Annotated in this window: 192 protein-coding genes and 1 pseudogene (2 of these 193 only partly in view); 90 read left to right on the top strand and 103 right to left on the bottom strand. The window is 71.1% G+C overall.

Annotated features, from left to right (window positions below):
- The 6 genes in view from ACQPWZ_RS33655 to ACQPWZ_RS33630 are tightly spaced (at most 6 nt apart) and all read right to left on the bottom strand, a layout consistent with a single transcriptional unit that may run on beyond the window.
- Positions 1 to 930, bottom strand: the start of a protein-coding gene (locus tag ACQPWZ_RS33655; RefSeq protein ID WP_433573311.1) for a class I SAM-dependent methyltransferase. 933 nt of this gene lie to the left of the window's left edge; 930 of the gene's 1,863 nt are visible here — the first part of the coding sequence; its start codon is at positions 928 to 930; the stop codon falls past the left edge of the window.
- A complete protein-coding gene (locus ACQPWZ_RS33650; RefSeq protein ID WP_433573310.1) occupies positions 927 to 2,093 on the bottom strand; it encodes a glycosyltransferase in 1,167 nt (388 codons plus the stop codon). Before ACQPWZ_RS33650 ends, ACQPWZ_RS33655 begins: the two co-directional genes overlap by 4 nt.
- Positions 2,090 to 2,914 carry an alpha/beta fold hydrolase gene (locus ACQPWZ_RS33645; protein WP_356699878.1) on the bottom strand — a complete coding sequence of 275 codons (825 nt, stop codon included), beginning with the start codon at positions 2,912 to 2,914 and terminating at the stop codon, positions 2,090 to 2,092. Before ACQPWZ_RS33645 ends, ACQPWZ_RS33650 begins: the two co-directional genes overlap by 4 nt.
- Before the next feature lie 6 nt (positions 2,915 to 2,920).
- A complete protein-coding gene (locus tag ACQPWZ_RS33640) occupies positions 2,921 to 3,229 on the bottom strand; it encodes an acyl carrier protein (RefSeq protein ID WP_327677326.1) in 309 nt (102 codons plus the stop codon).
- Positions 3,219 to 7,970, bottom strand: coding sequence for a beta-ketoacyl synthase N-terminal-like domain-containing protein (locus ACQPWZ_RS33635; protein ID WP_433573309.1), 4,752 nt, complete (start codon positions 7,968 to 7,970; stop codon positions 3,219 to 3,221). The genes ACQPWZ_RS33640 and ACQPWZ_RS33635 overlap by 11 nt, the downstream gene beginning before the upstream one ends.
- The gene (locus tag ACQPWZ_RS33630; protein ID WP_433573914.1) at positions 7,967 to 14,743 is read right to left on the bottom strand and encodes an SDR family NAD(P)-dependent oxidoreductase; all 6,777 of its coding nucleotides are present in this window, start codon (positions 14,741 to 14,743) and stop codon (positions 7,967 to 7,969) included. Before ACQPWZ_RS33630 ends, ACQPWZ_RS33635 begins: the two co-directional genes overlap by 4 nt.
- A gap of 358 nt (positions 14,744 to 15,101) precedes the next feature.
- Between ACQPWZ_RS33630 and ACQPWZ_RS33625 the strand changes: the two genes are divergently transcribed.
- Entirely contained in the window at positions 15,102 to 15,995 is an 894-nt protein-coding gene (locus ACQPWZ_RS33625; RefSeq protein ID WP_340477182.1) for a LysR family transcriptional regulator, read from the top strand.
- A 100-nt stretch (positions 15,996 to 16,095) separates the two neighbouring features.
- A complete protein-coding gene (locus ACQPWZ_RS33620) occupies positions 16,096 to 16,500 on the top strand; it encodes a DUF3662 domain-containing protein (protein WP_340477181.1) in 405 nt (134 codons plus the stop codon).
- Positions 16,501 to 16,529: 29 nt separating this feature from the next.
- Here the strand turns inward: ACQPWZ_RS33620 and ACQPWZ_RS33615 are convergent, their stop codons facing one another.
- Both ACQPWZ_RS33615 and ACQPWZ_RS33610 read right to left on the bottom strand, forming a co-directional pair.
- Positions 16,530 to 18,695, bottom strand: a complete 2,166-nt coding sequence (locus ACQPWZ_RS33615) for a SpoIIE family protein phosphatase (RefSeq protein ID WP_433573308.1) — start codon at positions 18,693 to 18,695, stop codon at positions 16,530 to 16,532.
- Between the two features lie 133 nt (positions 18,696 to 18,828).
- Entirely contained in the window at positions 18,829 to 19,275 is a 447-nt protein-coding gene (locus ACQPWZ_RS33610) for a DUF7144 family membrane protein (protein ID WP_383240624.1), read from the bottom strand.
- A gap of 391 nt (positions 19,276 to 19,666) precedes the next feature.
- On the opposite strand from ACQPWZ_RS33610, the gene ACQPWZ_RS33605 reads away from it, so the two are divergent.
- Positions 19,667 to 20,101 carry a DUF6003 family protein gene (locus tag ACQPWZ_RS33605; RefSeq protein ID WP_356699888.1) on the top strand — a complete coding sequence of 145 codons (435 nt, stop codon included), beginning with the start codon at positions 19,667 to 19,669 and terminating at the stop codon, positions 20,099 to 20,101.
- Between the two features lie 125 nt (positions 20,102 to 20,226).
- Here the strand turns inward: ACQPWZ_RS33605 and ACQPWZ_RS33600 are convergent, their stop codons facing one another.
- The 4 genes from ACQPWZ_RS33600 to ACQPWZ_RS33585 all read right to left on the bottom strand — a co-directional run bounded on the left by ACQPWZ_RS33600 (position 20,227) and on the right by ACQPWZ_RS33585 (position 24,268).
- Positions 20,227 to 20,730 carry a DUF6328 family protein gene (locus tag ACQPWZ_RS33600; protein WP_340477178.1) on the bottom strand — a complete coding sequence of 168 codons (504 nt, stop codon included), beginning with the start codon at positions 20,728 to 20,730 and terminating at the stop codon, positions 20,227 to 20,229.
- A gap of 144 nt (positions 20,731 to 20,874) precedes the next feature.
- Positions 20,875 to 22,095: a histidine kinase gene (locus ACQPWZ_RS33595; RefSeq protein WP_433573307.1), complete on the bottom strand. Its 1,221-nt coding sequence runs from the start codon at positions 22,093 to 22,095 to the stop codon at positions 20,875 to 20,877.
- Positions 22,092 to 23,825, bottom strand: coding sequence for a cation acetate symporter (locus ACQPWZ_RS33590; RefSeq protein WP_433573306.1), 1,734 nt, complete (start codon positions 23,823 to 23,825; stop codon positions 22,092 to 22,094). Before ACQPWZ_RS33590 ends, ACQPWZ_RS33595 begins: the two co-directional genes overlap by 4 nt.
- Before the next feature lie 62 nt (positions 23,826 to 23,887).
- Positions 23,888 to 24,268 carry a hypothetical protein gene (locus tag ACQPWZ_RS33585; RefSeq protein ID WP_340477175.1) on the bottom strand — a complete coding sequence of 127 codons (381 nt, stop codon included), beginning with the start codon at positions 24,266 to 24,268 and terminating at the stop codon, positions 23,888 to 23,890.
- Positions 24,269 to 24,719: 451 nt separating this feature from the next.
- Here ACQPWZ_RS33585 and ACQPWZ_RS33580 point away from each other — a divergent pair, with 451 nt between their 5' ends.
- Both ACQPWZ_RS33580 and ACQPWZ_RS33575 read left to right on the top strand, forming a co-directional pair.
- On the top strand, positions 24,720 to 25,856 hold the full coding sequence (locus ACQPWZ_RS33580) for a glycoside hydrolase family 19 protein (protein WP_433573305.1): 1,137 nt from the start codon (positions 24,720 to 24,722) through the stop codon (positions 25,854 to 25,856).
- 223 nt (positions 25,857 to 26,079) lie between these two features.
- On the top strand, positions 26,080 to 27,249 hold the full coding sequence (locus tag ACQPWZ_RS33575; protein WP_433573304.1) for a DUF3103 family protein: 1,170 nt from the start codon (positions 26,080 to 26,082) through the stop codon (positions 27,247 to 27,249).
- Positions 27,250 to 27,328: 79 nt separating this feature from the next.
- On the opposite strand, the gene ACQPWZ_RS33570 is transcribed toward ACQPWZ_RS33575, so the two are convergent.
- Positions 27,329 to 28,561, bottom strand: a complete 1,233-nt coding sequence (locus tag ACQPWZ_RS33570) for a PP2C family protein-serine/threonine phosphatase (protein WP_433573303.1) — start codon at positions 28,559 to 28,561, stop codon at positions 27,329 to 27,331.
- On the bottom strand, positions 28,561 to 30,024 hold the full coding sequence (locus ACQPWZ_RS33565; protein WP_433573913.1) for a sensor histidine kinase: 1,464 nt from the start codon (positions 30,022 to 30,024) through the stop codon (positions 28,561 to 28,563). The genes ACQPWZ_RS33570 and ACQPWZ_RS33565 overlap by 1 nt, the downstream gene beginning before the upstream one ends.
- A gap of 327 nt (positions 30,025 to 30,351) precedes the next feature.
- Between ACQPWZ_RS33565 and ACQPWZ_RS33560 the strand changes: the two genes are divergently transcribed.
- Positions 30,352 to 30,783, top strand: coding sequence for a response regulator (locus ACQPWZ_RS33560; protein WP_356699897.1), 432 nt, complete (start codon positions 30,352 to 30,354; stop codon positions 30,781 to 30,783).
- 38 nt (positions 30,784 to 30,821) lie between these two features.
- Here the strand turns inward: ACQPWZ_RS33560 and ACQPWZ_RS33555 are convergent, their stop codons facing one another.
- Together ACQPWZ_RS33555 and ACQPWZ_RS33550 are read right to left on the bottom strand one after the other, a co-directional pair.
- Positions 30,822 to 31,406: a GNAT family N-acetyltransferase gene (locus ACQPWZ_RS33555; protein ID WP_340477169.1), complete on the bottom strand. Its 585-nt coding sequence runs from the start codon at positions 31,404 to 31,406 to the stop codon at positions 30,822 to 30,824.
- 167 nt (positions 31,407 to 31,573) lie between these two features.
- Positions 31,574 to 31,948: an STAS domain-containing protein gene (locus ACQPWZ_RS33550; protein WP_340477168.1), complete on the bottom strand. Its 375-nt coding sequence runs from the start codon at positions 31,946 to 31,948 to the stop codon at positions 31,574 to 31,576.
- Positions 31,949 to 32,315: 367 nt separating this feature from the next.
- Here ACQPWZ_RS33550 and ACQPWZ_RS33545 point away from each other — a divergent pair, with 367 nt between their 5' ends.
- Positions 32,316 to 33,041: an SDR family oxidoreductase gene (locus tag ACQPWZ_RS33545; protein ID WP_340477167.1), complete on the top strand. Its 726-nt coding sequence runs from the start codon at positions 32,316 to 32,318 to the stop codon at positions 33,039 to 33,041.
- A 40-nt stretch (positions 33,042 to 33,081) separates the two neighbouring features.
- On the opposite strand, the gene ACQPWZ_RS33540 is transcribed toward ACQPWZ_RS33545, so the two are convergent.
- The 5 genes from ACQPWZ_RS33540 to ACQPWZ_RS33520 form a co-directional block, all read right to left on the bottom strand.
- Positions 33,082 to 34,104: an ABC transporter permease gene (locus ACQPWZ_RS33540; RefSeq protein WP_405574907.1), complete on the bottom strand. Its 1,023-nt coding sequence runs from the start codon at positions 34,102 to 34,104 to the stop codon at positions 33,082 to 33,084.
- Complete coding sequence (locus tag ACQPWZ_RS33535) at positions 34,101 to 35,066, bottom strand: ABC transporter permease (protein ID WP_433573302.1); 966 nt, start codon at positions 35,064 to 35,066, stop codon at positions 34,101 to 34,103. Before ACQPWZ_RS33535 ends, ACQPWZ_RS33540 begins: the two co-directional genes overlap by 4 nt.
- Positions 35,059 to 36,582 (bottom strand): sugar ABC transporter ATP-binding protein, encoded by a 1,524-nt coding sequence (locus tag ACQPWZ_RS33530; protein ID WP_433573912.1) that lies wholly within the window; start codon positions 36,580 to 36,582, stop codon positions 35,059 to 35,061. Before ACQPWZ_RS33530 ends, ACQPWZ_RS33535 begins: the two co-directional genes overlap by 8 nt.
- Before the next feature lie 143 nt (positions 36,583 to 36,725).
- Positions 36,726 to 37,817 (bottom strand): ABC transporter substrate-binding protein, encoded by a 1,092-nt coding sequence (locus ACQPWZ_RS33525; protein WP_433573301.1) that lies wholly within the window; start codon positions 37,815 to 37,817, stop codon positions 36,726 to 36,728.
- Between the two features lie 154 nt (positions 37,818 to 37,971).
- A complete protein-coding gene (locus ACQPWZ_RS33520; protein ID WP_433573300.1) occupies positions 37,972 to 39,003 on the bottom strand; it encodes a LacI family DNA-binding transcriptional regulator in 1,032 nt (343 codons plus the stop codon).
- Positions 39,004 to 39,026: 23 nt separating this feature from the next.
- Here ACQPWZ_RS33520 and ACQPWZ_RS33515 point away from each other — a divergent pair, with 23 nt between their 5' ends.
- The 4 genes from ACQPWZ_RS33515 to ACQPWZ_RS33500 all read left to right on the top strand — a co-directional run bounded on the left by ACQPWZ_RS33515 (position 39,027) and on the right by ACQPWZ_RS33500 (position 46,880).
- The gene (locus tag ACQPWZ_RS33515; RefSeq protein ID WP_433573299.1) at positions 39,027 to 41,765 is read left to right on the top strand and encodes a PA14 domain-containing protein; all 2,739 of its coding nucleotides are present in this window, start codon (positions 39,027 to 39,029) and stop codon (positions 41,763 to 41,765) included.
- Positions 41,766 to 41,909: 144 nt separating this feature from the next.
- Positions 41,910 to 44,303: an RICIN domain-containing protein gene (locus ACQPWZ_RS33510; protein ID WP_433573298.1), complete on the top strand. Its 2,394-nt coding sequence runs from the start codon at positions 41,910 to 41,912 to the stop codon at positions 44,301 to 44,303.
- Between the two features lie 126 nt (positions 44,304 to 44,429).
- A complete protein-coding gene (locus ACQPWZ_RS33505) occupies positions 44,430 to 44,597 on the top strand; it encodes a hypothetical protein (RefSeq protein ID WP_356699912.1) in 168 nt (55 codons plus the stop codon).
- A 231-nt stretch (positions 44,598 to 44,828) separates the two neighbouring features.
- A complete protein-coding gene (locus ACQPWZ_RS33500) occupies positions 44,829 to 46,880 on the top strand; it encodes a neutral/alkaline ceramidase (RefSeq protein ID WP_433573297.1) in 2,052 nt (683 codons plus the stop codon).
- Positions 46,881 to 46,968: 88 nt separating this feature from the next.
- Here the strand turns inward: ACQPWZ_RS33500 and ACQPWZ_RS33495 are convergent, their stop codons facing one another.
- The gene (locus ACQPWZ_RS33495) at positions 46,969 to 48,192 is read right to left on the bottom strand and encodes a saccharopine dehydrogenase family protein (RefSeq protein ID WP_433573296.1); all 1,224 of its coding nucleotides are present in this window, start codon (positions 48,190 to 48,192) and stop codon (positions 46,969 to 46,971) included.
- Positions 48,193 to 48,368: 176 nt separating this feature from the next.
- Here ACQPWZ_RS33495 and ACQPWZ_RS33490 point away from each other — a divergent pair, with 176 nt between their 5' ends.
- The gene (locus tag ACQPWZ_RS33490; protein ID WP_433573295.1) at positions 48,369 to 49,085 is read left to right on the top strand and encodes a TetR/AcrR family transcriptional regulator; all 717 of its coding nucleotides are present in this window, start codon (positions 48,369 to 48,371) and stop codon (positions 49,083 to 49,085) included.
- A 106-nt stretch (positions 49,086 to 49,191) separates the two neighbouring features.
- Here the strand turns inward: ACQPWZ_RS33490 and ACQPWZ_RS33485 are convergent, their stop codons facing one another.
- The gene (locus ACQPWZ_RS33485; RefSeq protein ID WP_433573294.1) at positions 49,192 to 50,169 is read right to left on the bottom strand and encodes a hypothetical protein; all 978 of its coding nucleotides are present in this window, start codon (positions 50,167 to 50,169) and stop codon (positions 49,192 to 49,194) included.
- Between the two features lie 267 nt (positions 50,170 to 50,436).
- On the opposite strand from ACQPWZ_RS33485, the gene ACQPWZ_RS33480 reads away from it, so the two are divergent.
- The 9 genes from ACQPWZ_RS33480 (at position 50,437) to ACQPWZ_RS33440 (ending at position 61,211) form a co-directional block, all read left to right on the top strand.
- Entirely contained in the window at positions 50,437 to 52,695 is a 2,259-nt protein-coding gene (locus ACQPWZ_RS33480) for a heavy metal translocating P-type ATPase (protein ID WP_340477156.1), read from the top strand.
- Positions 52,696 to 52,923: 228 nt separating this feature from the next.
- Complete coding sequence (locus ACQPWZ_RS33475) at positions 52,924 to 53,283, top strand: NADH-quinone oxidoreductase subunit A (RefSeq protein WP_356699924.1); 360 nt, start codon at positions 52,924 to 52,926, stop codon at positions 53,281 to 53,283.
- Complete coding sequence (locus tag ACQPWZ_RS33470; protein WP_433573293.1) at positions 53,274 to 54,575, top strand: hypothetical protein; 1,302 nt, start codon at positions 53,274 to 53,276, stop codon at positions 54,573 to 54,575. The genes ACQPWZ_RS33475 and ACQPWZ_RS33470 overlap by 10 nt, the downstream gene beginning before the upstream one ends.
- Positions 54,568 to 55,485 (top strand): NADH-quinone oxidoreductase subunit H, encoded by a 918-nt coding sequence (locus tag ACQPWZ_RS33465; RefSeq protein WP_433573292.1) that lies wholly within the window; start codon positions 54,568 to 54,570, stop codon positions 55,483 to 55,485. Before ACQPWZ_RS33470 ends, ACQPWZ_RS33465 begins: the two co-directional genes overlap by 8 nt.
- 19 nt (positions 55,486 to 55,504) lie before the next feature.
- Positions 55,505 to 56,068 carry an NADH-quinone oxidoreductase subunit J gene (locus ACQPWZ_RS33460; RefSeq protein WP_433573291.1) on the top strand — a complete coding sequence of 188 codons (564 nt, stop codon included), beginning with the start codon at positions 55,505 to 55,507 and terminating at the stop codon, positions 56,066 to 56,068.
- The gene (locus ACQPWZ_RS33455; protein WP_433573290.1) at positions 56,065 to 56,370 is read left to right on the top strand and encodes an NADH-quinone oxidoreductase subunit NuoK; all 306 of its coding nucleotides are present in this window, start codon (positions 56,065 to 56,067) and stop codon (positions 56,368 to 56,370) included. Before ACQPWZ_RS33460 ends, ACQPWZ_RS33455 begins: the two co-directional genes overlap by 4 nt.
- Complete coding sequence (locus tag ACQPWZ_RS33450) at positions 56,367 to 58,262, top strand: NADH-quinone oxidoreductase subunit 5 family protein (RefSeq protein ID WP_433573289.1); 1,896 nt, start codon at positions 56,367 to 56,369, stop codon at positions 58,260 to 58,262. The genes ACQPWZ_RS33455 and ACQPWZ_RS33450 overlap by 4 nt, the downstream gene beginning before the upstream one ends.
- Positions 58,263 to 58,269: 7 nt before the next feature.
- The gene (locus ACQPWZ_RS33445; RefSeq protein WP_433573288.1) at positions 58,270 to 59,775 is read left to right on the top strand and encodes a complex I subunit 4 family protein; all 1,506 of its coding nucleotides are present in this window, start codon (positions 58,270 to 58,272) and stop codon (positions 59,773 to 59,775) included.
- On the top strand, positions 59,772 to 61,211 hold the full coding sequence (locus ACQPWZ_RS33440; protein ID WP_433573287.1) for an NADH-quinone oxidoreductase subunit N: 1,440 nt from the start codon (positions 59,772 to 59,774) through the stop codon (positions 61,209 to 61,211). The genes ACQPWZ_RS33445 and ACQPWZ_RS33440 overlap by 4 nt, the downstream gene beginning before the upstream one ends.
- Positions 61,212 to 61,292: 81 nt before the next feature.
- Here the strand turns inward: ACQPWZ_RS33440 and ACQPWZ_RS33435 are convergent, their stop codons facing one another.
- From ACQPWZ_RS33435 to ykgO, 4 genes are all read right to left on the bottom strand, one after another.
- Positions 61,293 to 61,988, bottom strand: a complete 696-nt coding sequence (locus tag ACQPWZ_RS33435) for a lysophospholipid acyltransferase family protein (RefSeq protein ID WP_340477148.1) — start codon at positions 61,986 to 61,988, stop codon at positions 61,293 to 61,295.
- A 203-nt stretch (positions 61,989 to 62,191) separates the two neighbouring features.
- Positions 62,192 to 62,455 carry a type B 50S ribosomal protein L31 gene (locus ACQPWZ_RS33430; protein WP_433573286.1) on the bottom strand — a complete coding sequence of 88 codons (264 nt, stop codon included), beginning with the start codon at positions 62,453 to 62,455 and terminating at the stop codon, positions 62,192 to 62,194.
- Positions 62,456 to 62,511: 56 nt separating this feature from the next.
- On the bottom strand, positions 62,512 to 62,676 hold the full coding sequence (gene rpmG / locus ACQPWZ_RS33425) for a 50S ribosomal protein L33 (RefSeq protein ID WP_340477146.1): 165 nt from the start codon (positions 62,674 to 62,676) through the stop codon (positions 62,512 to 62,514).
- Positions 62,677 to 62,788: 112 nt separating this feature from the next.
- Positions 62,789 to 62,911, bottom strand: a complete 123-nt coding sequence (ykgO, locus tag ACQPWZ_RS33420) for a type B 50S ribosomal protein L36 (RefSeq protein ID WP_028801377.1) — start codon at positions 62,909 to 62,911, stop codon at positions 62,789 to 62,791.
- 150 nt (positions 62,912 to 63,061) lie between these two features.
- Here ykgO and nhaA point away from each other — a divergent pair, with 150 nt between their 5' ends.
- Together nhaA and ACQPWZ_RS33410 are read left to right on the top strand one after the other, a co-directional pair.
- Positions 63,062 to 64,954: a Na+/H+ antiporter NhaA gene (nhaA, locus tag ACQPWZ_RS33415; protein WP_433573285.1), complete on the top strand. Its 1,893-nt coding sequence runs from the start codon at positions 63,062 to 63,064 to the stop codon at positions 64,952 to 64,954.
- A 121-nt stretch (positions 64,955 to 65,075) separates the two neighbouring features.
- Positions 65,076 to 65,504: an ATP-binding protein gene (locus tag ACQPWZ_RS33410; RefSeq protein ID WP_356699947.1), complete on the top strand. Its 429-nt coding sequence runs from the start codon at positions 65,076 to 65,078 to the stop codon at positions 65,502 to 65,504.
- A 35-nt stretch (positions 65,505 to 65,539) separates the two neighbouring features.
- On the opposite strand, the gene ACQPWZ_RS33405 is transcribed toward ACQPWZ_RS33410, so the two are convergent.
- On the bottom strand, positions 65,540 to 66,415 hold the full coding sequence (locus ACQPWZ_RS33405; protein WP_405576058.1) for a SigB/SigF/SigG family RNA polymerase sigma factor: 876 nt from the start codon (positions 66,413 to 66,415) through the stop codon (positions 65,540 to 65,542).
- A 267-nt stretch (positions 66,416 to 66,682) separates the two neighbouring features.
- On the bottom strand, positions 66,683 to 67,033 hold the full coding sequence (locus tag ACQPWZ_RS33400) for a PRC-barrel domain-containing protein (RefSeq protein WP_433573284.1): 351 nt from the start codon (positions 67,031 to 67,033) through the stop codon (positions 66,683 to 66,685).
- 172 nt (positions 67,034 to 67,205) lie between these two features.
- On the opposite strand from ACQPWZ_RS33400, the gene ACQPWZ_RS33395 reads away from it, so the two are divergent.
- Together ACQPWZ_RS33395 and ACQPWZ_RS33390 are read left to right on the top strand one after the other, a co-directional pair.
- Entirely contained in the window at positions 67,206 to 67,730 is a 525-nt protein-coding gene (locus ACQPWZ_RS33395) for a hypothetical protein (protein WP_405574865.1), read from the top strand.
- Between the two features lie 43 nt (positions 67,731 to 67,773).
- Positions 67,774 to 68,538, top strand: a complete 765-nt coding sequence (locus ACQPWZ_RS33390) for a YqjF family protein (RefSeq protein WP_433573283.1) — start codon at positions 67,774 to 67,776, stop codon at positions 68,536 to 68,538.
- A gap of 9 nt (positions 68,539 to 68,547) precedes the next feature.
- Here ACQPWZ_RS33390 and ACQPWZ_RS33385 read toward each other — a convergent pair whose 3' ends face one another.
- The 4 genes from ACQPWZ_RS33385 to ACQPWZ_RS33370 all read right to left on the bottom strand — a co-directional run bounded on the left by ACQPWZ_RS33385 (position 68,548) and on the right by ACQPWZ_RS33370 (position 73,253).
- Positions 68,548 to 69,657, bottom strand: a complete 1,110-nt coding sequence (locus ACQPWZ_RS33385; RefSeq protein WP_433573282.1) for a DUF475 domain-containing protein — start codon at positions 69,655 to 69,657, stop codon at positions 68,548 to 68,550.
- Between the two features lie 69 nt (positions 69,658 to 69,726).
- Positions 69,727 to 70,089: a UBP-type zinc finger domain-containing protein gene (locus tag ACQPWZ_RS33380; protein WP_340477140.1), complete on the bottom strand. Its 363-nt coding sequence runs from the start codon at positions 70,087 to 70,089 to the stop codon at positions 69,727 to 69,729.
- Between the two features lie 15 nt (positions 70,090 to 70,104).
- Positions 70,105 to 71,598: an ATP-binding protein gene (locus ACQPWZ_RS33375; RefSeq protein ID WP_433573281.1), complete on the bottom strand. Its 1,494-nt coding sequence runs from the start codon at positions 71,596 to 71,598 to the stop codon at positions 70,105 to 70,107.
- Positions 71,595 to 73,253, bottom strand: a complete 1,659-nt coding sequence (locus tag ACQPWZ_RS33370) for an FAD-dependent oxidoreductase (protein WP_340477137.1) — start codon at positions 73,251 to 73,253, stop codon at positions 71,595 to 71,597. Before ACQPWZ_RS33370 ends, ACQPWZ_RS33375 begins: the two co-directional genes overlap by 4 nt.
- Before the next feature lie 202 nt (positions 73,254 to 73,455).
- Between ACQPWZ_RS33370 and ACQPWZ_RS33365 the strand changes: the two genes are divergently transcribed.
- Positions 73,456 to 73,860 carry a YciI family protein gene (locus tag ACQPWZ_RS33365; protein WP_340477136.1) on the top strand — a complete coding sequence of 135 codons (405 nt, stop codon included), beginning with the start codon at positions 73,456 to 73,458 and terminating at the stop codon, positions 73,858 to 73,860.
- 99 nt (positions 73,861 to 73,959) lie between these two features.
- Positions 73,960 to 75,219, top strand: coding sequence for an RNA polymerase sigma factor (locus ACQPWZ_RS33360; RefSeq protein WP_433573280.1), 1,260 nt, complete (start codon positions 73,960 to 73,962; stop codon positions 75,217 to 75,219).
- 141 nt (positions 75,220 to 75,360) lie between these two features.
- On the opposite strand, the gene ACQPWZ_RS33355 is transcribed toward ACQPWZ_RS33360, so the two are convergent.
- The 6 genes from ACQPWZ_RS33355 to ACQPWZ_RS33330 form a co-directional block, all read right to left on the bottom strand.
- Positions 75,361 to 76,830: a glucoamylase family protein gene (locus tag ACQPWZ_RS33355; RefSeq protein ID WP_433573279.1), complete on the bottom strand. Its 1,470-nt coding sequence runs from the start codon at positions 76,828 to 76,830 to the stop codon at positions 75,361 to 75,363.
- A gap of 228 nt (positions 76,831 to 77,058) precedes the next feature.
- Positions 77,059 to 78,258, bottom strand: a complete 1,200-nt coding sequence (locus tag ACQPWZ_RS33350) for a glycoside hydrolase family 1 protein (protein WP_433573278.1) — start codon at positions 78,256 to 78,258, stop codon at positions 77,059 to 77,061.
- A 54-nt stretch (positions 78,259 to 78,312) separates the two neighbouring features.
- Positions 78,313 to 79,170 carry a carbohydrate ABC transporter permease gene (locus tag ACQPWZ_RS33345; RefSeq protein ID WP_433573277.1) on the bottom strand — a complete coding sequence of 286 codons (858 nt, stop codon included), beginning with the start codon at positions 79,168 to 79,170 and terminating at the stop codon, positions 78,313 to 78,315.
- Positions 79,167 to 80,138 carry a carbohydrate ABC transporter permease gene (locus ACQPWZ_RS33340; RefSeq protein ID WP_433573276.1) on the bottom strand — a complete coding sequence of 324 codons (972 nt, stop codon included), beginning with the start codon at positions 80,136 to 80,138 and terminating at the stop codon, positions 79,167 to 79,169. Before ACQPWZ_RS33340 ends, ACQPWZ_RS33345 begins: the two co-directional genes overlap by 4 nt.
- A gap of 2 nt (positions 80,139 to 80,140) precedes the next feature.
- Positions 80,141 to 81,385 carry a sugar ABC transporter substrate-binding protein gene (locus ACQPWZ_RS33335; RefSeq protein ID WP_433573275.1) on the bottom strand — a complete coding sequence of 415 codons (1,245 nt, stop codon included), beginning with the start codon at positions 81,383 to 81,385 and terminating at the stop codon, positions 80,141 to 80,143.
- A 510-nt stretch (positions 81,386 to 81,895) separates the two neighbouring features.
- Complete coding sequence (locus ACQPWZ_RS33330; protein WP_340477130.1) at positions 81,896 to 82,957, bottom strand: LacI family DNA-binding transcriptional regulator; 1,062 nt, start codon at positions 82,955 to 82,957, stop codon at positions 81,896 to 81,898.
- A 568-nt stretch (positions 82,958 to 83,525) separates the two neighbouring features.
- Between ACQPWZ_RS33330 and ACQPWZ_RS33325 the strand changes: the two genes are divergently transcribed.
- Together ACQPWZ_RS33325 and ACQPWZ_RS33320 are read left to right on the top strand one after the other, a co-directional pair.
- Positions 83,526 to 85,880 (top strand): chitinase C-terminal domain-containing protein, encoded by a 2,355-nt coding sequence (locus ACQPWZ_RS33325; RefSeq protein ID WP_433573274.1) that lies wholly within the window; start codon positions 83,526 to 83,528, stop codon positions 85,878 to 85,880.
- A gap of 268 nt (positions 85,881 to 86,148) precedes the next feature.
- A complete protein-coding gene (locus tag ACQPWZ_RS33320; RefSeq protein WP_433573273.1) occupies positions 86,149 to 87,822 on the top strand; it encodes a lysyl oxidase family protein in 1,674 nt (557 codons plus the stop codon).
- A 65-nt stretch (positions 87,823 to 87,887) separates the two neighbouring features.
- On the opposite strand, the gene ACQPWZ_RS33315 is transcribed toward ACQPWZ_RS33320, so the two are convergent.
- The 4 genes from ACQPWZ_RS33315 to rhaI form a co-directional block, all read right to left on the bottom strand.
- Complete coding sequence (locus ACQPWZ_RS33315) at positions 87,888 to 89,366, bottom strand: glutamate--cysteine ligase (RefSeq protein ID WP_340477126.1); 1,479 nt, start codon at positions 89,364 to 89,366, stop codon at positions 87,888 to 87,890.
- A gap of 127 nt (positions 89,367 to 89,493) precedes the next feature.
- The gene (locus ACQPWZ_RS33310) at positions 89,494 to 91,011 is read right to left on the bottom strand and encodes a rhamnulokinase (RefSeq protein ID WP_433573272.1); all 1,518 of its coding nucleotides are present in this window, start codon (positions 91,009 to 91,011) and stop codon (positions 89,494 to 89,496) included.
- A gap of 94 nt (positions 91,012 to 91,105) precedes the next feature.
- Positions 91,106 to 93,145 carry a bifunctional aldolase/short-chain dehydrogenase gene (locus ACQPWZ_RS33305; protein WP_433573911.1) on the bottom strand — a complete coding sequence of 680 codons (2,040 nt, stop codon included), beginning with the start codon at positions 93,143 to 93,145 and terminating at the stop codon, positions 91,106 to 91,108.
- Between the two features lie 5 nt (positions 93,146 to 93,150).
- Positions 93,151 to 94,311, bottom strand: a complete 1,161-nt coding sequence (gene rhaI / locus ACQPWZ_RS33300; RefSeq protein WP_433573271.1) for an L-rhamnose isomerase — start codon at positions 94,309 to 94,311, stop codon at positions 93,151 to 93,153.
- A gap of 254 nt (positions 94,312 to 94,565) precedes the next feature.
- Between rhaI and ACQPWZ_RS33295 the strand changes: the two genes are divergently transcribed.
- The 8 genes from ACQPWZ_RS33295 (at position 94,566) to ACQPWZ_RS33260 (ending at position 105,532) form a co-directional block, all read left to right on the top strand.
- Positions 94,566 to 96,131, top strand: coding sequence for a sugar ABC transporter ATP-binding protein (locus tag ACQPWZ_RS33295; protein ID WP_433573270.1), 1,566 nt, complete (start codon positions 94,566 to 94,568; stop codon positions 96,129 to 96,131).
- Positions 96,128 to 97,165, top strand: a complete 1,038-nt coding sequence (locus ACQPWZ_RS33290; RefSeq protein ID WP_433573269.1) for an ABC transporter permease — start codon at positions 96,128 to 96,130, stop codon at positions 97,163 to 97,165. The genes ACQPWZ_RS33295 and ACQPWZ_RS33290 overlap by 4 nt, the downstream gene beginning before the upstream one ends.
- On the top strand, positions 97,162 to 98,154 hold the full coding sequence (locus tag ACQPWZ_RS33285; protein WP_356699988.1) for an ABC transporter permease: 993 nt from the start codon (positions 97,162 to 97,164) through the stop codon (positions 98,152 to 98,154). Before ACQPWZ_RS33290 ends, ACQPWZ_RS33285 begins: the two co-directional genes overlap by 4 nt.
- Before the next feature lie 59 nt (positions 98,155 to 98,213).
- On the top strand, positions 98,214 to 99,299 hold the full coding sequence (gene rhaS, locus ACQPWZ_RS33280; RefSeq protein WP_340477121.1) for a rhamnose ABC transporter substrate-binding protein: 1,086 nt from the start codon (positions 98,214 to 98,216) through the stop codon (positions 99,297 to 99,299).
- A gap of 14 nt (positions 99,300 to 99,313) precedes the next feature.
- The gene (locus tag ACQPWZ_RS33275; protein ID WP_433573268.1) at positions 99,314 to 99,664 is read left to right on the top strand and encodes an L-rhamnose mutarotase; all 351 of its coding nucleotides are present in this window, start codon (positions 99,314 to 99,316) and stop codon (positions 99,662 to 99,664) included.
- A complete protein-coding gene (locus tag ACQPWZ_RS33270) occupies positions 99,661 to 101,103 on the top strand; it encodes an arabinose isomerase (RefSeq protein WP_433573267.1) in 1,443 nt (480 codons plus the stop codon). The genes ACQPWZ_RS33275 and ACQPWZ_RS33270 overlap by 4 nt, the downstream gene beginning before the upstream one ends.
- The gene (locus tag ACQPWZ_RS33265; protein ID WP_340477117.1) at positions 101,103 to 102,137 is read left to right on the top strand and encodes a LacI family DNA-binding transcriptional regulator; all 1,035 of its coding nucleotides are present in this window, start codon (positions 101,103 to 101,105) and stop codon (positions 102,135 to 102,137) included. The genes ACQPWZ_RS33270 and ACQPWZ_RS33265 overlap by 1 nt, the downstream gene beginning before the upstream one ends.
- Before the next feature lie 125 nt (positions 102,138 to 102,262).
- Entirely contained in the window at positions 102,263 to 105,532 is a 3,270-nt protein-coding gene (locus ACQPWZ_RS33260; protein WP_433573266.1) for a family 78 glycoside hydrolase catalytic domain, read from the top strand.
- 64 nt (positions 105,533 to 105,596) lie between these two features.
- Here ACQPWZ_RS33260 and ACQPWZ_RS33255 read toward each other — a convergent pair whose 3' ends face one another.
- From ACQPWZ_RS33255 to ACQPWZ_RS33240, 4 genes are all read right to left on the bottom strand, one after another.
- Positions 105,597 to 105,833: a chaplin gene (locus ACQPWZ_RS33255; protein WP_340477115.1), complete on the bottom strand. Its 237-nt coding sequence runs from the start codon at positions 105,831 to 105,833 to the stop codon at positions 105,597 to 105,599.
- 248 nt (positions 105,834 to 106,081) lie between these two features.
- Entirely contained in the window at positions 106,082 to 106,993 is a 912-nt protein-coding gene (locus ACQPWZ_RS33250; protein WP_433573265.1) for a GlxA family transcriptional regulator, read from the bottom strand.
- Positions 106,990 to 107,598 (bottom strand): isochorismatase family protein, encoded by a 609-nt coding sequence (locus ACQPWZ_RS33245; protein ID WP_356700003.1) that lies wholly within the window; start codon positions 107,596 to 107,598, stop codon positions 106,990 to 106,992. The genes ACQPWZ_RS33250 and ACQPWZ_RS33245 overlap by 4 nt, the downstream gene beginning before the upstream one ends.
- 109 nt (positions 107,599 to 107,707) lie before the next feature.
- Complete coding sequence (locus ACQPWZ_RS33240; RefSeq protein ID WP_340477112.1) at positions 107,708 to 108,628, bottom strand: glutamate ABC transporter substrate-binding protein; 921 nt, start codon at positions 108,626 to 108,628, stop codon at positions 107,708 to 107,710.
- A gap of 400 nt (positions 108,629 to 109,028) precedes the next feature.
- On the opposite strand from ACQPWZ_RS33240, the gene ACQPWZ_RS33235 reads away from it, so the two are divergent.
- Positions 109,029 to 109,841, top strand: a complete 813-nt coding sequence (locus tag ACQPWZ_RS33235; protein WP_433573910.1) for an SAM-dependent methyltransferase — start codon at positions 109,029 to 109,031, stop codon at positions 109,839 to 109,841.
- A 133-nt stretch (positions 109,842 to 109,974) separates the two neighbouring features.
- Here ACQPWZ_RS33235 and ACQPWZ_RS33230 read toward each other — a convergent pair whose 3' ends face one another.
- Together ACQPWZ_RS33230 and ACQPWZ_RS33225 are read right to left on the bottom strand one after the other, a co-directional pair.
- Positions 109,975 to 110,877, bottom strand: coding sequence for a helix-turn-helix domain-containing protein (locus tag ACQPWZ_RS33230; RefSeq protein ID WP_340477111.1), 903 nt, complete (start codon positions 110,875 to 110,877; stop codon positions 109,975 to 109,977).
- An 87-nt stretch (positions 110,878 to 110,964) separates the two neighbouring features.
- Positions 110,965 to 111,180, bottom strand: a complete 216-nt coding sequence (locus ACQPWZ_RS33225) for a DUF397 domain-containing protein (RefSeq protein ID WP_356700758.1) — start codon at positions 111,178 to 111,180, stop codon at positions 110,965 to 110,967.
- Between the two features lie 311 nt (positions 111,181 to 111,491).
- Here ACQPWZ_RS33225 and ACQPWZ_RS33220 point away from each other — a divergent pair, with 311 nt between their 5' ends.
- Complete coding sequence (locus ACQPWZ_RS33220; RefSeq protein ID WP_340477108.1) at positions 111,492 to 111,902, top strand: ATP-binding protein; 411 nt, start codon at positions 111,492 to 111,494, stop codon at positions 111,900 to 111,902.
- 138 nt (positions 111,903 to 112,040) lie between these two features.
- Here the strand turns inward: ACQPWZ_RS33220 and ACQPWZ_RS33215 are convergent, their stop codons facing one another.
- Positions 112,041 to 112,568, bottom strand: a complete 528-nt coding sequence (locus ACQPWZ_RS33215; RefSeq protein ID WP_433573264.1) for a MarR family transcriptional regulator — start codon at positions 112,566 to 112,568, stop codon at positions 112,041 to 112,043.
- A gap of 83 nt (positions 112,569 to 112,651) precedes the next feature.
- On the opposite strand from ACQPWZ_RS33215, the gene ACQPWZ_RS33210 reads away from it, so the two are divergent.
- Positions 112,652 to 113,065: an HGxxPAAW family protein gene (locus ACQPWZ_RS33210; protein ID WP_433573263.1), complete on the top strand. Its 414-nt coding sequence runs from the start codon at positions 112,652 to 112,654 to the stop codon at positions 113,063 to 113,065.
- Between the two features lie 237 nt (positions 113,066 to 113,302).
- Here ACQPWZ_RS33210 and ACQPWZ_RS33205 read toward each other — a convergent pair whose 3' ends face one another.
- Positions 113,303 to 114,580: a 4-hydroxybenzoate 3-monooxygenase gene (locus ACQPWZ_RS33205; RefSeq protein WP_433573262.1), complete on the bottom strand. Its 1,278-nt coding sequence runs from the start codon at positions 114,578 to 114,580 to the stop codon at positions 113,303 to 113,305.
- Positions 114,581 to 114,726: 146 nt separating this feature from the next.
- Between ACQPWZ_RS33205 and ACQPWZ_RS33200 the strand changes: the two genes are divergently transcribed.
- A complete protein-coding gene (locus tag ACQPWZ_RS33200; protein WP_433573261.1) occupies positions 114,727 to 116,652 on the top strand; it encodes a glycoside hydrolase family 5 protein in 1,926 nt (641 codons plus the stop codon).
- A gap of 16 nt (positions 116,653 to 116,668) precedes the next feature.
- Here ACQPWZ_RS33200 and ACQPWZ_RS33195 read toward each other — a convergent pair whose 3' ends face one another.
- Together ACQPWZ_RS33195 and ACQPWZ_RS33190 are read right to left on the bottom strand one after the other, a co-directional pair.
- Entirely contained in the window at positions 116,669 to 116,812 is a 144-nt protein-coding gene (locus ACQPWZ_RS33195; RefSeq protein ID WP_313942498.1) for a hypothetical protein, read from the bottom strand.
- A 101-nt stretch (positions 116,813 to 116,913) separates the two neighbouring features.
- Entirely contained in the window at positions 116,914 to 117,690 is a 777-nt protein-coding gene (locus tag ACQPWZ_RS33190) for a methyltransferase domain-containing protein (protein ID WP_433573260.1), read from the bottom strand.
- Between the two features lie 180 nt (positions 117,691 to 117,870).
- Here ACQPWZ_RS33190 and ACQPWZ_RS33185 point away from each other — a divergent pair, with 180 nt between their 5' ends.
- On the top strand, positions 117,871 to 118,332 hold the full coding sequence (locus tag ACQPWZ_RS33185) for an N-acetyltransferase family protein (RefSeq protein ID WP_433573259.1): 462 nt from the start codon (positions 117,871 to 117,873) through the stop codon (positions 118,330 to 118,332).
- 54 nt (positions 118,333 to 118,386) lie between these two features.
- Here ACQPWZ_RS33185 and ACQPWZ_RS33180 read toward each other — a convergent pair whose 3' ends face one another.
- On the bottom strand, positions 118,387 to 119,064 hold the full coding sequence (locus tag ACQPWZ_RS33180) for a winged helix-turn-helix transcriptional regulator (protein WP_340477102.1): 678 nt from the start codon (positions 119,062 to 119,064) through the stop codon (positions 118,387 to 118,389).
- Between the two features lie 177 nt (positions 119,065 to 119,241).
- Here ACQPWZ_RS33180 and ACQPWZ_RS33175 point away from each other — a divergent pair, with 177 nt between their 5' ends.
- Positions 119,242 to 120,090, top strand: coding sequence for a class I SAM-dependent methyltransferase (locus ACQPWZ_RS33175; RefSeq protein ID WP_433573258.1), 849 nt, complete (start codon positions 119,242 to 119,244; stop codon positions 120,088 to 120,090).
- Positions 120,091 to 120,105: 15 nt separating this feature from the next.
- On the opposite strand, the gene ACQPWZ_RS33170 is transcribed toward ACQPWZ_RS33175, so the two are convergent.
- From ACQPWZ_RS33170 to ACQPWZ_RS33160, 3 genes are all read right to left on the bottom strand, one after another.
- Positions 120,106 to 121,050, bottom strand: a complete 945-nt coding sequence (locus tag ACQPWZ_RS33170) for an NAD-dependent epimerase/dehydratase family protein (RefSeq protein WP_433573257.1) — start codon at positions 121,048 to 121,050, stop codon at positions 120,106 to 120,108.
- Between the two features lie 73 nt (positions 121,051 to 121,123).
- Positions 121,124 to 121,789, bottom strand: coding sequence for a hypothetical protein (locus tag ACQPWZ_RS33165; RefSeq protein ID WP_433573256.1), 666 nt, complete (start codon positions 121,787 to 121,789; stop codon positions 121,124 to 121,126).
- Between the two features lie 218 nt (positions 121,790 to 122,007).
- A complete protein-coding gene (locus ACQPWZ_RS33160; RefSeq protein ID WP_433573255.1) occupies positions 122,008 to 123,057 on the bottom strand; it encodes a glutathione S-transferase family protein in 1,050 nt (349 codons plus the stop codon).
- A 510-nt stretch (positions 123,058 to 123,567) separates the two neighbouring features.
- Between ACQPWZ_RS33160 and ACQPWZ_RS33155 the strand changes: the two genes are divergently transcribed.
- Together ACQPWZ_RS33155 and ACQPWZ_RS33150 are read left to right on the top strand one after the other, a co-directional pair.
- A complete protein-coding gene (locus ACQPWZ_RS33155) occupies positions 123,568 to 125,262 on the top strand; it encodes a S8 family serine peptidase (protein ID WP_433573909.1) in 1,695 nt (564 codons plus the stop codon).
- Positions 125,263 to 125,451: 189 nt separating this feature from the next.
- Positions 125,452 to 128,355, top strand: a complete 2,904-nt coding sequence (locus tag ACQPWZ_RS33150; protein ID WP_433573254.1) for an AAA family ATPase — start codon at positions 125,452 to 125,454, stop codon at positions 128,353 to 128,355.
- 30 nt (positions 128,356 to 128,385) lie between these two features.
- Here ACQPWZ_RS33150 and ACQPWZ_RS33145 read toward each other — a convergent pair whose 3' ends face one another.
- From ACQPWZ_RS33145 to ACQPWZ_RS33135, 3 genes are all read right to left on the bottom strand, one after another.
- Positions 128,386 to 131,763 (bottom strand): pyruvate carboxylase, encoded by a 3,378-nt coding sequence (locus tag ACQPWZ_RS33145; protein ID WP_433573253.1) that lies wholly within the window; start codon positions 131,761 to 131,763, stop codon positions 128,386 to 128,388.
- Positions 131,764 to 132,070: 307 nt separating this feature from the next.
- Positions 132,071 to 133,129, bottom strand: a complete 1,059-nt coding sequence (locus ACQPWZ_RS33140) for an NAD(+)/NADH kinase (protein ID WP_433573252.1) — start codon at positions 133,127 to 133,129, stop codon at positions 132,071 to 132,073.
- A 220-nt stretch (positions 133,130 to 133,349) separates the two neighbouring features.
- Positions 133,350 to 135,533 (bottom strand): discoidin domain-containing protein, encoded by a 2,184-nt coding sequence (locus ACQPWZ_RS33135; RefSeq protein ID WP_433573251.1) that lies wholly within the window; start codon positions 135,531 to 135,533, stop codon positions 133,350 to 133,352.
- 330 nt (positions 135,534 to 135,863) lie between these two features.
- Here ACQPWZ_RS33135 and ACQPWZ_RS33130 point away from each other — a divergent pair, with 330 nt between their 5' ends.
- Positions 135,864 to 137,603, top strand: a complete 1,740-nt coding sequence (locus ACQPWZ_RS33130) for a discoidin domain-containing protein (RefSeq protein ID WP_433573250.1) — start codon at positions 135,864 to 135,866, stop codon at positions 137,601 to 137,603.
- Positions 137,604 to 137,612: 9 nt separating this feature from the next.
- On the opposite strand, the gene ACQPWZ_RS33125 is transcribed toward ACQPWZ_RS33130, so the two are convergent.
- Positions 137,613 to 138,665 (bottom strand): LacI family DNA-binding transcriptional regulator, encoded by a 1,053-nt coding sequence (locus tag ACQPWZ_RS33125; protein ID WP_433573249.1) that lies wholly within the window; start codon positions 138,663 to 138,665, stop codon positions 137,613 to 137,615.
- Positions 138,662 to 139,132 carry a DUF305 domain-containing protein gene (locus tag ACQPWZ_RS33120; RefSeq protein WP_433573248.1) on the bottom strand — a complete coding sequence of 157 codons (471 nt, stop codon included), beginning with the start codon at positions 139,130 to 139,132 and terminating at the stop codon, positions 138,662 to 138,664. The genes ACQPWZ_RS33125 and ACQPWZ_RS33120 overlap by 4 nt, the downstream gene beginning before the upstream one ends.
- A gap of 653 nt (positions 139,133 to 139,785) precedes the next feature.
- On the opposite strand from ACQPWZ_RS33120, the gene ACQPWZ_RS33115 reads away from it, so the two are divergent.
- A complete protein-coding gene (locus ACQPWZ_RS33115; protein ID WP_433573247.1) occupies positions 139,786 to 140,691 on the top strand; it encodes a nitroreductase/quinone reductase family protein in 906 nt (301 codons plus the stop codon).
- 254 nt (positions 140,692 to 140,945) lie between these two features.
- Here ACQPWZ_RS33115 and ACQPWZ_RS33110 read toward each other — a convergent pair whose 3' ends face one another.
- Together ACQPWZ_RS33110 and ACQPWZ_RS33105 are read right to left on the bottom strand one after the other, a co-directional pair.
- Positions 140,946 to 141,956, bottom strand: coding sequence for a glycoside hydrolase family 6 protein (locus ACQPWZ_RS33110; RefSeq protein ID WP_433573246.1), 1,011 nt, complete (start codon positions 141,954 to 141,956; stop codon positions 140,946 to 140,948).
- 133 nt (positions 141,957 to 142,089) lie between these two features.
- Complete coding sequence (locus ACQPWZ_RS33105) at positions 142,090 to 142,563, bottom strand: hypothetical protein (protein ID WP_433573245.1); 474 nt, start codon at positions 142,561 to 142,563, stop codon at positions 142,090 to 142,092.
- A 328-nt stretch (positions 142,564 to 142,891) separates the two neighbouring features.
- Here ACQPWZ_RS33105 and ACQPWZ_RS33100 point away from each other — a divergent pair, with 328 nt between their 5' ends.
- From ACQPWZ_RS33100 to ACQPWZ_RS33075, 6 genes are all read left to right on the top strand, one after another.
- Positions 142,892 to 145,600, top strand: a complete 2,709-nt coding sequence (locus tag ACQPWZ_RS33100; protein ID WP_433573244.1) for a glycoside hydrolase family 97 catalytic domain-containing protein — start codon at positions 142,892 to 142,894, stop codon at positions 145,598 to 145,600.
- A 112-nt stretch (positions 145,601 to 145,712) separates the two neighbouring features.
- Complete coding sequence (locus tag ACQPWZ_RS33095; protein WP_433573908.1) at positions 145,713 to 146,690, top strand: zinc-binding dehydrogenase; 978 nt, start codon at positions 145,713 to 145,715, stop codon at positions 146,688 to 146,690.
- A 150-nt stretch (positions 146,691 to 146,840) separates the two neighbouring features.
- The gene (locus tag ACQPWZ_RS33090) at positions 146,841 to 147,056 is read left to right on the top strand and encodes a hypothetical protein (RefSeq protein ID WP_433573243.1); all 216 of its coding nucleotides are present in this window, start codon (positions 146,841 to 146,843) and stop codon (positions 147,054 to 147,056) included.
- Between the two features lie 98 nt (positions 147,057 to 147,154).
- A complete protein-coding gene (locus ACQPWZ_RS33085) occupies positions 147,155 to 147,553 on the top strand; it encodes a YybH family protein (protein WP_383246605.1) in 399 nt (132 codons plus the stop codon).
- 68 nt (positions 147,554 to 147,621) lie between these two features.
- A complete protein-coding gene (locus ACQPWZ_RS33080) occupies positions 147,622 to 148,005 on the top strand; it encodes a metalloregulator ArsR/SmtB family transcription factor (RefSeq protein WP_433573242.1) in 384 nt (127 codons plus the stop codon).
- Positions 148,002 to 148,502, top strand: coding sequence for an SRPBCC family protein (locus ACQPWZ_RS33075; protein ID WP_356700057.1), 501 nt, complete (start codon positions 148,002 to 148,004; stop codon positions 148,500 to 148,502). The genes ACQPWZ_RS33080 and ACQPWZ_RS33075 overlap by 4 nt, the downstream gene beginning before the upstream one ends.
- A 60-nt stretch (positions 148,503 to 148,562) precedes the next feature.
- Here the strand turns inward: ACQPWZ_RS33075 and ACQPWZ_RS33070 are convergent, their stop codons facing one another.
- Positions 148,563 to 149,225, bottom strand: coding sequence for a TetR/AcrR family transcriptional regulator (locus ACQPWZ_RS33070; protein WP_340477081.1), 663 nt, complete (start codon positions 149,223 to 149,225; stop codon positions 148,563 to 148,565).
- A gap of 159 nt (positions 149,226 to 149,384) precedes the next feature.
- Between ACQPWZ_RS33070 and ACQPWZ_RS33065 the strand changes: the two genes are divergently transcribed.
- The 6 genes from ACQPWZ_RS33065 (at position 149,385) to ACQPWZ_RS33040 (ending at position 155,620) form a co-directional block, all read left to right on the top strand.
- Positions 149,385 to 150,719, top strand: a complete 1,335-nt coding sequence (locus ACQPWZ_RS33065; RefSeq protein ID WP_433573241.1) for a YncE family protein — start codon at positions 149,385 to 149,387, stop codon at positions 150,717 to 150,719.
- 218 nt (positions 150,720 to 150,937) lie between these two features.
- Positions 150,938 to 152,368, top strand: a complete 1,431-nt coding sequence (locus tag ACQPWZ_RS33060; protein ID WP_433573240.1) for a hypothetical protein — start codon at positions 150,938 to 150,940, stop codon at positions 152,366 to 152,368.
- Between the two features lie 297 nt (positions 152,369 to 152,665).
- Positions 152,666 to 153,022 carry a PRC-barrel domain-containing protein gene (locus tag ACQPWZ_RS33055; protein ID WP_340477078.1) on the top strand — a complete coding sequence of 119 codons (357 nt, stop codon included), beginning with the start codon at positions 152,666 to 152,668 and terminating at the stop codon, positions 153,020 to 153,022.
- Between the two features lie 31 nt (positions 153,023 to 153,053).
- Positions 153,054 to 153,221 carry a hypothetical protein gene (locus ACQPWZ_RS33050; protein ID WP_340477077.1) on the top strand — a complete coding sequence of 56 codons (168 nt, stop codon included), beginning with the start codon at positions 153,054 to 153,056 and terminating at the stop codon, positions 153,219 to 153,221.
- Positions 153,222 to 153,494: 273 nt separating this feature from the next.
- A complete protein-coding gene (locus ACQPWZ_RS33045; RefSeq protein ID WP_340477076.1) occupies positions 153,495 to 154,460 on the top strand; it encodes a YihY/virulence factor BrkB family protein in 966 nt (321 codons plus the stop codon).
- 116 nt (positions 154,461 to 154,576) lie between these two features.
- Positions 154,577 to 155,620, top strand: a complete 1,044-nt coding sequence (locus ACQPWZ_RS33040; protein WP_433573239.1) for an NAD(P)/FAD-dependent oxidoreductase — start codon at positions 154,577 to 154,579, stop codon at positions 155,618 to 155,620.
- A gap of 35 nt (positions 155,621 to 155,655) precedes the next feature.
- Here the strand turns inward: ACQPWZ_RS33040 and ACQPWZ_RS33035 are convergent, their stop codons facing one another.
- The 3 genes from ACQPWZ_RS33035 to ACQPWZ_RS33025 form a co-directional block, all read right to left on the bottom strand.
- Positions 155,656 to 157,701, bottom strand: a complete 2,046-nt coding sequence (locus ACQPWZ_RS33035) for a CocE/NonD family hydrolase (RefSeq protein WP_433573238.1) — start codon at positions 157,699 to 157,701, stop codon at positions 155,656 to 155,658.
- 51 nt (positions 157,702 to 157,752) lie between these two features.
- Positions 157,753 to 159,057: an ATP-grasp domain-containing protein gene (locus tag ACQPWZ_RS33030; protein WP_433573237.1), complete on the bottom strand. Its 1,305-nt coding sequence runs from the start codon at positions 159,055 to 159,057 to the stop codon at positions 157,753 to 157,755.
- Between the two features lie 116 nt (positions 159,058 to 159,173).
- Positions 159,174 to 160,490, bottom strand: a complete 1,317-nt coding sequence (locus ACQPWZ_RS33025) for a phytase (RefSeq protein WP_433573236.1) — start codon at positions 160,488 to 160,490, stop codon at positions 159,174 to 159,176.
- Between the two features lie 41 nt (positions 160,491 to 160,531).
- Between ACQPWZ_RS33025 and ACQPWZ_RS33020 the strand changes: the two genes are divergently transcribed.
- Positions 160,532 to 160,744, top strand: coding sequence for a hypothetical protein (locus ACQPWZ_RS33020; protein WP_433573235.1), 213 nt, complete (start codon positions 160,532 to 160,534; stop codon positions 160,742 to 160,744).
- A gap of 39 nt (positions 160,745 to 160,783) precedes the next feature.
- Here the strand turns inward: ACQPWZ_RS33020 and ACQPWZ_RS33015 are convergent, their stop codons facing one another.
- The 4 genes from ACQPWZ_RS33015 to ACQPWZ_RS33000 all read right to left on the bottom strand — a co-directional run bounded on the left by ACQPWZ_RS33015 (position 160,784) and on the right by ACQPWZ_RS33000 (position 163,415).
- A complete protein-coding gene (locus tag ACQPWZ_RS33015; protein ID WP_356700075.1) occupies positions 160,784 to 161,233 on the bottom strand; it encodes an ATP-binding protein in 450 nt (149 codons plus the stop codon).
- Between the two features lie 143 nt (positions 161,234 to 161,376).
- Complete coding sequence (gene tgmB, locus ACQPWZ_RS33010) at positions 161,377 to 162,303, bottom strand: ATP-grasp ribosomal peptide maturase (protein WP_340477070.1); 927 nt, start codon at positions 162,301 to 162,303, stop codon at positions 161,377 to 161,379.
- Positions 162,304 to 162,316: 13 nt separating this feature from the next.
- On the bottom strand, positions 162,317 to 162,508 hold the full coding sequence (gene tgmA / locus ACQPWZ_RS33005; protein ID WP_313942532.1) for a putative ATP-grasp-modified RiPP: 192 nt from the start codon (positions 162,506 to 162,508) through the stop codon (positions 162,317 to 162,319).
- 472 nt (positions 162,509 to 162,980) lie between these two features.
- Positions 162,981 to 163,415 (bottom strand): DUF4440 domain-containing protein, encoded by a 435-nt coding sequence (locus tag ACQPWZ_RS33000; RefSeq protein ID WP_433573234.1) that lies wholly within the window; start codon positions 163,413 to 163,415, stop codon positions 162,981 to 162,983.
- A gap of 271 nt (positions 163,416 to 163,686) precedes the next feature.
- Between ACQPWZ_RS33000 and uvrA the strand changes: the two genes are divergently transcribed.
- Positions 163,687 to 166,185, top strand: a complete 2,499-nt coding sequence (gene uvrA / locus ACQPWZ_RS32995) for an excinuclease ABC subunit UvrA (RefSeq protein WP_433573233.1) — start codon at positions 163,687 to 163,689, stop codon at positions 166,183 to 166,185.
- Between the two features lie 72 nt (positions 166,186 to 166,257).
- Here the strand turns inward: uvrA and ACQPWZ_RS32990 are convergent, their stop codons facing one another.
- From ACQPWZ_RS32990 to ACQPWZ_RS32980, 3 genes are all read right to left on the bottom strand, one after another.
- Positions 166,258 to 166,728, bottom strand: coding sequence for a hypothetical protein (locus ACQPWZ_RS32990; protein ID WP_433573232.1), 471 nt, complete (start codon positions 166,726 to 166,728; stop codon positions 166,258 to 166,260).
- 109 nt (positions 166,729 to 166,837) lie between these two features.
- Complete coding sequence (locus tag ACQPWZ_RS32985; protein WP_433573231.1) at positions 166,838 to 167,731, bottom strand: SigB/SigF/SigG family RNA polymerase sigma factor; 894 nt, start codon at positions 167,729 to 167,731, stop codon at positions 166,838 to 166,840.
- 116 nt (positions 167,732 to 167,847) lie between these two features.
- Complete coding sequence (locus ACQPWZ_RS32980) at positions 167,848 to 168,834, bottom strand: aldo/keto reductase (RefSeq protein ID WP_433573230.1); 987 nt, start codon at positions 168,832 to 168,834, stop codon at positions 167,848 to 167,850.
- Positions 168,835 to 169,117: 283 nt separating this feature from the next.
- Between ACQPWZ_RS32980 and ACQPWZ_RS32975 the strand changes: the two genes are divergently transcribed.
- The gene (locus ACQPWZ_RS32975; RefSeq protein ID WP_433573229.1) at positions 169,118 to 169,855 is read left to right on the top strand and encodes an SAM-dependent methyltransferase; all 738 of its coding nucleotides are present in this window, start codon (positions 169,118 to 169,120) and stop codon (positions 169,853 to 169,855) included.
- A 13-nt stretch (positions 169,856 to 169,868) separates the two neighbouring features.
- Here the strand turns inward: ACQPWZ_RS32975 and ACQPWZ_RS32970 are convergent, their stop codons facing one another.
- The gene (locus tag ACQPWZ_RS32970) at positions 169,869 to 172,037 is read right to left on the bottom strand and encodes an FUSC family protein (RefSeq protein ID WP_433573228.1); all 2,169 of its coding nucleotides are present in this window, start codon (positions 172,035 to 172,037) and stop codon (positions 169,869 to 169,871) included.
- A 197-nt stretch (positions 172,038 to 172,234) separates the two neighbouring features.
- On the opposite strand from ACQPWZ_RS32970, the gene ACQPWZ_RS32965 reads away from it, so the two are divergent.
- From ACQPWZ_RS32965 to ACQPWZ_RS32955, 3 genes are all read left to right on the top strand, one after another.
- Positions 172,235 to 173,137, top strand: a complete 903-nt coding sequence (locus tag ACQPWZ_RS32965) for a DMT family transporter (RefSeq protein WP_433573907.1) — start codon at positions 172,235 to 172,237, stop codon at positions 173,135 to 173,137.
- Positions 173,138 to 173,292: 155 nt separating this feature from the next.
- Complete coding sequence (locus tag ACQPWZ_RS32960; protein WP_433573227.1) at positions 173,293 to 173,940, top strand: HD domain-containing protein; 648 nt, start codon at positions 173,293 to 173,295, stop codon at positions 173,938 to 173,940.
- On the top strand, positions 173,928 to 174,926 hold the full coding sequence (locus ACQPWZ_RS32955) for a GlxA family transcriptional regulator (RefSeq protein ID WP_433573226.1): 999 nt from the start codon (positions 173,928 to 173,930) through the stop codon (positions 174,924 to 174,926). The genes ACQPWZ_RS32960 and ACQPWZ_RS32955 overlap by 13 nt, the downstream gene beginning before the upstream one ends.
- Positions 174,927 to 174,947: 21 nt before the next feature.
- Here ACQPWZ_RS32955 and nthA read toward each other — a convergent pair whose 3' ends face one another.
- The 4 genes from nthA to ACQPWZ_RS32935 all read right to left on the bottom strand — a co-directional run bounded on the left by nthA (position 174,948) and on the right by ACQPWZ_RS32935 (position 176,632).
- Complete coding sequence (nthA, locus tag ACQPWZ_RS32950) at positions 174,948 to 175,535, bottom strand: nitrile hydratase subunit alpha (RefSeq protein WP_433573225.1); 588 nt, start codon at positions 175,533 to 175,535, stop codon at positions 174,948 to 174,950.
- Complete coding sequence (locus ACQPWZ_RS32945; RefSeq protein WP_340477059.1) at positions 175,532 to 175,819, bottom strand: SH3-like domain-containing protein; 288 nt, start codon at positions 175,817 to 175,819, stop codon at positions 175,532 to 175,534. Before ACQPWZ_RS32945 ends, nthA begins: the two co-directional genes overlap by 4 nt.
- Complete coding sequence (locus tag ACQPWZ_RS32940) at positions 175,812 to 176,093, bottom strand: hypothetical protein (RefSeq protein ID WP_356700093.1); 282 nt, start codon at positions 176,091 to 176,093, stop codon at positions 175,812 to 175,814. The genes ACQPWZ_RS32945 and ACQPWZ_RS32940 overlap by 8 nt, the downstream gene beginning before the upstream one ends.
- Positions 176,094 to 176,212: 119 nt before the next feature.
- Positions 176,213 to 176,632 (bottom strand): CBS domain-containing protein, encoded by a 420-nt coding sequence (locus ACQPWZ_RS32935; RefSeq protein WP_340477057.1) that lies wholly within the window; start codon positions 176,630 to 176,632, stop codon positions 176,213 to 176,215.
- A gap of 234 nt (positions 176,633 to 176,866) precedes the next feature.
- Here ACQPWZ_RS32935 and ACQPWZ_RS32930 point away from each other — a divergent pair, with 234 nt between their 5' ends.
- From ACQPWZ_RS32930 to ACQPWZ_RS32920, 3 genes are read left to right on the top strand one after another with little or no spacing between them, the layout of a single operon-like run.
- Positions 176,867 to 177,193 (top strand): plasmid stabilization protein, encoded by a 327-nt coding sequence (locus tag ACQPWZ_RS32930; RefSeq protein WP_356700095.1) that lies wholly within the window; start codon positions 176,867 to 176,869, stop codon positions 177,191 to 177,193.
- Between the two features lie 43 nt (positions 177,194 to 177,236).
- Positions 177,237 to 178,250 carry a non-homologous end-joining DNA ligase gene (gene ligD, locus ACQPWZ_RS32925; RefSeq protein ID WP_433573224.1) on the top strand — a complete coding sequence of 338 codons (1,014 nt, stop codon included), beginning with the start codon at positions 177,237 to 177,239 and terminating at the stop codon, positions 178,248 to 178,250.
- A 38-nt stretch (positions 178,251 to 178,288) separates the two neighbouring features.
- Positions 178,289 to 178,909, top strand: a complete 621-nt coding sequence (locus ACQPWZ_RS32920) for a DNA polymerase ligase N-terminal domain-containing protein (protein WP_356700099.1) — start codon at positions 178,289 to 178,291, stop codon at positions 178,907 to 178,909.
- Between the two features lie 20 nt (positions 178,910 to 178,929).
- Here ACQPWZ_RS32920 and ACQPWZ_RS32915 read toward each other — a convergent pair whose 3' ends face one another.
- The 3 genes from ACQPWZ_RS32915 to ACQPWZ_RS32905 all read right to left on the bottom strand — a co-directional run bounded on the left by ACQPWZ_RS32915 (position 178,930) and on the right by ACQPWZ_RS32905 (position 180,655).
- Positions 178,930 to 179,937: an alpha/beta fold hydrolase gene (locus ACQPWZ_RS32915; protein WP_433573223.1), complete on the bottom strand. Its 1,008-nt coding sequence runs from the start codon at positions 179,935 to 179,937 to the stop codon at positions 178,930 to 178,932.
- A gap of 127 nt (positions 179,938 to 180,064) precedes the next feature.
- Entirely contained in the window at positions 180,065 to 180,301 is a 237-nt protein-coding gene (locus ACQPWZ_RS32910) for a His/Gly/Thr/Pro-type tRNA ligase C-terminal domain-containing protein (RefSeq protein ID WP_433573906.1), read from the bottom strand.
- Positions 180,302 to 180,331: 30 nt separating this feature from the next.
- A complete protein-coding gene (locus ACQPWZ_RS32905; RefSeq protein WP_433573222.1) occupies positions 180,332 to 180,655 on the bottom strand; it encodes a hypothetical protein in 324 nt (107 codons plus the stop codon).
- A 126-nt stretch (positions 180,656 to 180,781) separates the two neighbouring features.
- Here ACQPWZ_RS32905 and ACQPWZ_RS32900 point away from each other — a divergent pair, with 126 nt between their 5' ends.
- The 4 genes from ACQPWZ_RS32900 to ACQPWZ_RS32885 all read left to right on the top strand — a co-directional run bounded on the left by ACQPWZ_RS32900 (position 180,782) and on the right by ACQPWZ_RS32885 (position 183,121).
- On the top strand, positions 180,782 to 182,092 hold the full coding sequence (locus tag ACQPWZ_RS32900) for an SLC13 family permease (protein WP_433573221.1): 1,311 nt from the start codon (positions 180,782 to 180,784) through the stop codon (positions 182,090 to 182,092).
- Between the two features lie 4 nt (positions 182,093 to 182,096).
- Positions 182,097 to 182,603, top strand: a complete 507-nt coding sequence (locus ACQPWZ_RS32895; RefSeq protein ID WP_433573220.1) for a universal stress protein — start codon at positions 182,097 to 182,099, stop codon at positions 182,601 to 182,603.
- Positions 182,604 to 182,692: 89 nt separating this feature from the next.
- Positions 182,693 to 182,920, top strand: coding sequence for a DUF5133 domain-containing protein (locus ACQPWZ_RS32890; protein ID WP_313942552.1), 228 nt, complete (start codon positions 182,693 to 182,695; stop codon positions 182,918 to 182,920).
- Between the two features lie 12 nt (positions 182,921 to 182,932).
- Positions 182,933 to 183,121, top strand: coding sequence for a DUF6381 family protein (locus ACQPWZ_RS32885; RefSeq protein WP_327677591.1), 189 nt, complete (start codon positions 182,933 to 182,935; stop codon positions 183,119 to 183,121).
- Positions 183,122 to 183,160: 39 nt separating this feature from the next.
- On the opposite strand, the gene ACQPWZ_RS32880 is transcribed toward ACQPWZ_RS32885, so the two are convergent.
- Together ACQPWZ_RS32880 and ACQPWZ_RS32875 are read right to left on the bottom strand one after the other, a co-directional pair.
- Complete coding sequence (locus ACQPWZ_RS32880) at positions 183,161 to 185,641, bottom strand: SpoIIE family protein phosphatase (protein ID WP_433573219.1); 2,481 nt, start codon at positions 185,639 to 185,641, stop codon at positions 183,161 to 183,163.
- A gap of 76 nt (positions 185,642 to 185,717) precedes the next feature.
- Complete coding sequence (locus tag ACQPWZ_RS32875) at positions 185,718 to 190,010, bottom strand: HAMP domain-containing protein (RefSeq protein ID WP_433573218.1); 4,293 nt, start codon at positions 190,008 to 190,010, stop codon at positions 185,718 to 185,720.
- Between the two features lie 373 nt (positions 190,011 to 190,383).
- Here ACQPWZ_RS32875 and ACQPWZ_RS32870 point away from each other — a divergent pair, with 373 nt between their 5' ends.
- Positions 190,384 to 191,988: a hypothetical protein gene (locus ACQPWZ_RS32870; RefSeq protein ID WP_433573217.1), complete on the top strand. Its 1,605-nt coding sequence runs from the start codon at positions 190,384 to 190,386 to the stop codon at positions 191,986 to 191,988.
- A gap of 153 nt (positions 191,989 to 192,141) precedes the next feature.
- Positions 192,142 to 192,495: a hypothetical protein gene (locus ACQPWZ_RS32865; protein WP_340477046.1), complete on the top strand. Its 354-nt coding sequence runs from the start codon at positions 192,142 to 192,144 to the stop codon at positions 192,493 to 192,495.
- 123 nt (positions 192,496 to 192,618) lie between these two features.
- Here the strand turns inward: ACQPWZ_RS32865 and ACQPWZ_RS32860 are convergent, their stop codons facing one another.
- From ACQPWZ_RS32860 to ACQPWZ_RS32850, 3 genes are all read right to left on the bottom strand, one after another.
- Positions 192,619 to 193,338, bottom strand: a complete 720-nt coding sequence (locus tag ACQPWZ_RS32860) for a TetR/AcrR family transcriptional regulator (protein WP_433573216.1) — start codon at positions 193,336 to 193,338, stop codon at positions 192,619 to 192,621.
- Between the two features lie 31 nt (positions 193,339 to 193,369).
- The gene (locus ACQPWZ_RS32855; RefSeq protein ID WP_433573215.1) at positions 193,370 to 194,284 is read right to left on the bottom strand and encodes an SDR family NAD(P)-dependent oxidoreductase; all 915 of its coding nucleotides are present in this window, start codon (positions 194,282 to 194,284) and stop codon (positions 193,370 to 193,372) included.
- An 83-nt stretch (positions 194,285 to 194,367) separates the two neighbouring features.
- Positions 194,368 to 195,114, bottom strand: coding sequence for an SDR family oxidoreductase (locus ACQPWZ_RS32850; protein ID WP_433573214.1), 747 nt, complete (start codon positions 195,112 to 195,114; stop codon positions 194,368 to 194,370).
- Between the two features lie 264 nt (positions 195,115 to 195,378).
- Between ACQPWZ_RS32850 and ACQPWZ_RS32845 the strand changes: the two genes are divergently transcribed.
- A complete protein-coding gene (locus ACQPWZ_RS32845; protein ID WP_433573213.1) occupies positions 195,379 to 196,740 on the top strand; it encodes an MBL fold metallo-hydrolase in 1,362 nt (453 codons plus the stop codon).
- Between the two features lie 15 nt (positions 196,741 to 196,755).
- On the opposite strand, the gene ACQPWZ_RS32840 is transcribed toward ACQPWZ_RS32845, so the two are convergent.
- Entirely contained in the window at positions 196,756 to 197,172 is a 417-nt protein-coding gene (locus ACQPWZ_RS32840; RefSeq protein WP_433573212.1) for an STAS domain-containing protein, read from the bottom strand.
- A 100-nt stretch (positions 197,173 to 197,272) separates the two neighbouring features.
- Here ACQPWZ_RS32840 and ACQPWZ_RS32835 point away from each other — a divergent pair, with 100 nt between their 5' ends.
- Positions 197,273 to 197,686: a helix-turn-helix transcriptional regulator gene (locus ACQPWZ_RS32835; protein ID WP_433573211.1), complete on the top strand. Its 414-nt coding sequence runs from the start codon at positions 197,273 to 197,275 to the stop codon at positions 197,684 to 197,686.
- Positions 197,687 to 197,844: 158 nt separating this feature from the next.
- Here the strand turns inward: ACQPWZ_RS32835 and ACQPWZ_RS32830 are convergent, their stop codons facing one another.
- From ACQPWZ_RS32830 to ACQPWZ_RS32800, 7 genes are all read right to left on the bottom strand, one after another.
- Positions 197,845 to 198,855: an alpha/beta hydrolase family esterase gene (locus ACQPWZ_RS32830; protein WP_433573210.1), complete on the bottom strand. Its 1,011-nt coding sequence runs from the start codon at positions 198,853 to 198,855 to the stop codon at positions 197,845 to 197,847.
- A gap of 158 nt (positions 198,856 to 199,013) precedes the next feature.
- Positions 199,014 to 199,610, bottom strand: a complete 597-nt coding sequence (locus ACQPWZ_RS32825) for a gamma carbonic anhydrase family protein (protein WP_356700129.1) — start codon at positions 199,608 to 199,610, stop codon at positions 199,014 to 199,016.
- A 68-nt stretch (positions 199,611 to 199,678) separates the two neighbouring features.
- Entirely contained in the window at positions 199,679 to 200,665 is a 987-nt protein-coding gene (locus tag ACQPWZ_RS32820; protein ID WP_433573209.1) for a D-cysteine desulfhydrase family protein, read from the bottom strand.
- Positions 200,666 to 200,740: 75 nt separating this feature from the next.
- Positions 200,741 to 202,003 carry a type III PLP-dependent enzyme gene (locus ACQPWZ_RS32815; RefSeq protein ID WP_433573208.1) on the bottom strand — a complete coding sequence of 421 codons (1,263 nt, stop codon included), beginning with the start codon at positions 202,001 to 202,003 and terminating at the stop codon, positions 200,741 to 200,743.
- Positions 202,000 to 203,757 carry an IucA/IucC family protein gene (locus ACQPWZ_RS32810; RefSeq protein ID WP_433573207.1) on the bottom strand — a complete coding sequence of 586 codons (1,758 nt, stop codon included), beginning with the start codon at positions 203,755 to 203,757 and terminating at the stop codon, positions 202,000 to 202,002. The genes ACQPWZ_RS32815 and ACQPWZ_RS32810 overlap by 4 nt, the downstream gene beginning before the upstream one ends.
- A 6-nt stretch (positions 203,758 to 203,763) precedes the next feature.
- A complete protein-coding gene (locus ACQPWZ_RS32805) occupies positions 203,764 to 205,542 on the bottom strand; it encodes an IucA/IucC family protein (RefSeq protein ID WP_433573206.1) in 1,779 nt (592 codons plus the stop codon).
- On the bottom strand, positions 205,539 to 206,744 hold the full coding sequence (locus ACQPWZ_RS32800; RefSeq protein ID WP_433573905.1) for an ATP-grasp domain-containing protein: 1,206 nt from the start codon (positions 206,742 to 206,744) through the stop codon (positions 205,539 to 205,541). The genes ACQPWZ_RS32805 and ACQPWZ_RS32800 overlap by 4 nt, the downstream gene beginning before the upstream one ends.
- Before the next feature lie 141 nt (positions 206,745 to 206,885).
- On the opposite strand from ACQPWZ_RS32800, the gene ACQPWZ_RS32795 reads away from it, so the two are divergent.
- Positions 206,886 to 207,755 carry a (2Fe-2S)-binding protein gene (locus ACQPWZ_RS32795; RefSeq protein ID WP_433573205.1) on the top strand — a complete coding sequence of 290 codons (870 nt, stop codon included), beginning with the start codon at positions 206,886 to 206,888 and terminating at the stop codon, positions 207,753 to 207,755.
- 93 nt (positions 207,756 to 207,848) lie between these two features.
- On the opposite strand, the gene ACQPWZ_RS32790 is transcribed toward ACQPWZ_RS32795, so the two are convergent.
- A complete protein-coding gene (locus ACQPWZ_RS32790; RefSeq protein WP_340477033.1) occupies positions 207,849 to 208,298 on the bottom strand; it encodes a DUF7144 family membrane protein in 450 nt (149 codons plus the stop codon).
- 218 nt (positions 208,299 to 208,516) lie between these two features.
- Between ACQPWZ_RS32790 and ACQPWZ_RS32785 the strand changes: the two genes are divergently transcribed.
- The 4 genes from ACQPWZ_RS32785 (at position 208,517) to ACQPWZ_RS32770 (ending at position 213,000) form a co-directional block, all read left to right on the top strand.
- Positions 208,517 to 209,830 carry a chloride channel protein gene (locus tag ACQPWZ_RS32785; protein ID WP_433573204.1) on the top strand — a complete coding sequence of 438 codons (1,314 nt, stop codon included), beginning with the start codon at positions 208,517 to 208,519 and terminating at the stop codon, positions 209,828 to 209,830.
- Between the two features lie 130 nt (positions 209,831 to 209,960).
- Complete coding sequence (locus tag ACQPWZ_RS32780) at positions 209,961 to 211,175, top strand: cation:proton antiporter (RefSeq protein ID WP_433573203.1); 1,215 nt, start codon at positions 209,961 to 209,963, stop codon at positions 211,173 to 211,175.
- 113 nt (positions 211,176 to 211,288) lie between these two features.
- The gene (locus ACQPWZ_RS32775) at positions 211,289 to 212,545 is read left to right on the top strand and encodes a Tm-1-like ATP-binding domain-containing protein (protein ID WP_433573202.1); all 1,257 of its coding nucleotides are present in this window, start codon (positions 211,289 to 211,291) and stop codon (positions 212,543 to 212,545) included.
- Positions 212,546 to 212,667: 122 nt separating this feature from the next.
- The gene (locus ACQPWZ_RS32770) at positions 212,668 to 213,000 is read left to right on the top strand and encodes a hypothetical protein (RefSeq protein ID WP_340477030.1); all 333 of its coding nucleotides are present in this window, start codon (positions 212,668 to 212,670) and stop codon (positions 212,998 to 213,000) included.
- 42 nt (positions 213,001 to 213,042) lie between these two features.
- On the opposite strand, the gene ACQPWZ_RS32765 is transcribed toward ACQPWZ_RS32770, so the two are convergent.
- The gene (locus ACQPWZ_RS32765; RefSeq protein WP_340477029.1) at positions 213,043 to 213,222 is read right to left on the bottom strand and encodes a hypothetical protein; all 180 of its coding nucleotides are present in this window, start codon (positions 213,220 to 213,222) and stop codon (positions 213,043 to 213,045) included.
- A gap of 160 nt (positions 213,223 to 213,382) precedes the next feature.
- On the opposite strand from ACQPWZ_RS32765, the gene ACQPWZ_RS32760 reads away from it, so the two are divergent.
- Positions 213,383 to 214,483: a serine hydrolase domain-containing protein gene (locus ACQPWZ_RS32760; protein WP_433573201.1), complete on the top strand. Its 1,101-nt coding sequence runs from the start codon at positions 213,383 to 213,385 to the stop codon at positions 214,481 to 214,483.
- Between the two features lie 120 nt (positions 214,484 to 214,603).
- Here the strand turns inward: ACQPWZ_RS32760 and ACQPWZ_RS32755 are convergent, their stop codons facing one another.
- Positions 214,604 to 215,410, bottom strand: a complete 807-nt coding sequence (locus ACQPWZ_RS32755) for an alpha/beta fold hydrolase (protein WP_433573200.1) — start codon at positions 215,408 to 215,410, stop codon at positions 214,604 to 214,606.
- Positions 215,411 to 215,499: 89 nt separating this feature from the next.
- On the opposite strand from ACQPWZ_RS32755, the gene ACQPWZ_RS32750 reads away from it, so the two are divergent.
- The 3 genes from ACQPWZ_RS32750 to ACQPWZ_RS32740 all read left to right on the top strand — a co-directional run bounded on the left by ACQPWZ_RS32750 (position 215,500) and on the right by ACQPWZ_RS32740 (position 217,613).
- Positions 215,500 to 216,114, top strand: a complete 615-nt coding sequence (locus tag ACQPWZ_RS32750; protein WP_356700152.1) for a hypothetical protein — start codon at positions 215,500 to 215,502, stop codon at positions 216,112 to 216,114.
- 63 nt (positions 216,115 to 216,177) lie between these two features.
- Entirely contained in the window at positions 216,178 to 216,402 is a 225-nt protein-coding gene (locus ACQPWZ_RS32745; protein ID WP_340477026.1) for a DUF6296 family protein, read from the top strand.
- A gap of 104 nt (positions 216,403 to 216,506) precedes the next feature.
- Positions 216,507 to 217,613: a carboxylate-amine ligase gene (locus ACQPWZ_RS32740; protein ID WP_433573199.1), complete on the top strand. Its 1,107-nt coding sequence runs from the start codon at positions 216,507 to 216,509 to the stop codon at positions 217,611 to 217,613.
- Positions 217,614 to 217,644: 31 nt separating this feature from the next.
- Here ACQPWZ_RS32740 and ACQPWZ_RS32735 read toward each other — a convergent pair whose 3' ends face one another.
- The gene (locus tag ACQPWZ_RS32735; RefSeq protein ID WP_433573198.1) at positions 217,645 to 218,421 is read right to left on the bottom strand and encodes a 2OG-Fe dioxygenase family protein; all 777 of its coding nucleotides are present in this window, start codon (positions 218,419 to 218,421) and stop codon (positions 217,645 to 217,647) included.
- 283 nt (positions 218,422 to 218,704) lie between these two features.
- Here ACQPWZ_RS32735 and ACQPWZ_RS32730 point away from each other — a divergent pair, with 283 nt between their 5' ends.
- Entirely contained in the window at positions 218,705 to 219,403 is a 699-nt protein-coding gene (locus ACQPWZ_RS32730) for a HemK2/MTQ2 family protein methyltransferase (RefSeq protein WP_433573197.1), read from the top strand.
- Between the two features lie 83 nt (positions 219,404 to 219,486).
- Positions 219,487 to 220,455 carry an iron-containing redox enzyme family protein gene (locus ACQPWZ_RS32725; RefSeq protein WP_433573904.1) on the top strand — a complete coding sequence of 323 codons (969 nt, stop codon included), beginning with the start codon at positions 219,487 to 219,489 and terminating at the stop codon, positions 220,453 to 220,455.
- Between the two features lie 60 nt (positions 220,456 to 220,515).
- Here ACQPWZ_RS32725 and ACQPWZ_RS32720 read toward each other — a convergent pair whose 3' ends face one another.
- On the bottom strand, positions 220,516 to 221,310 hold the full coding sequence (locus ACQPWZ_RS32720; RefSeq protein WP_340477022.1) for a VOC family protein: 795 nt from the start codon (positions 221,308 to 221,310) through the stop codon (positions 220,516 to 220,518).
- On the opposite strand from ACQPWZ_RS32720, the pseudogene ACQPWZ_RS32715 reads away from it, so the two are divergent.
- Positions 221,240 to 221,683 (top strand): annotated as a pseudogene (locus tag ACQPWZ_RS32715) (DUF6479 family protein); the annotation flags it as partial. The gene ACQPWZ_RS32720 and the pseudogene ACQPWZ_RS32715 sit on opposite strands and share 71 nt — an antisense overlap.
- Positions 221,684 to 221,899: 216 nt before the next feature.
- Here the strand turns inward: ACQPWZ_RS32715 and ACQPWZ_RS32710 are convergent.
- Positions 221,900 to 222,262, bottom strand: coding sequence for a DUF3040 domain-containing protein (locus ACQPWZ_RS32710; protein ID WP_356700165.1), 363 nt, complete (start codon positions 222,260 to 222,262; stop codon positions 221,900 to 221,902).
- Positions 222,263 to 222,429: 167 nt separating this feature from the next.
- Positions 222,430 to 223,584, bottom strand: a complete 1,155-nt coding sequence (locus ACQPWZ_RS32705) for an FUSC family protein (RefSeq protein ID WP_433573903.1) — start codon at positions 223,582 to 223,584, stop codon at positions 222,430 to 222,432.
- Positions 223,585 to 223,971: 387 nt separating this feature from the next.
- On the opposite strand from ACQPWZ_RS32705, the gene ACQPWZ_RS32700 reads away from it, so the two are divergent.
- Entirely contained in the window at positions 223,972 to 225,930 is a 1,959-nt protein-coding gene (locus ACQPWZ_RS32700) for a GTP-binding protein (RefSeq protein ID WP_433573196.1), read from the top strand.
- Between the two features lie 168 nt (positions 225,931 to 226,098).
- A protein-coding gene (locus tag ACQPWZ_RS32695) for a glutamate synthase subunit beta (protein WP_433573195.1) crosses the window boundary here: on the top strand, positions 226,099 to 226,533 show its 5' portion. It continues 1,071 nt past the right edge of the window; 435 of the gene's 1,506 nt are visible here — the first part of the coding sequence; the start codon lies at positions 226,099 to 226,101; its stop codon lies beyond the right edge, outside the window.

The raw sequence follows: 226,533 nt of genomic DNA, 5'->3' as shown, positions 1-226,533 counted from the left end.
GACGGAGAGCTCGGTCGAGCCGCACCAGGGGCAGTCGAGGCGCCGGGGCTCGAAGAACCGGTCGGTGCCCGCCTTGAGTTCGGCGGCGTAGACGGGTCGCAGCGCCTCCAGTTCGGCGGTGGCCGCACCGGATCCGGAACGCTCGTCGGCGGCCGTACGGACCGCGGAGGCAAGGGACTTGAAGGGTCGAGCCGCGGTCGCACCGAGGAGGTCGGCCGGGCGAAGCGGTCGCTGCGGCCCGCCGAGGACCAGAGCCGGCTGCAGCCAGTACAGGGCGGCGGCCGTGGCTCCCCACCCGCCGTCCGCGACAGCGGCGCGCACCAGGAGCCCGAGACCGGCCAGTTGGGCGATGGTCAGCAGGCCGGTGGGCAGCCCCTGTGCGCGCAGCTCCGCGCCCCTGCGGGAAGGGTCGGGCGGCGGGACGGTCAGGCCGGGCGCGATGGCGACTCCGGTGCCGGCGGGGGCGTACTCCTTCAGACGCCCCAGCAGCGTGTGCAGTTCGGCGGGTTCACGGGCGATGCCGGTGCCGTCGTCGATCCCCGACCGGCGCAGGACGTCCTCGGCGACGAGGAGGGCGTGTCCCGCTCCGCGGCCGTCGGCGGTGCGGTCGTAGCGGGCGGCGCTGCGGTCGAGGAGGCGGAGCAGGCTCAGGGCCCGTTCCGTGTCGAGTCTGCCGGGTATCAGGTCGACGACCTGGAGGCCGGCCCGCTCGGCGTGGGCGACCGCGGCGCGCAGGGTCGCCGCGTCGACGTCGACCCCGCGGGCTGTGATCAGATGCCATTCACCGGACGGGAACGTGCCGTTCGTGGGAGCGAGCGGGTCCAGTACGGGCAGGGTGCGCAGCCTTCGGCGGGCGCGCACGGTGCCTGCTGTCAGCCCGGCCAGGGCGACGACGGCGGCCCACGGAATGTCGGTCGGGGACGGTGTCATAGGAGTTTCTCCAACCGGTCGGCCGCGGCCGCGGCACCGCCCGCGGCGGCGAACGATGCCTGGATACGGCGGGCTGCCCCGCGGTGGGCGGGGTTGTCGAGTACGGCGGCGATGGCGTCGTGGAGCTCGGCCGCGCGGGGCCGGCCGAAGCGGACCCGCAGGCCTGCTCCGGCGGCGGTGACCTGCTCGGCGACGATCGGCTGGTCGTCCCGGATCGGGGCGACGACCAGGGGCAGTCCGTACGCGAGGGATTCGCACACGGTGTTGTGGCCGCCGTGGGAGACCACGGCGTCGAGGTGGGGCAGCAAGGGGAGTTGGGGTACGCGTTCCTGGTGCAGGACGTGCCCGGGAACCACGCCGACGGCATCGGACGGGGCCGCGAGGATCAACTGCGCCCGGTCGGCGAGCTGTTCGGCTGCCTGGAGGACAGCGGCGTAGAAACGGCCGCCCGCCTCGCCGTTGAGGGTGCCGAGCGACACCAGGACCCGGCGTCGCAGGGGGTCGAGCCGCTGCCACGGGAAGGCGGAGCCGTCGGAGGGGCGAGCGCTCAGGGCAGGGCCGACGAAGGCGAAGTGCCCGGGGTGGGACGCGTACTCACCGACCAGTTCGAGGGTGGAGAAGACGAGGACCAGACGGTCGGAGAAACGGGGGTCCCAGCCGGGGGGCGACCCGCAGTCCGCGAGCAGTCCGGCCAGCTGATCCATCACCCAGTCGGCCACCTTGGGGAATCCCGCGAAGGGCCGGGTGAATTCGGCCGATGTCGTCGCCGACGTCGCCCAGGGCAGCCCCCGCCGCTCGGCGACCACCGCTCCGGCGAGTGCCTGCTGGTCGACGACCAGGACGTCGGGAGCGTAGGAGTCGACCGCCGCCTCGACTCCGGGAATCATGGTGTGGGCGAGCGGGATGAGCGCCTCCGACCACAGGAAGCGGAGCGCGGCGACTCCCCGCAGATCGCGCCAGTGTGTATGCAGCGCGCCGTAGCCGCGGGGGCCGGGGCGGTCTCCGGACGGGAAGAGCCGCGCGTCCGCCGGCAGCAGCCGGGGCAGGACTTCGGCCGGTCCGGTCCAGGCGACCTGGTGACCGCGTGCGGCGAGTTCGGCGGCGACGGCGACCGTCGGGTTGATGTGCCCGGCCAGTGGCGGGACGACGAAGAGAACCTTCATACGACCACCGCGTCCCGAGCGTCGGCGTGTCGCCTCTCCCGCGGACCGGCCGCTTCGGCGAGTCGGCCGAGCACGGCGTGCCGGAGGTCGTCGGTGCCTCCTTGAAGGACGTCGTGACCGAGGCCCGGCAGGATGCGCAGCGTGCAGTCGGGAGCGTGGTGGACCAATTCGCGTGCGCCGGGGACGAGTTCGGAGTGTTCACCACAGACGGCGAGGACCGGGCAGTGCACGCGGGCGAAGTCCTCGGGTGTGAAGGGCCGGCTCGCGGCGATGTCGTCGATCATGCTGGTGCGATTGAGGAGTTCGTCGGCGGTGGCGGTCAGCCGCGCGGCTTTGCGCGCGCCGATGGAGGAGAGTTCCTGCGGGACCTGGCTCCCTTCCAGGGCGAGGGCCGCGACGGACAGCGTGTCGAGCATGTTCTCGATCCAGGGTCCGGTCAGCGGGGCCTCCACCAGGACGAGTCCGGCAACGAGGTCGGGGCGAGCGAGAGCGGTGTGCAGGGCGATCGTGCCGCCGTAGCTGTTGCCGATGAGGTGGACCGGACGCTCGTCGAGGCCGAGGGCGGTGAGCACCGCCGTCAGGTCCTGCACGGCGGTGGCGATGTCGTAGCCGGTGGGCGGGCGTTCGGAGCGGCCGTGGCCGCGCAGGTCGTACAGGACGATGTCGTGGCCGGCCTGGGCGGCGGGGACCGCGAGGGTGGCGTAGAAGCTGGAGAGGTTGTCCACGACCAGGCCGTGGAGGAAGACGGCGGTCGCGCCGGTACGGTCGCCGGGCGGCCGGTGGACGTGGAAGCGCAGGGAGTTGGCGTGGACGAGGGGCATGCCGGCTCAGACGACCGGGGCCGGTGTCGTGGGCAGCCTGCCGGCGATGTGGGCCACCAGATCGCCCACCGTCATCGCCAGGATCTCCTCCATGTCCTTCTCGGCCAGGAAGGCCATGAGGTCCACGGCCGTGCCGTAGCGCTGCTGAAGCAACTCGGCGAAGGCGACGAACTCGATGCTCTCCAGGGCCAGATCCTCGTTGAACGTGGTGTCCGCGGTGACCTCCTCCTCCAGCAGGAAGTCGTCGCCCACGGTCTCGACGAGCATGGCGGTGATCTCGGCGAGTATGCGTTCGGCGGTGGGGTCAGATGCCATGGCCGGCCTCCGTGGGGGTGGGGGTGACTCGGTGGGTGGGGGTGGGCGCCGGCACCGTCCACGCGACGACGAACGTCTCGGGGGCGCGGTCCGGCTCGGATGGTCCGAGGACGGTGGTGGTGCGGACGGTGTGGCCGCTGCCCTCGGGGCAGCTCACCCGCAGTCCGGCAGGTCCCTCGGCGACGGTCCACTGCCGGGGGCGGCCGCCGAGCCCGCTGCCCTCCGCCTTGGCCGCGGCCTCCTTGGCGCACCAGAGCACGGTGGTCGCCTGCGCACGGCCGATCCCGTCCCTCCTCGCGAGGTCGTCGGCGAGCCGCCGCTCGTCGGCGGTGAGCGCGATCCGGCTCAGGGCGTCCGGGTCGTCCGTGACGGCCTCGATGTCGATGCCGACGGCACTGCCGGCGTGGACGCAGGCGACCGCCATCCGGTCCTTGTGCGCGAGGGAGAGGTGCAGACCGGCGGCGAGGGGGCCCTCGGGGACGGGCCGGCCGAGCGGATCGTTGCCGATGGGAATCTCCACGGGGAAGAGCGGTCCCGCGCCGGCGTCCCACAGGGCCTGCCGTACGGCGTCCTTGGCGGCGATCCGCCCGAGCAGCCACGCCGAGCGGGTGCGCGGAGGACGCCCCTCGTACACGGCGCGCTCGTCCGCCCCCAGATAGCGGCGCATGACCAGTTCCTGCGACGCCGGGTCGCTCCAGCGGCGTTGGGCCAGACACCAGCCGCCGGGCTGCGGCTCGCCGATGCCGCAGATCTCCGGGGTGAACTTCATCGGCCACACCCGCTCGTCGGCCGCGAAGCGCCGGTACGTCCAACCCTCCAGGCGGGCCCACACACTGCCGTCACCGGCGGTGAGTTCCACATCCCCGCGTACGGAGTCCGGTCGTACGGCTCGGATCCGCGCCGTGGCACCGAGCAGTGCACCTTCGCGGGGTGCGGGACCGTGCAGGTGGATCCGCTCCAGCGACGCCGGGAAGACGAGCCGGTCCTCGGGGAGTCGCAACTGCATCCAGTGACCGAGGAGTTGTCCCGCGGCATCGAGCAGCGCACCCGGCGCGGGCAGGGCCCGCAGCACGCCGCGGATGCCGTCGTCGGCGACCGCGTCGACGCGGTGGACGCCGGCGAAGGCCGGCCCGTGGAACATCCACCGGTCGCGGTAGAGCGCCTCGGCGCTGACGGGAGGCGGTCCCTCGCGGGTCAGCGGCGAGCGGTCGGGGGCCGGTGCGCAGGGGTGGCGGTCGGCCAGGACGACCGTGACGGCCGCGCTGCCGCCGATCTCCACGCGTACGCGCGCACCATCCGCCCCGGCAGAGGGTGTCGCGGTGATCTCGGCGTCCACGGGCGGCGCGACACAGAGCCAGCGCAGGGCGCGTACGTCCTCGAATCCGGTCACGGGCCGTCCCGGCACGGCCTCGCGGGCGGCGTCGGCGGCCAGCTCCAGCAGGGTGGTCATGGGGACGACGGGGAACCGGTCGGCGGGTTCGGGCCAGTCGTCGGGCTGGAGGTAGACGCAGTGGTCGCGGACGTACGGCATCGTCTCCAGGGAGAGCTGCCGCCGGGTCCGGCGGGCGGGAGACGGAACCGCGGTCGCTCGGGTCTTGGGTGCAGTGGCCTCGCGGGCCTCGGGGCGGGAGGGTGCGGCTGCCTCGCGGGCCTCGGGGCGGGAGAGTGCGGCTGCCTCGCGGGCCTCGGGGCGGGAGGGTGCGGCTGCCTCGCGAGCCGCGGATCGTGCGGGTGCGGCCGTCGAGCGCCACGCGTCGGCCACACTCCGTACGGCGTTCTCCGTCTCGTCGAGCACCGCGTCCAGGGCCGACAGCAGCACCGGGCGGTCGACGGTGGTCCTCGCACGGCCGGTGCCGAGGGTGAGCGAAGGCGTTTTGCCGTCGAGGCGCACGAGAGGCGAACCCAGGTCGAGCCGCAGTCCGCCGGCCTCGGCGGCAGCCGGGCGCGGCGGCGTCCCGTCCGGGGCCATGGAGGGCGGCACCCGCGCGGGGCGGAGCGAGGGCGGGCGGCGCTCCAGCAGTCGTTCCCAGTGCGGCTGCAGACCCTCCGTCCACAACGCCGCTGCCAGGCTCCGCAGTTGGGCAACCCCCTCACCCGGGGCGGCGCCCGCCGGGACGGCCAGATGGCTCTGACCGTGGAGGGTGTCCCCCACAAAGCCGGGGAGGCTGCCGGGGCCCAGCTGGACGAAGCCGCGCACCCCCTCGGCATACAGCCGTGACGTCAACTCCCGGAAGCGCACCGGCTCCAGGAGGTGTCGCAGCACCACGTCGCGGATCTCGTGATCGGCATCCGGGTACGGCGAGACGGTCGTCGCCGACCAGACCGGTACGGTCGGCGGCCGCAACGGCAGTCTGCCGAACGCGGCGCGCACCTGGTCGAGATACGGCGCCCACATCGGTGTGTGGAAGCCCGACCGGAACGGCAGCTCCTGCGCGAGCACCCCCTGGTCGGCCAGACGGGCCAGCGCCCCGGCCACCGGGCCGGGTTCCCCGCACAGCACCGACTGGTGGGGGCAGTTGTCATGACTGACCGCGATGCGGTCGAGCCCCCGCAGCGCCTCGGCGGCCTGTCGCGCCCCGCAGCCGAGCGCCGCGTACACGAGGTCGGGCACGTCGAGATCTCCGGGCCTGAGGGAGTCGATGAAGGTGTCGACCGCCTGCTGCGGATACATGCCCGCGGCCACCATGGCGGTCCACTCCCCCAGGCTGTGTCCCGCCAACAGGTCGGGCCGGATGCCGAGTTCGGGCAGGACGCGGGAGAAGAACCGGCCCGTGGCGATGGCGTCGACGGCCCGTTCCACCAGTGTGCCGCCGCCGGTCAGGGTGGGCTTCGGCAGCCGGAGCAGTTCGGCGACGTCGTCCACGTCGGGTACGAGGTCCGGCTCCAGACCGGGAAAGACGAACGCCAGCCGGGCGTCGTCGGACGCGAGCAGCGGGTCCGGCGTGAACCACACGCCGCCCCGGCCGCGCCACGGCCGTCCTCTGGCGATGACCGATGCGGCCAGGGCCAGGCGCTTCGGCGTGGGCCCGAGGACGGCGAGCCGGCACGGCCCGCCGCGGGACTCGGCCGTCGGATCGACCGCAGGATCCGGGTACCGCGCGAGGGAGGCGGCCAGCTCCTCCGGCCCGGCGCCCGAGAGCAGCAGCACCTCCTCGGAGACCCCGGCGACATCGGTGACATCAGTGACATCAGTGACATCAGTGACATCGCTGACACCCATGACCGCGACGGGCGACGGCGGCACGGCACGGGAAACCTCCGCACCCGCACCCGCGGGCCACGGTCCCACAGCGCCGGACGCCCTCACCCCCGGTGCTTCTTCCACCACCACATGCGCGTTGATACCGCCGAAGCCGAACGCGTTCACACCCGCCCGACGCGGTGCCCGGCCACGCTCCCACGGCTCTGCCACCGTGACCGGGCGCATCCGCGTCCGGGCGAACCCTTCGTGCGGATCGTCCACATGGAGGGTCGGCGGCAGGGTCCCGTCGTGCACGGCGAGTACGGCCTTGATCAGGCCCGCCATCCCGGACGCCTGCATGGTGTGTCCGAGCATCGACTTCACCGAGCCCATCGCGACGGGTTCGCCACCCGCCTCCCGCTGCCCGAACACCCGGCCCAGGGTGGCGAGTTCGGCCTCGTCGCCCACCGGGGTGCCGGTGCCGTGAGCTTCGAGCAGGCCGAGTGCGTCGGGGGCGGTCGGGTCCAGGCCGCTCTGCCGCCAGGCGAGTTCCAGTGCGCGGACCTGTCCGTCCACAAGAGGGCTCATCAGGCTCGCCGCTCGTCCGTCGCCCGCCACACCGGCACCTCGGACGACGGCATAGACACGGTCGCCGTCCCGTTCGGCGTCGGCGAGCCGCTTCAGCAGGACCACTCCGGTGCCCTCGGAGAGCAGGGTGCCGTCGGCGCGGCGGTCGAAGGGGCGGATGTGCTGGCTGGGGCTCAGCGCCCGTAACTGGGTGAAGACGCTCCACAACGTGGCGATGTGGCAGTGGTGCACGGCCCCCGCCACGACCAGGTCACAGCTCCCGGCCGCGAGCAGCCCCGCCCCCTGCTCGACCGCGAGCAGGGAGGAGGCGCATGCGGCGTCGAGGGTGTAAGCGGGGCCGCGGAAGTCGAGACGGTTGGCGGTCCGGGCGGCCGTGAAGCTGGGGACGAGGCCGATCGACGCCTCGGGCCGCTCAGGTCCGAGGCCCGCCTGGAAGGCATCGCGGACCGCGGTGATCCGGTCCTCGCCGAGTTCCGGAGCCAGTTCGCGCAGGGTCGTCGCCAACTGGTGTGCGGTACGGACCCGTTGGTCGAGACGAGCGGTGGCGACCCCCATGAAGCCGCCGCGGCCGAGGATCACACCGATCCGGGAACGGTCGTCGGGAAGCACCTCCTCTCCTCCGGCGTCGGCGACGGCTTCGGCGATCACGCGCAGCGCCAGCAGCTGGTCGGGCTCCGCTCCCGCCACGGCCGCGGGCATGATGCCGTAGCGGGTCGGGTCGAAGGCCGTCAGCTCGTCGATGAAGCCGCCGCGCCGGCAGTAGAAGCGGTCGCTGCGCGCCGGGCCTTCGCTGCCGTGCGGGTCGTAGTACACCTCCGGGTCCCAGCGCCCGGGCGGTACGTCGGTGATGGCGTCCGTGCCCGTGTAGAGATTGCGGCGGTACGCGGCGAGGTCGCCCGCGCCGGGAAAGACCGCGCCCATCCCGACGATCGCGGCGTCGGTGGGCCGCGGGCCGCGGCCCGGGTCGGTCACGGCCGGCCTCCGAACCCGTTGCCGGGCTGCTCGGCCAGCAGCACGACCTGGCCCGTCGTGCCGTGTGCCAGCTCGGCGAGGAACGCGTCCGTGCCGCCGTCGGGGTCGATCAGCGGGATTCCCCGGCTCGCGTACATCCGCTCCAGCTCGGGAGTCACCATGCCGCCGGCCTCGGCAGCCCAGGGGCCCCAGTCGACGGCGAGGACCCGCCCGGGGAAGCGGCGCGACCAGGCCGGGGTGGTGGCGAGTGTGTCCAGGGCGTCGTTGGCGGCCGCGTAGTCCGCCTGGCCGCGGTTGCCGAAGACGCCGGCGACGCTGCCGAAGAGGACGAGGAACTCCGGTGCGGGGGCGTCCCCGTGGTCGGCCGCGGCGTCGGCGAGGTGACGTGCGCCGTCGACCTTGGTGCCGAAGACCCGGGCGAAGGAGACCGGGTCCTTGTCGCACAGCAGCCTGTCCTCGATGGTTCCGGCTCCGTGCACGATGCCGTCGAGCCGGCCATGGCGGGCGCGTACGTCACGGACGACCGCGTGCACGGCCTGCGGATCGGTGACATCCGCCGCGTGGTAGCGCACGGAGGCCGCGACGCGCCTCAGGGCGTCCAGGGTGGCCCGGACCTCCCGTGCGGCGAGGACCCGGGTTGCGGCCGCTTCGATGTCGGCGGGTGTACGCAGTCCCTGGTGGACGAGCGCCGCACGCAGCGCGACCCGGTCAAGGGCGTGGGCGAGTGCCGGATCCTCCACGTCGTCGGGCGGTGGCGTACGGCCGATGAGTTCGATGTGGCAGCCGGTGGCGTCCGCCAGGCCGAGGGCGGTGCGGGCGGTGATCCCTCGGGCTCCCCCGGTGAGCAGGACGACGGAGTCGCGGCTCAGTGACAGGGGCAGCCGTCCGCCGCCGGGCAGCGGTACGGGGACGGTACGCAGCACATTGCGGGTGCCGTTGGTGTAGCCGACCGCGACGGGCTCGTCCGGGGAGCACAGTTCGGCGATCAGATGCGAGGCGATCCGCTCGGGACGGTCCTTGGGGTCGATGTCCACGGCCCGGATCTCCGCGCCCGGATACTCGATCGCGGCGGAGCGGGCGAAGCCGTACAGGCCTGCCCCGGGGATGGGGTCCGTGGCCTCGGGCATTGCCTGGGACAGCAGGCCGTCGTCCGCGTCCGCGGGTGGGGCACCCCTGCCGAACGCTCCTCCGCAGCCGGTGACGAGCAGCAACTGGCGCGTCCCGGCCACCAGGGTTTCCCGCAGGGCGCGGAAGCCTTCCGGCAGGACGGGGGCGGGCGCCGGGCGCAGTGCGCTGAGGTCGACGACGCCGTCGCAGCCTGCGGCATCGGCCATCCGGTCCGGGTGCACGGTGCGCACCTCCGCGCCCTGCGCCTCCAGTGCCGCCGCGAGGGCGACGGCAACACCCAGGCCGTCGTCGACGACGACGAACTGCCGCCCTGCCAGGGCCTCGGCCGGGTCCCGGGTCGCGGGCGGCTCCACGGCGGCGACCTCGACCAGCAGCCTGGTCAGAGGGACGGGGGCGGCCGCGGGGCGTGTCAGCTCCGCGCCGCCGACCGGACCGGTGTCAGGTCCGGCTGCCGGACCGGCTGCCGGGACCGGTTCGGCCGTGATCACGGCCCCTTCGGCCACCGTCGTACCGTGCCCGGTCGTGGTCGTACCGCGGGCCACGATCCAGTCGACGATGCCGCTGATCGTCTTGATGCGGGCGAGTTCCTCGACCGCCGACTCCTCGGCGCCGTCGGTCCCGGACGGCAGCCCGATCCGGTCGGCCAGTGCCCCGATGATCTCCACACGCTTGATGGAGTCCACCGAGAGGTCGGCCTCCAGATCGAGAGCCGGGTCGAGCATCTCGCGCGGATAGCCGGTACGGATGTGGATGATCTCCAGTACGGCGTCCAGGAGCTGAGCGGGTGTCAGAGCCCGGTCCTCGTCCACCGCGGGCCTGTCGGGTGCCGGCTCCTCCACGATGTCCTGCGGCGCGAACTCCCGGGGTGCCGCCTCGCGGCCCGGTGACGAAGCGGCGCCACTCGCCTCCAAGTAGCCGAGCAGAACGTCCCGTTGGGCCGCGACCAGCTCCCGCGCTCCGCGCAGGTACTCCAGGACCGCCTCCTCGCGGCGGTCGTCTGCTGCTGCCGGGACCGACGCCTCCACCTGTCGAGCGGGCTGCAACCCTCCTGCCACCGGCACACCCTCCGCGGTCCGTACGAGATGACCGTCCACCAGCCAGCCCGGACGCCGGGGTGCCTCCGTGGGCAGCGCGGCGGCGCGTCCGCGGAAGAGCGGTTCCGGGTCGACGGGGACACCCGCGGCGGCGAGTTCGGCGAGCGCGGTGACCAGCCGCGTCAGGCCGTGTTCGCCGCGGACGTCGAGGGGTACGGCGGTGTGCGGGCGGTCGCCCAGGATGCGGCCCACCAGTCCGCTGAGCACGCGGCCGGGTCCGGCCTCCACGAAGATCCGCACGCCGGACGCGTACATGGCCTCGATCTGGTCGACGAACCGGACGGGCTCGGCGACCTGGCGGGCGAGCAGTTCCCGCACCATGGCGGGTTCGGTGCCGTAGGGGCGGGCGGTCGTGTTGGACCAGACCGGCAGGACGGGGGCGGTCACGGTCGCGTCCGCGAGTTCCGCGGACAGCAGGTCCGCGGCGCCGGCGACGACGTCGCTGTGGAAGGCGCAGGCGACCGGGATGCGTTCGGCGGCCACGCCGGCCGCCCGCAACTCGGCGACCGCGGCCTCCACCGCCGCGGTCGGACCGGAGATGACGCTCTGCCTGGGCGCATTGTGGTTGGCGACGACGCAGCCGGCCGGCGGTCCCGCGATGTCCTGCGGCGCGCAGGGTACGGCGGCCATGGCTCCCGGGTCGTCCCCCGCCGCGGCGAGTATGGCCGCGGCCCGGCGGTCGCTGAGCCGCAGCAGGGTCGCGGTGTCGTAGGCGCCTGCCGCCCACAGGGCGACCAGTTCTCCGTAGGAGTGGCCGGCCGTGCAGTCCGGGCGTACGCCGAGCGAGGTCAGGAGGCGGTGGGCCGCTGTTCCGGTGAGACCGAGCGCCGGCTGTGCCGTCCGGGTGTCGGTGACGGCGGCGCGCTGCGCCTCCCGTTCCTCCGCATTGAACGCGGCGGGCGGGAACATGGCGGCGACGCAGTGGGGATCCGCGTCGTGGAGCACCGACCGCAGGCGCGGGAAGGCGATGAAGAGGTCGCCCAGCATGCCCGGGCGCTGGCTGCCCTGACCGGGGAAGAGGAAGGCCGTCCGGCCGGTCTCGCGTCCCTCCTGCGGCACATGCACTCCGTCGCCGGCCGTGAACTCGCGGGCGCGGGACAGCTTTTCGGCCAGGTCGTCGAGGTCTGTCGCGACGACAGCGACCTGGACCGGGCCCTCCCGTGTGGAGACCTCGGCCGCCAGGTCGCGCAGCGGCCAGGGGCGCCCGGCCTCGTCGTTCTGTTCCAGGCGGGCGGTGAGGCGGTCGACGGCGCGCACCGCGGCCTGCCGGTCGGCTCCGCGGAACAGGAAGAGTTCTGCGGGCCAGACGTCGAGGCCGTGCTCGGGCTCCTCGGCCTCCGCGTACCCGGTCAGCACGGCGTGGTAGTTGGTGCCGCCGAAGCCGAAGGCGCTGACGGCGGCCCGTCGGCTGCCGGCGGGCACGGCCCACGGCCTGGCCTCGGTGTCGAAGAAGAAGGGGCTGGTCTCCGCGGTCCAGTCGGCGTTGGGGCCGGTCAGGTGCAGCGTCGGCGGCCGTACACCGCAGTGCACGGCCCGCACCGCCTTGATGAGGCCGGCGAGGCCCGCCGCACACTTGGTGTGTCCGAGCTGCGACTTGACCGAGCCCAGTGAGCAGAAGCCGGTCTCCCCTCCGCCGAAGACCTCCGTGAGGACGGACAGTTCCGCGCTGTCACCCACCACCGTGCCGGTACCGTGCGCCTCCACCAGACCGATGTCGGCAGGCCCGATTCCGGCTCGTGCGTAGGCGCGGTCCAGGGCCCGGCGCTGTCCTTCCGGGCGCGGTGCGGTCAGACCGAGGGACCGGCCGTCGCTGGATGCCCCGACGGCCTGGACGACGGCGTAGATGCGGTCGCCGTCGCGTTCCGCGTCGGCGAGCCGTTTGAGGACGAGGCAGGCGACGCCTTCACCGAGGGCGATGCCGTCGGCCGAGGCGTCGAAGGGCCGGCACCGGCCGGTGGGTGAGAGGGCCCGTACGGACGCGAACATCAGGTAGTCGTTGATGCTGTTGTGCACATCGGCGCCCCCGCACAGCACCATGTCGCTGTCCCCGTCGCCGAGTTGTTTGCACGCCAGGTCGAGGGCGGCGAGCGAGGAGGCACAGGCGGCGTCGATGGTGCAGTTGGCGCCGCCGAGGTCCAGGCGGTTGGCGACGCGTCCTGCGATGACGTTCGCGAGCACTCCGGGGAAGGAGTCCTCGGTGAGCCTGGGCAGTTGGGCGTCCAGGCCCGGCGGCAGGTCGCCGAGGTAGCCGCGGTGCAGGGCACGGAAACCGTAGGCGCCGGCGAGGTCGGTGCCCGCTTCCGCCCCGAAGACCACGGAGGTGCGGGACCGGTCGAAATGCCGTCCGGGCGCGTATCCGGCGTCCGCGAGGGCGCGTGCCGCTGTGTCGAGGGCGAGCAGTTGGACCGGCTCGATGCTGCCGAGGGAGGCGGGGGCGATGCCGTGCGCGAGGGCGTCGAAGGGCGCGGGGCCCAGGAAGCCGCCCCACCGGGACGGTGTCCGCTCCCCCGCCCGCGCCGGGTCGGGGTCGTGATACGCGGCGGTGTCCCAGCGGTCCGCGGGGACTTCGGTGACCGCGTCGGTCCCGGCGACGATGTTGGCCCAGTACCCCGCGAGGTCGTCCGCACCGGGATACCGGCAGGCCATCCCGACGACAGCGATCTCCAGCGGCGCCCGTTCCTCCGTCTCCGGAGCGGCCTCGTCGGCCGCGAGCAGCCGGGCGCGTTCGGCGAGAAGGGCTGTCGCTCCCTCGGTCACCTGGGCGTGGAGGGCTGCGACCGTGGTGACGGACGTGCGCGCGGTGGCGATCTGCCCGAGCATGTAGAGGCCTTCGGCGCGCTGTTCGTCCTCGTCGACCGGGGTGTGCTCCGATCCGGTGCGGCGCAGGCCCTTGCTGGCGATCCGCAGCCGGCCGAGGTTGAGTTTCTCCAGCTCCTCCCAGACCTCGTTCGGACTCGCCCCGTCCGCGCGCAGCCGCTCGGCCGTGGCGGTGAAGGTGTCGGCGTACGGGCTGGTGGCGCAGCGGGTGGCGTGGCCCGGGGCGGTGCGCAGGAGTGTGGTGGTGTCGCAGTCGAGCGCGGCCCGCTGGAATCCGGGCAGGACGGCACCGGCGGCGACGGCCTCCTCGGTGAAGAGGTAGGCCGTGCCCATCAGGACGCCGACGCGGGCTCCTCGTTCGGCCAGCGGCCCGGCGGCGGCCGCGACCATGGCGGCGGAGCGTTCGTCGTGGATGCCGCCGGCGAACAGGACATCGAGTTCCTCCGCGTGCGGGAAGGCGAGCAGGCGCTCGATCTGCTCCTCCCAGAGCGGGAATGCGGCGCGCGGACCGATGTGGCCGCCGCATTCGAGGCCCTCGAAGACGAAGCGCCGGGCACCCTCGGCGAGGAAGCGCTCCAACAGGCCCGGTGAGGGCACATGCAGATACGTCCTGGTGCCTGCCGCTTCGAGCGGTGCGGCCTGGGCGGGCCGGCCGCCCGCGATGATCGCGTAGGGCGGGCGTACGGCGGCGACCGCTTCCAGCTGTGCCCGGCGCAGCTCGTCCGGTGCGAAGCCGAGCAGCCCGACGCCCCACGGCCGGCCGGTCAGCCGGCTGGCGGTCTCGGTAAGCAGGGCGTGCACTTCCCGGCCGTCCATGACGGCCAGGGCCAGAAAGGGCAGGCCTCCGGCATCGGCCACGGCGGAGGCGAAGGCCGACCGGTCGCTGACCCGGGTCATGGGGCCCTGGACCACGGGCAGCAGATCCTCACCGGTGCGCGGCAGGAGGGGCCGGGTCCGGGCGGCCGCGCCGATGTGGCCGGTGATCGCCGCCCGGACCGCCTGGACGACACTGCCGGTGGTGCGGTGGCGCGCGGCAAGGCGGGCGGCCGTCGCCCCCTCCTGGCCGACGGGTAACGGCGCGCCGAACAGATCTCCCGCACCGAGCCGCTCGGCGATGTCGCCGTCGGGAAGCACGAGATCGGGCCGGGTGTAGACACGATGGCCCGCGACGACGGTGGTTTCGCTGCCGTCCATGGCACGGATCGCGTCGGCGACCGCGCGGGGTAGTCCTTCCAGTCCCTCGGTGGTCAGGGCGAGTTGGGTGTCCAGGACGACTCCTGCGGCCCCGCCGGCGACGGCGGCTGCCGCGGTGTGGAGGCCGATGCCCCCTGCGACGTGCACGGGGACGGTCAACCGGGGGTCGGCGAGCAGGCGTTGGAGCAGGACGAAGGTGGTCAGTTCGCCGACACGGCCGCCGCCTTCGTGGCCCCTGGCCACGATGCCGTCGGCTCCCGCGACGACGGCGTCCGCGGCTTCGGCCGGGCTGATCACCTCGGCCCACACCCGGCGCCGTCCGCCCTCCGACCAGGCGCCGGTGCCACCGCGCCAGTGGGGTTCGGTCAGGAGCACGGTGTCCACGGCCGCGGGCAGGTCGTCCGGGGCGAGCGGGCAGCCGGCCGGTACCCGCACGCCGTACCGGCCACTCAGTCCGGCCATGGCGGCGCGCGCCACGTCGCGGTCCCTGCCGAGATCGAGGATGCCCAGTGCTCCCGCTCGTTCCGCCGCCGCGACCATCCGGGGGCGGGGCTCCTCGAACGGACTGACCACGACGACAAGATCGCGGCGGGAACGCCGGGCAGGCTGAGAGATCACAGGCTCTCCTTGGGTTCCGTGCAGGGCCGGTCGAGGGAGCGGGCACGACGGCGGTGAGGTGGGGGGTGCGCGGGTGCCTGAGGTGATTAACGGCCAGTAACTTCGCAATGCCGCGTTGCATCCTGCGGCGGCCCGGCGGCACTGTCAACGCCCATCCGCCCATCCATGCCGCAGAGGTATGGATGGCAACAAACGGTGCGTCAGTTTTCATACGGGGCCCGATATTTGTTGACCTGAGTGCCTCTTTCAGGGCTCAGACCCGGAGGGCTAACGTCCGCACATGACCCCCACACTGCAACAGCTGCGATACCTCGTCGCCGTCGCTGACTGCCGCTCCATCACAGCCGCAGCGTGCTCCGTCTACATCGCCCAGCCCGCCCTCTCCCGGTCCATCCAGTCTCTGGAGCGGGATCTCGGCGTGACGCTCCTGGACCGCCGGGGCAGGCGCGCGACCCTGACCGCCGAGGGCACCCGTGTCGTGCGTCTGGCACGGACGGTCCTCGACGCCGTCGGAGCGATCGAGGACGTCGGCACGGCCCGCAGGAGTGCGCTGCGGGCCACCGTGAACGTGGCCGCGACGCCTGCCCTCTGCGGTGTGATCGCCGCCGATCTCGTGCCCTCGTTCGTGGAGCGCCACCCGGAGATCGACGTACGGCTGCTCCGGCACGACAGCCGTGAGGCACTCGAGCGCGCCCTGGTCGACGGCGGGGCCGAACTGGGGCTGGTCCATCTGCCGGTGGACCAGGAGCTCTCCGCGTACCGCCTCCAGGACCGCGAGATCGTGCTGATCTCGCCACCGGGCTCGGAGCTGCCCGACCCGGTGCCGCTGCGGATGCTGGGCGGGCTGAGGGTGGTGCTCCCTCCCCCGGGAACGGGCCGGCGTACCGAGCTCGAAGCGATGTTCGGCCGGCTCGGTGTGCGCCCCTTGGCCGTGGCCGAAAACGATGAGCGACCGGCCGCACGGACGGGTGTCACGGAGGAACGCGGGTCGCTCATCGGATACCGGGACTCGGTGTTCCGGGTGTTCCATCACCGGGTGGAGGTCCGCTCGTTCAGCCCGCCTCTCTTACGGCCGGTCGGTATCGCATACCCGCCGGGCCCGCTCAGTGCCGCCGCCCGCAGCTTTCTTGTCCACGCACGGCACAGCGCACCGGCGGGAGCGCCCGCGTCGTAGTCCTGTCGGTCGGATCGCACACGTACCGGACTGCCGGCGTCCGGGGAGACGGCCGTTCCGGCGTGCGTGATCTGACGGTGTCACGGGCACGCGAAGTGTCATGGGACATCTGAAGCGGTGGGAGCAGGCCCTTGAGCGCTGGCAGGACGGGCTGCTCGCCAAGGTCATTCATCGGGACCCGGTGGAACTGGTCGACGCGCTGCGAGGCGAGTGCGACACCCATGCGGTGGTGTGCAGCCAGAGCCGCGTCGTCGTGCCCAACGCGTACGAGATCGAACTGACCCGCAGTGTGCACAAGGAGCTGCTGCGGCGCGTCGGGGAGGTCGGGCGGGCGCTGACGGACTCGCTCGCCCGCCATGGGGAGACGCAGGGATACGAGTGGGCCGGTCCGCTGACCGTACGCGTCACCACCTCGTCGGCGCAGCTGCCCAACGGCCGCTATCGGGTGGCCAGCCGGGCCATGCCGCATGTCCGCGCCGACGCGTTCCCCTCGACCACGGACTGAACGGCACGATCGGCGCGGGCGGCCGGAGCTCACGCCGACGGTCCGGGAGCCTGCGACGCCGACGGTCCCGGATCCGCAGGCCGTTGCGACAGACGTTCCGCGGCTACGGGCGCGGGCAGCGCCTGTTCCGCCCAGATCGCCTTGCCCGTGGCCGTCAGCCGTGTGCCCCAGCGTCGCGAGCACTGCGCCACCAGCAGCAGACCGCGTCCCCCTTCGTCGCTGTCGCGGGAACGGCGCAGGTGCGGTGCGGTGGTGCTGTTGTCGAACACCTCGCACAGGAGCGAGTCGCCGTCGCGGATCAGCCGCAGCACGACCGTGCCCGTGCTGTACCGGATGGCGTTGGTGACCAGTTCGCTGACCATCAGCTCGGTCGTGAAGGCGAGGTCGTCCAGGCCCCAGGAGGCGAGCTGGCGACCTGCCAGGGTGCGCGCGGTGGAGACGATCGCCGGGTCCAGCGGCAGGGTCCAGGTGGCGACGGAGTCGGACATGAGGGAGCGGGTGCGCGCCAGCAGCAGAACGGCGTCGTCGTCCGCCCGGCGGGGCCGCACGGCTGCCACGGCCTCGTCGCAGCTGTCCGCCAGGGACCGTCCCGGGTGGGCGAGGACGCGCTGGAGCCGGCCCAGCGCGTCGTCGGAGACCCGGCGGCCTTCGATCAGCCCGTTGGTGTAGAGGGCCAGCAGACTCCCCTCGGGCAGTTCCATCTCCGCGGCCTCGAAGGGCAGCCCACCGAGGCCGAGCGGGGGCCCTGCCCCGCCGTCCAGGACCTGCGTGTGACCGTCGGGCCGGACGAGCACGGGCGGCGGGTGCCCCGCACGGGCAAAGGTGCACAGCCGGGAGACGGGGTCGTAGACGAGGTACACACAGCTGGCGCCGGAATGCTGGTCGCTCGCCGCGTCGGCCGCGAGCCGGGTTCGTTCCTCGGCCATGCGGGCCATCAGGTCGTCCAGGCGCGACAGCACCTCGTCCGGCTGGAGGTCCATCGCGGCCAGTGTGGAGACTGCGGTCCGCAGCTGCCCCATGGTCGTGGCGGCCGCCAGACCATGGCCCTCGACGTCACCCACCACGAGCGCGACCCGGCCCCCCGACAGCGTGAGGAGATCGAACCAGTCCCCGCCGGCGTCATGACCGGGCAGATACCGGTGTGCGGTCTCCACGGCGGAGACGGGCGGCAAGGCGGGAGGCAGCAGCCCGCGCTGGAGCGTACGGGCGGTCGCGTGCTCACGCTCGTACCGGCGGGCGTTGTCCAGACTCAGGGCCATCCGGCCGGCCACCTCGGCGGCGATCGCGAGATCGTCCTCGTCGAACGGGTACGAGTGATTGTTCCGCCGGACCACGGCCACGCCGAGCGCCACCCCGCGGGTGACGAGAGGCAGCACCAGGACGGAGCCGGATTCCTCGTAGGCCGGATCGCTGCCGCCGGTGCCCGGGACGCCCGGGTCGATGCCCGGCTGCTGGATCAGCCGCGGCCGGTGATCGACGACGCTCTGTGTGTACGGGGTCGGCGGATCGAGGCTGATCAGCGGGATCGGACCGTCCCGATCGCCGTCCCCGCCGCTGCGCTCCACGTCACGACGGGCGACACGTCTCAGCGGCAGGTGTGATTCCACCGGCCCGGCCGGGGGCTCGCCTCCGCGCAGCACACAGTCGAACAGGTCGACCGTGGCGGCATCGGCCAGCGCCGGAACCACGAACTCGACGAACTCCTCTGCCGTGCCGGTCATGTCGAGCGTCCTGCCGACCCGTTCGCTCGCCTCGTTGAGCAGCAGCACGCGGTTGCGCGCTCGGAACTGCCCCGTCACATCGGTGACCTCCGCCGCCACCCCGATCCGGTCGGCACTGTCGCCTCCGCCCTGAAGCCGGAAGGCCGAGATGGACGCCACGTACTCGCGGGTGGGGTCGGTGGGCGGAAAGCCGCGTTGCTCGAAGTCGATCGCGGGTTTCCCGGTGTCGAGCACCCGCCGCAGCATGGCCTCGATCGCCTCGGTGTCGAAGCCGGGCACCACTTCCCCGAGGCGACGGCCCGTATGGTCGTCGACGGCCACCCCCCGCCACCCGCGCGCCGCGCTGTTCATACGGATCAGTCTGAGGTCCTTGTCGAACAGGTAGAGGCCCGTGGGTGACTCGGTGAACAGCGCCTCCAGGAGGGCGTCGCTCCACTCACGTCCGGGAGGACGCGGCTCGGTCGGGTCGCCCACTCCGCTCTCCTCCCTTCTCGGCCGCGGCCGGTTCGTTCATGGCCGCGGCCGGACACACCGGCCCGCTGACGAAACCGTCGTGGTGGCGAGCCGGGACAGCACGGCTGATGGAGGCATGCCGCGAGGAGACCGGTCAGTGAGCCGAGGACGGGGACTCCGAGTGGCGGGGTGCGCAGAGTGCCCAGATCACGAAGCCGTCGATGGCGATCAGCACCACGGCCCAGATCGGGGCGTACGGCAGCCACAGGAAGTTCGCCAGCATCGCCAGACCGGCGAGCGCGATACCGGCCACCCTGGCCCAGGTGGAGCCCTGGAAGAGAGCGAATCCGGCGATCACGATGACGATGCCCAGGATCATGTGGATCCAGCCCCACCCGGTGAGGTCGAACTGGAAGACGTAGTTGCGCGTGGCGACGAACACGTCGTCCTTGGCGATGGCGGCGATACCCGCGAAGAGGGTCATGAGACCACCGAAGATCATCATGACGCCCGCGAACACCGTCCAGCCGGTGACGAACCCGCTGCTGGTGGAACTCCGTGACGTGGAGTGCGGTCGGGCCCCGCTCACATGACTGGTCATGGTCTGCTCCTTCACCCCGTGCTGCGAGGCCTCCCGGACGGTTTGCCGTAGGCCGATCGGGTACTTCCACACTCCGCGTGTTCGCCACCGTTCGCACCTCGAGGCACACGCCGCCACGGGCGCGCCACGCCCGGTGTCCGGGGCACGGGGCGTGGCGACTGCGCGGCTGCGGCCGGGTGGCCGCCCCGCATGAGACCGCGTCGCCCCGCGGCCGGTCCGGATCCGCGACCAGAGCCCGGCCTGCCGGGGGCGCAGTGTCACCACGTGTCCGCTCGTTCCGCAGGTTCGGCCTGAGGAGCGTGCCCCGCCCCGGTGGGGCCTGACGGGCCGCGCCGATGGGCGGCGATAGCATCGGTGTCCGCTTGCTCTACGACGAAGGCGGTTCCGCACGATGGCTGACGAGGCCTGTCTCTTCCTGCTCCCCGACCGTTCTCCGCTGCTGGGGGCAGCACTCGGCGCGGTCGGCGACCTGGAATGCGTGGAGACCCCGGCGGTCCGCGGCTGGCTGGATGCCCATGGGGTCTCCGCCTCCTCCGAGCAGGTGCGGATCCTGCCGGGCGGTTCCGAGGTGTTCATTCCGGAGGACGTCGACCGGCTGCCCGTTCCCCTGAGCGAGGAGGAGACCTTCCGCGTGCAGCAGCAGAGTGCTCCTCAGACGGTGACGGACATGGAGAACGAGCTTCTCGGGTTCCGGGAGGTCACCCAGGACTGGGAAGCCCTGGTGCACCGCGCCCTCGCGGCCGGTGTCCCCGCTCCGCGCATCGCCCACCTCACCGGTCTGGACCCCCAGGACATCGCCCGGCTCACCGGGGTCGCCCGAGCCTGACAGCCGGCCGGGTGGCCCGGGGGGTCGCTGTCGACCCCCCGGCACCGGGCGGGCCTCACTCGTTCCTGCGGCCGCGCGGACCTGCGCCGAGACCGAGCTCGTCGCCGCCCCGGAGGGCTACCCGTTCACGGAGCTGTGGTGTGCCGGCGCTTCGCCCACAGGGGCAGCACGAACCAGCAGAGTACGTACCAGGCGAACACTCCGCTGACGATCCAGGGGACGATGTGGTCGTGCGTGGCCGCCCGCAGGATCAGCAGGAGCGCGGAGACCAGCGTGGCCAGCAGCAGAAGCAGTCCGGTGAACGTGAGCCGCGAAGCCCACTGCACCGCATGCGGTTTGATACGCCGTCCGGAGACGATCCGGTGGAAGGCGACGGGCGCTATCAGTGCGCCCACGGCGGCCGCGCCCAGCACCACAGTGATCATGTAGATGGTCTTGTCGGTGCCCGAGAGCGTCACGAACCGGGGAGTGAAGACGACCGTCAGCAGAAAGCCGAACATGATCTGCACACCGGTCTGGGCGACGCGTATCTCCTGGACCAACTCGCCCCACTGCCGGTCGGCCCGCTCGTCCGGCGTCTCGTCGCGGCCGTCCGATCTGACCGCGTCCTGCTGCGCTTCCGTCGCCATCGAGGTCCCCTCCCCATCGGTGAATGATCCACGTCCGCATCAGGTACCCGGGAATCCGCTGATCAGACCGCTGCGGTCGGCCCGGGCCCGCACGCATGTGCGGCACCGGCGCTCGGGCGCGTACGACGCCGGCACCCGGACCGGTCAGCCGGAGGAGCGGCGGCCGGCCGAAGAGTGCACGCCCGACCGGTACTTGGGGAGCCGCATCGTGATCTTCATGCCCGCGCCGACGCCGGTCTCGATGACGAGGCCGTAGTCGTCCCCGTACACCTGGCGCAGTCGCTCGTCGACGTTGGAGAGGCCGATGCCCGATGTCGCGGGCCGCTCCCCCGCGAGTATCGCGCGCAGCACGGCCGGGTCCATTCCCACGCCGTCGTCCTCGATGGTCACCATGGCCTCGGCGCCGGCGTCCTGGGCGGCGATGGTGACCCGGCACTCGTTCCTGGAGTCCTCCAGGCCGTGTTTGACGGCGTTCTCGACGAGCGGCTGAAGGCAGAGGAACGGCAGCGTCACCGGCAGCACCTCGGGGGCGACCTGGAGGGTCACCTTCAGCCGGTCGCCGAACCGGGCCCCGGCCAGCGCCAGATACTGCTCGATGGACCGCAGTTCGTCGGCGAGGTTGGTGAAGTCGCCGTGCCGCCGGAACGAGTAGCGGGTGAAGTCGGCGAACTCCAAGAGCAGTTCGCGGGCGCGCTCGGGGTCGGTCCGGACGAACGAGGCGATCGCCGCGAGGGAGTTGAAGATGAAGTGCGGCGAGATCTGCGCCCGCAGCGCACGGATCTCCGCCTCGATCAACCGGGTCCGGGACCGGTCCAGTTCGGCCAGCTCCAGCTGTACGGACACCCAGCGGGCCACCTCGGTCGTCGCCCGCACCAGCACCGCCGACTCCCGGGAGCCATAGGCGACGAGCGCGCCGAGCACCCCCTCCTCACCGGTCAGCGGGGCGATCACCGCCCAGCGCAGCGGGCACTCCAGCTCGTCGCAGTCGGTGCGCACACTCATGCTGCGCCCCGACTCCAGCATCTCGGAGACGCGCTCCATCACCCGCTGTTCGTGATGGTCGGCGGCCGGCCCGTCCCAGGCGAGCACGGTCTCCCGGTCGGTGAGACACAGCGCCTCGGTGCCGAGCAGGGAACGCAGCCGGCGGGCGGCCTTGCGGGCCGTGTCCTCGGTGAGTCCTGCCCGCAGGGGCGGTGCGGCGAGCGACGCGGTGTGCAGGGTGTGAAAGGTGGCCCGTTCGACGGGCGTGCCCAGGTCGAGGTCACTCTCCCCGCCACGGCGTGCGGTGAACCGGCCGACGACGAAACCGATCACGAGAAGGACGACTCCTGCCGCCGCGAGTGCGGCCAGTCCGGTCCCGGTCATCGCTCCGCTCCCTCCGGCTGGGGTCTGCCGACGAGGTCCTCCGGCAGATGAAGTCGCGCCAGCATGGCGGTGGCGCCGCGCGGTATGTGGCGTGCGGTGGCGAGCGACACCAGCACCATGGTGAGGAAGCCGAGCGGTACGGACCAGACGGCCGGCCAGGCCATCAGGGTGTGCGGCCAGCCCCCGGGCGCGAGTCCGGCGCGGGTGGCCATCACCGCGGTGAGCGCCGTGCCGCCGCCGATGACCAGGCCCGCCGCGGCGCCCGGCGGGGTGAGTTTTCGCCACCAGATGCCGAGCACCAGCAGCGGACAGAACGAGGACGCCGACACGGCGAACGCCAGCCCGACGGCATCGGCGACCGGGACGTTCGTGGCGACGACGCTCACGGCGAGCGGAACCGCCATGGCGAGCAGGGTCGCGAGCCGGAAGTGGCGTACGCCGCGTGAGGGCAGGACGTCCTGGGTGATCACGCCCGCGACCGACATGGTCAGCCCGGACGCGGTGGACAGGAAGGCGGCGAACGCGCCGCCCGCGAGCAGCGCACCGAGCAGATCGCCCGCGATCCCGCCGACGACGCGCTCCGGAAGCACCAGCACGGCGGCGTCCGCGTCCCCGGTGAGCGCGAGTTCGGGTGCGTAGATCCGGCCGAGTGCCCCGTACACGGGAGGCAGCAGATAGAACGCGCCGATCAGCCCCAGCACGACGAGCGTGGTGCGGCGCGCGGCGCGTCCGTTGGGACTCGTGTAGAAGCGGACGGCCACATGCGGGAGGCCCATCGTGCCGAGGAAGGTGGCGAGGATGAGTCCGTATGTCGCATACAGGTGATAGCCGTCGCGGCCGCCGGACAGCGGTTGCGACCAGCTCGCCGGGTCGTCGCCGGTGAAGGCCCGTTCGGGCACCTCCGCGCCTTCGGGGAAGCCGAGGCGGGTACCGGAGTCGATCCGGTGGGTGCCCTCGTCGAGGGTGACGGTGCGGTTGTCGTACGCGGTGCCGTCGATCTCCCCGCGGACCGTCAGGGTGAGCGGCTTCTCCAGTTCCACGCGTACGGTGTCGCCCACCCTGACGACGGTGTGCTCGCGCAGCAGCGCGGGCGCGTCGAAGCGGGCCCGCGGGGCGTCGTCGTGGGCCCAGGCCGCGACGAGGAAGAGCGCGGGCACGAGCAGTGCGGTGAGTTTGAGCCAGTACTGGAAGGCCTGGACGAAGGTGATGCTGCGCATGCCGCCCGCCGCGACCGCCCCGGTGACGACCACGGCCACGACGAGTCCGCCCACCCAGTCGGGTGCGCCCGTGAGGATCTCCAGGGTGAGGCCCGCGCCCTGGAGTTGGGGCAGGAGATAGAGCCAGCCGATACCGACGACGAAGAGGCTGGCGAGCCGGCGCACTGCGGCGGACTCCAGCCGGGCCTCGGCGAAGTCGGAGAGGGTGTAGGCCCCGGAGCGGCGGAGAGGGGCGGCCACCAGTACCAGCAGGACGAGATAGCCGGCGGTGTATCCCACCGGGTACCAGAGCATGTCCGGCCCCTGGAGCAGCACCAGGCCCGCGATGCCGAGGAAGGACGCGGCGGAGAGGTACTCACCGCTGATGGCGGCCGCGTTGAGGCCGGGTTTCACCGTGCGTGAGGCGACGTAGAAGTCCGAGGTGGTGCGGGATATGCGCAGACCGAGCGCGCCGATGAGCACCGTGGCGAGCACCACCACGGTGACGGCGGTGACCGCATAGGTCTGGTTCATCTCCGCCCGCCCGACCGCCGCGCACCGGCCCGGTCACCGGGCCCTTTCGTCCGCGGCACCCGTCAGCGTCCTTCGACGAGTCGGGTGAAGTCCTGCTCGTTGCGCTCGGCCCTGCGGACGTACCAGCGGGCCGTCAGCCACATCACGGGATAGACGGCGAGGCCGAGCGCCGCCCAGACGAACGGTTCCGGCGAGGCCAGGGTGCCGTCGAACACGGCCGGGAGCGCGAACAGCAGGGGCAGCGAACCGACGAGCAGGGCAAGGGTGCCGAGCGCGTAGAGCGCGGCCCTCAACTGGCTGCGCATGAGAGAGCGCACATAGGTGGCGCCGAGGGTTGTCTGCTCACTGATCTCGGAGCGGGCCGGCGCGTGGCCGGGGGCCCGTCGGGCGCTGCGCGGTACGCCGGTGACGACTTCACGTCGGGGGTGTTGCTCTGCAGACATCGTCGTCCGCTCCAGCGTCTCTCGTCGGGCTCGGGGAGATGTGGAGTCTACGCAGGAGCGATTACCGACGGTAGACACAGAACGGACGGCGATACGGAAGCGGAAGCATCCCTACCGTCCAGGGCGCGGGCGAGCGGTACACGCCCTGGAGGCGGCACACGCAGGAGGACCGCCCGGGGACGTCCCCGGCTTCACGTTCCGGAGGCATGGAGGGGGTTTCAAGCCACGCACAGGGCAAGGTTGTTCAACTATTGACTGCACCCGAGGGCGCTGCCATGGTCTAGACCTAGCGACAGCCTCCGCCCCCTGCGCGACAGCCCCGCACTCCTGAGTCCCACCCTCCGCTGGTCCCCAGCCGTACGTCCGGCGTGCCCGCCGAGCCCGCGCGTCCCCCATGGCGCGGGACCGGCGGCCCCATGGTGTGCGGCTCGCGAAAAGGAGACAGACAACGATGTCCCTCATACCGCTCGCGCGCCTTCTCCCCGGACGCCGCTCGTGGGGACGGTCCGCCGCCGCCCTGGCGATCGCCGCCGTGTTCGCCGCCCTGTTCACCGCACCCGCCCAGGCCGCGGACGGCCAGATCACCGGACTGGGCGGCAAGTGCGTCGATGTGGCGGGGGCGAGCAACGCCAACGGGACGCCCGTGCAGCTCTACGACTGCAACGGCAGCAACGCGCAACGGTGGTCACTCCCGGGCGACGGCACCATCCGGGCACTCGGCAAGTGTCTCGACATCGTCGACCGCGGCACGGCGGACGGCTCACTCGTCCAGCTGTGGGACTGTGCGGGCACTCCGAATCAGCAGTGGGCCGTGTCCGGTGCCAACGACATCGTCAACCCCCAGGCCGACAAGTGCCTGGACGTCCGCGACCGCAGTACGGCCAACGGCACACGGCTCCAGATATGGACGTGTTCGGGCCAGTCGAACCAGAAGTGGTCGGCACCCGGCGGCGGGAACCCGCAGCCCGGTGGCTTCGTGGTCAGCGAGTCCCAGTTCAACCAGATGTTCCCGGGCCGGAACTCCTTCTACACCTACAGCGGCCTGACCGCGGCGCTCAGCGCCTACCCCGGCTTCGCCAACACCGGCAGCGACACGGTCAAGAAGCAGGAGGCCGCCGCCTTCCTGGCGAACGTCTCCCACGAGACCGGCGGACTGGTCCACGTCGTCGAGCAGAACACCGCCAACTACCCGCACTACTGCGACTGGAGCCAGCCCTACGGCTGCCCCGCCGGCCAGGCCGCCTACTACGGCCGCGGCCCCATCCAGCTCAGCTGGAACTTCAACTACAAAGCCGCCGGTGACGCCCTCGGCATCGACCTGCTCGGCAACCCCTGGCAGGTCGAGCAGAACGCCGCGATCGCCTGGAAGACCGGCCTCTGGTACTGGAACACCCAGAACGGCCCCGGCACCATGACCCCGCACAACGCCATGGTCAACCAGGCCGGCTTCGGCCAGACCATCCGCTCCATCAACGGCTCCCTGGAATGCGACGGCAAGAACCCCGCACAGGTCCAGAGCCGCGTCACCAAGTACCAGCAATTCACCCAGATCCTCGGCGTCGCCCCCGGCGGCAACCTGTACTGCTGAGATCCGTACGCCCGACGAACACGGCGCGGCCCGGGATTCCCGGGCCGCGCCTTCGCGTCCCACGGATCTCACGGACCGTCAGGTATTGGACACGCAAGCCCTCTTGTCGCCTTGGCATGACACCGTCATTCTTGTCGGCGGGCCGGGTTCTACCCGCATAGACAACCGGCCGCACCTCGCACGTCCCTGCACAGGCTCACCCCCCACCTCACAGGAGACTCGCGTGACCAAGCACCGGTACAGAACGACCGTCGTGTGCGCTGCCCTCTCCGCCCTCAGCCTCCTCGCCGTCCCCACCACCTCGGCCGCGGCAACCGCCCCGGCCTCCTCCGCCGAGCGCACGGCCTCCGCCTCCGCACACCCGGCGGACGGCATCCGCGCCAAGGCCGTCGCCGGCATCGAGGACCGTACGGCCCGAACGCTCGCCGCGTCCCTCGGCCGGTCGGCCTGGCGAACCGAGGTACGAAACGCCGCCCTCGCCTCCCCCGCGGTGACGCTCGGCTCGCTCGTCGACAAACCCGGCTCACCCGCCGCCGAGGGCCTGAAGTCCGCCATCACCGATGCCGACCGCGAACTCGCCCGGGCCAAGGGGCTCCGCGCCGATACGGGCTCGCTCCTGCAACTGCGCCTCGGTGACAGTTCCATGCGCCGGGCGCTCGGGGCAGGAGCCGAGCCCCTGGTCGCCGCCGCGCCCTCCGACGACGACACCACCGCCGTCACCGCCTACGACAGCCGGGGCCGCACCCACCTGCTCGACATGCGGAAGGTCCCCGAACGCCCCGTCTATGTGATCGACCTCGACGGTGACAAGGCCGTCGCCGCGGGCATGGCCGTCCTGCGCGAGCAGTTCGCCGCCCACGGCCTCACCGGCCGGGCGGCGGTTCCGGCCGCCACCACCGCGAACGGATTCTGGACCAGCCGTATCTCCTCGATCCGGCTGTCCGACGACGAGGAACCGTGGGTCAAGGGTGACGCCGAGATCTACTCCCTGGTGACCGGATTCGGCCTCGACGGCAAGGTGCGCGTCGACCCGGTCGACATGCCGTACCTCGACGAGGACGGGAAGACCTACAGCCCCCACCAGATCCTGGTCAACTGGTCGTCCTACAAGTACAACCTCGCCGACGTCGTGATGATGGAGGAGGACGGCAGCACCAACTACCGGGCGCTCGCAACGGCCATCGCCGGTGTCCTGCTCACCATCGCCGACCTGGGCGCGTACATTCCCCTGGTCAACGCCGTCCTGGACGCCATGCCCGACGACTGGTGGACCGACGATCCGGACTACGTGGACTCCTGGTACACACTCGCCCAGTCGCTGTCCGGCTCGTCCGGCGGCGCTCGGGGCAACGGCTCGATGACGCTGGAGCCCTACTGGGTCTCAGGGTTCTGACCCGTCTCGGGACGCTCCGGTCCGCCCGCTTTCGCGCGGCGGACCGGGGCTTGCCTCCGCCGCCGGCCATGCCCCGGCATCAGGTGCTCGTCGTACCACCCGGGAGCGTCCGGGGCCCCGGCTGCGCGCCGATGCGTGCACTCGCCCAGTCGAGGCGGAGGATGGCCAGGTCGTCCGTGTGGCGCCCGGCGTTGAGCTCGCTGACAGCGGCGATCAGCCGGTCGAGATGGCTGTCCGGGTCGTCCGAGGACAGGCGGTTGATGAGCGCCAGGAGCCCGTCCGGACCCAGACGGTCGCCGCCATCGCCCGCATGCCCTTCGAACAGGCCGTCGGTGTACAGAGTCAGGGCCCCCACCCGGGGAAGCCGCAGGGTCGTCGGGGGCCAGTGGTCGACTCCGGGTGCGATGCCCAGGCCGATCCCGTGCTGGGCCACGACCTCCCCGGTCGCGCCGGAATCCGTGAGCAGCGGTTCGTGGTGGCCCGCGAGGTGGATCGTGGCCGTGCTCGCCGACAGGTCGAGGGTGACCAGCGAGCAGGTCGCGAACATGTCGGTCTGGGCGCGTTCCGCCACCAGCATGCGTTCGAGCAGACGCAGCAGTTCGTGGCCCCGGTGGCCGCCCAGGACCAGTGCGCGCCAGGTGATGCGCAGGCAGACCCCCAGTGCGGCCGCGTCGGGACCGTGACCGCTGACATCGCCGATGACCGCGTGCACGAGTCCGTCGTCGGTCTCGACGACGTCGAGGAAGTCGCCGCCCAGCAGGGCGCGTTCACGGCCGGGCAGATAGCGGCTGGTCGCTGTGACGACGGGCGTTCCGGCGATACCGAGCATGGGCTGCGGGAGCAGGCCCCGCTCCAGCCGGGCGTTCTCCTGCGCGCGCAGATGTCCGGCCTGGAGAGCGGCACCGGCGCGTTCGGTCTGCTTTCGCTGCACGGCGTAGCGCACCGCTCGCTGCAACAGCTCGGGCTCGACCTTGTCCTTGACCAGATAGTCCTGGGCGCCTGCCGCCAGCGCGTCGGCGCCGGCCTGCGACTCGGCCAGACCGGTCAGGACGATGACGGCTGCCTCAGGCGCCGCCTCCTGGATCGCCGACACACCGCTCAGCCCCACCGCGTCCGGCAGATGCAGATCCAGCAGGACGCAGTCGACCGCCCGGCCATCCAGCTCGGTCCGCGCCTCGCTCAGCGTCTTGTGCCATTGCAGTGTGTACGCGAGCTCGGTGTCGGCGAGGTATTCGCGCACGAGTACCGCGTCTCCCGCGTCGTCCTCGACGAGCAGAATGCGGTACTGGGGATCGGGCGAGCCGGCGGGCATCACGGTCTCGGTTCTCCGGTGGTGTCGTCGCCCTCGACGGGTGTGTGGACAGGAAGGGTGAAGAGGATCCGCGTCCCCTTGGTGTGCGTGGTATCGATGGCAATGGTGCCGCCGTGGAATTCCACGATCTTCTTGCACATGGCCAGGCCGATACCACTGCCGGGATAGGCGTCCTTGGTATGCAGCCGCTGGAAGATGACGAAGACCTTGTCCGCGAACTCCGGGCTGATGCCGATGCCGTTGTCGGCGACCGCGAATCTCCACAGATCGCCGTCGCGCTCCGCCTCGACGTGAATGCGCGGTTTCCGCTCGGGGCTACGGAATTTCACCGCGTTGGCGATCAGGTTCTGCCACAGCATGCCCAGCTGCGTGGCATCCCCCACGACCGTGGGCAGCGGATCGCGGGTGATCTCCGCGCCGGACTCCTCGATGGCGACACTCAGGGCCTCCGCGGTCCGGTCGGCGATCGCCTCCAGCTCGACGACGTCCTGCTGGTTGTGGACGCGCCCGACGCGGGAGAACGCCAGCAGATCGTTGATGAGCCGCTGCATCCGGTTGGCGCCGTCGACGGCGAAGCCGATGTACTGGTCCGCCCGGTCGTCCAGCTGCCCGGCGTACCGGCGCTGCAGGAGCTGGGTGAAACTCGACACCTTACGCAGCGGCTCCTGGAGGTCGTGCGAGGCGACGTAGGCGAACTGTTCCAGTTCGGCGTTGGAGCGCCGCAGGTCGGCCGCCTGCTCGTCCAGCAATCGCCGGGACTCCTCGGCAGAGCCGAGCTCGTCCGACAGGCGTTGCCGCATCGCTTCCACGTCTTCGGCCAGCCGGCGAAGGTCGGCGGGCCCCGTCGCGGTGATGGCGTGATCGAACCTGCCCTCGGTGACGAGCCGTACGTCCCTGCCGAGCCGTGCCAGCGGGTCGGTGATACCCCGCCGCAGCCCCTCGAAGACCAGCCCGGCCAGCACCAGGATCAGCAGGCCGATGGCGATGAACACCCCGTTGCGCAGTTCTGTCGCCCGGTCGAGGTCGGAGCCGGCCGCGGTCCGCGCGTCCTGGAGGTGGTCCTGCTGCACGGTCATCGACCGGCGCAGATCGTCGAAGGTGGTCTTGCCCTCCTCGGAACGCTCGGTGGCCAGCGCCACGGCCTGACCGGACGACGCGGCCGCGATCGGGCGGGCGACCCGCCCCTGCCACCGCTCTCCGCGCGCCAGCACCGTCTGCAGATCGGCGAGCGCCCGATCGTCGCCGCGAACCAGCGGGCGCAGCCTGTCCAGGGCGGCCTTCTCGTCGGCCAGTCCCTTGGTGTACGGAGCGAGGAACTGCTGATCACCGCTCAGCCCGTAACCCCGTACGCCCGTCTCCTGGTTGAGGAGCGCCGCTTCCAGCCTCACGGAGTTGATCAGCGCGGGCGAGCGGACGTCGACCAGCTGATGGGTGAGGTCCGAGGTGCGGCTCGTCGTCCACATCCCGACGGTTCCGAGCACCGCCAGCACCGCCAGGGCCGCTCCCACACCCACCCGCAGCCACCGCCGGGTCGTCCAGGTCGCCCACCCGCGACCCCCTCCGGGTCTGTCGCCGGTTTCCTCTGTCACCACGCTGTTCTGCCCCTCCGCTTGGCCGCTGTCCGAGCCCCCGCGGCAGGCGCCACTTTAGCTGCTGTACGACAACTGTTGTTGTTCTCCGCTGTGCCGCCCGCCTAAGGTGAGGTTGCCTGCTGCCGCAGGCGGGAACCGGTTACGGCGGACACTCGCCACCGCCCCGAGCACCACCCACCAACCGCACCGGAGCCGATGATGATGACCGCCACCGCACGCCCTTACGACGTGCTGCTGGTCGAGGACGACCTCGCCGACGCCATGCTCATCGGGGACGCCCTCTCCGAACGCGGTGCCCGCAATCTCACCCAGGTCGAGGACGGCATGGCCGCGCTGGACTACCTGCGCGACTCCGAGAACCCGAAGCCCGATCTCATCGTGCTCGATCTCAACATGCCCCGCATGAACGGCCGGGAACTCCTCGCCATCATCAAGGAGGACCAGGCCCTGCGCACGATTCCGGTCGTCGTCCTCACCACGTCGGCCGCCCCCGACGACGTGACGGGCGCCTACCAGAGCCACGCCAATGCCTATGTGACGAAGCCCGTCAACCTCGACGACTTCAACCGGGCCGTGCAGAGCATCGACGCGTTCTACCTCGACACCGCGACGAAGCTCCCCCGCGAGTAACAGGGGCCCCGGGGCGCCCGGCCGCTCAGGGGCTGGGGTCAGATCCCGTAGGGCTGTGTCGGCGCGTCCAGGTCGGCCTTGCGCAGGCGGTACACCTGGAGCCTGAGGTCGTAGTACTTCTCGGTCTCGCCGACCCAGGCCATCCCGACGCGCCGGGCGGTCGCAGCCCCCCGCGCATTGTTCGGCCGTACGACCGCGAACAGCTCGTCGATCCCCGACGCGAACGCGTGGTGGGCGACGCCGTGGCCGGCCTCGGCCGCCAGTCCCTTGCCCCAGGCGTCCGGAGCCAGCTGCCAGGCGATCTCGAGGTCGACGTCGTACGGGGGCAGCGGCAACAGCGCGGTTCCCCCGATCAGTTCACCGGTCTCCCGAAGGACGACGGCCCAGCGCCCCTGCGGCTGCTCGCGGGTCTCGGAGTCGGCGATCCAGTGATCGATGAGCGCCCGCATGGTCTGCGCGTCCGCCACGCGTTCCACCGCCGGCGCCAGCCAGCGGGCCACGTCGTCGGAACCGTAGACCGACAGGGCCGGCTCGGCGTCCTCCCGCTCCCAGGGCCGCAGAATGAGCCGCGGCGTAAGAATCCGGGAGCCTTCGACAACGACGCGGTGCTCGGACTCAGACATGCGGCCACATTAGCACCGGGCCTTTTCATGAACGGGCAGCGAGGCGCTACGGCGGGTTTGCCGGAAATGCAGGTCACCGCGTCACTTCGCAGAAGGGCCGGACCACGGCAATCGAATACGTACGTGCCGCGCGATAAGGCGCGCGTGAATCCGGCTCGCGAATGCGTTCAGGAAATGCCGACCGCTCCCGATCCCCGGGCCGACTGGCAAGCGGCGGGGAAATGCGTGGGCCGGGGAAGGAAGTGGTCCCAGTCCATGGCGGGGAACAGTTCGGCGGCCGTCCGGAGCAGGCGCTGCGGCTGGCTGTGCAGACCCGTGACGGTGAGGGAACCCTTCCGGGCACGGACGGCGTCGCGCTGCTCCTGGAGCAGACGGAGGCCGGTGACATCCATGAAGGGGGTGTTCTCCAGGTTCCAGGTCACGTCCGTCACCGTGGCCGGCAGGGTCACAGCCGCCTCGATCTCGGGCAACGACTCGAAGTCGATGTCCGTGTGGAACGTGACGGTCGCGGTGGTACCGCGGATCGTGGTGGTGGTCTTCATGTGGGGCGGTCCCCCTTGCGGGGTCGGAAGCCCACGGCGGCCGGACATGTCGCGTACCGGTCAGCGATGGAGGGGGCCGAATGCCCGTGGTGGGGGCAACGTTCGGAGAACCCCTGTCCCCAGAACCTCTTTGCCAAAGAACCGGACACAGCCTCTTCTTCCTCCCAGCGTGGCACAGCGAGGACGGGCGGCGCCACCCCTCCCCCTCCCGCGCGCCTCACGCACGGTCACCTTTCCCCTGTTCAGGGCGGGTTGAGGGCGACGCGCGGAGGGTCGCCCACCGTCGCTCCCGGCGGCCGGAAGACCTCCCATCCGCTGTCGTAGGGTGATCGTGTCGCCCTCACCGGACAGAGAGCCCGAGGTTTCCGTGCGCCAGCTCACCATCGTGACCGGAGGCAGCCGTGGCATCGGCGCCGCGATCTGCGCACGACTCGCCGCGGACGGCCACGACGTCGTCGTCGGTTACGCCTCCGACGCCACCGCCGCCGAGGCTGTCGCCACCACCGTCCGCGAGACCGGCCGCCGCTCGCTCGCCGTGCGCGTGGACACCTCCGACGAGGGCGACGTCGACCGGCTCTTCGACGCCGCGGCCGAACTCGGCACCGTGACCGGGCTGGTCAACAACGCCGGCGTCAGCGGGCCCAACGGACCGCTCGCCGAGGCGGACGCGGACGGCATGCGGCGCGCCCTCGAAGTCAACGTCCTCGGGTATCTGTTGTGCGCCCGCCGTGCCGTGCGCGACATGACGCGGTCCGGTGGAGGCGCCGTCGTCAACGTCTCCTCGGCCGCGGCGACGCTCGGCAGCCCGGGCCAGTACGTGCACTACGCCGCCGCGAAGGCCGCCGTCGACACCATGACCGTCGGTCTGTCCAAGGAGGTGGCGGCCGACGGGATCCGGGTCAACTGCGTTGCCCCGGGCGTCATCTGGACCGACTTCCACGCGGACCCGCAGCGCCCCGGGAAGATGGCCGCCACCATCCCCATGGGCCGGGCCGGGCAGCCCGAGGAGATCGCGGGCGCCGTGTCGTGGCTGCTTTCCGGTGATGCCTCTTTCGCGACGGGGACGATCATGCGGGTCGCCGGCGGAATGTGACCGACTCCGGGTCGCCGGCCGGAAGCGCCCGGCCCGCCGGTCACAGCACCCGTCGGCGGCGCCCCAGCCAGGTCTGCGCGATGATCACCACGACCAGGAACGCCCCGCCGGCCACCTGCTGGTACGCCGAGTCGAGCGAGCCGATCTGGTTGATGATGTTCTGGATCACCTTCAGCAGCAGCACACCCACCAGTGAGCCGCTGACGAAGCCCATGCCTCCGGACAGCAGCGTCCCGCCGATCACGACCGCGGCGATCGCGTCCAGTTCCATGCCGATGCCGAGAATGGTCACGCCGGAGGTGAGCCAGGCCGCGTTGAGAACACCCGCCAGCCCCGCCAGCACGCCGGACAGCGAATAGACGATGATCTTCGTACGGGCGACGGGCGTGCCCATCAGCGCCGCCGCGTCCTCGTTGCCCCCGACGGCGTAGACGTGCTGACCGAAGCGGCTGCGGCGCAGGGCGACCGCCCCGATCACGAAGAGCACGACGGTGATCCACACGGGCGTCCCGATGCCCAGCACCTTGCCCTGGCCGAGCTGCGCGAAGAAGGCGTCCTTGTCGACGAGATAGGTCGTTCCGCCCTCGTCGGTGATGTTCAGCATCACTCCGCGGGCGGCGAGCATCGTCGCCAGCGTCACGATGAACGGCGCGAGCCGCGCCTTCGCGATGAGCAGCCCGTTGACGAGGCCGACGAGACCGCAGACGGTGAGCGGGAGCAGGATCGCGACGACGGTCCCGTACTGCGATCCCCAGGCGGCCAGCACTCCTCCGAGCACGAAGACCGAGCCGACCGACAGATCGATGCCGCCGGTGATGATGACGAAGGTCATTCCGAGCGCCACGACGGCCAGGAAGGCGGAGGAGACCGCCATGTTCTCCACGTTGTCGCCGGTGGCGAAGGAGTCGAAGGAGAACGAGGCGACGGCGGCGAGCACGACGAGCGCCACCAGCGCGCCGTGCTGCTGGGCGAGGGCGCTGAGCCGCTCGCCGCGGCGGCTTCCCGGCGAGTCCTGGTCCGTCGTCGTCGCGAGGGGGGCGGGTTGCTCCTTCATGACGGTCACCGCTTTCCCCTTTCCCGTGCCGCGTAGACGGCGAGGACGATCACCGCGCCCTGGGCGATCTGCGTCCAGGACGGTGGCAGATCGTGCTTGATGAGAGTCGCCGTGAGCAGCTGGATCAGCACCGCTCCGGCGACCGTTCCGGCGATCCGCACCCGGCCGCCCGACAGGGGAGTGCCGCCGACCACCACGGCGGTGATGGCGGACAGTTCCATGAGGTTGCCGAGCGAGGTCGGGTCGCTGGCCTGGAGCCGGGCGGTCGCGAGGAAGCCGGCGACCGCCGCGAGCATGCCGCAGCAGATGTACACGAGGACGAGCACCCGGCGTACGGGGAGGCCGGCGAGCTGGGCCGCGGGGCGGCTGTCGCCGATCGCCAGCAACTGCCGCCCGAAGGTGGAGCGGCGGACGGTGAATCCGACGACGAGGGCCAGCGCGACGGCGATGAGCACGACGTACGGGATGCCCACGATGTCGCCCGAGCCCAAAGAGGCCATACCGGGGTTGCGCACGTCCTTCAGCTGCGGGAGCAGGACGAGTGCGAGACCGCGTACACCGACCATCAGGGCCAGCGTGGCCACGATGGGCTGGACCCCGACGTACGCGATGAGCGAGCCGTTGAGGAGACCGACGGCCGCTCCTCCGACGAGGACCACGAGCAGGGCGAGCCAGGGACCGTAGCCTAGGTAGAGCGCCAGCAGCGATGTCGACAGAGCCATCACGGACCCGACCGACAGATCGACACCCTCGGTCCCGATGGCGAGGGCCATCCCGAGGGCGACGATGAGGATCGGGGAGACCTGGACGGCCTGGGTGCGGAAGTTCTCGGCGGACAGGAAGTTGTCGGTGAAGGCGATGTTGAACACCAGCAGCACGACCAGACCGCCGTAGACGCCGTACTCCTGAAGCCGGCGCAGCAGTACGGCGCGGTCCGCCGGGACCGCCTTGCGCAGCACCACGTCAGCCATGCGTGACCGCCTCCTCCTCGGCCGCCGCGGCGATCGCCTGCATCAGCCGGTCCTCGGTGACGTCGTCCCCGGACAGTTCGCCGACGACGGCGCCGTCCCTGAGCACCACAACCCGGTCGGAGCCCTCGATCAGCTCCTCGACATCGGAGGAGATGAGCAGGACCCCCAGGCCGTCCTCGGCGAGTTCGTCGATGAGTTTCTGGACCTCGGCCTTGGCGCCGATGTCGATTCCGCGGGTGGGTTCGTCGAGCAGCAGCACCTTGGGATGCATGGCGAGCCAGCGCGCCAGGAGCACCTTCTGCTGGTTGCCGCCGGAGAGTTCGCCGACCTTCTGGTGCGGTCCCGAGGCCTTGATGCGCAGCCGCTTCATGAAGGTGTCCACGACGGCGTCGATGCGTGTGTCGGAGACGAGACCGAAGCGGGACAGACGCGGCAGCGCCGCGAGGGCGATGTTCTCCCTGACCGACAGGCCGGGCACGATGCCTTCGGCCTTGCGGTCCTCGGGGAGCAGGCTGATGCCCGCCCGGATCGCGGCGGGTGTCGAACCGGTGCGCAGCGCGGTGCCGGCCACCGTGATCCGGCCCGAACCGAGCGGCAGCGCCCCGGCGATGGCCTTCGCCGTCTCGCTGCGGCCCGAGCCGAGGAGTCCGCCGAGGCCGAGCACCTCGCCGGGGCGTATGCGCAGGGAGATGTCGTGGAGCTGGTGGCGCCGGGTGAGGCCCTCGGCGAACAGGACGGGTTCCTGCCCGGTGTCGTGGGCGCCGGAGAACTTGGTGACACCCTCCGCGCGAACCTCGCCGAGCGGCCGGCCCAGCATCAGGGAGACGAGGGTGAGACGGTCGGTCTCGGCGAGAGGTCCGGTGTGGACGACCCGCCCGTCGCGCAGGACGGTGACCGTGTCGCAGACCGCGTACAGCTCCTCCAGGCGGTGACTGACGTAGACGACCGCGATGCCCCGGTCGCGCAGTCTGCGGATGACGCCGAAGAGGGTCTCGACCTCCCGTGGCTCCAGTGAGGAGGTCGGCTCGTCCATGATGACCACGCGTGCGTCGACCGAGACGGCCCGGGCGAGCGCGACCATCTGCTGTGCTCCGACGCCGAGTTCGCGCAGGGGCCTGCGGACGTCGACCTGTACGCCGTACTCACGGAGGGTCCGGTCGGCCTCGCGGTGCATGCGCCCGAAGTCGATCAGGCCGAACCGGGTGCGGGGCTCGCGGCCGAGACAGAGGTTGCGGGCCACACTCATCAGCGGGATGAGGTTGACCTCCTGGTAGATGGTCGAGATGCCCGCGTGCTGGGCGGCCAGCGGTGTCGCGAAGGACACCGGTTCGCCCTGGTGGACGAGGTGGCCCTGGTCGGGGTGGTGGACGCCGGTGAGGACCTTGATGAGGGTGGACTTGCCGGCGCCGTTCTCCCCGACGAGTGCGTGCACCTCCCCCGCGCGGGCCGCGAAGGTCACGTCGTCGAGTGCCACGACGCCGGGGAAGCGCTTGGTCAGGCCCCGGACCTCCAGCACGCCCCGGGCCCGGTCGGCGGCCGGCTCGACCAGGGGTTCCTGTCGGGCCCCGGTCCGGGGTTCCTTCCGTGCCTCGGTCTGGTGCACGGTTTCGCCCCGGGCTCCCTGCCCGGTCCCGTCCCGGGAGTCCTCGGCGGTCACGTTCAGTACGCCTTGCCGAGGTCGCCCTTGGCATTGCCCTGGGTGTACTCGCTGTCCTGGATCACGATGTTCTCGCCGACCTCTTCACCCTTGGTGAAGCTGTCGAGGGTCTGGAAGGCCAGCGGGCCGAAGCGGGGGTTGGACTCGACGACACCGTGGATCCAGCCGTCGACGATGCCCTGGACGGCGTTGCGTGTTCCGTCGATGGTGACGATCTTGACGGCTCCGGCCTTCTTCCCCGCGCCCTTGAGGGCGTTGACCGCGCCGAGGCCCATCTCGTCGTTCTCGGCGTAGATCCCGGTGATGCCGGGCTTGGACTGGATGAGCTGTTCGGTGACCGACTGGCCCTTCTCGCGGGCGAATTCACCGGTCTGCTCGAAGACGACCTTCAGGTCCGGGGCCTTCTGGGCTATCCGGTCCTTGAAGCCCTTGGTGCGTTCGGTGGTGACGTTGTTGCCGGGGGCGCCGAGGAGGATGGCTATCTCACCCTTGCCGCCGGTGGCGTCGATCATCTGGTCCGCGGCGCGCTTGCCCTGCTCGGTGAAGTCGGAGCCGATGAAGCTGATGTAGTCCTTGCAGGGCTCGGCGTTGATCTTGCGGTCGATGGTGACGATCGGGATCTTCTTGGCGCTCGCCTGCTGGAGCACGGGCCCCCAGCCGTCGGAGTTGAGCGGGGCGATGACCAGCAGGTCGGCACCCTTGGCGATCAGATCCTGGACGTCGCTGATCTGCTTGGAGAACTGCGACTGGGCATTGGCCGTGAGGAGTTCGACGGATCGTTGCCCGGCCTCGGCCTTGATGGACGCCGTCTCCGCGATGCGGAACGGATTGGCTTCCTTCTCGGACTGCGAGAAGCCGACCGTGGCGCCCTTGAGGTCGATCTTCTTGCCGCCGTAGGCGTCGATGCCGCACTTCTCGCCGGTGCCGTTCTCGGCGACCTTCTGGCCGCTGTCCTGCGTGGCGCCGGAGGCGGAACCCTTGCTGTCGGCGGGGTCGTCCTCGGACTTGGCGCAGCCCGTGGACAGCGCGAGGGTGGCGACGAGACCGACGGAGAGAAGGCTCTTGGTGATCGTGAGGCGGGCGTGCGGCTTCATGGGACTCCCCATCTCAAGGCGCCGAGGGCCGGGTGGTGGACCACATCCGGGATGGTTTTACATCGTTGGAAGGGCGCTGTAAACACCTCGCGCAGCAACTGGTGTCCGACGCGGCCGCACAGAAGACCGCGCAGGCCACGGAGTTGACGAGGCGTCAGACAGCGGTGCGACCCAGCGTGCTCTCGCGTTCCACCAGGGTGAACCCCGGCTGGAGTTCGCGCGGGGTCCGCGTCACGGCGCCGTCCTGGTCCCGGTCGAGCCGGCTCGCCAGGGACTCGACAGCAAGGCGCGCGATCGCCTGCTTGTCCGGCGCGATCGTGGTCAACGACACTGCTCCGAAACGGGATTCGGTCACATCGTCGAAGCCGACGACGGCGATGTCCTCGGGCACCCGCAGCCCGCGTTCGTACATCACCCGCATCGCCCCCACGGCGACCAGGTCGTTGTACGCGAAGACCGCGTCCGGCACCACCCCCGAGTCGAGCAGCTGCGCCATGGCGACGGCGCCGTCCTCGCGGCCCCAGCCCCGGCTGTGCACCACCAGCGCCTCGTCGATCGGCACCCCCTGGGCGGCCAGCTCCGCCTGCCAGCCGAGATGACGCAGGTGAGCGGGCTGATGGACACGGTCCTGGCGGGCGCCGAGGAAGGCGATACGACGGCGCCCGAGGTCGAGCAGATGGCGCACGGCGGCCCGCGCCGCGGCGATGTTGTCGATGGCGATGTGGTCGTACGGCAGGTCGTAGCGCCGCTCGCCGAGCAGCACCATGGGGATGTCGTCCGCCCGCGCGGCGAGGTCCTCCGTCTCCAGTTCGAGAGGGCTCAGGATCAGCCCGTCGATCACCCGGGACCTGAAGCCCTGGCAGACGAGGATCTCCTGCTCCCGACTGCCCCCGGTGTGATCGAGGAGCACCGTGTAGTCGTGTTCCGCTGCCGCGTCGATGACCGCTCCGGCGAGTTCGGCGAAGTACGGGTTGCCCAGCTCGGGGACGGCCAGCGCGATGATGCCCGTACGGCCTTTGCGCAGGTGGCGGGCGGTGAGGTTGGGGCGATAACCGAGTTCGTCGATGGCCTGCTGCACCCGGGTGCGCATGGCCGGTGTGACGTGCGGATAGTTGTTCACGACGTTCGAGACGGTCTTGATCGACACACCGGCCCGCTCGGCGACGTCCTTGAGGCTCACCCTCACCCGACACTCCCATCCCGCTTGTCATGCACCTGGACAGGGCGCAGGAGGCGTGCTGTCATGCCAACTGCCCTTGTTTCCAACGTTATACAAGATGGTGGGGACAACCGGCAGAGCCAGCACCCGCTTCTCCGTTTCCCGGAGGTTCCGTGCGATCACTCTCCCCTCGTCCATGGCGCAGCCTGCACGGCTGGGCCGTCGCCCTCCTCTCCGTACTCGCCCTTCTGCTCACCACGACCGGTCCGGCCGTCGCTCAGAACGAGGCCGCGGAGCCCGCGGCCGCACACGGTCTGAAAGGCGACTACTTCCTCCAGTCCGCCCCCGGCGCCTTCGACTTCGGCACCCTGAAGACCACGGCCGTCGATCCGTCGCTGGACTTCAACGACCTCGAACCACGACTGCGCGCCCGCACCGGCCAGGCCGACGACGCCAGCGTCCGCTGGACCGGCCGGATCACACCGGAGAAGACCGGCGATCATGTCTTCTCGATCACCGGTGACAACGGATTCCGGCTCTGGATCGACGGCTCGCTCGTCATCGACCACTGGGTCGACGACTGGGACCGCGAGCAGAACTCCCGGCCCGTCGCGCTGGACGCCGGCCGCGCCTACGACATCAAGGTGGAGTACTTCGAGCACTTCGGCGGCTCCAACCTCCACCTGCGCTGGACGCCTCCGGGGGATGAGAAGAAGGCCGTGCCCCAGTCCGCGTTCACCCTGCCCGACGGCTTCGACTACGACGGCCCGACCGCGGTGGCCGTCGAGAAGACCGGCCGCGCCCTCACCCTCGACTTCGCCGAGCCCCTCGCCGCTCCCCCGGCCGGTCTCGACGAGCATCTGGACATCGAGATCGGCGGCACCGAGTGGCCGCGGGGTGCGGCCCGGCTCGACGCGGCCGACCCGAAGCGGCTGATCGTGCCGCTGGACGAGCCGGTGGTCGGCGGTCACGGCGGGTCCGCCGATGTCCGCTACGACGGCCAGGGTGGCCTCACCCGCGCGGACGGCAAGGCGGTCACCGCGTTCTGGACGAGCGGTCCGATCAACTCGACGTACCGCTTGAGAACGCCGTGGGCTGCGCAGGTGGGGCCGGACAACGCGCTTCCCGAGTACCCGCGACCGCGGATGACCCGCAAGGACTGGCAGAACCTCAACGGCCGGTGGCAGTTCGCGGGCGCGGAGGCCGGTGAGCTGCCGCCGTTCGGGAAGCAGCTGCGCGAACGCATCCTGGTGCCGTACCCGGTGGAGTCCCAGCTCTCGGGCATCCAGCGGCACGAGGACCGCATGTGGTACCGCCGCACCTTCACCGTGCCGCACACCTGGCAGGTCGGTGACGGCAAGCGTCTGCAGCTCAACTTCGACGCGGTCGACTGGCAGACCACCGTGTACGTCAACGGCAAGAAGCTCGCCGACCACAAGGGCGGCTACGACCGCTTCAGCGTGGATGTCACCGACGCGCTCAAGGGGCGTGGTCCGCAGGAGCTGATCGTCGGCGTCTACGACCCGACGGACGCGGCGGGCGGCGAGAACCCGCCGATGGGCAAGCAGCGGCTCGACCCGAGCGGCATCTTCTACACCTCCTCCTCGGGCATCTGGCAGACCGTGTGGATGGAGCCGGTCGCCGCCGACCGCGCGACGGACGTGAAGACCACACCCGATGTGACGGGCGAGAAGGTCGCCGTCGAGGTACGCGGCACCAGGGCCGGCGTACCGGTCACCGCGGTCGCCTACGACGGCCGCCGCGAAGTGGGCAGGGCCCGGGGCACCACCGGAAAGCCGCTCACCGTCCCGGTGCCCGACCCGCACCTGTGGTCGCCGGACGATCCGCATCTGTACCGGCTCGAGGTGTCCGTCGGCAGGGACCGCGTCGGCAGCTACTTCGGCATGCGCAGCGTCGAGGTCAAGACCGTCGACGGCAAACAGCGCACCCTGCTCAACGGCAAGCCCGTCTACTCCATGGCCACCCTCGACCAGGGCTTCTGGCCGGACGGCCTGCACACCGCGCCGACGGACCAGGCGCTCGCGTACGACCTGAAGATGCACAAGGCGATGGGCTACAACTCGGTCCGCAAGCACATCAAGGTCGAACCCGACCGCTGGTTCTACTGGGCCGACAAGCTGGGTCTGCTGGTGTGGCAGGACATGCCGTCCATGCCGAGGACCCCGCAGGGGGCCGCCCGTACCCAGTTCGAGCTGGAACTGAAGCGGATGATCGAGCAGCACGACAGCCATCCCTCGGTGATCATGTGGGTCACGTTCAACGAGGGCTGGGGCCAGTACGACCAGGCCAGGATCGCCGACTACGCCAAGTCGCTCGATCCGACCCGGCTCGTCAACAACATGAGCGGGGTCAACTGCTGCGGCGCGGTCGACGGCGGCAACGGGGACATCGCCGACTCGCACGGCTATCCCAGCGCGCTGCTGCCCGCTCCCGACGGAAAACGGGCCCTGGTCAGCGGCGAATACGGCGGTCTCGGCCTCGCCGTGCCGGGACACTCCTTCCCGGTCCAGCACACCTATGTCGGTGTCGAGAAGGACCAGTACACCGACGTGTACATCGACCGGCTGAACGAGGTCGGCCAACTCGCCGCGTGCAAGGGCGGCAACGGCGCGGTCTACACCCAGATCACCGATGTGGAGGGCGAGTTGAACGGTCTGATCACCTACGACCGCAAGGTGGTCAAGTCCGATGTCGGCCGCCTCAAGGCGGCGCACGAGGCGCTGATCAAGGGCGCCGAGAACGGCACGCTCACCTGCACCAACCCCTGATCCGAGCGGTCCGCCCACCTCTCCTGACGAGGTGGGCGGACCGCCCGGCCCCATCCTTCGGCACCGGGCCGCACGGCCGCTCCCCGATGCTCACCGGCCCGCACGGCCGCCATCCCTCGACACCCCACCGGCAGGAGCACTCTCATGCCCCTCGACCGACGCCACTTCCTGCGGGCAGGCGCTCTGACCGCCGGCGCCACCGCGCTCTCCGGACCTCTCGCCATCGGCGCCGCGGCCGCCCCGTACACCGCCGGGCCCACGCCCGACGCCTTCCACCGGCTTCCGCCCGGCAGCATCCGGGCGCGCGGATGGCTCGCCGAGCAGTTACGACTCCAGCTCCACGGGCTCGCCGGCCGGCTCGACGAGCGATCCCATTTCCTCGACTTCGACACCAGCGGCTGGGTTCACCCGGAGCGGGGCGGCTGGGAAGAGGTCCCGTACTGGCTCCGCGGCTACGTACCCCTCGCCGTCGCCACCGGGGACCGGGCGGCCCTGGCCAAGGCCCGCCGATGGATCGACGCCGTCCTCGCCACCCAGCAGAGCGACGGCTTCTTCGGTCCGCGCGCGCTGCGCACCGCACTGAACGGCGGTCCCGACTTCTGGCCCTTCCTTCCCCTGCTCATGGCGCTGCGGACGTGGGAGGAGCACACGCACGACGCCCGCGTCGTCCCGTTCCTGACCCGCTTCCTGCGCTACATGAACATCCAGGGTCCCGGCGCCTTCAACACCAGCTGGATCTCCTACCGCTGGGGCGACGGTCTCGACATCGCGCTGTGGCTCTACCGCCGTACGAACGAGGCCTTCCTGATCGACCTCGCCGCGAAGATGCACACCCACGGCGCGAACTGGACCGACACGGTCCCGACACCGCACAACGTCAACATCGCCCAGGGGTTCCGGGAGCCGGCCCAGTACGCGCAGTTCACCGGTGATCCGGCTCTGACCCGGGCCGCCTACCGCACCTACGAGCGAGTTCTCGGCGAGTACGGCCGGTTCCCCGGCGGCGGCATCGCCGGCGACGAGAACCACCGGCCCGGCTTCGGCGATCCCCGCCAGGGGTTCGAGACCTGCGGCATCGTGGAGTTCATGGCGAGCCATGAGCTGCTCACCCGCATCACCGGAGACCCCGTGTGGGCCGACCGTTGCGAGGACCTGGCGTTCAATCTGCTGCCCGCCTCGCTCGACCCGCAGGGCACCGGCGTCCACTACATCACGAGCGCCAACAGCGTCGACCTCGACAACGCGCGCAAGACGCAGGGCCAGTTCCAGAACGGCTTCGCCATGCTGTCGTTCCAGCCGGGCATCGACCAGTACCGCTGCTGCCCGCACAACTACGGCATGGGCTGGCCGTATTTCGCCGAGGAACTGTGGCTGGCCACACCCGACAAGGGCCTGGCGGCCGCGATGTACGCGCCGTGCGAGGTACGCGCGGTGGTGGCCGACGGCACCACCGTGACCGTCGCCGAGACCACCGACTACCCCTTCGGCGAGACCGTCACCCTGACCCTGGCCGTCCCGGAGCGGGCGTCCTTCCCGATCCGCCTGCGCATCCCCGGCTGGTGCCGCAACCCCGTCCTGCGGGTGAACGGCCGAGTGGTCGGTGCCCCGGCCGGGCCCGCGTTCGCGGAGATCCGGCGCACCTGGTCGGACGGCGACGTGGTGACACTGCGCCTCCCCCAGCGGACGGCGGTGCGGACGTGGTCAGCCGATCATGGTGCGGTGAGTGTCAGCCACGGACCGCTGACCTACTCCCTGCGGATCGGCGAGGAGTATGTGCGCTACGCGGGGACCGACAGCTTCCCCGAGTACGAGGTGCACGCCACCACACCCTGGAACTACGGCCTGGACACGACCGTTTCACCGGTCTTCCACCGCTCGGGGCGCCCGCTCGCGGCCAACCCCTTCACCCACGCCACCAGTCCGGTCAGCATCACGGCACGCGCCCGCCGGATCGAGGAATGGATCGCCGACGACGAACATGTCGTCGCACCGCTCCAGCGGAGCCCGGCACGCTCCACCGCACCCGCCGAGACGGTCACGCTCGTCCCGATGGGCGCCGCGAGACTGCGCATCACGTCCTTCCCCACCACGGCGGCGGACGGTCATGCGTGGAGCCCCGAACCGCCGTTCCGGCGCGTCGTCAACCAGCACAGCGGCAAGGTCCTCGCGGTCGACGGCATGTCCACCGAGAACAGTGCGCGGGTGGTCCAGTTCGCCAACACCGGCACCGGCGACCACGCGTGGCAGCTCGTCGACCGGGGCGACGGCTGGTTCCTCGTACGCAACGGCCACAGCGGAAAGGTCCTCGGCGTGGACGGGATGTCGACGGCCGACAGTGCCACGGTCGTCCAGTACGAGGACAACGGCACCGCGGACCACCTGTGGACCCTGGTGGACAACGGAGACGGGTGGTACCGCATCCGCAACCGCCACAGCGGCAAGGTGCTGGGCGTCGACCGGATGTCGACGGCCGACAGCGCGCAGGTGGTGCAGTTCGCCGACAACGGGACGGCGGACCACCTGTGGAGGTTCGTCTGACCCCGCGCGGGGCCGACGGCGAGGCGCTCGAACCGGCCGCCGGGTTCGAGCGCACGGCCGAGTTCGCCACCAAAACCGTGACGTCGGGGGTCGTCGGACGTTGACCACGTCATGAAGAAGCGAAGCATGGCCGCTGTTGCCTCCCTTGTCACCGGTGTCGTGGCATCCCTGCTCACCCCGTCGCCCCAGGCCCACGCCGACACGCAGGAAGGCCCGTTGGGCCTCCCGGTCTCCGCCCCGATCGTCGCGGACGGTTCGCTCGACGGCGCCGAGGACCTGCTCGCGAACGAGTGACGGGCTCCGCGCCGCAACGCGCGGAGCAAGAGGGGTGGAGCCCCGCATAGAGGCGGATATCCCCTCACGGGTCGGGCGCCGGTGCCGCGGAATGCTCTTACTGGCTGGTAGAGATCTATGCGACGCAGCTCACACCCCTCTACCGTCGGGGCACCGCTCCGGGACCACCACAGGCCGGTGAGCCGCCGACCGGGACCGGGCGACAGGTTTTCTCCCGCCCCAGGAGGTTCCATGCCCCCCACCCCCCGCCGCTCCCGACGCAAACTCCCGATCGTGGCACTCGCCGCGACCCTGGGAGCGGTCACTCTCGGCGCCCCCTCGCCCGCCTCGGGTGCCGCTCTCGACGGGGAATACCTCGTCGGCCGCGGCATCTCCGACGTCACCGGCGAGGCCGCCGAGACCGGGATGATGGGCTATTCGAGTTTCGACCAGAAGACGTCCGGCATCCATCAGCGGCAGCGGTCCCGCGCGTTCGTCGTCGTGGACCGGGCGAGCGGCAAACGCGTCGTGTATGTCAACGCCGATCTCGCGATGATCTTCCAGTCCGTGCAACAGGGCGTCATAGCCCGCCTCAAGGAGCGCTACGGGAGCCTGTACGGCGACGAGAACGTGCTCCTCTCGGCCACCCACACGCACTCCGGACCCGGCGGCTACTCCCACCACGTCGCGTACAACCTCTCCGTCCTCGGCTTCCAGAGCGGCACCTACCGGGCCATCGTCGACGGCATCGTCGATTCGGTCGCCAAGGCGCACGACGATCTGAAGCCGGGCACGATCAGTCTGGGCACCGGCACCCTCACCAATGCCAGTGTGAACCGCTCCCGTACCGCTTTCGACCGCAACCCCGCCTCCGACCGGGCCGCCTTCCCCGGCGGCATCGACCCGGCCATGACCGTGCTGCGCTTCCGGCAGGGCGACAAGGACGCGGGCGCGATCAGCTGGTTCGCCACCCACAACACGTCGATCACCAACAAGAACACGCTCATCAGCCCGGACAACAAGGGGTACGCCGCCTACACCTGGGAGCACGACCACGAGGGCGTCCGCTACCTCGACAACTCCCCGGGGTTCGTCGCCGCGTTCCCCAACACGAACGCCGGCGACATGTCGCCGAACCTCAATCTGAAGCCCGGCTCGGGGCCCACCGAGGACGAGTTCGAGAACACCCGCATTCTGGGTGAGCGCCAGTTCGACAAGGCCAGCGAGGTCTACCGGAACGCCAAGCCGGTCACCGGCGGTGTCGACTCGCGGCTGACCTACGTCGACATGGAGAACGTCGCCGTGAGCGGCGCCTACACCCCGGACCAGCAGGAGCACCGCACCTGCCCGGCCGTCGTCGGGGCGTCCACGCTCGCCGGCAGTGTCGAGGACGGTCCGGCGATCCCCGGCTTCACCGAGGGCATGCGGACCCCGGTCGCCGCCATCATCGACGCGCTGCACATCGACACGCCGTCGTGGCTCGCGACCTGCCAGTACCCGAAGGCGAGTCTGGTCCCGACCGGACTGCTGAGCAACGTCCACCCGGTCACACCGAAGATCCTGCCGCTGCAGATCATGAAGATCGGCGAGCTCTACCTCGTCGCGGGCCCGGGCGAGTTCACCATCACGTCCGGTCTGCGCGTCCGCCGCACCGTCGCCGCGCAGCTCGGTGTACCGCTCGACCGAGTTCTGCTTCAGGGGTACGCCAACGCCTACAGCCAGTACGTGACGACGCCGGAGGAGTACGACGCCCAGCAGTACGAGGGCGGCTCCACGTTGTACGGGCGCTACACCCTGCCCGCCTACCAGCAGGAGTTCGCCCGGGTCGCGGCGTCCCTGCGCGCGGGCACCCCGCTGGACCGCGGCACGGCGCCGCCGGACGAGTCGGCCCGGCAGTTCAACTTCCAGACGGGCGTCGTGTACGACAACCCGCCGCCGAACAGCTCGTTCGGGTCGGTCCTCACCGCGCCTGCCGCGTCGTACACCCGGGGTCAGACGGTGACCGTCGACTTCGCCACCGGGCATCCGAAGAACAACCTGCGGCGGGGCGGCACCTTCCTGGAGGTGCAGCGGCTCGTCAACGGGCAGTGGGTGCGCACCCTGGACGACGGCGACTGGGAGACGAAGTACCGCTGGACGCGGATCAACGGTCTGACCGGCACGTCGAAGGCCACGATCACCTGGTCCATCGGTGCGGGCGCCGCGCCCGGCACGTACCGCATCGTGCACTTCGGCGACTCGAAGAACCTGCTCGGCAAAATCACACCCTTCACCGGGGTGTCGCCCACCTTCACGGTGGGCTGACGTCCTGAGCGGGGCGGTGTACTGACGCCTCGAACCGGGCGGTGTGCGGGCCGTGCATGTGAGCGGCCCGCACACCGGCACCGTCCGGTCACTGCTCCCGCATGCCCCACGGCGAGCCGTACTCCGTCAGCAGATCGAGGAAGGGCCTGGCCGGCAGCGCCTCGGGGCCGAGGATCCCGCTGCCCGACCAGGTACCGGACGCGAGCAGTTCGAGGGCGACCACGGGGTTGATCGCGGTCTGCCACACGACCGCCTGTGAGCCGTACTCCCGCATGGACCACTGGTTGTCGACCACGTGGTACAGGTAGACCTCGCGCGGGCGGCCGTCCTTGGTGCCCTTGATCCAGGTGCCGGCGCAGGTCTTGCCGTGCATCCGCTCCCCCAGCGTCGCCGGGTCGGGCAGACACGCGGCGACCACGTCCCGCGGGGAGACCTGAACGGTCCCCGATCCGTCCGCCGCGGGCACCGGCACGGGGTCGGTCCGGTCGAGACCCACCAGGTGCAGCGTCTGCAGGGTTCGGATGAAGTCCTCACCGAGGCCGTACTTGAAGGTGACGCGGCGCGCCTCGACCCAGCGCGGCACCAGCAGCACCTCTTCGTGCTCGACGTTCACACACTCCACCGGACCGATGCCCTCGGGGAAGTCGAAGACCTCGGGCTCGCTGAAGGGGGCGGTGGTGAACCAGCCACGGTCGGCCTCCCAGACGACCGGCGGGTTGAGGCACTCCTCGATGGTCGTCCAGATGCTGAACGACGGGGCGAAGTCGTAGCCGTCGACGGTGAGGTTGGCTCCGTCGCGGATGCCGATCTCCTCGATCTCGTCGAAGAGTTCGTCGGCGGCGTGCCGGGCGAACACATCGGACAGGCCGGGCTCGACGCCGATGCCGACCAGGGCGAGGGCGCCCGCCTTCTCCCAGTCCTCGGCGCGCTCGAACTGGCTGTCGCCGAGCTTGACCCCGCACAGCTCGTGCGGGCGCTCCGGGTGCGGGCGGGACAGGGACATGGCCATGTCCAGGTAGTTCGCCCCGGCGGAGAGGGCCGCCTGGAAGAGCGGCATGACGAAACGCGGATCGGTGGCGTTGAGCAGCACGTCGCAGTTCTCGCGCCGGAGCAGGGCGGCGACGGCGGCCTCGTCGCTCGCGTCGATCCGCTCGGCACTGAAGCGGTGGTCGGGTGCGAGGGCCGCGACGGCGGACTCGGCCCGCGCGAGGTCGTAGTCGGCGACGACCATGTGGTCGAAGAAGGAGCGGCGGGCCGCGATCCGGGTGATGGCGGTACCGACCCCGCCGGCCCCCACGAGCAGTACACGCATGGCAGATCTCCGTTTCCAGGCACAGCCTGCACGGCGCTGCTTCAGATTGCGGCGCCTGTCTTCATTCGATCCAACGCGTGCGCCACTATTCACGTCAATGGTGTTGGCATAAGGTCGACACGCCAGGACGCGGCCGTTTCGTGAGCCGTGGCCGGCTCGTGGCGAAGGAGCGCGCTGTGGCCAAGCCCGTCGTGCCGGAAGAGGCCCGGCGACGGCGCCGTCCGACGAAGAACGGCGCGGTGCTGTCCGAGCAGGTGATCATCGAGACGGCGCTGCGCATGCTGCGGGAGCACGGCAGCGCGGGGCTCACCGTCCGCCGCCTGGGGACCGCACTCGGCGCGGATCCGAGCACGCTGTACCGGTACTTCCGCGGCATCGACGATCTGACCCTGGCCATCGGGGACGTACTCGTGGGGCGGGCCGTTGCGGGCTGGAAAGCCACCGGGGACTGGCGCTCGGACCTGCGGGACCTGGGGCTGCGGATCCACGCCGCGTATCTCGGACATCCGCAGGCCGCGGTGCTGACCGCGAGCCGGGTCAGCGGCAGGGCCCACGAGGTGGCGGCCGACGAGACGATCCTGGGGGTGCTGCGGACGGCCGGTTTCCCGGACGCCGGGGCCGTGCGGATCTATCACGCGTTCATCGACCAGGCCCTGGCGTTCTCGGCACTCGACGCGGCCTCACTGGCGCTGCCGGCGGCCGCCCGGGAATCGGACGAGGAGGTCTGGCAGGCGACATATGCGCGGCTGCCCGCCGCCACGCATCCCCATATCGCTGCCACCGCGCACCTGCTCGTCGCCCGGATGAACGACAGCGCCTACCCCGCCGCCCTGGAGATGCTGCTCGACAGCGCGGCGGCCCAGCTGGGTCGTGCCGGATTCCCGGGCTCCTGATGCGCACGCAGTGAACACGCAAGGGGATACGGCGTGCCCGGTCCCGGCCGTGCGCGGCCGGGGCCAAAGACGCCGGCGCTCCTCGACGCCCTGCGCAGGTGCCGGCTCAGTGCCCGTGCCCGCCGGTCCCACCAGTGCCGGCGTGACCGTCCGTCTCGGCCGGTGAGGGTTCCTGTGGTGCGGTGCCCCCGTCCGCCCCGGCCTCGACCGTGAAGGCCGCGGTACGGACGATGCCGTCGTGCCGGAAGTCGAGGAAGAGGCGGTAGGTGCCCGAGCTGGGAGCGGTGGCGGTGAACGAGATGCCCGGTCCGGGCCGGGTCCTGCCGTCGCCGGGCTCGCCGTTCGGGTGGACGTGGAGATAGGCGAGGTCTCCGGAGCGCAGGGCGACGAGGTGGCCGTAGGCGCCGAGGTAGGGCTGGAGGTCGGTGACCGGCCGGCCGTCCCGTGCGACGTTCAGGGTGAGCCGGCCGGCCTTGCCGGGCCGGAGGGTGCCGCCCAGGGTGACGGTGTAGCCGTCGACGGTCGCCGTGCGCGAAGGCCCCGGCATCTCCGCGGCCTTGAAGGGACCGGCGACCGGCAGATCGGCGCCGAGGGTGAGGTTCTTCGCGCCCTTCACACCGGGGGTGAAGTCGGCGAACACACGGTAGGAGCCCGCGGCGGGGAGGGTGACCGGGGTGGACCACGTGCCGTCGGCGGCCCGCGACGGGTGCAGGTGCTGGTAGGTGGCCAGGTCGCGTGAGGCGAGGATCAGGTGCAGTTCCTTGTCGTGCTCCCGCTGGAAGGCGGTGACCTGACGGCCCTGCCGGTCGCGGATGGCGAAGCGGAGTTGTTCCTTCTCCCCGGCACGCACGCCTGCCGTCTTCAGGTCGAGGGTGTAGCCCGCTTCGGAGATCTGGAGTCCTCCCGCCGCGGTGCCGGCCGAGCCGCCGCCGGGGTCCGGGGAGGCGTCCCCACTGTGGCGGGAGTGAGCGGCGGGCTCGGGTTCGGCGGTGAGGGGACCGACGGCGTTGCCGAGGCCGTAGGCGGCTCCGAAGGAGGCCACGAGGGCGGCGCCGAACCCAGCGATCTTCGCGACGGTATTCATGACGGTCCTTCCTGCGGGGAGCCCCCGGCTGGGGCTGCCACCGCCGAGCGTATACCCCTTGGGGGTATATGCAAGCGATCGGGGAACCGTTTGCCAAAAATACCGGGCGGGGGTATACCTGGAGACCTTCAGGGTACCCCCTAGGGGTATCAGGTCGCACCTTCAGGAGGAGTCCATGTCCCGCCGCCGGGCCACTCGACGCCCCTGCCGGACAGGCCCGCGGGCCCGGCGCCCCGCCCTGTGCACCCATCAGTCCGAGGAGCAGTGATGACTACCACGGTCACCGAAACCGCCGAGGTCGAACTCGCCATCGGCGGGATGACCTGCGCCTCGTGCGCGGCCCGTATCGAGAAGAAGCTCAACCGCATGGACGGTGTCCGGGCCACGGTCAACTACGCCACCGAGAAGGCCAAGGTCGTCTACGACAGCGACCTGGACGTCACCGATCTGATCGCCACCGTCGAGGCCACCGGATACACGGCCACCGAGCCGGCTCCGCCACGCACCACGCCCGTGACCGGTGACGACGGCGGCGCGCCGGCGGAACCCGACGAGCTGCGGACACTGCGGCAGCGACTGGTCACCGCCGTCGTGCTCGCTGTGCCGGTCATCGCGATGGCGATGATCCCCGCACTGCAGATCGAGTACTGGCAGTGGCTCTCCCTCACCCTCGCCGCCCCCGTCGTCACCTACGCCGCCTGGCCCTTCCACCGGGCAGCGTTCACCAATGCCCGGCACGGCGCGGCCACCATGGACACGCTGATCTCGGTCGGCACCTCAGCCGCGTTCCTGTGGTCCCTGTGGGCCCTGTTCTTCGGCACCGCCGGCACACCGGGGATGACCCACCCCTTCGAACTCACCATCGGCCGCAGCGACGGCGCCGGGAACATCTACCTCGAAGCGGCGGCGGGCGTCACGGCGTTCATCCTCGCCGGCCGCTATTTCGAGGCGCGTTCCAAGCGCACGGCAGGTGCCGCCCTGAAGGCGCTGATGGAACTGGGGGCGAAGGATGTCACCGTGCTGCGTGGCGGCCGGGAGGAGACCGTCCCCATCTCCGAGCTGGCGGTCGGCGACCGTTTCCTCGTCCGGCCCGGCGAGAAGATCGCCACGGACGGCACGGTCGTCGAGGGCTCCTCGGCGATCGACGCGTCGATGCTCACCGGCGAGTCCGTCCCCGTGGATGTCTCCGCCGGCGACACCGTCACCGGCGCCACGCTGAACACCTCGGGCCGTCTCGTCGTGCAGGCCACCCGCGTCGGCGCCGACACCCAACTGGCGAGAATGGCCCGGTTGGTGGAGGACGCCCAGAACGGCAAGGCAGCCGCCCAACGCCTCGCCGACAAGATCTCGGCGGTGTTCGTCCCCGTGGTGATCGCCCTCGCGCTCGGCACGCTCGGGTTCTGGCTCGGCAACGGCGCGGGGCTGACCGCCGCGTTCACCGCTGCCGTCGCCGTACTGATCATCGCCTGCCCCTGCGCCCTGGGGCTGGCCACACCGACCGCGCTCATGGTCGGCACCGGCCGCGGCGCGCAGCTCGGCATCCTCATCAAGGGCCCCGAGGTCCTGGAGACGACCCGCACCGTCGACACCGTCGTCCTCGACAAGACGGGCACGGTGACCACCGGCACGATGACGCTGCTCGACGTCCACGTCGCCGAGGGCGTGGACGAGACCGAGGTGCTGCGACTGGCCGGCGCACTCGAGCACGCCTCCGAACACCCCGTCGCCCGCGCCGTGGCGGCCGGAGCGGCCGGTCGGGTCGGCGCCCTGCCGGTGCCGGAGGACTTCGCGAACATCCCCGGGCTGGGCGTCCAGGGCATCGTGGAGGGCCACGCGGTCCTGGTCGGCCGCGAGAAGCTGCTGCGCCAGTGGGCGATCGAGCTGCCCGCACAACTCGCCCGCGCCACCCGCGACGCCGAGAGCGCCGGGCGGACGGTGATCGCGGTCGCCTGGGACGGGGAGGCACGCGCGGTCCTCGAAGTCGCCGACGCGGTCAAGGACACCAGCGCCGAAGCCGTACGACGGCTGCGCGGTCTCGGGCTGACGCCGATCCTGCTCACCGGCGACAACGCCGCAGTCGCCCGTGCCGTCGCGGCCGAGGTCGGCATCGACGAGGTGATCGCCGACGTCATGCCCGAGGACAAGGCCGACGTCGTCAAGAAGCTTCAGGCCGAGGGCCGTTCCGTGGCCATGGTCGGCGACGGCGTCAACGACGCCGCCGCCCTCGCCCAGGCCGATCTCGGACTCGCGATGGGCACCGGTACCGACGCCGCCATCGAAGCGGGCGACCTCACCCTCGTACGAGGTGACCTGCGGGCCGCGGCGGACGCGATCCGGCTGTCCCGCAAGACACTCGGCACCATCAGGTCCAACCTGTTCTGGGCCTTCGCCTACAACGTCGGGGCCCTGCCGCTCGCGGCCGCGGGGCTGCTCAACCCGATGATCGCGGGCGCGGCGATGGCGTTCTCCTCCGTCTTCGTCGTCGGCAACAGCCTGCGGCTGCGCAGCTTCCGGGCCACCGTGTGATGACGGCCGGCGAGGAATCGCCGTCGTACCCGATCTCCCTCCCCCATACCCCCTGCCCGTATAAGCTCGCGCCGACCGCCCCTGCGCCGCGGAGAGTTCGCCTCGGCGCTCTGCCGGGACCCTCCGGGGGTGCTCCGGGGAGTTGCGTCCGCACCGGCGCACGGCGGCCCGTGCGCCGGCTCGCCGCCGGCGCGGCAACGGTGAGGCGAGCGCGGGAGGGGCGGACTGATGGCGGGTGCGGACTGGCTGCCGGTGCTCCTGCTGCTGGGGGTGGCCTCGGCGGGCGTCGCGGTCCTGTACGCGATCGGCGGTGTCCTGCGGGTCGTGCGGGAACCGCTCACGGACGTGATGCCGTTCAGCGGAGGCCTGAGTCCGCAGGAGCACCCGTTCTCCCGCTTCCATGTGCGCTGGTACCCGGTGACGATGATCTTTCTCGCCTTCGACATGGAGATGCTGTTCATGTACCCGTGGACGCTCGTCGTCGGAGAGGTCGGCGTCACCGCCGTGGTGGAGATGTTCCTCTTCCTGGGCATCCTCCTGGCCGCGGTCGGCTACGCATGGCGGGAAGGCGCCCTGCGATGGACCTGAGGAAGCGGATCCTGCGGGCCGCACTGGCCCGGCCCGCCGTGCTGCCCGCGGTCTGCCCGGGCGCGACGGAGGCCCGGGTCCTCCTGGAGCGCGAACTGCGGTCACGGGGCTGGCCCTTGGCCGCCGGCCCGGCGACGGCGAACCTCCTCGTCGTGGTCGGCCGTCCCGCACCCACGCGGATGGACTGGTGCGAGGGACTGTGGCGCGCGATGCCCGCCCCGCGGGCCCGCATCGTCATCGTCGCTCCCGAACAGATCGCGCGCGGCCTCGACGCGGGCGCGGCCGCGCTGCTGCGCCCGGCGGCCGTCACCCCTCGGCTCCCCCGTCCCGGTGCGCGGCCCGAGGACCACCGGCACGGGCCCGCGCCGCACGCCGCCCAAGAGGGGCACGGTGAGCACGGGGCACGTCGCGGCGCGCACGCGACGCACGAGGGTCACGGTGGACACGGCGACCACGAAGGCCACGAAGCCCACGGCGGCCACGACATGGCGATGCAGGTCTCCGGGCTGCCCATGGCCGACCGCGCCGACGACCGGGACGGGCTGCGGCTCGATCAGCTCCATGTCCCGCTGGGGCCCGCCCTGTTGGACTGGCCCGCGGGTCTGGTGCTCCGTCTCGCCCTCCAGGGTGACGTGATGCAGCGCGTACACGTCGAGCAGATCGCCGCCCCGGCCGACCAGGGGCGGCCGTACTGGGACGAGCCGTGGCTGCGGGCCGCTGCGGGTGAGGCCGTACCGCGCGGACTGGCGGCGCGACGGCTGTGTGCGGCCCATCTCGACAGCGTGGGCCGCCTGTTGGCGGTGGCCGGCTGGCCTGCGCAGGCGCAACAGGCCCGGGCCGCCCGGGACACGGCGCTGGAGGGCGCCCCGGCGAAGGCTGTCGTGGCGGCGGTCTCGCCCTTGGTGCGGAGGGTCGGCCGTTCACGGACCCTCCGATGGCTGACCAAAGGAGTGGGTGTGCTGGACGCGCGGACGGCCGCGGCGGCGGGCGTCTCGGGCCCGGCGCTGACGGCCGGCGGGGATGTCTGGGACCGCCTGAACGTGTGGCTGGACGAAGCGGCTCGCGCCGCCGCGATGTGCCAGGAGACCGGACCCCTTCGCGGTTCGGACCTGACCGGGCCGCGCGGCGCTCTCGGTAGCCCGCTGCCGCCGTCACAGGCCCTTCTCGACGTACTCCCCCGGCTCCTGGAGGGTGCGGAGTTCGCGAGTGCCCGGCTCACCGTGGCCAGTCTCGACCCCGATCTCGATGAACTCGCCCAGGCTCCCGCGGCAGTGACGGTGACTCATGACTGACACCACCTCTGTGTGGTCCGTCCTCGTCCTGCCCGGCGTCCTGGTGCTCGCCGCGGTGTGCGCGGCGTCCGCGGAAGCCGCGCTGGGGACGGGGCCCGGCGGCACGCGGCGGGCGGGGTGGCCCGGGCGTGAGGTTCTGCGGCTGCTGGTGCAGCAGCGCCGTACGACGAACGCCTCGGACCAACTGCTGCTGCGCGTCGGCGTGACACTTCTGCCGGTGGCCGCCGTCCTCGCCGGGGTCGTGGTGCCGCTGGGCTTCACGGCGGTGAGTGATCTCCCCGACGGGATCGTGTGGTTCAACGCGATGGAGGCCCTCGCCTGGGCGGCGGTCTGGCTGGCGGGCTGGGGACCGAACTCGGCCCTGTCGCTGATCGGGGGCTACCGGTTCCTCGCCCAGGGCCTGGCGTACGAGATCCCGCACATGCTGGCCATCACGACCGCCGCCCTCGGAGCGGAGTCGCTGCGCGTCGGCGCGGTCGTCGACGCGCAGGCCGGGCTGTGGTTCGCGGTGTGGATGCCGGTCGCGTTCGTCATCTATCTGGCGAGCGCGCTGGCCATGGCCTTCTGGGGCCCTTTCGACCAGCCCGTCGGCAGCGACGCGGCGGGTGGGGCCGCGGCCGAACTGTCCGGTGTGGAACGGGTGCTCTTCCTCGGCGGGCGCCGACTGCTGCTCACGGTGGCCGCGGCCGCCGCCGTTCCGCTGTTCCTCGGCGGCGGCCACGGGCCGTGGCTGCCGGGCTGGGCCTGGACCCTGCTCAAGACCGCGGCCGTCCTCGCCGTACTGATGTGGGCACGGCGCCGTCTGCCCGTGCTGCGCATGGACCGCTACATGGAAGTGGCCTGGGTGGTGCTGACACCGCTGGCCGTCCTCCAGGCCCTGGTGGTGGCGCTGGTGGTGCTCGGCCGATGACCGTGGAAGGGACCTGCCCGTGGTGAGTGATGCCGTCTTCTTCGTCCTGGCCGTCCTCGCCGTCGCCGCCGGGGTGATGGTCTTCGTCGTCGACTCCATGGCCCGGGCGACGTTCTCACTGCTGACCTCGCTGCTCGCCGTGGCGGGCGTGGTCGTCCTGCTGGGTCTGAACTACCTGGGCATCGTCATCGCCTTGATGATGACGATCGAGATGGCCATCATGGCCGTCTTCATGATCATGTACATGATGAATCCGGCCGGTCTGATGCCGATGACGATGATGCACAACGCCAAGGGCTCCGCGGTGCTGTGCACCGCGCTGTTCGTCCTCCTGGCGGCCGGGATCCTCCTGGCGCCGTGGCCCGCGCGCAAGGGACGACCGCCGCGGGACGTGACCATGGACCTGGGACTGTCCCTGATGGGACCTCAGATGCTGACGATGATGACCCTGGGAATGGCACTGTTCGCGACGATCGTCTCCAGCGTGGTGCTGGCCACCCGCCGCGGCCGCTACGACCGCCTCGGCGACGGCCTCGACGCGCGGCGCTCCGACGACCCGGTGCGGGGAGGGGTGGGCCGGTGAGCCTCGAAGCCGTCCTGCTGCTGGCCGCGGCCCTGTGGTGCACGGGCCTGTTCGGCGCTCTGACGCAGCAGTCGATCGTCATGCTGATGATGGGACTGGAGCTGATGCTCGGTGCGGTCATCGTCGCCGCGGCCGGTGCCTGGTACTACATCGCGCCGGGCCGTGCGGACGGACAGGTCGTCGTCCTCGTCGCGGTGACCGCCATGGCGCTGGAGATGGCGATCGGTTTCGCGGTCGTCACCGCCCTGTTCCGTCACCGCCAGGTCGACATGAGCGACATGGCCGCGGAGCTGAAGGAGTGAGCGGCGTGCTGTGGGCGCTGATCGCCCTGCCCCTGGGCGCGGGAAGCGTTCTGCTGGTGGCCGGCCGCCGTGCCGACCGGGCCGCCGCCGTCATCGCCGTGACCGCCATGCTCGTGACAGCGGGGGCGGCGGTGGCCGTGGCCTTCACCCAGCCGTCCGTCCGTGCGCCCTTCCTGTCCGGCCTGCCCGCCGAACTGACCGTCGACGGGCTCTCCGGTCTCCTCGCCGTCACCGTCGCGGCCGTCACCTTGCTCGTCCTGGCCTTCAGTGCGGCCGAGTTCGGCCCCGATCAGGCACGCGCCCGCTTCTTCGGCCTCATGCTGCTCTTCTCCGGAAGCATGCTCGTCACCGTCACCGCCGCCACCCTGCCGGTGCTGCTGATGGGCTGGGAGGTCATGGGCGCCACCTCCTGGGCACTGATCGGCTACTGGTGGCGCGACACCGCACGCGTCCGTGCCGCCAACACCGCCTTCCTCACCACGCGCACCGCCGACCTCGGTCTCTACCTCGCCGCCGGCGCCGCACTCGCCGCCGATCCCACCGGCACACTCGCCCTGGACGACCTGGCGAAGGCGGCGGACCCGTGGCGCTCCCTGATCTGCGCCGGGCTGATCGCCGCGGCGTTCGGCAAGTCCGCCCAACTTCCGTTCAGTTTCTGGCTCTCCCGCGCCATGGCCGGTCCGAGTCCCGTCTCCGCCCTGCTGCACTCCGCCACCATGGTCGTCGCCGGTGCCTATCTGCTGCTGCGTACGAACCCCTTGCTGGAGGCGTCCGGCTGGGGCACCCACGTGGTCGCGTGGACGGGAGCGCTCACCGCGATCGCACTCGGCCTGGTCGCTCTGGCACAGAACGATCTCAAGCAACTGCTCGCCGCCTCCAGTTGTGCCCAGATCGGCTTCATGGTGCTGGCCGCCGGAGCCGGCGGGATCACGGGCGGCACCCTCCAGCTGATCGCGCACGCGGCCGCCAAGAGCCTGCTGTTCCTCATCGCCGGAGCGTGGCTGACCGCACTGGGCACCAAGGCGCTGCCAGGACTGCGCGGCGCGGCCAGGCGTTACCGGGTTGCCGGCGTGCTGTTCACCGTCGGCGCATGCACCCTCGCCGGGCTGCCGCCGTTGTCGCTGTGGGCGACGAAGGACGTGGTGCTGGCGGCAGCGCTGGAGACCTCACCGTGGCTGTACGCGGCGGGGCTGACGGCCGCGGTGGTGTCCGCCCTCTACAGCGCCCGAGCGGTGTGGTTCGTCTGGCAGCCCACGCGGAGGGACGACCACGGCCTCGACAGCGAGGGGCGCGGCACCCGGCAGGTTCCGGGGCGGGTACTGCCGCCTCTGGCCGTACTCGCCCTGGCCTGTGCCCTGCTGAGCCCGTTGGCGTTCGACCCGGCGCGCGCCGCCGTGTCCCGGGTGCTGGGTGGGCGGTCCGAGCCCGCCCCGCACCTGTGGGAGTGGATGCTCTCCGGTGCCCTCGCTGTCGTCGCGGCGTCGGCCGGCTGGGCGTGGGCCTCCCGGAAGGAACCGCGTCCCACCCGGGCACCGGGCCTCGGCGGATCGGCGTCACCGGGCTTCCTCGGCGGCTGGCTGAAGCTGGAGCAGGCCGCCCATCTGCTGCTGGTGCGGCCGGTGTTCGCCCTCGCCCGTACGGCCGCGCGGTTCGACGACCGTGTCCTGGACGCCGCCGTGCGCGGCGCGGGCCGCGGGGCGATGGACCTGGCCCGTTGGTCCGATCAGCGGCTGGAGGCGGGGGTCGGCGGTTCGGTGTCCGCCGTCGCCTCGGCCGGGCGTGCGCTGGGCCGTCTCGCGCGACGGCCCCAGACGGGCCTGCTGCACCAGTACCTCGCCCAGGCCGTCGCGGCCTTCACCGTCCTTGCCGTCGTGTTCGTCCTCGTGAAGTAGGTCCCCGGTGCTGACCGTCCTCGCCTTCGCCCCTCTCGCCGTCGCCCTGCTGCTCCTCGCGCTCCCCCGCCGTACGTCCGACCGGACGGTCCGCGCGATCTGGACGGCGACGACGGTCGCCCTGCTGGCTTTCGTCGTCGTCCTGTGGGCCGGCTACGACGCGGACGGGGGGATGCAGTACGAGACACGGGTGCGGTGGATCCCCGGCGCAGGCGTCGGCTACCACGTCGGTGTGGACGGGCTGTCCCTGCCGATGCTCGGCCTGACCTGCGTGCTGTTCGCGGCCTGCGCCGTACGGTCCTGGCGCGACACCCGCCGGATCCGCGAGTTCGCGGCCCTGTTCCTGTTCCTGGAAACGACGTGCCTGGGTCTGTTCGTCTCGCTGGACCTGATCCTGTTCTTCGTCTTCTTCGATCTGTCCATCGTGGGCATGTACTTCGTCATCGCCGGCTGGGGCCACCGCGACCGGGCCCGCGCGGCGCTGATGTTCTTCCTCTACACCTTCCTCGGCTCGCTGGTGTTGCTGCTCGGCTTCATCGGCCTCTTTCTGGCCGCCTCGCCGCACACCTTCGACATGACCGACCTCGCCGCGGCGGACCCGCTCGCCGGACGTGCCGGCTACGCGGGTGTGGTGCTGCTGGCGATCGGCATCGGGCTGGCGGTCAAGACACCGACCGTGCCGTTCCACACCTGGCTCCCGCTCGCGCACACCGAGGCGCCCGCCGCGGGCTCCGCCGTCCTGGCCGGGGTGCTGCTGAAGATGGGCACCTACGGCTTCCTGCGCATCGCCATGCCGATGCTGCCCGACGCCTGGCGCCGCCACGCCACCGTGATCGTCGTCATCGGCGTCGTCTCGATCCTCTACGGGGCTCTCGTCGCCCTGGCCCAGACCGACTTCAAACGGATGATCGCCTACACGTCGGTCAACCACATGGGCTACATCGTCCTCGCCGTCGGCGCCGCCGCCGCGACCGCGGACACCAGCCGGCAGGCCCAGGCGCTGGCGGTGACCGGCGCGGTCACCCAGATGGTCAGTCACGGACTGCTCACCGGCGCCCTCTTCCTCCTCGCCGGATCCCTCTACGAACGCGGCCGCACCTACGACATGGACGCCTACTCCGGCATCGCGGCCCGCGCACCGGTGCTCACCGGCATGACGGCCGTCGCCGCCTTCGCCTCCCTCGGACTGCCCGGCTTCTCGGGCTTCATCGCGGAATTCCAGATCTTCACCGGCAGCCTCGGGCCCCGGCCGCTGGCCACCGCCCTGTCCGTCCTCGGCATCCTGCTGACGGCCGCTCTGTTCCTGCGCGCCCTCCAGAAGATGTTCCTCGGGCCGCTGCGCCTGCCCGACGCACCAGGAGCGCCCCGGCCGTTCGGTGATCTGCGCGCCCACGAGAACACGGCGGTCGTGCCGCTGCTGGCCCTGGCGGTCGTGGTGGGCATCACCCCCGGCTTCCTCCTCGACGTCATCGAACCCGCCTCCCACACGGTGCTGGAGCTGCTGACGCGATGACGGAGATGAACGAGAATCCCGTCGCGATCCTCCCCGAGATCTTCCTGGCCGCCGGGGCCGTCCTGGGCCTGCTGCTGGGTGCCTGGCTGCCCCGCTCCCGCCAGTGGATCGTCGGAGCCGGCGCCGGGGCCGCCTGCACGGCGGGCATCGTCGCTGCCGTGGTCGCGGCCTCCGGAAGCCCGACCGCCGTCTTCGGCGACTCGTTCGCCGTCGACCCGCTCACCGGCGCCTGCCGCGTCATCATCCTCGGCGGCGGTCTGATCGTCCTCGCCCTGAGCCTGCGCCCCCTGCACGCCGACCGGCGCGAGGCCGAGTTCTACGTGCTGCTCCAACTCGCCCTGTTGGGCGCGGTGATGCTGGCCGCGGCCCAGGACCTGCTCCTCCTCGCCGCCGCCTACCTGCTCGCCTCCATCCCCACGTACACCCTTGCCGGCTTCCGCAAGGACGGCCCCGGCACCGAAGCGGCCCTGAAGTACTACGTGGTCGGCGCCCTCCTCGGCGTTCTCCTGCTCACCGGCGTCACCCTCGTGTACGCCACCGGCCGCGCGACCTCCTACCCCCTCCTGGCCACGGCGCTGGTGGACGCGCCCGAAGCGCTGCTCGCCACGGGGGTACTGGGCGTGCTGGCCGGACTGCTGTTCAAGGCCGGTGCGGTGCCCGCCCACTTCTGGGTCCCGGACGCGGTGCAGGGCAGCAGTCCACCGGTCGCCGCGCTCCTCGCCACCCTGCCGAAGATCGGTGCACTCGCCGCCGTATTCCGCCTCGGGGCGGTGCCCCTGGCGGGCAGCCCACTGCCGTGGGCGGCGCTGATCGCCGTCCTGGCCGCCGCGTCGATGACCCTGGGCAACCTCGCGGCCTTCTTCCAGAACGACGTCAAGCGGCTGCTGGCGTACTCGACCATCAGTCAGGTCGGCTATCTGCTGATGCCGGTGGCTGTCGCGACCGCCTCCGGCCGGGCCCAGCCGGCGCTGCTGTACTACCTCGCCGCCTACACCGTCACCAACCTCGGGGCATTCGCCGTGGTCTGCGCTCTGCCCGGCCGGACGACCGTCGACGACTACCGCGGACTGGCGCGTGAACGGCCTCTGTTGGCCGTGAGTCTGATCGTCTGCCTGCTGGGTCTGGTCGGTACCCCGCCCACGGCTGTCTTTCTCGGCAAGCTCGAGGTGTTCAGCGCCGTCATCGACGGCGGGTACGCCTGGCTCGCCGTCCTGGCCGCGTTCAACACCGTCGCATCCGTCTTCTACTACCTGCGGTGGATCGTCCCCGCGCTCAGCCGCGGTGACCGTCGGACACCCGGGGGCGGCCGGCAGGCGTTCGACGAGGGAAGCCGCACGGCCCGCACGGTGGCCTGCACCGCGGCCGCCGCCTCGCTCGTGCTGGGAGTGATCGGCGGACCGGTGCTGGCCCTCCTGGACGGACCGCTCAACCAGTGACCGACCGCGACCGCTGACCGACCGGGAACCGGCTCCCTGCTCCGGATCGTTCGACACGGGCCGTGCCAGGCACGGGACGTGTCACGCTGCCACCGGCTCACGGGCGACTTCCTCGGCACAGGCGATCGGGCACAGCTCACCGACGTGACCGGCCGCGGTACGCCAGGCAACCGTCACGGCCTCGCGCACCCGCGCCGACGCCAGGGACGCGTCCCCCGTGAGCCGCAGGGGCGCTCCGACGTGGACGTGCAGGGCAGGCCGTCGCACGGGAGCGGTGACCAGTCCCGCCAGTTGCTTCGCCCAGGTGCCGGACGAGAGCCGCCGGGCTCCCACCTGGCCGAGCGGCGACACCGGAGCTCCGGTGTGCTGCGCGAGCCGGGCAACGCCCGTACGGAATGCGGCGGGAGGGGCTTCGCCGGAGCCCTTCCGGGGCGGGATGCCGCCCTCTCCGTAGATGAGGACGATCCGGCCGGCCGCGAGGGCGTCCGCGGCACCGGCCAGGGCGTCGGACGCCCGTGGGCCGTTGCGGTGCACCGGGACGAAGCCCTCGTGGGTGAGCGCCCGGCCGAGTCCCGGAACGCGCCAGAGCCCTGCGGTCGCCAGTACCACCGGCTCGACACCGAGGCGGTGCAGCGCGGCGAGCACCACGGCCGGGTCGGCGAGGGAGGTGTGGTTCGCGACGACGACAGTGCCGGGCACGAGCCGGGCCTCGGGGTCCGTCGTCACGGTGAGACGGCCGAATGCGGGCACCACGGTCCCGGCGATACGGCTGAGCATGGGCGGACCTCCACAGGGGCGACGACGGGAAGAGATCCTCATCGTCGGCCGCGGGGCCGGTCCGCGCCTGAGCGCTGCTACTCATCTCCGGAGTAGGTCGCCCCGGCCGGCCGTGGGGAGGGACGGCAAAGGCCCCGGCGCCATGGTCGTCTGACCATGACACCGGGGCCCTGCTCGGTTCACGTCTCCGCGTCGGCGGATCCTCAGCCGCGGCGGGTGGCGGCGCTGCTCCCGTAACGGCGCTCGAAGCGCTGTACGCGACCGGCGGTGTCCATCACACGCGAGGTGCCCGTGGAGAACGGGTGGCTCGCGGAGGACGTCTCCACGTCGATCAGGGGATACGTGTTGCCGTCCTCCCATTGGATCGTCCGTGCGGAGCCGGCGGTCGAACGTGTCAGGAACGCCACGTCGGCGGCTCGGTCACGGAAGACGACCGGACGGGATTCGGGGTGGATACGAGGCTTCATACGGTGTCCTTCCTGCTGCCGTCCGCCGGCTGTGGAGAGCGGGCGGCCGGCGTGTTTCAGCGCTGCTCGCGGAACAGGACGTGCTCCCCCGCTGCCGCGTCGAACTTGCGCAGCACGAGGCGGTCGGGGTCGTTGAGCCGGTTCTTGCGCGTCACATATGTGGTGCCGGTGCCGGCCGACGACCGGAGCGTGACGACGGGGCGTGCGGTACTGCGGGCCATGCGTCCTCCTTGCGCGGAACACCCACCTGAGCTTGTCTCGCTCATGTCAATGTCTGCTTGTTTCAACGGCGGGCCTGCCCGAGGTATTCCCCCGGGCGAACCCGCCGGTGGGTCAGCCCTGACGAGCCTTGAAGCGCGGGTCCTTCTTGTTGATGACGAAGGTGACACCCCTCCGTCGGACCACCTGCGCTCCCGGCTTCGACTTCAGGGAACGAAGAGACTTGCGAACCTTCACGGCCGTTCCACCTTCCGTCGGGCCTCAGGCCGGAAAGCCTGTGCGGATGCGTCAACCGGGAACCCGCCGTCTCTATTCCTCCGGTGTGCCGCCGGGCGGCCGGGGCCGCGCGGAGGTGCTGAGGCCGCACCGTGCGGAGATACTGCTCCGGTGAGCGGGACAGCGGACGACTCCGGCCTCTCAGGTCGGACGACCGATGCCGGTGAGGTCAACAAGCCCCTGCGGGACTTCCTCCGCACGGAGACCGGCAGTGCCGCCGTGCTGCTCGCCGCCGTGGTGGCCGCCCTCGTCTGGGCGAACGTCGATCTGCACGCGTACGAGATGGTGTGGGCCACCGACCTGTCCGTCCGGATCGGCTCGTACGGTCTCTCGCTGGATCTCCACGAATGGATCAACAGCGGACTCATGACGTTCTTCTTCCTCGTCGTGGGGCTGGAGGCGCGGCGCGAGTTCGACGTGGGCGAACTGCGCGACCGGCGCTGGGTGCTGCTGTCGCTCCTCGCCGGCGTCAGCAGCATGATCGTGCCGGTTCTCATCTATCTGGCGATCAACAGCGGCCGCGATTCGGTGCACGGCTGGGGTGCGGCGATGTCCACGGACACGGCCTTCGCCCTCGGCATCCTCGCGATTCTCGGCTCGCGGCTCCCCGCATCGCTCCGGGCCTTCATCCTGTCCGTCGCCGTGGTCGACGACCTGATCGCGCTGCTGGTCATCGCCGTCTTCTACAGCGAGTCGATCCACCTGCCGGCGCTCGCCGTGGCCGTCGGCGCGCTGGCTCTGATCCTCGTGGTCCGCTTCGCGGGCGTCAGACGAGGCCCGCCGTACGCGGTGCTCGCCGTGGTCGTCTGGGTGGCGCTCCAGAAGGCGGGCATCGACCCCGTGGTCACGGGGCTCGCGGTGGGGGCGCTCGCCGTCGCCTACCCGGCCGCACGCAGCGATCTGGAGGCCGCCAGCGGGCTGTTCCGCCGCTTCCGTGAACAGCCGACGCCGGAACTCGAACGGTCCGTACGGCGCGGCCTGGCCTCGGCCGTCTCGACGAACGAGCGCCTGGTGCAGATGTACCACCCCTGGACCAGCTATGTGATCGTGCCGCTGTTCGCCCTGGCCAATGCCGGCATTCCGGTGGGCGCGGACGAACTGGCGCGCGCCTTCACCTCCCCCGTGACCCTCGGCATCCTCGCCGCGTACGTGGTCGGCAAGCTGGTGGGCGTCCTCGGCTCCACGGCGCTGGTCACCCGCCTCACCCGCCGTCGGCTGCGCCCGCCGGTGGGCTGGGGCTCGGTCGCCGCGGCGGGCAGCATCTCGGGAGCCGGCTTCACGGTGTCCCTGCTGATCGCCGCGCTGGCCTTCGAGGGCGAGGAGCTCGACAACGCCAAGATCGGCATTCTCGCCACGCTGATCGGCGCCTTCGTCGTCAGCTGGTCGATCACCGTGGTGATCGGGCTGCTGCCGGCCCGCCGTCGCGCCCGTGCCCTGCTCGGCACCACCGAACCCCTCACGGACCTCGCCGTCCCGGTCGACGAGGAACGCGACAGGATGCGCGGCCCACGGGACGCCCCGGTGACCGTCGTCGAGTACGGCGACTTCGAGTGTCCCTACTGCGGCCAGGCGGAACCGGTCGTACGGGAAATGCTCGCGGACGAAGGCGACGTCCGGTATGTGTTCCGCCACCTGCCCCTGACCGATGTGCACCCCAACGCCCAGCTCGCCGCCGAGGCGGCGGAGGCCGCCGGCGAGCAGGGGGCGTTCTGGGAGATGCACGACCTGCTCATGGAGCGGCAGGACGCGCTGCGCCCCACCGACCTGGTGCGCTACGCCTCGGAACTGGGGCTGGACGTGGACGCCTTCCGCCATCACATCAAGCGTCGCCGTGGAGCCGGGCGGATCGCCGATGACGTGGAATCCGCCGACCTGAGCGGTGTGACCGGTACCCCGACGTTCTTCGTCAACGGGCGCCGTCATCAAGGGGCGTACGACATCACCGGCCTGACGGAGGCGGTCGAACTGGCCCGCCAGCGCTCCCTGCTCTCCCCGCCTACCTGATCCGGCCTGCCCGACCGCCTGATCCCGCACTTCGGCCGAGGGCCCGCAGAACGCCCGGTGTCCGGGCCGTCAGCGGGTACTCGACAGGCCGGAGCCGCTATCGGTGCAGAGAGGGCAGACCATGACCGACACCTCGTTGAGGGCCGTGGGGTGGGCCCAGTCCTTCCCCGTGTCCGACGGCGTACGGGCAGGACGCGAGTGGGCGCGGGAACACCTGGAGGCCCTCGGCTGGACCGCGCGGGCGCCGGAGACGGTGGACGCGGTCCTGCTCACCGTCTCCGAGCTGGTCACCAACGCGCATGTGCACGCCCACAGCGACGCCCAGCTCATCCTGACCTGGGACAGCGAGTGCCTGCACGTCAGCGTCCACGACTCGGACACCGGGGTCCCCACGCCCCGCGAACCCGACTCGACCAGGCCGTCAGGACGAGGGCTCGTGCTCATCGACGCTCTCGCGGACCACTGGGAGACCCGCCCCCAGCCGGGTGGCAAGACCATCACGGCCTGCTTCACCCCGGGCGGCGAGCCGTCGCCGCACCCCGCTGACTGAGAGATCTCACGGACAGATCTCAGGAGAACGCGGGCTCACCGGTCGGTGAGCAGGCCGGACCGCAGTTTGCCCAGCGTGCGGGCCAGCAGCCGCGAGACGTGCATCTGGGAGATGCCCAGTTGCTCACCGATCTGCGCCTGGGTCATCTCGCCGCCGAAGCGCATGTCGATGATGGTCCGCTCGCGGTCGTCCAGCTGGTCGAGGAGGGGAGCGAGGGCATGGAGGTCCTCGAAGAGGTCCATCGCAGGATCGCACTCGCCCATGGTGTCGGCGTAGACACGTCCGCCGTCGCCCGCCTCGTCGTCGCTGACGCCGGGGGTGTCGATGGAACCCGCGGTGTAACCGTTGGCGGCCACCAGCCCTTCGAGGACCTCCTCGTCGGTCAGGTCCAGATGGGCGGCCAGCTCCTTGACGGTGGGGTCGCGGTCCATCCGGGTGCAGAGCACTTCCTTGGCCTTGGCCAGGTCGACGCGCAGCTCCTGGAGGCGGCGCGGCACGTGCACGGCCCAGGTGGTGTCGCGGAAGTACCGCTTGATCTCGCCCACGATGTAGGGCACGGCGAACGAGGTGAACTCGACCTCGCGGGCCAGTTCGAACCGGTCGATCGCCTTGATCAGCCCGATGGTGCCGACCTGGACGATGTCCTCCATCTCGCCGCTGCCGCGGTTGCGGAACCGCCGGGCGGCGAAGCGGACCAGGGACAGGTTCATCTCGATCAGTGTGTTGCGGGCGTACTGGTACTCGTGGGTGCCTTCGTCCAGGGCCTGGAGCCGGGAGAAGAACAGCCGCGACAGCTCCCGGGCGTCCTTGGGGGCGATCTTGCCCGCGTCGTCGATCCAGGGCAGTCCGCCCGTGGCGTCCAGCACCGCCGGCGGTGCCGACCGGCGGCTCGTACGGGGCGTTCCGCTCACCTGTGTGGATGTCGTCACGACGTCACCTCGGGTTGGGGGCCTTTCAGGCACCTGCCCCGACAGCGCGGCCCTACACCGTTGCCGCCCGACAACTTTTGCACCGGATCAGAGCCGACCTGATCGGGACCGCCGGGTCGGTACGACGGACGATCGGAACGACGAACCGGGCCATCGGACCAGCCCGATGGATCAGACCGTGGGCAGGGCATGCCCACGGCCCGGGACACCGTCAAGGGCCCGGGACACCGTCAGGGGCCCGGGACACCGTCAGGCGCGGTGGCTGCCGTAGTACCCGCCGAGCTGCTGGTGATAGCCCAGATCCCCGAGGTGCTCCTCCTTGTCGAACTCGGGAGCGTCCTTGATCTGCGCCTTCGTGCGGTCGACGTGGATCGTCTCGCCGTCGGTGTCGATGCGGGAGACGGTGCCGGCGGGCAGCAGAACCTGCTTGCCGAAGATCCATATCCCGGTGTCGACGACCAGATAGGCGGAGCCGATGTCGTCGGAGTGCTTGTCGACCTTGCCGATGCTTCCGTCCAGAGCCTCGACCTTGTACCCGACCAGGTCGACCCCCGCGATATGCCCTGCCGTCTGCGGGTAACCCCAGATGTTCTCGCTCACGCGCGCCTCCTCGTCCGCGATGCGCACCCGGCCGGCAGGCCCCTTCACGGAGCCCCGGCCCTGACGGACTCCGAGTTCCCCTGCGGGAGCGGGTCACACACCGCACAGGACACACGACGCGGGCCGTAGCACCATGGAGATCCCACCGCACTCCACGAGCTGGAGGACTGTCATGGAGACCCAGGCGGCCGGTACCCGAGACACTTCGTCGCTGCTGCGGATCTATCTCAACGACCATCTGTCCGGTGCGACGGGCGGCGTGGAGCTGCTGCGGCGCTCCGCGCGATCGCACCGGAGCAGCTCGATCGGGACGGAACTCGCGAGACTGGCCGCCGAGGTGGCGGCGGACCGGGAGACGCTGCTCCGGCTCATGGCGCAGCTCGGTGTGCCGCCGCAGCGGGCCAAGGTCGCCCTCGGGTGGATGGGCGAGAAGGCGGGCCGGCTGAAGTTCAACGGCCGCGTCGCCTCCCGCTCGCCGCTCAGCGACGTCCTGGAGCTGGAGGTCATGCGGCTGGGGGTGGAGGGGAAGGCGTCCTGCTGGCGGACGCTGCGTGCGCTGGCCGAGTCCGACGACCGGCTGGACGCGGGCCAACTCGACGGACTCCTCGACCGGGCGAAGGAGCAGGCAGCGGCCCTGGAGGCGATGCGGACGTCCGTCGCGGCCGACGTGCTGGGCGGTGGGCGCGCGCGGAACTGACGGCGGTAGCCGGTCCGTGGGCCGCGTCTGAGATGCTGGCGCGGTGTCCCATCCATCGTTCGACGCGGGCCCGATAGCGGCCGACCCTCCGCACCGTACGGAGAACCCGCTGCTCACGCAGTCGTGGCTGGACCTGGCGTTCCTGCACTGGGCCGTGGACCCGGCCGATGTGGCTCCCCTGCTCCCCACCGGAACCGTGCCCGACACGCTCGACGGGGTCAGTTACGTCGGCCTCGTCGCCTTCCGTATGCACCGCGTGGGGTGGTTCCGGCTGCCCGGAGTCCCGTATCTGGGGACCTTCCCGGAGACCAATGTCCGGCTCTACTCGGTGGACGCACACGGACGGCGTGGGGTCGTCTTCCGTTCGCTCGACGCCTCACGGTTCATCCCCGTGGCGGTGGCCCGCGCCCTCTTCAGACTGCCGTACATGTGGTCGCGGATGACCATCCGTCACACGGACGAGACGATCACCTACAACAGCGCCCGGCGTTGGCCGGGGCCTCGGGGCGCGCACAGCAGGATCAGCATCCGCATCAGGGAGAGCATCGAGGAGCCGAGCGACCTCGAACACTTCCTCACCGCTCGCTGGGGCATGCACAGCACCTTCTTCGGACGGCAGCTCTACCTGCCCAACACCCACCCCCGGTGGCCGCTGCACCGGGCCGATCTGGTCGAGTGCGACGAGTCCCTCATCACGGCCGCCGGGCTCCCGGCACCCGTCGGCGATCCGGTGAGCGTCCTGTACTCGCCCGGTGTCCCGGTACGGTTCGGCCGCCCCGCCCGGCCGGGCGGCATCCCCACTCCCTGACGGCGCCGATCAGGGGTCTTCGCCGTCGGCGGCGAGGGCCTTGTTGCGGCGTACGGACGACAGGAACGACGCCCCGATCAGCACGACACCGATCAGTCCGGTGATGATCTCGTTGATCTGGTACTGGATGGTGATGAGCAGGATGACGGCGAGGGCGCCGATCGCGTAGTGCGCGCCGTGCTCCAGGTAGACGTAGTCGTCGAGCGTGCCCTGGCGGACCAGATAGACCGTCAGCGACCGGACGTACATCGCCCCGATGCCGAGGCCCAGCGCCATGAGCACGATGTCGTTGGTGATGGCGAAGGCGCCGATGACACCGTCGAAGGAGAACGACGCGTCCAGGACCTCGAGGTAGAGGAACATGAAGAACGCGGCCTTGCCCACCAGGACGACGGCGGACGGTTCTTTTCCGCTGCGCCGTGCCTCCTCCTCGGCCCGGTGCTCGCGTTCCTCCGCCTCTTCCAGCCTGTTCTCGAAGAACCCCGACAGTCCGCCGACCACGAGATACGTCACCAGCCCCGCGACGCCCGAGATGAGCACGGTCTCGCCCTTGTCGACGTGGGTGCCGCCGTGCTGATGGGCGTGGGTCGCGAAGGTCGTGGCGCTGATCATCAGCACGATCAGGGCGATGCAGACCGACAGCATCTCGATCTTGCCCAGCTTGGCCAGCGGGCGCTCGAGCCGGCCGAGCCACTTGATGTCACGTTCGGCGAAGACGAAGTCGAGGAAGATCATCAGCAGGAACATCCCGCCGAACGCGGCGATCGAGGGATGCGCGTCGGTCACGAGTTCCTGGTAGCGGGGCTTGTCCGTCAGGGCGAGGTGCACCGCGTCGACCGGACTGAGCTGGGCGCTGACGGCGACGATGACGACCGGGAAGATCAGCCGCATACCGAAGACGGCGATCAGCACGCCCACCGTGAGGAAGATGGTCTGCCAGAAGGCGCTCATCTTCTTCAGGATTCCTGCATTGATCACCGCGTTGTCGAACGACAGCGAGACCTCGAGGACGGTCAGGATCGCGACGACCCCGAGTGCCGCCCACCCGTCGTAGAACACCGCCACCACGAGACCGAGGGCGGTGACCCCGAACGACCAGCGAAACGTCTTCCACAGCATCCGCCATCCCCATCAATCGCGTAGGCAGACCGACATCACCCCACCATAGGCACGCCGGACGGCGCGCGATCAATTGACGTGCTGCTGCCAGTCGGGAGGTACGGCGCCCTGCGGCCCGGGCGTCGGCTGAGCGAGGGGATGGGCGGCGGGAGGCGGCAGTTGGGGGCCGCCCTCGTAGTACTGCTCCGTCTCGACGTTCCAGAACCACTCCTCGCCCGGTTCGAAGCTGGTGAGGAACGGGTGGCCCTCCTGCTTCGCGTGCCGCGTGCCGTGCTGCGACGGTGACGAGTCGCAGCAACCGATGTGGCCGCATGCGGCGCAGCGGCGCAGATGCACCCACCAGCCGGGCCCGTCGCCGGCCAGGCACTCGGCACATCCCTCCCCGCTGGGCTTCGCCGCGGGGTCGATACCGGGGATCCGGTCGTCTGCCATGGCGTCTCTCCTCACTCAGCCGGAGGCTGGTTCGGTTCCGGTACTGCCGACGTCCTCGGGCGGCGGACTGTCGTCGTCCGAGGGGGGTGTGATGGGCAGACAGACGCGGAAGCGCGTGTCGCCGGGCCGCGAGTCGACCCGGATGTCGCCGTGGTGCTTGTTGACGACGATGCGATAGGAGATGTCGAGACCGAGTCCGGTGCCCTCGCCGACCGGTTTGGTGGTGAAGAAGGGCTCGAAGATCCGCGGGCGGACGTCGGCGGGGATGCCGGGGCCGGTGTCGCGTACCTCGATGAAGAGGCGCTCGCCCTCCCGCCAGGTGGTGATCGTGAGGGTGCCGCTGCCGTCCATCGCACCGAGCGCGTTGTCGATGAGGTTCGTCCACACCTGGTTGAGTTCGGCGCCGTACGCCGGGACGGGCGGCAGGGTGCGGTCGAACTCCTTGACCACGCGCACACCGGAGGGAATCTTGGCCTGGAGCATCACGAGCGTGGCGTCGAGGAGTTCGTGCACATCGACGGGCTGCTGGGCGGAGCGGTCGAGCTGCGAGTACTGGCGTGCCGCGTCGACGAGGCCGGAGATACGGCTGACGGCGTCCTCGATCTCGCTCATCAGCAGCTCGGTGTCGACGGTGTAGGTGAGCCACCCCACCGCTGCCTGACGGTTCTCGTCGCCCAGGTTCTCGGTCGCGTCCGCCAGCCAGTCGGGGTCGATGCCGCCGGCGACCAGGACGGGTGCGATGTCCCAGGGCCTGGCGACCTCGTGGTCCTCCAGCCAGTCGGCGACCTCGTCCTCGGCGTCGGACGACTCGATCGCCGTCAGCTTGGGGGCGTTCGTGGCCCGCTGAACAGCCGCGTCCTGCATCTCGACCAGCCGGTGCAGCTGGGTCCCGTCGACCCGGCCGTCGGCGATGAGGGCGAGCTTGTGGCGCATTTTGGTGACCCTGTCGCGCAGGGTGTCGGTGGCCCGGACGGCCGCGGCGGCGGGGTTGTTGAGCTCGTGCGTGAGGCCGGCGGTGAGGGAGCCGAGGGCGACCAGCCGTTCGCGTTCTCCGATGATGGTGTTGCTGGCCCGGGTCCCGAAGAAGAGGCCTTCGAGCAGATGCAGCGCCATGGGGAACCAGGTGCGGACGGCATAGGAGAACTCATCCGCGGGCAGCAGGAAGAGTTCGACGTCGGTGACCGCTTCCAGGGTGTTGGGGTAGACCTGGTCCACCCGGTCCCCCATGTAGGCCTGGGTGGCCCCGGCGTAGACGCCCCGCTGGTCGGTGCGGTTGAACTCGACGTCGTCGCCGTGGACACGGCGGCCGATGGAGACCGTGCCGCTGAGCAGGACGAAGAAGCAGGTGGCTGCCTCACCCTCGGAGTACACGGGCGAGCCCCCCGGTCGTGTCTCCACGCGGCCGCGTTCCGACAGCCACCGCAACTGCTTGTCGTCGAGGGCCTCGAAGAGGAACAGTTCCTGAAGTTCGGCCGGGGTGAGCCCGGTACGCGGGCCCGGGTCGTTCATGGCGCCTCCAGATAGCGGTGCACCAGGGAGACGGCCATGGCGCCCTCACCCACCGCGGATGCGACCCGCTTGACGGAATCAGCGCGTACGTCTCCGGCGGCGAAGACTCCGGGCACGCTGGTTTCGAGGTGGTAGGGGTCCCGGGACAGCGGCCAGTGGGCGGGCCTCGCTCCCTCGGTCAGCAGGTCGGGACCGGTGAGCACGAAGCCGCGACCGTCACGGGCGACCACGCCGTCCAGCCAGTCGGTGGGCGGCTCGGCGCCGATGAAGACGAACAGCCAGGAGGTGTCGGTCGTCACCACGTCCCCGGTCCGGTTGTCGCGCAGAGTCAGCCGTTGCAGATGTCTGTCGCCCTCGCCGCCCGTCACTTCGGTGTGCGGATGGACCTCGATGGTGTCGATGGCGCTGATCTGCTGCACGAGGTAGTACGACATCGACCGGATCAAGTCGGCGCCGCGGACGAGGAGATGGACGCGCCGGGCGTAACGGGAGAAGTAGACGGCGGCCTGGCCGGCGGAGTTGGCGCCGCCGACGATGTAGACGTCCTGGCCGGAGCAGTTCGCGGCCTCGAACGACGCCGAGCCGTAGAAGACGCCCGCTCCCGTGAACTCGTTCAGGCCCTCTCCCTCCAGTCGCCGGTACGACACCCCGGTGGCAAGGACCACCGTGTGCGCTCCGATGGAGGTGCCGTCGCTGAACCGCAGCACCCGGCCCGCTCCCGCCGCTTCCAGGGAAACCACCTCACGGGCGCTGAGGATCTCGGCGCCGAAGCGGGTGGCCTGGCGGCGGGCCCGGTCCGTGAGCTGCGCACCGGACACCCCGTCCGGGAAGCCGAGGTAGTTCTCGATGCGGCTGCTCTGGCCGGCCTGCCCGCCCGTCGCACTGCGCTCCACCAGGACGGTCCGCAGGCCTTCGGATGCCGCGTAGACCGCGGCTCCGAGACCGGCGGGGCCGGCGCCGATGACGACGACGTCGTAGAAATCGGAGGCGGGTGTGGTGCTCAGGCCGACCTGGGCGGCGAGCTCGGCCTCGGTCGGCGACTGCAGGGTCTTGCCCTCGGACGTGATCACCAGCGGTACGTCGTCGGCGCTCAGGCCCGCGGCGTCCAGGAGCCGTCTGCCCTCGGGTTCGTCGGCCGCGATCCAGCGGTAGGGCACGAGGTTGCGGGCGAGGAACTCCCGAACGGAGAAGGAGGGCGCCGACCAGCGGTGGCCGACGATACGAGTCTCGCCCGCCCCTCGTTCGGGGGCGTTCGACCACAGCTCCAGCAGGGAGTCCAGCACCGGGTAGAGGTTCTCCTCCGGCGGGCTCCACGGCTTGAGCAGATAGTGATCGAGATCGACGATGTTGATGGCGTCGATGGCGGCCCCGGTGTCGGCGTACGCCGTCAGCAGGACGCGTCTGGCCAGCGGGAAGAGGTCCATCGCCGCTTCCAGGAACTGCACGCCGTTCATCGTCGGCATGCGGTAGTCGGCGATCATCACGGCGAGTGGTTCGCCCCGCAGCTTGACCTCGCGCAGAGCCTCCAGCGCCTCTTCGCCCGACGGTGCCCGGAGCACGCGGTACCGGTCGCCGTACCGGCGACGGAGGTCGCGAGCGATGGCTCGGGAGACTCCTGGATCGTCATCGACGGTCAGGATGGTCGGCTTCGCCATGCCCACCATCATGCGCCGCACCGATCACGAATGCGATGCGAATGCCCGACGATCGCGGATCCGGCGGTCGGCGCGGCGCCCGGGGGAAGCTACCGCTAGATTTTTCGGCAGATCGTCCGGAGGCTGTCGAAAACGCGGCCCGTGCTTCTACCTACCTGCGAGGGCGCCCCGGGAGGGGCTCCCCGGACAGAGGGAGACCACCATGAAGTACATGCTGCTCATGCAGTTCAGCGCGGACATGCAGGACGCGCTGCCGCCGATCACCTCCTGGTCCGCCGACGAGGTCAAGGCCCATATGGCCTTCATGAACGAGACCAATGAGCAGCTCACGGCCAGCGGCGAGCTGGTCGACGGCCAGGGGCTGGCCATGCCGGAGACGGCCAAGATCGTCCGGGGGCACGGCGGCGGGGCGCCGGTGGTGACCGAGGGCCCCTTCCCGGAGACGAAGGAGTTCCTCGCCGGCTACTGGATCGTGGACTGCCCGACCCCCGAGCGCGCCGTCGAGATCGCAGCCGCCGTGTCGGCCGCTCCCGGCCCCGGCGGAGCGCCCCTGAACATGCCGATCGAGGTGCGGCAGGTGATGTCGGCCCCGCCCGTCGACCTGTAGGAAGGAGCGGTCGGGCCCGTCCCCCGGGCCCACCGCCGCCCGGCCGATCGACGCCCATCAAGGACAGGGACCACGACGCTGACCGACCCGACCGAGTCCGTGAGCGACCTGCTGCGCCGTCTGGCGCCGCAGGTCGTCGGCGTGCTCACCCGGCGCTACGGCGACTTCGAGACGGCCGAGGACGCGACCCAGGAAGCTCTGCTCGCGGCCACGCACCAGTGGCCGGAGGAGGGGGTGCCGCGCAATCCGCGGGGCTGGCTGATCAAGGTCGCGCAGCGGCGGATGACCGAGCAGGTCAGGAGCGAGCAGGCCCGCCGCCGCCGGGAGGAACTGGTCGCCGCGCAGAACCCGGCGGACCGGCGGACCGCGCCGGCTGCGGACACCGCGCACGGTGCGGACCATGACGACACGCTCATGCTGCTCTTCCTGTGCTGCCACCCCGCGCTGTCGCCCGAGGCGGCGATCGCGCTCACGCTGCGTTCCGTCGGGGGACTGACGACCGGCGAGATCGCCCAGGCGTTCATGGTTCCGGAACCCACCATGGGCCAGCGGATCAGCCGTGCGAAGCAGCGCATCAAAACGTCGGGGATCCCGTTTCGCATGCCGGACCGCGAGGAGTGGCCGGACCGGCTGGACGCGGCCCTTCAGGTGCTGTACCTGATCTTCAACGAGGGTCACACGAGCAGTACCGGCCCGGATGTCCGGCGCGTCGAGCTCTCGACCGAAGCGATCCGGCTGACACGTGCCGTGCATGCCCAGCTCCCCGACGACGGCGAAGTGACCGGACTGCTGGCCCTGATGCTGCTGAACGACGCGCGCGGACCGGCACGGACCGGCCCCGCCGGTGAACTGATCCCCCTGGCCGAACAGGACCGCAGCCTGTGGGACGCCGACGCCGTCGCCGAAGGCGTCGCCCTGATCACCGCGGCACTGCCCCGCGGCCCGGTCGGCCCGTACCAGGTGCAGGCGGCGATCGCCGCGGTGCACGACGAGTCGCCGACGGCCGAGGAGACGGACTGGCCGCAGATCCTCGCGCTGTACGGCGTGCTGGAGCGCATCTCGGCCAACCCCTTCGTCGTACTCAACCGGGCGGTCGCCGCCGCCATGGTGCACGGCCCCGACGCCGGTCTGGAGGTACTGGAGGATCTGTCGTCGGACGCGCGGCTCAAGGACCACCACCGGCTGTACGTGGTGCGCGCCCATCTGCTGCGAATGGCCGGGGACCGGGAGGGGGCAGTGGCGAACTACCGGGCCGCCGCCAACCGGACGGCGAGCCTCCCGGAGCGGAACTACCTCACCATCCAGGCGGCCGAACTCGCGGCGGAGGGCGAAGGCGGACCCGCGCAGGGGCGCTCGTAGGCGCGAACAGGTACGGGGCCACGACCTCGTTTCTCAGGATGCCGCCCGATCACCCTTCCGTGAGGCACCCGTCGTCCCGGAACACCCGTTCGCTTACGATCTCTCCGCGCCTCGCCGCAATCTTCGGCACCGGAACGCTTCTCAGATGCTGAAGCGCTCCTTCGCCAGCAGCGGGCGCACCCGTGAGCTGAACCCGCCCGTGGTGAAGGGCTGTTGGAGCAGTCCCGGGCGCAGCTCCTGAGCCAGGGCCGCGGCGATCATGCCCTGGTCGAGTGCCAGGACGAAGTCGCTGACGCGGCCGGTGCGGACGTTGACGGAGTCACGGAAGCCGTAACCGTCGTCGTACGCGCCGAAGTCCCGGTCGATGGCGCGCAGATTGGCGAGGGCGTCCCGTCGGGCGTAGGGCAGGGCCAGGAAGGAGGCGTGCGGGGTGACCACGCCGTTGGTGTACGCAGATGCCGGCGGCAGCGGTTCGCCCGGGGTGACGTACGTGCGGTCGGTGTTGGAGGCGTAGCCGTCGGTCTGCATGCCGATGGCGTCGACGCCGTACTCCTGGTAGCCGCCCTCCGGCACGTTGCACGGGGAGAACCCCCAGTAGCCGTACCGTGCCTCGGAGAGGCCGTGCTCGATGTGGGAACGGACGAAGCGGTGGTGGGTGGTGCCCCAGGACCGCGGTGACCAGGAGGCCTCCGGGACGAAGAGCGGCACCATCAGCGCCTCGAACATCGAGCCGCCCCAGGTCGGGATCAGCTTCCGCCCGCGGTAGGTGTAGTGCCCCTGCCTGAGCCGGACGCCGTCGACGGTGTCGTACGCGCCCTGCGGCATCTGTTCCTGCTCGTGCTCGGGAAGCATGGTGCGCAGCATGTGCCAGTAGTGCCCGCCCGGCAGCGAACCGTCCGCGATGCCGAGGTAACTGGCCATCCGGGGCTCGGTGTTGAGGGCGCCGTAGTGGTGCGCGGTCGGCTCCCCCGTGTCCGTCCAGAAGCCGCCGCGCAGCTGGCCCGGTCCGGCCACCGGGTCGGCGGGGTCGTACGGCGTGTAGAAGTACGACCAGTCCGCGGTGGCGAGGAGCCGGGCGATACGGCTGCGCAGCCGCGGCTCGGCGGATGCCGCGATGCGCAGTCCGGTGACCAGCCAGGCGTTGTCGACGGAGGACAGGAAGGGCCGGACCGGGTCTCCGGTGCCGGGCCAGCTCGTCAGGACCGAACCGTCGTGCGCGTCGTACCAGTTGAGCCAGAACCCGTGATGGCGTTCCAGTTTCTCGACGGAGGCGACGGTGCGGGTGAGGCGGCGGTGCAGCGTGTCGCTGTCGATGACGCCCAGGCCGGCCGCGGCGACGGTGGCCCACAGTCCGCACCCGATGTTCGTCGGGGACGTGTTCTGCGAGACGACGGGGCCGCCTGCCCGGCTGAGGTCGAGCGTGTCGGCGGCCAGACCGATGTCGGTCGTCATGGCCTCGATCGACCGGTAGGTGTCGCGGAACCAGCGGCGCAGCAGCGCCGTTTCGGGCTCCCGCCGGCCGGCGGCGGTGGCGCTGCCGGACGAGGTCAGGGAGAGGGCGGCGGCCCCGGCCCCTGCGGTGGTGGCTGCGAGGAACGAACGACGGTCCATGCGGATCCGGCTCCTGAAGTCTGGGGACTGGGAGAGGTGGGTGTTCGTACGGGCGTGTCGGTCCGGCGAGTCCGCCGGTGAGCCGGCGGGCGGCGCGGGAGAAGCGGGGGACGGGCGGATGTCAGGGTCCGCCCGTCCCCGGTCCGTACCGGGCGGTGCTGCCCGGTGGCGCGGTGTCCGGCAAGGGGGATGCCGGGTGCGGTGTCAGCGGCAGTGCAGAGCGGGCTGTCAGCCTTCGCCGCGCGGGAGTTCGCGGCTGCGGCCGAGTCCGCCGAGCCAGACCGCGGACGGCTTGGCGGTGCGGGCGAACGTCTCGGGGTCGACGGCGATGAGGCCGAAGGTGGGCCGGTACGAGCCCCATTCGTAGTTGTCGAGTGCGCTCCAGGCGAGATAGCCCCGGATGTTCAGGCCGTCCTCGATCGCCCGGGCCACTTCGTTCAGCGCGCCGGTCAGGTAGTCGACGCGGCGTGTGTCGTCCGCCGTAGCGATGCCGTTCTCGGTGACGACGAGCGGCACGTCGCCGACGATGCCGGCGGTGTGACGCAGCGCGTGTCCGACAGCCGCCGGGTAGTACTCCCACTGCGTGAGCGTGCGTTCGGCGTCCTCGGCGGCGGGGATCGGTCCGTCGGCGCCGATGCGTGTACGGGTGTAGGACTGCACGCCGACCCAGTCGTCGTCCCGCGCGGCCTCCAGGAACACGTCCTCGCGCGGGTGGCGGTAGGCCGCCGTGACCTCCTCGGCGCCGGGCAGCGCCTGGTAGACCTGGTTGGCGACCGTCCAGCCGACCTTGATCTGCGGGTTGAGGGCCCGGACCTCCTTGACGGCGGCGCGGTGCGCCTCGATGACCGCCCAGGTCGTCTCCTCGTCGGGGGTGGGAAGTCCGGCCGGCGGGAAGCCCACGTCGCCCGCCTTGGCGGCTCCCGCCATCACGGCGATCATGTTGGGCTCGTTGATGGTGCACACGTACGGCACACCCTCGGCGATCACCGGTGCCGTCGCGGCCACGTAGCGGGCGAACAGGGCGACGGCCCCCTCGGCCGTCCAGCCGCCCCGCTCGTCGAACCACTGCGGAACGGTGAAGTGGTGCAGCGTGACCATCGGGCGCAGCCCGCGGGCGATCGCACCGTCCACCATGCGCCGGTAGTGGGCGAGTTCGGCGCGCGAGAAGTGGCCGGGCGCGGGTTCGATCCGGGCCCATTCGATGCTGAACCGGTAGTCGGTGAACCCGAGTCCGGCCAGCAGGTCCATGTCCTCGTCCCAGCGGTGGTAGCTGTCGCAGGCGTCGAGGCTGGGCTCCTCGATGTGCGAGGTACCGCCCTGCTCCTTGTGCCACCAGTCGCTGTTGGTGTTGTTGCCCTCGATCTGGTGGGCGGCGGTGGAGGCGCCCCACAGGAAGCCGTCGGGGAAGGGGGTGGTGCTGTGCGTCATCGTGAGAACTCTCCGGTACGGACGGTGGGGGGAATCGGGGGGCGCCGGGCGGCTCTACTTCATGCCCGCGGTCGCGATGCCCTGGGTGAAGTGGCGTTGCAGGGCGATGAACACGATCAGGACGGGCAGGACGACCAGGAACGATCCGGCCATGAGCATGCCGTTGGAGCCCGCCGACTTGTTCGGGTCGGTCGCGAAGGTGGCCAGTGCGACCGGCAGCGTGTACTTGCCTGGGTCGTTGGTGGCGATCAGCGGCCAGACGAAGTTGTTCCACGAGCCGAGGAAGGTCAGGATCGACAGGGTCGCGAGGGCGGGTTTCACCAGCGGCATCACGATCCGCCAGAAGATGAACCACTCGCCGGCCCCGTCGAGCCGGGCCGCCTCCAGCAGGTCGTTGGGGATCGACAGCATGAACTGCCGCATGAGGAAGACCCCCACGGCGCCCGCGGCGAACGGCAGCACCAGTCCGGCATAGGAGTCGATCAGCTGAAGCCTGCTCATCAGGACGAAGAGCGGCAGCAGCATCAGATTGCCCGGCACCATCAGCGCGCCGAGGACGATCGCGAAGACCTTGCTGCGGCCGCCGAAGTCCAGCTTGGCCAGCGCGTAGCCGAGCATCGAACAGAAGACGAGGTTGCAGACGGTCACGAGCACGGCGACGATCACCGAGTTCATGAAGTACAGCGGCATGTCGAGCCGGTCGAGCAGCTCGGTGAAGTGGTGGAACGTCCACTCCGTCGGAATCCAGACGGGAGGACTGGCGGTCAGTTCGCGGTCCGTCTTGAAGGCGGACAGGACCATCCACAGGAACGGCGCCGCCATCACCAGCAGGCCCGCGGACACGACGACGTAGACCGCCGGCCTGCGGAGGCGGGAGGCGCCTCGGATGCCCGTTGCCCGGGTGCCGCTCATGACGTGTTGTCCTTCAGCAGTCGGAGCTGGAGCACCGTGACGGCCATGATGACCACGAACAGGACGTACGCCATGGCGCTCGCGTAGCCCATGTGGAAGAAGTTGAAGCCCTCGCGGTACATGTGCAGAGAGACGGTGAGCGTGGAGTCCGACGGGCCGCCCTGCGTCATCACGAACGGTTCCTCGAAGACGTTGAGGTAGCCGATCGTGGTGATGACGGACGCGTACAGCGTGGTCGGCCGCAGCAGGGGCACGGTGATCCGCCGGAGCTCCTGGAAGGGTCCCGCGCCGTCGAGCCGCGCGGCCTCCCGTACTTCGGTGGGGATGGCCTGGAGCCCGGCGATGAACAGCACCATCACGGTGCCGAGGTTCCGCCAGACCGCCATCGCGATGAGCGACGGCATGGCGAGCGTCTCCGACCCCAGGAAATCGGGTGCGGTGAAGCCGGCTTCGGCGGCGAGTCCGGCGATCAGGCCGTCCGTCGGGTCGAGGACGAAGCGCCATACGACGGCGACGGCGACGATGCTCGTGACGACGGGCGCGTAGAAGCCGACGCGGAAGAAGGTCCGGGCGCGGTCGATGCCGTTGTTCAGCAGGACGGCGACGAGCAGGCCGAGAAGCACCGTCACCGGGACGCCGACGACCACGAAGTACGCGGTGTTGAACAGCGCCTCGAGGAACTTCTCGTCCTCGAACAGCTTGGCGTAGTTCTCCAGGCCGATGAACTCGGCGTCGAGCGGGTGGGTGACGTTGCGCAGCCCGAAGTCGGTGAAGCTCATGAGGAGCGTGGCGACGATCGGGAACGCCATGAACACGGCGAACAGCACGAGGAAGGGGGTGGAGAACAGCCACCCGGCGGCGTTCTGCCTGCCGAGGCGGCGCGGCGGCCCGCCGGCCGGGACACGCCCGTCCGCCGGTCCGCTCCGCTTGCCGGCCGTCTTCGCGGCCGGTGTGGTCGTGGTACTCATGGCTATCGCGAGACCAGGTCCTCGACACCGGACTGGGCCTTGCCGGCGGCCTCCTGTCCGGAGGCCTTGCCCTGTGTCACCGACTCCAGGGCGGTGTCGACCGAGGCGGAGATCTCCGACCAGGTGGGCAGGGTGGGTGTGGACTTCGCGGTCTTCATCTGCTGGAAGAACACCTTCATGCCGGGGTCCTCCGCCAGTTCGCCGGAGGACCAGGCGGCGAGGTTGGCCGGGAGGTCGTGAGTACGGCGGTACCAGTCGGCCTGCGCCTGGGCGCTGGTGAGATGGGCGACGAACTCCTTGGCGGCGGCCTTGTGTTCGCTGTCCTTGGAGATCACCAGGCTGGAACCGCCGGCCATCGAGGTGGAGGACTTTCCGGTCGGCACATTCGCGACCGCCCACTTGCCCTCGAGGTCCGGGTACTGCTCGTCGATCAGGGTCCTGATCCACGGGCCGGAGAAGAACATCGGGACGTTGCCGGTGTTGAAGTCCTTCAGCGGGTCGTATCCGGGCTGCACGCTCTTGGTGCTGAGGCCCTTGTCGAAGAAGGCACCGTACTGCTCGAAGGCGCCGACCGCGGCAGGGCTGTTCACCACGGCCTTGCCGTTCTCGTCGACGATCTCACCGCCCGCCGAGTACAGGAACGGGTAGAAGCTCTGGACGGTGTCCAGACCACGGGGCTGGAGGTAGATGCCCCACTTGGTCTTCGCCTTGTCCTGATACGCGGACGCCATGCTCTCCAGCTCGGCGAAGGACGCCGGGGGCTTGCCGACCCCCGCCTTCTGCGCGAGGTCGGTGCGGTAGTACAGGACGCGGGTGTCCACGTACCAGGGAACGCCGTAGACCTCGCCGTCGACGACACCCTGCTCCCAGCCGGCGGGGAAGAAGTCCTTCTTGTCGAAGGTCTTGGTGTCCACCGGTTCCAGCACACCGAGTTCGGCGAACTCGCCCATGTACGTGCTGCCCATCTGCATCACGTCCGGCAGCGTCCCGGCGGCGGCCGCGGAGACGAGCTTCTGGTGGGCGACGTCCCAGCCGATCGGGGTGACCTTGACGTCGATCTCGGGGTTGGCCTTGGTGTACTCCGCGGCCACCGCGCCGAGTTTCTCGCCCTCGGCTCCCATCGCCCAGACGGTCAGTGTCTGTTCGGCGTCGGCGGCGACTCCCTCACCTCCCGACCCGCATGCGGTGAGTCCGCAGGCCAGCGAGATCGCCAGGGCGGCCGAAACGGTTCGAGCGGTGCGGTGCATGGACGGCTCCTCCTTGAGCTCCGCAATGTATGCGCAGTCTGTAAGCGCATACATCACTCTCATGCAGCCTTTCCGGCCACCGCAAGAGGGGCTCAGGTCACGTTCTCGCAACGGGCGCGACACCGGCGGGTGCCCGTCGAAGGCTAAGCGGAGGATTTGCGGAACGAAAGCGGCAGACAAGATTCCGCACGCTGGGCGCGGTACGGAGCGGCGTCGCCGGAGCGCCATGAGACTCGGCCGATGAGCCGGGAGCGCTCGCTACGGGCGCGCGGTGTGCGGGATACACGTGTCCACGGCATGCGGGATGTTCAGCTCCGCGACGTGCGGAACGTGGTGGTGTGCCGGACGGGCAGCGTCGCCGGATGCGCAGAGTCGCGGTGTACCGGATGCACGGCTGCGCGGCACGCGGAGCATCGCGGCGTACGGGTCGGGCAGGGCCGAGCTGTGCGGGATGCACCGCGTTTGCCGTGCGAAAGGCCGGCCCCTGCTACCCCCGTACCACCGGCCCGTTCAGCCGCACCCGCAACTCGCGCGCCGGGCCAGGGAGACCGGGAGGACCATCGACACGGGAGGACTGTCGCGGTCGCCCGTCAGGCGTCGGACCAGCAGGTCCACCGCCTCCTCGCCCAGGCGGCGCATCGGCTGCCGGACCGTCGTCAGGGCGGGCCGGACCAGCCGGCCGAGCGGAATGCCGTCGAAGCCGGTGACCGCGATGTCCTGCGGCACCCGGACACCCCGGCGTTCCAGCGCGCGCAACGCCCCCACCGCCATCTGGTCGTTGGCGAAGAGCAATGCCTGCGGGCGCTCCCCCGCCCGGTCGAGCAACGCGTCGGCGGCGCGCTCGCCCTCCGGCTGCGTCATCATCGGGGCGCGCAGGTCCGGAGCGTCGGGCACCGGCAGACCGGCCTCCGCGCACGCCTCCCGGAAGCCCCGGAAACGCGCCTCGGCGTCCGGCGAATGCTCCTCGCTCCCGACGAAGGCGAGCCGGGTGAGGCCGTGGTCCCGGATGAGATGGCGCGCCAGTTCCCGCTCGCCGTCCGTGTTGGCCACCTCGATGTGGTCGAGGTGGTCGATCTCGCGCGGTCCCGCCAGCATCACCACCGGCAGCCGTCGCGAGATCAGCTCCAGGTCCTCGGTCGGTACGGTCCGGGCCAGGACCGCGAAGCCGTCGACCCGCCCGGCCACCTTCGCGACCAGGCTCTCGGGCCCGCCCTCCAGCGATGCCGCGATCAGCAGCGCGTATCCGTGCCGCCTGGCCGCCCGCTCCATACCGCGGATGATCTGGTCGGAGTAGAGCATCACGGCCGAATCGTCGTACTCGTCGTCCGACTCGCCGCCGCTCTCCGCGGCCGGGTCGGCGTAGTCGGGGAAGCAGAGGCCGAGTACGCCGGTGCGCCGGCTGGCCAGTCCGCGCGCGTTTCCACTCGGTACGTACCCGAGGGCCCGGGCCGCCTCCAGCACGCGGTCGCGGGTCTGGGCCCGGACGGAGTCAGGATTGCGGTAGACCCGCGAGACCGTGGCGATCGAGACGCCCGATCGTTCGGCGACGTCGTACACCGTGGGGGCACTCACCCGACCGACCGTCCATTCACAGCTCGACACCCAGGCGCTTTCCTGGGAACCGACCCCGGTGAAAGCGCATTCACAGTAGGCCGCGACCCGGTGTACGGGCAAGGCGGTCCCGCGGCGGCGCCGTCGGGGCGCGGTGCGGCGCGCCGCGGGACATCCGGGGGAAGCCGGAAGAACCGGCGCAGGTGGAGCGCGAGGACCGTCGCCCGTCGTCAGGTGGGATCGGTCCTCCCCCGGGAGGCCGCGGTCCGTCGGCCGTCACCACGCGGCCGAGTGCAGAGGTGAGGACCGACGGCGGCACCCGGTGATGGCCCGCTGCACGGCGAGCCGCACCATGCGCCCGAGGCTTTGCCGGGATCACGGTGCGGTGACACCCCGACCGGAATGGTCCAGACCTATTGACGCACTGGTCTAGTCCTCTTAATCTCTGCGTCACCTGCGCGGATCCGGTCCCCCGCGGTGCGCACCTCCGGGGACCAACTGCACCCATCCCCATGCCAGTTGTTGTGCGAGGCCGATCAACCCTGCGCCCCGGCGGGTGCAGGGGGACCCCCACCGGGAGGATCCGACCGTGCTGTCCCTCACCCGTACCAGAGCATCGCTGCTCGCAGCCGGCGCAGCCGCCGCCGCGCTGCTCGCCGGCTCACTCTCCTCAGGCGTCTCCCACGCCGCCGCCCAGGAGTCCTGTCGACCCGACGGGCTCTACGCGACCCCGGGCGTCGACGTCCCCTACTGCTCCGTCTACGACGCCGAGGGCCGGGAGAAGATGGGCGCGGACCACCAGCGCCGCGTCATCGGCTACTTCACCGGCTGGCGCACCGGCAAGGACGGCACTCCCGCCTACCTCGCCTCGGACATCCCGTGGAACAAGGTCACCCACATCAACTACGCCTTCGGGCACATCGACTCCGCCAACCGGCTGTCCGTGGGCGCGGACACCCCGGCCAACGCCGCCACCGGGCTGACCTGGCCCGGGGTCGCCGGGGCCGAGATGGACCCCACCCTGCCCTACAAGGGGCACTTCAACCTGCTGACGAAGTTCAAGAAGCAGCACCCCGACGTGAAGACACTGATCTCCGTCGGCGGCTGGGCCGAGACCGGCGGGTACTTCGCCGAAGGCGGCGAGCGGGTGAACTCCGGCGGCTTCTACTCGATGGCCACCAACGCCGACGGTTCGGTGAACCAGGCCGGCATCGACACCTTCGCCGACTCCGCCGTCACCTTCATCAAGAAGTACGGGTTCAACGGCGTCGACATCGACTACGAGTACCCGACATCGATGAAGGACGCCGGGAACCCGCTCGACCACCAGTTGTCCAACGCCCGTCGCGCGGGCCTGGTCAAGGGCTACGCGGCGCTCATGAAGTCCCTGCGTGAGAAGCTCGACCGCGCGGGCGCCGCGGACGGCAGGCACTATCTGCTGACCGTGGCCGCGCCCTCGTCCGGCTATCTGCTGCGCGGCATGGAGACCTTCCAGGTCCAGAAGTACCTGGACTACGTCAACATCATGTCGTACGACCTGCACGGCGCCTGGAACGAGTACGTGGGTCCCAACGCCTCCCTGTTCGACGACGGCAAGGACGCCGAACTGGCATCCGCCGGTGTGTACTCCACCTCCCAGTACGGCGGCATCGGATACCTCAACACCGACTGGGCGTACCACTACTTCCGCGGCTCGATGCCCGCCGGCCGCATCAACATCGGTCTGCCGTACTACACCCGCGGCTTCAAGAACGTGCAGGGCGGCACCGACGGGCTCTGGGGCAAGGCGGCCACCACCACCTGCCCGGCGGGGTCGGCGCTGACCAAGTGCGGTGACGGGGCGGTGGGCATCGACAACCTCTGGCACGACAAGGACACGGCGGGCAACGAGTCCCCGGCCGGCTCCAATCCCATGTGGCACGCCAAGAATCTGGAGAAGGGCGTGGTGGGCGACTACGTCACCACGTACGGCTTCCCGGCGAACACCACGCTGACCGGCACCTACGCCCGCAAGTACGACGCGACCCTGGTCGCGCCCTGGCTGTGGAACGCGCAGAAGAAGGTCTTCCTGTCCACCGAGGACGAGCAGTCGGTCGCCGCCAAGGCGGACTATGTCGTCGACCGCGGCATCGGCGGCACGATGATCTGGGAGCTCGCGGGCGACTACGAATGGAACGCCGCCAAGGGGCAGTACGAGACCGGTGACACGCTGACCACCGCGATGTACGAGAAGTTCCGGACCGCCGCTCCGTACGGCTCCACAAGGGCCGCGACCGCTCTGCCCACCGAGGCGGTCGCGGTGGATGTGGACTTCGGCCAGTTCCCCCTCGGCGACTCCAACTACCCGATCAGTCCCAAGCTCAGGATCACCAACAACACGAAGACGGCGCTGCCCGGGGGCACGGAGTTCCAGTTCGACTACGCCACCTCGGCGCCCGCCAACGCCAAGGACCAGTCCGGCTTCGGCACCACGATCGTGCGCAGTGGTCACAGCGGCAGCAACATCGGCGGTCTGAAGGGCGACGTCAACCGGGTGTCGCTGAAGCTGCCGGCCTGGCAGACCCTGGCGCCCGGCGCGTCCGTCGAGCTGGACTTCGTGTACTACCTGCCGACGTCCACCCCCTCGAACTGGACGGTGACGTTCGGCGGCAGGACCTACGGGCTGGCAGGCGATCTGACGCGCGGTACAACGGTGGTCGAGCCGGGGTCGGGCACCGGACCGAGCCCGGACCCCTCCCCGGACCCGACCGATCCGGGCGGTCCGGGCGGTCCGGGCGGTCCGGGCGCCTGCACGGCGCCCGCGTGGAGCTCGACCACCGAGTACGGCAACCCGACGACGGTGACCCACAAGGCGCACCAGTGGAAGTCCAAGTGGTGGACGAAGGGCGAGGAGCCCGGCACCACCGGGGAATGGGGTGTGTGGCAGGACCTCGGCGCCTGCTGACCCCCTCGACCGACTGAACCCGCGGCCCCGGCGGCACAGTTTTCTCCTGTGCCGCCGGGGCCCCGTCCATTAGCACAGTGCTCTGTGCCAGGGGGCGAAACGGCAGGGGGACGGCCGGATCTTCGCGAACCGGCCACCTTTCGGACAACGAATGACGACTTGAGGGTCCTCAGACAACCGGTTCGGGCGTCCTGCGTTCTGACAGGTCGGCCAGGCTCCGATCAGAACCGATCGGGTCATTCCGCTGGCTCTTGAGGACGAGGAACCGATGACCAGACCTCACCGCAATCGTCTCTGGCGCGCCGCACTCGCCGGCTCCGCCGCGCTGGCTGTGATCGCCGGCGTAGCCGCCGCCGCACCCGACGCCGCCAAGACACAGACCACACCCAAGCTTCGGCTGATCGCCGCCTCCACCGCTGTCACGCTCGACCGGGACGAGGAGTCCGGGGTCTATCTCGACCTCGGCACCTATCTCACCGCCGAGGGCGCGCCCCTGGAGTTCCAGGTGAAGCGCAAGTCCTACAAGGACCCTGTCGTGGCCCAACAGGTCATCCGCCAGGGGAAGAAGACCACGACCAAGACGCTGCCGAAGGGCCTCGTCAAGGACTTCACCGGCCTGGCCGGCTTCCTCCAGGTCACCATCACGGACAAGAACGGGAAGAAGGTACTCAGCAAGCAGGAGACCTTCTGCCCGAACAACGCGTCCGGCCGCATCCGCCCGGACGCCCCGGCGAAGTCGAAGTATCCCGAGAGCTGTCCCACCAACCCCTTCACCCTCGGATCGGTCTGGGGTGTCGAGAACGGCTGGGCCTCCAACACCTACCTCGGGTACTACTCCGAGCCGGTGAACCTGCCGGTGGGTGAGTACACCGCCAAGCTGTCGGTGACCAAGGCGTACCGCGATCTGTTCGGCATGCCCGACGAGACCAAGTCGCTCAAGGTGACCGTGCGCCAGAGCCCGCCCGGTGAAGGCCGGACCCCGCCCGGGGAAGGAGTGAGCTCGTCGAAGACCGGTCACTCCGGTCACGGCGCCGCCCACGGGAAGCCGGCTGCCGGTTCCGGGCACGCCTACCACGAGGGCCGGGGAGCCGACGCGCCCGCGCCGCCCGCCCTGCCGTACGCGCTGAAGGCCGCCCGCGCGGCCGGTCACCTCGGTGACGGCCCGGGCCACACCGACGGCTCCCGGATCGCTCCCGCCCTCAAGCCCAACGCCAAGCGTCCGACCGGCCGGGCGAGTGTGCCCAACGTGCCCAAGCCCGACCTGCGTTCGCTGCCGGCCTGGGACATCGGCATCTCCGACGGCGAGGACGGTGACGTCCCGGGCAAGGACTACATGGTCTTCAGCGCCAACGTGTGGAACGCCGGTCCCGCGCCGCTCGTCGTGGACGGCTTCCGCAGTCCCGGCAAGGACCTGATGGACGCCTACCAGTACTTCTACGACGCGAAGGGCAAGCAGGTCGGCTACACCCCCACCGGCACCATGGAGTGGGACCCGCGCATCGGCCACGAGCACTGGCACTTCACCGACTTCGCCAGCTACCGCCTGCTGAGCGCCGACCAGAGCGAGATCGTCCGCAGCGGCAAGGAGGCCTTCTGCCTGGCCAACACCGACGCGATCGACTACACGGTGAAGAACGCCAACTGGCACCCGTTCAACACCGACCTGTCCACCGCCTGCGGCCAGCAGAGCTCGATCTCGGTGCGTGAGGTCCTGGACGTGGGCTCCGGCGACACCTACACCCAGTACCGTCCCGGCCAGTCTTTCGACGTGACGGACCTGCCCAACGGCACGTACTACATCCAGGTCATCGCCAACCCGGAGAAGCGGCTTCAGGAGACGAACCTCAAGAACAACGTCGCCCTGCGCAAGGTCGTCCTCAGCGGCAAGGCGGGTGCCCGCAAGGTCACCGTTCCTCCGCACGACCTGATCAACGCCCCCTGACACACCGGTACAAACAGCACGGAGGCCCGGTCACCTCTCGACGGTGGCCGGGCCTCTTGCCGCTCTCAGTCCACCGGCCAGGTGTGGACCGGTGCGTTGAGATGCATGTAGTCGCTGTACTGCCGGGTCATCCGGCGCAGCGCCTCGCGGGATCCGACGTGGGCGCTGTCGGCGATGTGATGGAACATCTCCTTCTGCCAGACCGCCCCGTTGCGGCCCGTGATGCACCGCTGTTCGATGATCCCCAGCAGCGGCTCCCGCCATGCCGCGTCCATGCCCGACCGCTCCAGCCCCTGGTGCGCCAGCGGCAGCAGCCGGCGCAGCACCAGCTCGACCACGGGCACCTCACCCATGCCGGGCCAGTACAGCCGTGCGTCGATCCCGTTCCGCGCGGCGGCGTGCAGATTGTCCTCCGCGGCCGAGAACGACATGCGGGACCAGACCGGACGCTCCTCGTCGACCAGCGCGCGGGTCAGACCGTAGTAGAACGCACCGTTGGCGAGGACGTCGGCGACCGTGGGCCCGGCGGGGAGTACGCGGTTCTCCACGCGCAGATGCGGTTTGTCGTGGTCGATGGCGTACACCGGGCGGTTCCAGCGGTAGATCGTGCCGTTGTGCAGGGTGAGTTCGGCCAGCTCGGGGATGTCGCCGCCGTCCAGGGTCTGCAGCGGGTCCTGGTCGTCGCACAGCGGGAGCAGCGCGGGAAAGTACCGCACGTTCTCCTCGAAGAGGTCGAAGACACTGTTGATCCACCGTTCTCCGAACCACACGCGGGGCCGCACCCCCTGCACCTTGATCTCGTCGGAGCGGGTGTCGGTGGCCTGCTCGAAGAGGGGGATACGGGTCTCGTGCCACAGCTCCTTGCCGAACAGGAACGGCGAGTTCGCGGCCAGCGCCACCTGGACGCCGGCGATGGCCTGTGCGGCGTTCCAGTAGCCGGCGAACTCGTCCGGCGAGACCTGGAGATGGAACTGGGTACTGGTGCACGCCGCCTCGGGCGTGATGGTGTCGGCATACGTCCGCAGCCGGTCCACCCCGTCCACCGCGATCTTCAGATCCTCGCCGCGGGCCGCGAAGACCTGCTCGTTCAGCAGCCTGTAGCGCGGATCCTCCGACAGCGCGGCCTCGCCCACGTCCGGCTGCCGCAGGGTCGGCAGGATGCCCACCATGATCAGATGCGCGCCGACGGCGGCTGCCCGCTCCTCGGCATGATTGAGCGCGTCGCGGATCTCCTGTTCCCAGTCGTCGGGACCGCCGGCCGTGAGCCGCCGCGGCGGGATGTTGATCTCCAGATTGAACCGGCCCAGCTCGGTCGCCCAGGCGGGATCGGCGATCGCCTCCAGCACGTCGGTGCTGCGCATCGCCGGCCGGCCTTCGGCGTCCGCCAGATTGAGCTCGATCTCCAGACCGACCTGCGGCCGCTCGAACTCGAACCGGGAGTCGCGCAGCATCTGCGCGAAGGCGTCGAGGCATGCCTGCATCTTGATCCGGTACCGGCGGCGGTCCTCACGTGTGAACACCTTCGCCGGGACATCTCGTCCCATCGGCCCTCCCGAGTCCCCTCGGCAGACTGCCCTCTCCCAGAATCGCACTCCCGGGCCGACGCGACCAGTGAGGGAGCCGCGGCGGCCTCTCGCACGGGGGAGGTGACGCCACCGGTGCGCCTCGGGTTCACCGGGGCCGGGCAGATGCACCCTCGGCACGGCCGCAGCGGGATGCCGCCTCGTCCCAGGCCTCACGCGTCGTGCCGCTCGCACCTCGCGGCTCGTGGACCCTCAGCTCCTGGGTGGTGCGGAGCAGTGCGCGCAGTTCCCCGAGGCCTCCGGTGACGGCCCCCGCCGCACGCGCCTGCACCAGCAGATTGCCGAAGGCGGCGGCCTCCGCGGGACCGGTGACGACCGGCAGGCCCGTCGCCTCGGCCGTCAGCCGGCACAGCAGCGGATTGCGCACTCCGCCCCCGACGATGTGCACCCGCGAGACGGAACGTCCCGACAGCCGGACGGCGTCCTCCACGGCCTGCCGGTGGGCCAGCGCGAGCGAGTCCAGAACACAGCGCACCGTCTCGGCCTCGGTGCGGGGCTCGGGCTGTCCCGTGCGCAGACAGGCCTCGGCGATACGGCGGGGCATGTCTCCGGGGGCGATGAAGGCGGGGTCGCTCGCGTCGACCACGGAGCGCAGCGGTACGGCGGCCGCGGCCGCGTCGAGCAGTGCGGGGAGAGCCTGGGACCGGCCCTGGGCCTCCCAGCTCCGCAGGCACTCCTGGAGGAGCCACAGGCCCATGATGTTGCGCAGATACCGGACCGTACCGTCCACGCCGAGTTCATTGGTGAAGTTGGCGCGTCTGCTCGCTTCCCCGAGGACCGGTGCGGGCAGCTCCACCCCGGCGAGTGACCAGGTGCCGGTGGCGACATAGGCGAAGTCCTCGCCGTCGGCGGGGACGCCGACGACCGCCGACGCGGTGTCGTGCGAACCGACGACGATCACCGGCACCGGCCCGGTGAGCCCGGTCTCGGCCAGTACCTCGGGGCGCAGGGTGCCGGCACCGTCGCCGGGTGCCCGCAGCGGCGGGAAGAGGGAGAGGTCGATCCCCAGACGCCGGGCGACGGTGGGGGACCAGTCGCGGGTGCGGGGGTCGACCAGCTGTGTGGTGGAGGCGTTGGTGATCTCCGTGCCGGCCCTGCCGGTCAGCCAGTAACTGATCAGATCAGGGATCATCAACGCCTGCCGGGCGGCCGCGAGTTGGGGAGTTCCGTCTGCCGCGACCAGCTGGTAGACGGTGTTGAACGGCAGATACTGGAGCCCTGTCGCGGCGTACAGTTCGCGGGCCGGCAGGACGGCCGCGACCCTCTCCGCCACTCCCTTCGTACGGTCGTCCCGGTAGTGGACCGGATTGCCGAGGAGCTCGCCGGACGCGTCGAGAAGTCCGTAGTCGACGGCCCAGCTGTCGATGCCGATGCCCGCGAGGCGTCCGTCCGTCGCGGCGGCCGCGGCCCGCAAGCCGTCGAGCACGCCGCGGTAGAGGGCGAGGATGTCCCAGTGCAGGGTGGCGCCGGTCCTGACCGGCCGGTTGGGGAACCGGTGGACCTCGGTCAGCTCCAGTACGCCCGGGCCGGCGCGGCCCAGCATCACCCGCCCGCTCGACGCACCGAGGTCGACGGCGGCGAAGGCGAGGGGTTCGGTGACGGTCACGTTCACCTCCTGCCGGTCGGGTGCGGGCGCTTCCAGGGGGCGGCGGCCGGGTCGGGTGCGGCGTTCCGGCTTGTCGTCATCGGGCGCCGCGCGGTCAGCGGAGGAAGGCGGCCGCCACCCCGGCGTCCACCGGGATGTGCAGTCCGGTGGTGTGCGAGAGGTCCCCGCCGGTCAGCGCGAAGACCGCGTTGGCCACATGCTCCGGCAGCACCTCCCGCTTCAGCAGCGTGCGCCCGGCGTAGAACGCGCCGAGTTCCGCCTCCTCCACGCCGTAGACGGCGGCCCGCTGGGCGCCCCAGCCGCCCGCGAAGATGCCGGAGCCACGCACCACACCGTCGGGGTTGACCCCGTTGACCCGGATGCCGTGCTCACCGACCTCGGCCGCCAGCAGCCTGACCTGGTGCGCCTGATCCGCCTTCGTCGCGCCGTAGGCGATGTTGTTGGGACCGGCGAAGACCCCGTTCTTGGACGCGATGTAGACGATGTCGCCGCCCAGTCGCTGGGCGGTCATCGTGCGGACGGCTTCCCGGGACACCAGGAAGGATCCGCGCGCCATGATGTCGTGCTGGAGATCCCAGTCCTTTGCCGATGTCTCCAGCAACGGCTTGGAGATGGAGATCCCGGCGTTGTTCACGACCAGGTCGACGCCCCCGAAGGCGAGATGGGCGGCCGCGAAGGCTTCGGTGATCTGCTCCTCGCTCGTCACGTCGACGGTCACTGGAACCGCGTGATCGGGTCCGCCGAGCTCGGCGGCCACTGTCTCGGCGCCGGTCCGGGAACGATCGGCGACGACGACGCAGGCGCCTTCGGCGACGAGCCGGTGCGCGATCGCCCGGCCGATGCCGGAGCCGGCTCCGGTGACCAGCGCGATCCGGGCGGCCAGCGGCCTGGGCCTCGGCATCCGCCGGAGCTTGGCCTCCTCCAGTTCCCAGTACTCGATGCGGAACTTCTCGGACTCCTCGATCGGCGCGTAGGACGAGACGGCCTCGGCACCGCGCATCACATGGACCGCGTTGAGATAGAACTCGCCGGCGACCCGAGCCGTCTGCTTGTCCTTGCCGAACGAGAACATGCCCACGCCGGGGACCAGCACGATCGCCGGATCGGCGCCGCGCATGGGGGGTGTGTGCTCGTCGGCGTGCCGCTCGTAGTACGCCCGGTACGCCTCGCGGTACTCCCGGTGGAGCTCCTTCAGCCGGTCCACGGCGGCGTCGAGCCCGGCGCCCGCCGGCAGGTCGAGGACCAGCGGCCGTATCTTCGTGCGCAGGAAGTGGTCGGGGCACGAGGTGCCCAGCGCCGCCAGTCGCGGATGCTCCGACCGGGACAGGAAGTCGAGCACCGGTCCGGCATCGGTGAAGTGGCCGACCTGCGCCCGGTCGTGCGAGGCGAGACCGCGGATCACCGGCGCGAGGGCGGCGGCGCGGACCCGCCGCTCGGCCTCGGTCAGGGGTTCGTATCCGGCGAGGACCGGTCCGAACGGTTCGGGTGTGCCGCGCTCGGCCAGAAAGGTCTCGGCGGTACGGATGATGTCCAGCGAGTTGCGCTCGCACTCCTCGGACGTCGCCCCCCAGGCGGTGATCCCGTGGCCGCCGAGGACGCAGCCGATCGCCTGCGGGTGCGCCGTCTTGACGGCCGCGATGTCCAGGCCGAGCTGGAAGCCGGGCCGCCGCCATGGCACCCACACCACCCGCTCGCCGAAGCACTCCTTGGTCAGCGCCTCGCCGTCCGCCGCGCAGGCGAGCGCGATGCCGGAGTCCGGGTGGAGGTGGTCGACATGGGCCGCGTCCACCAGGCCGTGCATCGCGGTGTCGATGGAGGGCGCGGCCCCGCCCTTGCCGTGCAGGCAGTAGTCGAAGGCGGCCACCATCTCGTCCTCGCGCCCGATACCGGGGTAGACGGCGCTGAGCGCGCGCAGCCGGTCGAGCCGGAGGGCGGCAAGGCCCTCGGCGGTGAGCGTGCCGAGGTCGCCGCCGGATCCCTTGACCCACATCAGCTCGACGTCCGTACCGGTGACGGGGTCGGTGCCGGTGCCCTTGGCGGAGGTGTTGCCGCCGGCGAAGTTGGTGTTGCGCGGGTCCGCTCCGAGCCGGTGGGAACGGGCGAGCAGTTCGGCGGCCGTCGGGTGCTGCGCCATCTCGTTCATGCCCCCCACCCGGCCTGCGTACCGCCGACGCGCTCGTCGACGATCTTCTCGGCCCAGCCGGAGCGGCGGTAGGCGCCGACGGGATCGGGGTCGATACCCATCTCCTCGCGCATATCGGCGAGGAGCGGCCGGACATCCGTGTTGTAGGCGTCCATGAGGGCGGCGTTGGCCTCCAGCACATCGCCGCTCGCCTGCGCGGCGGCGAGGCTCTCGGCGTCCACCAGCAGCGCCTTGGCCGTGGCCTCCTGGACGTTCATCACCGAGCGGATGATCGCGGGGATCTTCGCCTCGATGTTGTGGCACTGGTCGAGCATGAAGGCGGTGCCGGGGACGAGGCCGCCACCCCGGATGACCTCGTACATGATCCGGAAGAGCTGGAAGGGGTCCGCAGCGCCGACCATGAGGTCGTCGTCGGCGTAGAACCGTGAGTTGAAGTCGAAGCCGCCGAGTTTCCCCTCCCTCAGCAGCAGCGCGACGATGAACTCGATATTGGTGCCCGGAGCGTGGTGGCCGGTGTCCACGACGACCTGGGCCTTCTCCCCCAGCCTCAGGCAGTGCGCGTACGCGGTGCCCCAGTCCGGCACGTCGGTCGTGTAGAAGGCGGGCTCGAAGAGCTTGTACTCCAGGAGCATCCGCCGGTCGTCGCCGAGCCGCTCGTACACCGCGGCGAGCGCGTCGCAGAGCCGGTCCTGCCGGGCCCGGATGTCGTCCTGGCCGGGGTAGTTGGTGCCGTCCGAGAACCACAGTTTGAGGTCGCGCGAGCCGGTGGCCTCCATGATGTCGACGCACTCGAAGAGATGGTCCAGTGCCTTGCGCCGGACCGAGGCGTCGGGGTGGCACACGCTGCCGAGTTTGTAGTCGTCGTCCTGGAAGACATTGGCGTTGATCGCGCCGAGGCGCAGTCCGCGCTCCTCGGCGTGCTTCGCGAGGGCCGCGTAGTCGTCGACCCGGTCCCAGGGGATGTGCAGCGCGACGGTCGGCGCCACGCCGGTGTGGCGGTGGACCTGGGCGGCGTCGTCCAGTTTCTCCTGCGGGGTGCGGGGGACGCCCCGCTGGGCGAAGACCTTGAAACGGGTGCCGGAGTTCGCGTACGCCCAGGAGGCCGTCTCGACGGCCTGTGTGCGGAGGGCGGCGATGACGGTGGTTCGGCTCGGCATGGTCAGCACTCCCGTGTCACGGACAACAACGCCATGAATCGATTCATCAGGGTGAAGCTAAGGAGCCCGCAAGGCACTGTCAAGGGCTCAACCCGCGGCACTTTCCGTGGCGTTGAGTTGCGAGAATCAACGGGAAAACTCGGGGCTGCAGACCCATTGACGGCGCCGGGCCCACGCGTCTAGCTTCCGTGAAACTCATTTGAAACCTTTCACGGCGTCAGGGACGAACGACCCGGCGACCCTGAGGAGTCCCCATGAAACAGTCCGACACGGGCCCGGCCCCCGTTCTGGCGCTGACGGACGTCTCCAAGTCCTTCGGCGCCGTACGGGCCCTGCAGGACGTCTCGTTGAGCCTTCTCGCCGGCGAGGTCCATGCCCTCGCCGGCGAGAACGGTGCGGGCAAGTCGACCCTCATCAAGATCCTCGCCGGAGTGCACCGGCCCGACGCGGGCACGCTGCTGCTCGACGGCGACCCGGTGGTCTTCCACGGGCCCGGTGACGCCCGCGACGCCGGTATCGCCGTCATCTACCAGGAACCGACGCTCTTCCCCGACCTGTCCGTCGCCGAGAACATCTTCATGGGCCGTCAGCCGCTGGGCGCGCTGCGCCGTATCGACCGCGGCTCGGTCCACGAGGCCACGTCGGCCCTGATGGCCCGGCTCGGTGTCGGACTCGCCCCACAGCGCCCCGCCCGCGGACTGTCCATCGCGGACCAGCAGATCGTCGAGATCGCGAAGGCCCTCTCCTTCGACGCACGGGTCCTGATCATGGACGAACCGACGGCGGCGCTCACGACGAGCGAGACGGCACGCCTCTTCTCCGTCGTCGAGACGCTGCGCGGCGAGGGCACCGCCGTCCTGTTCATCTCCCACCGCCTGGAGGAGATCTTTCAGATCTGCCGGCGTGTCACCACGCTGCGGGACGGACGGCTGATCGCCACGGAACCGCTGGAAGGCCTCACCGAGGAAGCGCTCGTACGACGGATGGTCGGCCGGGATCTCGACGACCTCTATCCCAAACAGCGCACCACCGTCGGGGAGTCGGCCCTGTCCGTGCGGCGGCTCACACGGGAGGGCGTCTTCCGCGACGTCTCCTTCGACGTGCACCGCGGTGAGATCGTGGCGCTCGCCGGACTCGTCGGCGCCGGACGCAGCGAAGTGGTCCAGGCGGTCTTCGGAGTCGACCGCCCCGACGCCGGTGAGGTGACGGTGGCGGGACGCAAGCTGCCGGCCGGCTCCCCCACCGCCGCGATGGACGCGGGCATCGCGCTCGTACCCGAGGACCGCAGACAGCGCGGGCTGGTCATGGAGATGTCCATCGAGCGCAACATCGCCCTCACCGGGCTGAACCGGCTCGGCAGGGGCGGCCTCGTACGCCGCGCCCTCGAACAGGCCAGGGCCGCCGACTGGGCGGTCCGCCTCCAGCTCAAGTACAACAAGCTGTCCGATCCGGTCGGCGTGCTGTCCGGCGGCAATCAGCAGAAGGTCGTGCTCGCCAAGTGGCTGGCCACCAGGCCCGCCGTCCTCATCGTCGACGAACCCACTCGGGGCATCGACGTGGGGACGAAGGCGGAGGTCCACCGGCTGCTCTCGTCGCTCGCCGCCGACGGACTCGCGGTGCTGATGGTCTCCTCCGATCTGCCCGAGGTGCTCGGCATGGCCGACCGGATCCTTGTGATGCGCGAGGGCCGGCTCGTCGGGGAACTGGACCGGTCCGAGGCCACCGAGGAGTCGGTGATGGCCGCCGCCACCGGGGCGGGAGCCGGCCGGCCGCCGGTACCCGCGCCGTCAGCCGGTGACAACGAAAAGAGCTCCGCATGACCACCGCGCTCGACAAGCCGCCCACCACCGGGACGCCGCCCGAGCGTTCGGCGCGCTCCCTCGCCGACGCCGTCTTCCGCGCCCGCGAGATCAGCATCGGCGGCGCACTCCTCCTGCTGATCGCCGGCACCTGGCTCGCCAATCCGTCCTTCCTCGACGACCAGGGCATCAAGGACCTGCTCCTCAACTCCTCGATCCTGGTCCTGCTCGCCGTCGGCCAGTCCGTCGTCGTCATCACCCGCAACATCGACCTCTCGGTCGGTTCCGTCGTCGGCCTGACCGCCTTCGCCTGCGGCCACTTCGTCTCCGGCACGGACCACAGCGCGTTCACCGTCGTCGTGCTCGGCATCGCGCTCGGTGTGGTGTGCGGACTGGTCAGCGGTGCCCTGGTCAGCTTCGGCCGGGTCCCGGCCCTCGTCGTCACCCTCGGCATGCTCTACGTCATCCAGGGCCTCGACCACGCTTGGGCCCACGGTGAACAGATCAACGCCGCCAACGTCCCCGACGGGGTTCTCTCCCTCGGCAGCGGTTCCGTGGCGGGCATCCCCTATCTGCCGCTCATCTCCGCCGCGGTCCTGGCCGGCACCGCGTACTTCCTGCGGACCTACCGCAGCGGCCGTGAGCTGTACGCGATCGGCTCCAACCCCGAGGCCGCGCGGCTGGCCGGCATCCCGATCCGCCGGCGCGTCCTGGCCGTCTACGCCTTCTCCGGCGCGGTCGCCGGTTTCGCCGGCGCCCTGTGGCTGGCGCGGTTCGGCACGGTCGTCGCCGACGCCGCGAACGGCTGGGAACTCACCGTCGTGAGCGCGGTCGTGGTCGGCGGAATCGCCATCACCGGCGGCACCGGCAGTGTGTGGGGCGCGGCGCTCGGCGCCCTGCTGCTCACCACGATCGGCAGCGCTCTGGTCGTGCTGAAGGTGGACTCCTTCTGGCAGCAGGCGATCACCGGCGTCCTGCTGCTCCTGGCCATCACCACCGACCGTGTCGTCCAGGTGCGCACCACCAGCGCCCTGAGGAAGAAGAGCCGGCGATGAGCACTCTGACCAAGTACATCCGCTGGGACACGGCGGTCGGGATCCTGCTGATCGCCGTCTTCCTCGCCGGCGCCGGCACCACGGAGGGCTTCGCCGACACCGCGAACCTCTCGGCCGCGCTGGACGACACGGCGGAGATCGCGCTGATCGCGCTGCCCATGACCCTGCTCGTCGTCGCGGGACAGGTCGACCTCTCGGTGGCCTCCATGCTGGGCCTGTCCAGCGCGCTGGCCGGTTCACTGTGGGACGCCGGGTGGACCTTCGAACTGATCGTGCCGATCTGTCTGTTGACCGGCGTCCTCGGCGGACTCCTCAACGGCTGGCTGGTCACCCGGGTGGGACTGCCCTCGCTCGCCGTCACCATCGGCACCCTCACCCTCTACCGGGGTCTCGCCTCCGTGGCCCTGGGCGACAAGGCCGTGGCCGACTTTCCCGAGTCGTACGCCCGGTGGGCCCGCTACACCGAGACCGTTCCCGGTACGTTCGTGCCCTATCCCGTCGCGCTGTTCGCCGTCCTCGCGGTCGTCGCCGCCGTCGTCCTGCACTGCACCGGTTTCGGACGCTCCCTCTACGCCGTCGGCGCGCAGGAGGACGCGGCCCACTTCGCCGGCATCCGGGTCAAGCGGATCAAGCTGGCGCTGTTCATGGTCTCCGGGCTGGTCGCCTCGTTCGCCGGCATCGTCTACACGCTGCGTTACGGCAGCGCCCGCGCCGACAACGGCGTCGGGCTCGAACTCGTCGTCATCGCCTCGGTGCTGCTGGGCGGCGTCGACTTCGACGGCGGCAAGGGAACCCTCGGCGGCGCCGTCGCCGGCGTCCTGCTGATCGGCCTCCTGAACAACCTGCTCACCCTCAACGATGTGTCCAACGAGATCCAGGTGATCGTCACCGGGCTGCTGCTCATCGCGTCCGTCCTCGCCCCGAGGGTCGTCACCACGGTCAGTGAGCGCCGCCACCGGCGCAACGCAGCGACAGCGCCCGCGAGTTGACCCCGCACATCCCCACCGCTCGTCCCCGTGCCCGCCCCCGCCACCCGAAAGGCCCCGCCATGCATCCGCACTCCCGCGCACGCCGCCGTATCCTGCCCGCCGCGGCAGCCGTGTGCGCCCTCGCCGTCGCTCTCGCCGGCTGCTCGGGCACCACCAAGGACGACGCCGCCAAGGACACCGGGACCGCGGCCGCCGGCGCGAAGGCGGATCCCGGCGCGCCGATGAAGAAGGGCCTCAAGCTCGCCTTCCTGCCGAAGCAGATCAACAACCCGTACGAGAAGATCGTCGACGACGCGGGGATCGCCGCGGCCAAGGAGTTCGGCGCCGTCGGCAAGGAGGTCGGCCCTTCCGACGCCAAGGCCTCGTCCCAGGTCTCGTACATCAACACCCTGATCCAGCAGCGCCAGGACGCCATCCTGATCGCGGCGAACGACCCCAATGCCGTCTGCGGCCCGCTCAAGCAGGCCATGCGGCAGAACATCAAGGTCGTGGCCTACGACTCGGACACCGCCAAGGACTGCCGGCAGATCTTCATCAACCAGGCCAGTTCCGAGGAGATCGGCCGCACCCAGGTGCAGCATCTCGCGAAGCAGCTCGGCAACAAGGGTGAGATAGCGATCCTCTCGGCCACTCAGAACGCGACCAACCAGAACACCTGGATCGAGTTCATGAAGGACGAGCTGAAGAAGCCCGCGTACCAGGACATGAAACTGGTCAAGGTCGCCTACGGGGACGACGACGACCAGAAGTCCTTCCAGGAGACGCAGGGACTGCTCAAGGCGTATCCCAACCTCAAGGGCATCATCTCCCCCACCACGGTCGGCATCGCCGCGGCCGCCCGCTACATCAGCGGCTCCTCGTACAAGGGCAAGGTCGTGCTCAACGGCCTCGGCACGCCCAACCAGATGCGCAAGTACGTCAAGGACGGCACGGTCGAGCAGTTCTCGCTGTGGGACCCCAAGAAGCTGGGCCGCCTCGGCGCTTACGCGGCGGCGTCCCTCGCCTCCGGCCGGATCACCGGAGCGCAGGGCGAGACGTTCACGGCCGGCGACCTGGGCGAGTACACGATCGGCAAGGACGGGGAGGTCATCCTCGGCCCGCCGACCGTCTTCGACGTCAAGAACATCGACGAGTTCGACTTCTGAGCCGGAGAGCCGGGATGCAGCGCGTGTGCTTTGTGCTGAAGGTCCGCACCGGGCGGAGGGAGGAGTACCGCCGGCGGCACGAGTCCGTGTGGCCCGAGATGCTCACGGCGCTCAGCGCCGCCGGCTGGCGCAACTACTCCCTCTTCCTGCGCGAGGACGGACTGCTCGTCGGCTATCTCGAGACGGAGGACTTCACGGCCGCGCGGGAGGCGATGGCCGCCACCGGGGTCAACGCCCGCTGGCAGGCGGAGATGGCGGACTTCTTCGAGGCGCTGGACGGCGCCGGACCGGACGAGGCGATGGCGCCGCTGACCGAGGTGTTCCATCTCGGCGGCGACGCGGAGGAGACGGAGATGCGGACATGACCACCGAGGCCGGCGCCTTCCGACGCGTCCCCGCCGTCAGCCGCAGACCGAGGATCGGTCTCGTCGCGGGCGGACTGGGAGCCTACTGGCCGCAGTTCCCCGAGCTGCTGCCCCAGCTGGAGCGATCCGCGGCGCGGGTCGCCGAGCGCATGCGGGCGTTCGACGCGGAGGTGGTCGACGTCGGCTTCATCTCGGACGCCACGGACGGTGCGGCGGCCGCAGAGCGGCTGAGGGCGGCCGACTGCGATCTCATCGTCGGCTTCCTGACCACGTACATGACGGCGACGATGCTCGTGCCGATCGCCCGGCGCAGCGGCGCGCCCGTGCTGCTCATCAACCTCCAGCCGACCGAGGCGATGGACCATGCCTCGTTCGGCACCGGGGACTGGCTGGCGTACTGCGGGGCCTGTCCGCTGCCCGAGATGGCCAACACGTTCGAACGCGTCGGCGTCCCCTTCCGCTCGGTGTCCGGGTATCTGGAGGACGAGCGGGCTTGGCAGCGGATCGGCCGCTGGATCAGGGCGGCGGGCGCACTCGCCGTGCTCCGCGGCGGACGGCACGGCCTCATGGGCCATCTGTACCCCGGGATGTACGACGTCTCGACGGACCTCACGATGGTGCCGGGCCATCTCGGCGGCCATGTCGAGGTCCTGGAGTTCGACGATCTGCGGGTCCGGGTCCAGAAGGCCGACGACGCGGAGGTGGAGGCCCGGCTCGCCGAGACCCGCGAGGTCTTCGAACTCGACGACAGCGTGGTGACGGAGGACCTCGTCTGGGCGGCACGGGTGTCCGTGGGCCTGGACCGGCTCGTCGCGGACTTCGACCTGGACAGCCTCGCGTACTACCACCGTGGTCTGGAGGGCGAGATCCACGAACGCCTCGGTGCGGGCATGATCCTCGGATCGTCGCTGCTGACCGCTCGCGGGATCCCCGCCTGCGGCGAGTACGAGCTCCGCACCTCCATCGCGATGCTCATCGCCGGACGCCTGGGCGGCGGCGGGTCCTTCACCGAACTCCAGGCACTGGACTTCCGGGCGGGCGTGGTCGAGATGGGCCACGACGGCCCGGGCCATCCGGCCGTCAGCGCCCGCAAACCGCTGCTCCGCGGGCTCGGCGTCTTCCACGGCAAGCGGGGCTGGGGCGTATCGGTGGAGTTCGACGTACGCCACGGACCGGTCACCCTGGTGGGCCTGGGTCAGTCCCGTCAGGGCGCATACCGGCTGGTCGCGGCCGAGGGTAAAGTGGTCGGCGGTCCGCTCCTCGAGATCGGCAACACCACGTCGCGCGTCGATTTCGGCTGCGACCCCGGTGAATGGACCGACGCGTGGAGTGCCGGCGGGGTCGGCCATCACTGGGCTCTGGCCACCGGTCATCTGCTGCCCGACCTTCGCGCGCTGGCCGATCTCGGCGGACTCGAGCTGGTGGAGGTCTCGGCCTGATGACGCAGTCGGTGGGTATCAAGGATGTCGCGCGCGAGGCCGGGGTGTCGGTCGGCACGGTGTCGAACGTCATCAACCGGCCCGACTCGGTGGCGGAGGCGACCCGGACACGCGTCCTGTCCACCATCGACCGGCTCGGCTATGTGCGCAGCGAGTCGGCACGCCAGTTGCGGGCCGGGCGGAGCCGCATCATCGCGCTGCTCGTGCTCGACATGGCCAACCCCTTCTTCGTCGATGTCGCGGCCGGTGCCGAACGCGTGGCCCGTGACGCCGGACTCGGTGTGATGCTCTGCAACAGCGCGCAGAGCAGCGACGAGGAGGCCGAGTATCTCGGCCTGTTCAGCGAGCAGCGGGTGCGTGGCGTGCTGGTGACCCCGGCGGACACCTCCGGGCGCAACCTGGCGGGCTTCCGGCGCCAGGAGATCCCGTTCGTCACCGTCGACCGGGTGGTGCCGAGCGCCGAGGGGTGTTCGGTGTCGGTGGACGACGTCGTCGGCGGCAGCCTCGCCGGGCGGCATCTGCTCGACCAGGGCCATGAGCGGATCGTCTACGTCAGCGGACCTCTTCAGCTCTCGCAGTGCCAGGACCGCCGTACGGGAGTGCTGCGGGCCCTCGCCGAGGCCGGGCTGGACGAGGACCGGCTGACGGTCCTCGAGACCCGGAAGCTCGATGTGTCGGCCGGCCGGGACGCCGGGGCCCGGCTGCTGGGGATGTCGCCCCGGCCGACCGCGGTGTTCTGCGCCAACGACCTGCTCGCACTCGGCGTGCTCCAGGCGCTCTTCGCCGCCGGCGTGAGCGTCCCCGACGAGATCGCGCTCGTCGGCTACGACGACATCGAGTTCGCCTCCGCGGCGGCGGTGCCTCTCACGTCCGTGCGGCAGCCGGCCGTCCGGATGGGGCGGCTGGCGGCCGAGCTGCTGATCGAGGAGACCGGGCCGGACGCGGCGGACCACCGCCATCAGCGGATCGTGCTCCAGCCCGAGCTGGTGGTGCGGGGTTCCTCCATCGCACGGCCGGCGGCCAACCGGCGCTGACCGCCGCCCGCTCCAACAGCTGTCCTCCACACATTTTTTGACCCTCCGTCACGCCACCTCCGATGGCGGGCGCGTACATCGTTGCCATCACGCTCCATCTCACACTCCACAGCGAGGGACGAGTCATGAGCAGAAGCTGGAACCGCCGGGTATTCCTGCGCGCGGCCGTCGTGACGGCGGCAGCCGGCGCCTCGGCCGCCACCATGGGCACCGCGTCCGGTGCGCCGCGGCCGCCCGGGCCCGGCCCCGGCGCCGGCCGGCTGCGCGTCGAGCGGGCGACCGCCGAGTACGCGGAGGAACTCCTCGGCACCGACACCACCACCCCGCACCTCGGATGGGAGCTCGCCGCGGGCGGCCGGGGCGCCGCGCAGAGCGCGTACCAGGTGCGCGTCGCCGTTGATGCCCGTGACCTCAGCCGCCGTCCGCTGTGGGACTCGGGCCGCGTCGTCTCAGCCCGGTCGGTCAATGTCCCCTATGCGGGACCCAAGTTGCGGCCGCGCACCCGCTACCACTGGCAGGTGCGCGTCTGGGACGAACAGGGCCGCGCCTCCTCGTGGAGCGCCGTCCGCTGGTGGGAGACCGCTCTGCCCGCCGACGGCTGGCGCGCCCGCTGGATCGGCGCGGAGGCAGCGCCCGAGGCGCCCGGCTTCGACGGCGCCTCCTGGATCTGGTCGGCCGGTGCGACCTCCACCGACGCCCCGGCCGGACCCCGCTGGTTCCGTGCCGACCTGGAACTGCCCGCCGGCGCCGAGGTGTCCCGGGCGACCGTGGTGGCCACCGCCGACGACGACTTCACCCTCCACCTCGGCGGACAGCAGGTACTGCACGCCCCCGAGCAGACCGACGGCTGGCGCACCGGCCGAAGCGCCGACGTCACCGAGCAGGTGCGGGCCTCGGGAGGCCGCATCGTGGTGGCCGCGGTCGCGACCAATCGCGGCAACGTTGTCATCAACCCCGGCGGCCTCCTGGTCCGTCTCGAGGTCGAGACCGCCGACGGCCGCCGCCATCAGCTCGTGACCGGCAACGGCTGGCGGGTCGAGGACGCCGAACAGGACGGCTGGCAACGGCCCGACCACGACGACAGCGGCTGGGCGCCGGCCACGGTCCTCGCCCCGTACGGCCAGGGCCCCTGGGGCACCGGCGTCACCGTCGCCGTCCCCGAGCTGCCCGCGCCGCTGCTGCGCCGGGAGTTCACCCTGCGCAAGCCCATCGCCCGCGCCCGGCTGCACATCTCCGGACTCGCCTACTACGACGCGGAGATCAACGGGCGGCGCGTGGGCCGCCAGGTGCTCGACCCCGGCTTCACCGACTACGACGAGACCGTGCTGTACGCCGTCCACGACGTCACCGACCACCTGGAGCGCGGCGCCAACGCCATCGGCGTCACCCTGGGTCGCGGCTTCTACGGCATGACCACCCCGAACGTCTGGAACTGGCACCGACCGCCCTGGCACGGCGAGCCCCGGCTGCTGGCCCAGTTGGAGATCGACCATCCCGACGGTTCGCGCACGACCGTCGCGACCGGCCCCGACTGGCGGATCACGCAGGGCCCCACTCTCTCCAACTCCCTCTATGCGGGCGAGACCTACGACGCGCGCCGTGCGCCACGCGCCTGGACCAGGCCGGGCTTCGACGACCGCGGCTGGTCCGCCGCCGGGGTCCAGGAGGCCCCGAAGGGCACGCTCAGGGCCCAGCCCCACGACCCGATCGAGATCATCGAGACGATCCGGCCCACCGCCGTCACGGAGCTGAGCCCCGGCGTCCACGTCGTCGACATGGGGCGCACGCTCGCCGGCTGGACCCGGCTCACCGTCACCGCCCCCGCCGGGACCACGGTCCGGCTGATCCACGGCGAGAAGCTGAAGGCCGACGGCAGCGTGCACGCCGAGACCGGCCATGTGCCCGGTCGGTTCCAGACGGACGAGTACGTGTGTGCGGGCAGCGGCAGGGAGAGCTGGGAGCCCAGGTTCTCCTACAAGGGCTTCCGTTACGTCCAGATCAGCGGACTGCCACGGCGGCCGGACCCCGACGAGGTGCTCGGCCGCGTGGTGCACACCAGGGTCGACGAGGTGAGCGAGTTCCGCTGCTCCGAGCCCTTCTACGAGCGGCTCGACAAGGCGATGCGCCGCACGGTCCTCAACAATCTGCACGGCATCCCGACCGACACCCCGATGTACGAGAAGAACGGCTGGACCGGCGACGCCCAGCTCGGCGCCCCCGTGATGGCCTACGCCTTCGGAGTCCACCGCTTCCTGTCGAAGTGGCTCGACGACCTGGCGGACAGCCAGAACACGGACGGTCAGCTGCCCGTCATCGTGCCGAGCGGCGGCTGGGGCTACGGCGATCTGGGCCCCTCACCGGAGTGGACCACCGTCTATCCCTTCGTGGTCCGGGAGATGTACCGGGTGTACGGGGACGACCGGATCGCCAGGCAGCACTGGCCGGCGCTCACCCGCTATCTGGACTGGGAGATCAGCAGGCTGAAGGACGGTCTCGCGGTCACCGCCCTGGGCGACTATCTGCCTCCGGGCTACGGGGGCAATCCCCCCGAGGACACCCGTCTGACCGCCACGGCCTATCTGCGCCGCGCCCTTCTGCACACCGCCGAGATGGGCGAGGTCATCGGCGAGGCGGCGACGGCCGAGCGCTACCGGGAGAGCGCCGAGCGGCTCAGGAGCGCCTTCAACGCGGCGTTCCTCGACCCGGTGTCGGGTCACTACCGCACCGCCAAGGACCCGGGGTACCGGCAGACCAGCAATGCGATACCCCTGGCGTTCGGCCTCGTGCCGGAGTCCGCACGCGCCTCGGTGACCCGCAGCCTCCTCGACGACATCGCCGCCCGGGGCAGCCATCTCAACACCGGCGCACTCGGGACCAGTGTGCTGCTGCCCGCGCTGACGGCCGAGGGCCATGCGGACGTGGCCCACGCCATCGCCACCCAGAAGACCTATCCCGGCTGGGGGCACTGGTTCGAGCACGGCGCCGACACCATGTGGGAGATGTGGCCGCTCGACTCACGCTCGCGCGACCACTACTTCCAGGGAACCGTCGTGCAGTGGCTCTACGAGAACGTGGCCGGCCTGCGTCCCGGCGACGCCGGATACCGCACCTTCACCGTCCGTCCCGACGCGAGGGTGGGCGTCAGCTGGGCCCGCACCGTGATCCGCACCGTCAGGGGGCGGGTGTCGGCGGGCTGGCAGCGTACGGGGCGGGAACTGCGCCTCACGGTGGAGGTGCCGGTCGGTTCGCGGGCCGAGGTCCATGTGCCCGCCGCCGGCCGCTCCGCCGTCACGGCACCGGAGGGTGCCCACTACGTCCGGACCGAGTCCGGTCATGTGGTCCATCGTGTCCCGCACGGCACGTGGGTGTTCACCGCGCGGGACGTGGCCGGCTGACAGGAGGCCGACAGGGGTGTGGCCCCCGGACGATGATCCGGGGGCCCCACCGATCTCTGTTGCGTCAGTCGTTGATGCAGAAGTTGCCGGCCGCCGGGTTGAGCAGGCCGATGACGTTGACCGAGTTGCCGCAGAGGTTGAGCTGCGCGTGGATCGGCACCTGGACGACGTTGCCGGACAGGAAGCCGGGCGAGTTCGCCGCGATGCCGTCGGCGTCGCCGTCCGCGGTGGCGAAGCCGGCGCCGCCGAGCACGAGGGCGCAGACACCGGCGGCGACTGCAGCGGTCTTGATGAGAGCCATGAAGAGATCTCCTGTACAGAAGCGGGGGAGGCGGCCCCTGGCGCAGGCGCCCGCGTCGGGCAGCCTGACGCCGCGGTCGGGAGCCGCCGAGCGTCTGCCGATGTGTCCCCCCGCTTCGCGCGTTCCTCCCGCCGGAGGGATTATTTGGGCCACATCGGGTGAATGTGCCTCTCCGCTGTCCGCCCGGCCTTCGAGTCCTCGTGAATCGCCCGCGACCAGCACGATCGTGCGCCGCCGCCTGTGCCGGATCACTGGGCGCGGGCGCGCATCCGGCGCAGCGTCCGCGCATCCTGCAGACCCACCGATCGAGCGGCGGCATGGACCGTCGCACCCTGGCCGATGAGGTGTTCCGCACGCTCCAGCCGGAGGGTCTGCTGATAGCGCAGCGGAGTGAGACCTCCGGTGACGCGTGTGAAGGAACGGGTGAGGGTGCGCTCGCTGACGCCGACGGCCGCGGCGAGGTCGGGCAGGCGCAGGGGCTTGTCGAACTGCGCGTCGATGAGGTCCTGAGCGCGGTGGACCGTGTCACTGAGGTGCGAGCGGTGCCGGAGCATGACGCTGGTCTGCGGCTCGTCGCCGTTGCGCCGGGAGTAGACGACCATGCTCCGGGCCACCTGGGCGGCCGCGGCGGGGCCGTGCCGGGTGGCGATCAGATAGAGGGACAGATCGATGCCGCTGGCGATACCGGCGGAGGTGACGACCCGGTCGTCGGCCGTGAACAGGACGTCGCGGACGAGGTGCGAGCGCGGATGGCGGCGGGCCAGTTCGTCCTGCACCTCGTGGTGCGTCGTACAGCGGCGGCCGTCCAGCAGGCCCGCTTGGCCGAGTGCCTCGGCGCCGGAGCAGACGCCGGCGACCGTGCCGCCGCGGGCGTGGTGCTCCCGCAGCGCCCGGAGGGAGGCCGGCCCGAGGACCGGGCTGTCGGCGAGCGTGCGTGCTCGCCAGCCCGGTACCACCACCAGATCCTCCGGCCCGAGTTCCGGCCAGTCGAGGGAGGCCCGCAGCGGCAGTCCCTGTGCGGAGGCCACATCGGCCTGCTCCGCCACATAACCGAGGGTGTAGGGGTGGCCGGAGTCCGCGGCGGTGAAGAAGACCTGCGCGGGTCCTGCCAGGTCCAGCAGATGCACACCGGGCAGGAGCAGGAAGACGACCCGGCTCATGATCCCGTGGCGGTGTCCGGGAGTGCGGCCTCCACCTCGGCGACCGTGGTGATGGTGGCGAACCGTCCGGCGAGGACGTAGGCGGTGCGCCGGATGACCTCTTCGGCGCTCAGGGTGCGGGGGTCGGACAGCAGGTCGTCGATGCTCTGGTCGTCGGGGGCGTCGGGGTGCGCGATCGGGTTGGTGGCGGTCGCGTCGACGACGAAGGTGACCCCGTATCCGAGATCGCTCGCGACCCGCGCGGTCGTCTCCACGCACTGCTCCGTGCGGATCCCGCAGACAGTGACGTCACCGACCCCGTGCCGGGTGAGGGTCTGCTGCAGATTGGTGCTGGTGAAGGCGTTGTGCGAGGTCTTGCGGATGAGCGGATCCGTGTCCAGCGGCCGCAGCTCCTCCATCAGCCGCACATGGCCGAGCACGGGGTCGAAGACACCGCCGGTGCCCGGTTCGCAGTGCAGCACCCACACCACGAGGTCGCCCGCCCGGCGTGCCGCCCGGACGAGACGGTCCGCCTTGCGGGCCACGTCCGGGTCCGAGATCGTCTTCCACTGCGGGCGGGCACGGAAGGATTCCTGGACATCGATGACAATCAGCGCTCTGGTCATGCCGTCAGTCTGACCTGCCCGGACAGGCGCCGAACAGGGCCGACGAGGTCCATGGGCGGACCGATCCGGTCACCGCGACCGCGGCGTCCGGGGCCCGCCCGCCCGTTCCTCAGTAGCGTTCGAGCATCGGCGGGCCGATCCAGCCGGAGCCGGACAGCCCGAGCGTCGCGTCGTACGCCTCCATGAGGTCGCCGTTCGTGTCGTGCGCCTCCAGGGCGTCGGACACCGCGTCGCGCAGGACCTTGTCGCTCTTGTCCATGCCGATGCCGTAGGGCTCCTTGGTGAACGGCCTGCCGACGACCTTCAGCTTGGACGGCCGCTGGGCGGCGAACCCCATGAGGATGGCGTCGTCGGTGGTGACGGCGTCGACCTTCTTGGCGAGCAGCTGCTGGACGCACGCGGAGTACTTGTCGAGCTCCAGGGTCTTGGTGCCGTAGTCCGGCTTCTTGATCTCCTGGAGCGACGTCGAGCCCTTGATCGAGCAGACGGTCTTGCCCTGGAGGGAGAACGGTCCGGCGATGGACTTGTCGTTCTTGCGGACCAGGAGGTCGGCGCCGGCCACGAAGTACGGGCCGGCGAAGCCGACCTGCTTCTTGCGCCGGTCGTTGATCGTGTACGTGCCCACGTACAGATCCACGTGCCCCTGCGCGATGGCACTCTCGCGGACGCTGGACTCGACCGTCTTGAACTCGATCTGGGCGGGCGAGAAGCCGAGATCGGCGGCGACCATCTTGGCCACCTCGGCGTCGAACCCGGACCGTGTGCCCTCCTTGTCCTCGAAGCCGAGGAAGGGAAGGTCGTTCTTGGCACCGATGACGATCTTTCCGGCCTTCTGGGCCTTCTTGAGCGTCGGGGAATCCAGGTCGACGGACTTGGCCACCGGGTAGGTGGGCAGCCTGGGCTGATCCTTGCCGCCCGAACCGCCGGTGAGTACGTCGTCGTCGGACGTGCCGGACTCGCTGCTGCAGGCGGTCGCCGTCAGCGCGAGTACAGCGATCACCGCGGTGGCGGCAGACTTGCGGACCTTCATGATCAAGAATCCCTCATGTCCGGATAGAGCAGATGCGACGGCGGGAGCACGAGGCGCCGTCGCAGGGCCCCGTGTCCGCTGGGAGGAGGGTATGGACGGAGTTCGGCCACCGTCAGTAGATCTGAGCAGAACTTGAGCATTACGATCCGGCCGCAACCGGACAATCCCGTCACTCCCGTAACAGCGCCGCGGCCTGCGCGGCTGTCGTCGGCAGGGTGATCCACACCGTGGCCTGAACTCCGCGCGGGAACGGGGGAGTTCAACTGCCCCTGAGCCAGAGATGGCTGAAAAGGCATCACGTGCGTCTGTTCCCTCTCCCGTGGCCTATCCGGAGGGCTCCGCGCTCCTTAGCATGAGCGCCCTACAGGTCCTGATTTCTACTGACGCGGGTGAGAACTGGATGCGAGAGGAGTCGTGGCGCCCGGACGCCATCGACACGACAGTGCCCAGCGTGGCACGCATGTACGACTACTTCCTGGGGGGCAGCGACAACTACCAGTCGGACCGTGACGCCTGCGAGCAACTGCTCAAGCAGGTGCCCAGCACCAAGGTGCTGGCGGTCAACAACCGCAGGTTCCTTCAGCGCGTCGTCCGCCTGCTGGCCGGCGAGTACGGCATCCGCCAGTTCATCGACCACGGTTCCGGCCTCCCCACCCAGGACAACGTCCACCAGGTCGCCCAGGCCATCGACCCGGCGTCCAAAGTGGTCTATGTCGACAGCGATCCGATCGTTCTGGCCCATGGGCGGGCACTGCTGGACGAGAACGACAACACCGCTGTCATCCAGGCAGACATGCGCGAGACGGACCACATCCTCGGTCACCCGGAGACCACGCGGCTGATCGATTTCAGTCAACCCGTGGCGGCCCTCTTCGTCTCGGTCATGCACTGCATCCCGGACGAGGACGACCCGGCGGCGTTGATCCGGCGGGTGGCGGATCGCCTGGTGCCCGGCAGCTTCCTCGTTGTCTGCCAACTGGTCAGCGACCGGCCGGAGATCAGGAAGTTCGTCACCGACTTCATGGCCGAGGCCACCGGTGGCAACTGGGGCAGGGTCCGCGAGGAGCACGAGGTCACGCAGTACTTCAACGGCCTCCAGATCCTCGAGCCCGGCCTGGTGGAGGTGTCGACCTGGCGGCCGGACACCGATCTGGCGCCCACGCAGCTCACCGACGAGTGGATCGAGTGGGGCGGCGTGGCACGGCTCGGCTGACGCCCACGACACAGAAACGGCCCCGGCCGCGCGCTACGGCGCGTGTGCCGGGGCCGTTCTCCGTGCCGGGTCGTTGTTGTGCGGAGCTGTGCGGACCGCACGCGCACCGCGCCGTGCTTCGTTCGCGGGCGGGTCAGAGCGTCTGCATGCGCTCGCGCAGCGCCGCGATCGACTGCGCGGGCGTGAGGGCGCACGCGCCGAGCCGGTCGAGCATGTTCCGGTACTGCTCGACACCCTGGGGCTTCTGGGTGAACGTCGAGTCGGTGAGGTGCTCGATGTACACGGCGTCCTTCAGGTCGCCGAGGGCGAAGCGCAGATAGGTCACGCCGGTCCCCACGCCGACAGCGGCCGTCACGTCCAGCGGCGCGATCTGCAGGGTGACGCGAGGGCGCTCCATCATGGCGAGCAGATGCTCCAGCTGTGCGTACATCACGTCCCGGCCGCCGACGACCCGCAGCAGGACGGACTCGTCGATGACCGCCCAGAGCCGCGGCGCGTCCGGCTGGTCCAGCTGACGCTGCCGTTCCTGGCGCAGCTCCACGCGCCGTGTCACCTCGTGCTCGAGCAGATGCCCGGGGCCGGCCTGGATCACGGCACGGGTGTAGTCCGGCGTCTGCAACAGACCGGGTACATAGAACGGCTCGTACGTACGGATGCGTTCGGCCGCGCCTTCGAGCGCGACCAGCGGTGTGAAGAAGTCGGAGAGGACATCGCTGAACGACCGCCACCAGTCGGGCCGGCGGGACTGGTCGACCAGCCGGAGGAACTCGGCGACGCGCTCCTCGCCGTCCACTCCGTACAGATGCAGCAGAGCCAGTGCGTCGACCTGCTTGCAGCCGTGCCGCCCGAGCTCGATGCGGCTGGTTTTCGACTGCGAGAATCCCAGCTTGCTGTCGACATCGACGGGATCCAGTCCGGCGGCGACGCGCAGTTCGCGCAACTTGCCGCCGACGATGAGCTTCAGCGCCGTCGGGTTCTTCTCCACCGCCCCTAGCGGTCGTACGAACAACGACGCATTCGGATCGGCTGCAGCCATGGGGCGCTCCTGCGGACGCGGGGAAGACGCCCAGTATCCACCAACGAGGCGTCCATGGCTCGGAATACGTCGCACTTGGAGCGATTTTCAGCCGATGAAGAAGTCGAAGTCTCCGCCTCGGGCGCCCGCCACGAACGCAGCGATCTCATCACGCGTATAGATCAACACGGGCCCCTGCGGGTCACGGGAGTTGCGCACCGCCACACGTCCCCCAGGGAGCTCTGCCAGCTCAACGCAGTTCCCGGTCGCATTGCTGTGACTGCTCTTGGTCCACGCCACGGAGCTCAGCCCGGTCGCGCGCATGCCGTTGAAGAAAGACTCCACTGCAACAGCCCTTTCACTTTCGTACGTTCGTTCGCACCGACACCCAACCATTGCAATCCCAGATGCAATTGCATTCTTGGGTGGCGCTCGACCATACTCGCTCCACGGCGGCCGGCGCAGCGCCGAAGTCCATTTCCTCCAGGGGGACATGACCAGTGACAACTCACGTGTCAGCCTCATCGAGCACGAGCACCAGGCACGGAAGCCGGTTCTGCGGTGCGGAGCCTGGCGCGGAACCACTGCCCGCGACGATCCCCGCGGGCGAACCCCAGTGGGCCTGGAACCAGAGCATGAGCCAGACCGGATTCGCCGCGTGCGGACTCGACGGTCAGCTACAGAACGCTTCGCAGGCACGGCAGTTCGTCGCCACGACCCTCACCGGATGGGCGCTTCCGCAGCTTGTCCCGGACGCCGAGCTGGTCGTCAGCGAACTCGTCACCAACGCGGTGCAGCACGCACTGGACCCGGCATCGCCCGAGGACGGCGACTACCCGGTCTGGCTCGGCATCTTCCGGCAGCCCGGCGACCTCGTGTGCGCGGTCACCGACCCGAGCTCCACCGCACCACGGCCCCGCAGCGCGGACGAATGCGCCCTCGGCGGCCGGGGACTGCACCTCATCAGCGCGCTCTGCGACACATGGTCGTGGTCCCTGACCCCGCCGAAGGGCAAGACGGTCTGGGCGACGCTGCCCCTTCAGTGAGGCGAGCGCGACGCCGGTGAGGTCCGAGCCGATGACGCCCGCCTCGTACGGGTCCCGGCACCGCGCCCACCTCCAGCAGGCCCGGTCCGATGCGCCCGCTCTCGCATCCTCGGCCTCACGGATCGTTCGGCCGCCGGACTACGGTACCTTTCGCTCGCCGGGCGGCGGGCCCCCGCGCCGCGTCTCCTCCAGTGAGACCTGCATCGCGTCCGTGGCCCGGGTGAACCAGTCGGCCAGCACCGCCACCTCGTCCGGCGTGTAGTCCGCGAAGAGCGCGGCAATGCGCTCGTAGAACGGGCCGTAGACCTCGAGGATGCGTGCCTGGGCCGACTCCTCCATCACCACGCGCACCCGACGGCGGTCCCCCGGATCGGCCCGGCGGCGCACATAGCCGGCCTTCTCCAGACGGTTGAGCACACCGGTCACCGCGCCCGTGGTCAGCCGGGCCCGCTCGGCCAGGTCGCCCGCGGCGAGCGACTCCCCCGCCAGACCGGCCTCGATGACGAAACCGAGGCAGGTGAGGTCGGTGACGTTGAGTCCGAGCCGCCCCGCGATGTCCTGCTGCCCGAACTGCGCCAGCGCGATCATGCGGTCCATCGCGTACTGCGCCTCCGCGGCCGTCGCCCCCGGGCGCGCCTTGCCCTCCACCGGATATCCCCTTAGCATCTAAGTTACTTAATTCGTAAGACATTCCTGGGTGAGGTGTGCCCAGGTCGCTGATCTATCACACCACCGGTGAGGAGCCAGAGATGAGTGCGCACGGCGATCACGACATGGGCCACACGGTGGCCGGCTGGACCGGCACAGGGCTGGCCACCGCGGGCACCGCCGTGCTCGGGGCGGGACTCGCCGCCGGCTCGCCCTGGGGCCTCGGTCTGGGGGGAGTCGTCGTCGCGCTCTCCGCGTTCACCACCTGGCTGCTGCACCTCGCGGGGTGGGGCAAGCCCAGCGGGCCCCGGCCCCGGGGCCGGCGCAGCTGGCGCACCCGGGACACCACCGTCCGGTACGGGCATCCGGGCTGTGTCGGCTGCCGGCTGGCGGGCCGGAGGCAGGAGGCGGCCCCGGCCGTCGCACCCCACGTCCCACCGGTCACTGCCGGCACTCCGGTCACCGCAGGCTCTTCGGTCACCGCCGAGGCGCCCGCGCTGCAGACGTCAGGGTGATCAGTTGCCCGGCGCCGGGCCGCAGACCGTGAGGCCGGCGGTGTCGGTGCGGACCCGCACATCGGTGTACCCGTGCGCTCGCATCGTGTCGGCCACCGGTGCGGTCACGCGCTCGGCCGACCGCGGTCCGCCCGGCCCGTCACGTGCAGCACCCCGCCCGGCCGCAGCGCGCGGGCGAGGAGCGCCGGTTCGGTGCCGGGCGAGCGGGGTCCAGAACAGATTGCGGTCCGGTGCGGCTCATGCCGTGCCGGGGTGTCCCCCGCCGTCGATGTCCTTGCCGATGTAGAGCTCGGCGAAGGCGGCCGCCGCCGCGGGCGACTCGAAGATCCGCCGCAGCCGTGCCGTCGCGGACGCCGCCCGGAACGGGTCGCCCGACGACGCCCCATGCATCACCTCCGCGAGCCACTGCGAGAACTCCTGGTACTGCCAGACCTGCCGCAGACAGGCCGCCGAGTAGCCGCGCAGGCCGCTGTCGTCGGCCTTGAGGCAGTGGGCGACCAGCGCGTCGCCGAGCAGCAGCGCGTCGTGCAGCGCCAGGTTCATGCCTTTCGCGGCGATCGGCGCCGCGAGGTGGGCCGCGTCGCCCGCCAGATACAGCCGGCCGTACGACATCGGCTCCACGACGTAGTTGTGCATGTCCAGCACGCGCTTCTCGATCAGCGGGCCCTCGGCGAGCGGCCGGGCGCCGTCCGCCGACAGCCGCGTCCGGAGTTCGGACCACACGCGGTCGTGCGGCCAGTTCTCCGGGTCGTCGCCGGGCGGGCATTCGAGGTAGTAGCGGGTGACCTGCGGGCTGCGGGCCATGTGCGCGGCGAAGCCTCGGCTGTGGACGCCGAAGACGACACAGTCGTTGGACGGCGGCGCCTCGGCGAGGAGAGCGAGCCAGCCCACGCCGTAGTCGTGCCGCGCCACGGCCGCGTGCTCCGGGGGCATGCTCGCGCGGGTCACTCCCCGCGCCCCGTCGCAGCCTGCCGCGGCCTCGCACACGATGCTCCGGCGCTCGCCCGTGTCCGGGTCGGTGTAGGAGACCTCGGGCCGGTCCGTGTCGATGGCGTGCAGTTCCACGTCCCGTACACCGAAGCGGATCTCGCCACCCAGCTCGTCGGCGTACCTGCGGACGAGGTCGGTGACCAACAGGGGCTGCGGATAGACGAAGTGGCGGTTGCCCGTCATCTCGCCGTAGGGGAAGCGATGGCGCTCCCCCGCGAAGCGGAACTCGAACTCGCCGTGCATCTCCGTGTTCCGGAGCAACCGGTCGGCCAGACCGCGCCGTTGGAGTGCCCGTACGGCCCACTCCTCGAGGAAGCCGGCACGGGGCCGTTGCTCGATGAACTCTCTGCTCTCCGTCTCCAGCACCACGCAGTCCACGGATGCGGCCCGCAGGATGTTGGCGACGGTGAGCCCGGCGGGACCCGCGCCGATGACGACGACCCGGGTGCGGGACGGCGGCGTGAGGGGGGAAGAGGCGGGGGCGGGGAACGAGGAGACGTCGGAAGACGGGGAGACGGCGGCCATGCCCAGCATTATGACGGTGCTCAGTCAGCCTCGGCGGCCGCGAAAGTGTCCGGAGCAACTCTGTTCACAGCTACCCCGTCCCGGCATTATGGCGCAGTCATGTCAACCGCCAACCGGGGTGCCCGCGGCCGGTGTTCGTCGATTGGATGGTCGTGAACAGGTCCCTGATCAGGTTGGTGCCCGCCGCCGTGCTCGTCCTGCTGGCGGGTTCCGCCGTGCTGCCGGCCCGAGCGGCCGAACCGCCCCGCCCCGAGGCCGCTGAGAAGCCGATCGTGCAGCAGGCGGCCTGGACCCCTCCGCTCAGCACCCGCGGCCGCTACATCGTCGACGCGGACGGCAACCGGTTCAAGCTGAAGTCGGGCAACTGGCACGGCGCGAGCGGTACCTGGACCGGCTCGGGAAGCCCCGACAACGCCGCGGACAACCACGCGGGCGAGAAGTCCGACCGTATGCCGCTCGGTCTGGACCGCGCATCCCTGGCCGAGATCGTCGCGGGCTTCCGCGAACTCGGCCTCAACAGCGTGCGGCTCCCCTTCTCCAACGAGATGCTGCGCGACACCCGTCCGGTCGCGGACGCGTCGGTGGCCGCCAACCCGTCATTGCGCGGCAGGACTCCGCTCCAGGTGTACGACGCGGCTGTCGGGGCACTCACCGGCGCCGGCCTCGCGGTCGTCCTCAACAACCACACCAACACGACACGCTGGTGCTGCGGCGTCGACGGCAACGAGCGGTGGAACGCGAGCCAGAGCGACGCGACGTGGGAGAACGACTGGCTCTTCATGGCCCGGCGCTACCGCGCCAACCCGCGCGTGGTGGGCGCCGACCTCTACAACGAGGTGCGCCGTTCGGTGTGGGACGACCCCAACTGGGGCCTCGGTGACCGCCACGACTGGTTCGGGGCGACGCAGCGGCTCGGCGACCGCATCCTCCAGGAGGCCAACCCGGACCTCCTGATCGTCGTCGAGGGCATCAACTGGACCGGCATCCCCGTCGACGGCCTGCCGCACGAACGCCCCACCCTGGAGCCCGTCCAGCGGCTCTCGCACACCCTGGTCAGGTCGGGGAAGCTCGTCTACTCCGCGCACTTCTACGACTACACGGGTCCCCGCCACAGCGGCGCGACCGGCACCGGCGAGACCTCGGACAACCGCTACCGGGACTTCACCCGCGCCGAACTCCACGACGTACTGCGCCGGCAGGCGTTCTACGTCAGCGGTGAAGGGGACCGGCACTTCACCGCCCCGGTGTGGATCAGCGAGTTCGGCGTCGGCGGCCGGGACGAGCACGGTGAGAAGCAGCGGGCGTGGTTCGAGAACTTCGTCGACTTCCTCGTCCTGACGGACGCCGACTTCGCGTACTGGCCGCTCGTCGGATGGCACGAGAACCGCAAGGGCAACGGCTGGGCGCTGCTGCACTGGGACGCGGCCGGCGGGCGGATCGGGGTGTTCGACGGTGACGACTGGCGTGCCGGTGCCTGGAGCCGGCTGATCGCCGCCGACGGACGCAGCGGCCCGGTGGCCCCGGTCGACCGCTGGTCGATGCTCAGCCCCGACCACGGGGACTTCGTCCAGTCCCTGCGGATGCGCGCCCAGCCCGACTGGGACTCCGGCGCCCGCAAGGCGGTCTGCCCCGACGGTCAGCGGCTCGCCGGCCTCGGCCACACCGGTAACCGGGGGCTGTGCACCGACGCGGGCGCACGCGACCCGTGGGCCCCGGGTGCCGGACACGAGGTGGTGCGCGACGAGCGGTACGTCGGCACGGGCGACTGGGCCTTTGGGTACACCAAGCTGGAGTGTCCGCCGCGCCACCTGCTCATCGGCTACAGCGTCCGTGGGGCAGCGGTCTCCGCCGTCCTGTGCGCATCCTCCGACGCGGCGCCCGGTGGCGGCGGCCGGACCGTGTGGTTCGACCGCGGCGACAACCGTCTTGCGGCCGCGAAGGGCGGGGACTTCGCACAGGGGCGCTACAAGGGGCAGTGCGCGGACGACGAGTACGCGGCCGGTGTCGCGTACACCGGCCGCGTCGGCTCGTCGAGGACGCCTGACGCCCTGCTCTGCAGAGAGCTCCGCTGAAGCATTCCGGTCGCGGTCAGCGCGACCGGAACTTCCGCAGCGTCTCCTTCGCCTGGGCACGCTTGCGCGGGTCGGCGGCGGCCCTCCGGCCCTGCTCGATCATCCGGCGTCCCTTGGGACTCCGGGCGAACGACTTGATGCGGTCCAGGATTCCGGCCATGTCTCCTCCAACTGATCACCTGTGCGTCAGGGTGTGCCTACCCCCGGGCGCCGGGTCGATGTGCGTCGGGGAGGAAGCATCCGCGGTTCGGCCCACTCCGCTCAGGCCGGGCGGTGGGCGATGACGCCGAACATGGTCACGGACAGATGGAGCGCACCGTGCTCGCCGGCCGCCGTCAGCTCTTCGTACAGCCGGTCCCGCTGGGGCTCGGTGATCAGCCCGCTCCCCACGGCCGTGTCCCCCAGCATCCTGATCAGCGGCTCCACGGTCTCCAGACGGTCCTGGATGAGGGCCTGCGAGCCCACGTCGTCGATCTCGAACCCCTCGGCCCGCAGCTGACCGACGAGCCGGCGCCCCGCATAGGGGTTGGCCGCGGCGGCGAGCGCGGCGGCGCTCAGGGCCTTCACCACCTCGGGCTCGCCGGGGTGCAGGATCGCCGTCGCCCAGTCGGTGTCGAGGAGGGCGACGCGGCCGCCGGGCCGGAGGACACGTGCGATCTCCCCGGCCGCCTTCTGCGGCTCGTCGAGGTGCTGGAACACCCGCTCGCACCACACCAGGTCGACCGAGGCGTCATCGACGGGCAGCCCCAGGGCGTCGCCCTCGGCGAAGCGGGCCGGGCTGCCCGCTGCGGCGGTTCGCTGCTCGGCGACCGCACGCAGACCGGGGTTCGGCTCCACACCCAGCGCGTCGCCGCCGGGCGACACCGCCGCGGCGAGCGCGCGCACCTCCGATCCGGTGCCCGTGCCGATGTCGAGCACCCGCTCTCCGGGCCGAGCGGCCAGCCCGCGATGCGCCCACGCACGCAGGCGGCGCACGCCAGGGGTGCCCTCCTGCGCGTCCAGGGCGGCGACGAGCCGCTCGACACTCGACGCAGACATGTTCCCCGCGTGGAATGCGGAGGTCGGTCGGGAGTCCCCCATGGCGTTTCCTTCCGCAGTGAGCTCACTGGTCGTCCGCCGGGCACGCGGCCGGTTCCTCGCCGGTCGTCGCGTCGGCCGCTGCCCTGATCCCATGCTCGCACCTGGGGTGTCCGCCCGTCTGTGCAAGAGTCTCCACCCATGAACAGCGACGACTTGCTCCTGCGGCGCGCGGAAGACGCGGACGCGGACGACATGGCCCGCGTATGGCTGCGTTCCTTCTCGGAGGCCCTTCCCACGGTGCGGCGGGCACACAGTGACGACGAGGTGCGGGCATGGTTCGCGCACGTGGTCGTCCCCCACCACGAGAGCTGGGTCACGGTCGCCGACGGCTCGGTCGCCGGGCTGCTGGTGCTCGACGGCGCGGAACTGGAGCAGCTGTACCTGGATCCCTCGTGGCGGGGCCGCGGGCTGGGCGACCGGCTCGTCGCGCTGGCCAAGCGGCAGCGCCCCGACGGGCTGGCGCTGTGGACGTTCCAGGTCAACGGGCCGGCGGGGCGGTTCTACGAGCGCCACGGCTTCACGGAGGTCGAGCGCACCGACGGCTCGCGCAACGAGGAGCGGGAGCCGGACGTCCGCTACGTCTGGAAGCCGGGGCCGTAGGCGAGGAGCTCCCGCGACGGCTTGCCGATGCCGCTGTTCGCCGGGGTGCGCGGCTCAGAAGGGCCGCGGCACCGCCGCGAACGGCGGCAGGGTGAACCAGACCGGAACCGCCCTGCGCAGCGCCTCCGGTCCCTGTACCTCGACCGCACCCGAGCGCAGGGCCTCGGCCCAGGCCAGGTCACCGCGCCAGATCTCGATCATGCGCCGCAGAGCGGCAGAGACCGTGACGGTCACGTCGAACCCGGGGTCCCGGTCGCAGACGTCCGCCTCGGTCGGCGTGATCACCAGCCACCAGTCCCGTACCGGGAGGGGCACGTCCGAGAACAGGAACCGGATCACCGATCTGCCGTCGGGTACGGCCCCGTGGTCGACGCGGCGATGCATGTCCCACAGCAACAGTTTCGGGTCGAGATCCTTGTCGCCGAGCTCCCCGATCCAGCGCACACCCCAGACGCTCAGCGCCTCGATCACCGGACGGAGCTCCTCGCCGGCCGGCGTCAGCACGTACCGGACGTCGTGCCCCTCCGCGCGCCGCTCCACGATCCCGGCGCGCACCAGCTGCTGAAGCCGTTTCGAGAGAAGCGTGGGCGACATCCGCGGCACCCCCCGGCGCAGCTCGTTGAAGTGCTCGGTGCCGGTCACCAGCTCCCGGACGACGAGCAGCGTCCAGCGTTCGTCGAGCAGCTCCATCGCCTTGGCGACTGGGCAGAACTGGTAGTACGAGGACCCCATACGGGCAGGTTACGGCCGGTTCGGTGACCCGACCACCGACGGCGGCGACCCATACGGCGTCCGTCCCGGGGGCGGCTGGTACAGATTCCGTACTAGGGGCGGTGTCCGTTCGTTTCCTACGCTCGATACAGGGCGCCGACGAGTATCCGTCCGGCGCGAGAGCCGAGGAGAGCCGTCATGACCGAAGCCACCGGAACCACCGAAGCGGTCGAGGCCGACCGTGCGCTGAAGACCGGGCACCGGAAGATGTGGGCGCTCGGCGATTACTCCGCCGTGGCGGCGGAGCTCATCCCGGATCTCGGCGCGACCCTTGTCGAGGCCTGCGGTGTACGGAGCGGCCGGCGGGTGCTGGACATCGCCGCCGGTACGGGAAACGCCGCGATTCCCGCCGCCCTCGCGGGGGCGGAGGTGGTCGCCGGCGACCTCACACCGGAGCTGATGGACGTCGGGCGCAAGCTCGCCGTCGAGCGCGGGGCCGAGGTGGAGTGGCGGGAGGCCGACGCCGAGGCGCTGCCCTTCACCGACGGTGAGTTCGACACGGTGATGTCGTGTCTCGGGGTCATGTTCGCGCCGCACCATCAGGCCGCCGCGGACGAACTGGTCCGGGTCTGCGGGCCCGGCGGCACCATCGGCCTGATCAGCTGGACCCCCGAGGGCTTCGTCGGGCAGATGTTCGCGGCGATGAAGCCGTACGCCCCCAAGCCTCCTCCCGGTGCGCAGCCCCCGCCGCTGTGGGGTCAGGAGGCCCATGTCCGCGAACTCCTCGGGGACCGGGTGACGGACATGGAGGCGCGGCGGCAGACCGTGCGGATCGGCCGTTTCGACAAGCCCGACGCGTTCCGGGAGTACTTCAAGGCGAACTACGGCCCGACCGTCGCCACCTACCGCAACATCGCGGACGACGCGGGGAAGGTCGCCGCGCTGGACCGTGACCTCGACGACCTCGCCCTGCGCCACGCGGACGCCTCCGGGAGCACCGCGCTGGACTGGGAGTACCTCCTCGTCACCGCCCGCAGGAGCGCCTGAGGCCCTGCGGGGCCGTCACCTGGAGCGGTACCACGCGACGGTCGCGGCCACCGCCTCCGCGTGAGGTGTGGGTTCGAAGGGGCCGAGTGCGGTGCCGAACCTGGAGCTGTCGACGACGAAGGGGGCGCTGAACTGGTAGACGGTCTCCCGCAGTTCGCGCAGCATCGGCGAGAACAGGCCGCCCACGGCGAGCACGGCGGGCCCCGCGACGGCGATCGTGGCCGGCACGGGTCGTCCGGCTGCCTCGGCGGCGAGATCGGTGAACTGCCGGGCGGTCAGCGCTTCGTCGGCCGGGAGGTGCCAGACCTGCCCGTCCGCCTCGGGGCGGTCGGCGAGCGTGACGAGCCCGCGCGCGATGTCCGGCAGATAGTGCAGCGTGTGCGGCTGGGCCGTACTGCCGATCCACTGGGGCTTCCTGCCGGCCAGGAGACGCCCGAACAGGGTTTCTCCCGCTGTGGAGTTGGTGCCCCGCGGCCCGTAGTAGTCCGACGCCCGGCCGATCACTACCCGCGCGCGGCCCGCGCGGTGCGCATCGAGCAGTTCGGCCGCCATGGCGGTGCGTGTCCGCCCCTTGCGGCCCTGCGCCGCGGCCGGGAGGTCCTCACGCAGGGGCCCGTCGACGGGTCCGTAGGAGTACAGATTGTCGGCGAACACCAGCTTGGCGCCCGCGGACTCGGCGGCGGCCAGCACCGAGCGGGTCAGCGCGGGGAACAGCTCGGGCCACCGGGTGTACGCAGGGGCGGCGCAGTGGTGGACGACCGCTGCCCCGGCAGCCGCCGAAGCGGCCTGGGCCGGGTCGGCGGCGTCGGCGGCGACTCCCTCGGCACCTTCCGGAGCACGGCCACCGCGGCTCACGGCCCGCACCGGGCGTCCATGGCGCAGCAGTTCGGCCACCACCGCGCTCCCGATCGCACCGGTGGCGCCGAACACCACATGAAGCCCATCGCCGGGCGAGGTCATCGCAGCTCCTCGAAGGTCGGTCACCACACGTACACGGTGGTGACCAGTCTCCATGATCAGCGCAGCCGACGCGTCAGGACGCCAACTGCCCCTCGACATCGGCGACTTCGGGACCCGTGCTGTCTGCCGGCATCTTCCAGCGGTAGGAGGCCTGCACGCCGTCGGTGTAGACGATCCTGCCGCTCCTGGCCTGCGCGGGAGTGAGGTCGAAGACCTTGGCACCCATCCGGGTCGCGCCCGGTTCGACGGGGCCGGAGCTGTCGTATCCGTCGAGGGCGACCTGGCCGGCGTTGCCGTTGCCGGCGGGGATCTTCTGCCCGTCGGGCGTCAGCCACTCCCAGCCACCGCCGGTGGCGGGCAGTTCCTCGGCCGCGGGGTTCGCGCTGAGCGACTTCTCCTTCATCGTCACGACGGCGAAGACGCCGGACTGCGGTGTCGCGCCGGCTCCTTCGTCGGCGTAGACCACGGACGTCGGGGTGATCTCCAGGATTCCGACGGTCCTGGCGCCCACGGTCCGGGACGGCTCGCCGAGGTCGAGAGCGGCGGGCCCCGCGTCCGTGGGGCCCGGCTCACCGGCGGGTGTGGGTGTGGCGGACGCCGGTGTGGCGGGTGCCGTGGGCAGCGGTCGTGTCGTGGACGGCGCGGCGTCGCCGCCGCCGGCCTCGGCACCGCCCTGACAGGCGGTCAGGGCGAGGCAGGTGGCGGCGGTGACGACAGCGGCGAGCAGGGTCTTGCGCATGGTGTCCCCCAGGGCTTCGGTACGCAGGGCGAAGGTACCGCCGCATAGGGGGCGCACGGGGCGTTCGTCACGGTGTCGGTACGTATGGGGCATGGCCGTGACAGATCCACCGTCCGAGGGCGTACCGGTTCGCGACCGTTGCCGGCGACGGCAGGCGGGCAGGGGCGTCACAGATCCGCCCCACAGAGGGAAGCGCGCCGCCCGCGGGCCGGCACAGCTCAGGGGCGCCCGGCCGCCGGGACCTCCTCCCCCGCGGGCACCGGACCCGGGGGTGTGCCGTCGCCGAAGGGCCGCCCTCCCAGCTCCTCGCGGTGGTGCGGGGTCAGCCATCCCGACGTGTCCGGTCCCAGCGGCACGATCTTCGTCGGATTGATGCCCTCGTGCACCTGGTAGTAGTGCCGCTTGATGTGGTCGAAGTCGACGGTGTCGCCGAAGCCGGGCGTCTGGAAGAGGTCCCGGACGTACGCCCACAGCACCGGGTCCTCGGTCAGCTTCGAGCGGTTGCACTTGAAGTGACCGTGGTAGACGGCGTCGAAGCGCACAAGCGTGGTGAACAGCCGGATGTCCGCCTCTGTGATCGTCTCTCCCACGAGGTAGCGCCTGTCCGACAGCCGCTCGGAGACCAGATCGAGTTGCCGGAACACATCGCGGTACGCGGCCTCGTACTCCTTCTGCTCCGAGGCGAAACCGGCGCGGTAGACACCGTTGTTGACGTTCCGGTAGATGCCGCCCATCACCTCGTCCATCTCGTCGCGGAGCCGCTCGGGGTAGAGGTCCGGGGCGCCGGGGCGGTGCAGCGCCGTCCACTCCGTCGCGAAGTCCAGGGTGATCTGCTGGTAGTCGTTGGTGACGAGCTCGCCGGTGGGGACGTCCACGATCGCCGGCACGCTGACGCCACCCGGATAGTCCTTCTCCCGCGCGTCGTACGCCTCGCTGAGGAAGCGGATCCCGAGTACGGGGTCACGGTCGTCCGGGTCGAGGGTGAAGCGCCAGCTGCGGTCGTCCTGGATCGGGTCGGTGACGGCGAGCGACACCGCGCTCTCCAGCCCGAGGAGCCGCCGGGAGACGAGTGCGCGGCTCGCCCAGGGGCAGGCACGGCTCACCACCAGGCGGTAGCGGCCCGCCTCCACCGGCCAGCCGTCCCTCCCGTCGGCGGTGATGCGGTCGGCGAAATGACTCGTGGACCGCTTGAAGGGCTTCTTCCCGTACCCGGCGTTGCCCCCCTGCTCGTCGCGCGCGCTGCCGTCACTGTCGGTGGGGCGGCTCATGTCCTGTCTCCTTCCGCTCTGCGTCCGGCCGCGCGGCCGGGTGCGGCCGTGCACTGTACGCATGCCCAGTCTGCGTCGCGCCCTGCCCTCTCGCGGGTCCCCGCACGGGGGTGACAAGGGTTTTCCCCGTATCGGGTTCATCTCGGCGTTCCCTACTGTCTGCCGAACCGGCGGATCTCGTGCCCCGACTCGTTGATGTCAGGTGCATGGAAATCAGGGGTTTCGCCGGTGGCGGCCCTTGACCAGGGGCCGTTTGCGACGGCGGGGGGCGCTCGGGCGTACCCGGCCCAGGGAATCGCGGGTCGCACCCCCACAGCGAACCGCGGTTCCCGCGCCGTCCGCCGCGCTCCGCGCCGTCATCTGAAGGGGAACACCTTGAACGGTTCCAGACGGAGACTCATAGCCGTCGTGGCTGCGAGTGCCACGATTGCCGCCGTGGCCGCCACGTCCTCCGTAGCCCTCGCCGCCACCCCGACCCCCTCGCCGAAGCCGGCTCCGGCCTCGCAGGCCATGGCCGGCCTGCCAGTCTCGCCGGTCGAGAAGGTCATCGTCACGTACAAGGCGACCGCGGCGGAGGCACGTTCCAACACCGCCGCCGCCGGTGACGCGACCGCCAAGGGTTCCGAGACCGGCGAGAGCCTGGCCTTCGAGCGCCGGCTCTCCGGTGGAGCCGCCCTGGTGGACCTGGGCGGCGAGACCTCGAAGAAGGACCTGACCGAGGTCATGAACGCCTTCCGCGGTGACCCCTCGGTGGCGTCCGTGGAACCCGACATCCGTGCCTACGCGATGGCGGTCACGCCCGACGACACCGAGTACGCCAAGCAGTGGGACCTGTTCGAGGCCACCGGCGGCATGAACGTGCCCGGCGCCTGGGACAAGACCACCGGCAGCGGTGTCACCGTCGCCGTCATCGACACCGGCTACGCCACCCACTCCGACGTCGCGGGCAACGTGGTGTCGGGCTACGACTTCATCTCCTCCTCCGCGGACGCCCGTGACGGCAACGGCCGGGACAACAACGCGAAGGACGAGGGCGACTGGAACGCCACCGACGGCGAGTGCGGTGCGGGCTCCAAGGCGAGCAACTCGTCCTGGCACGGCACGCACGTCGCGGGCACCGTCGCGGCGACCACGAACAACACCAAGGGCGTCGCCGGCATCGCGTACAACGCGAAGATCCAGCCCGTCCGGGTGCTCGGCAAGTGCGGCGGCTCCTCCGCGGACATCGCCGACGCGATCACCTGGGCCTCGGGCGGCAGCGTGCCCGGCGTCCCGGCGAACGCCACCCCGGCGAAGGTCATCAACCTGAGCCTCGGCGGTTCGAGCGCCACCTGCCCGAGCGTCTACCAGAACGCGATCAACGGCGCCGTCTCCCGCGGCACCACGGTCGTCGTCGCGGCCGGCAACAGCAATGCGAACGCCTCCGGCTTCACCCCCGCGAACTGCGCCAACATCATCAACGTGGCCTCCACCAGCCGCGAGGGCAACCGGTCGTTCTACTCGAACTTCGGCACCAGCGTCGACGTGGCCGCGCCCGGCGGCGAGACCCGTCGCGCCACCGACACCCCCGGCACCGTGACGACCCCCGAGAACGGCATTCTCTCCACGCTGAACTCCGGTACCACCACGCAGTCGGCGGAGAACTACAAGCCCTACCAGGGCACTTCGATGGCCGCCCCGCACATCGCCGGGCTCGCCGCGCTGCTGGAGTCGGCCAAGCCGGCCCTGACGCCCGCCGACATCGAGTCCGCGATCAAGGCCAACGCCCGCGCGCTGCCCGGCACGTGCACCGGCGGCTGCGGCACCGGCATCGCCGACGCCACCAAGACCGTGAACGCCGTGACGACCACGACTCCCGGTGGCGCGACGTTCACCAACGCCGCGGACGTCACGATCAGCGACAACGCGACCGTGAGCTCCACGATCGCCGTCTCGGGCCGCTCCGGCAACGCCTCCGCCGCGCTCAAGGTCGCCGTCGACATCAAGCACACCTGGCGCGGCGACCTCGTCGTCGATCTGGTCGCGCCCGACGGCACCGTGCGCAACCTGAAGGCGTCGTCGTCCTCCGACAGCGCCGACAACGTCGTGGCGACCTACACCGTCGACGCCTCCAGCGAGGTCGCCAACGGAATGTGGAAGCTGCAGGTCCGCGATGTGGCCTCGGGTGACACCGGTTACATCGACTCCTGGAGTCTCACCTTCTGAGCACCCGCACCACAGCAGCACAGGGCAGGTCAGGGGCGCGTTCGCGGCACATTCCGCGGGCGCGCCCCACCGCCGTTCCCGGACCTCGCGTCCGAATGTCGGACGCGGGGCCTGGACTGCCGTGGCCTGATTCGTATGCTCTGCACTCACAGGCAGAGACCTGCGCAGGTCACAAGGGGGGTGATGGGCGTGACGACGACGGTTCACCGCCCCGCGCCGGTGGGGCGGGCCGAGCTCCTCGCCCGGCTCGAGCGGGTCCTGCACACCCGGGGGCGTGCGCTCCTCACCGGTCCCGCCGGAATCGGCAAGACGGAGATGGCCCTGGCAGCCGCCGCACAGGCCGAGTCCCGCGGCGAGACGGTGCTCTGGCTGGCCACACTGCCCGCCGACCGGGACATACCCGGAGCGGCGGCGGCCGCCCTTCTCGCGTCCGTCCGGGCCTCCGTGTCGTGGCCCGCCGCCCACTCCCCCGGGCCCGGCGGTGCCGGAGCGGCCGACGCACTCGAAGCACTGCCCGGACCGCAGCGCAGCGCCGTCGCCATGCTGTGCCGCGAGGCGCCCATCCCCGAGGGTGGCTGGGACCCCATCGCGCTGCGGCTCGCCCTGGCCCAGATCCTGCGGACCCTCGCCGCACGGGCTCCGGTCCTGCTCGTCGTCGACGGCGTCCAGCACATCGACGCCGACAGCGCGGACCTGCTGCGCTTCGCGCTGCATCTGGCTCCGCCTGCGCTGCGGGTCATCGCCGCCGAGACCCCTTCCGCGTACGCCCCCACGGCTCCGGGACCCGGCGCCACACCGCAGGACTCGGCAGGCCCCGAAGCCCTGTGGGTGCCCTCCGAGGCGGATGTGCTGTTCGTCCCGGCCCTGCACGCCGACGAGATCGCCGAACTCCTCGTCCACCACCGGCTGCCGTCCCGGATGGCCGGCCGTATCCACCGGGCCAGCGGCGGCAATCCCCGCCTCGCGCTCGCCGTCGGCCGTTCCCTCGCCGACGCCCGGACACCGGTCCACCACGCCGAGGCGCTGTCGCTGTCGGGCCGCGCCCGCGACCTCGCCCGGCAACTCCTCGGCGCCGCCTCCCCGGCCGTACGCAGCACCTTGCTGCTCGCCGCCCTGGCGCTGCGGCCGACGGCGTCACTGATCCGCCGCGCGGGCCGCGCCACCGCAGAGGCCGACCTCGCCGCCGCCGAGCGGGCGAACCTCATCACGCTCACCGAGGACGGGACCGTCGCGTTCAGCGCCGGCGTGCTGCCGTCCACCCTCGTCCACGACGCCTGCTGGAACGAGCGCAGCGCGGGGCACAGCGCACTCGCCCGGGTGGTCAACGACCCCGTCGAAGCGGTACGGCACCGGGCGCTGGCCGCCGACACGCCCGACGAGCACCTCGCGCACGAGGTCGCCGCGGCGGCCGACACGGCCCGGCGCCGCGGCAACAGCGCCCTGGCCGCCGAACTCGCCCTGCTCGCCGCCGAGTCCACACCCGTCGAGCACGGCGGGCAGCGGATAGCGCGGCTCGTGGACGCGGCCGAGGAGGCCGCGCGGGCGGCGCGCGCGGATCTCGCGATGCGCGCCGCCACCGATCTGCTGGCCCGTGACGCCACCCCCGCCGACCGGGTGCGCGCACGTCTCGCGGTGCTGGACACGGCGGGCCAGGGGCTCGGCGACCTGGACGAGACCTATGTGCACGCCATGGAGGACTCGGAGGACGACACGGCCCTGCGAGCGGCCGTCCAGCTCCGGCTTGCGGTCAAGTATGTGCTCGCCGACGGTGATCCCGTACGCTCCCGCGCGGCCGCCGTCGAATCGGCCCGGCTCGCCGCGTCGGTGGGCGACCGGCAGACGGCGACCCGGGCCCTGACGGTGCAGGCTCGCATGGAGCGGGTCCTCGGCTCTGCGGAGGAGCAGCGGGTGCTCGCGGAGGCGCGTGCGCTCGAACTGGTCGACCGCCCGCTCGGTATCCGCAACGCGGCCCAGATCCTGACGATCCGTCATGCCCTGTTCGACGACCGGCTCACCGACGCCCGCGATCAGCTGAACGCGCTGCTGCCGCTCGTCGAGCGGCGGGGCACGGTCGAGGACGCCATCGAACTCTTCCGTACGCTCGCGGAGATCGAGGCACGCCAGGGTCTGTGTGCCGCGGCGGTGGCCCACGCCGGACGGTCCCTCGCCCTGACCCTGGAGGCCGGGCTGTCCCCCGGGCCCGCGTGGTACGCCCTGGCCCTCGCCGAGACCGCGGGCGGCAGCTTCGCGCGCGCCGCGAGCTACGCCCGGCGCAGTGTCCAGGCGTCCGAGGAGGAGGGCGACCGGGTCTTCCTCTCCCGCAGTCTCTACGCGCTCGGCCGGGTCCAACTCGTCGCAGGCGACGTGGCGGACGCCGTGGAGACGCTGCGCCGTGTCCGCACGGACGAGCAGGCCCAGTCGACCGTCGACCCGTCGATGCTGCGCTGGCACGAGGAGTTGGCGGAGGCGCTGGTCGCGGGCGACGCTCCGGAGGAGGCCGCCTTCCTCCTGGCCGGTGTCCGCCCGGTGGCCGAGCGGCTCGGCCGGACGACGGTACTGCTGGGCTGCGACCGGGCGTACGCGCTGTATCTGGCGGCGAGCGGCAAGCCCGAGGAGGCGGCGGAGCTGCTGACGGAGACCGCCGAGCGGTTCGACGCGGCGGGACTGCCGCTGGAGCGGGGGCGGGCCCTCATCGCGCTGGCCCGGGTCGAGCGCCGCCGACGACGGCGCTCCTCCGCGCAGAACGCCCTCCAGACGGCGGCCGCCGTCTTCGAACGCACGGGAGCGCTGCCCTGGCTGGCACTGGCGGCGGAGACGCCGTCCCGGTCGGCCGAGCCGGATCCCGCCCGTGGCGGCGCTCCGACCTCCCTGACGGAGGCGGAGCTGCGGCTCGCGGCACTGGTCCGCGAGGGCGCCAGCAACCAGGAGGCGGCGGCGAAGCTCTACCTCAGCGTGAAGACGGTCGAGGCCCGGCTGACCCGCATCTACCAGAAGCTGGACGTCCGTTCGCGCGCCCAGCTGGCGACCGCGCTGAACTCCTGGCCCGCACACCGTCCGCCGCCGGAAACTACGGACGGCCCGGCGAGCCCCTGAGGGGCCGCGCCGGACCGTCCGTGGCGTGCGTCAGCCGAGCTCGATGAGCAGATCGCCCGCCTCGACCTGCTGGATCCTGCCGATCGCGAGCCTGCTCACGGTGCCCGCGCTCTGGGCGGTGATGGACGCCTCCATCTTCATCGCCTCGATGGTGGCGACCGTCTGACCGGCGTCCACCGCGTCACCCTCGGCGACCTGGAGCGTGACCACGCCGGCGAACGGTGCCGCGACATGACGCTCGTTGCCGCGCTCCGCCTTCTCCGCCGCCTTGACCTCGGTCGCGACGGACTCGTCCCGCACGGCCACCGGCCGCAACTGCCCGTTGAGGGTGGCCATGACCGTGCGGAAGCCCCGCTCGTCGGCCTCCGAGATGGCCTCCAGCTCGATCAGGAGCGTCACTCCGGGTTCGAGGGTGACCGTGTGCTCGGTCTCCGGCTCCAGGCCGTAGAGGAAGTCCCGCGTCGGCAGGACCGAGGTGTCGCCGTAGGACTCGCGGTGCGCCTCGAACTCCTTGGTCGGGCCGGGGAACAGCAGCCGGTTCAGGGTCGCCCTGGGCGTCTGAGCGAGGCCGCGCCGGTCCTCGTCGTCGAGGGTCGGGGCGTCCGCCTTCTCGGGGCGGCCCTGCAGCGCGCGGGTGCGGAAGGGCTCCGGCCAACCGCCGGGCGGGTCGCCCAGCTCACCGCGGAGAAAGCCGATCACCGAGTCCGGCACGTCGAACTTGCCCGGGTCGGACTCGAAGTCCGAGGCCTCCACGCCGGCGCCCACCAGATGCAGCGCCAGATCGCCCACGACCTTCGACGACGGGGTCACCTTCACCAGGCGGCCCAGCATGCGGTCGGCCGCGGCGTAGCAGTCCTCGATCAGTTCGAACCGGTCGCCCAGGCCGAGCGCGATGGCCTGCTGGCGCAGGTTCGACAGCTGGCCGCCGGGAATCTCGTGGTGGTAGATCCGGCCGGTGGGCGAGGCGAGACCGGACTCGAACGGCGCGTAGACCTTCCGGGTCGCCTCCCAGTACGGCTCCAGGTCACCGACGGCCTGGAGGGAGAGCCCGGTGGCCCGCTCGCTGTGGTCGGTCGCGGCGACCAGCGCCGACAGCGGCGGCTGGCTGGTGGTGCCCGCCATCGACGCGACGGCGGCGTCCACGGCGTCGACTCCCGCGTCGATCGCGGCGATCAGCGTCGCGAGCTGTCCGCCCGCCGTGTCGTGGGTGTGCAGGTGTACCGGCAGGTCGAACCGCTCCCGCAGCGCGGTCACCAGCGTGCGGGCGGCCGGCGGACGCAGCAGGCCCGCCATGTCCTTGATGGCCAGGACGTGTGCCCCGGCCTCGACGATCTCCTCGGCGAGGCGCAGGTAGTAGTCCAGCGTGTAGAGGGACTCGGCGGGGTCGGAGAGGTCGGCGGTGTAGCAGAGGGCGACTTCCGCCAGCGCCGTTCCCGTGGCCCGTACCGCGTCGATCGCCGGCCGCATCTGGTTGACGTCGTTGAGCGCGTCGAAGATGCGGAAGATGTCCATACCGGTCGCCGCGGCCTCGGCCACGAACGCCTCGGTCACCTCGGTCGGATAGGGCGTGTAGCCAACGGTGTTGCGCCCGCGCAGCAGCATCTGCGTACAGATGTTGGGTACCGCTTCGCGCAGTTGGGCGAGCCGCTCCCAGGGGTCCTCGGCGAGGAAGCGCAGCGCCACGTCGTAGGTCGCACCGCCCCAGCACTCCAGGCTGAGCAGTTCCGGAGCCGTCCGGGCGACGTAGGGGGCGACGGCGAGCAGATCGCGGGTCCGCACCCGGGTCGCGAGCAGGGACTGATGGGCGTCGCGGAACGTCGTGTCGGTGACCGCCACGGCCTTTTGCCCGCGCAGTTCGGCGGCGAACGCCTCCGGTCCGAGAGCCGCGAGCCGCTGCCGGGAGCCGTCGGGCGCCGGTGCGGTGAGGGAGACGGCGGGCAGCTTGTCGACGGGGTCGATGACCTGTGGCCGCGGGCCGTGGGGCCGGTTGACGGTCGTCTCGGCCAGATAGCTGAGCATGCGGCTGCCGCGGTCGGCGGAGGGGCGGGCCCGGATGAGCTCGGGGTGCTCGTCGATGAAGCTCGTGGTGATGCGGCCGGCCCGGAACTCGGGGTGGTCGAGCACGGCGCCGAGGAAGGGCAGATTGGTGGACACACCGCGGATGCGGAACTCGGCGATGGCGCGGCGCGCTCGCCGGGCGGCGTTCGCGAAGTCGTGACCGTGGCAGGTCAGCTTGACGAGCATCGAGTCGAAGTGAGCGGACACCTCGGCGCCGGTGTGCACGGTACCGCCGTCGAGCCGTACGCCGGGGCCGCCCGGTGACCGGTAGGCGGAGATGGTGCCGGTGTCGGGCCGGAAGCCGTTGGCCGGGTCCTCGGTGGTGATGCGGCACTGGAGTGCGGTGCCGTTCAGCTCGATGTCGTCCTGGGTGAGCCGCAGCTCCGGCAGCGACATCCCGGCCGCGATGCGCAGCTGTCCGATCACCAGGTCACGGCCGGTGACCTGCTCGGTGACCGTGTGCTCCACCTGGATGCGGGGGTTCATCTCGATGAAGACGTGGTTGCCGCGCTCGTCGACGAGGAACTCGACGGTGCCCGCGTTCACATAGCCGATGTGCCGGGCGAAGGCGACGGCGTCGGCGCAGATGCGCGCCCGCAGTTCGGGGTCCAGATTCGGTGCCGGAGCGATCTCGACGACCTTCTGGTGGCGACGCTGCACCGAACAGTCCCGCTCGTACAGGTGCACCACGTTGCCCTCGGCGTCGGCGAGGATCTGCACCTCGATGTGGCGGGGATTGACGACCGCCTGCTCGAGGAAGACCGTGGCGTCGCCGAACGCGGACTGCGCCTCGCGCATGGCCGCGTCGATGGATTCGCGCAGCTCGCCGGGCACGGCGACCCGGCGCATGCCCCGGCCGCCGCCGCCCGCGACCGCCTTGACGAAGACGGGGAAACCGATGTCCTCGGAGGCCGCCACGAGCGCATCCACGTCGGTGGTCGGCTCCGACGACTTGAGGACCGGTACGCCGGCCTCCTTCGCCGCCGCGACGGCACGGGCCTTGTTGCCGGTCAGATGGAGGACCGAGGCCGGCGGCCCGACGAACGTGATGCCGGCCTCCGCGCAGGCGGCGGCCAGGTCCGGATTCTCCGAGAGGAATCCGTAACCGGGGTAGATCGCGTCGGCCCCCGCCTTCTGGGCGGCCTTGACGACCTCGTCCACGGACAGGTACGCCCGTACGGGATGGCCGGGTTCACCGATCTGATACGCCTCGTCCGCTTTGGCCCGGTGCAGTGAGTTGCGGTCCTCGTGCGGAAAGACCGCCACCGTGGAGATGCCGAGCTCGAACGCAGCGCGGAACGCGCGAATGGCGATCTCACCGCGGTTGGCGACCAATACCTTGCCGAACATCAAACTCCCCAGTCGTGTCGCGGGCCGGCGGCCTCGGGACGGGCGCTGTCGCCACCGGCGCCTCAGGCGTCCGGTGCCCTCGTGGAGGGTGTCGTCGTGGACGGTGTCGATGAGTTCGCTGATCGGTGCACCACGCTGTGCACCGCACCGGCCGACGTCTGGTGATGGGAGGCCGGAGCGTGGCCACCGTACCGGACGACCTGCGACGGATCGCGAAGCGGTGACGACCGGTGCGCGTAAGTTACCGGCCGGTTCGTCCGGCTCGCAACGGATGCCGCCGTGGGATGACCGACACCGCCCGCCTGTTTCAGACGTCGTAGCCGGGGGGCAGACGCAGGTGTTGCAGATCGGCGGGGACCGGTTCCGAGGCCGGCCACAGACGCGCGGGGTCGCCCGCCGCCGCGGCCGCCGGGGCGTCCGTGAGCCCCATCCGGTCCCGCAGCCGGCCGTAGAAGTCGGTCGGTGCGAGCCGGATCACCCGCAGCCGGCGCTCGGCGGCGAAGACACCGATCCAGTCGCCGGGGTCGAGCAGCCCGCGCAACTGACCGTCGACGCTCACCGCGGCCCGCCCGGAGTGCGGCAGGACCCGCAGCCCGATCGGCTCGTCGGGGGCGGCGACGACGGAGCGGTTGAAGGTCATGTGCGGGGCGACCGGAGTGAACACCACGGCCTCGGCGAACGGCGACACGACGGGACCGCCGGCGGCGAAACTGTAGGCGGTGGAGCCGGTGGGCGTCGCGACCAGGACGGCGTCCGCCGAGTACGAGGCGAGCAGCCGCCCCGAGATGTAGACGCCCAGGGCGACCTGGCGGTCGCGGACGAGTTTCTCCACCACGACATCGTTGACCGCCCGGACGTGCAACGACACTCCCCACCCGCCCTGGTCGGCTTCGTCGGGGACGACCGGGGGCGGCAGCATCGGGCCCCGGCCGTAGCAGAGCACCGTCTCCATCTCCTGGGGCAGTTGGAGGCGACGTGAGGCGCGCATGGTGAGCAGCATGCGGGTCTCCACCCGGGCGCGCCCGGCGTGCACGGCGTCCAGTGCCCGGCGGACCTCCGCCGCGGGAACCTCGGTGAGGAAACCCACCGTGCCGAGGTCCACCCCGAGGACGACCGCGTCGCTCTCGGCGGCCAGCCGGGCTCCCCGCAGGAAGGTGCCGTCACCACCCAGGGTGACGATCAGATCGGGATGCCCGGCGGCGTCAACCTCCTCACGTGCGCTGTGCCGCTGCTCGCCCACGTTCCACACGTCGGTCTCGGTGCAGGCGATGCCGTGGTCCGCGCACCATGCGATCACGACATCGGCCGCCGCCACGGCCTCGGGGCGCCCCCGGTGCACCACGAGCCCTACCCGCTTCACTGTCATGTCGTGTCCTCTCCGGTCGTACACCTCGCACGATCAACGATCAGAGAGGAGCGCGGAGCGGACGCGGCGCGCCGCACGCGGCTGGATGAGCCGTGCACGTTCACCCGGTAGTCGGCGGCACGGCCTCGGGCCGGCGCCGCGTGTGCGGCGCCGGCCGGGGCCCCTGGGGCGGCGTGTCCCCGGGCGGCGGGGCGGACATGCCCGCCCCGCCGGACGTGGTCTACGGGAAGTTGGCGACGACCGAGGGCACGGTCGACGTTCCCGAGGTGGGTGAGCCCGTGTTGTTGATGACGTGCTCGTACTGCCCGTTGCCGCTGAGCGAGACGACGAGGAGGCCGTGGAATCTGACGCCCGGTTTCACCGGGGCCTGGAAGCCGTGGTCCTGCCGGATCGTCGGGTCGACGTTGTAGTAGCAGTAGCTGCCCATCCCCCAGCCCTCGTGCGTGTTCACCGAGTCGGCGACCTTGTAGGCCGCGTACCCCTTGGTACCGCCGTTCTGGATGGCGGCCTGGTTGGGTGCGTCGTACGCCTTCTCGTTCTGGAAGAAGATCGTTCTGCCGCGTTCGCCGTACCACTCCACGTCGTACTTGTTGAAGTGCTCGACGAACAGTCCGGTGGCCAGCACGTCGTCTCCGCCCACCCGGACCCCGTAGTCGGCGCGGTTGGTCTCCCAGCCCACGCCGTCGCCGTGGTCTGCGCGCCACACCCAGGTGTGGTCGATGATCGCGTCGTCGCTGTTGACGACCATGCTGGTGGTGGCCTTGCCGGGGCCTGCGCCGCCGACGCGGATGAACACGTCCTGGACGGTCGTCGGGTTCGCGGCGTGGTCCGCCGACGATCCGGCCGGGCCGACCTCCAGCAGGGTCGGGGAGTTGACCGGTCCCGCGTCGATGAGGAAGCCCGCCAGCTTCACACCGTCCACGTCGGCCACCTTCATGGCGGTCACACCGTTGTCCGGAATGATCGTGGCGAGCCCCAGACCGAGCACGATCGTGTTGGCACGGTTCACGTTGATCGTGCTGTCGACGTGGTACACGCCGGGGGTGAACAGCAGGTGCAACCCCTGGTCGAGAGCCGCGTTGATGGTGGCGGCGGTGGCACCGGGTTTGACGACGTAGAACCTGCTGAGCGGGATCGACTCGCCCTGCGGCGTGCCGTTGCCCCACGAGGTGCCGCGGGCGCCCACCCGCTTGGCGGGGGCGAACACCTTGTACTCGTTGCCGTCGAGGTACAGGAAGGGCTTCTCGCGTGAGACCGGGGTGGTCTCCAGTGTGGTGTACGGCGGGTTGGGGAAGCTCTGCGCCGGTGCCCCCTGCACACCGGAGAAGGTCATGTTCCAGACGCCGTTGGTCCAGCCGCCGACCGAGCTGTCACGGGTGTACCACTGCTGCTGCGAGTACGGGCCGACCGTGCCGTCGATCTTGCTGTCGGCGATGTAGCCGCCGCTGGCCCAGCCGTATCCGGTCGGCGCGAGGTTGAGCCCGCCCTTGACGTGCATACGGCGGAACGGCGCGGCCTGGGAGACCGCCCAGCGGTTGGTCCCGTTGACCGGGTTGAGCGCGAGGTTCTCGGCGGAGCGCCAGAAGTTCTGCGTGGCGTTGCCGTTGAACCAGCCGGCGTCGACGGTCACGTCCCCGTTGAAGGTGGTGTCGTCCGGGTTCAGCCCCAGGCCGGAGATGGAGGTGTAGAAGCCGATCTGGGCGTTGATGTTGTTGTACGTGCCGGGCTTGAAGAGCAGCTGGTAGCGACTGCTGGCGAACTGCGCGGACTCCTGCTGCCGGAAGATCTGGTCGAGCCTGCCCTGGATGTCCGGGGTGGACGGGTCGAAGACGACGACGTTGGGGCCGAGGTCACCGCCGCCCGGTATCTGCGGGCTGCCGTCCGTCGTCCCGTAGACCTTGAACTCCCACAGCGAGTAGCCGTACTGGGTGGCACGGGCTGTGCCGTACACCCGGACGTAGCGCGCGGTGCCGGAGACGTTGAGCGTCTCGGTGCCGCCGGTCGCGGTGGTGGTGGAGTGCGCCGTGGTCCAGCTGGTGCCGTTGGTGGAGAACTCGACGCGGTAGGCCTTGGCGTATGCCGTCTCCCAGGCGAGGACGACCTGGTTCACCGTGGCACTGGTGCCGAGGTCGACCTGGATCCACTGTGGGTCGCTGAACGCGCTCGCCCACCGGGTGCCGTTGTCGCCGTCCACCGCGGCGGATGCGGGTGTCCCACCGTTCTCCTGGCTGGAGGCGGTCACCGTCTTGCCCTGGGAGAGCAGGACGGGCGCCGCGTGCGCCGACGAGGTGGGCAGGATGCCGAGCAGGGTCGCGACGAGGGCGGTGATGACGAGCGTCGTCAGCGTGCGGTGGTGCGCGGGGCCGGCGGGTGGGCGCAGGGGTCTGGCGAGGGTGGCGGGCATCAGCGGCTCCTGTGATGTCAGGGGTGGGGGTGAACGCACGCATGAGAGAGCGCTCTCTCACCCTTGTCGATGCTCAACCTGTCAGACAGCCGCGTCAAGACTTGTGCACACGATCGTTCTTCAACTGCCCCTGCCTACCTGCTGTGTTCAGGATCTGAAGGCGCAGGATGCGATCGGATCCACCCTCGCCGCCCCAAAGCCGTAACGGGGGACGTGAGTTGAATTGACCTGTCCGCAACACTTGACGGTTCAAAAGGTGACGTCCACGCTCCCGGTTGCGGGGAGCGCTCTCTCCCTCTCGCAACACCCTCTCCCGCTGGAGGAGTTCGCATGGACGTCCCCGAAAGGCTCCGTGGAAGACCCCGACGACGTGGGCCCCTCGCGTTACTGGTCGCGGTGGCGCTGCTGTTCACACTCGCCATCGCGGTGCAACCGGCCGCTGCCGAGCCCGTCCTCGTCTCTCAGGGCCGGCCCGCCACCGCCTCCAGCGCCGAAGGGCCCTTCGCCGCCGCGGCAGCGGTCGACGGTGACCCCGGCACCCGCTGGTCCAGCCAGTTCACCGACGCCCAGTGGATCCACGTCGACCTGGGCGCCACCACCGCGATCAGCCGGGTGGTGCTGCGCTGGGAGGCCGCGTACGCCAAGGGGTACCGCATCGAGGTCTCACCGGACGGGCAGCAGTGGAGCACCCTGCACACGACCACGACGGGAGCCGGCGGCACCGAGACCCTCGACGTCTCGGAGTCCGGGCGCCACGTCCGCATGCTCGGCACCCAGCGGGCCACTGCCTGGGGCTACTCGCTCTGGGAGTTCCAGATCTACTCCGCGGGCACGGGCGGCCCGCCCGACGGCGATGTCCTGCTGTCCTACGGCAAACAGGGAACCGCGTCGACCTCCCAGCACGACGGCACCTGCTGGCAGTGCACACCGGACAAGGCCTTCGACCGCGACCCGGCGAGCCGCTGGGCGACGAACCCCACGGGCGGCTGGACCGACCCGGGCTGGATCGCGGTGGACCTCGGTGCGCGTGCCGAGATCCACCGGGTGGTCCTCCAGTGGGACCCGGCCTTCGCCACGGCGTACGAGATCCAGGTCTCGGACGACGGCACGCAGTGGTCGACCCTTCACCGGACCACGAACGGGACCGGCTTCAAGGAGACCCTGACGGTCAGCGGCGCCGGACGTCATGTGCGGATGTACGGCACGCAGCGCAACGGCCCGTACGGCTACTCGCTCTGGGAGTTCCAGGTGTGGGGGACGGGCGGCGCGCCCACCACTCCCCCGCCACTGCCCCCTGACCCCACCGGCGGCAGGCTGGTGTTCAGCGACGAGTTCAACGGCGCCGCGGGCACGGCACCCGACCCGGCGAAGTGGGTGCCCGAGACGGGCACCGGTCCCAACAACGAGCTGGAGTACTACACGAACAACAAGAACGCCGCCCACGACGGGGCCGGCAACCTCGTCCTGGAAGCCCGCCGGGAGGTCACTCCGGGATCGGCGTGCCCGCCCGACCCGCTGAGCGGCAGCACCACCTGCCAGTACACCTCGGCCCGGCTGAACACCTATGGAAAATTCGCCTTCACCTACGGCAGGGTCGAGGCGCGCATCAAGGTCTCGGGCACCCAGGGGCTGTGGCCCGCGTTCTGGATGCTCGGCGCCGACTACTTCTCGGCAGGCCGGCCGTGGCCGTACTGCGGGGAGATCGACATCATGGAGCACGTCGGCAAGGAACCCAACACCACGTATTCCACGCTGCACGCCCCGGCCTACTTCGGCGCCGACGGCCACGGCTCGCCCTACGCGCTGCCCGGCGGCGGGGACTTCGCGAACGACTTCCGCACCTTCGCCGTCGACTGGAACAGCAAGGGCATGGTGTTCACCGTCGACGGCTCGGTGATCCACACGGTCGACAAGGACACACTGGAGCGGACGCGCGGCCCGTGGGTCTACGACCACCCGTTCTTCCTGATCCTCAACAACGCGGTGGGCGGCGACTGGCCGGGCCCGCCGGACGCCACGACCCGCTTCCCGCAGAGGATGAGCGTCGACTATGTGAAGGTCTGGCAGTAGGCGCGGCCCTCAGGCCGACTCGCGTACCACCAGCGCCGGATGGAAGATCACCGACGGCGGGCGCAGTCCCGGCTCGTTGATCTGCCGCAGCAGCAGCCTGGCCATCTCGGACGACATCTCCTCCACCGGCTGACGCACGGTCGTCAGCGGAGGGTCACAGGCCAGGGCGGCGTTGCTGTCGTCGAACCCGACGACAGCAACGTCCTGCGGCACCCTGCGGCCCTCGCGCGCGAGCACCGGCAGCGCACCGAGCGCCATCAGGTCGGAGGCGACGAAGACACCGTCGAGGCCGGGCCGCCCGGCCAGGAGCTGCTTCATCGCGGCCGCCCCTCCGGCGTGGGTGAAGTCGCCCTCGACACACGCGACATCGTCGATGCCGTGCCGCGCCATCGCGCCGAGAAACCCGTCGAGACGCTCCTGAGCGGCCGGCATGTCCTGCGGGCCCGTCACGGTGCCGATCCGCCGGCGACCGAGCCCCACCAGATGGTCGGCGGCGAGCTGCACACCGGCGCGCTGATCCACCTCGACATAGGTGACTCCGGTGAGCTGCGCACGCCGCCCTGCGTGAACGGCGGGCAGCCGCGTCTCGGTGATCATCTGCGGCAGCGGGTCCGCGCCGTGGGCGGAGACGAGCACCACGCCGTCGACATGCCCTTGCCGCAGATAGGACAGCAACTGGCCGCGGGAGACCTCGTCGTCCACCAGCATCAGCATCATCTGCACCCCGGCCGGGCGCAGTACGTCGAGCAGTCCGCCGACCACCCGCCCGAAGTAGGGGTCCGTGAACATCCGCCCGATGAACGGGGTGGCGACGGACCGCTGTTCCTGCTCGGAGACCACCAGGGCTATGGAGTCGGTACGCCGGGTCACCAGCGACCGGGCGGCGCGGTTGGGCACGTAGTGGGTGGCGGCGATGGCTTCCTCGACGATCTGCCGCAGCGCCGGATCCACCGTCGTCGCCCCGTTGATCACACGGGAGACGGTGGCCCGGGAGACACCTGCCACCCGGGCCACGTCCTCGAGGGTCACGGGACGTGTGGACTGGGGCACGTCGGCAGTCATGACCTCTTTATACCGGCAGGTACCGGCGGTGCGGCGGCCCGTCCCCCCGATGGTTGGGGCTGACACCTAACGCGGCGAGGACCGAAGTCCTTCCAGCGCGCCGGTGTGGGCGGCGGCGAGATCCGCGGCGAGCCGTCTGGCCTCCGCGCCGGTTGCGCCACGGGACTCGGAGAGGGAACGCGGGCGGACTGCTCCAGGTGGGCGCGGAGTTCCCGGCCGAGGAAGCCGTCGAAGGCCGCGCCCCGCAGGGTCCGGGCCCGGCCGAGGTCGGCAGCGGTGACCATGCCGGGCATGTCGTGCCCCGCGTGCACATCGGTACGGGGCAGCCCCATCCGGTCCAACAGGGCGTTCAGGCGACCGAGTTCTGCGCGATGGCCAGCGGCGAGAGAGGCGGCCCATGCCTTCAGCGCAGGGTCGCCGCCGCGGCCGCCCACCGGGCTGAGGAGTTCCAGCGCTTGGTTGTTCATGTGAGGTGTCTGCACAACACGGCTCTCCAATCTGCGCGAGAAGGAAGCTTCCTTGACCGACGGTGCAGAGAGCGCTCTCCCGCGGAAGCTAGAGAGCGCTCCCCGAGGTGTCAAGGGGTACCGCGAGGGCGAATTGAGGCCCGACAGCGCACTCGGGCCGGCGTTGACAGACCCGCGCGCGGCTGGTTGTAATGACCGGCGTGACGCGCGGCGTCGGCCACAGAGCAGTGGGCCGGCCGGCGATCGAGCGGTCACCATGCACCGAAGGGTCCCGCCATGAGTTCACACTCCGCGACCTGCGTCTGACCTGAACGTCCCGCGCACCGCTGGGCGGTTGCGCGCCACGCTCGCCTCATGCGCCCCCATCACCTCGTTCTGCCGCTTCCGTAGGTCATCCGTACGCAGCCGTGCCGTGGCCCGTGCGCAGCCTCGGCCGGCCCTGTCGCCATCGCCCCGTGTCCCGGGGTGTGTGGTGCACGCCTGCCGGGCCGCGTGATCGGGTCCCGTGCCCGGCAGCACCCGCGATGCCCGGAGGCATCCCGGCCGTCCCAGGTCACAGCTATCCCTCGCCCTCCCTCGCCATCTGTCGGCGATCCATGGGCGATCCCTCGGCGTCCTCGCCGTCACTCACCGTTCAGGAGTATCGAGACCGTATGCCCACGTCCTCCCACCAGCACGTCATCGAGGAGTTCCGAGCCGGCCGCGGAAAGGTCGGCGGCCCCTTCGAGGGCGGTGATCTCCTTCTGCTGACGACCACCGGCGCACAGTCCGGCAAGGAGCACACCACCCCCCTCGGCTTTGTGCGCGACCGCGATCTGCTGCTGATCGTCGCGTCCAACCTCGGCGCCTCCCGGCACCCCGACTGGTACCACAACCTGCTCGCCCACCCCCTCGTCCAGGTGGAGATCGGCACCGAGTCCTTCGAAGCCGTCGCGGTACCCGCCGAAGGGGCCCGCCGTGACCGGCTGTTCGCGAGTGTCGTCACGGTGTCACCCGGCTATGCCGACTACCAGGCCCTCACGTCCCGGACGCTGCCGGTCGTGGTGCTGGAACGCACCGAGCCGCAGGAGCAGCCGCGGCCGATCAACACCCTGGCCGACAAGCTCCTGGAGGTCCACACCTGGCTGCGCTCGCAGCTGCGCCACGTACGGGCCGAGGCGGACGCGCACCTCGCCGCACGCGCGGCGCAGGGGCCCGGCGCGAGTGCGGCACCCGGGCTCGGATTCCAGATCCGGCAGCACTGTCTCGCGTTCTGCGAGACCCTGACGTTCCATCACACCAGTGAGGACGCGCACATCTTCCCCGCCATCGCGCACTACCATCCGGACCTGGTGTCCGTGCTCGACCGACTCCGCCAGGAGCACGGGGCCGTGGCCCGGATCAAGGACGAGCTGGCGGCACTGCTGGCCGACGTCGGCGCCGCCGATCCGCGGCAGTTCCTCGCCGAACTGGACCGGATGACGGACGAACTGACGGCGCATCTCGACTACGAGGAGCAGTGGCTGCTGCCGGTGCTGGCGGAGGTTCCGTTCCCGCCGGGCCCGCCTCCGGCAGAGTAGAACCGAGGCCCGACCAGTGGGGGGCGGCGGATGTCATGACCCGCCGCCCTCCCGGTTCCCACAGCTGCCGAACGCCGCCGCTTCATCGCATCCTGCGGCTGGCATCTACAAGCGGTCGCACTCCCAGGCCCCTGACCTCCGTGGAGGGTGGGGTGCCCCCGGTCAGCGGGCGGGGCCATGACGCGTCCTCCCAAGTGACGTTGGGCAAGCCTGACAAGGGAGCGATGGCGGAAGCGACGCAGTGACCATGCGCTTCAGGTGCCGTCGATCAAGCGCACGGCAACGGCCGGATCGAACTGCCCTGCCGGAGTGTTCGGCGCGATGCCGCACTGACCGTCCGAGTTCCCCGGTGTCTTCACCCACAGCAGCATCTCGGCTCCACCGCCGAGCTGGGCAGGGCCACCGAGTCTGCGTCCGGGCGGATTGCACCACTGCCCGCTCGAGCCGTTCCCGTTGCGGCTGGTGTCCACCACAAAGCCGGCGGAGTAGCCGAGGGAAGCGTTGACCGACCCGGCGTATGCCACCGAGGAAGCGGTGGTGTAGTAGTTCGACACATTCACCGAGAAGCCGCGGACATTGTGCACCCCCGCTGTGCTCAGCCGACTCGCCATCGTCGACGGTGCCACCCATCCCGCGTTGCCACCGTCGAGATACGCCCAGGTGTTGGGCGCCTTCTCCTTGAACTTCTCGGTGGCGTACGTGAGCATCCCGAGGCGTTCCTGGACGGCCGCGGCGCTCATACAGCTGAAGTCGCCCAGTGCGTCCGGTTCGATGACGACAATTGCGGGCCGCGTTCCTATCGCCGCGGCGAACGTCGCGATCCAGGTGCGGTAGGCGCCGACACTGCCCGCGCCGCCGCCCGAGTGGCCGCCGCAGGCGTCACGGCCCGGGATGTTGTAGGCGACCAGGACCGGCAGTTTGTCGTGGCTGTCGGCGGCTCCGACGTAGCCGGCCACCGCACCCGCGATGTTGCCGCCCTCGTTGCTGAACCAGCGGGCGATGGGCCGGGAGCCTATCGAGGTCTGAATACGCGCCGCTCTGGGGTCTCCGGAGTTGTTGCGCGCCCACGTGGCCGGAGAAGAGGCGGTGTTGACGTAGAAGCCGCTGGTCATGCCGATGGGGTCGGCGGCGGACGTCATGGGGCGCGTGGGGGCGAAGGCGGCCGACGCCGTGCATGCGAGCAACGCGGCCGCCACTCGTACCGTCCGGCCACGACGGCGGTGGAAGAGCGGTTCGGGTAATCGGGAGCGCGACGTGACGGTCATGGGGACCCTCCGGGTGCGAGCGGGCCGGCCTTGCGCGCAGAGTGGACTGAACCACTGGAGCAGTCAAGACTCCCCGCGGCTCATCCGTCCGTCGCGCTGCCGCAGGACGCACGCCGCCGATCGCCACGGAGCCTCACGCCGCCATCGCCACACCCGTCCTCGCGAGCACCGGCTCCCGGCGCACCTTTCGCTCCCCGCCGAACACCATCATGCGCAGTACCGCGAACCGTGCGATGCCCGCCAGTGCCGAGGCCGTCAGGTACACACCCTGTTCGGTGAGAACCGACGGGGTCGACTGCACCGCGTACAGGGCAAGCAGCGCCCCCGTGGTGAAGGCATAGCTGACGGCCACCGTCAGTCCGGACTGGAGGTGGACTCCCCAACCCCGGCGTTCACTGCGGAAGGTGACCCTGCCGTGCAGTTCCGTGGCGATCAGGGTCGAGACGACAGTGATCACCGCGTTGGCCACTGCCACCGGCAGCAGATCGTGGGTCAGGACCAGCACGCCGCTCGACGCGAGCCCCACACCGCCGCCGCAGAGGACGAACCGGACGAAGGCCGCGGCCACATGCCCTGACGGCTTCGGCTGGTTCGACTGCGCGGTCACGGGAGGGCCTCCGATACGGGTTGCTGGGCTGGTACCCCATTCCAGTTGAGAACCTAGGGGGAGCGCGTCGGCCCAGCGATGGGGTTCACCCCCCACTTCGATCAGGGTTGCCCCCTACGACCCGGGGGTATCCCCCCGGGTCGGGGGGTCGTCCGCTGCTTCCGGCCGGGACGCGGGCGCGCCCGGGTCGTGACGCGAGGGGTTTACAGCTTCAGGAGAACGCTGTAGTCACTGTTGGTACGCCGTCCGATTTCGTTTGAGCCTGTTGGTAGTTGAGGGACCATCAGGCGCACATCGGCGCGCAGAGCGAGACTGACAACGTTGCCATATGGCGAGGTGGAGGCTTTCGGTGCTCACTGGGTCACCCAGCTCGAGGTTCGGACTTCTGACATGGCTTGCCGTCGTGCTGAGCACCGTGCTCGGCGTCGGCACGCTCACGGCCCCGGCCTCCGCCGAGGAGCGGAAGGGCGGATCCTGGACGGTCACGCGGCAGACAGGGGCGCCAGGTCGTCTGTCGGCGGATGTGCGGCTCGACGGCACGGACGGCACGCTGTCGTTCGCCGTCCGCCGCGGGGGCGCGACCGTATTGGAACCCGCACCCCTCGGCATCGTCACCGACGCCGCCGATCTGACCACGGGCCTGCGGCTGCGCGACCGGGACACCCGCGAGGTGACGGAGCGCTACACCACGACGACCGGCAAGGAGCGTCGGCGAACCGCACGGATGCCCCAGACGCGCTTCTCCTTCACCGGTGACGGCGGCGCCCGGCTCGACCTCGATGTGCGGGTGTCCGACGACGGGGTCGCGTACCGCTATGTGCTGCCCGACGAGGACGGCGTGACCGTCCTGCGGGAAGCCTCCGCCTTCCAGCTTCCGGCCGCAGCGCCGGCCTGGCTGATGCCCTACACCGTCAACTACGAGCGCCCGCGCACCGAGACGACCGCCGGCGGCGCGGCCGCGGGCGACTACGGCTATCCCTCGCTCTTCCGGTCCGGCGCCGGCTTCGTGCTGCTGACCGAGTCGGATGTCGACGGCCGGTACGCGGGCAGCCGTCTGACCCACGAGGCGGGCAGTGCCCGGTACACGGTCCGTCTCGCGGATGAGCGCATCAGCTCGCCCGGCCCGCTGGCCACCCCCTGGCGCACCGCCGTCATCGGTGACCTGGCCACGGTCACCGAGTCCACGCTCGTCGACGACCTCGCCCCGGCCTCCCGCATCCGGGACACGTCGTGGATTCGGCCGGGCAGGGTCGCATGGTCCTGGCTCGCCGGATTCGGTGCCGCGCAGCGGAGTCTGGAGACGCAGCAGCGGTTCGTCGACTACAGCGCGTCGCACGGCTGGGAGTACACACTCGTCGACGACGGCTGGAAGACCACCGACTGGATGCCCCAACTGATCACGTATGCACAACAGCGGGGCGTGAAGGTCCTGTTGTGGATGCACTGGAGTGATCTGGACACGGCCGCCGAGCGCGCGGAGGTGCTGCCCAGGATCAAGAAGTGGGGCGCGTCCGGACTCAAGATCGACTTCATGGACTCCGACTCCCAGGCACGCTTCCGCTGGTACGACGACATCCTGGAGGCCACCGCCGAGCACAAGCTGCTGGTCAACTTCCATGGTTCGACGCTGCCGCACGGCATCCAGCGCACCTGGCCGCAGGTGATGACAATGGAGGCGGTCTACGGCGCCGAGCAGGGCAATGTCTCCGTCGCGGATGTCACCACCCTGCCGTTCACGCGCAATGCCGTGGGTTCCATGGACTACACGCCGATGGGGTTCCAGTTCGGTACGCGCAACACCTCCGAGGCCGCCGAACTGGCCCTGTCCGTCGTCTACGAATCCGGGTTCCAGAACTACGCCGGCTCGGTCCAGGCCTACCGGGACCGCCCCCAGTTGGAACGCTTCCTGGAGCAAGTACCCACCGTCTGGGACGAGTCCAGGCTCCTGTCCGGACACCCGGGCGACGGTGCCGCCTTCGCCCGGCGCAACGGCGACCGCTGGTTCCTCGGCAGCGTCACCGCCGGCGGGCCCGCCACCGAACGTGTACCGCTGGACTTCCTCGGCTCCGGTCGCTGGCGGGTCGAAGTCGTACGCGACGGAGCGGACGGGCTGGTCCGCGAGTCCCGGATCGTCGACCGACGCGACACGCTGTCGGTCCCGACCCTGCGCAACGGCGGATTCGCCGCGCTGGTCTGCCGGGACAGGCCCGGGCGCACCACCTGCGACGAGCCGGTCCGCCGTGCGCCGCTGACCTCCCTGACAGCGACGCCGCAGAAGGCGGAGGCGGACCCGGGAGGGAGCGTGGCGGTCGACGGCCGGTTCCTCATCGAGGAGTTCGGCCCCGCCGCGAACGTCCGGCTCACGGCGAGCGCGCCCAGCGGCTGGACGGTCCGGGGCGCGGGCGCCGAGGCGGAACAGCTGCCCACAGGCAGCACGCTCGATGCGAACTGGACGGTGCAGGTGCCGAAGGACGCCGCATACGGCAACCACGACGTGGTGGTGACGGCGGAGTACCGGGCTCCAGGGGCCTCGCCCCGTACTCCCCCGCTGCGTTCGCTGAGGACCGTACGCGTCTTCGTGTCCCCGCCCGGGGTCGACTTTGTGAGCGATCTGCCGTTCGCCACCGAGCGCAACGGCTGGGGACCCGTCGAGCGCGACCTGTCCAACGGCGAGAACAGCGCGGGCGACGGAGGCCCGTTGACCATCCGCCGGGCGTCGTACGACAAGGGGCTCGGCATGCATGCCGAGGGCGAGGTCGCGGTCGACATCGACGGGGCGTACGACCGGTTCACCGCGCAGGTCGGCATCGACGACGAGGTCAGCGGCGAGGGCACGGTGGTCTTCCAGGTCATCGGTGACGGGCGGGTGCTGGCGACAACGGGCGTACTGAGCCGCGCCGACGCCGCGCATCCGATCGATGTCGACGTCACGGGTGTACGACGGCTGACGCTCCGCGCGACGGACGGCGGAGACGGCATCAACTTCGACCACGCGGACTGGGGTGACGCTCAACTGCGGTCGGCCCAGGCCTCCTGAGGCGAGATTCCCGCCTGCCCTCGGCGGCGTACGGCCGTGCCAGTGGCGCGGCCGTACGCCACCGGTCCACCATGGCCGGGCCGATGGATCACTGGAGGACGTCGTGGACGCAATGATGAACGCCGTGGTGCTCGATGCACCGGGGCCGGTGGACCACCTGCACCTGCGCCGCCTCCCGGTCCCCGAGCCGGGCCCCGGCCATGTGCGGATCAAGGTCGAGGCGTTCGGGCTGAACCGGTCGGAACTGCACACACGCCTCGGCCTCGCCGAAGGGGTGACCTTCCCCCGCGTGCTCGGCATCGAGGCGACGGGGACGGTGGACGCCGACCCGGACGGTCGACTGCCGCGGGGCACTCAGGTGGCCACCATGATGGGCGGCATGGGCCGTACGTACGACGGCGGATACGCCGAGTACACCGTGGTGCCCCGGTCGCAGGTGATCCCGTTCCGCTCGGACCTTCCGTGGGAGATCCTCGGCGCCGTCCCGGAGACCCTCCAGACCGCGTACGGATCACTGACCACGGGCCTGGACCTCCGGCCCGGGCAGACGCTGCTGATCCGGGGCGGCACCTCGGCGCTCGGGCTGGCCACCACCGGTCTGGCGAAGCAGCTCGGCGCGACCGTGCTGGCGACGACCCGCAGCCCGAGTCGCCTCGACGACCTCGCCGCCCATGGTGTCGATCATCCGCTGGTCGACGACGGCAGCATCGCCGACCAGGTACGGAAGATCCTTCCCGAGGGCGTCCATGCCGCCCTGGAGCTGGTCGGCACACCCACGCTGCCCGACACCCTCGCCGCCACCCGCGTCCATGGCACCGTCTGCTTCGCGGGCATGCTGTCGAACCAGTGGACCGTGCCCGACTTCTATCCCATCGGCTACCTGCCGAACGGCGTCCGGCTGACCGGCTACGGAGGCGAGGCCGCCGACCTGCCGGCCGAGGTGCTGCAAGGCCATCTCGACCGCATTGCCAACGGCGACATCACTACCGGTCCCGTCCACGTCTACGCGCTGGACGAGATCAGAACCGCTCACGACGACCTGGAGCAGGGCAGGAAGGTGGGCAAGCTCGTCGTCCGCACGGCGTCGTGAGGTAACCGCGGGGTGACGCGGCCGGGGGGTGGACGCGGGCGCGGGGTCGACGCCGGCGCGGTGGGGCGGCCCCGCCGAACCGGGCCATCGCCATCGCCATGAACTGCGGACCGGCGGCGGGCCCGGCCCTGGTGGACAACCTGGCCGACGGTGGAACGCTGGGGGTACCACCTGCTGCCGGCGCCACGGGCCGACCTGCTGCGCCGGCCGGGCCGGGACGACGAGGCCACGGCGGCGTACCGCGAGGCCCTCGACCTCCTCACCCACGACGCCGAGCGGCGGTCATCGCACCGGCGCCCGGCCGGGCTGTCGGACCACGAAGGGCGGGTCGGGCTGTCGGACCACGAAGGGCGGGTCGGGCAATGAATCGCGCGCGTCGCGACGGTCTGCCTCTGTGCAGGAGTGCGAGCGTGCCGTCCATGGACACGCCCGGAAAGGAACCCGGACCGGAAGGGAACGAGGTCATGACCGACGACGAGACACAGATCCGGACACTGATCGAACGCTGGGCGAAGGCCGCGCACGAGGGCGATATCGAGGGTGTCCTCGCCGACCACGCCGACGACATCGTCATGTTCGACGTACCACCGCCGGACGACGGCGTCCGGGGCATCGACCGCTACCGGGAGACCTGGCCGCCGTTCTTCGTCTGGCAGCAGCTGGGTGCCTGCTTCGATCTCCTCTCGCTCGACATCACGGCCGGGGACGACGTCGCCTTCGCGCACGCGCTGCTGCGCTGCGGCACCGAGGAGGAGTTGCGGAAGGACCCCGGGGGCCGGCTGCGTCTGACGATCGGGCTGCGCAAGGAGGCCGGCCGCTGGGTCGTCACGCACGAGCACCATTCGTTCCCGGCCAGGGTCTGATGCCGCCGCCCTCCCCCGTGCTTGCCGGCCGCCTGGAAAACCCGTAACCGATGGGTTACGCTTTTTCCATGAACGAGGTGGCAGAGGCGATCGCCGACCCGGTGCGCCGGGAGATCCTCGTCATGCTGCGCGGTACCGCGCTCACCGCCGGCGACATCGCGCGGAGGTTCACGATCAGCCGTCCGGCCGTCAGCCGTCATCTGCGTGTCCTGCGCGAGAGCGGCCTGGTGCACGACGAACTGGTCGGCAGACAGCGGTTCTACCGGCTCGACACCGCGCCGCTCGACGAGGTCGCCGAGTGGATCACGGCTCTCCGGGCCCCGGAGGGCTGGGAGCACCGGCTCGACGCGCTGGAGACCGAGGTCCGCCGCACCACCCGTGAGCGCACCCGGCGCGAGCGCACCGGACAGCCCGTCCCAGAATCCGTCGAACGCACAGAGGACACCGCATGAACCCCACACCCACCGGCCGGCTCCTGCGTACCGCCGACGGCAGCGATCTGGTGGTCACCCGCACCATGCGGGCGCCCATCGACGACGTCTGGGCGAGCGTCACCGAGCCCGAGCGCACCGCCCGCTGGTTCGGGCCCTGGGAGGGCGACGCCGCACCCGGACGCACGATCAAGGTCCGGATGTCGTTCGAGGAAGGGGCGCCGTGGTTCGACGCGCACATCGACGCGTGCGAGCCCCCGCGGCACCTTGCCCTCACCACGACGGACGAGGCGGGCGCCTGGCACATGGAGCTGCGGCTGTCCGAGTCGGACGGGACCACGGAACTCCAGCTGATCCACCACCTCAGGTCCGACCAGGGCATCGGCGAGATGGGGCCCGGCTGGGAGTACTACCTCGACAATCTGGTCGCCTCGCGCGACGGCACGGCGGCGCCGGCGTTCGACGACTACTACCCGGCGCAGAAGGCATACTTCGAGGACCTGGCCACGCGTGACTGAGGCGCGGGGGACGGCGACGGTCCGGCGCTGCGGGGCCGGGGTGGTCGGCCGGCGGCCGGGTCAGCGGCCGGTCGGGTCGGCCGCCCCCGGCCGCATGATTCCCAGCAGGATCCGCACCAGCTCGTCCACGACCTGATCGAGTGTCGCATCGACCCGCCCGGCACTCCAGTCGTGGAGCAGTCCGTTCACACTGCCGATGAACGCCGCGGCGGCGATGCGGTAGTCGCGCGCCGCCGCTTCGCCGCGCTCGGCCGCCGCGGTCGCCTCGGCGCAGATGAGGTCGACCCAGCGTGAACGCCGGTTCAGCCGTTGCTCCTCCAACCGCGGGCTGACACCGATGATCTCGACGAACGAAATGCGGATACGCCGGGGGTCGCCGGTGACATCGGCCGCATACGCGCGGAAGGCGGCCGCGGCCCGCTCCGCCATGGGCCGGCCCTCCGCGTCCGCGAGCGCGGCGACGGCCGCCGCCTCCGCCCAGTCGTTGACCTGGAGGTGGACGGCGGCCAACACGTCCTCCAGCGTGCGGAACTCCTCGTAGAACTGACGCGTGGACAGGCCCGCCGCCTCGCTCAGGGCCGAGACGGTCGTGGCCCGGTAGCCGGGGCTGTCCCCGAAGAGCTGGAGCCCCGCGGTCAGGAATCGCCGTCGCCGGTCGGCCCGGCGCTCCTCCGCCGACCTGCCTCCGTAGCGGCCGGTCGGTTGTCTCAGCCTGCCGGCCACTGTGCCTCCCCCGCTGACGTCCCGGCCATTTTCTCCTGTCACGACTCTTGTGGCGTGGGCCGCCTGTCGTTACTTTCCAGTAGCTCAATCTGAAGTCATGCGTATTCAGATTCTCCCAGCATCGCAAGGCCCGACCCGCCCCCACGGAAAGGACCGCAGATGTCTCTGCCCGCACGACGGAATCCCTGGCGCGACACACCCTCGGCCGCCTTCTCGCGGCGCCCGTTACTGCGCACGCTCGGCGCCCTCGCGACCGTCGTCGCCCTGACGGTCACCGGCTCGGCCACGGCACTTGCCGCCCCGGCGTCGCCCAAGGCCTCCACCGCCACCCAGGCCCCTGACCCGGGCCTCCAGCAGGTGATGTTCGTCGGCAACAACTGGGACGGCACCGCCGATGTCATCAAGGCCCGCGGCGACTTCGCCAGGATCGGCAGGATCAATGTCATCCCGGACAAGGACCAGCGCCTGACGGAGATCTACCTCAACCCGCTGAAGCTCGTGTTCTTCCTCGGTATCCGCAGCGGCCCCGGTGAGGGCCACGACCAGTTCGTCGACGACATGTACGCCACACCGGACGGCACGGCGATGGTCGTCTCGCGCCCGAGCTTCGCGGACGTCGTGTCGATCGACCTCGCCACCGGACGCATCAACTGGCGCTTCCCCGTCTCCGGTTTCCGCTCCGACCACATGGCGGTCTCGCCCGACGGCACACGCGTCGCCGTGTCGGCATCGACGTCGAACACCGTCCACGTGCTCGACATCCGGACGGGCAGGCAACTGGGCTCGTTCAAGACCGGCGACAAGCCCCACGAGAACGTCTTCACCGGCGGTGGCCGGTACTTGTGGAACATGTCGATCGGCGAGGTCAACACCGCGCTGGACGACCCGCTGATGGACTGGACGAAGGGCGACCGGCGCATCACGGTCGTCGACACCGAGACCTTCAAGGAGGTCAAGGTGATCGACATGCGGGCCCGTCTCGACGCCTTCGGCCGCAAGGACCTGTCGGACTCGGTACGGCCGGTCGCCTTCACACCGGACGAGTCGAAGCTGTACTTCCAGGTCTCCTTCTTCAACGGCTTCCTCGAGTACGACATCGCCTCCGACAGGATCACCCGCCTCAAGACGCTGCCGAAGAACCCGGCGACCAGCGAGGACCGTACGACCTGGGTCAACGACTCCCGCCACCACGGGATGTCGATGAGCCCCGCGGGCGACAAACTCTGCGTCGCCGGGACGATGGACGACTACGCCACGGTCGTCGACAGGGCCACGCTTCAGGAGGGGCCTCTGGTGACGGCCTCCAAGCCGTACTGGGCGACCGTCAGCGGTGACGGGGCCTCCTGTGTCATCTCCGAGGCCGGCGCCGACCGCGTGACGGCGATCGACTTCGCCACGGGCCGGAAGGTGGCGTCCGTGGACGTCGGTGACCATCCGCAGCGGGTGCGGATAGCGCATGTGACGGCCGGCTGGACGGGTCCCAAGACGCCCTGACAGCCGGTCAGCAGGCTCCGCGCGAGGGCCGGACCGGCCGACCGGTCCGGCCCTTGTTCATGCCGTACGTCGCCGCGGCCGCCGGCCACCCCCCGAATGCCGGTCCCGGATGGCGGAACGCCCTGACCTCGCGTTTGGATGAAGCGAAGCGTGCGCCTCATGGCGCACAGAGGCCATCACGGTGCCGTCACCGTGGAATCTGGCACAGGGAGCCCGCCATGTCCTTTGAACCCACCCCCTCCCCGGAGGACCGTTCCGACGACGGTTCCACGGGTCGGACGGGTCCCTTCCCCGCGGGACGACCGGATGCGACCGCGAGCAGCAACGACGAGCCGATACGCACCCTCCTGTGGACCGCGGCGACGCACCGTCCCCTGGACGAGGTCGCAGCACTCGTCAGTCTGCTGAACCGGACCGGTGAACTGTCGCGTCCCGGCGACGAAGCACTGCGCGCCGCCGCGGTCGCCCGTCCTCTGGAAGAGGTCCGCCAGCTGGTCACTCTGCTCAACGAGACGCCCCACGACACCGGCGAGGCCGGTACGACGCTTCGCGCGGCAGCCATGGGCAGGTCGATCGAGGACGTCGCCGAACTGGTGGCGATCCTCGGTATGGACCACGGCACGCGGAGCGGCACGGGGTCGATGACCGTGCCCGGTGCGGAGTCCGGCAACCAGCCTCGCCCGGAGTCCGGCACCGAGCCCCGCCCGGAGTCCACTACGGAGGCCACGGAGGCCGACACGGGGACCGAGGCACCGTTCGGCACAGAGCCGCAGAGCGCACCGTTCGGCACAGAGCCGCAGGAGCCGCTCAGCACGCCGTTCGACACGAAGCCGCACGAGCCGCCCAGCACGCCGTTCGGCACGGAGCCACAAGCGCCCCTCAGTACGGAGTTCGGCACGGAGTTCGGCGCGGACCCCCACGCGCCGTCCGGCGCGGACGAGCCGTCGGCGGCCGTTCTTTCCCCCGCCTTTCCCCCCGCCTTCGACGAACTCCCCGGTGTCCACGACACCACCCACTTCGCCACGGGCGAGGGCTGGCCCGCCGTGCACGTCGGCGCCGCGACCGCCACACAGGTGGCGGAACGCCCCGCCACGCAGGTCGCCACCCGGCCCGTCACGGTGCGCACGACCGCGCCGACGCTCATGGCGTCTGCCGGTACCGCTCTGCCGGTTCTCGTCCCACCTCTCTCCATCCCGACGACCGCGCCGTTCACGCCGCCCGCCGAGGCGGCCACCCCTGCCCGCAACGGCTCGTCGGTCGTGCGCTCGCTCCCGCGCTGGGCCGCGGCACTGGCCCTGTTGGGGTGCGGCGTGATCCACGTCCCGATGGATCTCGGAGCCCTGCGCGAGGGCGGGTACGCGGACGTGGTGTCGCCGGCCATCGCCGTCCTGTGCCTCGTGTTCGGCATCTGGCTCGCCGTGCAGGAGTCGGTGGGGACCTGGGCGGCGGCCGCCGCCACGGCCATTGGGGTCCTCGCCGTCTACTCGACGTCGGGCTTCGGCGCCGTCGACGTCCTCGGCAACACGCTCGGTGAGACCTTCGTCTGGGCGGATGTGACGGCGGTGAGCTGCGTGGCACTCGCCGCGGTGCTGGCCACTGCCGCCCTGTTCCGCCGTCAGAAGGCGGCAGGGCCCGCCGGCGACAGCTGACAGACACAACGCCGGATCGCCGCCGCCCGCGAAACAGGGCGGCGGCGATCCGGCGTTGCGGCGCCCCTCCCCGCGCCAACCAGGTTGCTTTCCCTGGTGTCTTCGTGCCGCCCGGTGGCGTGGATCCGCGTCGAGCGGTCACACGAGAGAGCAGGAGCCCGATCGGCGTCGCCGCCTCGGCCGTCACCCCTGCCGGGGTGGCGTTCGCGTCGTACGGCTTCCTCGTGCGCAAGGATCACCGGTGCGGTGCCACTGAACGATCCCCCGCGGCACGGGGGTGAGACGAGGAGAACCGACGTGATCAAGAGTGCAGACATCCGGGAATGGCGCACCCACGGCGTGATCGACCCCGACGGGCGCAAGATCGGATCCCTGGAGGCCGTCTACGTCGACACGAGGACCGACGAGCCGGCGGTGGCGACGGTTCTCGTCGGGCTGCCGACGCGGCACCGGCTCGTGTTCGTGCCGTTGGCGGGCGCCGTGGTCGGGCCCGAGTATGTGCGGGTCGCGTATCCCAAGTCCCTGGTGAAGGACGCGCCGTCGATCGGAACCGACGACGTGCTCCCCGCCGAGGACGAGAAGGGGATCTTCGAGCACTACGAACTGCCCTACCAGCCGGGCGCAGGCGGCGAACGTCAGCTCGCGCGCCGCTGACCCGCTCCGTCTTCTCTCAGAAAGTCACGCCATGGCTCTGGTCCTGTTCGTGGTCATCGTGGCCCTCGTGCTGGGCATCATCGGCGTCGCGGCCGAGGGGCTTGCCTATCTGCTGGTCATCGGCGCCCTCGTCCTGCTGGTCGATCTGGTCTACGCGGCACTGCGCTGGCGCCGTACGGGCCGCCGCCCCGCTCGCTGACGCCGTTGTCCGGCGCGGGGCGGCCGCGCGGCCCGCAGCGTCGCCCCGCCCGGTCGTCGGCGCGCACCTCCTGGGCCGGCCTGCCCCACCCTCAACTCCGCGATCGCTGCCGGCTGTCCCCTCTCTGCGTACGGCAACCGCTGATCCCCGGGTGCCCGCGAGGCAACGTCGCCTCCGTGCGAGGATTCCGCGGTCTTCGGGGAAGCCGATGACGAGGGACGATGTGCAGCGGACCAGGAGCTTCGCCTTCAGGGGCGGGGGTGGAGGCGGACCATGGGAACAGCGGTGCATGTGCCGCAGACGCGGGACATGGTGGGCGAGGAGCTCTCCGGGGACGAGGCCTTCGCCGCGCTGCGCCACTACGGCGGGCGCAAGCTGTTCCTCGACGCGTTCGCCCGCTTCCGTTACGCGGACGGCTTCAGTTCGTCGCGCTCGCTCGGCTACCAGGTCGTGCTGGGCATCGTGCCGTTCGTCATCGCGCTCGTGGGCGTGGCCACCACGCTGCACACGGAGAGCGTGGGCCGGATCGTGGATCTGACGCTGGGCAGGATCGTGCCCGGTGCGAGTTCCGACCTCATCCAGCAGGCACTCGCGGACACCCGGCGCAGCGCGGACGCGGACCGGGCCGGCGCTGTCGCCATGTGGCTCGGCCTCGGTTTCGCGGTGGTCAATCTGGCCTCGGCGATGGGGCAGATCGAACGGGGCTGCAACCGCATCTACGGGATCGAGCGCGACCGCCCGTTCCTGCGCAAGTACGGCAGGGGCGTCGTCCTCGCCCTCTTCGCGGGGCTGCCGCTCGGCGGTGGCTTCCTTGCGATCGTCGCCGGACAGGACGTCGGCGCGGCCGTGGTGGAGGCCATGGGCTGGTCGCCGTCCCTGCTGGACTGGTGGCGGCCCTTGCACGTCCCGGTGGGTGTGCTGCTCGCCGGCGTCGCGTCGGCCGTCATCTTCCGCTGGTCGCCGCGCCGCGACCAGCCGGGCTACACCTGGCTCGCGTTCGGGTCGGGCATTCATCTGATCCTGTGGGTCACGGCCACCTGGCTCCTCGCCCTCTACATCGGCGAGAGCGGTTCCTTCGGTGCGGTGTACGGCCCCCTGACGGCATTCGTCGCGCTGTTGCTGTGGGCCAATGTGACCGGCGTGGCGCTGTTCCTGGGCATAGCGTTCGCGGCGCAGCTGGAGGCCGCGAGGGCGGGCATCGAAGACGCGGTGCGGCCGGACCCGGGTCCCGGCGACTGATCCGGGTCGGTCAGCCCTTCCAGAGTTGCCAATACAGCAAAGACGTTTGTCATTCTGTGCGGTACAGCTCCATCATCGGCCTGGTACGGAGGTACGGGGACACGAAGGAGCGAACGATGCGGACATCACCCGGGACAGCGAACGGCCACCGCTACGACGTCGTCGTCATCGGTGGGGGCGCCGCCGGACTCAGCGGGGCACTGACCCTCGCCAGGGCCCGGCGTTCGGTACTGGTGATCGACGGGCGGAGGCCCCGTAACGCACCGGCGGCGCACGCCCACGGCTTTCTCACCCGCGACGGCGTGCCGCCCCTTCAACTGCTGGCCATGGGGCGCGACGAGGTCACCGGGTACGGCGGCGAGATCGTCGAAGCCCAGGTCGTGGACGCCGAGCGCCTGGCGGGCGGTGACTTCCGCGTCACCCTCGACGACGGCACGGCGGCCCTGGGGAAGCGGCTCCTGGTCACCACGGGCCTCGTCGACGAACTCCCCGACATCCCCGGCCTGGCCGACCGCTGGGGCCGCGAGGTCCTCCACTGCCCGTACTGCCACGGCTGGGAGGTGAGCGACCAGGCGATCGGCATTCTCGCGACGGGTCCCCTCGCCGTGCACCAGGCCTTGATGTGGCGGCAGTGGAGCAACGACGTGACCCTCTTTCTGCACACGGCGCCCGAGCCGGATTCCGAGCAGTACGAGCAGCTTGCCGCCCGGGACATCGCCGTGATCGACGGGGAGGTGACGGCTGTGGAGACGACGGAGGGCCGGCTCAGCGGGGTACGGCTCGCCGACGGCCATGTCATCGCGCGCCGGGCCCTCGTCGTCGCCCCGCGGTTCACCGCGCGCGCCGATCTGCTGGGCGGGCTCGGGCTGCGACCGACCGAGCAGGAGGTGAACGGTGTCGTCATCGGCAGCCACATCGCCGCGGATCCGACCGGGGCGACGGACGTCCCCGGAGTGTGGGCGGCCGGCAATGTCGTCAACCTGACCGATCAGGTCGTCGGCGCCGCCGCCGCGGGCGTGCGGGCGGGCGCGGCCGTCAACGCCGATCTGACCGCGGACGAGACCCGCCGGGCCGTCGCGGCCCGCCGCAGGATCTTCTCCCCGGAGATGGAGCGGGAGGTCGCCGAGCGGGTACTCGGCGACCGTCGTCACGGCTTCTGATCGCGCCACGCGTCCGGCGGCCTCCCGAGCACCGGCTACAGCAGGTCGCGTGGCACGCTCTCGTTCCATGTGCGTGAGAACACCCGCGTGTCACCCTCGTATCCGTCCAGGGTGGCGTCGACGTGGAAGTCGGTCTCGTCCGACGTGAGGCGCGTACGCGTGACGACCCGCACGTCCCAGTCGTCCCGGCGGAAGCGCATGGTCCAGGTCGTCTCGCCGCTGACCGAGGTGAAGTCGTCGGCGACGGCCGCGTAGCGCTCGTGGGCGCGACAGCCGACATCGAGGCCGATGTCCTCGATGCGGACCATGCCCCGGTCCTTCACGATCTCCAGTTCCGCCCGGTAGTCGACGAGGTCGCGCTTGACCTCCCAGCGCTGCTCCGGGGGTGTGAGCCGGGTCGACGCGACGGGCGGGGTCCCCTCGGGCTCGCCGAAGGGGCTGCGCGGCATCTCGTCCGGCTCTTCCGTCGGACGCACCGGCAGTGTCAGTGTGCTGGAGCCTTCGTGGACGCTCAGCAGGGCGGGCTTCGGCGGCGGCCAGGCGAGCGGCCAGTACGAGGTGGACAGAGAAAGACGGACCCGGTGCCCCGGAGGGAAGGCCTGCGCCACTCCGTTGAGGTGGACCGTGGCACGGTAGCGGCGGCCCGGTACCAGTTCCTCGGGGGCCTCGGTGCTGTCCCGGCGGGTGAGGTTCAGCAGGCCGTAGGAGACACGGGTGGCGCGGCCGTCGGGACTCACGTCGGACAGGCGTGCCGCCACCATCGCGACGGGCTCGCTGACAGCGAGGTCCAGTTCGACGGTCGGCGACCCGAGGATCTCCAGCGGTTCGGTCAGCGGGTCGGTGTCGAAGACCAGGGAGCCCCCGTCCTCCTCACGCTGGTCGTAGGGCAGGTCGGGCGGCGCGTTGTAGGAGGCCCACTTGCCCGCGAACTGGCCCACCGACAGGGGCGACTGGACGGTCATCGGCTCCGCCTCGCCCCCCTCGGGCACCTCGCCGGATGCCGCACCGGGCGGCCCGATCCGGTGCCGGGTGAGCGGGTGGGTGACCGGCTCGATGTGCGGGGAGGGCCAGTCGGGTTCGCCGACCCAGCGGCCCGGCCGTTCCTCGTACGACGTGGACGGCGGGACGCTCTCCTGCATCCAGGTCTGCAGCATGGGTCCGTCCATCACGCCGTTGTCGGCGCCCTTGAGCCAGTGGTCCCACCACCGCACGACCTCCTGGAGATAGCCGATGGCGGGGCCCGGCTCGCCCAGGTGCGGGAACTTGTGCGACCACGGGCCGATCAGTCCCTTGCGGGGGACGTCCAGGTTGCCCAGCAGCCGCGTGACGGCGTTGGAGTAGCCGTCGGCCCAGCCGCTGGAGGCGAGGACCGGGCACTGGATCGCGTCGTAGTCCTCGCACACCGACGCATGCCGCCAGTAGTCGTCGCGGCGCTGGTGGCGCAGCCATTCGAGGACCCAGGGACGGGTGTGTTCGAGCCGTTCGTGCCACATCTCCCGCCAGCGGTCGCCGACCACCGCCGGGTCCGGCGGGCAGGTTCCGTAGGCGAACATCGTGCCCGCCTCGGCAAGATTGTCGGAGAGCAGCGCTCCGCCCATGTAGTGCATGTCGTCGGAGTGCCGGTCGTCGGTGAACGACGCGATGACAATGGCCCGCAGGCTCGGTGGGCGGCGTGCGGCGACCTGGAGCGCCGCGAACGCTCCCCAGGAGATCCCCATCATCCCGGTGTTGCCGTCGCACCACGGCTGCTGCGCGAGCCAGGCGAGGATGTCCTCCGCATCGGTCTGTTCCACTTCGAGGTACTCGTCCCTGAGCACCCCCTCGGAATCGCCGGTGCCGCGCAGATCGACGCGTACACAGGCGTATCCGTGTCCCGCGATGTACGGATGGTGCATCGAGTCGCGGACCGCGGTGAGGTCCCGCTTGCGGTACGGGATGTATTCGAGCACCGCGGGCACCGGCTCGCTGTCCGACGACGTGGGTCGCCAGATGCGCGCCGAGAGTTCGACGCCGTCGGAGACGGGGATGACGACGTGCTCTTCTTCCTTTGTCGCGTACGGCAGTTGGGTCACGTGTCGCATGTGGCCGTGGTGCTCCTTCCTCGCTGCTCGCCCCCTGGGTGGCCGGCCGGTTCAGGCGTTCTTCTCGTCCCGGCCGCCCGGCGCGGTCTCGTCGAAGGTGAGTCCCAGCGCCGCCACACAGCGGTCGTACTTGTCCCGCAGGTCCTGCTCGTCGTCGCCGCCGGTGAAGATGTGGGCCAGTTCGTAGCTGTAGCTGTCCTGGCCGGACATCTCCGACAGCCGCTCACCCTCCGCGGGCACGATGTCGACACGTATGCCCGGGATCTCCCGTTCGATGCGCCGGAGATCGTCGGGCGTCGGCACGTCGTGCACGACCCCGTCGGCGAACCAGCGGTGGTACCACTTCGCGGCCATCGCGTACTCGCCCGCCCGGTGCGGTATCCGGGGGTCCTCGCCGAGTGCGAGGCGGACCATGGAGTGATGGTTGGGCACGCCGTCGACGTACTGGAAGAGCTCCGCGTGCGACTGGGAGTGGCGCGGATTGATCTCCAGGAGGCTGATCTCCGAGGTCTGGGGATCGTAGAAGTACTCCACGCTGAAGGTCGCCGAGGCGAAGCCGATCTGCCGCATCACCCGCTCGGTGACCTCGTGCAGCTGCCTGATCACCGGCTCGGGGAGCGTGGAGGGGTACTGGTGGCGCAGGAAGCAGGAGGAACCGGGGTAGTTGATCGAGTCGAGCACGCCGTAGACAGTGACCTGGCCCTCGTGGACGTATCCCTCCACCGCGACCTGGACCCCGGACATCTCCTCCTCGGCCAGGCACACCTCGCCGCCGACACCGTCCATCTCGGGCGGGAGGTCGAGCCGGTCCAGGATGTACTCGAAGGGGCGGCCGACGCGCGATATGCCCTCGCGGATCTCGGCGACGGCCGTCCGGAACTCCTCCTCGTTCTTGACGCCGAAGGCGAGTTCGGAGGAGTACGCGAGCGCGGGCTTGAGCCACATCGGGAACCGCACGCCCTCGGGCGGCCGCGGGTCCTCGGCCTCGAGGTCGACCCGACCGAACCGCGGGTGCCTGTCGGTCACCTTCTGCTGTTCGAGCCTGCTCCAGTACTTGTGCTCGCACTTGACGACCGATTCCAGACCGGTGCTCCGGGTGCCGTACCGCTCACTGAGGATCGGCACGAGGGTGCTGACCGGGAAGTCCCAGTAGCCGACGATCGCGTCGATGCTCCCGTCGAAGGCGTCGAGCACGGCCTGCGCCTTCTCCAGGAGCTCCGCCACCGAGACTTCGCCGTCCTGGAGCTCTTCGACGGTCAGCAGGGGGTGGAAACGCAGCGACGCGGCGTCCGGTATGCCGTGCAGCGTGGGCAGGTTGGCCTCGTCCAGGCCGAGTACGAAGACATTCTTGGACACGCGTCCTCCGTCCGTGCGGTGTTCGGAGTGTCGCGGTACCCGCTCGCGCCTGCCTCATACGTGGCCCGCACCGGGCGATGCCGCCTGATGCGGGCCGGAAGGCCTACGGCCTGTCCTCACATGTCGGTGGCGTCCACCACCGCGCCGAGATCGACGAACTTGAAGCCGGTCGTCTCCCGTTCGCCGCCCTCACCGTCCGGTGCGGCGGGCGTCTCCTGGCCGTCCTGGACGACGAGAAGGCCGCGGGGGTAACGCCGGCCGAGCGGTTCGTTCATCACGGCCGCTCCGTCGCACACCTCGCTGCCGTCGAGCGTGGCGGAGGCGGCACCGACCCGGAAGCCGCCCTCGTACGCGTTGTGCTCGGAGATCTCCCGGTCGTAGAGCGCGAAAGTGTTGTCGCCCTGGCTGGACGCCAGCAGATAGCCGTCGCCGTCACGCTCCTGGAACAGCGTGAGCCCTTCCACGTCGGCCGACAGGTGCTTGCCCCCGTACCCCGGATCGGCGCCGGGTGTGCACTCCTCGGTCTCCTCGTCGTACACGCCGGGAACGCCGAACTCCCGCACCTTGTCGACGAGTACGGGCTTGCCGGACAGATCGGCGCGCATCCGCCAGATACCGACGTCCTCCTGGCCCGCGTAGAGGACACCGGCCGCGGGGTCGACGACCATGCCCTCGACCTGGGGCAGTTCACCGGGCTCGCCGCAGGGGGTCCACTTCGTGCCGTTGGGCAGCCGGTGGGACGCCGGGAGCTCGATCGTGCGGATCTTCCGGTAGCCGATGGTGCCGGCGGCCGTCGGGCGGAGCTCCAGCAGCGCGACGGCGGTTTCGCTCCGTCGGCTGACCAGGGCGTACGAACGCCCCGTGCGCCGGTCGGTCCAGGTGGCCAGACCGTAGGCGGTCCGCTGGTCGTCGACCTCGGACTCGCTCGCCGAGAACACGGGCGCGGCGGCCGGGTCGGTGACGTCGGCCAGTGGGCGGCCCGGGCGGGAGGGATCGATGCGGTAGACGCGCAGCCGGTCGCGGCCCCGGTCGGTCACCACGGCGATGTCGGCGCGGCCGGTGGGGGTGCGCAGCCCGGAGACGAGGTCGACGTTGTTGAACCGGCCGGGCGCGGCGCCCTCCGAGGGCGGGGCGGGTGCGGCGATCGACTGAACCAGGTCGGCCTTCAGGTCGTAGACCCGCAGACCGCCCTCCTTCGCCGTGGCGACCACCAGACTGCGGTCGGGGTGGGCGTCGTTGCGCCAGATCGCCGGGTCGTCGGCGTTGGCGTTGCCGCCCGCCTCGTCGTCGTGGAGAGGTGCGGTCTCGGCGGAGGGGGTGACGGTCGGCAGGGCCGACGGGACCGCCTGCGCGGAGGACGGGACGAGGAGCGCCAACAGCGCGGTGCCCAGGGCGGCGCCGGCCGTCGTGCGGGGAGAACGGTTCAGTCTCACGGGCGCTTCCTTAGATGTCGGGGACAGGAGATGTCGGGGACATGCCGATGGTCCGTCAGGAGCATCCGGCGAAGCAGCGACGTGTGGCCGTCATCGAGATGACGGCGCTGTGTTCGAACCGTGAACTCGGGCTGTGGGCACGGGTGTCGGGGCCCGTACGGGCAGCTGCCACGGAGAGCGTCCGGCGCGCGTCCCGTACCGCATGGGCCGGTGCGCGACGGCGGTCGCTCATCACCACGAGCGCCCGCGCGTGACATCGAGTGACGACCGAGGGCCACGGGGGCGGGCGGCCGTCAGGCCCCGGGTGTTTGCGGCAGGGGCACCAGAACGCTGATGATCTTGCCGCCGGAGCGGGGGATGACGGCGATGTCGCGGGCGAGTCGGCGGATCAGCGGCCAGCCGTAGCCGCCCACCCGCACCGTCCCCTCGGCGTTCGTCGGGGTGATGACCGTGGGCGGAACCTCGCTACGGTCACCGACCGTGACGCGCAGACCTCTCTCGGTCAGGTCGGCCTGGAAGGCGGACAGGCCGCCGCCGTGCCGGATCGCATTGGTCACCAGTTCGGTGGTGACCAGCAGCGCGTCCGCGAGCACGACCTCGTCGGCCACGCCCTGCCGGGCGCGGCGGAACCAGTCGCCCAGCAGTCTCTGAACCTCGTCCCGTGCGTCGGCAGCCGTCGTCGGAACCGGTCGCGGCACGACGTCTCCACGCTCCCTGCCGGCTGTCACCTCGTCAGCGGTCACAGGCGTACCCTGCCCTTTCGCATCCCCCGTTGTTGTGCGTACACCTCATCTGCCCGACCTTCGGGGGCCTACACGGCACAGTTCGTCCGCCGGTGTGCACCGGGCCGCACCTCGCTGGGCCGCGCCCGGCTCCGGGCGGGACGTCATGCCTCAGCGCCCAGCCAGGCGGCCACCGCCGCGGCGATCGGCTGTTCGGTCTGGAGTTCGATGAAGCCGAACTGGCCGCCTTGATTGCATTCCAGGAACCACCACGTCCCGTCGCCGTCCTCGGCGAAATCGAAGGCACCGTAAGCAAGGCCGGCCATGTCCTTGTACGTGGCAACGGCCCGCGCGACGCGAGGCGGCACGTCGACGGGCTTCCAGTCGTGGCCGGTCTCCCCGTACCGGCCGTCCACCTGTCCGGGCTCGGCGACCTTGCGGGCGGCGAACAGCTCGTCGCCGACGCTGGTCAGCCGGATGTCGGCGGCCTTGGTGATGTAGCGCTGAAGCAGTGTGGGGCCCGCGGCCACCCCGGAGAAGTCCGCGTCCGGCGGTACGAGGGTCGTGGGCAGCGCCATCGGCGGATCGGCCGGCGGCTTGCCCGACACGGCTTTCACCACGACGTGCCGGTACTGCTCGGCGAACCGCCGTGCCACCTGTGGATACGTCGTGATGATCGTCGCCGGCACAGGAAAGCCGCTGCGGTGTGCCGTACGCAGCTGCCAGGGCTTGAGGCGCGCTCGCGCGGCGGCGCCGGGATGGTTCATCCAGCGCGCGGTGGTGGAGTCCAGCATCCCGTACAGCGCCTGGCCGGTCTCGGCGGACAGCCAGGGAGACGGCTCGGACGCGTGAGCAGCCGGTTCACCGGGTCTTCGGATCCAGATGGAACGCAGTCCGTCCATGCTGACGACCCGCCCACCCGTGGAGAGGTAGCCGCGGAACTCGCCCCGTACGTATTCGGCGGACAGGGCTCCCTCGCCGGGAATGTCACCCGGGTCGAACCGTACGAGCGGGACGCAGCTCTTGTGCAGCTCCGCCACCACCATGTCCGCGGTCACATCCTGCTCACAGGTCAGGATCAGCACCGTCATCGTGCGCGTCGGGTCAGTCGTCGAAGTGGGTCGCGGAGCCGGCAGTCGAGGTGGTGGTGCCCACCGCCGCGAGCAGGGCCCTGTCCATGATGGCGGGGCGCCCGTCGGGCAGGACGTTCAGCTGCAGGGCAGCGTCGTACGAGTACTGGTCGACCACCGGTGACAGCGCAGCCGGCCGTGCGTAGGTCCACGCGAACGGTTTCATGCTTCTCTCCCTGGCCCGCAAGGGGCTGTCTGGGGGCCACTGCGTGGCCTCACGGTGAGCAATACGTGGAGATGGATGTATTGGTTTCATCACATACCGTCATATTCCGGATACCGCTCGCCAGACAGGACATCGCATCGGAGCGGCCGCACAACCGGCTCACGAACAGGCCCTCGCACACGGGCCGTTGACGTCCCCCTGACATAAGTAGAGACGCCTGAAGGAGTCATTCCGTGCACCGAGGGGGTGCGTGACCTCCGTCACTGCCGTCTCAAACGCCTCAACAGTCACAGCTTTATCACTGTTCACGCAGGTAGCAGCGAGGGCCGGCGCACCGCCCGCGCGGAAGAACTTCCGCCACATCGCGCGGCGGTGTGGAAAACGAACGGCCCCGTTCGACACAGGGGTGAAGGCAGGAGGAAGTCACCCGACACAGGGCGCGTACCTCAGGAGGACCGGATCATGCGAAAGATCATGAATTTCGTTCATCCGCCCGCTGACCGGCGGCGGGAACGACCGTGGCCTGGTGGTAGAACATCCGCCATGTCCCGTCATGTCCCCTGCGCCACAGCGAACTCCGGCGCGCCCGCTCCCCGCGGACGGTGGTCTCGTAGGTGAGGTGCACCAGCCCGGGAGCCGGCACCACACCCCTGAGGTCCGAGGGTTCGTACCGGGGGCCGCCTTCCGCTGCTCCGTCCATCTCCGGCAGTGCGGCGAGCATGTCCTCGTAGCTCCACCGCCGTCCCGAGGCGCCGACCTCCACGAAGTCCGGGTCGAGCAACTGCCGGGCCAACTCCCGTGCGGAGCGCACCACCGGGTCCATCAGCCGTAGCTCACCGGCGACCGCCGCGCGCACATCGTCGTCCCACTGGTCCCCTGCGTTCTGCTCGTTCACCTCGTCGGTCATGGAGGCATCTTCGTCCGGGTGCCCACTGCCGGGGCAACCGGATTTCGGCGGTATCCCACGGTCGCCGCAGGACCGGCTGCTGCCCCTCGAACCCGCCGCAGTCCACCTGGCGCGTGGTCCGGCGGTACGCCCCGCCTGCGAAGGGAGGGACGCGAGGGCACACTGGTCGAGGAGGCGCGGCGCGGCCACGGCCGGGGCAGCCGGCGAGAGGCCGCGTGGCTGCCGCCCGAATGCGGTGCGAACGGCCCGTCCCCGATGCCTTCGGAGAACCATGAGCAGCTCGTCCCACGATCCGTACGTACGGGTGCGTGGTGCCCGCGAGCACAATCTGCGCCACATCGACGTGGACATCCCGCGGGACGTGCTCGCCGTCTTCACCGGAGTCTCCGGGTCGGGCAAGTCCTCCCTCGCCTTCGGCACGATCTACGCGGAGGCGCAGCGGCGCTACTTCGAGTCCGTCGCGCCCTACGCCCGCCGGCTGATCCACCAGGTGGGGGCGCCCGCGGTGGACGACATCCTCGGGCTGCCGCCGGCCGTCGCCCTCGAACAGCGGCGTGGTTCGGCGACCTCCCGCTCCTACGTCGGCACCGTGACCACACTGTCGAACACGCTCCGGATGCTCTTCTCCCGGGCCGGCACCTATCCCCCGGGTGCCGAACCGGTGGACTCCGACGCCTTCTCCCCCAACACCGCGGCCGGCGCGTGCCCGGTCTGCCACGGCCTGGGCAGGGTGCACCGCACCACCGAGGAGCTGATGGTCCCCGACCCCTCACTGAGCATCCGCGAGGGCGCGATCGCCGCCTGGCCGGGGGCCTGGCACGGCAAGAACCTGCGGGATGTGACCCGGACCCTCGGCCATGACATCGACCGCCCGTGGCGGGAACTCCCGCAGCAGGACCGGGACTGGATCCTGTTCACCGACGAGCAGCCGGTGGTGACCGTGCACCCGGTGCGGGAGGCGGGCCGGATCCAGGCGCCCTATCAGGGCACGTTCCAGAGCGCCCGGCGCTATGTGATGCACACCTTCGCCGACTCCAAGAGCCAGGCGCTGCGGGCTCGCGCCGAACGGTTCCTGGAGAGCTCGCCCTGTCCTGCCTGCGGTGGCAGCCGGCTGCGCCCGGAGTCACTGGCCGTCACCTTCGCAGGACGCACCATCGCGCAGCTCAACGCCATGCCGCTGACGGCTCTCGCCGAGGTGCTGCGGCCCGCCGCCCGGGGCGAGGTGGCGGATCTCCCCGAAGGGCCCGAACGGCAGATCGCCACGACGCTCTCCGCCGACCTGGTCGCCCGGACCGAGGTGATCACCGCACTGGGGCTGGGCTATCTGAGCCTGGACCGTACGACGCCGACGCTTTCCCCCGGCGAGCTGCAACGGCTGCGCCTGGCAACCCAGTTGCGATCCGGGCTGTTCGGCGTGGTGTACGTCCTGGACGAGCCGTCGGCGGGTCTGCATCCCGCGGACACCGAAGCGCTGCTGACCGTACTGATGCGGCTGCGGGAGGCGGGGAACTCGGTCTACGTCGTCGAGCACGACATGGACGTGGTCCGCAGGGCCGACTGGATCGTCGACGTCGGTCCGCACGCCGGCGAACTCGGCGGCCGGGTCCTGCACAGCGGACCGGTGGAGGCGCTGGCGTCCGTCACCGAATCGGTGACCCGCCGGTTCCTGTTCGACGGGGAGCCGGACACCGGGGCGGAGCGGACCCCGCGCGAACCGTCCGCCTGGCTGCATCTGCGCGGCATCACCCGGCACAACCTGCGCGACCTGGACGTGGACCTGCCGCTCGGGGTCTTCACCGCGGTCACCGGCGTGTCGGGTTCGGGAAAGTCGACGCTGATCGGTCAGGTGCTCGCGGGTGTCCTCACCGAGCACCTGGGCGCGGACCCGGCGGACCAGGGCGGTACGGACGACGGGGAGGGCGACGGGGCGCTGGGCCTCGACGCCCGCGCGGGAACGGGCGTCGAGGCCAAGGGCGTGGACATCGTGGACCGCCTCGTGCAGGTGGACCAGAAGCCGATCGGCCGTACCCCACGGTCCAACCTGGCCACGTACACAGGTCTGTTCGACGCCGTACGGAAGGTCTTCGCGGCCACGGACGATGCCCGGCAACGGGGTTACCGCGCCGGGCGGTTCTCGTTCAACGTCGCCGGAGGCCGGTGCGAGACCTGCCAGGGCGAGGGATTCGTGGCCGTGGAACTGCTGTTCCTGCCCGGTACGTACACGCCCTGCCCGACCTGCCACGGTGCCCGCTACAACGAGGAGACGCTGCAGGTCCGTTACCGGGGACGGAGCGTCGCCGACGTCCTCGGCATGACGGTGGACACGGCCGCGGAGTTCTTCGCGGACGTCGCTCCGGCGGCGCGGAGCCTGCGCACGCTGAAGGAGGTGGGCCTCGGATATCTGCGGCTCGGTCAGCCCGCCACCGAGCTGTCGGGCGGCGAGGCACAGCGCATCAAGCTGGCGTCGGAGCTCCAGCGCAACCGTCGTGGCCACACGGTGTATCTGCTGGACGAGCCCACGACAGGGCTGCATCCGGCCGATGTGGAGCTGTTGATGCGCCAGTTGCACGGGCTCGTGGACGCGGGCCACTCGGTGTTCGTGGTCGAGCACGACATGGGGGTGGTCGCCGGGGCGGACTGGGTGCTGGACCTGGGCCCGGGAGGCGGCGACGCGGGAGGCCGCGTCGTGGCCGCGGGCCGCCCGCCGGAGGTGGCGCGGACGCCGGGGAGCCGGACGGCGGAGTACCTGGCGCGTCGGCCGGCACTCTGAGTGCGGTGCTTGCGCAGGGCGGACGACTCGCCTACGGCACGAGGCCCCTGCGCCGGGCAGTCGACGGCCCCGTCACGAACGGGCCCATTTCCGCTCCTCGGCCCGGCGTCCGATCCCCGAGAGCATGCGCCGCACACCGACCCCATGCCCTCCCGTCCCGATGACGAGCAGCCGGTAGACGCCCCCGGCCGGACCGGGAAAGACCGCACGGCTCTCGGCACGCAACCGCGTCCGGCCGGGGCCCATCTCATCGAGACGGAAGATGAGGGCGTACGAGGAGAAGCGATGGCGCCCCTGGAGGGCCAGCTCCTGACCCGGGACCGCGGCGACCACCCGGAACCCCGGCAATACCGACCCTTCTGCGATCGGGCGCGGCCCGGACGCGGATCGGTCGTCGCAGCGGACGAGCCGCGCGTAACCGGCCGCACGCGGACGCGAGAACGACCCGTCCAGGGTTTCGAGGAGACTGCGCCAGACGTCGTCCGCCCCCGCCTCGACGACCGTCGCGTGCTCATCGAGGTACGGCAGCGACGCGATCTGCATCCAAGGCCTCCGTGAGGTCCGAGCGAGAACGGCCCTCCGGTGGCTACCGGAACGGCCTTACCCCAAGCGTCGCACCTGGCGTCCCGGGCAGGCGGCCCGTGCGGGTCGCTCAGCGATCCGTCAGCATGCCGGTACGGAGCTTCGTCAGCGTGCGCGTCAGGAGACGGGAGACATGCATCTGGGACACGTCCAGTTCCCGGCCGATCTCCGCCTGCGTCATCTCCTGCCCGAAACGCATCTGCAGGATGCGCTTCTCCCGCTCGTCCAGCTGCTCCAGCAGAGGGGCGAGCGCGTGCAGGTCCTCGACGAGTTCCATGTACGGGTCGTCACCGCCGAGGATGTCCGCGTACGCACGACCCGTCCGGGCGCCGACCGGGGCGTCGTCGCTGTCGGCGTTCGGGGTGTCGAGGGAGCCGGCGGTGTAGCCGTTGGCGGCGACCAGGCCCTCGCGCACCGCGTCCTCGGAGAGTTCGAGCAGCTCCGCGAGCTCCTTCACCGTCGGGTCGCGGTCCAGTACGGCGGCGAGTTCGTCCTTGGCCTTCGCCAGTTCGGTGCGGAGTTCCTGGAGCCGGCGGGGCACATGGACGGCCCAGCTGGTGTCGCGGAAGAACCGCTTGATCTCGCCGACGATGTACGGAATCGCGAACGAGGTGAACTCGACCTCGCGGGACAGGTCGAACCGGTCGATCGCCTTGATGAGGCCGATCGTGCCGACTTGGATGACGTCCTCCATCTCGCCGCTGCCGCGGTTGCGGAACCGGCGCGCGGCGAACTGCACGAGGGAGAGGTTCATCTCGATGAGCGTGTTGCGGGCGTACTGGTACTCGTGGGTGCCTTCCTCCAGCACCTGGAGGCGGTCGAAGAACACCTTCGACAGGCTCTTCGCGTTCTTCGGCGCGAGCTTGCCGGCGTTCTCGATCCACGGCAGTTCCCCCACGCGCGAGGGGGACCCCGCGGAAACGTCCTCGTGCTTCGTCCCGCTCCGGGTGCTTTCCGACGACATGGTGCTGAGCATGATGTTCCCTCCCCTTCGGCGATGCTGCGAGGGTGCAGGTTCCCCGCTTCGCCGGCATCACGCATCCGATGTGTGCGGGCTCTGCCCGAGAGGGCCGGACGGGATCAGTACGCCCCGTCCAGCCTGGTCCGCTGGTCTGCCGTCAGCTCCAGATCGACCGCGGCAAGGCTCTCGTCGAGCTGCGCCACCGAGGACGCACCGACCAGCGGGATGACCGGTATCTCCCCACCGATGAGCCAGGCGAGCACCACCTGGTTGACGGTGGCTCCGGCCTCCTGCGCCACCGCACGCAGAGCGGCCTGGCGCGCGGGCGTGCCCGCGTGGTCGAACTCGGGCCCGAAGGGCTTGTCCTCACGCACATAACGGCCGCCCAGCAGGGGTGAGTAGGCGACCAGCGTCAGGCCGGGGTCGTCGCGGACATAACTGAGCAGTTCCCCGCCGGCGACGCCCTGACTGCCGTCCGGAGACATGTCCCCCGGCCGGTCGGTACGCGGCCGCAGATAGCTGTGCTGGTACTGCAGCACCTCGTAACCGGGCAGTCCGGCCGCCGCGGCGACGGTGCGGGCCCGTTCGACCTTCCACGTCCAGTGGTTGCTGACGCCGAGCAGACCGACCGTTCCCTCGGCGACGAGCTGCGCGAACCCCTCCACGGTCTCCTCGGGGGCGACCGACGGATCCTCGATGTGGGCATAGAGCAGATCCAGTTTGTCCGTGCCCAGGCGTTCCCTGCTGCGCTCGGCGGACTCCCGGATCACCTTGGCCGAGAGCCCTTCGGCGTTGTCGAGATAGCCGGTCCCGGGGGCGAGGGGGCGCGCACCGAGTTTGGTGGCGACGGTGATCTCGTTCCCGATGCCCCGGCTGCGGCGCCAGCGGCCGATGAGTTGCTCGCTCTCTCCGCCCTGACCGCCGGTGAACCAGTACGCGTAGTTGTCGGACGTGTCGACGAACGTGCCGCCGGCCTCGACGTAGCGGTCGAGAATCGCGAACGCCGTCGGCTCGCTGGTCGCCGTCCCGAACAGCATCGCTCCCAGGCTGAGCACACTGACCTCCCGGCGGTGGTCCGGGTTCTGGCCGATGGTGCGGTACCGCATGACAGGTCCTCCCTGTTCGACCCCGACCGGTCGGCCGGGGCGGTGTGCGGGAGTCTGGGTGTTGGAGCGCTCACGAAGTCAAGGAGCCGAGCGCCGACGGATCTGCCGCGGCTCCCCGTCCGGCTGCCGGCCGAAGGCGCCACGGTCCCGTGACCGGCTGTCGGCCGAACCGGCCACGGTCCCGCCACCGTCCGGCGCCCGGTGGCCGGCGCCCGATGGCCCCGTGCCCGTACGTGCCGGAAATCCACGTGCGCCGACCGCGCCGCCCTGGCACGCTGCGCCGGTGAACCGTGAACTGATCTCCCGAATCGCCCATGCGGGCCACCCCATCGCCGCGCCGCTCGACGACGACGCGGTACGCGACCTGCTCGACCACTCCCTCCCGCGGGGCGACGAACGCGTCCTGGATCTCGGCTGCGGAGGCGGTGAGTGGCTGCTGCGCGCCCTCGCCGGCCGTCCGCAGGTGCGTGCGGAGGGGGTCGACCTCGCCGAGAACGCTCTGCTCCACGCCCGCGAGGCCGCACAGGGACAGGGAGTCGAGGACCGGCTGATGCTGCACCGGCAGGACGCTGCCGACTTCACATCGCCGCACGCCTTCGACCTCGTGATCAGTGTCGGTGCGACCCACGCCTTCGGCGGCCTGCTCCCCACCCTCGCGGCCGCTCGCAAGCACCTGGCCCCCGGCGGGCGCGTCCTGGTCGGCGACGGGATATGGGAGCGCGAGCCCTCCGAGGAAGCCGTCGAGATGCTCGGCGACTTCGCCGATCTGGCGACCACGATGGACCGGGTGACCACCGAGGGGTGGACTCCGGTCCACGGCCATGTCAGCACCCGCAGGGAGCTGGACGACTACGAATGGTCGTGGACGGGCTCGCTGGCGTCGTGGGCGCTGGACCGGCCCGCGGACCCGGACAGCGCCGAGGCCCTGCGCGCGGCGACGACCCACCGGGAGGAGTGGCTGCGGGTCTACCGCGACACCATGGGCTTCGTCTCGCTGGTGCTGCGCCCCACGTCCGGCTGAGACGGGCCCTGAGTCAGTCCACCCGGGCGGCCACCGATTTCTCGATGTGGGCGAGTTCGGCGGCAAGGACCCTCAGCCAGTGCTCCAGGTCCATCAGCAGCGGGAGCGGCCTGCCGTGGCGCGGTCCGAGGGACAGACCGGTGGGAGGGGCGCCGGGAGGCGGCGGCCCGTCACCGGCGCAGAGCGCGGCGATCCGGTCGGTGGCGAGCTCCAGCCGGTCGGCGGCCGCGCGCGCCCACGCCACGTCGTCCGGCCGGCCCGCGGCCGGAGGCGGATCGAAGCGGGGCAGCAGCTGGACGCCGAGGAGGATGTCGTTCGCGGTGATGAGGACGGCGTGCCAGTCCGTTGCAGCGGCCGGCCGCTGCCCCGGCTCGCTCTCGTACTGCAGGTACGCCGCCTCCGCGAGTCGCAGCCGGTGCAGCGCGGGGAGCGTCGTGGGCTGCGGCTCCGGGCCGGCGGGCAGCAGGACGCGCACGGTCGCGGGGATCAGCGGACCCGAGGCGCGCAGCAGCGCGGCCATGTTCCGGTGCACCTCGCGCCGGGCGCCCGTGGGCCAGGCGAGGAGCCCGCACAGCAGCCCGATGACGCTGCCGGTGATCACGTCGATGAGCCGGACCTCGGCCAACTGCCAGGAGACGTGGGCGATCTGGGCGAAGGCCGCCGACACCACCAGGGTGAACAGTGCCTGGGCCCAGGCGACTCCGAGCATCGGCCCGAGCGCGAACGCGGCGAACATGGCCGGTGCGAGGACCACCGCGTACGCGTCGGTGTGATGTCCGACCGCGAGGAGCAGGGCACCCGCCGCCGTCGCGCCGACGAGGGTGCCGATGAGGGCCGAGCGCACCGCCGACCATGTCTCCGTCGCCGTCGTACGGCCCAGGGTGAGCACCGCGAGCAGGACCCAGAAGCCGTGGGTGAGATCGAGGGAGCCGGCCACCAGCCGGGCGGCTCCCAGACCGAGGGCGATACGCACGGCGTTCTGGAACTGGACCGAGCGCAGGGTGGTGTTGCCGGCGATACGCCGCCACCAGAGGCGGGCGGACGTGAGACCGGCGTACCAGAACAGTTCCTGCGGCCGGACGCCCGGAGTGCGCCTGCCGTCGAGACCGATGCGGACGGACGTCTCGAGGATCCGGGCGGATTCGGCGATCGCGAGAACGGCGGCCTGTCGGCGCAGTACCTGGAGGGGCGGCGCGGCCTCGGACGGACCGGTCGTCTGCGCTGTCCGTACCGCCTGGAACTCGTCGATCGCGGCGCCGAGTCCCATCGTCCCGGACGCAGGCATCGGCTGTCCGCCCCGCAGCGCTGTCGCGGCCGTGTCACAGAGGGCAGCGACACGATCGAGCATCGCGGCCGAGGCAGCGTCCACCGAAGCGGGGGCGTCCCGCATCCGGGCCAGTTGTACGAGGAGTCTGCGGGCGGCGCCGCCGGCCTGTGCGAGGGCGCGGTCCCTGCGGCCTGCACCGGCCGGCCGTTCGGCGGTCGGCAGCCGGGACAGCCGCAGCCGCCCGCCGAAGTCCCGCAGCCGCTCGGCCGAGATGCCGTCCGCGGCAGGCGGGGGTCTGTCGTCCGCGGCAGGCACCTTCCCGGCCGGTGGGTCGGCGGTGGCCTGCTGTCGCTCCGCCGGTGGGCCGGCGGTGGCCGCGGCCCGGCCGGCGAGTGCCACCGCATCGGCGAGGAGCTCCCGGTAGGAGACGGTGGCCGGCGCGGGCAGCAGCAGGACCTCACAGGCCGCGAGCAGCAGTACGCCCAGGGTCAGGCCCGCCAGCCGCTCGCCCAGGGACCCCGGCGCGTACGGCGGGAAGCAGGCGAGGATGTAGAAGAGCTGGAGTCCGGGCGCCGCTCCGGCCGGGAGTGGTCCGCCGACGGCCGCGAAGGCCAGGAGGAAGCCGACGACCAGCATGCCGGCGACCGCCGCCCAGGTCTCCACGGCGAGGACGGTGCCCAGAGTGACGAGCACCAGGCCGACGGGCAGTGCCCGCAGGATCACACCGGCCCGGACGCGTCCGGACCCGGGGATCGGCGACAGCATGCCGAGCGCCACGGGGGCGAACAGGGCGTACAGCGCGACCGCGGGCCGGTCCACCGCGTAGACGAACGGGTAGAACCCGGCGCAGGACGCCACACTCACCCGGACGGCGCGGTGCACGATCGTCGTACGGTCCGCCTTCGGCACGCGCATGGGCACGTTCCTCTCAGCCGCAGCACCGCCGGTGGGGGCCACGCACGGTCCGACGGGCACCCGGTCCCATTGTCGGCTCGTGATCAACGGTCCGCAGCCCGGGCGCGTCCCGATCGCGCGGTGGGCCGCAGCGAGGTGACCATGGCAGGAGACCACCGGCGGGGCCCGCCTCGCCCGTCCTCGGGAGGCCCGCCACGCTGCACACCCTGCTCCCGGTCGTCTTCGCGCTCTGCGCGGCGTTCAGCAACGCCGTCGCCACCGTCCTTCAGCGCAAGGCGGCCCTCACGGTGCCGCGGTCCGAAGGCTTCCGCGCCGGGCTGATGCTGGATCTCCTGCGGCGTCCCGTGTGGCTGGCCGGGATCCTCGCGGTGATCGCCGCCGGTGTCTGCCAGGCGCTGGCGCTGGCGACCGGGCCGCTCACGATCGTGCAGCCGCTGTTCGTCCTCGAACTGCCGCTCACCCTGGTCGTCGCCTCCCTTCTCATGCACCGGCATCTGCCGCGCACGGGCTGGCTGGCCGTGGCGGTCGTCGTGGGCGGTCTGGTGGTCGCACTGGCCTCCGCGGCCCCGACCGGCAACCGCACCCATGTGGCGCTGGACCGCTGGATTCCCGCGCTGGCCGCGTGCGTGGGAGCGGTCGCCGTGCTCGCCCTGGCGGGGCTCAAGCGTCCCGAGGGCCGCGCGCGTGCGGCCTGTCTGGGAGGGGCGACAGCGATCAGCTACGCCCTGACCGCGGCGCTGATGAAGGCGTCGATGCACATTCTCGACGACCAGGGGATCGAGGCGTTCTTCAGCGCCTGGCAGACCTACGGCTTTGCCGCGACCGGTGTCTGCGCGCTCTTCCTGCTGGAGAACGCGATGCAGGCCGGCCCGCTGGTGGCGTCCCAGCCCGCGCTCACCCTCGGCGACGCGGCGGTCAGTCTGGCGCTCGGCATCACCCTGTACGAGGAGGAGGTCCGCTCCGGCTGGTGGCTGCTGCCCCAGCTCTGCGGTGTCGCGCTGATCGCCGCGGGTGTCCTCGCGCTGTCCCGGATCCCGCTCACCCGCTCCGTCGTGGCCCCGGACGGCTCGGAGTCGGAGAAGGCGACGGAGGCCCCCTGAATCACGTCGCCCCTCGGAGGATTCGGCGCGCCGGGGAGGGGTGTCCGTATCTGTGGGTTGTCCGGCCTCACAGCCATGGCGGCGCGGACAGCGGCCGTCGAAGCTGGAGTCGTCGGACCGACCGGCACCCCGATGACGAAAGGTCTGTGACAGCGATGACGACCACCTCTCCCGCGCCCGCCGGAGTGAGCGTTCCGGACACCCGGCTCGCCCGTGAGGCGACCGAGCTGGTGCGCGACACGACCGACGAGCTGATCTACGGCCACTCCCGCCGTGTGTACTTCTTCGCCGCCCTTCAGGGCCGCAACCGTGATCTGTCCTTCGATCCCGAGCTGCTGTACGTCGGAGCGATGTTCCACGACCTGGGCCTCGGCGAGCGGTTCCGGACCAGCGGGCGGCGTTTCGAGGTGGACAGCGCGGACGAGGCACGGCGCTTCCTGGCGGCCCGGCGGGTGCCGGAGGACAGCATCCGGCGGGTGTGGACGGCGATCGCCCTGCACACCACCCCGGGGATTCCCGAGTTCATGGAGCCCGAGGTGGCGCTGGTGACGGCGGGCGTCGAGTACGACGTCCTGGGCATCGGCTACGGAGACCTCTCGGACGCCGACCGCGCGGCCGTCGTCGCACTTCACCCGCGCCCCGACTTCAAGCAGCGCATCCTGGCGGCGTTCACGGACGGGATCCGGCCGAAGCCGGAGACGACGTTCGGCAACGTCAAGGCCGATGTGCTCGAACACTATGTGCCGGGCTTCCAGCGAGGTGACTTCGTCCGTACGATCCTCGACTCCCCGTGGCCCGAGTGACCGGCGGCGCGGCACCCCATGTGGTGGCCGTGGTGGCGTTCGACGAGGTGCAGTTGCTCGATGTGACCGGCCCGGCCGAGGTGTTCACGACGGCCAACGGCTACGGCGCGCGCTACGACGTCCGGATCGTCTCCACCACCGGAGCCGATGTCCGCACGTCGTCCGGGGTGCGTGTGGGGGTGGACGGCGGGCCGGAGAGCCTGCCGCGACGCGTCGGCACGGTGGTGGTGCCCGGCCGGAAGGACTGGCGCAGAGCCGTCGCGGACCGAGATCTCGTCGCGTTCGCGGGCGGGCTCGCGGACCGCTCGAAGCGGGTCGCGTCCGTGTGTGCGGGCGCGTTCGTCCTGGCGGAGAGCGGCGTGCTCGACGGGCGGCGTACGGCGACGCACTGGCAACTCGCCGGGGAGCTGGCAGCCGCCTACCCCGAGGTGCGGGTGGAGGCCGATCCCGTGTTCGTCCGGGACGGCAACGTGGTCACCTCCGCGGGTGTCACAGCCGGCATCGACCTCGCGCTGGCGCTGGTCGAGGAGGATCACGGACCGGATGTGGCCCGGGACGTCGCCCGCGAGCTCGTGGTGTTCATGGCCCGGCCGGGCGGGCAGTCCCAGTTCAGCGCTCGCCTCACGCCCCGCGAATCCGGGCACCCCGTGGTGCGCCGGGTGATGGACGCCGTCGGCGCCGACCCCGGCGCACCGTACGGTCTCGACGCGCTGGCCCGCGATGCGGGCGTCAGCGCACGGCACCTGACGAGGCTCTTCCGCAGCGAGATCGGGATGACGCCGGGTCAGTATCTGGAGTCGGTGCGTCTGGAGGCCGCCCAGGCACTGCTGGAGGCGGGCAGCGATCCGGTCGAGGAGGTCGCCGGCCGGTCGGGCTTCGGGTCGGCGGAGACCATGCGGCGGACGTTCCAGAACACGCTCGGTGTCTCCCCGACGGTCTACCGCGCCCGGTTCCGTACGACGGCGGTCGCGGAACCCGGCGGCTAGGCGCGCTCATGGTGCGCCGGGTCAGATGGCTGCCGTGCCGATCAACGCGCCGCGGGACACCAGGGCCGCCAGTTCCTCTTCGGAGAGCCCGTCGGTGTTCTGGGGCCGTCGCGGCAGGACCATGTACCGCGTCTCCGACGTCGAGTCCCACACCGTGATCCGGGTCTCCGGCGGCAGATGGAGGCCGAACTCCGCCAGTACGGACCGGGGTTCACGGACCACCCTGGACCGGTAGGCCTCGCTCTTGTACCAGCTGGGGGACGGCCCGAGCAGCCGGATCGGGTAGCAGGAGCACAGTGTGCAGACGATGACGTTGTGGGTGTCGGCGGTGTTCTCGACGACGCGCAGGCGCTGCGGCTGCACGCCCCCGGCAGCGAATCCCAGCTCCGCGACGGCCGCGGTGCCGTCGTCGAGCAGCCGTGCGCGGAAGGCCGGGTCGGTCCAGGCGCGGGCCGTCACCCGGGCCCCGTTGGCCGGTGACGCCTCGCTCATGAAGGCGTCGATGACCTCGTCCAGGGCGGCGCCCGCGATCACGCCGCGCTCTTCGAGCAGGGTTTCCAGGCGGCGTACGCGACGGGAGATGGCCGCGTCGGCGTGGGTTGCGGTCACGGGCGGTCGTCCTCCAGATAGCTCTCGGACAGGTCGAGCACGACCTCGTGGTCGCCTGCTCCCCACAGCTCGCGGGCGGCGAAGCGTACGGCGTAGACCTGCTCGACCGGGGCGTCGTCGCGGCCCTGGGAGCGGATGTCGGCGAGCGGGGACCGGCCCTCGGGCTCGACCACGGTGCCCAGCTTGCCGCGGGCGTAGCGCGGGAGCCGCGTGTGGTGCGGCGGGTCGTGGTGGATCGTCCGCACACGCGCGCCGGGCGCGAAGCGGTCGGCGGTGTCAGTCATCGAGCTCACCGGCCTCGATGACGCCCTTCGCCTCCAGGAGGGCGACGATGGCGTGGAACCAGCGCTCGTAGTACGAGGCGGCCAAGTAGTCGGACGGCGGCATGGATTCGACGGCGTCACGGAACTCGTCGAGGTTGAAGACGTTGCCCGCGACCAGGGCACGGTTCAGTGCGAACACCCTGGCTTCCCAGTCCGCGTGGAAGGGCTCGGTGTCGTCGGTGGTGTCGATGGGGCCGAAGCCCTCCATGCCGCCGACGTCGTTGATCCTGGCCATGGCACCAGCCTAGGACTTCCGGTGGCGCGGGACACGGCGCTCACGGAGTCCGGGGCCGAGCACGACGGCGATGGGCCCGCGCCGCGGCAGGTCGCCGCCGTCCGGCCCGGGCCGCGGGGTCAGTCGTTCGGCGGAGTGGAGCTGATGTCCCCGAGCGCCGATGTGGGGTCGCGCTCGATGGCCAGGTCCCCCAGAGCGATGATGCCCACCGGCTTCCCGCCGTCGGTCACGGGCAGCCGGCGCAGCGAGTGCTTGCGCATCAGCTGCACGGCGCGCAGCACGTCGTCGTCGGCGGCGACCGTGACGAGTTGGTCGCTGCAGGCTTCCTGTGCGGTCGTGTCATCGGGGTTCCGCCCCTCAGCCATCACCCTGACCACCAGGTCCCGGTCGGTGACCAGGCCGCGCAGCCGCTCACCTTCGGTGACGAGGACGGCGCCGATGTCCGCGTCCCGCATCCGGTGCGCGACCTCGCTGACGGCGGTGAGCGCGCCGACGGTGACCGGCGGTCCGGTCATGATCTCGCGAACCTTCTGAGTCATCTCACAGTCCTCCTCCGACGGACGGCCGCGTGCCCGCGGCCGCCGGTTCCGCCGCTCGGGTACCCGCCAGGACGTACACCACGCTCGCGGTGCACGAAGACATCAATCGGTGGAAAGTGGGTGTGTTCCCGGCCGGAATCCGGGTACCGACGGCCCATACCGGAGCGTTGCGTTCGGCCGCGCAGACCGGCGCACCACGGGAATCGGACGCACAAGGAGCACAAGGAGAAGGCCATGCCGCGAGGTTCCAGCCCCAAGCGCGAGCGTCAGTACGAGCACATCAAGGAGGGTGCCGAGGAGCGCGGCGCCTCCACCGGCCGTGCCAAGGAGATCGCGTCGCGCACCGTGAACAAGGAGCGCGCACGTTCCGGCGAGGCGAGGACGGCGAGCAAGACGTCCACCCAGGACAGGAAGTCCGCCTCCCAGCGTGGCGGCGAGCGTTCGCACAGCGGTGCACAGGGGCCGACGAAGGACCAGCTGTACGCCGAGGCGAAGAAGAAGGGCGTCGAGGGACGGTCCTCGATGACGAAGGCCCAGCTGGCCAGGGCCGTCGGCCGCTGAGTCCGCGGGCCGCGACGCGCGGCCCCGACTCCGCACGCTTCCCATGAGCGGCCTCCTCGATGCGCTTCCCGCCGCGCAGCAGCGCCTGCTGAGCGCCGCCCCCTCCGGGGGCGGACTCGCCACGCACCCGATGCTGGCGGTGCTCAGCGACCGCCGTGTCTTCGACGACACCTGGGTCTTCGAGCGCAAACTCGACGGCATCCGGGCGCTGACCGTCCGCGCCCCCGAGGGAACGCGGCTGCTGTCGCGTACGGGCCGCGCCATGAACAACAGCTATCCCGAGCTGGTGGAGGCGCTGGCGGCGCAGTCGTGCGAGGACTTCACGGTGGACGGCGAGATCGTCGCGTACTCCCACGGGCGCACCGACTTCAGCCGGCTCCAGCAGCGCATGCAGCTGAGCGACCCGCGGAAGGCACGCGCGAGCGGGGTCGCGGTGACGTACTACCTCTTCGATCTGCTCACGCTCGACGGGAAGGATCTCCGGCGTCTGCCGCTGCGGACACGCAAGTCACTGCTGCGGCGCGCGCTGGACTTCGCTCCTCCCGTGCGCTTCACACCGCACCGCAATCAGGGCGGACAACGCGAGCTGGACGAGGCGTGCGCCCGCGGCTGGGAAGGCCTCATCGCCAAGCGGGCCGAGGGGACCTATCTGCCGCGGCGTTCACCCGACTGGCTGAAGCTCAAGTGCGCCCGGGCGCAGGAGTTCGTCATCGGCGGATTCACCGAACCGGCGGGCAGCCGGGTCGGCTTCGGCGCACTGCTGATCGGCTACTACGCGGACGGAGCCCTGAGGTACGCGGGAAAGGTGGGCACCGGCTACGACCAGGCCGCACTCCACCGGCTGCGCCGAACGCTGGACGGCCTGGAGCAGCGGCAGTCCCCCTTCGCCGACGTGGTCCGCGAGCGAGGCGTGCACTGGGTGGAACCGCGGCTCGTCGCGCAGGTCGGGTTCACCGAGTGGACGCGTGACGGCATGCTGCGCCACCCCCGGTTCCTCGGGCTGCGCGACGACAAGGAACCGGCCGACGTGGTCAGGGAAGAACCGGCGGCCGGCTGACAGCGCCGGCACAGCCCGCACAGGAAAGGCGGCTCACCATGGCCGGGAAGGACGAACTGTCGGAGTACCGCAGGAAGCGGGACTTCGACAAGACTCGAGAGCCGCAGGGCGGTGCCCCGGCGTCCGGATCGGCCCCCCGGTTCGTCGTCCAGTTGCACGACGCTCGCAGCGTCCATTTCGACTTCCGGCTGGAGGTCGACGGCGTCCTGAAGTCCTGGGCGATCCCCAAGGGGCCCTCGCACGATCCGCACGACAAGCGCCTCGCGATGCCGACCGAGGACCATCCGCTGGACTACCGGGACTTCGAGGGCGTCATCCCGGAGGGCCAGTACGGCGGCGGCACGGTGATCATCTGGGACGAGGGCACCTACCGGCCGAAGGGCAGCCCCGAGGAGTTCGAGAAGGCCCTGGAGAAGGGCCATGCCTCGTTCTGGCTCGACGGCCGCAAACTGCACGGCGGGTACGCGCTCACGCGGTTCCGCGGCGGAGACGGCGACGACGACCGCGAGGCATGGATGCTGGTGAAGCGGAACGACACCCATGCCTCCGACCAGGACGCACCCGACCCCAAGCGGGCCCGCTCCGCCCGCAGCGGCCGCACGCTCGGGCAGATCGCCGCCGACCCGGACGCCGACCGGTGGGAGAGCAACCGGTCCTGACGACCGAAGGGCGGTCCACGTCAGGCTTTCCGGTGCACCGTCGTCAGCCAGTCGACCAGCAGGCGGTTGACCTCGTCCGCCCGTTCCTGCTGGATCCAGTGGCCGCAGCCCTCGATGATGTGCGACGAGACGAGGCCCGGCAGTGTCGCCGGGAAGGCCTTGATGGCGTCCGCCAGCCAGGCCGTGGACGCGTCGCGTTCGCCGCCGATGAACAGCGAGGGCTGGGTGAGCAGCGCGCCGTCCCAGGCGGCCAGGTCCTCCCAGTCGCGGTCGATGTTGCGGTACCGGTTGAGCCCTCCGGTCAGACCGGACCGCTCGAACTCCTCGGCGTAGACATCGAGATCGGCCTCGGTGAGCCAGGCCGGCCGGACATCGCCGGGGAAGCCGTCGCGCAGCCGCGCCCCCGGCGGGACGAAGAACAGGCTGCCGTCGCCGCCCGACGGTGCGGTGTCGCCGGAGAGCGCGGCGTAGAACCCGGCGAGCCAGCCCCGCACATCGGGCTCGATCTCCGACTCGGCGCGGCCCGGCGCCTGGAAGTAGCTCATGTAGAACTCGGCCGCCCCGCCGAACTGTGCGAAGAGTTCCGTCGGCCGCCCGCCGCCCCGCGGCGCGTAGGGCACGCTGAGCAGGGCGGCGGCGGTGAAGACGTCGGGACGGAGCAGCGCCGAGTTGGAGGCGATGGGTGAGCCCCAGTCGTGGCCCACGATCGTCGCGGTCTCCTCACCGAGGGCGCGTACGACGCCGACGTTGTCGGACACATGGGCGAGCATCCGGTACGCGTCCACATCGCGGGGCTTCGAGGAACGTCCATAGCCGCGGACGTCGATCGCGACGGCGCGGAATCCCGCGGCGGCCAGGGCGGGAAGCTGGTGGCGCCAGGAGTACCACGACTCGGGGAACCCGTGGACCATGAGGACGAGCGGGCCGCTGCCCTGTTCCACCAGGTGGATACGGCCGCCCGGAACGTCCACCAGGCGATGTACGGCCTCATCGGTCGGCGGCGCGGGTGTGTCCGTGGGCTGCGACATGGTTCCTCCCCTGGAACGTCTGCGTCTGTTCGGCGGCCGGCCTACCGCCGCCGCTGCCCACGATCATGCCGGGGCAGAGTGCGGCGGTGCGAACGCTGTTGCCGATCCGGCAAACGGCCCGCTCAGGCTACTCGCCGGGGGTGTCCCACAGTTCGCCGCTGCGCCCCGCGACGAGCACGCCGATCCGGGCCAGAACCTCGTCCGCGGACAGCGCCTTCAGCCGGCGTCCGTCCCGAGGCCGCAGGGCGACCAGGTCGTCGTCGGCCTCCTCGGGGCCGATCACAGCCTGATGCGGGACGAGCCGGGCAGCCCTGATCCGCGCACCCGGACTGCCGTGCTCCGGCCCCACCAACTCGGCCCGCAGCCCCTGTTCGACGCCCCTGAGTTGGTCGCATCACGCCGCCCGGGCTCCGTCGGCCCGGTCCGCGAGCGCGTCCACGACGTCGGCGTACGCGGCGGGTGCCGTCACCTCCATCACCGTCCGGCCGTCGTCCGACTCGGTGAAACCGAAGGTGAAGAACGCGCAGCAGGCGCTCTCCCGCCGGGCGAGGTCGCGCGCCGGTTTGTCGGCCGCAGGGTCGAGAACCAGCCGCACCGACCCGGGCGCCACCCGCTCGACGCGGTGCAGCGAGCGGGCGAACAGGGCGTCGAACTCCGCGAGCCTCAGTGGCTGCTCCGTCGTCGGCAGCGTGCAGGCTTCCGGCACCCACATGGTCATGTCCGCACCCTCTTCCGTGACGTACGCACTCCCCTTGTGCGGCCCTTCTTCCTCGACGGTAGACCTGTACCCGGGTACCGGATGCAAGCCCGAGCGCGGTCGGCGAGGACCCGCTGCCCACGTACGATGCTGACCGGCGTCATCGCCGCCGCGCACCTCCCGCTCCCTGGGGTAACTCTGAACTCCGTCGTCGCCGAGATCCTCTCCGTCGCCCTGCTGCTCGCCGTACTGGCCTTCGCCGTGGCGCGCCCCCGCGGATGGCCGGAAGCCGTCGCCGCGGTCCCCGCCGCCGCGCTGCTCGTGGCGGTCGGCGCGGTCTCCCCCGCCGAGGCCTGGGAGCAGACGCAGAGCCTGCTCCCGGTCGTGGGCTTCCTCGCCGCGGTCCTGGTCCTCGCGCAGCTCTGTGCGGTCGACGGGCTGTTCACCGCGGCCGGCGATGTCGTCGCCCGCGCCTGCCGGGGGCGGGCCGACCGGCTGCTGGGGGGCGTGTTCGCGGCGGCGGCACTGATCACGGCCGTCCTGAGCCTGGATGCGACCGTCGTACTGCTCACCCCGGTGGTGTTCGCCGCCGCCACCCGCGTCGGAGCCAGACCACGCCCGCATGTGTACGCCACGGCCCATCTCGCCAATTCGGCCTCGCTGCTGCTGCCGGTGTCCAACCTGACCAATCTGCTGGCCTTCACCGCCAGCGGCCTGACCTTCACCCGGTTCGCTCTCCTGATGGCGCCCGCCTGGCTGATCGTCATCGTGATCGAGTACGTGGTCTTCCGCCGCTTCTTCGCCGCCGACCTGGCCGCCGGCGCACCGGACGAGCCGAAGGCCGGGCGGGTCGATGTACCGGTCTTCACCCTCGTCGTCCTGGGCCTGACCCTCGCCGGGTTCGTCGTCGCCTCGCTCCTCGGCGCCGAGCCGGCCTGGGCGGCGCTGGGCGGCGCCGTCGTCCTCGGCGTCCGGGCGCTGGCCCGCCGGAAGACGTCCGTGCGGGCCATGGTGGGGGCGGCGAGCCCGCAGTTCTGTCTCTTCGTCCTCGCGCTGGGCGTCGTCGTCAAGGCGGTCGTCGACCACGGCCTGGAGAGCGGCATCAGCCAGGTGCTGCCGCACGGCGACAGCCTGGGCGCGCTGCTGGCGATCGCGGCCCTGGCGGCCGTCCTCTCCAATCTCATCAACAACCTCCCGGCGATCCTCGCCCTTCTGCCGATCGTCGCGTCGAGCGGCCCGGGAGCCGTACTGGCGGCGCTGATCGGCGTGAACCTCGGGCCGAACCTCACCTACGTCGGCTCGCTCGCCACCCTTCTGTGGCGGCGGGTCCTGCGGGAGCACGACACCGATTCCGGTCTCGGCGACTTCACCCGCCTCGGCCTGTGGACTGTGCCTCCCACCCTTGTCGCCGCCACCATGGCCTTGTGGGCGATGCTTCAGGCGACCGGAGGGGGCTGAATCCGTGGCGGTGATCATCTGGATCACGGAGGGCACGTGGCGCGCGTGCGTGGACGCCGCCCGGGCGCAGGTTCCCGCCCGCGCCGATGTGACCTTGCTGTACGTCACCGGCGACGACGTGGCCGAGGCCGCACACGGAGCGTTCGCGGGCCTGCTCGGCCGCGGCCACCCGGAACGCGACCCCGGCGACCAGGTGGCGGCCCTTTCGGCGTCCGCCGCCGCCGAACTCCTGGACCGGGCCGCCGAGCGCCTCGGCAGACCCGCCGAGCGCCGTTTCGCGCACGGACGCGTGGAGCGTGAGGTCGTCACCGCCGCCGAGGGCGCCGACCTGCTCGTCTTCGCCCGGGACGGCGACCGGCACCGTCTGGGCCCCCGCAGTCTCGGCCCCGCCACGCGTTTCGTCATCGATCACGCTCCGTGTCCGGTGCTGCTGGTGTGGCCCGGGGCCGCGCCCGGCATCGACCGTCTTCCGCCGCCTCCGCCTCCGCCGCCACCGCCGCCTCCCGGCTGACGCTCCGTGTCGGCCGCCGGCGGTCTCGAATGGCGAAGCGGGGACAGCCGGGCGAAGAATGGATCAGACCCGCGTCCGGGGAGGTCTTGATGCTGATGCCGAACGAACCTGTGGTCGCCGAGCTTCTGAGCAACTACCGTCTGCAGGAACGCCGCATGCTGCGCAACCCGGCCGATGCCGAGATCAGCGCGAGCTTTCGGGATGCCGCAACCACGTTGTGCGTCCTCATGGGCCGGCGCACCGCCCTCGAGGCGGTACGTCTGGCGGAGAGCTATCTCGGAGTACGCCCGCGCGGCAGTAGCCCCACCACGGCCTGAGCAGGAGTGACGATGAGCATTGCAGGTGAATCCGGCCGAGCCCAGCAGATGCGAGACAAGGCACAGCAGCTGAGTGAAGCCGCTGAGCAGTCGACGGACCCGCGGAGGCGTCAGCGACTGCAGGAGAAGGCGCGCAAGCTCCAGGACCAGAGCGAGGTCGAGCGCGGGCTCGGCGCCGACGACGGCCGGCCCTCGCAGTAGCCGCGCCGACCCGCGGCCCGTTCCCCAGCGGCCCGGCGGTCACACCACCTCGATACCGACGACGCAGGTGTCGTCGTCGGTGTCGGCCCTGCTGTGCGTGAGCAGCCGGTCCAGCCGGTGCTCCAGCGAGGGGGTGGCGAGGCCCGCGGTGACGATCAGATGGCGCAGGGAATCCTGGAGCGAGGAGTCCCTGCGCTCGACCAGTCCGTCCGTGTACATCAGCAGGGTGTCGCCGATCTCCAGCTGGACCTCCCCCTCCTCGTACACCGCCTGCGCGACGGCACCGAGGAGCATTCCCTTGATGAGCGGCAGGTTGGCGGTCGTCTCGCCGCTCACGAGCACGGGCGGCAGATGCCCGGCCCGCGCCCAGCGCAGGGTGCGGCGGGCCGGGTCGTACAGTCCGCAGACAGCCGTGGCCGTGACCTGCTCGGTCAGATGGTGGGCCACGATGTTGAGCCAGGTCAGCAGTTGCGCCGGTCCGGCGCCGGTGACGGCGAGACCGCGCAGCGCGTTGCGCAGCACGATCATGCTGGTGGCCGCTTCGATGCCGTGCCCCGCGATGTCGCCCACGCACACGAGGACCTGTTTGGACGGCAGGACGAAGGCGTCGTACCAGTCACCACCGACCAGGTGCTCCGTCTCCGCCGGCCGGTAGCGCACGCCGATGCGCAGACCGGGCGCGTCGAGCGGACCGCGTGCGGGCGGCATGATCGCGTGCTGGAGCTGAAGGGCGAGCCGGTTGCGTTCGGCCGACTCCTGCTCGGTGTGGGCGAGTTGGTCGCGCGTCGCGGCCAGGGCGACCTCGGTCCAGTGCTGCGACGAGATGTCCTGGTAGGCACCGCGTACGGCGAGGAGGCGGGCGGCGGGGTCCAGCACCGGTTCGGCGATGACGCGGACGTGCCGGGTGACCCCGTCGGAGCGTTGCAGCCGGAAGGCGGTGGAGGCGGGCCGCCGCTTGTGCAGCAGGGTCCGCAGGAAGCGGCCGATGGCGACGGCGTCGTCCGGGTGGGCGTGCGCGGGCAGTTGCTCCAGTGAGACCGGTGCGGCGGTGGACGGCAGGCCGTAGAGGCTGCTGAGCTGCTCGTTCCAGGTGATCTCGCCGGTGACGGTGTTCTCCTCGAACCCTCCTATACGGCCCAGGCGTTGGGCGTGCTGGAGCAGACTGGCGAGCCGGGCGGCCTGGTCCTCGATCCGCCAGAGGAGCAGCACCGCGCCGCCGTGCCGGCTGATGCCGACGTCGGCGACGGCTTCCAGCGGCACCTGGTCGACCAGTGCGGTGAGGGCCATCCGGGAGGCGCGGAACGCCTCGCCCGTGGCCCACACCCGCTCGGCCTGCTCGAACAGTCCTCCGTCACCGGCGGCCATGGGGTAGGCCTCCAGCATCAGTGTTCCGGCCACGGCGCCTCGGGGGCGCCCGGCCGGATCGACGAAGTTGCGGTTGGTGTGGTGGATCCGGAAGTCGACGAGGTGGCCTTCGGTGTCGAGGTGAGGCAGCAGGACGAGGGCCGGGTCGTGGAGGCTGTCGACGAGGTCGACCAGTTCGGCGAGATCCTGTTGGAGCGGGCTCGCGGCGGGCGGGGAGCCGGGAAGCGGCAGCGGATGCGACCCCAGTGTGTGGGCGCAGAGTTCGGCCAGCGCCTCCACCTGGCGCCGGATCTGCGGCGGCTGCGGGGGCAGGTGGTGGGGCCAGCAGATCTCCAGGACACCGAGGATGCGGCCCCCGGTGCCGGCGGGCACGGCGACGCGCCCGCCGTCCGTAGTGGGTTCCTCGTGGATGGACGGCACGCCGGCCTCGGCGAACTCCCGCAGCCACACGGTCCGGCGCTCCGCCAGCGCCTGGCGGGCCACGGTCGCCACGCCGGGCGGCACATAGCGCCAGCGCCCGGCCTCCTCCGTGGGGAAACCGGCGTGGCCCGCGAGGCTGAGGGAGCCGTCGTGGCCCGCGGACCAGACGGCGACGGCGGTGGCACCGAGGGGAATGAGGGCGTGCGCCAGGAGCGATTCGGCGACGGCCTGGGTGTCGTCGGCGGCCAGTGCCGCGCTCTCGGCGGTACGCAGCCGTACCGCGGCGGAGCGCAGGGCGTCGTCCGGCGGCGTGACCGTGGTGCCCGCCTTCGCGACGAAGTCCCCGACCGCTTCCGAGAGGCGGTCGCGCGCCGTCTCGTTGATGATGTCGGCGGCCAGCTCCAACTGCGAGAGACCGGCCTGGTCGGCGAGCTCCGCGAGCTGCCGGGCCGCCTCGGCGGGACCGCATCGCAGACGCTCGACCAGCATGCCCTTGGCGAGCTCGATCAGCGCACGCCCGTCCGCCGCGGCGTGGGCCGCCTGCACCTCCTTGCGGAGACGGTCGACGGTCGCGGCCAGCCGTCCGACCGCGGACGAACGGTCGTCCTCGGCCGGAACCTGGTCCACGGTGCGGGCCGCTGCGAGATCGCCGCCCCGGGCCGCGGGCACGGCGCCGGGGGCGTGTCCCGGCAGACCGTCGTTGCGGCCCGGCTCACCGGGTGGCTGAGTGTTCACGTACCGCTGCTCCTGGGCGACATGGTGACGGGACGGGCGTCGTGGGCGGGGAGGTCCCGCCCGGGTGCGGACAGCCCTAGGTGGCGACCCAGCGGCGGACGCAGGCGATCAGATCGTTGGCGTCCAGGGGCTTGGTGACGTAGTCGCTCGCTCCCGCAGCGAGGCACTTCTCGCGGTCACCCGGCATCGCCTTGGCAGTCACCGCGATGATGGGCAGGCTGCTGTGCGCCGGCATGCGCCGGATCTCCGCGGTGGCCGCGTAACCGTCCATCTCCGGCATCATCACGTCCATGAGGATGAGGTCGATGCCGGGGTGCTCGGCGAGGGTGTCGATGCCCTTGCGTCCGTTCTCGGCGTGCAGGACCTGGATGCCGTGGAGTTCCAGGATGCCGCTGAGCGCGTAGAGGTTGCGGGCGTCGTCGTCGACGACGAGTACCGTGCGCCCGGCGAGGGTGGCGTCCGTGTCGTGCGGCGAGGTGGGCGCCGCTTCCTCGATCCGCATGAGCGGCAGGACGTCGCCCGGCTGGTCCGCCGACAGATACAGCGCGATGCGCTCGCGCAACTCGTCCAGACTGGAGAGCAGTTCGAGGGGCCGGCTCTCGGCGCGCGTCTGGAGGGTGCGCTCCTGAGCCGCGCCCAGCCGGCGGTTGTTGTGGGCCAGCACCGGTACGTTGCGCAACGCCGCGTCGCCGTCCATCGCCTCCAGGAAACGGAAGGCCTCGCCGTCGGGCATGTCCAGGTCGAGCACGACACAGTGGCATGCCTCGGCCGCCAGGGCGGCGGCCGCCTCCTGTGCTCCGACCGTGCCGATGACGTCGACCGTCGCGCGGGGGTCGGCCAGTTCCCGTCCGCCGCTGAACTCGGCCACGACACTCTCGGTGACCAGTGACATCAGCCCACGGGGGCGCTCCTCGATGACCAGCAGGCGCCGGCGGCGCGGGGGCGGCTCGATGGCGATACGGGCGGTCCGGGCACCGGGCTCGACCGCCTTCTCGCCGTGCGCCTCGGCACCGATCTGGCGGGGCAGGGCGCCGTCCTTGAACTCGGTGTGCGTCACGGGCAGATACAGCGTGAAGGTGCTGCCCTGACCCGGTGTGCTCTCGGCCGTGACGGCGCCGCCGAGCAGATACGCGATCTCGCGGCTGATGGAGAGCCCGAGCCCGGTGCCGCCGTACTTGCGGCTGGTGGTGCCGTCGGCCTGCTGGAAAGCGCCGAAGATCGCCTCCAGTTGCTGCTCGGCGATGCCGATCCCGGTGTCCCGGACCCGGAACGCGACGACCGGGCCGCCGCGGGGAAGGGCCCGCGGCAGTTCGCTGTCCGCGGCCGGTTCGATCCGCAGCTCGACGCTGCCCCGTTCGGTGAACTTGACCGCGTTGGACAGCAGATTGCGCAGCACCTGACGCAGCCGTGAGTCGTCCGTGAGCAGGTCGGCCGGCGCGCCGGGGGCCGTGGTGATGGTGAAGTTGAGGCTCTTCTGGGTGGTCAGCGGCCGGAAGGTCGCCTCGACATACTCCAGCAGCCGGCGCAGCGAGACCCGTTCGGGGTTGATGTCCATCTTGCCGGCCTCGACCTTGGACAGGTCCAGGATGTCGTTGATCAGCTGGAGGAGGTCGGAGCCCGCGGAGTGGATGATGCCCGCGTACTCGACCTGCTTGGGCGTGAGGTTCCTGGTGGGGTTCTGGGACAGCAACTGGGCCAGGATCAGGAGGCTGTTGAGCGGCGTACGCAGCTCATGGCTCATGTTGGCCAGGAACTCCGACTTGTACTTCGAGGTGAGCGACAGCTGCTGGGCGCGGGTCTCCAGCTCGCCCCTGGCCTGTTCGATCTCCAGGTTCTTGGCCTCGATGTCCCGGTTCTGCTCGACCAGCAGCGCCGCCTTCTCCTCCAGTTCCGCGTTGGAGCGCTGCAACTCCTCCTGCTGGACCTGGAGTTCCTCGGAGCGCGCCTGGAGTTCACCCGTCAGGCGCTGGGACTCGCCCAGCAGCTCGTCGGTGCGGGCGTTGGCGACGATGGTGCTCACGTTCACGCCCACGGTCGCCATCAGCCGTTCGAGGAAGTCGCGGTGGAGGGCGGTGAAGGCGGTGAAGGAGGCGAGTTCGATGACGCCGAGAACCTGCTCCTCGACCAGGATGGGCAGCACGATCAGACTGCCCGGCGCGGTTCTGCCCAGTCCGGAGGAGAGGGTGACGTAGTCGCCGGGAACGCCGTCCGCGGCGATCACCCGACGGCTTCGGGCCGCTTGGCCGACCAGCGACTCCCCCAGGGCGAACCGGGTGACCTCGAAGGATCCCGTGGGACGGCCGTAGGCGCTGACGAGGGTGAGTTCCGTGCCCTGCCGACCGTCGACGGCGAGGTAGAACGCGCCGTACTGGGCGTTCACCAGCGGGGTGAGCTCGTCCATGATGTTCTCGGCGACCACGGCGAGGTCGCGGTGGCCCTGCATCAGTCCGGAGATTCTTGCCAGATTGGTCTTGAGCCAGTCCTGTTCCTGGTTGGCCCGTGTCGTCTCGCGCAGGGACCCCACCATCGAGTTGATGTTGTCCTTGAGTTCGGCGACCTCGCCGGAGGCGTCGACGGTGATGGACCGGGTCAGGTCGCCCTCGGCGACCGCGCTGGTGACTTCCGCGATGGCGCGGACCTGGCGGGTGAGGTTCCCGGCCAGTTCGTTCACGTTCTCGGTGAGGCGCTTCCACATGCCCGAGACGCCCTCGACCTCGGCCTGCCCGCCGAGGCGGCCTTCGCTGCCGACCTCGCGGGCCACGCGGGTGACCTCGGCCGCGAACGAGGACAGCTGGTCGACCATGGTGTTGATCGTGGTCTTCAGCGCGAGGATCTCGCCGCGGGCGTCGACGTCGATCTTCTTGGACAGGTCGCCGTTGGCGACGGCGGTGGTGACCAGGGCGATGTTGCGGACCTGGTTGGTGAGGTTGTTCGCCATCGAGTTGACGTTGTCGGTGAGGTCCTTCCAGGTGCCGGCCACATTGGGCACGCGCGCCTGTCCGCCGAGCCGCCCCTCGGTGCCCACCTCTCGGGCCACCCGGGTCACCTCGTCCGCGAACGCGGACAGGGTGTCGACCATGGTGTTGATGACGCCGGCGAGAGCGGCGACCTCGCCCTTCGCCTCGATGGTGATCTTCTGCGACAGGTCACCGCGGGCGACGGCTGCGGCGACCTGGGCGATGGAACGGACCTGGCCCGTCAGATTGGACGCCATGACGTTGACGTTGTCGGTGAGGTCCTTCCAGGTGCCGGAGACGCCGCGCACGGTCGCCTGACCGCCGAGGTTGCCCTCCGTACCCACCTCGCGGGCCACCCGCGTCACCTCGTCGGCGAAGGCCGAGAGCTGGTCGACCATCGTGTTGATGGTGTTCTTCAGCTCCAGGATCTCGCCGCGGGCCGTGACATTGATCTTCTGCGAGAGATCGCCCTCGGCCACGGCGGTGGCCACCTGAGCGATCGAGCGCACCTGGGCCGTGAGGTTTCCGGCCATGAAGTTGACCGAATCCGTCAGGTCGCGCCACACGCCACCGACACCCGGCACCTCGGCCTGGCCACCGAGGCGGCCGTCCGTTCCCACCTCACGCGCCATACGGGTGACCTCACCCGCGAACGCGGAGAGCTGGTCGACCATCGTGTTGATGGTGTTCTTCAGCTCCAGGATCTCGCCGCGCGCATCGACGGTGATCTTCTGCGAGAGGTCGCCCTCGGCGACAGCGGTCGTGACCTGAGCGATGTTGCGGACCTGGTTGGTCAGGTTGCCGGCCATGAAGTTGACCGAGTCGGTCAGGTCGCGCCACACGCCACCGACGCCGGGCACCTCGGCCTGACCGCCGAGGCGGCCCTCGCTGCCCACGTCGCGTGCCATGCGCGTGACCTCGTCGGCGAAGGCCGAGAGCTGGTCCACCATCGTGTTGACGGTGTCCTTCAGCTCCAGGATCTCCCCGCGGGCGTCGACGTCGATCTTCTGCGAGAGGTCACCCTTGGCGACCGCGGTGGCCACCTGGGCGATGTCCCGCACCTGTGTGGTGAGATTGCCGGCCATGGCGTTCACCGAGTCGGTGAGGTCGGCCCAGGTGCCGGAGACTCCGGGCACCTCGGCCTGCCCGCCGAGCGTTCCCTCGGTGCCCACCTCCCGGGCCACACGGGTCACTTCGGACGTGAAGAGCGAGAGCTGGTCCACCATGCCGTTGAAGACGGTGGCGATGTCACCGAGCAGTCCGTCGGCCTCGTCGGGGAGGCGGGTGCCGAAGTCTCCGTCGCGGACCGCGGTCAACCCGACCAGCAGCTGGCGCAGTTCGGGTTCTCCGACCTTGCCCGTGCCGCGCGCGGCCCCGCCCCCCGCGGGACGGGCTGCGGACTTCTCAACCATGCCAACCTCGTTCCAGTTCTTCACAAACCGCCGGAGAACCCACGCAATGTGCGCTGATTCTGCTGCATGGAAATTCGTCAAAGGCTAGCTCAGCGCGCGCGACACCCACAAAGAGCTCCGGCGCCGCCCGGCACCGGAGCCCAGAGGTCACCAGCATGCTTCCGCCCCCCTGCGGACCGCCGCTCCCCGGCGCCGGCCGCTCGGGAACCTTACCCAGGCGGCGACTTCATGTCTACATCGGCCATAACAGATTTGTTTTGATCAAGGAGCCAACTAGTCTCCTCCGGGCCCGGAGGTGCCACACCTGGCCGGATCCGTCGACGGCCGTCGTAATCCAGGAGCTTTCCTCCGACCGCCCGTGCAGGATGTGGCCGTGAACCACCTTCTGCTCGGCCTCGCCGCCAACCCGTCCCTGCCGTCGGACCTGACCGACCGGCTGATCGCGGTCACGGTCACGGTCGCGGACACGGATGCGGGCACGGAGCGGGATGCGGACGCGGAAGCGGACGATGATCTCGCCGCGACCCTCACCTGCCGCACGGACCTCAGTCGCGCTCAGACTCTCGCGCTCGCCGCGCGCTGTGACGACGACGCGGCGAGGCTCGTCCACGGCGGTGGCCTGACCACCGCCGACATCGACCCGGCGATTCGGCCGCGGACCGCGCTCGCACTGCTCGACGCAGGTACCGGCCCACCCGAGTGGGCACGCCGCTTCGCGGAGGACGCCGACGCCGGGCGACGGCGGACTCTCGCCTCCTGCCCGGACCTTCCGCCGGACGTGACGGAGAAACTGGCCGCGGACCCGGACCCGGACGTCGTCGTGGAGCTGGCACTGTTCACCACGCCGGAGATGGCCACCCGGCTCGCCGGACATCCGCACGCCGAGGTCCGCCGTGCAGTGGCGGCCAACGAGGCGACACCACCGGCCGTGCTGGCAGCGCTGGCCATGGGCGCCGACGCGGTTCCCGCCGAACGGTGCCTGGTCTGCGACCGCGAAGAGATCCCCTTTGTGCACGACCCGCACTGCCCGCGACGCGACTGCGTCCTCCGGGCGGGCGCTTCCTGCGACGGCTCCCACGAGTCCACGGTGTACGACACACGTCGGGCCGCGCTCCAGAACCCGGCCACACCGGTCGAAGCACTCACGGGATTCGCCGACCATCCCTCCGTCCTCCTGCGCCGCGAACTGGCCGCCCGTACCGACCTGTTGCCGCAAGTGTGCGCGCGGCTGTCCACCGACCCCGATCCCGGAGTGCGGGGTGAACTCGCCGGAAATGCGTCGCTCGGCGAGCCCGTCATCCGCGCCCTGGCAGCGGACACGGGCTACGACGTACGGCGCCGGCTCCTGCACCATCCGCACATACCCCTCGACGTGCTCACGCAGCTGGCGGAGCTCGTCAGGGTCGGCCCGACGCTGCTGCCGCGGATCGCCACCGCCTCGGCAGCGGAGCTGGCGGACCTGAGCGCGTCGCCGATCGCGGCCGTACGGATGCTGCCGGCCGAACGCCGCGACCTGCCGCCCGCGATCCGCGACGCACTCGCCGCCGACCCCGACGCCAAGGTGGCCAAGGCCGTGGCTCCGCACCCCGGCCTCACCGACACCCAGCTGCGGGCGATGGTCGCCGCCCACGGCGTCCAGGTCGTCGCCGGGGTGGCCGCCAATCCGGACGCTTCCCCGACGCTGCTCGCGGACCTCGCGCGGCACAGCCCGCCGGCCCGCAAGGCACTCACCGCGATCGCGCGGCGTGCGGACGCACCGGCCGCGGCACTGATCGCCTGCCTGACGGACAAGAAGGCCCGACGCCTGGCCGCCGGCCATCCGGCCCTGCCGCCGTCGGCCATGACCGGCCTGCTCGCGGATGACGACTCGCACGTGGTGGAAGCGGCGGCCTCCAACCCGTCGCTGCCGGTCGGCGTGATGAGGGAGGTGGTGGCCCGGGAGGAGGCACGTGCCGCGGCCGCCGCGGGGACGGGCTGACGCGCGGGCACGTCCGGCACGAGCCGTACGACCCGCCTGCGACGGGACCGAGGCGTGGCGGCGTGCGGCCAAGTGAACCGCCCGGTGACTCTCCCGGGCGACATCACGGCCCGGCACTCGCCATTCGAAATCGAACAGGCGTACCATTCTGCTGTGGCCGAAACGTACGACTTCCCCGACGACCTCCGTGACGCGCAGCTGGAGCTGCACCAGGCACAGGCGGAGTACAGGGCGCTGTGCCGAAGGCTGCCGTGGTCGGTGGAGCCGGAACCGGGCTGGACGAGCGAGAAGCAGATGCTCAACGAACGGGTGGTGTCGTTTCCGGCCAGCCCGGGATACACGGCCGAGGAGGCCGCGCAGGTGGACGAGTTCCGGCGGCGGATTCTCGACCTGTCGGTGACGGTGAGCACGCACCCGTACTGGTCGTCGCTCACGGCGGGTGTGGTGGACGCGCGGATGGCGCTGAAGCACACCGGGGGGCGGGGCGACGGGGACGCGGCGGCCTAGGGCACTTGTGCCGACTGCTCGGTGACAGGGCCCGGTGTCAGCAGGCGGGCCGCCTGAAACGCCCCGGGCGGGGCAGGCCGGCCCCTCTCCTAAACGCCCCGGGCGGGGGCAGGCCGGCCGCTCTCACCCCTCCGTGTTCGACAGTCTGTCCAGCCACTCCGACATCAACGCCCCCTCCGCCGCCGTGAGCGACGGGCCGGGCGAGTCGTGCAGGAGCGTGTTGAGGCGGGCCGCCGTGGCCGGGATCCGGAAGTCCTCCGTCTCTTCCCGGGCCGCGGCCGTCTCGCCGGGGCCGAAGACGTCCGGTGTGAAGACCGCCGCGTGCACCGCGTCGCGCACGCGCCGCGACATGGTCGTGTCCGTGTAGGTGGCGGGTCGGGAGACCAGCATCAGTGCCACCCCCACATTCGCCGACATCACCATCTGGGCGGCCAGTTCGGGCGCCAGCCGCAGCTTGCCGACGGCCGCCGCCCGCTTCAGGTCGCGGGTCAGGATCCGGTGGGATTCGAGCGCGGCCTCCGGCGGCCTGCGCATGGCGGGCGAGTTCATCAGCCGGTACAGATTCGGGTGCCGCAACGCGAAGTCGACGTGGGTGTCCCAGCCGTTGCGCAGGTCCTCGATCGGGTCGGCGCCCGGGGCGTACTCACGCTTGGTCGCCAGGTACCTGTCGAACCCGTGGTCGACCACCGCCGACAACAGGCCCTCCTTGTCACCGAAGTGGCGGTACAGCGCCGGTGCGCCGACCTGAGCGGCCTCGCACACCGCCCGGGTGGAGACATCGCCGTCCGGAGAGCGGTCGACCAGGTCGGCGGCCACTTCGAGGATGCGCTCACGTGTCGTCACCGACCGGACGCTACCAAGCGGAGTAGCGGTGTTACGCACTGCGGGGCCGGGCGTGCGGGGCGAGGAGGTCGGCGAGCCCGATCCGGGTGAGGAAGTCGCTCCGGATGCGGTCGGCCACCACGCTGACCTCCTCGGAGCCGTCGTTCGCGGGGTCGACATGCACCCGGAAGGGCCGGGAGCCGTGCGGGGTGTCCACGACCGTGACGATCGCGTCGGCGACCAGCGAGACGTCGGCGCCGGCCGGCGCGAGGTCGGCCAGCCGCCGGGCCACCTGGTCCATCAGACCCGCGTAGCGGGCCTCGTAGTCGCCGATGACGGCCTGTTCGGCGGGGTGGCCGCCGGTCGCGAAGTGGTTCGTGCCGGAGGTGAAGGCGCCCGGCACCACGATGGAGGTCTCGATGCCGAACCGGGCCAGCTCGGCCGCGTACGAGACGGCGAGGGCGTCCATCGCGGCCTTGGCGGCGAAGTAGGGGGCCAGGTAGGGCGGGGTGCCGCCGCGTGTCGAGGTGGATCCCACCCACACCACCAGCCCCTTCTGCTGGGCCCGCAGGTGCGGCAGGGCCGCCCGGTTCACGCGCTGCGTACCGAGGACATTGGTGTCGTGGACGGCGGCCAGTTCCTCGGGCGTGAACGCCTCGGTGGGGCCCGTGACCATGTGTCCGGCGTTGTGTACGAGGACGTCGAGCCGTCCGGCCTCGGCAAGGACGGCGTCGACGGCCGCGTCGGCCGCGTCGGCCGATTCCTGCGAGAGGACATCCAGTTCGACGGTGCGCAGGTCGACACCGTGCTCGGTGGCGTAGGCCCTGGCGTCGGCGACACGGCCGGCGTTGCGGCCCTCGGTGTTCCGCATGGCGGCGTAGACGGTGTGTCCGGCGTGGGCGAGGGCGCGGGCGGTCAGCGCCCCGAATCCGGAACCGGCTCCCGTGATGAGGACGGTGTTGCTCATGGCGAAGCTCCTGGTGCGGCCGAGAGGATGAAGAGGGACGGGGTGCTGAAGAGGGACGAGCTACGGCCCGAGAGCGCGGTCGCTCAGACGATGCCGCCGTTGGCGCGCAGGACCTGGCCGTTGACCCAGCGGGCGGGACCGGCGAGGAACGCGACGACCTCGGCGATGTCCTCGGGGGTGCCGAGCCGCTCCAGCGGAGGCTGCGCGGCCATCCGCACGATGGTCTCCTCGTCCTTGCCGTCCAGGAACAGTTCGGTGGCGGTCGGGCCGGGGGCGACGGCGTTGACGGTGACGTCCCGTCCGCGCATCTCGCGCGCCAGGATCATGGTGATGGCCTCGACAGCACCCTTACTGGCGGCGTAGGCGCCGTAGCCGGGCAGGCGGAGCGCGAGCATGGACGTCGAGACGTTGATGACGGCGCCGCCCCGGCGCAGCCTGCGTGCGGCCTGCTGGTTGACGACGAACGTGCCGCGGATGTTGGTGCGGTGCATACGGTCCAGCACGTCCAGACCGGTCTCAGCGAGCGGCGCGAGAATCATGACGCCCGCCGCGTGGACGACGACATCGACGCCGCCGTAGGCCTCTTCGGCTCGGTCGAACAAGGCGGAGACGGCCGTTTCGTCGGCGACGTCGGCGCGGAAGGCCAGGGCCTCGCCGCCGGCGGCGGCGATCGCGGCCACCGCGGACTCGGCCTCGGCCCGGTTGCCGGCGTAGTTGACGACGACGGCGACCCCGTCGGCGGCGAGACGCGCGGCGGCCTCGCGGCCGATCCCGCGGGACCCCCCGGTGACGATGGCGACCCGGCGCGGGGTGGTGGTCTGCTCGGTCATGGCGTACTCCCTGTCTTCTGAGCGGTGTCTCGGGACGGTGACTTCCGGACGGTCAGCGGCACTCCGGCATCCGGACTGAGCGCCGGTGCGGCGACCCGCCGCTGCCGTAGCGGCGTTGCCTCATCCGCGATATCAACGCTAACACTAATTCGTTAGCGTCGCTACCCTCAAGGCGTGTAGCACCGCTACGGGGCATCCCGGAGTACGAGCGAAGCGCTGGGTACACGCGTGAAGCAGGAGGCCGGCACAGGGAAGGGACCGCTGATGTTCTTCATCGACACGCTCGAGACCGAGGGGCTGGGCAACCGCGGCTATGTGTGCGGCGGCACGGAGACGGCCCTGGTGGTGGACCCGCCCCGCGACATCGACCGGGTGCTCGCCGCCGCGGCCGTACGCGGCGTCCGTATCGCATACGTCGCGGAGACACACGTCCACAACGACGCCGTGTCCGGTGGTCTCGAACTGGCCAGGGTGACCGGCTCCCGCTATCTGGTCCCGGCCGAGGCACGGGTGGCCTTCCCGCGCACGCCGGTGGCCGACGGCGACGAGGTGGAACTGGAGCCGGACCTGACGGTGCGGGCCGTCGCCACCCCCGGGCACACCCCGCACCACACGTCGTACGTCCTGGCCGACGGCGGACACGACGTGGCCGTCTTCACCGGCGGATCCCTGCTGATCGGCGGTGCGGGCAGGCCCGATCTGGTCGAACCCGCGCTGACCGAGCGGCTGGCGCACGCCCAGCACGCGTCGGCGCATCGCCTCGCCGACATGTTGCACGACGACGTCCAGGTGCTGCCCACCCACGGCTTCGGCAGTTTCTGCGCCTCCTCACCGCCCACGGACGACGCCGGCACCATCGGTAAGGAGCGCCGGAACAACGAGGCCTTCACCCTCGGCGCCGATGCCTTCGTCTCGCAGCTCCTCGCCGCTCTGGACGACGTTCCCGCGTACTACGCGCGCGTGGGCGCCCTCAATGCGGCCGGCCCCGCGCCGGTGGATCTCACCGCGCCCCCGGTCACCGATGCCGACGGGATCGCCGCCCGGCTGTCCGCGGGCGAGTGGGTCGTGGACGTGCGCAGCCGCACCCTCTTCTCCGAGGGGCACGTGAGCGGATCGTTCAATGTCGAGGCCGAGGGCCGGCCGGCCACGTATCTGGCCTGGCTGATCCCCGACGGCAAACCCGTGACGCTGCTGGCCGCGTCAGCCGCGCAACTGGCCGCGGTACAGCGGGAACTCGTACGGGTGGGCATCGACCGTCCCGTCGCCGCGGCCACCGGGGACCCGGGCTCATGGATCCGCGCGGGCGAGATGCTGCGGCTGCTCCCCCGCTCCGACTTCGCCGCACTGGCCCAGGCCCGCGGGCGCGGCGAGGAGCTCGTGGTGCTCGATGTGCGCCGCGGCTCCGAGCGGGCGGACCGCCACGTCGAGGGGTCGGTCCACATTCCGATCCACGAACTCCACGGCCGCATGGCGGACGTGCCGCCGGGGGTGGTGTGGGTGCACTGCGCCACCGGGCTGCGGGCCACGATCGGGGCCTCCCTGCTGGAGGCGGCGGGGCGAGATGTGGTCACCCTCGACGACGACCTGGAGGCCGCGGAGTCGGCAGGTCTGATGGTCGCCGGCTGACGTCCGGGGCCGCGGTCAGACGCCGCCCTCGCCCGCGCCGGTCAGGGGGCCGCTGCCGGCCACGGTGAGCAGCTCGCCGGTTCCGGTCAGGTCGAGCAGCCGCCATACGCATCTGCTGGCATCGCTCACCGCGACGGTCCGGCCCGAGGCGAGCGCCGCGTAGTGCACCTCCATGAGGACGCGCAGGCACGAGCAGTCGCAGAACGAGACGCGGGTGAGGTCGAGGTCCAGCCCGGTGGCCGCGCCCAGGGCGGAGTCGAGAGCCACCCGGAAAGCCGGAGCTTCCTCGAGGTCGATCTCGCCCACGACGACCACGCGGGAACGGCCACTCTCACCCGTGGTCACGGTGACCGCGAGGCGGCTGTCGCAGGCCGGACCGCTGCCGTGCCGGTCCGGCGCCTGGTCTCCGTAGCTGCTGGAAGGGGATGCCATCGGTCCACTCCCTCGAACGGAATGCTCTCGTCACTCATGTTGAGCCGTTCGCAAACACACGTCAAGGGATACCGGAATCTCATTTCATGTACTGGGAAACATGCATGGTGCGTCGTACGATGAGCCCATGGAAGAAGCACCGGGGCCCCGCAGCACATGGACTTTTCTCACCAGCCATGCGCGCGTGCTTTCGGCAATCTCCCGCGATCCGTGGGCCCGGATCCGCGATCTCGCCGTGGCACTGCAGCTGACCGAGCGGACCGTGCAGGCCGTGATCGCCGATCTCGAGGAAGCCGGCTACCTCTCACGCACGCGTGAGGGCCGGCGGAACAAGTACGAGCTGCAAGGTGGCCAATTTCGGCATCCTGCGGAGGAGCACAGGGACATCGCCCCCTTGCTGGACATCCTCGCGACACCGCCGCACCTGGCCGGTGACGACAGCAGTGCGAATGACGGGGCCCGGCCGGAGAGCGGTCGGCAGGAGTCCGTCGACGCGGACGGGCGGATGTCCTGAAGCCGCAGTCTCACGGGGTGCGAGCCTCCTGAGGCCGAGGTTCGTGGGCTGCTCCATGAAGCCGCACCATGTGGGCTGCCCCGCCGGTCGCACCCGGTCTCGCGGCCGAGGCGGCATCCCGTACCGCCCCGGCCGTGCGCCTCACTGATGAGAACCGGTCAGCGCCTCAGCGTGCTGCCCCGGAAGAACTTCCAGATCACGGGAGTCGCGTCGATCACCGTGGGCGTACTCGAATCATTGTTGGGGCCGGTGCTGGGCCACACATGCCCGGCGCCTTCGACGCGGTAGTGCACGAGGCGCGACGACTTGTCGCAGCCGGTCCAGCGCTGGACCTCCACCTGCGGGCGGGGACGGGAGGACTTCGCTTCCGGCCGGCATCCGTTGCGCTCGGCCCGGTCCGCGAGCCAGTCGGGCAGTGCGGGAAGCCCCTTGGCCGGGTTCCCCTCGTACGGAATGGTCGCGTCGGCCGTGCCGTGGAAGGCGATCAGCGAGGTGGGGCGGGACGGTTCGCACGGTCCGCTCTGCGGGTAGTACGCGCCGGCCACCGGGGCGAAGGCCGCGATGCGACCGGGCATCCGGCACGCCAGGACGCCGACGAAACCGCCCCCGTTCGACTTTCCGGCAGCGTAGATGCGCTTGTTGTCCACGCAGAACTGCCGTTGCAGCCGGTCGAGAAGGTCGCTGGTGAAGCGGACATCGTCCACCGGGGCGGAATACGGTGCGCCCTGCCAGGCGGACTCCCCGTCGGTGCCGATCAGGCCCTGCGGGTAGACCGCGATCGTGTCCAGGGCCGAGAAGCCGGAGAGCTCCTCCTGCCACTGCGATGTGCGCTTGTGGCCGTGAAAGGAGAGGACGACCGGGTAGCTGCGCCGGGGGTCGTAGCGCTTCGGCAGATGGACGGTGTAGGTGCGGGCCACACCCCCGGACTCCATCTCCTGCGCCGTCGTGACACCGGGCGGCACCACGGGTGCCGTGCGGCAACCGGTGGTCCTGACCGGCTCGTCGAGCCTGTCCGGCGCCTGGTACGACGTCGTGTACGGCACCTGGTCCGGTGCCTGGTCGGGTACCGCGTGTGCGGCGCCGGGGAGAGCGAGCACTCCCAGTGCGGTGAGTGCCGTGGCAGTCGCGGCGGCTCGTGCAAACCTCAGGTGTCTGCTGATCGCGAGCATGCGTCATGTCCTCCGCATCGGTCCGCGGGTGCGGACGTGGCTGGTGAAGTCGACGTGGTGGAGGAGACTTTCGACGACATGCCCACCGCCGTACAGCTTGAGTTCTTTCTGTTCTCGGCGGATCGGCGCCCGGGCACCGACATGGGGCAGGGACGCCGTCAGCCGTCGACGCGGCGGTCGTCCATATGGGCGCCGTAGAAACGGGACTGACGTGCCATCACCTCACGCATGGAGGTGCCGCGCGGCAGCCCGTAGACCGTTCCCGGGAAGTCGAGCCCGCGCTGGACCTCCCACAGTTCGTCGTGCCGGTCCGGCGAGAACAGTTCGGCCGGATCGCCGACCGCGATCCAGCCGATGGGGAGCACCGTCGCGGGCCGGAGCCGCGAGTTGACCTGGAGAACGCTGTTGATCCTCAGCTCGGAGCCCGCGCCGGCCACGGAGCCGGGGAACATCGAGACGCCCGTGGCCACGAAGACCTCGTCCTCGACGACCGCTCCGTTGATGTGGGCGTGCGGGCCGATCAGGACCGCGTCACCGATGACGGCCGGATGCTCGGCCCGTCCGCGGACCAGGGCGTTCTCCATCACCACCACGTCCGTGCCGATGCGTACCTCGCCGTCCTCGGCGGTGAGGACGGCACCGTGCAGAACACGTGCGCGCTCGCCCAGGACGACCGCTCCGCACAGGACGGCGGAGGGCGCGACGTAGGCGGACTCGGGGACGACGGGCTGTCTGCCGCGGTGCTCGTACAGCATGTGCCGAGCCTAAGGGCTGTTCCGTGGGGCCTGTCGTTCTGATCGGGCCGGACCGTCGAACGCGGCGCTCAGCCGAGTGCCCCTTCCGCCCGGGCGATCGTCGCCGCGTGGCCGAAGAGGCCCGGCATCCCACCGGTGTGCAGGAAGACCGTGCGCTGCCCGGGGACGATGTCGCCGTCCTCGACCGCCGCCACCAGCCCGGCCATCGCCCGGCCGGTGTAGATCGGGTCAAGCACCAGCCCCTCGGTTCGGCCCGCCAGCGTCAGCGCGGCCATGACCGGTTCCGTCAGCGTGCTGTACCCGGCGCCGACCTGATCGGTACGGACGCGGAGTGCGGCCGGGTCACACGGGGTCTCCAGGAGACCGGAGACCAGTCCGGCGACGGTGGCGGCCGGGTCAGCGACCGCGCCGACGTGGACGCCCAGTACGCGGTCGGCTCCCAGCGCGCCGACGAGGCCCGCCATGGTACCGCCGGAGCCGGCAGCGACGACGACATGGGACAACCCCGGTGCCTGGGCGAGGAGTTCCTGTCCGCACAGGGCGTAGCCGCGCGCTCCGAGCACGCTGGAGCCGCCGAACGGGATGAGCGAGGGAACCGCTCCGTCCTTCCGCAGGCGCTCGACCACCTCGTCAGCCGTGGCGGCCAGCTGCTGCGCGTCGGTGTCACCGGCCCATACGACGCGGGCGCCGAAGAGGCCGTCGAGCGCCAGGTTCCCCGAGGCCGACGAGGCGGGCGTCCCGGCCAGCACCAGGACGACATCGAGCCCGAGCCGCGCCCCGGCGGCCGCGGTCAGCCGTGCGTGGTTGCTCTGTGGCGCTCCGGTGGTCACCAGCACGGTGGCGCCTGCGGCCCGCGCCGCGCCGCAGGTCCATTCGAGCTTGCGGACCTTGTTGCCGCCGCCTCCGAGCCCGATGAGGTCGTCGCGCTTGACCAGGAGGTCACCGTCGCCCAGGCCCAGAGCGCGGGCCAGGCGCGGCGCGGGCTCCAGCGGCGTCGGCCAGGTCCCCAGTGTCACCCGCTGCGCATCCGATTCCTCGGCGACCACCGTCACCATCTCCTCAATCGTGCCGGACCGCCTCGGCGGGCGGAGCGTGTCCCGTGCGTACGCGACCCGCCTGTGCCGGAAAATCTACCCGCGGGCGCCGGCCGGCGACTCGGCGGCTCCCGGCGCCCGCGGAGGAACCACGGCGGTGCCCAGGAAGTGGAAGCCCGGCCGGGGATGCATCAGGAAATCGTGGTGCGAGATGTTCCACGCGTACGCCCCGGCCAGCGCGAAGACCACCCGGTCGCCCGACCGCAGTCCTGCCGCGGGCACCCCGCGCGCCAGGACGTCCTTCGGCGTGCACAGCTGGCCCACGAAGGTGACCGGGTCACCGCCCACCGCAGCCCGTGGCCAGGGATGCGGCCAGGTGTCGAGGGGAAGGACGGCGCACGGCTGGTCGTGCCCCTTGGTGGCAGGGGTGCGCAGATGGTGGGTCCCGCCGCGCACGACCGCGAAGTCCTCGCCGTGGCTGTGCTTCACATCCAGCACGTCGGTGGCGTACCAGCCGCAGTAGGCGGTGAGGGCGCGGCCGGGTTCGATGCGCAGCAGCAGGCCGGGGTGGTCGTCGGCGATGCGGGCGAGACCGGAGCCGAAGGCGGACCAGTCGAACCGGGCGTCCGGGTCGGCGTAGTCGACGGTCATCCCTCCGCCCACGTTGACCTCCCGCAGTGCGATGCGGTGACGCGCGGCGAGCTCCGATGCCCGGACCACGACGGACTCGGCGACGGCGAGCTGCTGCCGCGCCGTCAGGCCGCTGGCCAAATGAGCGTGCACACCGAGCAGTTCGAGTTGCGGGAAGCTGCCGTCGGTCAACTGCCGGACCAGGCCGTCGGCCTGCGACGGGTCGATCCCGAACGGCGCGGGCCTGCCGCCCATCGCCAGGGCGCTCGACTCCAGGTAATCCGCGGGAACCGGCAGGTTGAAGCGGAGCAGGACGCCGATGCGGACCCGGGGAACCAGTCGTTCGGCGAGGTCCGCGAGCATACGGAGTTCGTAGGCGCTCTCGACGTGGAACCGCTCGACCCCGAGCAGCAGAGCGGACTCGATCTCCTCGGGGGTCTTGCCGGGGCCGCCGAAGGCGAGCGCATGCCCCGGGACCGACGTCGCGACATGGGCGAGTTCACCGCCGGAGGAGACCTCGAAGCCGTCCGTGTACGGCGCGAGAGCGGTCAGGATCTCCGCTTCCGGATTGGCCTTGGCCGCGTAGTACAACTCGACGCGTTCCGGCAGGACCGAGCGCACGAAGGCCGCATGCTCGCGCAGTGCGTCGAGGTCGTACACATAGGCCGGCAGATGGCCGGCGGGAAGCGACAGCGCGAGGTCGCGTACCGCGGCGGTCAGCAGGGTCATCGGGAACTCCGGTGGGCGTCGGCCCGGGTCGCCTCGGACAGCACGTCCTCGGCGAGGGGCGAGGGCAGCCGGACATAGCCGGCGTCGCGGTCGGCGGCACGCTCCCAGCGGGCGAGCAGATTCGCCTTGGCGGGCAGCGGTACGCCCGCCAGCAGGGCGCTCAGCCGAGGCGGGCACCCGTGCTCGTCGGCGTACTGCGTGAGCGTGCGCCGGACCAGCGACCACAGGGCGGCCTCGGTCTGCGGATGCAGGTCGGCGAGTGCGGCGAGCATCTCCGCGATGTGATTGACGATCAGGCAGTAGACGACACGGTCCCAGCCGCGCCGGGCATCGTAGGTGAGGGGTCCGGCGACCTCGGCGGGCAGGGCGGCGAGCGTGCGGGCGTGGTGTTCGGGCACCAGCTTGGTCCCCTCCAGGTCGCGGAAGAGGATCTGGGCGGGCCTGCCGTCGGTGTCCACCCCGACGACCACGTTCTGCAGATGGGGCTCGAGGACGACCCCGTGGTCGAAGTAGGCGGCCAGGACCGGTGGGACGAGCAGCCGCAGATAGTCACGCCACCAGGCGAGGGCGGCCGTGGGGTCCGTCGCGGCGGACAGACCGGAGACATGGCCGGGCCCGGACGGATACTCGTCGGCGACGGCGGCGGCGAGCAGGGGCGTGACACCGGGCCGCAGCCGGCGGCCGAGCCCTTCCCTGACGATGACGCCGAAGCCTTCCAGCAGCGCGCGGTCGGCAGTACCGTCCGGGCCGGGCAGGGCGATGCTGCGGTAGGCCGGTTCCCGGAGCATGCCCGAGCCGGGGAATCGCGCGGCGAGATCGCCGAACACGGGGCCGAGGAGCCGGGTGAGGGCCACCGCGCCGGAGAGTTCGTAATGGGCGTTCTTGCGCACGCAGTTGGTGATGCGGATGTTGAGGCTGAACTTCAGGAACGTGTCGCCGTCGTACAGGGTGCGGACGGAGGCCGTCGGGGTGAACTGCCTTTCTCCGGCGCCGAGATCGAGAACGTCGCCCCGTCCGAGGGCCGCGCGCAGAGCGGGATGTGCGGCGAGTTGGTCGTACTGCCACGGGTGGGCCGGGAGCAGCCGGTACCCCGCGGGGACGGCTCCCAGCCGGTCCAGCGGGTCGGTGGCGCCGGGTTCGGCGCACTCCTGCGCGACCAGATGGCTCCGGACGGCCAGCAGACGCAGCGGGAAGGACCCGCCGGCCTCCGGGGCGAAGGAGGCCCAGGCCCCCGGGTCGCCGCTGTGCGCCTTCGGTGTGGGGTGGAAGCGATGGCCGAGGACGAGCGACTGTTCGGAGGCGAGGTAGGTGGCGAGCGGGTCGCCGTGCGGTGCCCGCGAACGAGGGACGCGGGCGGAGAGCGCCGCGGTGACTCCACGGTGACCGGCGGCCATCTGGTCCAGGAACTCGTCGTTGGACGCGCCGGTGCGCAGGGACAGTTCGGACTGTACGTATTCGGCGAGCCGCCGCCAGCCGACCGGGGACCAGCCGGGGCCGGTCTCCTCGGTGACCGGCCCGGTGAAGCGATGGGCGCCGATGAGCGACGTCCGGCGCAATGCCACACGGAGCAGTACACCGCGTCGCGGCAGCCTCAGCAGCAGACGGCCGTCGATGACCGCCGTCTGGTGCTCGGGGCCCGACACCTCCCGCAGCAGACAGTTGAGGAGGGTGTGCGCCACGGCCTCCTCGGCCGTGGGAAGTTCGCTCGGCGGCTCGGCCGCATGGGCGGGACGGTCCGGGGTGGTGCTGGTCATCGCAGGTCACGCTCCCCGCAGCAGATAGTTGGGGCCCGTGCTGTAGTGCTTGTTGATGTCCGACGCCCCCGATCTGTCCTTGGACAGAAGTGTGCCTGCCGTGACCATCGCCTTGACGGGCAGGTCCGTGGAATCGAGGACATGGGCGCGCAGAACGGCTCCCGGCTGCCCGGGACCGGTGCCGAGGCGCTCGCATGCTTCGGCCAGGCGTTCACGGACGAGAGTGAGCAGGGCGTCGAGCGGTGCGCGCCCGTGCCGGGCGAGACCGAAGGCGTAGGCGCCCGCACATAGATGGACGGTGATGGTGGTGAACAGGTCCAGGACCGGTTCGTCGCTGTCCGTGAAGATTCTGGCGTCGTCGAACTCCTCCTCGGGCGGGGCGTCCTCGCCCAGCGATGCCCGCATCCTGGCCGCGTTGACGCGAGGGCCGTCGTTGTCCTTGAACAGCAGCCTCAGCCGGGTGCGACCGCTGTTCCGGTCGAGCAGCAGCGAGATGTTCTGCTGGTGGGATTCGAGGGCGATGCCGTGTCCGAACAGCGTGGTCTGCCAGTCGAGGAGAAGGGTGAGGACGGCGTCGAGGAGTGCGACCGGATCGCCGGTGTAGAACCGGTCGGCGAGCCGGTCGATGACGAGCCCGCCGCCCGGGGAGGGGCTGAGCAGCGCGGCCATCGGCACGACGGTCGTCTCGTCGAGCCCGGCCGGGTAACGGCGTACGAGGACGGCGAGCAGTTCGTGACCGGCATGGACGAACGTCGACTCGTCCGCGAGCAGGACCGTGTCCCGGAAGCGTGGAGTGCGTCCGATCACGGTCTCCAGGAGGCGTCCTGCTGCCGCTCCGTCGATGAGAGTGCCGGGCTTGATGGTGCGACGGTTGAGCCGGCCGAGCGTGGCGGTGGCCAGGGGCAGCTTGAGATGGATGCCGGGGTGCGCGGTGAGTGCCACGGTGCGCATCGACAGGGTCGGCAGGGCCTCCAGGTGCGGCATCTCGGCGAGATGGGCGTCGAGTCCGGTGTCGCACAGCGCCTGCCGCAGGGGGACGCCCGCGGTCAGCGGGTGGAGGGGAACGGCTCGATGCGTGTCGTCGAGTCCGGGCGGCAGTCCGAGTGACGACGGTGTGGGCCAGGGGAGTTGATCCGTCCGACCCTGCACGGTGAGGCGGTCCCGGGGTACGGCCAGCCAGCGCAGCGGAAAGCGCTGATGGAACTCGGGTGCGTAGGCCCGCAGTTCACCCTCGGTGAGACCGGAGCGGCTCCGTCCCGTCGGATACACGGGGTGGTCGGTGCGCGCGGCCGGCGTGTCGAAGGCGAGTCCCGCGGCGAGGCCCGTCCAGCGCGCCGGGTCGGGGCCGTAGGCGTCGGTGAGCTGTGCGGTCACCTCGTCGCCGGTGGCGGTGTGCAGTCGGAGCACCGCCAGCGCCTGCCGGCATTCGGTCGCGTAGGCGTCGAAGCCGTCGCGGTCGACCGGGTCGGCGAGGCCGGCGAGTGCGGTCATGATGCTGTCGGTGTCGGCCAGCTCCGCGCCGTCGGACTCGCGCCGCAGCAGGGGCAGGCGGGCTTCGAGCGTGGACTGGAAGCCGGGCCGGGCGGCGGACACGGGCATCAGGAGGGCGTCGTGGTCCCCGGTCGCCAGCCGCAGCCAGGTACCGTCCGGCCGCTCCAGTGCCGTGCTACGGGTGCGCAGTCCGACGACGTCCTCGCGCAGCAGCGCGCTGAGGACGCTCGTCACCAGGGCTCCCTCGCCCGGTGTGCCGTCGGAGGCGGCGCCTGGTGCGCCCTGGACCGTCACGGCGTGATCTCCCAGCTCTGCCGGGCGAGGAAGCCGGCCACCACCCGGTCCACGGACTCCTGTTGCCTTCCGACGGCTCTGACGATACCGAGGAAGTCCCGGTTGGTGTGGTGGAGTTCGAGCCGCTCTCCGACCGTGCGGACGGGACGGTACGTCAGCTTCACGTCCCCGACGGTCAGATCGGCCGGGCCGGGAGCGGCCGCGAGAGTGCCGGCGCGGTCGGCGCAGGGGTAGTCGAGCCGTGCGGCCCCGTCGGTGCGCGCCCCGAGGTCCGCGGGCAGCGCCTCGCCCAGGTGCGTCCCCAGGACGTGCTCGAAGAGCGGGATGCCGAGCAGTTCGGCCAGCAGGAGATCGCACTGGTCGCCGATGGCCCGGTAGTTGACCTCGATCAGTCGCACACGGCCGTCGTCCACCACGAACTCGGTGTGGCAGGCTCCGAACCCCACGCCCAGTGCACCCAGTTGACGGAGCACCTGGTCCTCCACGGACGGTGGCCGGGAGGCGACGAAGGACATGCGCTCCTCGATGAAGTACGGAAGCGGGGACAACTCGGTGCGGAACCCGCCGAGGACGTGGAGTCGCTCGCCGTCGCCCAGGGTTTCCAGGGTGTGCAGCTCCCCCTTCAGATACTCCTCGACCACCAGTGCCGCGCCCGGCCTGCGCGCACGGATCTCGTCGCAGCGCCGGGCCAGCTCCTCGGCGTTCCCGACGCAGAACACGTCCTCGCTCGCCACGCCCTCACGCGGTTTCACCACGCAGGGGAAGGGCACGCCGCCCAGTGTTCCGGTGGGGTCCTGACCCGGGGCGAGCTCGGCCGAGCGTACGGTGTCGGCGCCCGCGGCTGCCAGGTGGCGCCGCATGAGCGCCTTGTCCTTGGTGCGGAGCGTGGTGTGCCAGCTCTTTCCCGGCAGACCGAAGTAGTCCGCGGCCAGCGCGGTCTGGGTCTGGAGGTGATCGCTGTTGCTGAACACCGCCGCGGGGGCGCGGCCGGTTTCCGACCGGGTGCGTTCCGAGATCGCGCTGATGACGGCGTGGTGGTCGCGGACGTCGCAGGCCAGCACCTCGACGTCGGGATGGCGTGCCCGGTGCGCCTCCGGTTGATCCGTCAGCAGAGTGACATGGAGTCCGAGCCGGCGTGCGGCGGGAAGGAAGCCCTCGGAGACCGAGTCGGTCGGATTGAGGGCGAGGAGGTACGTCTGGATCACCACCCGGAGCTTAGGTTAGGCATCCCTAATAGTGCCAATTCGCCGTGTCGCGGCCCCGGGTGACCGAGCCTCAGGAAGTTGTGGTTAAGGTGAGGCTTCCCTTACCCCCTCACTCATGTTCAGCGCTGAGGAGTACCTGTGATCCTGGCCCCGGCATGGGCACCGGCCGGAGCTGCCCCGAGCTGCTCCACCCTGCTCGCATCGGACTACCGACGGCTCACCGCCCTGTGCCAGGCACTGCACGTCAACGTCGCGGAACCGTTCTCACCGGCCGGACAGGGCTGGATCGACGGCGCCGAACTGGCCCACCGTCCGGAGCTCCTGGACGCCTTCCTCGACGCCGAGGCGGCGCGCGTCCGGGAGCGGTACGGGCACACCGCCCGGCCGGATGTCATCGCCTCCCGCGCACTGCACGGCTACCTCTGGTCCGTCTGCCTGCTGATGAGCGGCCCGTGGTACCTGGAGCGGCGTGTCCCGCGCATCCGCCCCGCAGACGTCCGCGTCAGCCGTACGGCAGATGCCTACGCCGTGGTCCCGGGCGGCTTCTCGTGCCTGCCCGACGACCCCGCCGCCGGACTGCCCGGCGTACGCGTCCTCCCGCACGCCGGTGCGCTGCGGGACGAGTTGCGCCAGGCCGTGGCCGACCATGTGGGCCCGCTGCTGACGGCGATCGCCCCGCGGATACGGCGCGGACCACGAGCCCTGTGGGGCATGGTCGGGGACGACCTGGTGTCCGGGATCTGGTACCTCGGCAGGTCGGCCGGCGACGAGGAACGCGGGGTGCGGGAGGCCGGGCAACTGCTCCCGGGGCCCGTGGCGCCGTACCTCGGAGGTGCCGACTTCCGCCGGCTGACCGACCGCGACGGGCGCTCGCACCCCACACGCACACGCCTCGGCTGCTGCCTCTACTACACGATCCGGCCCGCGGAGGCGTGCGGCACCTGCCCCAGGACGTGCGACAGCGAGCGGCTGCGGCGGATCGAGGCCGAGAAGACGGCGACCGGCTGAGCGGATCGCACGACGGGCGGACCCGTCCGACCGTCGGGAGACGACGGATGGGTCCGCCCGGATGCGTTCCGCCCTGTGCGGCAGGGCCGTTGCTCAGGTCGCGTGCGAGCTGTGCGAGCTGTGCGACGAGTGGTAGGAAGCCAGCGCCCAGATCACGAAGACATCGATCGCGATCATGATCACCGACCATACGGGCGAGTACGGCAGGAAGAGGAACTGGAACACGAGGCTGATGGCCGCCAGCAGGATGGCCACATAGCGGGCCCACGCCGCGCCCCGCAGCACCCCGGCGCCCGCGACCAGGGCGCACACGCCGAGGATGAGGTGGATCCAGCCCCACCCGGTGAGGCTGATCCGGTACACGTAGCTGCCGACATTCTCGTACACGTCGTCCGTCGCAATGGCTGCGATGCCCTGGAGGATGGCGAGCACACCGTTGCACACCAACAGCACGCCGGCGAAGACCACTCCGCCTGCCACCCAGCCGCTGTTCGTCCCGGTCGTCGACGACCTCGCGCCGGCCGGGTGAGTTTGCTGGCTCATGGGCCAACCCTTCGTCGTCCCGCACGCCGGTAGCGGACGGGGCTTCGAGCCTCCGCCGCCGTCCCCGGCGCCGCCATTCGGATGCGTCCGTTCGGGTGAGGCAAGGGCCCGTTCCGCGTAGGGACGGCGCGTACCGCACCGCCTGGGGCCCACGCCCGCGGTAAGCATCCAGCGCGGGCGAGTCCGCCCCGTCCCGCCCGCGCGTCCGGAGGAGCCGCATGACCACGCCACCGGCCGAGGCACCGCCCTCTCCCCCACCGCACGAGACAATCCTCAGCCGCGGTTACCTCAAACTCCTGCTGCTGTCCGTCGTCGTCGGCGTGGTGATCGCCTTCGCCTCCTTCTGCCTCGTCAGCCTCCAGCACGAACTCCAGCACCAGGTGTGGGAAGACCTGCCCGAGGCGGTCGGCTACGACCAGCCGCCGTGGTGGTGGCCCCTTCCGGCGCTGCTGCTGGCAGGTCTGCTGGCGATGCCGATCATCACCCGCCTTCCGGGCACGGGCGGCCATGTGCCCGCCCACGGACTCGGCGGCCCGATGCTCGGACCAAAAGATCTACCGGGTGTCATCCTCGCGGCCGTCGCCACGCTGCCCCTCGGAGTCGTCCTCGGGCCGGAGGCTCCCTTGATGGCGCTGGGCAGCGGCCTCGCCCTGCTCGCTCTGAGCCGCTCCAGGCGGACGGCGGAGCCGAAAACGGCCCTGATCCTCGGCACCGCGGGTTCGACCGCCGCGATCTCCACGATCCTCGGCGGGCCGGTGGTGGCTGCCGTGCTGGTGCTGGAGGCGGCCGGAATGGGCGGTGCGCAGCTCTTCGTCCTGCTGCTGCCCTGTCTGGTGGCCAGTGGCGCGGGCGCATTGGTCTTCACCGGCTTCGGCCAGTGGACGGGTCTGTCGATCGGGGCGCTGTCCCTGCCCGAGGTGCCGCCCGATGTCACTCCGGATGCGGCGGACTTCCTGTGGGGTGTCCCCCTGGCGGTGCTCATCGCGGTCGTCGTCTCGATGATGCACCGGCTCGGGCCCCTGACCGAGGCCTGGACAAAGCGGAACACGGCCGTCCGCACGGTGCTGTGCGCCGTGGCCGTGGGTGTCTGCATTTCCGCGTACGCACTGACCACCGGGCGTTCACCGGCCGAGGCCGCCCTGTCCGGTCAGGCGACGCTCGCCGTGGTGGCGGGGCAGCCGCACTCCTTCTCCGTCGCCGCTCTGATCCTGCTCATCCTCTTCAAGGGTCTGGCCTGGGGCATCAGCCTCGGCAGTCTGCGCGGCGGCCCCATCTTCCCCGCCGTACTGCTCGGTTCCGCGGCGGGCATCGCCGCCTCCGGCCTGCCCGGGCTCGGCACGACAGCGGGACTGGCACTCGGCGTGGCCACCGCGACGGCCGTCGTCACCCGGCTACCGGTCACCAGCTCCGTGCTCGGGGTACTCCTCCTCGGCCGCGACGCCCACAACCAGATGCCGCTGATCGTGATCTGTGCGGTGGTCGGCTTCATCACCGCCGAGTTCATCGAACGGTCGACGAAACGCGGCAGTTGACCCCAGCGGGCGCCGGATACAACCACACGCCCACGTCACCGTGTCAGGGGCCGCCTCGCGCAGCTCGTGACCGCCGAAATGTCAAAACGTCAAAACGTCAAAAACCTGCCATTCCTGATAAATACGGCCCATGTCGCAACCGGGAACCCTCGTCCTGATCATGGCTGCGGCCGTGCTCGCACCTCTGCTGGCCTACGGATGCGGCCGCTGGATCCGCATTCCGCTGGTGATCTTCGAGATTCTCCTCGGCATCCTGCTGGGGCCGGACGTGCTCGGCTGGGCGCACACGGGCACCGTCATCGACACCCTCTCGAATCTGGGCCTCGCGATGCTGATCTTCCTCGCCGGATACGAGATCGACTTCGCCGCGATCCGCGGCGACACCCTGCGGCGCTCGATCTGGGCCTGGCTGATCTCGCTCGTTCTCGGCCTGGGCATCGCCCTGGCGCTGACGGGTGCACAGATCGACACGACCGTTGTCATCGGGACGGCGCTCACCAGTACCGCGCTCGGCACCGTGCTGCCCATCCTGCGGGACAGCGGCGATCTGCACGGCAGGTTCGGCACCGTGATGCTGGCCTTCGGCGCGGTGGGCGAGTTCGGGCCGATCATCGCCATGGCACTGCTCCTCAGCGGGCGCCGGCCCGGCGAATCGGCGGCCCTGCTCGTCGCGTTCGCCGCGGTGACGGCCGCCGCGGTCTTCTGGGCGCTGCGCCCGCGCCGCCCCTGGTTCTCCACGGTCATCGAGAAGACCCTGCACAGCAGCGCGCAGTTCGCGGTGCGCTTCGTGATGCTGCTCCTCGTCTCGATGCTCGGCCTGTCGGTGGTGTTCGGGCTGGACACCCTGCTCGGCGCCTTCGCCGCGGGCCTGCTGACCCGGCTCATCCTGAACGGTGCGGCACCCGGCAGCAGCGAGGAGATCCTCGGCCGGATCGAGGCGATGGGATTCGGCTTCCTGGTCCCGCTGTTCTTCATCGTCACCGGCATCGGGTTCGACCTCGCATCCCTTCTCGACGGTGGACGGGCCCTGGCCCTGCTGCCGGCCTTCCTGCTTCTCTTCCTCGTCGTGCGGGGACTGCCGGCGTACGTGCTCGCGCCCCGCGACCTGCACGGCGCCGACCGTCGCGCCCTCGCCCTCTTCGCCTCGACATGTCTGCCGCTCGTCGTCGCGATCACGACGATCGGCCTGGAGGAGAAGGCGCTGGACGCGGGCGAGGCGGCGGCCCTGGTGGGTGCTGCCATGGTGTCCGTCCTGGTGTTCCCGCTGGTGGCCCTCAAACTGCGGGCCACGGGCGACAAGGCGTCCGAAACCAGAGGTCGGGACGGCGGCCGCGAGTCGCGGTGAGTCACCGCCCCCGGACGGGTCGGGCCCCGGGCCACCATCGCGCCCCCGGGTGTTCCGTGCGCGGTGCCTGTGCGCCTTGTCGGGCGACCGGGCGGGCATGAGGATGGCCTGTCATGGCGATCGTTGCGCTGGTGGGGACGCTGGACACCAAAGGTACGGAGTACGGCCTGCTGCGAGACCATCTGCACCGGCGGGGGACCGAGGCGATCCTCATCGACACGAGTGCGTTCGGAACACCCCGGGTGCACCCGGACATCGCCGGCGCCGACGTGGCGCGGGCCGCGGGCACCGAACTCGCCGACGTCCGGGCCCTGGACCGCGGACGGGCCGTGGCGACGATGGCGCGCGGGGCCACGAACGTCGTCGTGGATCTGTACGACAGTGGCCGGCTGCACGGCGTACTGGCTCTCGGCGGCAGCGGCGGCACCTCCCTGGCCACCCAGGTGATGCGGGCACTGCCGCTCGGCGTGCCCAAGGTGATGGTCTCGTCCATGGCTTCGGGCAATGTGGCCCCGTACGTGGGCGCCTGTGACATCACCATGATGTACAGCGTCGTCGACATCGCGGGCGTCAACCGGATCTCGGCGCCGCTGCTCGCCAACGCCGCCGACGCCGTCGCCGGTATGGCCGAGGGCTTCGCCCGCTCACCGCGGGCCATCAGGGCGGCGGATCTGCGCGCCCAGGGCAGACCGCTGATCGCGGCGTCCATGGCAGGCGTGACGACCCCCGGAGTAGACGCGGCTCGCGAGCGGCTGACCCGGCTCGGCTACGAGGTACTGGTCTTCCACGCCAGTGGAGCGGGTGGCCGGTCACTGGAGTCGCTGGCGGGCCAGGGGCTGTTCGCGGGTGTACTGGACCTCACCACCTGCGAACTCGCCGACGAGCTGGTCGGCGGCATCCTCACGGCCGGACCCGACCGGCTGGAGGCCGCGGGGCGGGCCGGTGTGCCTCAGGTCGTCAGCCTGGGGGCCCTGGACATGGTGAAGTTCGGGCCGCTGGACAGCCTTCCCCGCCGGTTCCGCGACCGTCATGTCCACGTGCACAACTCGTCCATCACCGTCATCCGCACCACCACAACGGAGTGCGCGGAGCTCGGGCGTCTCATGGCCGCGAAACTGCGGACGGCGACGGGGCCGACGACAGTTCTCGCTCCCCTGCGCGGACTGTCGACGCTCGGGGTCGCCACGGGGCCGTATCACGACCCCCAGGCCGACGCCGCGCTCGTCGCGGAACTGTCGGCGGGTCTCGACGGCTCGGCCGTGGAGTTGCGTACCGTCGACACACATCTGAACGACCCCGCGTTCGGGCGGGCTGCGGCCGATCGGCTCCACCACATGATCGGTGCGGAGGAGGCCCGCGCGGCAAGCTGACGGCCACCGCCGGCCGGCCGGGGACCGGCGCAGCGCATGAAGGGGCGTGCCGCGGATATCCGTCCGTCAGGCCTGCACCCAGAGCCGGGCACCACATACCCCAACGACCGTGAGGAATCCGGATGAGCACGCAGCAGGACCAGTCCCGCACCGCCTCGGAGCCGGCGTCCGAGATGCCCTCTCCCGCGGAGAAGGCGGGCTGGACGGCTGCCCGGCAGCGTGCCGCCGGTATGACGCATCACGAGGCGAAGGCCGCGCTCGAAGCGGCGCAGCACGCCGCGAAGAAGGAGACGTCCGCCGATGCGGCCGATGCCGTACGCGTCCGGGCGGAGATCGAGGAGTGGGAGCGCATCGTGGAGGCCCTGGCGGACCACGCCGGCGCCTACGACCCCGAGGCTGATCCGTTCGTCCAGGGCGAGCTGGCGGGCGAGCAGGACCACGGGTCGGCCCGGTAGGGCCCCGGTCCTCCCGCGGGCGGGGGCAGTTCGGGTCGGCGCCTACCGTGGGCGGGGGCAGTCGGGGTCGGCCTCGGCGCTCGGCAGCTGGTTGTGCCCGTCGCTCCAGTGGTTGACCCATTCGCAGTTCGGGCACGCGTACCTGCCGTTGATGCCCCGCACCTCGGTTCCGCACCTGGTGCACTCGGTGCGGGTGATCTCCGGAAGGTTGTAGGTGCTCATGCTGCACCTTATCGCTCGTGGCGAACACGCATCCGGACGCTACTCGCCCGCTGTGACCTCGTACGGTGCGAACCGGCGCGCCGCGCAGCGATGAGTTTCGCCCCGCCGAACCGTCCCTCCTGATGACCGGATCAGGCCGTGAGGAGCCATGGTGAGCGACATGCAGAAGCAGGTACAGCAGAGCATCGACCAGCTCGTGGAATCGGGGGCCGAGCGCGGTGTGCAGGTCGCCGTCCTCCGGCACGGCGAGCTGCTCGTGGACGCCGTCGCCGGCATCGCCGATCCCGCCACCGGGCAGCCGGTGACCCCGGAGACCGTCTTCTACAACTTCTCCATCGGCAAGGCGGCCACCTCGACCGTGGTCCATGTGCTCGCCGAACGCGGCGCCTTCGCCTACGACACTCGCGTGGCCGACCTGTGGCCCGCATTCGCGGCGCACGGCAAGGAGAACGTGACGGTGCGGCAGGTCCTGACGCACTCGGCCGGAGTCCCCGGCCTGCCGCTGGACACCACCGCCGAGGACATCTGCGACTGGGACAGGATCTGCGCGAAGATCGCCGACGCCGAGCTGTGGTGGGAGCCGGGCACGGCCGTCGGGTACCACGCCTACACCTTCGGATACATCCTCGGCGAGGTCGTCCGCCGGGCAACGGGCCACCCCATCTCCCAGGTCCTCCGCGAAGAGGTCTCCGGCCCGCTGGGCGTGGCCGACGAGCTGTACTTCGGCATGCCCGCGAGTGAACACGGCCGACTGGCCCGGCTGGAGGACCAGGAGGGCGCGGCCGACATGATGGCGGGTATGCCGCAGGACCTGCCGATGCTCAAGGCGGGCCCGGTGTCGCTGTTCCCGACGGCCGAACTCGGCAACCGCACCGACATCCTCTCCGCCGACATCCCCGCGGGTGGCAAGACATCGGCCCGCGCGATGGCCCGTATGTACGCCGCACTGCTGGGAGACGTCCCCGGCGTCGCGCTGATCTCGCCGGAACGTCTGCGTGAGGTGACCGCGCCGGCGGCGAGCGGGGTGGACCAGGTCTTCGGCAACGAGGCCTCGTGGGGCCTGGGCTACGCCTTGGGCCTGCCCGGGATGGAGAAGACGACCCGCAGCGCGTTCGCGATGGGTGGTGCGGGAGGGAGCTACGCGTACGGGGACGCGGAGACGGGGATCGCGTTCGCGATGACGAAGAACCGGCTGACGATGGACTTCAGCGCGGCAACGGATCTGATCAGGGTGGTGAACGAGGGGCTGACGAAGGACTGACAGATGTGCGAGGGAGGAGCGTCAATGGAGCGCGGTCCTGCCTCACCGCCGTCATTCCAGGCCCTCGTGGCGAGTTCACCATGCTCAGAGCAATCCGCCCAGCACATCACGCAGGCCCGATCACCGTGACACCGCCCCCGCCGCCTCCCCGATCACCCGCGCCAGCACCCCCGGCGCGTCCCGGTGTGCCGTGTGGCCCTGGCCCGGGAGGGTGATCACGTGGGCGTTCGGGAGCGTCGTCGCCAGGTCGGACACGCGCTCGTGCAGATGCGCCGGGCTGCGGTCGCCCTGGATCAGAGTGGTCGGCAGGGACAGTTGCCGGTACCGGTCGATGCCCACGCCGAGTGCGTCGATCGCCTCGTTGTCGGTGATCTGGGCCGGGGCGTACGCGGCGAGCGCGTCCCGGGCCGGCCCGTCGGCGAGTATCGCGTCGACCGACTCGGCCGGCATCCCGGCGATGTCGCGCAGATGGATGCGCATCGCTTCGGCGGGGTGGGACGCGTCGAGCGCGGCGCGGGCGCGGTGGCCCGCCTCTCCGGCCGCCGGGGAGCGGGTGGGCATCGGAGGCTCGTAGGCGATCACCCCGGCAAAGAGGGCGGGCGAGCGCAAGGCGGTCTCGAGGGCGACCACCGCGCCGGAGGAATGGCCGACCAGGATCAGAGGTCCGTCGAGGAGACCGGCGATGGCCAGCACGTCCGCCGTCTCCGTCCGCAGGGAGTGCTTCAGGGGAGGCGTGGACCGCGGTGAGACATAGATCCGCCGGTTGACGCGGACCACCCGAAAGCGGTCGGCCAGGTGGGCCGTCACACCGTTCCAGGAGGTGGCGGGGCCGCCGCCCGGGTGGACCACCAGGAGGGTGGGTCCTTCGCCCTCGTCGAGTGCGGTGACCGGGACGCCGTCGCCCGATATCGCGAGAAGGTCGGCCATGCCCACCAGCATGCACCGCGGGCAGAGGGATCAGAGGATGGACGGCGAAGGCGACTGCGGATGGCGGCGGAAAGAGAAGGAGGTGGATCGTGCTCATTCCCCGTGCCGTGCTGGACGAGATCGTGGAGGGCCGGGTCGATCTGGCGTTCCGTACCTGGCGGGCGCCGCGGGTGCGGGCAGGTACCCGGATGCGTACGGCCGTCGGCCTCGTCGAGGTGCTGTCCGTCGAGCCGGTCGGGCTGGACACCCTCTCCGAACAGGACGCCCTACGGGCCGGCTCACCGTCGCTCGACTCCCTCCTGTCGTTCCTGACAGGGCGCGAGGGGACGCCGTACCGCATGGAGGTGCGGCACGCCGGCGCCGATCCGCGCGAGCAGCTGCGCCGCGACGACGCACTCGACGACGCGGCACTGGACGAGCTGCGCCGGCGGCTGGACAGGCTGGACGCCGCCTCCCGGCACGGCGCGTGGACGCTCCGGGTTCTGACCCTGATCGCCGACCATCCGGCGACGAACTCCGCCGAACTCGCACCCCGCGTCGGCCGCGAGCGGCTTCCCTTCAAGGCGGACGTCCGCAAGCTGAAGGAGCTGGGGCTCACGGAGAGCCTGGACGTCGGATACCGGCTCTCCCCTCGCGGCCGTGCCGCACTGGCAGCCCTGCGCCCCGGCGGACAGCCCGCACCACCTGCTCCTGAGGCGCCCTGACCGGACCTGCGTCACGATGGAAAGCGCAGGTCCCGGCTCTGCGCCCGTGTGTCAGGAGTTTCCATGAGTTACCCGGACAGCTATGAACTGGTATTTCGCGCGTCCACTGTCGAGGACGATGTGGTGATCGTCCGGCGTACCGAGAGAGCGGGAGCGAGCGGCTCCCCCGTGTACGAGGACGACTCCGGCATCGTGCGCGCCGAGATCAGCGACCGCGGCGAGGTGCGCATGCTGGCCAGCGGGGGCCACCAGGCGCCCGGCATGCCGGTGACCGTGCGCTCCCTGTGATCGTGAGCTCCGGGGCCGGGCTGTCCCAGGTGTGGATCTGCTCTGTCGAGGAATCCGGGAGAGACCGGCAGTAGCGGGCGAATCCACCGGACACAGGGGGTGTCGTGACGACCTTCGGCAGCCAGGGCCCGACGGTGGGGGTGGAGGAGGAGTACCTCCTCGTCGACCCCCTCACACGGGCCGTCGAGGCCGCCGGCCCCCGGGTCGTGGCACGCGCCCGCGCGACGGTGGGCGACAGTGTTTCCGGCGAGTTCACGCGGTATCAGGTCGAGGGCAGGACCGAGCCGTGCGCGCGGTCCTCGGACCTGCGGAACGCACTGACCGGGATGCGTGCCGCGCTCTGCACCGCTGCCGACAAGGAGGGCCTGCGGCTCTGCGCCTCGGGCACACCGGTCGTCGGGCGCACCGATCCCGCGGAGGTCGGTGACCACTGGCGCTACCGGGCGGGGGTGGACCAGTACCGGGCCATGCTCGACGACTTCGCCGTCTGCGCCGTGCACGTCCATGTGCATCTGCCGGACCGGGAGGCGAGCGTCCTCGTCGGCAACCACCTCCGGCCGTGGCTGCCGCTTCTGGTGGCGATGAGCTCCAACTCCCCCTTCCATCAAGGCCACGACACGGGCTATGCCAGTTGGCGCTCGGTGATCCGGGGGCGGTTCCCGTGCCTCGGCCCGCCTCCGTACGCCGAGTCGCTCGATGACCACGAGCGCCTGGCCACCGCCATGGGGGAGACCGAGGCGATGCTGGACGCCGCGACTCCGTTCTGGGACATCCGGCCGAATCCGCGCCTCCCGACGCTCGAGGTCCGGGCCATGGACGTCCTGCCGGACATCGAGGACACCGTGGCGCTGGCCCTCCTCGTCAGGGCGCTGGTGGTGACCGCGGCGGCGCGGGTGGTCCAGGGCGACCCGGGGCCGCGGGTGTGCAGTGAGGTGTTGCGGGCCGCGTACTGGCGGGCCGCGCGGGACGGCTGGGCCGGCAGCGGCGTCGACGCGCCGAGCGGCGGGATTCTCCCCTCGGCAGTGCAGGCCGAACGCCTGGTGGGGTTCGTCCGTCCCGCCCTGGAGGAGCACGGTGACCTCGACACGGTGACGGCGTTCCTGCGGCGGCTCGCGACGCGTGGCTCCGGCGCGGAGCGTCAGAGGACAGCCGGCCAGCGCGGCGGGCTCAAGGCTGTCGTGGACGACCTGGTGGCCGCGACTGCCCGCTGACTACGGGAGCGACGTCCGGTGCCGGGCCCGGTCAGCCCGTCGTCGAGCCGCAACGTGGCGCGTAGGTCACCACGAGGACGTCCCGGCGCGCCTGGGTGTGCGGGTCCAGCGGCCGGACGGGCGACACCCCGTGCAGAGTGCGCCGATCGTCACCGAGCAGCAGTGTCCCCGGCTCGTCGAGGGTCGTGGCCAGCAGCCGGTTTCCGTCCATGTCGCAGACCTCGCTCTCCCCTCCCGTGGCGTTGCGCCGTCCCACCATGAGCGACGCGACGAGGGTGACACCGTCCCGGTGCAGTCCTTCGGGCGTGGGCAGCCCCTCCGCATCGGCGGATGCGATGACCCGGAAGGGATGGACCTGCACGTCCCACAGCTCGCTGCCGTCCAGGCCCGTCGCCAGCCGGCCCAGCATCCGCAGCACGGCACCCACCACGGGGTCGGCGACGAAGTAGCTGGTCAGGGGATCGAATCTGCGGTCGACGTCGACGTAGAGCGGGTTGCTGTCCCCCGGCTGCACAAAGGTGGCCGGGGGCAGCAGATGGAAGCTCCTCCGTGGCGCGGAGAAGACGAAGCGCCCGTGCCGGCGCAGCCTGCGCGTGCCCCGCTCGGCGGCGTACGGGTCCGCCCTCAGTGACTCCCAGTGGGAGGTGAACCTGCGCCACTGGTCCTCGTCGACGCCCAAACAGGCCACCGTGGCGGCCGCGGGTATCAGATGCGCGCCGATGGTTGTCAGCGCATGCCCGGCGGCAGCCGCCGGGTCGGCAGAGGGGGCGAGGGGGGTGCGTCCGGAAACGTCGACGGCGTGGTCCATGAGGTGCCTGCCTTCCTCCCGGGGAGCAGAGCGTGTGCCCCTGCGAATACCCCGCCGAACCGCACATAACAACCACCCGGGAAACCTCTCCGACCTGCGACGACCGCCTCGCTCATGCGAAATGTCCCCTTCGGCGGTGAGGAGTCCGTCTCACGGGGCACACGGGCACCGTGAGACACCCGGAGGTTGGGACGCAGCAGCCACCGCGCCGTGAACCCGCCCATGACCGTCCGGTACCGCACGGCGCCGAGTCAGGGGTCCCGAATTGCAGAGGTGATGGTGAATGCTCGGCCTTGTGGACGGAACCGGACTCGGGTGCCGCGTATGGGTACCACCACGCGTGTACGCACCCCAGGAGGACACCTTCCTCCTCGCCGACGCCCTGGGACGCCTCACGCTGACACCGGGTGCCGCCGTGCTGGACGTCGGGACCGGAACGGGTGCCCTGGCCCTGGCCGCCGCTCGGCGCGGAGCGCGGGTGACCGCCGTCGACCGGGCCCGGCGGGCCGTGGTCACCACCCGCGTCAACGCGGCCCTCGCCGGTCTGCGGGTCGAGGTGATGCGCGGCGACCTGCTGGAGCCCGTCTCGCACCGCCGGTTCGATGTCGTCCTCAGCAACCCGCCGTACGTCCCGGCGCCCGAGCCGGGGCTGCCCCGCCGTGGGCCTTCGCTCGCCTGGGACGCCGGCCACAGCGGCCGGGCGTTGGTGGACCGGATCTGCGACGGCGCGGCGGGCGTGCTGCGCCCAGGAGGTGTGCTGCTGCTGGTGCATTCCGCACTGTGCGGTGTCCCGCCGACCCTGGAGCGCCTGAGCCGGGCAGGTCTGCGCGCGACGGTGGAGGACCGCCGCTGCGTGCCCTTCGGACCGGTGCTGAGTTCGCGAAGGAAGTGGCTGGAAATGCGAGGGCTGATCGGGCCCGGCGAGGAGAAGGAAGAGCTCGTGGTGATTCGTGCGGAGCGCGCCGAGGAGGCCGGGAAGTGACAGCCGTGCAGACCTCCGGACAGCCGTCGAGGGCGGAACGGCCCGACGGCAGGACCGACGGCGGGCGGTCGGCCGGGCCCGTCCTGCCCGAGAACCGGGGTGAACTGTCGTCCGCCGTCGCGACCGTCCTGCGCTCCCGGCCCGGTATACCGCTCCCTCCGGCCGAAGCGGTCACGCGGGCGGAACCGTACGGCGACGATCTGCAGCTCGCCCTCTACCTCTGCTACGAGCTCCACTACCGGGGATTCGCGGGTGTCGACCCGGACTGGGAGTGGGATCCCGAACTGCTGCGGCTGCGCGGCGCGATGGAGCAGCGCTTCCTGACCGCGCTCCGTGCCGACGTACCCCGGCGCGAGAGCGTGACGGAAGCCCTGGAGGAGATCCTGGTCGAACCGGTCGACGGCGCCGGGACCTCGCACTATCTGAAGGACGAGGGCGAGGTGTGGCAGCTGCGCGAGTATGCCGCCCATCGCTCGCTCTACCACCTCAAGGAGGCCGACCCGCACGCTTGGGTCATCCCCCGGCTGTGGGGCAGGGCGAAGGCTGCCATGGTCGCGGTGGAGTACGACGAGTTCGGTGCGGGCCGCGCGGAGCGTGTGCACGCCCGGCTGTTCGCCGACCTGATGGCGGATCTCGGCCTGGACACGTCGTACGGGCACTATGTCGACGCGGCGGCCTCCGAGATGCTCACGCTCGCCAATCTGATGTCCCTGTTCGGGCTGCACCGAGCCCTGCGCGGGGCCCTGGTGGGGCACTTCGCGGCCGTCGAAGTGACGTCGTCGCCCGGCTCACGCCGTATGGCCGAGGCCATGCAGCGGCTGGAGGCGGGGCCGGCCGCCGTCCACTTCTACGCGGAGCACGTGGAGGCGGACGCGGTGCACGAGCAGGTGGTGAGGCGTGAGGTGATCGCGGGGCTCCTCGAGGAGGAACCGTGGCTGGAGGCGGACGTGGCCTTCGGCATCGACGCGACGGAGTGGGCCGACGCCAGGCTGGGCGACCGGCTGCTGACGTCGTGGCGCAAGGGCGAGTCGAGTCTGCGAAAGCCGCTGTGAGATCGGTGGGCGGGTGGGGTCGAGGACCTCGCCCGTACCCGAGCGCTCCATGCGGACCGCTCAGTGCGGCCGGCTCGTGACCGTGAACAGTGCCCCGTCCGGGTCCAGCAGTGTCGCCTCCGTGCCGTAGGGCGCCGGCCCCTCGCGCAGTACGGACCCGCCGTGGCGCACGGCCGCCGCCGTGGTCGCGGCGACGTCCCGCACCGGGAAGTGGATGTGCCAGCGGGGCTGGATCAGCGGGTCGGGAGCGGTGTCGACCGCCCCCGAACTGAGCCGGGCGAGGACGTGCCCGTGCTGGCTCAGCACGACCTCGTCCTGCCGGTAGTCGACATCGCAGCAGCCCGGCTGGTCACAGGCCCATTCGAGGACCTCTCCGTAGAAGATCGCGGCGTCGAAGGCATTGCGGGTCCGCAGTCGCAGCCAGACCGGTGCGTTCTTGCGCCAGGCCTGCCAGTCGGAGACAAGCTGGCCCTCCCAGATCCCGAAGACGGCGCCGTCGCGGTCGGCCGCGAGGGCGCCGCGGCCCACCGGGAAACGCAGCGGCCCGACGGCGACGGTGGCACTTCGCTCGCGGATGCGGGCGGCGGTCCGGTCCACGTCGGTGACGGCGAAGTACGGCGTCCAGGCCACGGGCACGCGCAGGGCAGGGGCCAGTGCTCCGATGCCCGCGACAGGGGTTCCTTCGTAGAGTGCGAGACTGAAATCGTCACCCAGCCGGGCCCGCCGGAAATCCCACCCGAGGACTGCGCCGTAGAAGGCCTGGGCGGCCGGCAGGTCACGCGCCATGAGGGTGATCCAGCAGGGTGCGCCGAACACTTCGCGGCTGGTGGTCACGCCTGGGGCCGTCTGCGTCATCGTCGGCTTCTTGTCCATCACGCTGGGTGTCCAGGGATCGGGGCGGGCAGTCGTCAGCCGATGGGTACCCGGATCGGCGCGATCCATCCGGGAGGTCACCGAAACGACGGGGTCCGGTGAAGATCCGCGCGCCCCGTGGGCGGGCGCCTTTCCGGGTCCGGACACCTACTGGGGGCTGCAACGTGGTCCGGCGGGGGTGGGTGCACGCCGGGGCCGGCCGCCGCGCCCCGGGAAGCCGCCCCGGCGCCCCGCGCACCGGACTCACGCCGAGGCCCGGCGGGAGCCCCGAAACGTCGGGGCGGACGGGCATCCGCTGACACCCCATCAGCTCGGGGCTGCGGGAACCAGGGATCGAGGCCCGCGCCCGGCGGCGCGACGCCGACGAATGGGGCGGCTGCTTCGGCAGCGGCGGACTCGGCGGCTGAAGGCCCGACAGACCGACAGACCGACAGACCGACAGACGCAGCAACGGCCCTGCCGCCTCGGGGAGTTCGCAACAAAGTCCCTCGCGCGGGACCAGGCACAGCAGACGGGGCCGTGGTGTACCACAGCCCCGTCCCACGTCATCACCACCGCGTGGTGTCGGTCGTCAGCTCTCGTGGGCCGACGTCTCGGCAGGCACTCCGCGCCGGGCCGTGAGTCGTCGCGCGCCCCAGCGGCAGGCCAGTTGGAGCAGGCAGACCGCGGTGAGCACCCACACGCCGGCAAAGACCCACAGCAGGGCGGGAGTTGAACTGACGGCGGCCATCACGAACAGCATCACCGCCACGGCGGACAGCACAGATGCCAGCGTCGCCAGCCGGAATCCGCGGAACGAGCCGAAGGCTCCTCCCACGGGTGCCGTCGGGCGCATGGTCCGCAGTCGGCGGTCCAGGGCTTCGTCGGTGCGCAGCTCGCGCTCGATCTCAGCCAGGATCATCCGCTCGGGCTCCGAAAGTCCGGCTCCGTCCATGACTGGCGCCTCCCTACGCTCGCAGAAGACATCTCAGGGTCCAGTCGTCTCCCCGGACGATGTTCCCCAGCGTCGGGTGCCGGCCCGGACCACGGTCATGGCGGGCACCTTCCCCTCAAGTGTGCGCGACAACGGGCGGATTCGCTGGCCCACTGCCGGATTTTGTCTCACTGCGCATACCCGGTGGGGGCAGCTTCAGTCGGGCGCGGGGCGGCGAGGTCGTACAGAAGCAGCTGCAGGTCGGCCACGAGCCCGCCGATCGCCGTCGCGGTCTCGGTGTCGTGATCGTGCAGACGGCGTTTGAGGTCCGCCAGGGCGTCCCAGGCGCTCTGCACCGCGGTCTCGCGCTCCGAGGCGGTGTGCGGGCCCGGTTCGGTGAGCGCCTCCTCGTCCGCCTCGCACACCTCGGCCACCGCGGTCAGCAGCTCCCGCAGCCGTACCAATACCGGATCGGGCGGTGCCGCCAGCCTGCGGTCCTCGCCGGCCGTGTCGACGAGCTTGCCGGTGATCGACATCAGACGGTCGGCGATCCGCTGCCACAGGGCGTCCCACTCACTCGACGGCAGAGCGGGCACCGAGCGCCGCATCCGGTATCCCGGGTTGAAGCGGTAGCTCTCGCGGGTCCAGGTCCGCGCGTTGCGCAGGTCGTCCAGGAGGCGGATCAGCCGCTGGGCCCGTTCGTACCACCGTTCGGCACTGTGCCGGTCGTATCCGCGCTCGACGTCGTCCGCCATGGTGCGCAGCAGCTCGGCGCTGTCGCGGGGCAGCCGGTGGAGACAGTCGCGTACGTCGCGAAGGTGCACCGGGGGCAGGATCAGCGCGTTCACCCCGATCCCGATGAGCGCTCCGACCAGCGATTCGAGCAGCCGGTGCCAGATGTCGGAGCTGGAGTACGAGCCGTAGGCGAGCACGAACAGCACGGTCGTGGAGGCGTACACGCCCTGCTCGCCGAAGCGCGCGTAGGTGCCGATGAGCACCGCCACCGGCAGGGCGATGGCCATCGCCGCCGTCGTGTTGCCGGTCAGGGACGCCGCGGCGGCCGCCAGCAGTGTGCCGAGACCGATGAGGATCATCTGCTGGAGTCCGGCGCGCAGTGACCGGTAGACCGTGCTCTGGACGAGCACCACCGCGCTCCAGGGCGCCATCAACGCCATCGGCGCGTCCCACCACCAGCCGACCAGCGCCCAGGCGAGCAGGGCGGCGCCCGCCGCTTTGAGTGCCTGGACGGTCACATCTCGTTCGGGCCCCGGACCGGCCAGAGCCCGCTGTACGGAGCCCCGCACCGCCGACATCTCCCAGGCCGCTCTGCGCCACCAGCTCATCGTCACTACGCGCCACAACTTCCCGTCGGATGGTGATGTCGACAGAGACCGGGTTTCCGCCCGGCGGGCGATGAATCATCCACTCCTCGACTGCCACGGCTCGTGGGTGCCCGACGGCGACATCGACGGCTGACGGTTGACGACCGACGGCCCGGTGGTCCCGTGGCCCGGGTCCGGCGACCGCCGTACGCGGGCCGCCTCGTGCTGTGCCCGTGACGCGCCCGCCGCTTAAATCGCTTGCCCGCCGCCACCGGCCGCTGCTGGAATCGTCCGGCGAACGACGGCCGAACGGCCGGCGACACCGAACGACCGAGGAGACGGTTATGCGAGGAACTCTCATGTCCATCGAGAAGGGAATTTCCATCTACCCAGAGGACATGACAGTTCGTGCGTACGTTGAACTTGGGAATTCTGGCGCATGTCGACGCCGGTAAGACCAGCCTGACCGAGCGGCTTCTGCACGCCGCCGGTGTCATCGACGCGATCGGCAGCGTTGACGACGGCAATACCCAGACCGATTCACTCGCCCTGGAACGGCAGCGCGGTATCACCATCAAATCCGCGGTCGTCTCCTTCGCCGTGGACGACATCACGGTCAATCTCATCGACACTCCCGGACACCCGGACTTCATCGCCGAGGTCGAGCGGGTGCTGAGCGTGCTCGACGGTGCGGTGCTGGTCGTCTCGGCCGTGGAGGGTGTCCAGGCGCAGACGCGGGTGCTGATGCGGACCCTGCGCCGGCTGCGCATTCCCACCCTCGTCTTCGTGAACAAGATCGACCGTGGCGGCGCGGACCCCGAGCGAGTGCTGCGGGGCGTCTCCGAGAAGCTGGCCGAGGCCGTGATCCCGATGGGGACGGTCGACGCTCCGGGCACGGGTGACGCCTCCTTCACCCCGTCCGTGGCGGCCGAGCCCGCCTTCACGACCCGGCTGGTCGATCTGGTCTCCGGACAGGACGACGCGTTGCTCGCCGCGTATGTGCGGGACGAGACAGCGGTGTCGTACGACCTGCTCCGCGCCGAGCTGGCCGCACAGACCGCACGGGCACAGGCCCATCCCGTGTTCTTCGGCTCGGCCATCACGGGCGCCGGTGTGGACGCGCTGATCGCCGGGGTTCGCGAGCTGCTGCCGGCGGGCGAGGGCGGCGGCGACGGGCCGGTCTCCGGCACGGTGTTCAAGGTGGAGCGCGGCCCGGCCGGCGAGAAGATCGCGTACGTCCGGATGGTGTCGGGCACCGTGCGGACGCGGGACCGGTTGCCGGTCCGGTCCGACGCGGAGGGCAAGGTGACCGCGATCCAGGTGTTCGACCGGGGCCCTGCGGTACGCAGCCCCGCGGTCACGGCCGGGCAGATCGGCAAGCTGTGGGGTCTGCACGACGTCCGTATCGGTGATGCGATCGGCGCCCCGCCCGACTCCGCCGCGAACGGCCACCACTTCGCCCCGCCGACGCTGGAGACGGTTGTCGTGCCCGTCCGGGCCGCCGACAAGGGCGCGATGCACGCGGCGCTCAGCCGGCTCGCCGAGCAGGACCCGCTGATCGATCTGCGCCAGGACGACCTGCGCCAGGAGGTCGCAGTCTCGCTCTACGGCGAGGTGCAGAAGGAGGTCATTCAGGCGACTCTGGCCGGCGAATTCGGCGTGGACGTGACCTTCCGCGAGACGACCACCATCTGTCTCGAACGACCGGTCGGCACGGGTGCCGCCCTTCAGATCATCGACAAGGACCCCAACCCTTTCCTGGCGACGATCGGTCTGCGCGTCGACCCGGCCCCGATCGGATCCGGTGTGCAATTCCGGCTGGACGTCGAACTCGGATCGCTGCCGTATTCCTTCATCACGGCGGTCGAGGAAACCGTGCCGGAGACATTGCGGGAGGGAATTCACGGATGGGAGGTCACCGACTGCACCGTGACGATGACGCATTCCGGCTACTGGGCCCGGCAGAGCCATTCCCATGCCGTGTTCGACAAGAGCATGTCCAGTACCGCGGGGGATTTCCGCAATCTGACGCCATGGGTCCTGATGAGCGCTCTGCGCGAAGCCGGTACGCAGGTGTACGAGCCGATGCACCGGTTCCAGCTCGAATTCCCGGCCGATCTGCTGGGGCAGGTTCTGCCGGTGCTGGGCCGCCTGCGGGCGAACCTGAGCACGCCCGTGCCACGGGGGCCGTCCTACGTACTGGAGGGCGAGATCCCGGCGGCGTCCGTGCACGCGCTGCAACAGCAACTGCCCGCTCTGAGCCGGGGAGAGGGGGTGCTGGAGACGGAGTTCGCGCGCCACCAGCCGGTGGTGGGCACCGTGCCGACCCGGCCGCGGACGGCTCCGGACCCGCTCGCCCGGGCGTAGCGCCGGCCGGCGCACCCGGTCGTGCCGGGGCCCGGACCTCACGGCCGGGCCTCACCGGGCCCTGTTGCGCTGCTGTTCACCGGGCGACGGGCAGCTGAAAGCGGCACAAACCAGGCGTACGCTGACGAGAAGGCCGTAATGCACCGCGTGTGCGCATGGAGGCGGCGCATGACCGATCCTTTCGGCTTCCTCCGAATCCCCCGCCGGCCCGTCCCGCCGCGCCCCGTGACAGAGCGGTTGAACGACTGGGACGAGGTCTACGCCGGGCAGTCGCAGCTGCCCCTCATCTCCGAGCAGGCGGGACGCTGTATGGACTGCGGCATCCCGTTCTGTCACCACGGCTGCCCGCTCGGGAATCTAATCCCGGAGTGGAACGCCTACGCGACCCGCGGCAGCTGGCGCGACGCGGCGGAACGGCTGCACGCGACGAACAACTTCCCGGAGTTCACCGGACGGCTGTGCCCGGCGCCCTGTGAGGACGCCTGCGTACTGACCATCAATGCCGACCCGGTGACGATCAAGAACGTCGAGAACGCCATCGCGGACGAGATCTGGGCCCGCGGCTACGCCTCCCCGCAACCGCCCGAGCGTCTCAGCGGGAAG

The sequence above is a fragment of the Streptomyces sp. CA-251247 genome (assembly GCF_050952975.1).
GTDB lineage: Bacteria > Actinomycetota > Actinomycetes > Streptomycetales > Streptomycetaceae > Streptomyces > Streptomyces achmelvichensis.
The sequence above is the reverse complement of the archived record's forward strand: the minus strand, read 5'-3'. Positions and strand labels throughout refer to the sequence as shown.

Excerpts from the sequence above, each read along its gene's own strand:
- ACQPWZ_RS33650 (WP_433573310.1), bottom strand. The coding sequence starts at position 2,093 with ATGAAGGTTCTCTTCGTCGTCCCGCCACTGGCCGGGCACATCAACCCG.
- ACQPWZ_RS33645 (WP_356699878.1), bottom strand. The coding sequence starts at position 2,914 with ATGCCCCTCGTCCACGCCAACTCCCTGCGCTTCCACGTCCACCGGCCG.
- ACQPWZ_RS33640 (WP_327677326.1), bottom strand. The coding sequence starts at position 3,229 with ATGGCATCTGACCCCACCGCCGAACGCATACTCGCCGAGATCACCGCC.
- ACQPWZ_RS33630 (WP_433573914.1), bottom strand. The coding sequence starts at position 14,743 with ATGGTCGCGGCGGCGGAACGAGCGGGAGCACTGGGCATCCTCGATCTC.
- ACQPWZ_RS33625 (WP_340477182.1), top strand. The coding sequence starts at position 15,102 with ATGACCCCCACACTGCAACAGCTGCGATACCTCGTCGCCGTCGCTGAC.
- ACQPWZ_RS33620 (WP_340477181.1), top strand. The coding sequence starts at position 16,096 with ATGGGACATCTGAAGCGGTGGGAGCAGGCCCTTGAGCGCTGGCAGGAC.
- ACQPWZ_RS33610 (WP_383240624.1), bottom strand. The coding sequence starts at position 19,275 with ATGACCAGTCATGTGAGCGGGGCCCGACCGCACTCCACGTCACGGAGT.
- ACQPWZ_RS33605 (WP_356699888.1), top strand. The coding sequence starts at position 19,667 with ATGGCTGACGAGGCCTGTCTCTTCCTGCTCCCCGACCGTTCTCCGCTG.
- ACQPWZ_RS33600 (WP_340477178.1), bottom strand. The coding sequence starts at position 20,730 with ATGGCGACGGAAGCGCAGCAGGACGCGGTCAGATCGGACGGCCGCGAC.
- ACQPWZ_RS33595 (WP_433573307.1), bottom strand. The coding sequence starts at position 22,095 with ATGACCGGGACCGGACTGGCCGCACTCGCGGCGGCAGGAGTCGTCCTT.
- ACQPWZ_RS33590 (WP_433573306.1), bottom strand. The coding sequence starts at position 23,825 with ATGAACCAGACCTATGCGGTCACCGCCGTCACCGTGGTGGTGCTCGCC.
- ACQPWZ_RS33585 (WP_340477175.1), bottom strand. The coding sequence starts at position 24,268 with ATGTCTGCAGAGCAACACCCCCGACGTGAAGTCGTCACCGGCGTACCG.
- ACQPWZ_RS33580 (WP_433573305.1), top strand. The coding sequence starts at position 24,720 with ATGTCCCTCATACCGCTCGCGCGCCTTCTCCCCGGACGCCGCTCGTGG.
- ACQPWZ_RS33570 (WP_433573303.1), bottom strand. The coding sequence starts at position 28,561 with ATGCCCGCCGGCTCGCCCGATCCCCAGTACCGCATTCTGCTCGTCGAG.
- ACQPWZ_RS33565 (WP_433573913.1), bottom strand. The coding sequence starts at position 30,024 with ATGTGGACGACGAGCCGCACCTCGGACCTCACCCATCAGCTGGTCGAC.
- ACQPWZ_RS33560 (WP_356699897.1), top strand. The coding sequence starts at position 30,352 with ATGATGACCGCCACCGCACGCCCTTACGACGTGCTGCTGGTCGAGGAC.
- ACQPWZ_RS33555 (WP_340477169.1), bottom strand. The coding sequence starts at position 31,406 with ATGTCTGAGTCCGAGCACCGCGTCGTTGTCGAAGGCTCCCGGATTCTT.
- ACQPWZ_RS33550 (WP_340477168.1), bottom strand. The coding sequence starts at position 31,948 with ATGAAGACCACCACCACGATCCGCGGTACCACCGCGACCGTCACGTTC.
- ACQPWZ_RS33535 (WP_433573302.1), bottom strand. The coding sequence starts at position 35,066 with ATGGCTGACGTGGTGCTGCGCAAGGCGGTCCCGGCGGACCGCGCCGTA.
- ACQPWZ_RS33525 (WP_433573301.1), bottom strand. The coding sequence starts at position 37,817 with ATGAAGCCGCACGCCCGCCTCACGATCACCAAGAGCCTTCTCTCCGTC.
- ACQPWZ_RS33515 (WP_433573299.1), top strand. The coding sequence starts at position 39,027 with ATGCACCTGGACAGGGCGCAGGAGGCGTGCTGTCATGCCAACTGCCCT.
- ACQPWZ_RS33510 (WP_433573298.1), top strand. The coding sequence starts at position 41,910 with ATGCCCCTCGACCGACGCCACTTCCTGCGGGCAGGCGCTCTGACCGCC.
- ACQPWZ_RS33505 (WP_356699912.1), top strand. The coding sequence starts at position 44,430 with ATGGCCGCTGTTGCCTCCCTTGTCACCGGTGTCGTGGCATCCCTGCTC.
- ACQPWZ_RS33500 (WP_433573297.1), top strand. The coding sequence starts at position 44,829 with ATGCCCCCCACCCCCCGCCGCTCCCGACGCAAACTCCCGATCGTGGCA.
- ACQPWZ_RS33495 (WP_433573296.1), bottom strand. The coding sequence starts at position 48,192 with ATGCGTGTACTGCTCGTGGGGGCCGGCGGGGTCGGTACCGCCATCACC.
- ACQPWZ_RS33485 (WP_433573294.1), bottom strand. The coding sequence starts at position 50,169 with ATGAATACCGTCGCGAAGATCGCTGGGTTCGGCGCCGCCCTCGTGGCC.
- ACQPWZ_RS33480 (WP_340477156.1), top strand. The coding sequence starts at position 50,437 with ATGACTACCACGGTCACCGAAACCGCCGAGGTCGAACTCGCCATCGGC.
- ACQPWZ_RS33475 (WP_356699924.1), top strand. The coding sequence starts at position 52,924 with ATGGCGGGTGCGGACTGGCTGCCGGTGCTCCTGCTGCTGGGGGTGGCC.
- ACQPWZ_RS33470 (WP_433573293.1), top strand. The coding sequence starts at position 53,274 with ATGGACCTGAGGAAGCGGATCCTGCGGGCCGCACTGGCCCGGCCCGCC.
- ACQPWZ_RS33465 (WP_433573292.1), top strand. The coding sequence starts at position 54,568 with ATGACTGACACCACCTCTGTGTGGTCCGTCCTCGTCCTGCCCGGCGTC.
- ACQPWZ_RS33440 (WP_433573287.1), top strand. The coding sequence starts at position 59,772 with ATGACGGAGATGAACGAGAATCCCGTCGCGATCCTCCCCGAGATCTTC.
- ACQPWZ_RS33435 (WP_340477148.1), bottom strand. The coding sequence starts at position 61,988 with ATGCTCAGCCGTATCGCCGGGACCGTGGTGCCCGCATTCGGCCGTCTC.
- ACQPWZ_RS33430 (WP_433573286.1), bottom strand. The coding sequence starts at position 62,455 with ATGAAGCCTCGTATCCACCCCGAATCCCGTCCGGTCGTCTTCCGTGAC.
- rpmG (WP_340477146.1), bottom strand. The coding sequence starts at position 62,676 with ATGGCCCGCAGTACCGCACGCCCCGTCGTCACGCTCCGGTCGTCGGCC.
- ACQPWZ_RS33410 (WP_356699947.1), top strand. The coding sequence starts at position 65,076 with ATGACCGACACCTCGTTGAGGGCCGTGGGGTGGGCCCAGTCCTTCCCC.
- ACQPWZ_RS33395 (WP_405574865.1), top strand. The coding sequence starts at position 67,206 with ATGGAGACCCAGGCGGCCGGTACCCGAGACACTTCGTCGCTGCTGCGG.
- ACQPWZ_RS33385 (WP_433573282.1), bottom strand. The coding sequence starts at position 69,657 with ATGCTGTGGAAGACGTTTCGCTGGTCGTTCGGGGTCACCGCCCTCGGT.
- ACQPWZ_RS33380 (WP_340477140.1), bottom strand. The coding sequence starts at position 70,089 with ATGGCAGACGACCGGATCCCCGGTATCGACCCCGCGGCGAAGCCCAGC.
- ACQPWZ_RS33375 (WP_433573281.1), bottom strand. The coding sequence starts at position 71,598 with ATGAACGACCCGGGCCCGCGTACCGGGCTCACCCCGGCCGAACTTCAG.
- ACQPWZ_RS33370 (WP_340477137.1), bottom strand. The coding sequence starts at position 73,253 with ATGGCGAAGCCGACCATCCTGACCGTCGATGACGATCCAGGAGTCTCC.
- ACQPWZ_RS33365 (WP_340477136.1), top strand. The coding sequence starts at position 73,456 with ATGAAGTACATGCTGCTCATGCAGTTCAGCGCGGACATGCAGGACGCG.
- ACQPWZ_RS33355 (WP_433573279.1), bottom strand. The coding sequence starts at position 76,830 with ATGGACCGTCGTTCGTTCCTCGCAGCCACCACCGCAGGGGCCGGGGCC.
- ACQPWZ_RS33350 (WP_433573278.1), bottom strand. The coding sequence starts at position 78,258 with ATGACGCACAGCACCACCCCCTTCCCCGACGGCTTCCTGTGGGGCGCC.
- ACQPWZ_RS33345 (WP_433573277.1), bottom strand. The coding sequence starts at position 79,170 with ATGAGCGGCACCCGGGCAACGGGCATCCGAGGCGCCTCCCGCCTCCGC.
- ACQPWZ_RS33340 (WP_433573276.1), bottom strand. The coding sequence starts at position 80,138 with ATGAGTACCACGACCACACCGGCCGCGAAGACGGCCGGCAAGCGGAGC.
- ACQPWZ_RS33335 (WP_433573275.1), bottom strand. The coding sequence starts at position 81,385 with ATGCACCGCACCGCTCGAACCGTTTCGGCCGCCCTGGCGATCTCGCTG.
- ACQPWZ_RS33320 (WP_433573273.1), top strand. The coding sequence starts at position 86,149 with ATGACCAGACCTCACCGCAATCGTCTCTGGCGCGCCGCACTCGCCGGC.
- ACQPWZ_RS33315 (WP_340477126.1), bottom strand. The coding sequence starts at position 89,366 with ATGGGACGAGATGTCCCGGCGAAGGTGTTCACACGTGAGGACCGCCGC.
- ACQPWZ_RS33305 (WP_433573911.1), bottom strand. The coding sequence starts at position 93,145 with ATGGCGCAGCACCCGACGGCCGCCGAACTGCTCGCCCGTTCCCACCGG.
- rhaI (WP_433573271.1), bottom strand. The coding sequence starts at position 94,311 with ATGCCGAGCCGAACCACCGTCATCGCCGCCCTCCGCACACAGGCCGTC.
- ACQPWZ_RS33295 (WP_433573270.1), top strand. The coding sequence starts at position 94,566 with ATGAAACAGTCCGACACGGGCCCGGCCCCCGTTCTGGCGCTGACGGAC.
- ACQPWZ_RS33290 (WP_433573269.1), top strand. The coding sequence starts at position 96,128 with ATGACCACCGCGCTCGACAAGCCGCCCACCACCGGGACGCCGCCCGAG.
- ACQPWZ_RS33285 (WP_356699988.1), top strand. The coding sequence starts at position 97,162 with ATGAGCACTCTGACCAAGTACATCCGCTGGGACACGGCGGTCGGGATC.
- rhaS (WP_340477121.1), top strand. The coding sequence starts at position 98,214 with ATGCATCCGCACTCCCGCGCACGCCGCCGTATCCTGCCCGCCGCGGCA.
- ACQPWZ_RS33275 (WP_433573268.1), top strand. The coding sequence starts at position 99,314 with ATGCAGCGCGTGTGCTTTGTGCTGAAGGTCCGCACCGGGCGGAGGGAG.
- ACQPWZ_RS33270 (WP_433573267.1), top strand. The coding sequence starts at position 99,661 with ATGACCACCGAGGCCGGCGCCTTCCGACGCGTCCCCGCCGTCAGCCGC.
- ACQPWZ_RS33265 (WP_340477117.1), top strand. The coding sequence starts at position 101,103 with ATGACGCAGTCGGTGGGTATCAAGGATGTCGCGCGCGAGGCCGGGGTG.
- ACQPWZ_RS33260 (WP_433573266.1), top strand. The coding sequence starts at position 102,263 with ATGAGCAGAAGCTGGAACCGCCGGGTATTCCTGCGCGCGGCCGTCGTG.
- ACQPWZ_RS33255 (WP_340477115.1), bottom strand. The coding sequence starts at position 105,833 with ATGGCTCTCATCAAGACCGCTGCAGTCGCCGCCGGTGTCTGCGCCCTC.
- ACQPWZ_RS33250 (WP_433573265.1), bottom strand. The coding sequence starts at position 106,993 with ATGAGCCGGGTCGTCTTCCTGCTCCTGCCCGGTGTGCATCTGCTGGAC.
- ACQPWZ_RS33245 (WP_356700003.1), bottom strand. The coding sequence starts at position 107,598 with ATGACCAGAGCGCTGATTGTCATCGATGTCCAGGAATCCTTCCGTGCC.
- ACQPWZ_RS33240 (WP_340477112.1), bottom strand. The coding sequence starts at position 108,628 with ATGAAGGTCCGCAAGTCTGCCGCCACCGCGGTGATCGCTGTACTCGCG.
- ACQPWZ_RS33235 (WP_433573910.1), top strand. The coding sequence starts at position 109,029 with ATGCGAGAGGAGTCGTGGCGCCCGGACGCCATCGACACGACAGTGCCC.
- ACQPWZ_RS33230 (WP_340477111.1), bottom strand. The coding sequence starts at position 110,877 with ATGGCTGCAGCCGATCCGAATGCGTCGTTGTTCGTACGACCGCTAGGG.
- ACQPWZ_RS33225 (WP_356700758.1), bottom strand. The coding sequence starts at position 111,180 with ATGCGCGCGACCGGGCTGAGCTCCGTGGCGTGGACCAAGAGCAGTCAC.
- ACQPWZ_RS33220 (WP_340477108.1), top strand. The coding sequence starts at position 111,492 with ATGAGCCAGACCGGATTCGCCGCGTGCGGACTCGACGGTCAGCTACAG.
- ACQPWZ_RS33215 (WP_433573264.1), bottom strand. The coding sequence starts at position 112,568 with ATGCTAAGGGGATATCCGGTGGAGGGCAAGGCGCGCCCGGGGGCGACG.
- ACQPWZ_RS33210 (WP_433573263.1), top strand. The coding sequence starts at position 112,652 with ATGAGTGCGCACGGCGATCACGACATGGGCCACACGGTGGCCGGCTGG.
- ACQPWZ_RS33205 (WP_433573262.1), bottom strand. The coding sequence starts at position 114,580 with ATGGCCGCCGTCTCCCCGTCTTCCGACGTCTCCTCGTTCCCCGCCCCC.
- ACQPWZ_RS33200 (WP_433573261.1), top strand. The coding sequence starts at position 114,727 with ATGGTCGTGAACAGGTCCCTGATCAGGTTGGTGCCCGCCGCCGTGCTC.
- ACQPWZ_RS33195 (WP_313942498.1), bottom strand. The coding sequence starts at position 116,812 with ATGGCCGGAATCCTGGACCGCATCAAGTCGTTCGCCCGGAGTCCCAAG.
- ACQPWZ_RS33190 (WP_433573260.1), bottom strand. The coding sequence starts at position 117,690 with ATGTCTGCGTCGAGTGTCGAGCGGCTCGTCGCCGCCCTGGACGCGCAG.
- ACQPWZ_RS33185 (WP_433573259.1), top strand. The coding sequence starts at position 117,871 with ATGAACAGCGACGACTTGCTCCTGCGGCGCGCGGAAGACGCGGACGCG.
- ACQPWZ_RS33180 (WP_340477102.1), bottom strand. The coding sequence starts at position 119,064 with ATGGGGTCCTCGTACTACCAGTTCTGCCCAGTCGCCAAGGCGATGGAG.
- ACQPWZ_RS33175 (WP_433573258.1), top strand. The coding sequence starts at position 119,242 with ATGACCGAAGCCACCGGAACCACCGAAGCGGTCGAGGCCGACCGTGCG.
- ACQPWZ_RS33170 (WP_433573257.1), bottom strand. The coding sequence starts at position 121,050 with ATGACCTCGCCCGGCGATGGGCTTCATGTGGTGTTCGGCGCCACCGGT.
- ACQPWZ_RS33165 (WP_433573256.1), bottom strand. The coding sequence starts at position 121,789 with ATGCGCAAGACCCTGCTCGCCGCTGTCGTCACCGCCGCCACCTGCCTC.
- ACQPWZ_RS33160 (WP_433573255.1), bottom strand. The coding sequence starts at position 123,057 with ATGAGCCGCCCCACCGACAGTGACGGCAGCGCGCGCGACGAGCAGGGG.
- ACQPWZ_RS33155 (WP_433573909.1), top strand. The coding sequence starts at position 123,568 with ATGGCCGGCCTGCCAGTCTCGCCGGTCGAGAAGGTCATCGTCACGTAC.
- ACQPWZ_RS33145 (WP_433573253.1), bottom strand. The coding sequence starts at position 131,763 with ATGTTCGGCAAGGTATTGGTCGCCAACCGCGGTGAGATCGCCATTCGC.
- ACQPWZ_RS33140 (WP_433573252.1), bottom strand. The coding sequence starts at position 133,129 with ATGACAGTGAAGCGGGTAGGGCTCGTGGTGCACCGGGGGCGCCCCGAG.
- ACQPWZ_RS33135 (WP_433573251.1), bottom strand. The coding sequence starts at position 135,533 with ATGCCCGCCACCCTCGCCAGACCCCTGCGCCCACCCGCCGGCCCCGCG.
- ACQPWZ_RS33130 (WP_433573250.1), top strand. The coding sequence starts at position 135,864 with ATGGACGTCCCCGAAAGGCTCCGTGGAAGACCCCGACGACGTGGGCCC.
- ACQPWZ_RS33125 (WP_433573249.1), bottom strand. The coding sequence starts at position 138,665 with ATGACTGCCGACGTGCCCCAGTCCACACGTCCCGTGACCCTCGAGGAC.
- ACQPWZ_RS33120 (WP_433573248.1), bottom strand. The coding sequence starts at position 139,132 with ATGAACAACCAAGCGCTGGAACTCCTCAGCCCGGTGGGCGGCCGCGGC.
- ACQPWZ_RS33115 (WP_433573247.1), top strand. The coding sequence starts at position 139,786 with ATGCCCACGTCCTCCCACCAGCACGTCATCGAGGAGTTCCGAGCCGGC.
- ACQPWZ_RS33110 (WP_433573246.1), bottom strand. The coding sequence starts at position 141,956 with ATGACCGTCACGTCGCGCTCCCGATTACCCGAACCGCTCTTCCACCGC.
- ACQPWZ_RS33100 (WP_433573244.1), top strand. The coding sequence starts at position 142,892 with ATGGCGAGGTGGAGGCTTTCGGTGCTCACTGGGTCACCCAGCTCGAGG.
- ACQPWZ_RS33095 (WP_433573908.1), top strand. The coding sequence starts at position 145,713 with ATGATGAACGCCGTGGTGCTCGATGCACCGGGGCCGGTGGACCACCTG.
- ACQPWZ_RS33085 (WP_383246605.1), top strand. The coding sequence starts at position 147,155 with ATGACCGACGACGAGACACAGATCCGGACACTGATCGAACGCTGGGCG.
- ACQPWZ_RS33080 (WP_433573242.1), top strand. The coding sequence starts at position 147,622 with ATGAACGAGGTGGCAGAGGCGATCGCCGACCCGGTGCGCCGGGAGATC.
- ACQPWZ_RS33075 (WP_356700057.1), top strand. The coding sequence starts at position 148,002 with ATGAACCCCACACCCACCGGCCGGCTCCTGCGTACCGCCGACGGCAGC.
- ACQPWZ_RS33065 (WP_433573241.1), top strand. The coding sequence starts at position 149,385 with ATGTCTCTGCCCGCACGACGGAATCCCTGGCGCGACACACCCTCGGCC.
- ACQPWZ_RS33060 (WP_433573240.1), top strand. The coding sequence starts at position 150,938 with ATGTCCTTTGAACCCACCCCCTCCCCGGAGGACCGTTCCGACGACGGT.
- ACQPWZ_RS33050 (WP_340477077.1), top strand. The coding sequence starts at position 153,054 with ATGGCTCTGGTCCTGTTCGTGGTCATCGTGGCCCTCGTGCTGGGCATC.
- ACQPWZ_RS33045 (WP_340477076.1), top strand. The coding sequence starts at position 153,495 with ATGGGAACAGCGGTGCATGTGCCGCAGACGCGGGACATGGTGGGCGAG.
- ACQPWZ_RS33040 (WP_433573239.1), top strand. The coding sequence starts at position 154,577 with ATGCGGACATCACCCGGGACAGCGAACGGCCACCGCTACGACGTCGTC.
- ACQPWZ_RS33035 (WP_433573238.1), bottom strand. The coding sequence starts at position 157,701 with ATGCGACACGTGACCCAACTGCCGTACGCGACAAAGGAAGAAGAGCAC.
- ACQPWZ_RS33020 (WP_433573235.1), top strand. The coding sequence starts at position 160,532 with ATGCCGATGGTCCGTCAGGAGCATCCGGCGAAGCAGCGACGTGTGGCC.
- tgmB (WP_340477070.1), bottom strand. The coding sequence starts at position 162,303 with ATGACGGTGCTGATCCTGACCTGTGAGCAGGATGTGACCGCGGACATG.
- tgmA (WP_313942532.1), bottom strand. The coding sequence starts at position 162,508 with ATGAAACCGTTCGCGTGGACCTACGCACGGCCGGCTGCGCTGTCACCG.
- ACQPWZ_RS33000 (WP_433573234.1), bottom strand. The coding sequence starts at position 163,415 with ATGACCGACGAGGTGAACGAGCAGAACGCAGGGGACCAGTGGGACGAC.
- uvrA (WP_433573233.1), top strand. The coding sequence starts at position 163,687 with ATGAGCAGCTCGTCCCACGATCCGTACGTACGGGTGCGTGGTGCCCGC.
- ACQPWZ_RS32990 (WP_433573232.1), bottom strand. The coding sequence starts at position 166,728 with ATGCAGATCGCGTCGCTGCCGTACCTCGATGAGCACGCGACGGTCGTC.
- ACQPWZ_RS32985 (WP_433573231.1), bottom strand. The coding sequence starts at position 167,731 with ATGTCGTCGGAAAGCACCCGGAGCGGGACGAAGCACGAGGACGTTTCC.
- ACQPWZ_RS32980 (WP_433573230.1), bottom strand. The coding sequence starts at position 168,834 with ATGCGGTACCGCACCATCGGCCAGAACCCGGACCACCGCCGGGAGGTC.
- ACQPWZ_RS32970 (WP_433573228.1), bottom strand. The coding sequence starts at position 172,037 with ATGCGCGTGCCGAAGGCGGACCGTACGACGATCGTGCACCGCGCCGTC.
- ACQPWZ_RS32960 (WP_433573227.1), top strand. The coding sequence starts at position 173,293 with ATGACGACCACCTCTCCCGCGCCCGCCGGAGTGAGCGTTCCGGACACC.
- ACQPWZ_RS32945 (WP_340477059.1), bottom strand. The coding sequence starts at position 175,819 with ATGACTGACACCGCCGACCGCTTCGCGCCCGGCGCGCGTGTGCGGACG.
- ACQPWZ_RS32940 (WP_356700093.1), bottom strand. The coding sequence starts at position 176,093 with ATGGCCAGGATCAACGACGTCGGCGGCATGGAGGGCTTCGGCCCCATC.
- ACQPWZ_RS32935 (WP_340477057.1), bottom strand. The coding sequence starts at position 176,632 with ATGACTCAGAAGGTTCGCGAGATCATGACCGGACCGCCGGTCACCGTC.
- ACQPWZ_RS32930 (WP_356700095.1), top strand. The coding sequence starts at position 176,867 with ATGCCGCGAGGTTCCAGCCCCAAGCGCGAGCGTCAGTACGAGCACATC.
- ligD (WP_433573224.1), top strand. The coding sequence starts at position 177,237 with ATGAGCGGCCTCCTCGATGCGCTTCCCGCCGCGCAGCAGCGCCTGCTG.
- ACQPWZ_RS32920 (WP_356700099.1), top strand. The coding sequence starts at position 178,289 with ATGGCCGGGAAGGACGAACTGTCGGAGTACCGCAGGAAGCGGGACTTC.
- ACQPWZ_RS32915 (WP_433573223.1), bottom strand. The coding sequence starts at position 179,937 with ATGTCGCAGCCCACGGACACACCCGCGCCGCCGACCGATGAGGCCGTA.
- ACQPWZ_RS32905 (WP_433573222.1), bottom strand. The coding sequence starts at position 180,655 with ATGACCATGTGGGTGCCGGAAGCCTGCACGCTGCCGACGACGGAGCAG.
- ACQPWZ_RS32900 (WP_433573221.1), top strand. The coding sequence starts at position 180,782 with ATGCTGACCGGCGTCATCGCCGCCGCGCACCTCCCGCTCCCTGGGGTA.
- ACQPWZ_RS32890 (WP_313942552.1), top strand. The coding sequence starts at position 182,693 with ATGCTGATGCCGAACGAACCTGTGGTCGCCGAGCTTCTGAGCAACTAC.
- ACQPWZ_RS32885 (WP_327677591.1), top strand. The coding sequence starts at position 182,933 with ATGAGCATTGCAGGTGAATCCGGCCGAGCCCAGCAGATGCGAGACAAG.
- ACQPWZ_RS32875 (WP_433573218.1), bottom strand. The coding sequence starts at position 190,010 with ATGGTTGAGAAGTCCGCAGCCCGTCCCGCGGGGGGCGGGGCCGCGCGC.
- ACQPWZ_RS32855 (WP_433573215.1), bottom strand. The coding sequence starts at position 194,284 with ATGAGCAACACCGTCCTCATCACGGGAGCCGGTTCCGGATTCGGGGCG.
- ACQPWZ_RS32850 (WP_433573214.1), bottom strand. The coding sequence starts at position 195,114 with ATGACCGAGCAGACCACCACCCCGCGCCGGGTCGCCATCGTCACCGGG.
- ACQPWZ_RS32845 (WP_433573213.1), top strand. The coding sequence starts at position 195,379 with ATGTTCTTCATCGACACGCTCGAGACCGAGGGGCTGGGCAACCGCGGC.
- ACQPWZ_RS32840 (WP_433573212.1), bottom strand. The coding sequence starts at position 197,172 with ATGGCATCCCCTTCCAGCAGCTACGGAGACCAGGCGCCGGACCGGCAC.
- ACQPWZ_RS32835 (WP_433573211.1), top strand. The coding sequence starts at position 197,273 with ATGCATGGTGCGTCGTACGATGAGCCCATGGAAGAAGCACCGGGGCCC.
- ACQPWZ_RS32830 (WP_433573210.1), bottom strand. The coding sequence starts at position 198,855 with ATGCTCGCGATCAGCAGACACCTGAGGTTTGCACGAGCCGCCGCGACT.
- ACQPWZ_RS32825 (WP_356700129.1), bottom strand. The coding sequence starts at position 199,610 with ATGCTGTACGAGCACCGCGGCAGACAGCCCGTCGTCCCCGAGTCCGCC.
- ACQPWZ_RS32820 (WP_433573209.1), bottom strand. The coding sequence starts at position 200,665 with ATGGTGACGGTGGTCGCCGAGGAATCGGATGCGCAGCGGGTGACACTG.
- ACQPWZ_RS32815 (WP_433573208.1), bottom strand. The coding sequence starts at position 202,003 with ATGACCCTGCTGACCGCCGCGGTACGCGACCTCGCGCTGTCGCTTCCC.
- ACQPWZ_RS32810 (WP_433573207.1), bottom strand. The coding sequence starts at position 203,757 with ATGACCAGCACCACCCCGGACCGTCCCGCCCATGCGGCCGAGCCGCCG.
- ACQPWZ_RS32790 (WP_340477033.1), bottom strand. The coding sequence starts at position 208,298 with ATGAGCCAGCAAACTCACCCGGCCGGCGCGAGGTCGTCGACGACCGGG.
- ACQPWZ_RS32785 (WP_433573204.1), top strand. The coding sequence starts at position 208,517 with ATGACCACGCCACCGGCCGAGGCACCGCCCTCTCCCCCACCGCACGAG.
- ACQPWZ_RS32780 (WP_433573203.1), top strand. The coding sequence starts at position 209,961 with ATGTCGCAACCGGGAACCCTCGTCCTGATCATGGCTGCGGCCGTGCTC.
- ACQPWZ_RS32775 (WP_433573202.1), top strand. The coding sequence starts at position 211,289 with ATGGCGATCGTTGCGCTGGTGGGGACGCTGGACACCAAAGGTACGGAG.
- ACQPWZ_RS32770 (WP_340477030.1), top strand. The coding sequence starts at position 212,668 with ATGAGCACGCAGCAGGACCAGTCCCGCACCGCCTCGGAGCCGGCGTCC.
- ACQPWZ_RS32765 (WP_340477029.1), bottom strand. The coding sequence starts at position 213,222 with ATGAGCACCTACAACCTTCCGGAGATCACCCGCACCGAGTGCACCAGG.
- ACQPWZ_RS32760 (WP_433573201.1), top strand. The coding sequence starts at position 213,383 with ATGCAGAAGCAGGTACAGCAGAGCATCGACCAGCTCGTGGAATCGGGG.
- ACQPWZ_RS32755 (WP_433573200.1), bottom strand. The coding sequence starts at position 215,410 with ATGGCCGACCTTCTCGCGATATCGGGCGACGGCGTCCCGGTCACCGCA.
- ACQPWZ_RS32745 (WP_340477026.1), top strand. The coding sequence starts at position 216,178 with ATGAGTTACCCGGACAGCTATGAACTGGTATTTCGCGCGTCCACTGTC.
- ACQPWZ_RS32735 (WP_433573198.1), bottom strand. The coding sequence starts at position 218,421 with ATGGACCACGCCGTCGACGTTTCCGGACGCACCCCCCTCGCCCCCTCT.
- ACQPWZ_RS32730 (WP_433573197.1), top strand. The coding sequence starts at position 218,705 with ATGCTCGGCCTTGTGGACGGAACCGGACTCGGGTGCCGCGTATGGGTA.
- ACQPWZ_RS32720 (WP_340477022.1), bottom strand. The coding sequence starts at position 221,310 with ATGACGCAGACGGCCCCAGGCGTGACCACCAGCCGCGAAGTGTTCGGC.
- ACQPWZ_RS32710 (WP_356700165.1), bottom strand. The coding sequence starts at position 222,262 with ATGGACGGAGCCGGACTTTCGGAGCCCGAGCGGATGATCCTGGCTGAG.
- ACQPWZ_RS32705 (WP_433573903.1), bottom strand. The coding sequence starts at position 223,584 with ATGAGCTGGTGGCGCAGAGCGGCCTGGGAGATGTCGGCGGTGCGGGGC.